This window comes from Klebsiella sp. SWET4, from assembly GCF_024296565.1.
In the GTDB taxonomy this organism is placed as follows: Bacteria; Pseudomonadota; Gammaproteobacteria; order Enterobacterales; family Enterobacteriaceae; genus Klebsiella; species Klebsiella variicola.
In genome coordinates, this window is record NZ_JANCOB010000001.1 from 1 (window position 1) to 221,858 (window position 221,858).

At 54.5% G+C, this 221,858-nt stretch carries 244 protein-coding genes, 1 tRNA gene and 9 pseudogenes (1 of these 254 running past the window's edge); 141 read left to right on the forward strand and 113 right to left on the reverse strand.

Annotated elements, in window-relative coordinates; translation table 11 throughout:
• Positions 1 to 114: 114 nt before the first annotated feature.
• Positions 115 to 202 (reverse strand) — tRNA-Ser (locus NKJ21_RS00005).
• 268 nt (positions 203 to 470) lie between these two features.
• Between NKJ21_RS00005 and ghrA the strand changes: the two genes are divergently transcribed.
• The 6 genes from ghrA (at position 471) to NKJ21_RS00035 (ending at position 4,738) form a co-directional block, all read left to right on the forward strand.
• Positions 471 to 1,409: a glyoxylate/hydroxypyruvate reductase GhrA gene (gene ghrA, locus NKJ21_RS00010; RefSeq protein ID WP_008805955.1), complete on the forward strand. Its 939-nt coding sequence runs from the start codon at positions 471 to 473 to the stop codon at positions 1,407 to 1,409.
• A gap of 88 nt (positions 1,410 to 1,497) precedes the next feature.
• Positions 1,498 to 2,235: a phosphatase gene (locus NKJ21_RS00015; RefSeq protein ID WP_008805956.1), complete on the forward strand. Its 738-nt coding sequence runs from the start codon at positions 1,498 to 1,500 to the stop codon at positions 2,233 to 2,235.
• A 22-nt stretch (positions 2,236 to 2,257) separates the two neighbouring features.
• Complete coding sequence (locus tag NKJ21_RS00020) at positions 2,258 to 2,812, forward strand: molecular chaperone (protein WP_008805957.1); 555 nt, start codon at positions 2,258 to 2,260, stop codon at positions 2,810 to 2,812.
• 103 nt (positions 2,813 to 2,915) lie between these two features.
• The gene (locus tag NKJ21_RS00025; RefSeq protein WP_008805958.1) at positions 2,916 to 3,398 is read left to right on the forward strand and encodes a DUF1097 domain-containing protein; all 483 of its coding nucleotides are present in this window, start codon (positions 2,916 to 2,918) and stop codon (positions 3,396 to 3,398) included.
• 152 nt (positions 3,399 to 3,550) lie between these two features.
• A complete protein-coding gene (gene ymdB / locus NKJ21_RS00030) occupies positions 3,551 to 4,078 on the forward strand; it encodes an O-acetyl-ADP-ribose deacetylase (RefSeq protein ID WP_008805959.1) in 528 nt (175 codons plus the stop codon).
• A gap of 66 nt (positions 4,079 to 4,144) precedes the next feature.
• Positions 4,145 to 4,738: a TetR/AcrR family transcriptional regulator gene (locus NKJ21_RS00035; protein WP_008805960.1), complete on the forward strand. Its 594-nt coding sequence runs from the start codon at positions 4,145 to 4,147 to the stop codon at positions 4,736 to 4,738.
• Between the two features lie 34 nt (positions 4,739 to 4,772).
• Here NKJ21_RS00035 and mdoC read toward each other — a convergent pair whose 3' ends face one another.
• On the reverse strand, positions 4,773 to 5,933 hold the full coding sequence (gene mdoC, locus NKJ21_RS00040) for a glucans biosynthesis protein MdoC (protein WP_012968581.1): 1,161 nt from the start codon (positions 5,931 to 5,933) through the stop codon (positions 4,773 to 4,775).
• A gap of 251 nt (positions 5,934 to 6,184) precedes the next feature.
• Between mdoC and mdoG the strand changes: the two genes are divergently transcribed.
• The 3 genes from mdoG (at position 6,185) to NKJ21_RS00055 (ending at position 10,553) form a co-directional block, all read left to right on the forward strand.
• Positions 6,185 to 7,738, forward strand: a complete 1,554-nt coding sequence (gene mdoG / locus NKJ21_RS00045) for a glucans biosynthesis protein MdoG (protein WP_012968580.1) — start codon at positions 6,185 to 6,187, stop codon at positions 7,736 to 7,738.
• Positions 7,731 to 10,259 carry a glucans biosynthesis glucosyltransferase MdoH gene (mdoH, locus tag NKJ21_RS00050; RefSeq protein ID WP_008805963.1) on the forward strand — a complete coding sequence of 843 codons (2,529 nt, stop codon included), beginning with the start codon at positions 7,731 to 7,733 and terminating at the stop codon, positions 10,257 to 10,259. Before mdoG ends, mdoH begins: the two co-directional genes overlap by 8 nt.
• Before the next feature lie 66 nt (positions 10,260 to 10,325).
• Entirely contained in the window at positions 10,326 to 10,553 is a 228-nt protein-coding gene (locus NKJ21_RS00055) for a YceK/YidQ family lipoprotein (RefSeq protein ID WP_008805964.1), read from the forward strand.
• On the opposite strand, the gene NKJ21_RS00060 is transcribed toward NKJ21_RS00055, so the two are convergent.
• The 3 genes from NKJ21_RS00060 to NKJ21_RS00070 form a co-directional block, all read right to left on the reverse strand.
• On the reverse strand, positions 10,554 to 10,940 hold the full coding sequence (locus NKJ21_RS00060; protein ID WP_012542251.1) for a MysB family protein: 387 nt from the start codon (positions 10,938 to 10,940) through the stop codon (positions 10,554 to 10,556).
• Between the two features lie 91 nt (positions 10,941 to 11,031).
• Complete coding sequence (gene mdtG, locus NKJ21_RS00065; protein ID WP_008805966.1) at positions 11,032 to 12,270, reverse strand: multidrug efflux MFS transporter MdtG; 1,239 nt, start codon at positions 12,268 to 12,270, stop codon at positions 11,032 to 11,034.
• 170 nt (positions 12,271 to 12,440) lie between these two features.
• On the reverse strand, positions 12,441 to 13,361 hold the full coding sequence (locus NKJ21_RS00070; RefSeq protein WP_023297357.1) for a Kdo(2)-lipid IV(A) acyltransferase: 921 nt from the start codon (positions 13,359 to 13,361) through the stop codon (positions 12,441 to 12,443).
• Positions 13,362 to 13,566: 205 nt separating this feature from the next.
• Between NKJ21_RS00070 and NKJ21_RS00075 the strand changes: the two genes are divergently transcribed.
• Positions 13,567 to 14,631: a rhodanese-related sulfurtransferase gene (locus tag NKJ21_RS00075; RefSeq protein ID WP_008805967.1), complete on the forward strand. Its 1,065-nt coding sequence runs from the start codon at positions 13,567 to 13,569 to the stop codon at positions 14,629 to 14,631.
• Here the strand turns inward: NKJ21_RS00075 and NKJ21_RS00080 are convergent.
• From NKJ21_RS00080 to mdtH, 7 genes are all read right to left on the reverse strand, one after another.
• Entirely contained in the window at positions 14,617 to 14,730 is a 114-nt protein-coding gene (locus NKJ21_RS00080) for a YceO family protein (protein ID WP_072124897.1), read from the reverse strand. The genes NKJ21_RS00075 and NKJ21_RS00080 overlap by 15 nt on opposite strands.
• 71 nt (positions 14,731 to 14,801) lie before the next feature.
• A complete protein-coding gene (gene solA, locus NKJ21_RS00085; protein WP_008805968.1) occupies positions 14,802 to 15,920 on the reverse strand; it encodes an N-methyl-L-tryptophan oxidase in 1,119 nt (372 codons plus the stop codon).
• Positions 15,921 to 16,046: 126 nt separating this feature from the next.
• Positions 16,047 to 16,301, reverse strand: coding sequence for a biofilm formation regulator BssS (gene bssS / locus NKJ21_RS00090; protein ID WP_008805969.1), 255 nt, complete (start codon positions 16,299 to 16,301; stop codon positions 16,047 to 16,049).
• Between the two features lie 304 nt (positions 16,302 to 16,605).
• Positions 16,606 to 16,857: a DNA damage-inducible protein I gene (gene dinI, locus NKJ21_RS00095; RefSeq protein ID WP_002898994.1), complete on the reverse strand. Its 252-nt coding sequence runs from the start codon at positions 16,855 to 16,857 to the stop codon at positions 16,606 to 16,608.
• Between the two features lie 73 nt (positions 16,858 to 16,930).
• Complete coding sequence (gene pyrC, locus NKJ21_RS00100) at positions 16,931 to 17,977, reverse strand: dihydroorotase (RefSeq protein ID WP_117112843.1); 1,047 nt, start codon at positions 17,975 to 17,977, stop codon at positions 16,931 to 16,933.
• 125 nt (positions 17,978 to 18,102) lie between these two features.
• Positions 18,103 to 18,663 (reverse strand): lipoprotein, encoded by a 561-nt coding sequence (locus NKJ21_RS00105; RefSeq protein WP_012542249.1) that lies wholly within the window; start codon positions 18,661 to 18,663, stop codon positions 18,103 to 18,105.
• Between the two features lie 115 nt (positions 18,664 to 18,778).
• Positions 18,779 to 19,987 carry a multidrug efflux MFS transporter MdtH gene (mdtH, locus tag NKJ21_RS00110; RefSeq protein ID WP_012542248.1) on the reverse strand — a complete coding sequence of 403 codons (1,209 nt, stop codon included), beginning with the start codon at positions 19,985 to 19,987 and terminating at the stop codon, positions 18,779 to 18,781.
• Positions 19,988 to 20,215: 228 nt separating this feature from the next.
• Between mdtH and rimJ the strand changes: the two genes are divergently transcribed.
• The 4 genes from rimJ (at position 20,216) to murJ (ending at position 24,036) form a co-directional block, all read left to right on the forward strand.
• On the forward strand, positions 20,216 to 20,800 hold the full coding sequence (gene rimJ, locus NKJ21_RS00115) for a ribosomal protein S5-alanine N-acetyltransferase (protein WP_008805973.1): 585 nt from the start codon (positions 20,216 to 20,218) through the stop codon (positions 20,798 to 20,800).
• Between the two features lie 9 nt (positions 20,801 to 20,809).
• Complete coding sequence (locus tag NKJ21_RS00120) at positions 20,810 to 21,463, forward strand: YceH family protein (RefSeq protein WP_023297359.1); 654 nt, start codon at positions 20,810 to 20,812, stop codon at positions 21,461 to 21,463.
• A gap of 14 nt (positions 21,464 to 21,477) precedes the next feature.
• Entirely contained in the window at positions 21,478 to 22,389 is a 912-nt protein-coding gene (locus NKJ21_RS00125) for a Gfo/Idh/MocA family protein (RefSeq protein ID WP_155870612.1), read from the forward strand.
• 111 nt (positions 22,390 to 22,500) lie between these two features.
• A complete protein-coding gene (gene murJ / locus NKJ21_RS00130; protein WP_008805976.1) occupies positions 22,501 to 24,036 on the forward strand; it encodes a murein biosynthesis integral membrane protein MurJ in 1,536 nt (511 codons plus the stop codon).
• A 53-nt stretch (positions 24,037 to 24,089) separates the two neighbouring features.
• Here the strand turns inward: murJ and NKJ21_RS00135 are convergent, their stop codons facing one another.
• Positions 24,090 to 25,304 (reverse strand): MFS transporter, encoded by a 1,215-nt coding sequence (locus NKJ21_RS00135; protein ID WP_063266967.1) that lies wholly within the window; start codon positions 25,302 to 25,304, stop codon positions 24,090 to 24,092.
• A 16-nt stretch (positions 25,305 to 25,320) separates the two neighbouring features.
• Between NKJ21_RS00135 and NKJ21_RS00140 the strand changes: the two genes are divergently transcribed.
• On the forward strand, positions 25,321 to 26,349 hold the full coding sequence (locus tag NKJ21_RS00140; RefSeq protein WP_008805978.1) for a LysR family transcriptional regulator: 1,029 nt from the start codon (positions 25,321 to 25,323) through the stop codon (positions 26,347 to 26,349).
• Between the two features lie 38 nt (positions 26,350 to 26,387).
• Here NKJ21_RS00140 and rne read toward each other — a convergent pair whose 3' ends face one another.
• Entirely contained in the window at positions 26,388 to 29,627 is a 3,240-nt protein-coding gene (gene rne, locus NKJ21_RS00145) for a ribonuclease E (RefSeq protein WP_122533205.1), read from the reverse strand.
• Positions 29,628 to 30,326: 699 nt separating this feature from the next.
• Here rne and rluC point away from each other — a divergent pair.
• The gene (gene rluC / locus NKJ21_RS00150; RefSeq protein ID WP_012542245.1) at positions 30,327 to 31,280 is read left to right on the forward strand and encodes a 23S rRNA pseudouridine(955/2504/2580) synthase RluC; all 954 of its coding nucleotides are present in this window, start codon (positions 30,327 to 30,329) and stop codon (positions 31,278 to 31,280) included.
• A gap of 37 nt (positions 31,281 to 31,317) precedes the next feature.
• On the opposite strand, the gene NKJ21_RS00155 is transcribed toward rluC, so the two are convergent.
• The gene (locus tag NKJ21_RS00155; RefSeq protein ID WP_008805982.1) at positions 31,318 to 31,902 is read right to left on the reverse strand and encodes a nucleoside triphosphate pyrophosphatase; all 585 of its coding nucleotides are present in this window, start codon (positions 31,900 to 31,902) and stop codon (positions 31,318 to 31,320) included.
• A 141-nt stretch (positions 31,903 to 32,043) separates the two neighbouring features.
• Here NKJ21_RS00155 and yceD point away from each other — a divergent pair, with 141 nt between their 5' ends.
• From yceD to NKJ21_RS00265, 22 genes are all read left to right on the forward strand, one after another.
• Complete coding sequence (yceD, locus tag NKJ21_RS00160) at positions 32,044 to 32,565, forward strand: 23S rRNA accumulation protein YceD (RefSeq protein ID WP_008805983.1); 522 nt, start codon at positions 32,044 to 32,046, stop codon at positions 32,563 to 32,565.
• 16 nt (positions 32,566 to 32,581) lie between these two features.
• A complete protein-coding gene (gene rpmF / locus NKJ21_RS00165; RefSeq protein ID WP_000290724.1) occupies positions 32,582 to 32,755 on the forward strand; it encodes a 50S ribosomal protein L32 in 174 nt (57 codons plus the stop codon).
• A gap of 203 nt (positions 32,756 to 32,958) precedes the next feature.
• Complete coding sequence (gene plsX / locus NKJ21_RS00170) at positions 32,959 to 34,056, forward strand: phosphate acyltransferase PlsX (protein WP_012542244.1); 1,098 nt, start codon at positions 32,959 to 32,961, stop codon at positions 34,054 to 34,056.
• 54 nt (positions 34,057 to 34,110) lie between these two features.
• Complete coding sequence (locus tag NKJ21_RS00175; RefSeq protein WP_254732593.1) at positions 34,111 to 35,064, forward strand: beta-ketoacyl-ACP synthase III; 954 nt, start codon at positions 34,111 to 34,113, stop codon at positions 35,062 to 35,064.
• Between the two features lie 15 nt (positions 35,065 to 35,079).
• Complete coding sequence (gene fabD / locus NKJ21_RS00180) at positions 35,080 to 36,009, forward strand: ACP S-malonyltransferase (RefSeq protein ID WP_012542242.1); 930 nt, start codon at positions 35,080 to 35,082, stop codon at positions 36,007 to 36,009.
• 12 nt (positions 36,010 to 36,021) lie between these two features.
• The gene (gene fabG / locus NKJ21_RS00185; protein WP_002899294.1) at positions 36,022 to 36,756 is read left to right on the forward strand and encodes a 3-oxoacyl-ACP reductase FabG; all 735 of its coding nucleotides are present in this window, start codon (positions 36,022 to 36,024) and stop codon (positions 36,754 to 36,756) included.
• A 210-nt stretch (positions 36,757 to 36,966) separates the two neighbouring features.
• Complete coding sequence (gene acpP, locus NKJ21_RS00190) at positions 36,967 to 37,203, forward strand: acyl carrier protein (protein WP_000103754.1); 237 nt, start codon at positions 36,967 to 36,969, stop codon at positions 37,201 to 37,203.
• A gap of 89 nt (positions 37,204 to 37,292) precedes the next feature.
• A complete protein-coding gene (gene fabF / locus NKJ21_RS00195) occupies positions 37,293 to 38,534 on the forward strand; it encodes a beta-ketoacyl-ACP synthase II (RefSeq protein WP_022065359.1) in 1,242 nt (413 codons plus the stop codon).
• Positions 38,535 to 38,659: 125 nt separating this feature from the next.
• Entirely contained in the window at positions 38,660 to 39,469 is an 810-nt protein-coding gene (pabC, locus tag NKJ21_RS00200; protein WP_110216747.1) for an aminodeoxychorismate lyase, read from the forward strand.
• A 1-nt stretch (position 39,470) separates the two neighbouring features.
• The gene (yceG, locus tag NKJ21_RS00205) at positions 39,471 to 40,493 is read left to right on the forward strand and encodes a cell division protein YceG (RefSeq protein ID WP_008805989.1); all 1,023 of its coding nucleotides are present in this window, start codon (positions 39,471 to 39,473) and stop codon (positions 40,491 to 40,493) included.
• Entirely contained in the window at positions 40,483 to 41,124 is a 642-nt protein-coding gene (gene tmk, locus NKJ21_RS00210) for a dTMP kinase (protein WP_016160618.1), read from the forward strand. Before yceG ends, tmk begins: the two co-directional genes overlap by 11 nt.
• Positions 41,121 to 42,125 (forward strand): DNA polymerase III subunit delta', encoded by a 1,005-nt coding sequence (gene holB / locus NKJ21_RS00215; RefSeq protein WP_012968571.1) that lies wholly within the window; start codon positions 41,121 to 41,123, stop codon positions 42,123 to 42,125. The genes tmk and holB overlap by 4 nt, the downstream gene beginning before the upstream one ends.
• Before the next feature lie 10 nt (positions 42,126 to 42,135).
• Positions 42,136 to 42,930 (forward strand): metal-dependent hydrolase, encoded by a 795-nt coding sequence (locus NKJ21_RS00220; protein WP_008805992.1) that lies wholly within the window; start codon positions 42,136 to 42,138, stop codon positions 42,928 to 42,930.
• Positions 42,931 to 43,226: 296 nt separating this feature from the next.
• Positions 43,227 to 44,660, forward strand: a complete 1,434-nt coding sequence (gene ptsG, locus NKJ21_RS00225) for a PTS glucose transporter subunit IIBC (protein ID WP_008805993.1) — start codon at positions 43,227 to 43,229, stop codon at positions 44,658 to 44,660.
• Positions 44,661 to 44,921: 261 nt separating this feature from the next.
• Complete coding sequence (hinT, locus tag NKJ21_RS00230) at positions 44,922 to 45,278, forward strand: purine nucleoside phosphoramidase (RefSeq protein WP_254732595.1); 357 nt, start codon at positions 44,922 to 44,924, stop codon at positions 45,276 to 45,278.
• A gap of 4 nt (positions 45,279 to 45,282) precedes the next feature.
• Positions 45,283 to 45,657 (forward strand): YcfL family protein, encoded by a 375-nt coding sequence (locus NKJ21_RS00235; RefSeq protein WP_002900683.1) that lies wholly within the window; start codon positions 45,283 to 45,285, stop codon positions 45,655 to 45,657.
• Positions 45,658 to 45,678: 21 nt separating this feature from the next.
• Positions 45,679 to 46,317 carry a penicillin-binding protein activator LpoB gene (lpoB, locus tag NKJ21_RS00240; protein ID WP_162493324.1) on the forward strand — a complete coding sequence of 213 codons (639 nt, stop codon included), beginning with the start codon at positions 45,679 to 45,681 and terminating at the stop codon, positions 46,315 to 46,317.
• Positions 46,298 to 47,125: a thiamine kinase gene (gene thiK / locus NKJ21_RS00245; RefSeq protein WP_022065356.1), complete on the forward strand. Its 828-nt coding sequence runs from the start codon at positions 46,298 to 46,300 to the stop codon at positions 47,123 to 47,125. Before lpoB ends, thiK begins: the two co-directional genes overlap by 20 nt.
• A gap of 23 nt (positions 47,126 to 47,148) precedes the next feature.
• The gene (nagZ, locus tag NKJ21_RS00250; protein WP_162494430.1) at positions 47,149 to 48,159 is read left to right on the forward strand and encodes a beta-N-acetylhexosaminidase; all 1,011 of its coding nucleotides are present in this window, start codon (positions 47,149 to 47,151) and stop codon (positions 48,157 to 48,159) included.
• 35 nt (positions 48,160 to 48,194) lie between these two features.
• Positions 48,195 to 48,737: an alpha/beta hydrolase YcfP gene (ycfP, locus tag NKJ21_RS00255; protein ID WP_002900775.1), complete on the forward strand. Its 543-nt coding sequence runs from the start codon at positions 48,195 to 48,197 to the stop codon at positions 48,735 to 48,737.
• Between the two features lie 244 nt (positions 48,738 to 48,981).
• Positions 48,982 to 50,286, forward strand: coding sequence for an NAD(P)/FAD-dependent oxidoreductase (locus NKJ21_RS00260; RefSeq protein ID WP_008805997.1), 1,305 nt, complete (start codon positions 48,982 to 48,984; stop codon positions 50,284 to 50,286).
• A gap of 192 nt (positions 50,287 to 50,478) precedes the next feature.
• On the forward strand, positions 50,479 to 51,018 hold the full coding sequence (locus tag NKJ21_RS00265; RefSeq protein ID WP_008805999.1) for a glycine zipper 2TM domain-containing protein: 540 nt from the start codon (positions 50,479 to 50,481) through the stop codon (positions 51,016 to 51,018).
• Positions 51,019 to 51,075: 57 nt separating this feature from the next.
• On the opposite strand, the gene NKJ21_RS00270 is transcribed toward NKJ21_RS00265, so the two are convergent.
• On the reverse strand, positions 51,076 to 53,265 hold the full coding sequence (locus NKJ21_RS00270) for a TonB-dependent siderophore receptor (protein WP_022065355.1): 2,190 nt from the start codon (positions 53,263 to 53,265) through the stop codon (positions 51,076 to 51,078).
• A gap of 69 nt (positions 53,266 to 53,334) precedes the next feature.
• On the opposite strand from NKJ21_RS00270, the gene NKJ21_RS00275 reads away from it, so the two are divergent.
• Positions 53,335 to 53,457, forward strand: a complete 123-nt coding sequence (locus NKJ21_RS00275; RefSeq protein ID WP_012542233.1) for a hypothetical protein — start codon at positions 53,335 to 53,337, stop codon at positions 53,455 to 53,457.
• 52 nt (positions 53,458 to 53,509) lie between these two features.
• Here NKJ21_RS00275 and NKJ21_RS00280 read toward each other — a convergent pair whose 3' ends face one another.
• The gene (locus NKJ21_RS00280; RefSeq protein WP_008806001.1) at positions 53,510 to 54,145 is read right to left on the reverse strand and encodes a TetR/AcrR family transcriptional regulator; all 636 of its coding nucleotides are present in this window, start codon (positions 54,143 to 54,145) and stop codon (positions 53,510 to 53,512) included.
• Entirely contained in the window at positions 54,142 to 54,261 is a 120-nt protein-coding gene (locus NKJ21_RS00285) for a hypothetical protein (RefSeq protein WP_046622381.1), read from the reverse strand. The genes NKJ21_RS00280 and NKJ21_RS00285 overlap by 4 nt, the downstream gene beginning before the upstream one ends.
• A 133-nt stretch (positions 54,262 to 54,394) precedes the next feature.
• Here NKJ21_RS00285 and bhsA point away from each other — a divergent pair, with 133 nt between their 5' ends.
• On the forward strand, positions 54,395 to 54,652 hold the full coding sequence (gene bhsA / locus NKJ21_RS00290; RefSeq protein WP_012542232.1) for a multiple stress resistance protein BhsA: 258 nt from the start codon (positions 54,395 to 54,397) through the stop codon (positions 54,650 to 54,652).
• 128 nt (positions 54,653 to 54,780) lie between these two features.
• Here the strand turns inward: bhsA and NKJ21_RS00295 are convergent, their stop codons facing one another.
• Complete coding sequence (locus NKJ21_RS00295; protein WP_254732597.1) at positions 54,781 to 55,740, reverse strand: L,D-transpeptidase family protein; 960 nt, start codon at positions 55,738 to 55,740, stop codon at positions 54,781 to 54,783.
• 163 nt (positions 55,741 to 55,903) lie between these two features.
• Positions 55,904 to 59,350: a transcription-repair coupling factor gene (gene mfd, locus NKJ21_RS00300; protein WP_023339892.1), complete on the reverse strand. Its 3,447-nt coding sequence runs from the start codon at positions 59,348 to 59,350 to the stop codon at positions 55,904 to 55,906.
• Positions 59,351 to 59,389: 39 nt separating this feature from the next.
• On the opposite strand from mfd, the pseudogene NKJ21_RS00305 reads away from it, so the two are divergent.
• The 9 genes and pseudogenes from NKJ21_RS00305 to NKJ21_RS00345 form a co-directional block, all read left to right on the forward strand.
• Positions 59,390 to 59,512, forward strand: a pseudogene (locus tag NKJ21_RS00305) (hypothetical protein); the annotation flags it as partial.
• 142 nt (positions 59,513 to 59,654) lie between these two features.
• Positions 59,655 to 60,854 carry a lipoprotein-releasing ABC transporter permease subunit LolC gene (gene lolC / locus NKJ21_RS00310; protein WP_046622379.1) on the forward strand — a complete coding sequence of 400 codons (1,200 nt, stop codon included), beginning with the start codon at positions 59,655 to 59,657 and terminating at the stop codon, positions 60,852 to 60,854.
• Entirely contained in the window at positions 60,847 to 61,548 is a 702-nt protein-coding gene (gene lolD, locus NKJ21_RS00315; protein WP_254732599.1) for a lipoprotein-releasing ABC transporter ATP-binding protein LolD, read from the forward strand. Before lolC ends, lolD begins: the two co-directional genes overlap by 8 nt.
• Positions 61,548 to 62,792, forward strand: a complete 1,245-nt coding sequence (lolE, locus tag NKJ21_RS00320) for a lipoprotein-releasing ABC transporter permease subunit LolE (RefSeq protein ID WP_012542227.1) — start codon at positions 61,548 to 61,550, stop codon at positions 62,790 to 62,792. Before lolD ends, lolE begins: the two co-directional genes overlap by 1 nt.
• A 48-nt stretch (positions 62,793 to 62,840) precedes the next feature.
• Positions 62,841 to 63,752: an N-acetylglucosamine kinase gene (gene nagK, locus NKJ21_RS00325; RefSeq protein WP_008806006.1), complete on the forward strand. Its 912-nt coding sequence runs from the start codon at positions 62,841 to 62,843 to the stop codon at positions 63,750 to 63,752.
• A 14-nt stretch (positions 63,753 to 63,766) separates the two neighbouring features.
• A complete protein-coding gene (cobB, locus tag NKJ21_RS00330) occupies positions 63,767 to 64,597 on the forward strand; it encodes a Sir2 family NAD+-dependent deacetylase (RefSeq protein ID WP_114500342.1) in 831 nt (276 codons plus the stop codon).
• A gap of 90 nt (positions 64,598 to 64,687) precedes the next feature.
• On the forward strand, positions 64,688 to 65,032 hold the full coding sequence (locus tag NKJ21_RS00335) for a hypothetical protein (protein ID WP_064170205.1): 345 nt from the start codon (positions 64,688 to 64,690) through the stop codon (positions 65,030 to 65,032).
• 251 nt (positions 65,033 to 65,283) lie between these two features.
• Entirely contained in the window at positions 65,284 to 66,912 is a 1,629-nt protein-coding gene (locus NKJ21_RS00340) for a long-chain fatty acid--CoA ligase (protein WP_023322319.1), read from the forward strand.
• Positions 66,909 to 68,633, forward strand: a complete 1,725-nt coding sequence (locus NKJ21_RS00345; RefSeq protein WP_023339893.1) for an aldehyde dehydrogenase family protein — start codon at positions 66,909 to 66,911, stop codon at positions 68,631 to 68,633. Before NKJ21_RS00340 ends, NKJ21_RS00345 begins: the two co-directional genes overlap by 4 nt.
• Positions 68,634 to 68,678: 45 nt before the next feature.
• Here NKJ21_RS00345 and potD read toward each other — a convergent pair whose 3' ends face one another.
• From potD to potA, 4 genes are read right to left on the reverse strand one after another with little or no spacing between them, the layout of a single operon-like run.
• Positions 68,679 to 69,725 (reverse strand): spermidine/putrescine ABC transporter substrate-binding protein PotD, encoded by a 1,047-nt coding sequence (gene potD, locus NKJ21_RS00350; RefSeq protein ID WP_008806018.1) that lies wholly within the window; start codon positions 69,723 to 69,725, stop codon positions 68,679 to 68,681.
• On the reverse strand, positions 69,722 to 70,507 hold the full coding sequence (gene potC, locus NKJ21_RS00355) for a spermidine/putrescine ABC transporter permease PotC (protein WP_012968557.1): 786 nt from the start codon (positions 70,505 to 70,507) through the stop codon (positions 69,722 to 69,724). Before potC ends, potD begins: the two co-directional genes overlap by 4 nt.
• Positions 70,504 to 71,361, reverse strand: a complete 858-nt coding sequence (potB, locus tag NKJ21_RS00360; RefSeq protein WP_008806020.1) for a spermidine/putrescine ABC transporter permease PotB — start codon at positions 71,359 to 71,361, stop codon at positions 70,504 to 70,506. Before potB ends, potC begins: the two co-directional genes overlap by 4 nt.
• On the reverse strand, positions 71,345 to 72,481 hold the full coding sequence (gene potA, locus NKJ21_RS00365; RefSeq protein WP_012542217.1) for a spermidine/putrescine ABC transporter ATP-binding protein PotA: 1,137 nt from the start codon (positions 72,479 to 72,481) through the stop codon (positions 71,345 to 71,347). Before potA ends, potB begins: the two co-directional genes overlap by 17 nt.
• Positions 72,482 to 72,738: 257 nt before the next feature.
• On the opposite strand from potA, the gene pepT reads away from it, so the two are divergent.
• Positions 72,739 to 73,971, forward strand: a complete 1,233-nt coding sequence (gene pepT / locus NKJ21_RS00370) for a peptidase T (RefSeq protein WP_016160629.1) — start codon at positions 72,739 to 72,741, stop codon at positions 73,969 to 73,971.
• A 497-nt stretch (positions 73,972 to 74,468) separates the two neighbouring features.
• On the opposite strand, the gene NKJ21_RS00375 is transcribed toward pepT, so the two are convergent.
• From NKJ21_RS00375 to phoP, 3 genes are all read right to left on the reverse strand, one after another.
• Positions 74,469 to 75,590 carry a cupin domain-containing protein gene (locus NKJ21_RS00375; RefSeq protein WP_012542214.1) on the reverse strand — a complete coding sequence of 374 codons (1,122 nt, stop codon included), beginning with the start codon at positions 75,588 to 75,590 and terminating at the stop codon, positions 74,469 to 74,471.
• A gap of 85 nt (positions 75,591 to 75,675) precedes the next feature.
• A complete protein-coding gene (phoQ, locus tag NKJ21_RS00380) occupies positions 75,676 to 77,142 on the reverse strand; it encodes a two-component system sensor histidine kinase PhoQ (protein ID WP_008806025.1) in 1,467 nt (488 codons plus the stop codon).
• Positions 77,142 to 77,813: a two-component system response regulator PhoP gene (phoP, locus tag NKJ21_RS00385; RefSeq protein WP_004150807.1), complete on the reverse strand. Its 672-nt coding sequence runs from the start codon at positions 77,811 to 77,813 to the stop codon at positions 77,142 to 77,144. The genes phoQ and phoP overlap by 1 nt, the downstream gene beginning before the upstream one ends.
• A gap of 283 nt (positions 77,814 to 78,096) precedes the next feature.
• On the opposite strand from phoP, the gene NKJ21_RS00390 reads away from it, so the two are divergent.
• Together NKJ21_RS00390 and NKJ21_RS00395 are read left to right on the forward strand one after the other, a co-directional pair.
• Positions 78,097 to 78,903, forward strand: coding sequence for an AraC family transcriptional regulator (locus NKJ21_RS00390; protein WP_254732601.1), 807 nt, complete (start codon positions 78,097 to 78,099; stop codon positions 78,901 to 78,903).
• Positions 78,904 to 78,986: 83 nt separating this feature from the next.
• Positions 78,987 to 79,349: a cupin domain-containing protein gene (locus tag NKJ21_RS00395; RefSeq protein WP_022065901.1), complete on the forward strand. Its 363-nt coding sequence runs from the start codon at positions 78,987 to 78,989 to the stop codon at positions 79,347 to 79,349.
• A gap of 54 nt (positions 79,350 to 79,403) precedes the next feature.
• Here NKJ21_RS00395 and purB read toward each other — a convergent pair whose 3' ends face one another.
• The 5 genes from purB to rluE are packed head-to-tail and all read right to left on the reverse strand — an operon-like array spanning position 79,404 to position 83,762.
• Positions 79,404 to 80,774 carry an adenylosuccinate lyase gene (purB, locus tag NKJ21_RS00400; RefSeq protein ID WP_032732779.1) on the reverse strand — a complete coding sequence of 457 codons (1,371 nt, stop codon included), beginning with the start codon at positions 80,772 to 80,774 and terminating at the stop codon, positions 79,404 to 79,406.
• A gap of 3 nt (positions 80,775 to 80,777) precedes the next feature.
• Entirely contained in the window at positions 80,778 to 81,419 is a 642-nt protein-coding gene (gene hflD, locus NKJ21_RS00405) for a high frequency lysogenization protein HflD (protein WP_004140557.1), read from the reverse strand.
• Positions 81,420 to 81,473: 54 nt separating this feature from the next.
• Positions 81,474 to 82,580, reverse strand: a complete 1,107-nt coding sequence (mnmA, locus tag NKJ21_RS00410; RefSeq protein ID WP_012542211.1) for a tRNA 2-thiouridine(34) synthase MnmA — start codon at positions 82,578 to 82,580, stop codon at positions 81,474 to 81,476.
• A 56-nt stretch (positions 82,581 to 82,636) separates the two neighbouring features.
• Positions 82,637 to 83,095: an NUDIX hydrolase gene (locus tag NKJ21_RS00415; RefSeq protein ID WP_008806030.1), complete on the reverse strand. Its 459-nt coding sequence runs from the start codon at positions 83,093 to 83,095 to the stop codon at positions 82,637 to 82,639.
• 16 nt (positions 83,096 to 83,111) lie between these two features.
• Positions 83,112 to 83,762 carry a 23S rRNA pseudouridine(2457) synthase RluE gene (rluE, locus tag NKJ21_RS00420; RefSeq protein ID WP_023339894.1) on the reverse strand — a complete coding sequence of 217 codons (651 nt, stop codon included), beginning with the start codon at positions 83,760 to 83,762 and terminating at the stop codon, positions 83,112 to 83,114.
• Between the two features lie 240 nt (positions 83,763 to 84,002).
• Here rluE and icd point away from each other — a divergent pair, with 240 nt between their 5' ends.
• Positions 84,003 to 85,253 carry an NADP-dependent isocitrate dehydrogenase gene (gene icd, locus NKJ21_RS00425; RefSeq protein ID WP_008806032.1) on the forward strand — a complete coding sequence of 417 codons (1,251 nt, stop codon included), beginning with the start codon at positions 84,003 to 84,005 and terminating at the stop codon, positions 85,251 to 85,253.
• Positions 85,254 to 85,365: 112 nt separating this feature from the next.
• Here icd and NKJ21_RS00430 read toward each other — a convergent pair whose 3' ends face one another.
• The 14 genes from NKJ21_RS00430 to NKJ21_RS00490 all read right to left on the reverse strand — a co-directional run bounded on the left by NKJ21_RS00430 (position 85,366) and on the right by NKJ21_RS00490 (position 92,551).
• Positions 85,366 to 86,508, reverse strand: a complete 1,143-nt coding sequence (locus NKJ21_RS00430; protein ID WP_254732603.1) for a site-specific integrase — start codon at positions 86,506 to 86,508, stop codon at positions 85,366 to 85,368.
• Positions 86,498 to 86,734, reverse strand: a complete 237-nt coding sequence (locus tag NKJ21_RS00435) for an excisionase (protein WP_008806034.1) — start codon at positions 86,732 to 86,734, stop codon at positions 86,498 to 86,500. Before NKJ21_RS00435 ends, NKJ21_RS00430 begins: the two co-directional genes overlap by 11 nt.
• 300 nt (positions 86,735 to 87,034) lie before the next feature.
• Positions 87,035 to 87,253: a hypothetical protein gene (locus NKJ21_RS00440; protein ID WP_080901924.1), complete on the reverse strand. Its 219-nt coding sequence runs from the start codon at positions 87,251 to 87,253 to the stop codon at positions 87,035 to 87,037.
• On the reverse strand, positions 87,246 to 87,890 hold the full coding sequence (locus tag NKJ21_RS00445) for a hypothetical protein (protein ID WP_130975073.1): 645 nt from the start codon (positions 87,888 to 87,890) through the stop codon (positions 87,246 to 87,248). Before NKJ21_RS00445 ends, NKJ21_RS00440 begins: the two co-directional genes overlap by 8 nt.
• Positions 87,887 to 88,225, reverse strand: a complete 339-nt coding sequence (locus NKJ21_RS00450) for a hypothetical protein (RefSeq protein WP_232555231.1) — start codon at positions 88,223 to 88,225, stop codon at positions 87,887 to 87,889. Before NKJ21_RS00450 ends, NKJ21_RS00445 begins: the two co-directional genes overlap by 4 nt.
• Positions 88,225 to 88,866: a hypothetical protein gene (locus tag NKJ21_RS00455; protein ID WP_254732605.1), complete on the reverse strand. Its 642-nt coding sequence runs from the start codon at positions 88,864 to 88,866 to the stop codon at positions 88,225 to 88,227. The genes NKJ21_RS00450 and NKJ21_RS00455 overlap by 1 nt, the downstream gene beginning before the upstream one ends.
• The gene (locus NKJ21_RS00460; RefSeq protein ID WP_136087717.1) at positions 88,859 to 89,065 is read right to left on the reverse strand and encodes a hypothetical protein; all 207 of its coding nucleotides are present in this window, start codon (positions 89,063 to 89,065) and stop codon (positions 88,859 to 88,861) included. Before NKJ21_RS00460 ends, NKJ21_RS00455 begins: the two co-directional genes overlap by 8 nt.
• Positions 89,062 to 89,526, reverse strand: coding sequence for a hypothetical protein (locus NKJ21_RS00465; protein ID WP_254732607.1), 465 nt, complete (start codon positions 89,524 to 89,526; stop codon positions 89,062 to 89,064). Before NKJ21_RS00465 ends, NKJ21_RS00460 begins: the two co-directional genes overlap by 4 nt.
• Positions 89,523 to 89,657, reverse strand: coding sequence for a hypothetical protein (locus tag NKJ21_RS27660; RefSeq protein WP_023322331.1), 135 nt, complete (start codon positions 89,655 to 89,657; stop codon positions 89,523 to 89,525). The genes NKJ21_RS00465 and NKJ21_RS27660 overlap by 4 nt, the downstream gene beginning before the upstream one ends.
• Positions 89,654 to 90,439 carry a hypothetical protein gene (locus NKJ21_RS00470; RefSeq protein WP_254732609.1) on the reverse strand — a complete coding sequence of 262 codons (786 nt, stop codon included), beginning with the start codon at positions 90,437 to 90,439 and terminating at the stop codon, positions 89,654 to 89,656. Before NKJ21_RS00470 ends, NKJ21_RS27660 begins: the two co-directional genes overlap by 4 nt.
• Positions 90,432 to 90,632 (reverse strand): hypothetical protein, encoded by a 201-nt coding sequence (locus NKJ21_RS00475; protein WP_032701051.1) that lies wholly within the window; start codon positions 90,630 to 90,632, stop codon positions 90,432 to 90,434. Before NKJ21_RS00475 ends, NKJ21_RS00470 begins: the two co-directional genes overlap by 8 nt.
• Positions 90,632 to 91,159 carry an HD family hydrolase gene (locus NKJ21_RS00480; protein WP_251907956.1) on the reverse strand — a complete coding sequence of 176 codons (528 nt, stop codon included), beginning with the start codon at positions 91,157 to 91,159 and terminating at the stop codon, positions 90,632 to 90,634. The genes NKJ21_RS00475 and NKJ21_RS00480 overlap by 1 nt, the downstream gene beginning before the upstream one ends.
• Positions 91,160 to 91,296: 137 nt before the next feature.
• Entirely contained in the window at positions 91,297 to 92,127 is an 831-nt protein-coding gene (locus NKJ21_RS00485; protein ID WP_023322335.1) for a YfdQ family protein, read from the reverse strand.
• A gap of 52 nt (positions 92,128 to 92,179) precedes the next feature.
• Positions 92,180 to 92,551 carry a hypothetical protein gene (locus NKJ21_RS00490; RefSeq protein ID WP_023322336.1) on the reverse strand — a complete coding sequence of 124 codons (372 nt, stop codon included), beginning with the start codon at positions 92,549 to 92,551 and terminating at the stop codon, positions 92,180 to 92,182.
• Between the two features lie 838 nt (positions 92,552 to 93,389).
• Here NKJ21_RS00490 and NKJ21_RS00495 point away from each other — a divergent pair.
• Entirely contained in the window at positions 93,390 to 93,905 is a 516-nt protein-coding gene (locus NKJ21_RS00495) for a hypothetical protein (protein WP_025714629.1), read from the forward strand.
• A 271-nt stretch (positions 93,906 to 94,176) separates the two neighbouring features.
• Here NKJ21_RS00495 and NKJ21_RS00500 read toward each other — a convergent pair whose 3' ends face one another.
• Positions 94,177 to 94,809: a LexA family transcriptional regulator gene (locus tag NKJ21_RS00500; RefSeq protein ID WP_025714630.1), complete on the reverse strand. Its 633-nt coding sequence runs from the start codon at positions 94,807 to 94,809 to the stop codon at positions 94,177 to 94,179.
• Positions 94,810 to 94,906: 97 nt separating this feature from the next.
• Here NKJ21_RS00500 and NKJ21_RS00505 point away from each other — a divergent pair, with 97 nt between their 5' ends.
• The 15 genes from NKJ21_RS00505 to NKJ21_RS00575 all read left to right on the forward strand — a co-directional run bounded on the left by NKJ21_RS00505 (position 94,907) and on the right by NKJ21_RS00575 (position 106,819).
• Positions 94,907 to 95,137, forward strand: coding sequence for a helix-turn-helix domain-containing protein (locus tag NKJ21_RS00505; protein WP_025714631.1), 231 nt, complete (start codon positions 94,907 to 94,909; stop codon positions 95,135 to 95,137).
• A gap of 55 nt (positions 95,138 to 95,192) precedes the next feature.
• The gene (locus NKJ21_RS00510) at positions 95,193 to 95,642 is read left to right on the forward strand and encodes a hypothetical protein (RefSeq protein WP_124036882.1); all 450 of its coding nucleotides are present in this window, start codon (positions 95,193 to 95,195) and stop codon (positions 95,640 to 95,642) included.
• Between the two features lie 276 nt (positions 95,643 to 95,918).
• Positions 95,919 to 96,467 carry a YmfL family putative regulatory protein gene (locus NKJ21_RS00515; protein ID WP_065903249.1) on the forward strand — a complete coding sequence of 183 codons (549 nt, stop codon included), beginning with the start codon at positions 95,919 to 95,921 and terminating at the stop codon, positions 96,465 to 96,467.
• A gap of 172 nt (positions 96,468 to 96,639) precedes the next feature.
• Entirely contained in the window at positions 96,640 to 96,819 is a 180-nt protein-coding gene (locus NKJ21_RS00520; RefSeq protein WP_023322342.1) for a DUF4222 domain-containing protein, read from the forward strand.
• Entirely contained in the window at positions 96,809 to 97,720 is a 912-nt protein-coding gene (locus NKJ21_RS00525; protein WP_065903246.1) for a conserved phage C-terminal domain-containing protein, read from the forward strand. Before NKJ21_RS00520 ends, NKJ21_RS00525 begins: the two co-directional genes overlap by 11 nt.
• Positions 97,717 to 98,175 (forward strand): PerC family transcriptional regulator, encoded by a 459-nt coding sequence (locus NKJ21_RS00530; protein ID WP_101981879.1) that lies wholly within the window; start codon positions 97,717 to 97,719, stop codon positions 98,173 to 98,175. Before NKJ21_RS00525 ends, NKJ21_RS00530 begins: the two co-directional genes overlap by 4 nt.
• Positions 98,163 to 99,545 (forward strand): phage N-6-adenine-methyltransferase, encoded by a 1,383-nt coding sequence (locus tag NKJ21_RS00535; RefSeq protein WP_254732611.1) that lies wholly within the window; start codon positions 98,163 to 98,165, stop codon positions 99,543 to 99,545. The genes NKJ21_RS00530 and NKJ21_RS00535 overlap by 13 nt, the downstream gene beginning before the upstream one ends.
• Entirely contained in the window at positions 99,538 to 101,520 is a 1,983-nt protein-coding gene (locus tag NKJ21_RS00540) for a DNA cytosine methyltransferase (RefSeq protein ID WP_254732613.1), read from the forward strand. Before NKJ21_RS00535 ends, NKJ21_RS00540 begins: the two co-directional genes overlap by 8 nt.
• Positions 101,517 to 101,993, forward strand: coding sequence for an SOS-response repressor and protease LexA (locus tag NKJ21_RS00545; RefSeq protein ID WP_065903240.1), 477 nt, complete (start codon positions 101,517 to 101,519; stop codon positions 101,991 to 101,993). The genes NKJ21_RS00540 and NKJ21_RS00545 overlap by 4 nt, the downstream gene beginning before the upstream one ends.
• Entirely contained in the window at positions 101,990 to 102,388 is a 399-nt protein-coding gene (locus tag NKJ21_RS00550; protein WP_065903237.1) for a RusA family crossover junction endodeoxyribonuclease, read from the forward strand. The genes NKJ21_RS00545 and NKJ21_RS00550 overlap by 4 nt, the downstream gene beginning before the upstream one ends.
• 89 nt (positions 102,389 to 102,477) lie before the next feature.
• Positions 102,478 to 103,299 (forward strand): KilA-N domain-containing protein, encoded by an 822-nt coding sequence (locus NKJ21_RS00555; protein ID WP_048323730.1) that lies wholly within the window; start codon positions 102,478 to 102,480, stop codon positions 103,297 to 103,299.
• A 9-nt stretch (positions 103,300 to 103,308) separates the two neighbouring features.
• Positions 103,309 to 104,367 carry a DUF968 domain-containing protein gene (locus NKJ21_RS00560; protein ID WP_227532832.1) on the forward strand — a complete coding sequence of 353 codons (1,059 nt, stop codon included), beginning with the start codon at positions 103,309 to 103,311 and terminating at the stop codon, positions 104,365 to 104,367.
• An 18-nt stretch (positions 104,368 to 104,385) separates the two neighbouring features.
• Positions 104,386 to 105,216 carry an antitermination protein gene (locus NKJ21_RS00565; RefSeq protein ID WP_060598778.1) on the forward strand — a complete coding sequence of 277 codons (831 nt, stop codon included), beginning with the start codon at positions 104,386 to 104,388 and terminating at the stop codon, positions 105,214 to 105,216.
• Between the two features lie 107 nt (positions 105,217 to 105,323).
• Positions 105,324 to 105,617, forward strand: a complete 294-nt coding sequence (locus tag NKJ21_RS00570; protein WP_225374879.1) for a hypothetical protein — start codon at positions 105,324 to 105,326, stop codon at positions 105,615 to 105,617.
• 149 nt (positions 105,618 to 105,766) lie between these two features.
• Positions 105,767 to 106,819, forward strand: a complete 1,053-nt coding sequence (locus NKJ21_RS00575) for a site-specific DNA-methyltransferase (protein ID WP_060598776.1) — start codon at positions 105,767 to 105,769, stop codon at positions 106,817 to 106,819.
• 44 nt (positions 106,820 to 106,863) lie between these two features.
• Here NKJ21_RS00575 and NKJ21_RS00580 read toward each other — a convergent pair whose 3' ends face one another.
• Positions 106,864 to 107,151 carry a hypothetical protein gene (locus tag NKJ21_RS00580; RefSeq protein WP_064279091.1) on the reverse strand — a complete coding sequence of 96 codons (288 nt, stop codon included), beginning with the start codon at positions 107,149 to 107,151 and terminating at the stop codon, positions 106,864 to 106,866.
• A gap of 257 nt (positions 107,152 to 107,408) precedes the next feature.
• Between NKJ21_RS00580 and NKJ21_RS00585 the strand changes: the two genes are divergently transcribed.
• From NKJ21_RS00585 to NKJ21_RS00640, 12 genes and pseudogenes are all read left to right on the forward strand, one after another.
• A complete protein-coding gene (locus tag NKJ21_RS00585) occupies positions 107,409 to 108,254 on the forward strand; it encodes a TAXI family TRAP transporter solute-binding subunit (protein ID WP_254732615.1) in 846 nt (281 codons plus the stop codon).
• A gap of 764 nt (positions 108,255 to 109,018) precedes the next feature.
• Positions 109,019 to 109,414 carry a phage holin family protein gene (locus tag NKJ21_RS00590; RefSeq protein WP_032421481.1) on the forward strand — a complete coding sequence of 132 codons (396 nt, stop codon included), beginning with the start codon at positions 109,019 to 109,021 and terminating at the stop codon, positions 109,412 to 109,414.
• Complete coding sequence (locus tag NKJ21_RS00595; RefSeq protein ID WP_008806056.1) at positions 109,401 to 109,682, forward strand: phage holin family protein; 282 nt, start codon at positions 109,401 to 109,403, stop codon at positions 109,680 to 109,682. The genes NKJ21_RS00590 and NKJ21_RS00595 overlap by 14 nt, the downstream gene beginning before the upstream one ends.
• Positions 109,682 to 110,152 (forward strand): glycoside hydrolase family protein, encoded by a 471-nt coding sequence (locus NKJ21_RS00600; protein ID WP_065903231.1) that lies wholly within the window; start codon positions 109,682 to 109,684, stop codon positions 110,150 to 110,152. The genes NKJ21_RS00595 and NKJ21_RS00600 overlap by 1 nt, the downstream gene beginning before the upstream one ends.
• A gap of 2 nt (positions 110,153 to 110,154) precedes the next feature.
• Positions 110,155 to 110,391, forward strand: a complete 237-nt coding sequence (locus tag NKJ21_RS00605) for a hypothetical protein (protein ID WP_065903229.1) — start codon at positions 110,155 to 110,157, stop codon at positions 110,389 to 110,391.
• A complete protein-coding gene (locus tag NKJ21_RS00610) occupies positions 110,388 to 110,666 on the forward strand; it encodes a hypothetical protein (RefSeq protein WP_065903227.1) in 279 nt (92 codons plus the stop codon). Before NKJ21_RS00605 ends, NKJ21_RS00610 begins: the two co-directional genes overlap by 4 nt.
• The gene (locus NKJ21_RS00615) at positions 110,611 to 110,811 is read left to right on the forward strand and encodes a hypothetical protein (protein WP_074439602.1); all 201 of its coding nucleotides are present in this window, start codon (positions 110,611 to 110,613) and stop codon (positions 110,809 to 110,811) included. Before NKJ21_RS00610 ends, NKJ21_RS00615 begins: the two co-directional genes overlap by 56 nt.
• Positions 110,812 to 110,958: 147 nt before the next feature.
• Entirely contained in the window at positions 110,959 to 111,744 is a 786-nt protein-coding gene (locus tag NKJ21_RS00620) for a DUF4393 domain-containing protein (RefSeq protein WP_065905106.1), read from the forward strand.
• A 188-nt stretch (positions 111,745 to 111,932) separates the two neighbouring features.
• Positions 111,933 to 112,274: an HNH endonuclease gene (locus NKJ21_RS00625; RefSeq protein ID WP_065905101.1), complete on the forward strand. Its 342-nt coding sequence runs from the start codon at positions 111,933 to 111,935 to the stop codon at positions 112,272 to 112,274.
• A gap of 183 nt (positions 112,275 to 112,457) precedes the next feature.
• A complete protein-coding gene (locus NKJ21_RS00630; protein WP_074387994.1) occupies positions 112,458 to 112,922 on the forward strand; it encodes a phage terminase small subunit P27 family in 465 nt (154 codons plus the stop codon).
• A pseudogene (locus tag NKJ21_RS00635) lies at positions 112,876 to 113,301 on the forward strand (terminase large subunit domain-containing protein); the annotation flags it as partial. The gene NKJ21_RS00630 and the pseudogene NKJ21_RS00635, both read left to right, overlap by 47 nt.
• An 80-nt stretch (positions 113,302 to 113,381) precedes the next feature.
• On the forward strand, positions 113,382 to 113,699 hold the full coding sequence (locus NKJ21_RS00640) for a hypothetical protein (RefSeq protein WP_254732617.1): 318 nt from the start codon (positions 113,382 to 113,384) through the stop codon (positions 113,697 to 113,699).
• Between the two features lie 85 nt (positions 113,700 to 113,784).
• Here NKJ21_RS00640 and NKJ21_RS00645 read toward each other — a convergent pair whose 3' ends face one another.
• Both NKJ21_RS00645 and NKJ21_RS00650 read right to left on the reverse strand, forming a co-directional pair.
• Positions 113,785 to 114,501, reverse strand: a complete 717-nt coding sequence (locus tag NKJ21_RS00645; protein WP_042346226.1) for a hypothetical protein — start codon at positions 114,499 to 114,501, stop codon at positions 113,785 to 113,787.
• A gap of 7 nt (positions 114,502 to 114,508) precedes the next feature.
• Complete coding sequence (locus tag NKJ21_RS00650; protein ID WP_254732619.1) at positions 114,509 to 116,668, reverse strand: hypothetical protein; 2,160 nt, start codon at positions 116,666 to 116,668, stop codon at positions 114,509 to 114,511.
• A 91-nt stretch (positions 116,669 to 116,759) separates the two neighbouring features.
• On the opposite strand from NKJ21_RS00650, the gene NKJ21_RS00655 reads away from it, so the two are divergent.
• From NKJ21_RS00655 to NKJ21_RS00690, 8 genes and pseudogenes are all read left to right on the forward strand, one after another.
• A complete protein-coding gene (locus tag NKJ21_RS00655; RefSeq protein ID WP_110212489.1) occupies positions 116,760 to 117,308 on the forward strand; it encodes a recombinase family protein in 549 nt (182 codons plus the stop codon).
• Between the two features lie 252 nt (positions 117,309 to 117,560).
• Positions 117,561 to 117,980, forward strand: coding sequence for a translesion error-prone DNA polymerase V autoproteolytic subunit (locus tag NKJ21_RS00660; RefSeq protein ID WP_002901812.1), 420 nt, complete (start codon positions 117,561 to 117,563; stop codon positions 117,978 to 117,980).
• 1 nt (position 117,981) lies between these two features.
• Positions 117,982 to 119,247, forward strand: a complete 1,266-nt coding sequence (locus NKJ21_RS00665; RefSeq protein ID WP_254732621.1) for a Y-family DNA polymerase — start codon at positions 117,982 to 117,984, stop codon at positions 119,245 to 119,247.
• A 278-nt stretch (positions 119,248 to 119,525) separates the two neighbouring features.
• The gene (locus NKJ21_RS00670) at positions 119,526 to 120,959 is read left to right on the forward strand and encodes a HEPN domain-containing protein (protein WP_171879838.1); all 1,434 of its coding nucleotides are present in this window, start codon (positions 119,526 to 119,528) and stop codon (positions 120,957 to 120,959) included.
• A 380-nt stretch (positions 120,960 to 121,339) separates the two neighbouring features.
• On the forward strand, positions 121,340 to 122,410 hold the full coding sequence (locus tag NKJ21_RS00675; protein WP_142712472.1) for a hypothetical protein: 1,071 nt from the start codon (positions 121,340 to 121,342) through the stop codon (positions 122,408 to 122,410).
• Between the two features lie 114 nt (positions 122,411 to 122,524).
• Positions 122,525 to 122,632: pseudogene (locus NKJ21_RS00680) on the forward strand (hypothetical protein); the annotation flags it as partial.
• Positions 122,633 to 123,119: 487 nt separating this feature from the next.
• A complete protein-coding gene (locus tag NKJ21_RS00685; RefSeq protein WP_254732623.1) occupies positions 123,120 to 123,917 on the forward strand; it encodes a hypothetical protein in 798 nt (265 codons plus the stop codon).
• On the forward strand, positions 123,917 to 124,285 hold the full coding sequence (locus NKJ21_RS00690; protein WP_064367499.1) for a hypothetical protein: 369 nt from the start codon (positions 123,917 to 123,919) through the stop codon (positions 124,283 to 124,285). The genes NKJ21_RS00685 and NKJ21_RS00690 overlap by 1 nt, the downstream gene beginning before the upstream one ends.
• 112 nt (positions 124,286 to 124,397) lie before the next feature.
• On the opposite strand, the pseudogene NKJ21_RS00695 reads toward NKJ21_RS00690, so the two are convergent.
• Positions 124,398 to 124,811 (reverse strand): annotated as a pseudogene (locus tag NKJ21_RS00695) (integrase core domain-containing protein); the annotation flags it as partial.
• A gap of 230 nt (positions 124,812 to 125,041) precedes the next feature.
• Between NKJ21_RS00695 and NKJ21_RS00700 the strand changes: the two are divergent.
• Positions 125,042 to 125,209, forward strand: a pseudogene (locus NKJ21_RS00700) (NADP-dependent isocitrate dehydrogenase); the annotation flags it as partial.
• Between the two features lie 117 nt (positions 125,210 to 125,326).
• Here NKJ21_RS00700 and NKJ21_RS00705 read toward each other — a convergent pair.
• The 7 genes from NKJ21_RS00705 to NKJ21_RS00730 all read right to left on the reverse strand — a co-directional run bounded on the left by NKJ21_RS00705 (position 125,327) and on the right by NKJ21_RS00730 (position 130,753).
• Positions 125,327 to 126,454: a site-specific integrase gene (locus tag NKJ21_RS00705; RefSeq protein ID WP_014228877.1), complete on the reverse strand. Its 1,128-nt coding sequence runs from the start codon at positions 126,452 to 126,454 to the stop codon at positions 125,327 to 125,329.
• Entirely contained in the window at positions 126,435 to 126,680 is a 246-nt protein-coding gene (locus tag NKJ21_RS00710; protein ID WP_012542206.1) for an excisionase, read from the reverse strand. The genes NKJ21_RS00705 and NKJ21_RS00710 overlap by 20 nt, the downstream gene beginning before the upstream one ends.
• A 52-nt stretch (positions 126,681 to 126,732) precedes the next feature.
• On the reverse strand, positions 126,733 to 128,871 hold the full coding sequence (locus NKJ21_RS00715; RefSeq protein WP_254732625.1) for an exonuclease: 2,139 nt from the start codon (positions 128,869 to 128,871) through the stop codon (positions 126,733 to 126,735).
• A 138-nt stretch (positions 128,872 to 129,009) separates the two neighbouring features.
• Positions 129,010 to 129,354 (reverse strand): Rrf2 family transcriptional regulator, encoded by a 345-nt coding sequence (locus tag NKJ21_RS00720; RefSeq protein WP_014228879.1) that lies wholly within the window; start codon positions 129,352 to 129,354, stop codon positions 129,010 to 129,012.
• A 42-nt stretch (positions 129,355 to 129,396) separates the two neighbouring features.
• A complete protein-coding gene (locus tag NKJ21_RS00725; protein WP_168239775.1) occupies positions 129,397 to 129,591 on the reverse strand; it encodes a DUF1482 family protein in 195 nt (64 codons plus the stop codon).
• Positions 129,592 to 130,011: 420 nt separating this feature from the next.
• A complete protein-coding gene (locus NKJ21_RS27665) occupies positions 130,012 to 130,134 on the reverse strand; it encodes a hypothetical protein (RefSeq protein ID WP_014228882.1) in 123 nt (40 codons plus the stop codon).
• Positions 130,135 to 130,408: 274 nt separating this feature from the next.
• Entirely contained in the window at positions 130,409 to 130,753 is a 345-nt protein-coding gene (locus NKJ21_RS00730) for a transcriptional regulator (protein ID WP_223168509.1), read from the reverse strand.
• A 180-nt stretch (positions 130,754 to 130,933) separates the two neighbouring features.
• On the opposite strand from NKJ21_RS00730, the gene NKJ21_RS00735 reads away from it, so the two are divergent.
• The 6 genes from NKJ21_RS00735 to NKJ21_RS00760 all read left to right on the forward strand — a co-directional run bounded on the left by NKJ21_RS00735 (position 130,934) and on the right by NKJ21_RS00760 (position 135,734).
• Entirely contained in the window at positions 130,934 to 131,155 is a 222-nt protein-coding gene (locus NKJ21_RS00735) for a YdaS family helix-turn-helix protein (protein ID WP_004147982.1), read from the forward strand.
• A 2-nt stretch (positions 131,156 to 131,157) separates the two neighbouring features.
• Complete coding sequence (locus NKJ21_RS00740; protein ID WP_017898969.1) at positions 131,158 to 131,712, forward strand: toxin YdaT family protein; 555 nt, start codon at positions 131,158 to 131,160, stop codon at positions 131,710 to 131,712.
• Between the two features lie 51 nt (positions 131,713 to 131,763).
• Positions 131,764 to 132,747 (forward strand): DnaT-like ssDNA-binding domain-containing protein, encoded by a 984-nt coding sequence (locus NKJ21_RS00745; RefSeq protein ID WP_254732627.1) that lies wholly within the window; start codon positions 131,764 to 131,766, stop codon positions 132,745 to 132,747.
• Positions 132,659 to 133,204 carry a replication protein P gene (locus NKJ21_RS00750; protein ID WP_254732629.1) on the forward strand — a complete coding sequence of 182 codons (546 nt, stop codon included), beginning with the start codon at positions 132,659 to 132,661 and terminating at the stop codon, positions 133,202 to 133,204. Before NKJ21_RS00745 ends, NKJ21_RS00750 begins: the two co-directional genes overlap by 89 nt.
• Before the next feature lie 13 nt (positions 133,205 to 133,217).
• The gene (locus NKJ21_RS00755) at positions 133,218 to 133,658 is read left to right on the forward strand and encodes a PerC family transcriptional regulator (RefSeq protein ID WP_032754004.1); all 441 of its coding nucleotides are present in this window, start codon (positions 133,218 to 133,220) and stop codon (positions 133,656 to 133,658) included.
• 312 nt (positions 133,659 to 133,970) lie between these two features.
• A complete protein-coding gene (locus tag NKJ21_RS00760) occupies positions 133,971 to 135,734 on the forward strand; it encodes an EAL domain-containing protein (RefSeq protein ID WP_254732631.1) in 1,764 nt (587 codons plus the stop codon).
• Positions 135,735 to 136,215: 481 nt separating this feature from the next.
• Here NKJ21_RS00760 and NKJ21_RS00765 read toward each other — a convergent pair whose 3' ends face one another.
• From NKJ21_RS00765 to NKJ21_RS00775, 3 genes are all read right to left on the reverse strand, one after another.
• Positions 136,216 to 136,443: a DUF1737 domain-containing protein gene (locus tag NKJ21_RS00765; RefSeq protein ID WP_074386302.1), complete on the reverse strand. Its 228-nt coding sequence runs from the start codon at positions 136,441 to 136,443 to the stop codon at positions 136,216 to 136,218.
• A 318-nt stretch (positions 136,444 to 136,761) separates the two neighbouring features.
• A complete protein-coding gene (locus tag NKJ21_RS00770) occupies positions 136,762 to 137,508 on the reverse strand; it encodes an SDR family NAD(P)-dependent oxidoreductase (protein WP_117068950.1) in 747 nt (248 codons plus the stop codon).
• Positions 137,509 to 137,578: 70 nt separating this feature from the next.
• A complete protein-coding gene (locus NKJ21_RS00775; RefSeq protein WP_021462588.1) occupies positions 137,579 to 138,268 on the reverse strand; it encodes a YafY family protein in 690 nt (229 codons plus the stop codon).
• A 438-nt stretch (positions 138,269 to 138,706) separates the two neighbouring features.
• Between NKJ21_RS00775 and NKJ21_RS00780 the strand changes: the two genes are divergently transcribed.
• From NKJ21_RS00780 to NKJ21_RS00795, 4 genes are all read left to right on the forward strand, one after another.
• Positions 138,707 to 138,940 carry a DinI family protein gene (locus tag NKJ21_RS00780; RefSeq protein WP_032754006.1) on the forward strand — a complete coding sequence of 78 codons (234 nt, stop codon included), beginning with the start codon at positions 138,707 to 138,709 and terminating at the stop codon, positions 138,938 to 138,940.
• 342 nt (positions 138,941 to 139,282) lie between these two features.
• Positions 139,283 to 139,675 (forward strand): LexA family transcriptional regulator, encoded by a 393-nt coding sequence (locus tag NKJ21_RS00785; RefSeq protein ID WP_021462592.1) that lies wholly within the window; start codon positions 139,283 to 139,285, stop codon positions 139,673 to 139,675.
• 199 nt (positions 139,676 to 139,874) lie between these two features.
• A complete protein-coding gene (locus NKJ21_RS00790; protein ID WP_254732633.1) occupies positions 139,875 to 140,906 on the forward strand; it encodes a DUF968 domain-containing protein in 1,032 nt (343 codons plus the stop codon).
• Positions 140,907 to 140,922: 16 nt separating this feature from the next.
• Positions 140,923 to 141,525, forward strand: coding sequence for a hypothetical protein (locus tag NKJ21_RS00795; protein ID WP_032414033.1), 603 nt, complete (start codon positions 140,923 to 140,925; stop codon positions 141,523 to 141,525).
• Positions 141,526 to 141,768: 243 nt separating this feature from the next.
• Here the strand turns inward: NKJ21_RS00795 and NKJ21_RS00800 are convergent, their stop codons facing one another.
• The 3 genes from NKJ21_RS00800 to NKJ21_RS00810 form a co-directional block, all read right to left on the reverse strand.
• The gene (locus NKJ21_RS00800; protein ID WP_004147997.1) at positions 141,769 to 141,972 is read right to left on the reverse strand and encodes a hypothetical protein; all 204 of its coding nucleotides are present in this window, start codon (positions 141,970 to 141,972) and stop codon (positions 141,769 to 141,771) included.
• 675 nt (positions 141,973 to 142,647) lie between these two features.
• A complete protein-coding gene (locus NKJ21_RS00805) occupies positions 142,648 to 142,860 on the reverse strand; it encodes a small membrane protein (RefSeq protein ID WP_254732635.1) in 213 nt (70 codons plus the stop codon).
• 554 nt (positions 142,861 to 143,414) lie between these two features.
• Positions 143,415 to 143,636 carry a YnfU family zinc-binding protein gene (locus NKJ21_RS00810; protein WP_305954963.1) on the reverse strand — a complete coding sequence of 74 codons (222 nt, stop codon included), beginning with the start codon at positions 143,634 to 143,636 and terminating at the stop codon, positions 143,415 to 143,417.
• Between the two features lie 140 nt (positions 143,637 to 143,776).
• Here NKJ21_RS00810 and NKJ21_RS00815 point away from each other — a divergent pair, with 140 nt between their 5' ends.
• The 4 genes from NKJ21_RS00815 to NKJ21_RS00830 all read left to right on the forward strand — a co-directional run bounded on the left by NKJ21_RS00815 (position 143,777) and on the right by NKJ21_RS00830 (position 146,212).
• On the forward strand, positions 143,777 to 143,992 hold the full coding sequence (locus tag NKJ21_RS00815) for a class II holin family protein (protein WP_016160648.1): 216 nt from the start codon (positions 143,777 to 143,779) through the stop codon (positions 143,990 to 143,992).
• Positions 143,992 to 144,489 carry a lysozyme gene (locus tag NKJ21_RS00820; RefSeq protein ID WP_023317653.1) on the forward strand — a complete coding sequence of 166 codons (498 nt, stop codon included), beginning with the start codon at positions 143,992 to 143,994 and terminating at the stop codon, positions 144,487 to 144,489. The genes NKJ21_RS00815 and NKJ21_RS00820 overlap by 1 nt, the downstream gene beginning before the upstream one ends.
• A complete protein-coding gene (locus tag NKJ21_RS00825; RefSeq protein ID WP_016160650.1) occupies positions 144,486 to 144,836 on the forward strand; it encodes a hypothetical protein in 351 nt (116 codons plus the stop codon). The genes NKJ21_RS00820 and NKJ21_RS00825 overlap by 4 nt, the downstream gene beginning before the upstream one ends.
• Before the next feature lie 938 nt (positions 144,837 to 145,774).
• A complete protein-coding gene (locus tag NKJ21_RS00830) occupies positions 145,775 to 146,212 on the forward strand; it encodes a hypothetical protein (RefSeq protein WP_065888617.1) in 438 nt (145 codons plus the stop codon).
• 38 nt (positions 146,213 to 146,250) lie between these two features.
• Here NKJ21_RS00830 and NKJ21_RS00835 read toward each other — a convergent pair whose 3' ends face one another.
• Positions 146,251 to 146,475 (reverse strand): hypothetical protein, encoded by a 225-nt coding sequence (locus NKJ21_RS00835; protein WP_032749552.1) that lies wholly within the window; start codon positions 146,473 to 146,475, stop codon positions 146,251 to 146,253.
• Between the two features lie 178 nt (positions 146,476 to 146,653).
• Between NKJ21_RS00835 and NKJ21_RS00840 the strand changes: the two genes are divergently transcribed.
• The 8 genes and pseudogenes from NKJ21_RS00840 to NKJ21_RS00875 all read left to right on the forward strand — a co-directional run bounded on the left by NKJ21_RS00840 (position 146,654) and on the right by NKJ21_RS00875 (position 151,943).
• On the forward strand, positions 146,654 to 146,818 hold the full coding sequence (locus NKJ21_RS00840; protein WP_162838183.1) for a hypothetical protein: 165 nt from the start codon (positions 146,654 to 146,656) through the stop codon (positions 146,816 to 146,818).
• A complete protein-coding gene (locus NKJ21_RS00845; RefSeq protein WP_254732637.1) occupies positions 146,802 to 147,176 on the forward strand; it encodes an HNH endonuclease in 375 nt (124 codons plus the stop codon). The genes NKJ21_RS00840 and NKJ21_RS00845 overlap by 17 nt, the downstream gene beginning before the upstream one ends.
• Positions 147,145 to 147,405: pseudogene (locus NKJ21_RS00850) on the forward strand (tail fiber domain-containing protein); the annotation flags it as partial. The gene NKJ21_RS00845 and the pseudogene NKJ21_RS00850, both read left to right, overlap by 32 nt.
• A 422-nt stretch (positions 147,406 to 147,827) precedes the next feature.
• Entirely contained in the window at positions 147,828 to 148,886 is a 1,059-nt protein-coding gene (locus NKJ21_RS00855; protein WP_231537912.1) for a sensor domain-containing diguanylate cyclase, read from the forward strand.
• A 355-nt stretch (positions 148,887 to 149,241) separates the two neighbouring features.
• Positions 149,242 to 149,934, forward strand: a complete 693-nt coding sequence (locus tag NKJ21_RS00860) for an EAL domain-containing protein (RefSeq protein WP_023159863.1) — start codon at positions 149,242 to 149,244, stop codon at positions 149,932 to 149,934.
• A 634-nt stretch (positions 149,935 to 150,568) separates the two neighbouring features.
• Positions 150,569 to 150,736: pseudogene (locus tag NKJ21_RS00865) on the forward strand (isocitrate/isopropylmalate family dehydrogenase); the annotation flags it as partial.
• Positions 150,737 to 151,134: 398 nt separating this feature from the next.
• Entirely contained in the window at positions 151,135 to 151,473 is a 339-nt protein-coding gene (locus tag NKJ21_RS00870) for a hypothetical protein (RefSeq protein WP_254732639.1), read from the forward strand.
• Positions 151,470 to 151,943 carry a hypothetical protein gene (locus NKJ21_RS00875; protein WP_032730035.1) on the forward strand — a complete coding sequence of 158 codons (474 nt, stop codon included), beginning with the start codon at positions 151,470 to 151,472 and terminating at the stop codon, positions 151,941 to 151,943. The genes NKJ21_RS00870 and NKJ21_RS00875 overlap by 4 nt, the downstream gene beginning before the upstream one ends.
• Before the next feature lie 337 nt (positions 151,944 to 152,280).
• Here NKJ21_RS00875 and NKJ21_RS00880 read toward each other — a convergent pair whose 3' ends face one another.
• The 4 genes from NKJ21_RS00880 to NKJ21_RS00895 all read right to left on the reverse strand — a co-directional run bounded on the left by NKJ21_RS00880 (position 152,281) and on the right by NKJ21_RS00895 (position 154,310).
• A complete protein-coding gene (locus NKJ21_RS00880; protein ID WP_254732641.1) occupies positions 152,281 to 152,994 on the reverse strand; it encodes a helix-turn-helix transcriptional regulator in 714 nt (237 codons plus the stop codon).
• On the reverse strand, positions 152,991 to 153,383 hold the full coding sequence (locus NKJ21_RS00885) for an amino acid-binding protein (RefSeq protein WP_032732783.1): 393 nt from the start codon (positions 153,381 to 153,383) through the stop codon (positions 152,991 to 152,993). The genes NKJ21_RS00880 and NKJ21_RS00885 overlap by 4 nt, the downstream gene beginning before the upstream one ends.
• Positions 153,376 to 153,699, reverse strand: a complete 324-nt coding sequence (locus NKJ21_RS00890; RefSeq protein ID WP_012542151.1) for an antibiotic biosynthesis monooxygenase — start codon at positions 153,697 to 153,699, stop codon at positions 153,376 to 153,378. The genes NKJ21_RS00885 and NKJ21_RS00890 overlap by 8 nt, the downstream gene beginning before the upstream one ends.
• A 137-nt stretch (positions 153,700 to 153,836) precedes the next feature.
• Positions 153,837 to 154,310: an OsmC family protein gene (locus NKJ21_RS00895; protein ID WP_022066230.1), complete on the reverse strand. Its 474-nt coding sequence runs from the start codon at positions 154,308 to 154,310 to the stop codon at positions 153,837 to 153,839.
• Positions 154,311 to 154,632: 322 nt separating this feature from the next.
• Here NKJ21_RS00895 and NKJ21_RS00900 point away from each other — a divergent pair, with 322 nt between their 5' ends.
• Positions 154,633 to 155,178: a cysteine hydrolase family protein gene (locus tag NKJ21_RS00900; protein WP_094955168.1), complete on the forward strand. Its 546-nt coding sequence runs from the start codon at positions 154,633 to 154,635 to the stop codon at positions 155,176 to 155,178.
• 54 nt (positions 155,179 to 155,232) lie between these two features.
• On the opposite strand, the gene NKJ21_RS00905 is transcribed toward NKJ21_RS00900, so the two are convergent.
• Both NKJ21_RS00905 and NKJ21_RS00910 read right to left on the reverse strand, forming a co-directional pair.
• Positions 155,233 to 155,460, reverse strand: a complete 228-nt coding sequence (locus NKJ21_RS00905) for a DUF1272 domain-containing protein (protein WP_012542149.1) — start codon at positions 155,458 to 155,460, stop codon at positions 155,233 to 155,235.
• 107 nt (positions 155,461 to 155,567) lie between these two features.
• On the reverse strand, positions 155,568 to 156,761 hold the full coding sequence (locus NKJ21_RS00910) for a zinc-dependent alcohol dehydrogenase (RefSeq protein WP_008807708.1): 1,194 nt from the start codon (positions 156,759 to 156,761) through the stop codon (positions 155,568 to 155,570).
• A 611-nt stretch (positions 156,762 to 157,372) separates the two neighbouring features.
• Here NKJ21_RS00910 and NKJ21_RS00915 point away from each other — a divergent pair.
• From NKJ21_RS00915 to cydB, 6 genes are all read left to right on the forward strand, one after another.
• Positions 157,373 to 157,558: a general stress protein gene (locus NKJ21_RS00915; protein WP_004150795.1), complete on the forward strand. Its 186-nt coding sequence runs from the start codon at positions 157,373 to 157,375 to the stop codon at positions 157,556 to 157,558.
• Between the two features lie 89 nt (positions 157,559 to 157,647).
• A complete protein-coding gene (locus tag NKJ21_RS00920; RefSeq protein WP_008807707.1) occupies positions 157,648 to 158,142 on the forward strand; it encodes a ferritin-like domain-containing protein in 495 nt (164 codons plus the stop codon).
• 26 nt (positions 158,143 to 158,168) lie between these two features.
• Positions 158,169 to 158,675: a ferritin-like domain-containing protein gene (locus NKJ21_RS00925; RefSeq protein ID WP_254732643.1), complete on the forward strand. Its 507-nt coding sequence runs from the start codon at positions 158,169 to 158,171 to the stop codon at positions 158,673 to 158,675.
• A gap of 16 nt (positions 158,676 to 158,691) precedes the next feature.
• Entirely contained in the window at positions 158,692 to 159,579 is an 888-nt protein-coding gene (locus NKJ21_RS00930; protein WP_043875502.1) for a manganese catalase family protein, read from the forward strand.
• Between the two features lie 55 nt (positions 159,580 to 159,634).
• Positions 159,635 to 161,041: a cytochrome ubiquinol oxidase subunit I gene (locus tag NKJ21_RS00935; RefSeq protein WP_039103088.1), complete on the forward strand. Its 1,407-nt coding sequence runs from the start codon at positions 159,635 to 159,637 to the stop codon at positions 161,039 to 161,041.
• Positions 161,038 to 162,048, forward strand: coding sequence for a cytochrome d ubiquinol oxidase subunit II (cydB, locus tag NKJ21_RS00940; protein WP_012542144.1), 1,011 nt, complete (start codon positions 161,038 to 161,040; stop codon positions 162,046 to 162,048). The genes NKJ21_RS00935 and cydB overlap by 4 nt, the downstream gene beginning before the upstream one ends.
• Here the strand turns inward: cydB and NKJ21_RS00945 are convergent.
• The 3 genes from NKJ21_RS00945 to NKJ21_RS00955 are packed head-to-tail and all read right to left on the reverse strand — an operon-like array spanning position 162,042 to position 165,215.
• The gene (locus NKJ21_RS00945) at positions 162,042 to 162,962 is read right to left on the reverse strand and encodes an HlyD family secretion protein (RefSeq protein ID WP_254732645.1); all 921 of its coding nucleotides are present in this window, start codon (positions 162,960 to 162,962) and stop codon (positions 162,042 to 162,044) included. The two genes, cydB and NKJ21_RS00945, sit on opposite strands and share 7 nt — an antisense overlap.
• Entirely contained in the window at positions 162,959 to 163,171 is a 213-nt protein-coding gene (locus tag NKJ21_RS00950; RefSeq protein WP_023322380.1) for a DUF1656 domain-containing protein, read from the reverse strand. Before NKJ21_RS00950 ends, NKJ21_RS00945 begins: the two co-directional genes overlap by 4 nt.
• A complete protein-coding gene (locus NKJ21_RS00955) occupies positions 163,164 to 165,215 on the reverse strand; it encodes an FUSC family protein (protein WP_224229520.1) in 2,052 nt (683 codons plus the stop codon). The genes NKJ21_RS00950 and NKJ21_RS00955 overlap by 8 nt, the downstream gene beginning before the upstream one ends.
• 77 nt (positions 165,216 to 165,292) lie before the next feature.
• On the opposite strand from NKJ21_RS00955, the gene NKJ21_RS00960 reads away from it, so the two are divergent.
• Entirely contained in the window at positions 165,293 to 166,087 is a 795-nt protein-coding gene (locus tag NKJ21_RS00960; RefSeq protein ID WP_012542139.1) for a helix-turn-helix domain-containing protein, read from the forward strand.
• A gap of 58 nt (positions 166,088 to 166,145) precedes the next feature.
• Here NKJ21_RS00960 and NKJ21_RS00965 read toward each other — a convergent pair whose 3' ends face one another.
• Positions 166,146 to 166,343: a hypothetical protein gene (locus tag NKJ21_RS00965; RefSeq protein ID WP_004140506.1), complete on the reverse strand. Its 198-nt coding sequence runs from the start codon at positions 166,341 to 166,343 to the stop codon at positions 166,146 to 166,148.
• A 573-nt stretch (positions 166,344 to 166,916) separates the two neighbouring features.
• On the opposite strand from NKJ21_RS00965, the gene NKJ21_RS00970 reads away from it, so the two are divergent.
• The gene (locus NKJ21_RS00970; protein ID WP_008807698.1) at positions 166,917 to 167,549 is read left to right on the forward strand and encodes a helix-turn-helix domain-containing protein; all 633 of its coding nucleotides are present in this window, start codon (positions 166,917 to 166,919) and stop codon (positions 167,547 to 167,549) included.
• Here the strand turns inward: NKJ21_RS00970 and NKJ21_RS00975 are convergent.
• Positions 167,528 to 167,716, reverse strand: a complete 189-nt coding sequence (locus NKJ21_RS00975; RefSeq protein ID WP_032691162.1) for a hypothetical protein — start codon at positions 167,714 to 167,716, stop codon at positions 167,528 to 167,530. The genes NKJ21_RS00970 and NKJ21_RS00975 overlap by 22 nt on opposite strands.
• A 467-nt stretch (positions 167,717 to 168,183) precedes the next feature.
• On the opposite strand from NKJ21_RS00975, the gene NKJ21_RS00980 reads away from it, so the two are divergent.
• Complete coding sequence (locus tag NKJ21_RS00980; RefSeq protein ID WP_016160694.1) at positions 168,184 to 168,870, forward strand: EAL domain-containing protein; 687 nt, start codon at positions 168,184 to 168,186, stop codon at positions 168,868 to 168,870.
• A gap of 129 nt (positions 168,871 to 168,999) precedes the next feature.
• Positions 169,000 to 169,410: a Spy/CpxP family protein refolding chaperone gene (locus NKJ21_RS00985; RefSeq protein WP_012542134.1), complete on the forward strand. Its 411-nt coding sequence runs from the start codon at positions 169,000 to 169,002 to the stop codon at positions 169,408 to 169,410.
• A gap of 75 nt (positions 169,411 to 169,485) precedes the next feature.
• Here the strand turns inward: NKJ21_RS00985 and NKJ21_RS00990 are convergent, their stop codons facing one another.
• Positions 169,486 to 170,988, reverse strand: coding sequence for a UbiD family decarboxylase (locus NKJ21_RS00990; protein ID WP_012542133.1), 1,503 nt, complete (start codon positions 170,986 to 170,988; stop codon positions 169,486 to 169,488).
• 120 nt (positions 170,989 to 171,108) lie between these two features.
• On the opposite strand from NKJ21_RS00990, the gene NKJ21_RS00995 reads away from it, so the two are divergent.
• Positions 171,109 to 171,999, forward strand: coding sequence for a LysR substrate-binding domain-containing protein (locus NKJ21_RS00995; protein WP_012968530.1), 891 nt, complete (start codon positions 171,109 to 171,111; stop codon positions 171,997 to 171,999).
• A gap of 6 nt (positions 172,000 to 172,005) precedes the next feature.
• On the opposite strand, the gene NKJ21_RS01000 is transcribed toward NKJ21_RS00995, so the two are convergent.
• Together NKJ21_RS01000 and NKJ21_RS01005 are read right to left on the reverse strand one after the other, a co-directional pair.
• Positions 172,006 to 173,790, reverse strand: a complete 1,785-nt coding sequence (locus NKJ21_RS01000; protein ID WP_012542132.1) for a sensor domain-containing diguanylate cyclase — start codon at positions 173,788 to 173,790, stop codon at positions 172,006 to 172,008.
• A 73-nt stretch (positions 173,791 to 173,863) separates the two neighbouring features.
• Positions 173,864 to 175,072: an HD domain-containing phosphohydrolase gene (locus NKJ21_RS01005; protein ID WP_254732647.1), complete on the reverse strand. Its 1,209-nt coding sequence runs from the start codon at positions 175,070 to 175,072 to the stop codon at positions 173,864 to 173,866.
• 308 nt (positions 175,073 to 175,380) lie between these two features.
• Here NKJ21_RS01005 and fraE point away from each other — a divergent pair, with 308 nt between their 5' ends.
• From fraE to NKJ21_RS01025, 4 genes are all read left to right on the forward strand, one after another.
• The gene (gene fraE / locus NKJ21_RS01010) at positions 175,381 to 176,424 is read left to right on the forward strand and encodes a fructose-asparagine asparaginase (RefSeq protein WP_012542131.1); all 1,044 of its coding nucleotides are present in this window, start codon (positions 175,381 to 175,383) and stop codon (positions 176,422 to 176,424) included.
• A 657-nt stretch (positions 176,425 to 177,081) separates the two neighbouring features.
• Complete coding sequence (gene lpxP, locus NKJ21_RS01015) at positions 177,082 to 177,996, forward strand: kdo(2)-lipid IV(A) palmitoleoyltransferase (protein ID WP_008807690.1); 915 nt, start codon at positions 177,082 to 177,084, stop codon at positions 177,994 to 177,996.
• Positions 177,997 to 178,085: 89 nt separating this feature from the next.
• Positions 178,086 to 178,724 carry a leucine efflux protein LeuE gene (gene leuE, locus NKJ21_RS01020; protein ID WP_004203730.1) on the forward strand — a complete coding sequence of 213 codons (639 nt, stop codon included), beginning with the start codon at positions 178,086 to 178,088 and terminating at the stop codon, positions 178,722 to 178,724.
• 130 nt (positions 178,725 to 178,854) lie between these two features.
• Positions 178,855 to 179,118, forward strand: coding sequence for a DUF2534 family protein (locus tag NKJ21_RS01025; RefSeq protein ID WP_004203731.1), 264 nt, complete (start codon positions 178,855 to 178,857; stop codon positions 179,116 to 179,118).
• Between the two features lie 59 nt (positions 179,119 to 179,177).
• Here the strand turns inward: NKJ21_RS01025 and NKJ21_RS01030 are convergent, their stop codons facing one another.
• The 4 genes from NKJ21_RS01030 to NKJ21_RS01040 form a co-directional block, all read right to left on the reverse strand.
• Positions 179,178 to 179,303, reverse strand: coding sequence for a hypothetical protein (locus NKJ21_RS01030; RefSeq protein WP_012542130.1), 126 nt, complete (start codon positions 179,301 to 179,303; stop codon positions 179,178 to 179,180).
• 119 nt (positions 179,304 to 179,422) lie between these two features.
• Positions 179,423 to 179,497 carry a protein YoaJ gene (gene yoaJ, locus NKJ21_RS27800; RefSeq protein WP_004892898.1) on the reverse strand — a complete coding sequence of 25 codons (75 nt, stop codon included), beginning with the start codon at positions 179,495 to 179,497 and terminating at the stop codon, positions 179,423 to 179,425.
• A complete protein-coding gene (locus NKJ21_RS01035; RefSeq protein WP_004150782.1) occupies positions 179,497 to 179,598 on the reverse strand; it encodes a YoaK family small membrane protein in 102 nt (33 codons plus the stop codon). The genes yoaJ and NKJ21_RS01035 overlap by 1 nt, the downstream gene beginning before the upstream one ends.
• A 57-nt stretch (positions 179,599 to 179,655) precedes the next feature.
• The gene (locus NKJ21_RS01040; protein ID WP_023297404.1) at positions 179,656 to 180,669 is read right to left on the reverse strand and encodes a sensor domain-containing diguanylate cyclase; all 1,014 of its coding nucleotides are present in this window, start codon (positions 180,667 to 180,669) and stop codon (positions 179,656 to 179,658) included.
• Between the two features lie 301 nt (positions 180,670 to 180,970).
• Here NKJ21_RS01040 and NKJ21_RS01045 point away from each other — a divergent pair, with 301 nt between their 5' ends.
• Positions 180,971 to 181,210, forward strand: a complete 240-nt coding sequence (locus NKJ21_RS01045) for a DUF333 domain-containing protein (protein ID WP_008807687.1) — start codon at positions 180,971 to 180,973, stop codon at positions 181,208 to 181,210.
• Here NKJ21_RS01045 and NKJ21_RS01050 read toward each other — a convergent pair.
• Both NKJ21_RS01050 and NKJ21_RS01055 read right to left on the reverse strand, forming a co-directional pair.
• Positions 181,200 to 181,538, reverse strand: a complete 339-nt coding sequence (locus NKJ21_RS01050; protein ID WP_254732796.1) for a DUF488 domain-containing protein — start codon at positions 181,536 to 181,538, stop codon at positions 181,200 to 181,202. The genes NKJ21_RS01045 and NKJ21_RS01050 overlap by 11 nt on opposite strands.
• Positions 181,539 to 181,542: 4 nt before the next feature.
• Positions 181,543 to 182,052 (reverse strand): DUF523 domain-containing protein, encoded by a 510-nt coding sequence (locus NKJ21_RS01055; RefSeq protein ID WP_012968516.1) that lies wholly within the window; start codon positions 182,050 to 182,052, stop codon positions 181,543 to 181,545.
• 145 nt (positions 182,053 to 182,197) lie between these two features.
• Between NKJ21_RS01055 and NKJ21_RS01060 the strand changes: the two genes are divergently transcribed.
• Positions 182,198 to 182,890, forward strand: a complete 693-nt coding sequence (locus NKJ21_RS01060) for a CTP synthase (RefSeq protein ID WP_012968515.1) — start codon at positions 182,198 to 182,200, stop codon at positions 182,888 to 182,890.
• 31 nt (positions 182,891 to 182,921) lie between these two features.
• On the opposite strand, the gene NKJ21_RS01065 is transcribed toward NKJ21_RS01060, so the two are convergent.
• Entirely contained in the window at positions 182,922 to 184,097 is a 1,176-nt protein-coding gene (locus NKJ21_RS01065) for a CynX/NimT family MFS transporter (RefSeq protein ID WP_162822774.1), read from the reverse strand.
• 106 nt (positions 184,098 to 184,203) lie between these two features.
• Here NKJ21_RS01065 and NKJ21_RS01070 point away from each other — a divergent pair, with 106 nt between their 5' ends.
• On the forward strand, positions 184,204 to 184,998 hold the full coding sequence (locus tag NKJ21_RS01070; RefSeq protein WP_008807682.1) for a helix-turn-helix domain-containing protein: 795 nt from the start codon (positions 184,204 to 184,206) through the stop codon (positions 184,996 to 184,998).
• Here NKJ21_RS01070 and NKJ21_RS01075 read toward each other — a convergent pair.
• From NKJ21_RS01075 to NKJ21_RS01085, 3 genes and pseudogenes are all read right to left on the reverse strand, one after another.
• Complete coding sequence (locus tag NKJ21_RS01075) at positions 184,982 to 185,428, reverse strand: DUF441 domain-containing protein (RefSeq protein ID WP_012968512.1); 447 nt, start codon at positions 185,426 to 185,428, stop codon at positions 184,982 to 184,984. The genes NKJ21_RS01070 and NKJ21_RS01075 overlap by 17 nt on opposite strands.
• A 117-nt stretch (positions 185,429 to 185,545) precedes the next feature.
• Positions 185,546 to 186,046: a YbaK/prolyl-tRNA synthetase associated domain-containing protein gene (locus NKJ21_RS01080; protein ID WP_008807680.1), complete on the reverse strand. Its 501-nt coding sequence runs from the start codon at positions 186,044 to 186,046 to the stop codon at positions 185,546 to 185,548.
• 95 nt (positions 186,047 to 186,141) lie between these two features.
• Positions 186,142 to 186,301: pseudogene (locus NKJ21_RS01085) on the reverse strand (hypothetical protein).
• On the opposite strand from NKJ21_RS01085, the gene NKJ21_RS01090 reads away from it, so the two are divergent.
• Positions 186,296 to 187,432, forward strand: a complete 1,137-nt coding sequence (locus NKJ21_RS01090) for a glycosyltransferase family 9 protein (protein WP_174140611.1) — start codon at positions 186,296 to 186,298, stop codon at positions 187,430 to 187,432. The pseudogene NKJ21_RS01085 and the gene NKJ21_RS01090 sit on opposite strands and share 6 nt — an antisense overlap.
• A gap of 171 nt (positions 187,433 to 187,603) precedes the next feature.
• Here NKJ21_RS01090 and NKJ21_RS01095 read toward each other — a convergent pair whose 3' ends face one another.
• From NKJ21_RS01095 to umuD, 3 genes are all read right to left on the reverse strand, one after another.
• Positions 187,604 to 187,846, reverse strand: a complete 243-nt coding sequence (locus NKJ21_RS01095) for a DinI family protein (protein ID WP_004203750.1) — start codon at positions 187,844 to 187,846, stop codon at positions 187,604 to 187,606.
• 262 nt (positions 187,847 to 188,108) lie between these two features.
• Positions 188,109 to 189,371: a translesion error-prone DNA polymerase V subunit UmuC gene (gene umuC / locus NKJ21_RS01100; protein WP_008807677.1), complete on the reverse strand. Its 1,263-nt coding sequence runs from the start codon at positions 189,369 to 189,371 to the stop codon at positions 188,109 to 188,111.
• Between the two features lie 2 nt (positions 189,372 to 189,373).
• On the reverse strand, positions 189,374 to 189,793 hold the full coding sequence (gene umuD, locus NKJ21_RS01105) for a translesion error-prone DNA polymerase V autoproteolytic subunit (RefSeq protein WP_254732649.1): 420 nt from the start codon (positions 189,791 to 189,793) through the stop codon (positions 189,374 to 189,376).
• Positions 189,794 to 190,286: 493 nt separating this feature from the next.
• Between umuD and NKJ21_RS01110 the strand changes: the two genes are divergently transcribed.
• Positions 190,287 to 191,063, forward strand: a complete 777-nt coding sequence (locus NKJ21_RS01110; RefSeq protein WP_016160704.1) for a BPL-N domain-containing protein — start codon at positions 190,287 to 190,289, stop codon at positions 191,061 to 191,063.
• Between the two features lie 26 nt (positions 191,064 to 191,089).
• Here the strand turns inward: NKJ21_RS01110 and NKJ21_RS01115 are convergent, their stop codons facing one another.
• Positions 191,090 to 191,677, reverse strand: a complete 588-nt coding sequence (locus NKJ21_RS01115) for a TetR/AcrR family transcriptional regulator (RefSeq protein WP_016160705.1) — start codon at positions 191,675 to 191,677, stop codon at positions 191,090 to 191,092.
• 386 nt (positions 191,678 to 192,063) lie between these two features.
• Complete coding sequence (locus tag NKJ21_RS01120) at positions 192,064 to 193,272, reverse strand: pyridoxal phosphate-dependent aminotransferase (protein ID WP_043875491.1); 1,209 nt, start codon at positions 193,270 to 193,272, stop codon at positions 192,064 to 192,066.
• Positions 193,273 to 193,340: 68 nt separating this feature from the next.
• Between NKJ21_RS01120 and NKJ21_RS27730 the strand changes: the two genes are divergently transcribed.
• The gene (locus NKJ21_RS27730; protein WP_049010402.1) at positions 193,341 to 194,438 is read left to right on the forward strand and encodes a hypothetical protein; all 1,098 of its coding nucleotides are present in this window, start codon (positions 193,341 to 193,343) and stop codon (positions 194,436 to 194,438) included.
• Here NKJ21_RS27730 and NKJ21_RS01130 read toward each other — a convergent pair.
• Genes NKJ21_RS01130 through NKJ21_RS01160 form a run of 7 tightly spaced genes read right to left on the reverse strand, consistent with a single transcriptional unit; the run spans position 194,422 to position 201,100 of the window.
• A complete protein-coding gene (locus NKJ21_RS01130; RefSeq protein ID WP_023297410.1) occupies positions 194,422 to 195,345 on the reverse strand; it encodes a dihydrodipicolinate synthase family protein in 924 nt (307 codons plus the stop codon). The genes NKJ21_RS27730 and NKJ21_RS01130 overlap by 17 nt on opposite strands.
• 10 nt (positions 195,346 to 195,355) lie before the next feature.
• On the reverse strand, positions 195,356 to 196,525 hold the full coding sequence (locus NKJ21_RS01135; protein ID WP_016160709.1) for a Xaa-Pro peptidase family protein: 1,170 nt from the start codon (positions 196,523 to 196,525) through the stop codon (positions 195,356 to 195,358).
• A complete protein-coding gene (locus NKJ21_RS01140) occupies positions 196,512 to 197,612 on the reverse strand; it encodes a mandelate racemase/muconate lactonizing enzyme family protein (protein ID WP_254732651.1) in 1,101 nt (366 codons plus the stop codon). The genes NKJ21_RS01135 and NKJ21_RS01140 overlap by 14 nt, the downstream gene beginning before the upstream one ends.
• Positions 197,609 to 198,784, reverse strand: a complete 1,176-nt coding sequence (locus tag NKJ21_RS01145; RefSeq protein WP_049154942.1) for a M20 family metallopeptidase — start codon at positions 198,782 to 198,784, stop codon at positions 197,609 to 197,611. Before NKJ21_RS01145 ends, NKJ21_RS01140 begins: the two co-directional genes overlap by 4 nt.
• Positions 198,785 to 198,797: 13 nt before the next feature.
• Positions 198,798 to 199,538, reverse strand: a complete 741-nt coding sequence (locus tag NKJ21_RS01150) for an amino acid ABC transporter ATP-binding protein (RefSeq protein WP_012968502.1) — start codon at positions 199,536 to 199,538, stop codon at positions 198,798 to 198,800.
• Positions 199,535 to 200,260: an amino acid ABC transporter permease gene (locus NKJ21_RS01155; protein ID WP_023322396.1), complete on the reverse strand. Its 726-nt coding sequence runs from the start codon at positions 200,258 to 200,260 to the stop codon at positions 199,535 to 199,537. Before NKJ21_RS01155 ends, NKJ21_RS01150 begins: the two co-directional genes overlap by 4 nt.
• A gap of 27 nt (positions 200,261 to 200,287) precedes the next feature.
• Positions 200,288 to 201,100: an ABC transporter substrate-binding protein gene (locus NKJ21_RS01160; RefSeq protein WP_016160714.1), complete on the reverse strand. Its 813-nt coding sequence runs from the start codon at positions 201,098 to 201,100 to the stop codon at positions 200,288 to 200,290.
• Positions 201,101 to 201,291: 191 nt separating this feature from the next.
• Here NKJ21_RS01160 and NKJ21_RS01165 point away from each other — a divergent pair, with 191 nt between their 5' ends.
• The gene (locus NKJ21_RS01165) at positions 201,292 to 202,188 is read left to right on the forward strand and encodes a GntR family transcriptional regulator (RefSeq protein ID WP_012542124.1); all 897 of its coding nucleotides are present in this window, start codon (positions 201,292 to 201,294) and stop codon (positions 202,186 to 202,188) included.
• 51 nt (positions 202,189 to 202,239) lie between these two features.
• Positions 202,240 to 203,025, forward strand: coding sequence for an SDR family oxidoreductase (locus tag NKJ21_RS01170; protein ID WP_012542123.1), 786 nt, complete (start codon positions 202,240 to 202,242; stop codon positions 203,023 to 203,025).
• Positions 203,026 to 203,147: 122 nt separating this feature from the next.
• On the opposite strand, the gene NKJ21_RS01175 is transcribed toward NKJ21_RS01170, so the two are convergent.
• Positions 203,148 to 204,590 carry a DHA2 family efflux MFS transporter permease subunit gene (locus NKJ21_RS01175; RefSeq protein WP_023339967.1) on the reverse strand — a complete coding sequence of 481 codons (1,443 nt, stop codon included), beginning with the start codon at positions 204,588 to 204,590 and terminating at the stop codon, positions 203,148 to 203,150.
• A gap of 165 nt (positions 204,591 to 204,755) precedes the next feature.
• Between NKJ21_RS01175 and NKJ21_RS01180 the strand changes: the two genes are divergently transcribed.
• Positions 204,756 to 205,343: a TetR/AcrR family transcriptional regulator C-terminal domain-containing protein gene (locus NKJ21_RS01180; RefSeq protein ID WP_254732653.1), complete on the forward strand. Its 588-nt coding sequence runs from the start codon at positions 204,756 to 204,758 to the stop codon at positions 205,341 to 205,343.
• Between the two features lie 143 nt (positions 205,344 to 205,486).
• Here NKJ21_RS01180 and NKJ21_RS01185 read toward each other — a convergent pair whose 3' ends face one another.
• The 7 genes and pseudogenes from NKJ21_RS01185 to NKJ21_RS01215 form a co-directional block, all read right to left on the reverse strand.
• Positions 205,487 to 206,620: an NAD(P)/FAD-dependent oxidoreductase gene (locus NKJ21_RS01185; protein WP_204364569.1), complete on the reverse strand. Its 1,134-nt coding sequence runs from the start codon at positions 206,618 to 206,620 to the stop codon at positions 205,487 to 205,489.
• Between the two features lie 325 nt (positions 206,621 to 206,945).
• Positions 206,946 to 207,290: an SLOG family protein gene (locus NKJ21_RS01190; protein ID WP_008807658.1), complete on the reverse strand. Its 345-nt coding sequence runs from the start codon at positions 207,288 to 207,290 to the stop codon at positions 206,946 to 206,948.
• A gap of 65 nt (positions 207,291 to 207,355) precedes the next feature.
• Positions 207,356 to 209,008, reverse strand: a complete 1,653-nt coding sequence (locus tag NKJ21_RS01195) for a Na/Pi cotransporter family protein (protein ID WP_306471507.1) — start codon at positions 209,006 to 209,008, stop codon at positions 207,356 to 207,358.
• Between the two features lie 14 nt (positions 209,009 to 209,022).
• A complete protein-coding gene (locus NKJ21_RS01200) occupies positions 209,023 to 209,247 on the reverse strand; it encodes a hypothetical protein (RefSeq protein WP_012542117.1) in 225 nt (74 codons plus the stop codon).
• A 75-nt stretch (positions 209,248 to 209,322) separates the two neighbouring features.
• Positions 209,323 to 212,015: pseudogene (gene mgtA, locus NKJ21_RS01205) on the reverse strand (magnesium-translocating P-type ATPase).
• 315 nt (positions 212,016 to 212,330) lie between these two features.
• Positions 212,331 to 212,537: a hypothetical protein gene (locus NKJ21_RS01210; protein ID WP_254732657.1), complete on the reverse strand. Its 207-nt coding sequence runs from the start codon at positions 212,535 to 212,537 to the stop codon at positions 212,331 to 212,333.
• Positions 212,538 to 212,976: 439 nt separating this feature from the next.
• A complete protein-coding gene (locus tag NKJ21_RS01215) occupies positions 212,977 to 213,882 on the reverse strand; it encodes a LysR family transcriptional regulator (RefSeq protein ID WP_012542113.1) in 906 nt (301 codons plus the stop codon).
• 167 nt (positions 213,883 to 214,049) lie between these two features.
• On the opposite strand from NKJ21_RS01215, the gene NKJ21_RS01220 reads away from it, so the two are divergent.
• Positions 214,050 to 214,799, forward strand: coding sequence for an SDR family oxidoreductase (locus NKJ21_RS01220; protein WP_008807653.1), 750 nt, complete (start codon positions 214,050 to 214,052; stop codon positions 214,797 to 214,799).
• 90 nt (positions 214,800 to 214,889) lie between these two features.
• Here NKJ21_RS01220 and NKJ21_RS01225 read toward each other — a convergent pair whose 3' ends face one another.
• Entirely contained in the window at positions 214,890 to 215,483 is a 594-nt protein-coding gene (locus NKJ21_RS01225) for an ester cyclase (RefSeq protein ID WP_016160724.1), read from the reverse strand.
• A gap of 2 nt (positions 215,484 to 215,485) precedes the next feature.
• The gene (locus NKJ21_RS01230) at positions 215,486 to 216,595 is read right to left on the reverse strand and encodes an alkene reductase (protein WP_022065495.1); all 1,110 of its coding nucleotides are present in this window, start codon (positions 216,593 to 216,595) and stop codon (positions 215,486 to 215,488) included.
• 100 nt (positions 216,596 to 216,695) lie between these two features.
• On the opposite strand from NKJ21_RS01230, the gene NKJ21_RS01235 reads away from it, so the two are divergent.
• Entirely contained in the window at positions 216,696 to 217,631 is a 936-nt protein-coding gene (locus NKJ21_RS01235) for a LysR family transcriptional regulator (protein WP_012968488.1), read from the forward strand.
• Between the two features lie 13 nt (positions 217,632 to 217,644).
• On the opposite strand, the gene NKJ21_RS01240 is transcribed toward NKJ21_RS01235, so the two are convergent.
• Both NKJ21_RS01240 and NKJ21_RS01245 read right to left on the reverse strand, forming a co-directional pair.
• Positions 217,645 to 218,475, reverse strand: coding sequence for an oxidoreductase (locus NKJ21_RS01240; protein ID WP_012968487.1), 831 nt, complete (start codon positions 218,473 to 218,475; stop codon positions 217,645 to 217,647).
• Positions 218,476 to 218,577: 102 nt separating this feature from the next.
• Positions 218,578 to 219,585, reverse strand: a complete 1,008-nt coding sequence (locus tag NKJ21_RS01245) for an AraC family transcriptional regulator (protein WP_239270275.1) — start codon at positions 219,583 to 219,585, stop codon at positions 218,578 to 218,580.
• Between the two features lie 226 nt (positions 219,586 to 219,811).
• Here NKJ21_RS01245 and NKJ21_RS01250 point away from each other — a divergent pair, with 226 nt between their 5' ends.
• Both NKJ21_RS01250 and NKJ21_RS01255 read left to right on the forward strand, forming a co-directional pair.
• The gene (locus NKJ21_RS01250; protein ID WP_239270276.1) at positions 219,812 to 220,669 is read left to right on the forward strand and encodes a MurR/RpiR family transcriptional regulator; all 858 of its coding nucleotides are present in this window, start codon (positions 219,812 to 219,814) and stop codon (positions 220,667 to 220,669) included.
• 128 nt (positions 220,670 to 220,797) lie between these two features.
• Positions 220,798 to 221,858 carry the 5' portion of an aspartate aminotransferase family protein gene (locus NKJ21_RS01255; protein WP_016160729.1) on the forward strand. Its footprint extends 268 nt past the window's final position, so the window shows 1,061 of its 1,329 coding nt (coding positions 1-1,061); its start codon is at positions 220,798 to 220,800; the stop codon falls past the right edge of the window.

The following is a 221,858-nucleotide window of genomic DNA, read 5'->3' on the forward strand; positions in this document are numbered from 1 at the left end:
TCTGTCCAACTGGCGTTGCCAGTTGTCGAACCCCGGTCGGGGGTTCTCATCCCCCTGGTGAGTGCCACATGCGAAAAAAAAGCCCGTACTTGCGTACGAGCTCTTCTTAAAATATGGCGGTGAGGGGGGGATTCGAACCCCCGATACGTTGCCGTATACACACTTTCCAGGCGTGCTCCTTCAGCCACTCGGACACCTCACCATATTGTCTTTCCCGTTGTTGTCGGGAACGGGCGCTAATGTAGGGAAATACGTATCGCCCGTCAATCAACTTTTTGCAAAAAAAGCGCGTTTAGACAAACTTCGAGCAACTTGCTCCTTAAACGTGCGAAATCCGTTTTTTTTGTCGCCAGTGCCTTTTCCCTTTTCGCTCGGGGGAAATTTGTTATGCTGGCAAACCAATAGAAAACAATGAGTAAAATAAGACGCCAGCGTCAATCGGCCAAAGGCGTCTGCTATCAGGAGCCCCTATGGAGATTATTTTTTACCATCAGACCTTTGATACCCCATTCTGGATCCGTGAGCTGGAAAAACAGTTACCCGGGGCGCGGGTGCGCGAGTGGAAAGCGGGTGACAACCAGCCGGCGGACTATGCCCTGGTCTGGCATCCGCCGGTAGAGATGCTGCAGGGCCGGGCGCTGAAGGCCGTGTTTGCCCTCGGGGCGGGGGTAGATTCTATTCTCAGCAAGCTGCGTGACCATCCGGATATGCTGCCGCTGTCGATCCCGCTGTTTCGCCTCGAAGATACCGGTATGGGACGGCAGATGCAGGAGTATGCCGTGAGCCAGGTGCTGCACTGGTTCCGCCGCTTTGATGACTATCAGGCGCTGAAGCTGGCTTCCCGCTGGCAGCCGCTGCCCGAGTATCGCGCCGACGAATTCACTGTCGGGATTATGGGAGCCGGCGTGTTGGGGGCGAAGGTTGCGGAAAGTCTGCAACCCTGGGGGTTCCCGCTTCGCGTCTGGAGCCGTAGCCGCAAATCCTGGCCACAGGTACAGAGCTTCGCCGGTCAGGCCGAACTGGGCGAATTCCTGCAGGGCACTCGCGTGCTGATCAACCTGCTGCCGAATACCGCCGAAACCGCCGGTATTATTAACCAAACGCTGCTGGCGCAGTTGCCGGATGAGAGCTATGTCCTCAACCTTGCTCGCGGCGTGCATGTCGTTGAAGAGGATCTGCTGGCGGCGCTGAACAGCGGTAAGCTCAAAGGGGCGATGCTCGATGTCTTCAGTCGCGAACCTCTGCCGCAGGAGAGCCCGCTATGGGCACATCCGCGGGTGGCCATGACCCCCCATGTGGCGGCAGTGACCCGTCCAATGGAAGCTATCACCTACATTGCGGAGACCATTAGCCGGCTTGAGCGAGGGGAACCGGTAAGCGGTCAGGTTGACCGCCAGCGCGGTTATTAAGACGAGAGAACCCCGCCACGGCGGGGTTTTTGCTAATCAATAGCCCGGTTTCCTGCTATTCTTGCGGCAAACAGAAGAGGAGAATGTGATGTATCCCGTTGACCTGCACATGCATACCGTCGCCAGCACCCACGCCTACAGCACCCTGCACGATTATATTGCGGAAGCAAAGCGTAAAGGGATCAAACTCTTCGCCATCACCGACCATGGCCCGGATATGGCGGATGCCCCGCACTACTGGCACTTCGTTAATATGCGCATCTGGCCCCGTCTGGTAGACGGGGTGGGGATCCTGCGCGGTATTGAGTCGAATATTAAAAATATCGAAGGTGAGATCGACTGCTCCGGGCCGATGTTAACCTCGCTTGATCTGATCATTGCCGGATTCCATGAGCCGGTGTTCCCGCCGCAGGATCGAGACACCCATACGCAGGCGATGATTGCCGCGATGGCCAGCGGTAAGGTGCATATGATTAGCCATCCGGGTAATCCGAAATTCCCGGTGGATATCCCGGCTATTGCCGAAGCGGCGGCCCGCTATCAGGTGGCGCTGGAGATTAATAACTCCTCTTTTATTTCATCGCGCGTGGGCAGTGAAGATAACTGTCGAGCTATCGCTGCGGCGGTGCGTGATGCCGGGGGATGGGTGGCGCTGGGCTCGGACTCTCACACTGCCTTTACCCTCGGGGAATTTACCGAATGCCGCAAGATCCTTGATGCGGTCGATTTCCCGGAGGAGAGGATCCTCAACGTTTCTCCGCGTCGCCTGCTCAACTTCCTCGAGTCGCGGGGCATGCCGGCGATCCCGGAATTTGCTGACCTTTAATTTGTATAACTGGAATAACTGAATGAACGAGTTTTCAATCCTCTGCCGCGTGCTGGGTTCGCTGTATTACCGTCAACCGCAGGACCCGCTGCTGGTGCCGCTGTTTACCCTGATCCGTGAGGGCAAACTTGCTGCCAGCTGGCCGCTTGAGCAGGATGAACTGCTGGCGCGTCTGCAGAAAAGCTGTGAGATGCAGTCCCTGGCGACGGACTATAATGCGCTGTTCGTCGGTGAAGCCTGCAGCGTGCCGCCGTACCGTAGCGCGTGGGTGGAGGGTTCCTCGGAAGCAGAAGTACGGGCTTTTATGAGCGAACACGGTATCCCGACAGGGGAAGGTCCGGCGGATCATCTCGGATCGCTGCTGTTGGCCGCCTCCTGGCTGGAGGATCATGCTACAGAAGACCAGAGCGAGACGCTGGAGCTTCTGTTTGCTGACTATATCCTGCCATGGTGCGGGACGATGCTGGGCAAAGTCGAAGCCCATGCGCACACGCCATTCTGGCGCACCATGGCGCCATTGACCCGCGACGCCATCGCCGCGATGTGGGACGAGCTTCAGGAAGAAGATGAGCAATAATATGTGATGTTAATCACTATTTGAATGCAACTGAAATTAGGTTCATTCATATACTGTGTTTTAGATCTCATTATTCCGGCGCGTATCTGCTAGGATACGCGCCATGAACATACTCTTCGCAATCGCATTAACGACGGGCATTCTCTCCGGAATTTGGGGATGGGTGGCGGTCGCTCTCGGCCTGCTGAGCTGGGCCGGTTTCCTCGGCTGTACGGCCTATTTCGCCTGCCCGCAGGGCGGTCTGAAAGGTCTGGCCATCTCCTCGTGCACGGTAATGAGCGGCGTGGTCTGGGCATTAGTGATTATCCACGGTAGCGCACTGGCCCCGCAGCTGCAGATCCTCAGCTATATGATGACCGGTATCGTCGCCTTCCTGATGTGCATTCAGGCGCGACAGACATTGCTGTCGTTTGTACCGGGCACCTTTATCGGCGCCTGCGCGACTTTTGCGGCAGACGGCGACTGGCGCCTGGTGGTGCCCTCCCTGGCGTTGGGTCTGGTTTTTGGCTATGCCATGAAGAATAGTGGCCTGTGGCTGGCGGCCCGCGCGGGCAAACATAAATCGTTCGCTAATGACAACGCCTGACTGGCGAAACAGCAGACTCAACAGGACCCTTAGGGTCCTGTTTTTTTTAGCTTCCCGTCGCCAGGGCTGAGGGATAATCTTGCTCCCGGGGGCGGGAATGCCCTAGTATCGGCAGAAAGCCGTATCCACGCGCTATGCCGACAGGAGGAGAAATGGCTGTTCAACCTGAGGTAATTCTCGGCGATATTACGACGCTTGAAGTCGATGTGATTGTTAATGCGGCAAACCCCTCGCTGCTGGGCGGCGGCGGGGTAGATGGCGCGATCCACCGGGCGGCCGGCCCGGCGCTGCTGGCGGCTTGCAAACAGGTATTGCAGCAGCAGGGCGAATGTCCTCCCGGTCACGCGGTGATCACTATTGCGGGCGATCTTCCCGCCAGCGCGGTGATCCACACCGTGGGCCCGGTCTGGCACGGCGGCGACCGCATGGAAGCGCAAACCCTGGCGGATGCTTACAAAAACAGTCTGCAGCTGGCCGCGGCAAACAACTATCGCTCCATTGCGTTTCCGGCGATCAGCACCGGCGTGTATGGCTATCCAAAAGAGGAAGCGGCGGAGATCGCCGTGCGCACCGTCACCGCGTTTCTCACTCGCTATAACCCCCTTGAGCGCGTCCTGTTCGTCTGTTTTGATGAGGAAACGGCGGCTATCTATCGCCGCCTGCTGGCGTCATACCCCTGATCCAGCAGAATAGGCTATGATAACCGCCGGTATTGACGGGAAAGATGGATAGCAGGAGGGAGCAGGGTGTCAGAAGGAAAAGTACAGCAGAAGCAGCAGGCGCGCCGCGCAGAGATCGTTGCCGCTGCGCAAAGGTGTTTTGCTGAAAAGGGGCTGCATGGCGCTTCCGTTGCCGATATTGCCCGCGAGGCGGGCCTGAGCGTTGGTCAGCTGTATCGTATTTTTGCCAGCAAAGAGGCGATCATCGAAGCGATTGTCAGCGAAATCGTCCACGCCAGGGTCGGGGAGATGATCGATGAGAACCACAATCTGGCGCGCAAAGCGGCGGTGCTGGCCGGCAGGATCCCGACGTCGGCAGCCACCAAAAGCGACAATTATCTGCTGATGGAGATCAACGCCGAAGCCTCGCGTAACCCACGCTTGCGCGAGATCCTGGTGCAGGCCGATCGGCGTTTGAAAGAGGAAGGAGGGCGTCTGTCGCAGCGCTACCATCCCGGGCTCAGCGATGCGCGACGCAATGCCGCATCAGAGCTCATCGCCGTTCTGACCGAGGGGGCCGCCTATCGCTGTGAGCTCTGCGCCTCGACCCCGGTCGATAAGGCAGATTTAGAAGCTCTGTATAATATGATTTTCGACCGGCTTTTTGACGAGCAGGCGTAATGCGACACGCCTGGCGTGCCGCACCCGCGGCAAATTAGCTGGCCGAAGCCGGGGTTTTGGCCGGTTTGTTCATCGGTTTACCGGAGAACAGGAAACGCAGCAGCGGAATGCGCAGATGAATTTCATACAGGATCAGCGCGATACCCACCACAAAAACCAGCCCGACAATAAAGCCTAAGGTATTGGACTTGATGGCCGGGGTGATCCACGCCCCGTACAGTAGCGTCAGCGGGTGGTGCACCAGGTAAATAAACAGCGAGGCATTGACGAAATAGGTCACGCGCGCTGACTGGAAGTTCAGCAGTCGATGGCCGAGCGAAAAGACCACATTGACCATCCACAGCCCCAACACCATAGTAATCACCGATTCGGTTTCATACATCCAGCCGTCGCCGGACCCATACTGCTGATTCAGTCGATAGGCGATAAACCCGAGCAGCGCTGCGGCGCAGCACCACGGCGACGGAGTGGTGAACATGGTCTTTAAGCGTGGGTTAATAAAGGTCTGCGCGCCCAGCACAAAGAAGGGCAGATAGAACAGCGTCTGCATCACCACAAAGTTAAACAGACCATTGCTCAGCAGGGGCGGATAGAGCAGGAACAAGGACCGGCGGATCAGCGCATAAAAGACCCCCAGCGCGAGGAAAATCATCGTCAGCTGGCCCATGGTGACAGTGTCACTGAAGGCGAGGCCGTGGCCAGCCGGACGGCGCGTCAGCCATTTAAACAGCACCACCCCCAGCGAGGTCAGCACCACCAGAACCAGTAAAAACCACAGGTGGGAAATGAGCTCCCAGGCCAGGGTATTAAATTTGTCGTACATCGAAAGGGTATGCCAGTTTTCCGCCTTGCCGTTGACGTATTGCAGCATAATAAATTGCGGCAGCGTCAGCAGTGGGATGGCGGTCAGCATCGGAATACCGACCCGTTCAACGCGCACTTTCCACCATTTTTTCAGCGGGTAGCGCAGGAACAGCATGTAGGAGAAATAGCCGGAGATGACGAAAAAGACCTGCATGCGAAAGGCATGGATGAAGTCATTAAACAGCGTCAACCACCACGAGGGTTCGGCGCTGTTGACATGCCAGCTGTGGCTGGAATAAATCAGCGAAATGTGGAAAGGGATCCCCAGCAGCATCAACCAGGCGCGGATGCTGTCGAAGAAATATTCACGCTGTACCGGAGTATTATTCATACGATTCACGACAATCTCAGATAATTCGTCTTATCACTCAAGGTGATAACGCTTACATTATCAGCAACCCTACATGAACTCGGGGTATCTGTCTCCAGGATAAGCACTCAAAGTGCAAACGGGACAGCGAACTGTTTATTCCCTGTGCCGCCAGGCTGAACAAAGCAGGGATTATGTTGTCGGATTGCCTGAGTTTCCATTAAAATAGATCGGATCGATTTAAGCACACAAAGGGGGAAGTGCTTACTTATATGAAACATAAACCACAGATGATGAAAATGCGTTGGTTAAGCGCAGCCGTAATGTTGTCCCTGTGTACTTCATCTGCATGGGCGTTTAGCATTGATGACGTTGCAAAAGAGGCCAAAACGTTAGCCGGGAAAGGCTATGAAGCGCCGAAGAGTAACCTGCCCTCCGCTTTCCGCGACATGAAATACGCGGACTACCAGCAAATTCAGTTTAATCACGATAAAGCTTACTGGAATAACCAGAAAACCCCATTCAAGCTTGAATTTTACCATCAGGGGATGTACTTCGACACGCCGGTCACCATCAATGAAGTGACGGCGACCAGCGTGCGCAAAATTAAATATAGTCCGGACTATTTCAACTTTGGTAACGTCCAGCACGATAAAGACACGGTGAAAGACCTCGGTTTCGCCGGCTTCAAAGTACTGTATCCGATCAACAGCAAAGATAAGAACGATGAAATCGTCAGCATGCTCGGTGCCAGCTACTTCCGCGTGCTGGGTCAGGGTCAGGTTTACGGTCTGTCCGCGCGTGGCCTGGCTATCGATACCGCGCTGCCGTCCGGCGAAGAGTTCCCGCGTTTTCGTGAGTTCTGGATCGAACGTCCAAAAGCCACTGACAAGCGTCTGACTATCTATGCGCTGCTGGATTCCCCACGGGCAACCGGCGCCTATCGCTTTGTCATCATGCCGGGACGCGACACCGTCGTGGACGTCCAGTCCAAAGTTTACCTGCGTGACAAAGTCGGCAAACTGGGTGTGGCGCCGCTGACCAGCATGTTCCTGTTCGGTTCCAACCAGCCTTCTCCGACGCTCAACTATCGTCCGGCGCTGCACGACTCCAATGGTCTGTCTATCCTGGCCGGTAACGGCGAGTGGATCTGGCGTCCGCTGAACAATCCGAAACACCTGGCTGTCAGCAGCTATGCGATGGAAAACCCGCAAGGCTTCGGCCTGCTGCAGCGCGGCCGTCAGTTCTCGCGCTTCGAGGATCTCGACGATCGTTATGACCTGCGTCCAAGCGCCTGGATCACCCCGAAAGGGGACTGGGGCAAAGGGAAAATCGAGCTGGTTGAAATTCCGACCAACGATGAAACGAACGATAACATCGTGACTTACTGGACGCCGGATCAGCTGCCGGAGCCGGGCAAGGAGATGAATTTCAAATACACCATCACCTTCAGCCGCGATGAAGACAAGCTGCATGCGCCAGATAACGCTTACGTTATGCAGACCCGCCGCTCTACCGGCGATGTGAAGCAGTCGAACCTGATCCGCCAGCCGGACGGCACGGTTGCCTTCATTGTCGACTTCACCGGCGCCGATATGAAGAAACTGCCAGCGGATACCCCGGTCGCTGCTCAGGCGAGCACCGGCGATAACGCGGAAATCGTTGAAAATACCGTGCGTTACAATCCAGTGACCAAAGGCTGGCGGATGATCCTGCGTTTGAAGGTTAAAGATCCGAAGAAAACGACGGAAATGCGTGCCGCGCTGGTTAACGGTGATGACACGTTGAGCGAAACCTGGAGCTATCAGCTGCCTGCCAATGAATAAGATAACGAAGTACATTGACGCATTGCCGCTGTCGGACGCCGAAAAATCGGCGCTGCCGGACACCAGCCTGCAGGCCGTTCATCAGGCCCTGGATGACGAACATCAGACCTTCGCTCGCGAAGACGACTCTCCGCTGGGGTCGGTGAAGGCGCGTCTGGCGCACAGCTGGCCGGATTCGCTTTCTGGCGATCAACTGGTGAAGGATGACGAAGGTCGTACCCAGCTGCATGCTATGCCGAAAGCCAGGCGTTCCTCGATGATCCCGGACCCGTGGCGGACTAACCCGGTCGGCCGCTTCTGGGATCGTCTGCGCGGCCGCGATGTCACGCCGCGCTATCTCTCCCGCCTGACGCAAGAAGAGCGCGAGAGTGAGCAAAAATGGCGTACCGTCGGCACCATTCGTCGCTACATCCTGCTGCTGCTGACGCTGTCGCAGACCGTGGTGGCCACCTGGTATATGAAAACCATTCTGCCTTATCAGGGCTGGGCGCTGATCAACCCGGCCGACATGGTGGGGCAGAACCTGTGGATCTCGTTCATGCAGCTGCTGCCGTACGTGTTGCAGAGCGGCATTCTGATCCTCTTCGCGGTACTGTTCTGCTGGGTTTCCGCCGGCTTCTGGACCGCGTTAATGGGCTTTCTGCAGCTGTTGATCGGCCGCGACAAGTACAGTATTTCCGCCTCGACGGTTGGTGACGAACCGTTGAACCCGGCGCACCGTACGGCGCTTATTATGCCGATCTGTAACGAAGACGTTGACCGCGTTTTCGCCGGGCTGCGGGCGACCTGGGAGTCGGTGAAAGCGACCGGTAACGCCGCTCATTTCGATGTCTATATCCTCAGCGACAGCTATAACCCCGATATCTGTGTGGCTGAGCAAAAGGCGTGGATGGAGCTGATTGCCGAAGTGCAGGGCGAAGGGCAGATCTTCTACCGTCGCCGTCGTCGTCGCGTGAAGCGTAAGAGCGGCAACATCGATGATTTCTGCCGCCGCTGGGGCAGCCAGTATAGCTATATGGTGGTGCTGGACGCTGACTCGGTGATGACCGGCGAGTGTCTGAGCAGCCTGGTGCGCCTGATGGAAGCGAACCCGAACGCCGGGATCATCCAGTCATCCCCGCGCGCCTCGGGCATGGACACGCTGTATGCGCGTTGCCAGCAGTTTGCCACCCGGGTGTACGGTCCGCTGTTTACGGCCGGTCTGCACTTCTGGCAGCTGGGGGAGTCCCACTACTGGGGACACAACGCCATTATCCGCGTGAAGCCGTTCATTGAGCACTGCGCGCTGGCGCCGCTGCCGGGCGAGGGTAACTTTGCCGGGTCGATTCTGTCGCACGACTTCGTCGAAGCCGCGCTAATGCGCCGTGCCGGCTGGGGGGTGTGGATTGCCTACGATCTGCCGGGCTCCTATGAGGAGCTGCCGCCGAACCTGCTGGACGAGCTGAAACGCGACCGTCGCTGGTGTCAGGGCAACCTGATGAACTTCCGCCTGTTCCTCGTCAGAGGGATGCACCCGGTTCACCGGGCGGTGTTCCTCACCGGCGTGATGTCGTACCTGTCGGCGCCGCTGTGGTTTATGTTCCTTGCCCTGTCGACGGCGTTGCAGGTGGTGCATGCCCTGACCGAGCCGCAGTACTTCCTGCAGCCGCGTCAGCTGTTCCCGGTGTGGCCGCAGTGGCGTCCGGAGCTGGCCATCGCGCTGTTCGCTTCGACCATGGTGCTGCTGTTCCTGCCGAAGCTGCTGAGTATTATTCTGGTGTGGTGTAAAGGGCCGAAAGAGTATGGCGGATTTATCCGCGTCACGCTTTCTCTGCTGCTGGAGGTCCTGTTCTCGGTCCTGCTGGCGCCGGTTCGCATGCTGTTCCACACCGTCTTCGTGGTCAGCGCCTTCCTCGGCTGGGAAGTGGTGTGGAATTCGCCGCAGCGTGATGATGACTCCACGCCGTGGGGAGAAGCCTTTATGCGTCACGGCTCGCAGCTGCTGCTGGGGCTGGTATGGGCAGTCGGAATGGCATGGCTGGATCTGCGCTTCCTGTTCTGGCTGGCGCCGATCGTCGTCTCGCTGATCCTGTCGCCGTTCGTGTCGGCGATCTCCAGCCGGGCGACCGTGGGCCTGCGCACCAAGCGCTGGAAGCTGTTCCTGATCCCGGAAGAGTATTCGCCGCCGCAGGTGCTCAAGGATACCGACGCGTACCTGACGCTGAACCGTCAGCGTTCACTGGACGATGGCTTTATGCACGCGGTATTCAATCCGTCGTTTAACGCCCTCGCCACGGCGATGGCCACCGCGCGCCACCGTCATGGTCATATCCTTGAGATCGCTCGCGAGCGCCACGTTGAGCAGGCGCTGAACGAAACGCCGGATAAGCTGAACCGCGATCGTCGACTGGTGCTGTTGAGCGACCCGGTGACCATGTCGCGTCTGCACTATCGCGTCTGGGCCGCGCCGGAGAAATATTCATCGTGGGTCAACGCCTATCAGCAGTTAGCGCTTAACCCGCTGGCGCTGAAAACGAAATAAGCCGTACGTAAAGGAAAATACCGGCAGCGATGCCGGTATTTTTTTATCTGAAACACGAGGTTGTGAATGCGAATATTATCGATCATTGCCATGGCGCTGCTGCTGAGCGGCTGCGGCAGCATTATCAGCCGGACGGTGCCCGGGCAGGGGCATGGCAATCAATATTACCCGGGCGTGCAGTGGGACGTTCGCGACTCGGCATGGCGCTATCTCACCGTTCTGGACCTTCCGTTCTCGCTGGTGTTCGATACGCTGCTGCTGCCGCTGGATGCCAGCCACGGGCCCTATAACTGATTAGCGCTCGTCCCACTCGTCGGCCGCCGTCTGTCCCTCTTCGGTGTCCAGCGAGGGCTCGAGCTGGAATTCGCCTTCATCCCACTCATGGAGGGTATTTTCCTCCAGCCACTCCTGGCGCAGCTCTATCTCATCATAATCCCCGTCGAAAACGCTCTGCGCAGCTTCGCCGCTGAGCATCGGTAAACATTCGCCTTGTTCGTCTTCGTCAGCAAAAAATTCGGCCTGCCAGGCGATATCGCCATCCTGCAGCACATACTTTTGAATATTAAGCTGCTCAACGTTAGCGCTCTCTTCATCGCTGTCAGGATTATTGGCGAGAAATTCTTCGCGTGCTGCATCAATAGCTTCTTCGAGCGTGGCATAGAACATCGAATCCTTTGGCATAGCGAATCTCCTGAGAAGAATATGAATTGAACACGATTCAATCTATAGAAGGCGGTAGCCAAAGCGTCAAGGGGCTGGGCCCCTCTGGACATTAATTTACTGAATGGCGGTCAGGCTGCGAGGCTTCCGCGGCAGGTCGGCGCAGGCTGAGGGTAGAATAAATGGCGTTAAAGAGCACCACGCCCGCGGTGACCAGGAATACCGCGCGGAAACCGTAGTTGGCGGACACCGAGGCGCCTATCAGGGGGCCGGTGACGTTGCCAATATCGCGGAACGACTGGTTATAGCTAAAGATACGCCCGGAGATCTGGCTGGTGGAATTATACACCAGCAGGGTTTGCACCGCCGGCAGCAGTGCCCCGTCTGCCGCGCCGAGCAGGAAACGCAGGATACCCAGCTGCAGTGGGGTCTGAACGAACGACATCGGGATCAGCAATAGCACAGAGATAATTAGCGCGACGATGAGGATCTTTTCCGGCCCGATACGATCCCCGAGCCTGCCCAGCCGCGGGGCGCTCATCAGCGCGGCTATTCCCGGCACCGAGGCGATCATCCCGCTAATAAAGGCGATGTTACTGACGTTGCCCGCGAGATCGCGCACGTAAAGCGTCAGAATCGGCGCAATGGAGCCGGTGGCCACCTGGATGATCAGCGAGGTCACAAACAGGCTGAGCACCAGCTTGGGATTCTGTAGCGAGGAGAAAACCTCTCTGGCGCTGAGCATCTCTTTTTTGGCGATCGGCACAAAATTTTCACGGATTAAAAACAGGGTAAACAGGAAGCAGATAAACAGCACCGCCGCGGTCATAAAGAAGACGGTGCGCAGGCCCCAGTGGTCGGCCAGGAAGCCACCCGCCAGCGGGCCGAGCAGGGCGCCGCTCACCGCGCCGGTTGACAGCGTGCCCAGCGCCCAGCCGCTTTTGTGGCGCGGGATCTGGGTGGCAATCAGGGCGTTGGCGTTGGGAATAAAGCCGCCCAGCAGGCCGAGCAGTGCGCGTAGCAGCAGAAACTGCCAGATATTCTGTGCCATCCCCATCAGCATCATCACTACGGACATTCCGAGGGCGGAACGCAGCAGCATAATTTTTCGTCCTTTGCGGTCAGCAAGACCGCCCCAGAACGGTGAGGCAATGGCGGAGAAGAGGAAGGTGATACTAAAGACCAGCCCGGACCACATGTTCAGCGCGCTATGCCCGGTGACCCCGAGCTGTTCGACATAGAGTGGCAGAAAGGGCATAACCAGACTGAAGGCGGCGCCCGTTAAAAAGCAGCCGAGCCAGGTCACGGTCAGATTTTGTTTCCAGTTAATAGGGGTATCAGCAGAGGACATAGGGTTCCACTGGCCTGCGCGGCAGGTCAAATTAAGAGAAAATATGAGCCTGCTAATTATGCGCCTGGGAAATAAATGCCGCAATGGAGGAGAGCTTTTAAAGCTAAAGCAGAGCCTAAAGCATGAGCGAGAAGCGCATTCCCGGCCACATGCGCGGCCGGGAAAAGGGATCAGTAGCGGGAGGGCATGCCCTCGGGGCGGGTTTTGAAGCGGCGGTGGAGCCACATATATTGTTCCGGGGCCATCATGATGCACTGCTCAACAATCTTGTTCATCCAGGCGGCCGTGGTTTCCGCGTCGTCCAGCGGCGGGGAACACTCTGGCGGCAGGATAATCAGTTCATAACCTTTACCATCCGGTTTGCGACGCGGGACGAAGGGGACGATACAGGCTTTGGACATTTTCGCCAGCATCCAGGTGCCGGAGGTGGTCGCCGCCTGGTCGACAGCGAACAGTGGGACGAAGACGCTGGCGGTCGGACCGTAATCGTGATCCGGCGCATACCAGACCACTTCACCTTTTTTCAGCGCCCGGATCATCCCTTTCAGATCCTTACGGTCAATCATGTCCTTATTTGAGCGCAAGCGGCCCCATGTCTGCAGCCAGTCGATCACCGGGTTGTCGTTGGGACGGTAGACGCCAATCCCCGGCTCGTTCATGCCGAACATCCGCGCGCCCATCTCGAGAGTCAGGAAGTGAATACCGATCAGCAGAATGCCGCGCTGCTGCGCCTGCACATCGCGGATATGCTCAAAGCCGATGGTGTCGGTCCAGCGGGCGATACGACGAACCGGCCAGAACCAGGCCATCCCCGTCTCCATCAGTCCCATCCCCACCGATTCAAAGTTCATCACCACCATTCGGTGACGTTCCTGCTCGCTTTTGTCGGGGAAGCAGAGCTCAAGGTTGCGATAGGCGATCTTCGCCCGACGCTTCATAAAGCGCATGGCCAGCCGGCCGATGGCATTTCCCAGGCGGTAAATCAGCGGATAGGGCAGTTGGACAACCAGCCACAGCAGGCCAATACCCAGCCACAGCAGCCAATAGCGCGGATGCAACAGCGCCGGAGAAAATTTAGGCAAATGAGTCATTTCATACCCGTATCAGTGAGCAACGTCTTATATTATCGCATTTTTTTACCGGCCAGCCAAAGGCGGCGACAGTCAGCTCGTTTTGTTAAGCGGGGCGCGACCGGGTGAGAGAAATGTAGCGTAAAATGTAGGGATGTAAATTAATTAGCTTTGCTATATCATGCCCGCCGTTTATTTCCTCATTTCTATGTCGAGCAGGTACACCATGCCAGTGTTACACAACCGCATTTCAAATGAGACGTTAAAGGCGCAAATGCTGGCTGAGACCGAGCCGCGCACGACGATCTCATTCTATAAATATTTCACCATTGTCGACCCACAAGCCACTCGCGATGCGTTATGGGTTGCCTTAACCCAGCTGAAGGTCTTTGGCCGTATTTATCTGGCCCGGGAAGGGATCAACGCGCAAATCAGCGTGCCGGAAAGCAACGTTGAAGCCCTGCGTGAGTTTCTCTATGGCTTCGATCCGGCGCTGGCGGGGCTGCGTTTCAATATCGCCCTCGAGGACGATGGGAAATCTTTCTGGGTGCTGCGCCTGAAAGTGCGCGACCGTATTGTCGCCGATGGCATCGACGATCCCTCTTTCGATGCCTCCAATGTTGGGGATTATCTCAAGGCGGCGGACGTCAATGCCATGCTTGACGATCCGGATGCGGTATTTATCGATATGCGTAACCACTATGAATATGAGGTGGGTCATTTCGAAAACGCGCTGGAGATCCCGGCGGATACCTTCCGCGACCAGCTGCCGAAAGCCGTGGAAATGATGCAGGACCACAAAGACAAGAAAATTGTTATGTATTGCACCGGCGGTATTCGCTGTGAAAAAGCCAGCGCCTGGATGAAGCATAACGGTTTCAATAAGGTCTGGCATATCGAGGGCGGGATTATTGAGTACGCCCGCCGCGCACGTGAGCAGGGGCTGCCGGTCCGTTTTATTGGCAAAAACTTTGTCTTTGATGAGCGGATGGGCGAGCGTATCTCCGATGACGTCATCGCGCACTGTCATCAGTGTGGCGCGCCGTGCGATACCCATACCAATTGCCTGAATGATGGCTGTCATCTGCTGTTTATACAGTGCCCGAGCTGCGCTGAGAAGTTTGCCGGTTGCTGTAGCGAAGCGTGCATGGAAGAGCATAAGCTGCCGGAAGAGGAGCAGCGCAAACTGCGCGCCGGACGCGAAAACGGCAATAAAATCTTTAACAAATCGCGTGGCCGACTGAACACCAAACTCGGGATCCCCGAGCCGGAGTCGTCAGAAAAACCATAACCAGACGAGATCGATGAGCGCCAGCAGCAACCACAGCGCAAGGTAGATCATAAAGTGCTCGCGCACGTTGTTAACCAGCATATTAAACAGGCGACGCATAACCGTTCTCAATGACTAACGGCCTCGACACAGAGGCCGTTTTTTTCCGGCGGCAAGCGTGCCGCATTCCGTTATGAGCTAAAGCGCGCCAGCGAGAAAGGCGTCAGGTTAAAGGTCGACGTCTGTCCCTGGGCAAACTGACTGGCAATTTCTCCCAGCACCGGCGCAAACTTAAAGCCATGGCCGCTCAGACCGGTGATCAGCAGCGTGTCTGGTCTGCCAGGGAGCGTATCGATAATAAAATCTTCATCGACCGTGTTGTCATAGGTGCAGGAGGCGCCGTGCAGACAGCCGCCGATCCCGGGCAGGACGTTACGTAAAAACGGAAAGGATTCGGAACCATCGCTGGCGACAGCGCCAAACGCCGATCGCTCCTGCGGCGTGGAGACAGGCTGACCGCCGTTATGCTTGCCGATCTTCAGCTCGTTATCTTCCGCCGGGAAACCGTAGTATTGATCGCCGTTGGGTAGCTCGCCGGTGAATGCCGGGAAATGATTCTTGCTGCTGTAACGGCCATCGGCCTGGAACCAGGCAAAAACCTTACGTACCGGCTGGATGGGGAGGTCCGGAAGCAGGCGGGTGACCCAGGTACCGGCGCTAATCAGCAATTTCTTGCCGTGATATTCACCGTCAAGGGTATCAATGGTGACCCCGTCTGCATGGTGATGAATGGCTGAGACCGGGCAGTTGAATAGCTGCGCGCAGCCAGCTTCCCGTGCCAGACGTATCCAGGTCTCGACAGCCAGCTCACTGCGCAGTACGCCGGACGCCGGTTCGAAAATCGCCCGATAGTCGTCGGGAAGGCGTATCTCCGGCCAGCGCTGCATGACGGCCTGAGCATCTAACTCTTCAACCTCAAGATCGAACGCCCTGGCGCTGGCGGCGACGTTGGCCAGGAAAGGAGAGCTGGCGGGGCCGAGGTTAATGACGCCGGTGCGTTCAAAAACGGCTTCGCCGCTGATTTCAGCCAGTTCATCCCACAGCTGCTGGGCGCGCAGCACCAGCGGAACATACTTTTCACCTTCGCCATAAGCGTGACGGATAAGACGGCTACTGCCATGATGGCTGCCCTCCTGATGGGGAGGTTGGTGGGCATCGGTCATCAGAACATTGAGTCCGGCACGACGCGCATAATAGCCAGCGGCAGCGCCGACCGATCCGCTGCCGATAATGATAAGATCGTATTGCATGGTGAGTTCCGGGTAATTGCCTTATTAGCAGGGTAATTAACTCCCTGCGCTTATACAAGCCCGAAAATAATTCAGGCACCCGCAGGTGCCTGTTAAGACTATTGTTTAGTCATTCCCCGTATCGCGTTAATGTCGGCGGTACTCGTTTTCCTGGTATTCGCCAGATTCAATCTTCGCAATGCCTGCTTCCAGGATTGAAATAAATTGACGTGCGACGTCCGTCGTTAGCCATAGCGTCTGGCCAATTTCAGCATCATGACTGTTTTCTTGAGTGGGGTTCTGGTAGTGCAGGCGCAACATCAGCGCATCGTAGCTATCAACGGTGCTGATGTCCCATCCAACGAGGGGATGGGTCTGAATGACTTCATTATTTTTTTCCATCATAACCCCTTATTCATATGTTAAAAGACAACAATTCTCGAGGTTTAATGCATGTTTTTTGAAGCAAGTTAATTATATCAGGGATCAAGAATAAACTCGAGAAATTAAATGAAAGGCAGCATGATTTTCTTGTTTTCGCCGCTTTTTTACGCAAGATAAGCGCGGGAAATGGCCATTTTAGCCGATATTAAGCAGAATAATCAGGAATATTCTGAACAAGAGGCGGGGAGAAAAAAGCCGGGGCGACCCGGCAAAGAAAAGCACAATGAGGGAGCAAACCAGAGTAACTGGATCCCGCCATGCTTCAGGAGAGATCGTGGACAAACCAGTCGTCCGCGCTTTCCCAGGTTTCCTGCAGGATTTCGCTTATCCGGTCTTTGTCTTCTTTCAGGGCGCCGAACACCGAGAGCTGGTTGCCGGTGGCGTAGCGCACGCTCACCTGACTGTCGATGGCCGGGAATTGCTCGGCGATACGCCGGGAGAGTTCGTTATTCAGCGCTTCCAGCGCGCCGTTGGGTAAGGCGGTCGTTTTGGCGATAGACACTTCGATGCGCATAATTGCCCCCTGTGTTTGATACTGGTTATTTATACAGTATCTGATGGGCGTTGACAACAGGGGGCTAGGTTTTTTATCGCTTCATCGTCCAGCGAACGGTTTCACCCGCCAGGAACGGGACCAGGCTATCATTGGGCAGCGCAATGCTGTCAACGACCGTGGTCTCTTCACGCACCAGCTCAACATAGCTTTCATTGACCGGCAGACCGTAGAAGCGCGGGCCGTTCAGCGAGCAGAAGGCTTCAAAGTGCTGCAGAGCGTTCATTTCTTCAAACACGGTGGCGTAGCTGCCGAGGGCGGTCGGGGCGTTGAAGCAGCCGGCGCAGCCGCAGCTGGCTTCCTTACGATGGCGGGCGTGCGGCGCGGAGTCGGTGCCAAGGAAGGCGCGGCTAAAGCCGCTGGCGACCAGTTCGCGCAGCGCCTGCTGATGAATATTGCGTTTGAGTACCGGCAGGCAGTACAGGTGAGGACGAATACCGCCGACCAGCATATGGTTGCGGTTGAACATCAGGTGCTGCGGGGTAATAGTGGCCGCCAGCAGTTCATTGCCGTCACGCACATATTCGGCGGCATCTTTGGTAGTAATATGCTCAAAGACCACCTTTAGACCGGGCAGGCGCTGGCGCAGGGGCTCCATCACCGTGTCAATAAAGCGCGCTTCACGATCGAAAATATCAATCTCGGCGTGGGTGACTTCCCCATGTACCAGCAGCGGCATGCCCAGATTTTCCATCCGCTCCAGCACCGGCATAATGGCGTCGGTGCTGGTGACACCGTGGCTGGAGTTGGTCGTGGCGTTGGCCGGGTAGAGCTTGGCGGCGGTGAACACACCTTCGTTAAAGCCGCGCTCCAGCTCCGCCGGGTCGAGGGAATCTGTCAGATAGCAGGTCATCAACGGGGTAAAATCGTGCCCGGCCGGGACGGCGTCCATAATGCGCTGGCGATAGGCGATAGCCGCCGCGACGGTGGTGACAGGCGGCACCAGATTCGGCATCACGATCGCCCGGCCATAAAACTCACTGGTGTAAGGCACGACGGTTTTCAGCATATCGTCATCACGCAGATGGATATGCCAGTCGTCTGGGCGGCGGATTTTCAATACCTGGGGTTGTGCTGTCATGGAAGGCTCCGGCTAATAGGTTCAGTCATCAGGGCTGTTTTTTGCCGGGCACTAAGGATAAGCGTAAACGTTTTCCTTTGCACTCATTTCCGTAAAAAATTCAGGGCGCCGTAGCGCCCTGGAGATTAATTGGTAAAGGGGATGACAATTTCGCCCGGTTTCACCTCTATGCCCTTGGCATATTTCTTCGCCAGCGCTTCGCCGGTGCTGGCGTCTTCACGCAGGACATAGGCCGGTTGCTGGCTGAAGTAGCTGCGCAGCGACTGATTCAGATAGGGGAGCAGGGCCTGAATCACCGACTGCAGCTTCTCGGGCGCCACTTTGGCATCGACCACCTCCATTTCCTGCAGGAAGATAGCGCCTTTCTCTCTGTCAAAGGTTGGCAGCGCTTTGAGCTTCAGATCGATCGTCGCTTTCTGGGTGCCGAACAGGGAGTTCAGATCGACGTTGGCGACCCCGGTCAGCGTGACTTTGCCCGGCTCTTCACGGCCAATAGCGCTGGTCAGGTTCTGCAGCTCAATATGGGCATCGGCAACGCCTTTCAGACCGATATCTTTGGCGAAATGGTTACGCTTCTGCAGCGCCTGGTTTATCTCCTGCTCGCTTACCGTGTATTGGGTCAACTGGTTACAGCCGCTCAGCAGACCGCTGACAATCAGCGCCGCGGCGATCAATATTTTTTTCATGGGGTTCCTCAAGCTCGTACCATCATTCATCCTGACACAAAGCATCATGACCTGTCAGCATTCTTCATGCCAGCAGAATAGGCTGAAAGGCAGGAGAAACCGCGGACCTACGCGCTTAGGTGCGCGGCTCCAGCATACCGGAGGCGGAGCGTTTTGGACTGAATTGCCACCACAGGGCAAGGAAAGTGATAAACCCAATGGCGCCGAGCATCAGCCACGGCAGTTCGGGCTGGCCCACGGCTTTGCCGGCATCAAACAGCCAGCCGCCGCCCGCGTAACCCAGCGCGCCGCCGAAGGCGAGACCCAGGCGGCTGAACCCCATATAGCTGCCGCGCGCCCGGGCATCCGCCAGCGAGGCGCCCAGCGTCTCCCTGGCGGGTTCCGCGATGATCGAACCGATGTAAAACAGGCAGATCAGGGTAAATAACTGCTGCAAACTGCTGGTCATGCCAATCGGCAGCATCGCCAGCGTCATCACCAGCAGACCGGCCATCAGCCGGTGCTCAAGGCGGTAGCGTTTCTCGCTCCAGCGGGCAATGGGATAGAGCAGGGTCAGCGAAATGGTGGCTTCGATGGCGTACATCCACTTCACGGCGGCCGGCGAACCGGCAATGTCGTTCACCATGATCGGCAGCATCAGCATCACCTGCACCGCCAGCATGTAATAGCCTGTTAACGTCAGGACATAGGTGACGAAGCGCTTATCCCGCAGCACCCGTCCCAGCCCCTCGCGGACTGGCGTTTTCACCGTGGACAGTTTCCATGCTGGCAGATACCAGGCGTTAAACGCGGCGCAAGCGATAAACAGCGCGGCGCCGGCGCTGCACACCAGACGGAAGTCATACTGTAGCAGCCAACTGCCCAGCAGGGCGCCAATCACCGCGCCGGCGCTGTCCTGCATCATCAGGAGGGAGAAAAAGCGGCCGCGCTGATGCGGGCGCACCAGTTTGACCACCAGCGCGGCTCGTGGCGGATCGAACAACGTGCCGCCCAACCCGGACAAGATACAGGAGAGCCAGAGCACCCAGGGCTCATGGGCGACGGCCATCGCCGCGAAGCCGCCGGCGCGCATCAGCATGCCGGTGACAATCATGGGTTTCGCGCCGAAGCGGTCGGCAATGGCGCCGCCAAAAATGCCTAATCCCTGCTGCACCAGCTGGCGCAGGCCGAGCGCAATGCCGACCATCAGCGCTGCCCAACCCATCTGATCGACAAAGCGGATGGAAATCAGCGGAAAAACGACAAAAAAGCCCAGCACGACCAGCATGTTATCGACTAACAGGAAATATTTACCCAGGCTCCTTGCCTGCGAGACGCGGGACATTTCCCCTCCAGGGAAAAATAGAGATAAGCGAGGATATTCTGCGGGCAATCTGCTGCTTTTCCCAGCGCCCTTGCGACAATATTTTTTTATCAAAAAGCAAGTTCGATTGAGCCTATTCATCGAAAAGAGGAGATGGCGCAGAAAATGGTATGTTGCTGTTTTCACACTATCGTGCAGGACAGGTATAGTGATGAGAGCAAGATTGAAGTCAGGGGGACTGAAAAGGAAATGTTTGGCTATCGCAGTAACGTGCCGAAGGTGCGTTTGACGACGGACCGGCTGGTGGTGCGCCTGGTCCACGATCGTGACGCCTGGCGTCTGGCCGATTATTACGCCGAGAATAAAGTGTTCTTAAAACCCTGGGAGCCGGTACGTGACGACAGCCACTGCTATCCCTCCGGGTGGCAGGCGCGTCTGTCAATGATCGGCGAGTTTCATAAGCAGGGGTCTGCATTTTATTTCGCGCTGCTCGATGCGGAGGAAAAAGAGATCGTTGGCGTGGCGAATTTCTCCAACGTAGTTCGCGGATCATTCCATGCCTGTTATCTCGGCTACTCCATTGGCGAGAAGTGGCAAGGGCAGGGGCTGATGTTTGAAGCGTTGACCGCCGCGATTCGCTATATGCAGCGCACGCAGCATATCCATCGCATTATGGCCAACTATATGCCGCATAATCAGCGCAGCGGCGCGCTGCTGGCGCGGTTGGGGTTCGAAAAAGAGGGTTACGCCAAAGATTATCTGCTGATTGACGGGCAGTGGCGTGACCATGTACTGACGGCGCTAACGACGCCGGACTGGTCAGCAGGGCGCTAAGGAGAGAGGATGAAATATCAGTTAACCGCGCACGAAGCGCGCGTCATTGGCTGTCTGCTGGAAAAGCAGGTTACCACGCCCGAGCAGTACCCGCTGTCGGTGAACGCCGTGGTGACCGCCTGCAATCAGAAAACCAACCGCGAACCGGTGATGTCCCTGAGCGAAGGTGAGGTCCAGACGCTGCTGGATACCCTGGTGAAGCGCCACTATTTGCGCACGGTAAGCGGATTCGGCAATCGAGTGACCAAGTATGAGCAGCGCTTTTGCAACTCTGAATTTGGCGATCTGAAACTCAGCGCCGGCGAAGTAGCGGTGGTGACGACGCTACTGCTGCGCGGCGCCCAGACGCCGGGTGAACTCCGTAGCCGCGCACAGCGGATGCATGAGTTCAGCGATATGGCGGAAGTGGAAAGCGTGCTGGAAGGGTTAGCGACGCGCGAGGATGGTCCTTTTGTTGCCCGCCTGCCACGGGAACCGGGGAAACGGGAAAGCCGCTATATGCATCTGTTTTGCGATGACATGGACACGCTGATCACCACGGTGGAAGCACTCTCGCCGCTGGAAGACGATGACGATCTGCGTGCCCGGATTGAAGCACTGGAAGGCGAGGTGGCGGAATTGAAAGCGCGCCTTGACTCGCTGTTACACCATCTGGGGGACTAAACGTGGGGACAAGACTGCGTATTGGGGTGGTTGGCTTAGGGGGCATCGCGCAGAAAGCGTGGCTGCCGGTGTTAGGCGCTGCGGAAAGCTGGACGCTGCAGGCAGCCTGGTCGCCGGGAAAAGAGAAGGCGTTGCGCATCTGCGAAACCTGGCGGATCCCGTATGCTGATTCGCTGGATGCCCTGGCGGCGCAGTGCGATGCGGTCTTTGTCCATACGTCGACGGCTTCACATTATGAAGTCGTGAATCACTTGTTGAATGCCGGGGTTCATGTTTGTGTGGATAAACCGCTGGCGGACAAGCTGAGCGAGGCGGAAGCGCTGGTCGAGCTGGCTGCCCGGCGTCATCTGACGCTGATGGTCGGTTTCAATCGCCGCTTTGCGCCACTCTATCGTGAACTGAAGGGGCGGCTGGGCGAGGCGGCCTCGCTGCGGATGGATAAGCATCGTAGCGACAGCGTAGGCAACGATCTGCGCTTTACCCTTCTCGATGACTATCTGCACGTGGTGGATACTGCGTTGTGGCTGGCTGATGGTCAGGCGCGCCTGCGCGGCGGCACGTTGCAGATCACTCCTCAGGGTGAAATGCTCTATGCCGAACACCAGTTCAGTTCGCCCCGGCTGCAGGTTACCACCAGCATGCACCGCCGTGCCGGAAGCCAGCGTGAGTGGGTGCAGGCGGTCACCGATGGCGGGTTATATGCGGTGAGTGAGATGCGCGAATGGCAGGAGGAGTGTGGTCTTGGCGTGGTCCAGCGCCCGGTGGCGGGCTGGCAAACCACCCTCGAGCAGCGCGGTTTTGTCGGCTGCGCGCGACATTTCATCGAATGCGTGCAAAATCAGACGGTTCCGGAAACCGCTGGCGAACAGGCGCTGCTGGCTCAGCGGGTGGTTGACAAACTCTGGCGTGACGCCATCAGCGAATAATCCGTTGTAACAACTGACAGTAGTAATTCATATTGAACCCGGTAGACTATCGCCACTTTCCAGCGCCCGCATTTGCGGGCGTTTTACTCCAGGGTTTGGAATAACAGCGTAATGAATCTTTTAAAATCACTGGCGGCCGTCAGTTCGATGACCATGTTTTCGCGCGTGCTGGGCTTTGCCCGCGATGCGATTGTGGCGCGCATTTTTGGTGCCGGGATGGCGACCGATGCCTTTTTTGTCGCCTTCAAACTGCCTAATCTGCTGCGGCGTATTTTTGCCGAAGGCGCCTTCTCGCAGGCGTTTGTGCCGATCCTTGCCGAATATAAAAGCAAGCAGGGCGAAGATGCCACCCGGGTGTTTGTCTCGTATGTCTCCGGATTACTGACCCTGGCCCTGGCGATCGTCACCGTTATCGGGATGCTGGCGGCGCCGTGGGTGATCACCATCACCGCCCCCGGGTTTGCTGATACCGCCGATAAATTTGCGCTGACCACCCAATTGCTGCGCATTACCTTCCCCTATATTTTGCTGATCTCCCTGGCCTCGCTGGTGGGGGCGATCCTCAATACCTGGAACCGTTTCTCGGTGCCGGCCTTTGCCCCGACGTTCCTCAACGTCAGCATGATTGGCTTTGCGCTGTTTGCCGCGCCGTACTTCCATCCGCCGGTGCTGGCGCTGGCCTGGGCGGTGACGGTCGGCGGCGTGCTGCAGCTGGCCTACCAGTTGCCGCACCTGAAGAAGATTGGCATGCTGGTTCTGCCCAGAATTAATCTGAAAGATGCTGGCGCGATGCGGGTAGTGAAGCAGATGGGGCCGGCGATCCTTGGCGTGTCGGTAAGCCAGATCTCCCTCATCATCAATACCATCTTCGCCTCGTTTCTCGTGTCGGGATCGGTGTCATGGATGTACTATGCCGACCGTCTGATGGAGTTTCCGTCAGGTGTCCTGGGCGTGGCGCTTGGCACCATCCTGCTGCCGTCGTTGTCGAAAAGCTTCGCCAGTGGTAACCATGACGAGTATTGCCGCCTGATGGACTGGGGCCTGCGACTCTGCTTCCTGCTGGCGCTGCCGAGCGCGGTGGCGCTGGGGATCCTCGCTAAACCGCTGACCGTGGCCCTGTTCCAGTACGGTAAATTCAGCGCCTTTGACGCGGCGATGACCCAGCGCGCGCTGGTGGCCTATTCCGTGGGGCTGATGGGGCTTATCGTGGTGAAAGTGCTGGCGCCGGGCTTCTATTCCCGTCAGGACATCAAAACGCCGGTGAAGATTGCCATTGTCACCCTGATTATGACCCAGGTGATGAACCTGGCGTTTATCGGCCCGCTCAAGCACGCGGGCCTGTCACTGTCCATAGGGCTGGCGGCCTGCCTGAACGCCGCGCTGCTCTACTGGCAACTGCGTAAACAGAAAATTTTCACCCCACAGCCCGGCTGGCTGACTTTCCTGCTGCGTCTGGTCGCGGCGGTGGTGGTGATGGCCGCGGCGCTGCTGGGCGTCATGCATCTCATGCCGGAGTGGTCTCAGGGGACGATGCCGTTCCGCCTGATGCGCCTGCTGGTGGTGGTGGTCGCCGGAGTAGTGGCTTATTTCGCTACGCTGCTGGTGTTGGGCTTCCGCGTAAAAGAGTTTGCCCGTCGCACAGCGTAAGCCATTGCGACGGAAAGAGGAAACCCGCTTCGCTCAGGCGAAGCGGGTTTTTTTTATGATGTGCGGCGTTCGGCTGCGATGAGGCGCGCATTCTCCAGCAGGCGGATCGCCAGGGCAATTGCCCCGCTGACGACGGCGAGGGTGACCACTCCGTTCCAGCCGGCCAGCACGTACAGCTTGCTGCCCAGCACCGACCCCAGCGACATCCCGATAAAGACCACGGTGAACAGCAGAGCGTTCAGGCGGCCACGGGCCTGCGGCTCCAGGCTGTAAACCAGGTTCTGATGTGCCACCAGGCTTGACTGCAGGCCGAGATCGAAGCCAATAGCCGAGAGAGCAATCAGCGCCAGCTGGCCATGCAGAGGGAGCAGCGGCAGCATAAACATCAGGGCGAAGGAGAGGGTGACCAGCGCCGCGCCCATCTGAGTCACTTTACCGGCGCCAAACTTATCGGCCAGTCCGCCGGCCAGCGGTGCCGCCAGCGCCCCGGCGGCACCGGCGATACCAAAGCCACCCGCTACTGCGCTCCCCATGTGATAGTGTTCTGAGAGCATCACCGCCAGCGTCGACCAGAAAGCGCTAAAGGCGACAGAGAGCGCCCCTTGAGCCAGCGCAGCGCGGCGTAACGCCGGATAACGCAGCCACAGATGCGCCATTGAGGCCATCAGCTGCGGATAGCTCAGCGTCGAGTGAATGGCGAAGCGCGGCAGGACCCGCCACATCACCAGGCCAATCAGCGCCACGCTGACTGCAGCCGCCTGATACATCACCCGCCAGCCGAATACGGCGCCCACTACGCCGCTGACCGTCCTGGAAAGCAGGATCCCCAGCAGCAGTCCGGTCATCACCGTGCCCACCATTTTTCCCTGCTTGCCTGCCGGAGCGAGGATCGCCGCCGCCGGGACGATATCCTGCGCCATGGTGGCCGCCATACCGATCAGCAGACTGACCACCAGCAGTGAGGAGAGCTGGCCGGTAAGGCTGCACAGGAACAGCAGGATCGCCAGCATTGCGCTCTTCAGCAGGATCAGCCGGCGGCGATCGTGACGGTCGCCGAGCGGGAGCAGGAAGAGAATGCCGAGCGCGTAGCCAGCCTGCGTCAGGGTAGGAACCAGCCCCATCCCTTCTACCGACAGATGGAGGTTGGCGCCCATCAGCGGCAGTAGCGGCTGCGCATAATAGATAGAGGCGACGCTAAAGCCGGCGCCGAGCGCGAGAATGAAGATAATCCAGCCTGCGTCGCGGGTGGAAAGGGAAGTCGGTGTCATGATCGGTACCTCATAGATGCGATGGCGCTATTTTTCCCTGAATGCAGCTGGCGCGGTAGCCGGGCTGGTGGTAAAACGGTTATACGTAGCACGTATAGGCAAAAGAAAAATGAAAAGACAGGAGCGTATAGACCGCATTGAGCTGATGCGCACCTATATTCGTATTATAGAGGCCGGCTCACTCTCCGCCGCCGCGGGGCAGATGGATACCACCCAGGCAACCGTCAGCCGCCGCCTGCAGTCCCTGGAAGGACTGCTGGGGGTGAAGTTGATCCTGCGCACCACTCATGCGATGAAGCTCACTGACGATGGCGAACGCTGTTATCGCCATGCCCGTCAGGTCGTGGACGCCTGGCTGGCGCTGGAGGATGATCTGCGTATTGCTGACGATCAGCCCGTGGGGGTGCTGCGGGTACGGGCGCCCCATGCTTTTGGCCAGCAACAGCTGCTGGCGCCGCTGGTCGCATTTCTGCAGCGTCATCCGCAACTGTCGGTCGAGTGGATGCTGAATGATAATACCGTCGACTTTCTCAGCGATAATATTGACTGCGCCATCCGCGTGGGCGCGGAGGTGGATCCGGCCACGGTATCCGTGCTGCTGGCGGAAGTGCCGCGCTGCGTGGTGGCTTCCCCTGAACTCCTGGCGAAGTACCCGCCGTTAACCTCGCTGGAGGCGCTATCCGGCCTGCCGTGGATCGCCATTAATACCTTTTATCAGCATGAGGTACGGCTCCGGCATCTGGAAAGTGGGCAAATCGTCTCGACGGCCATCACCCCCTGCCTGAGCACTGACAGCCTGTACGTCGCGCGAAATACCGCGCTGGCGGGGCTGGGAGTGGCGATGGTGTCCAGCTGGACAGTCGTGGAGGATATTGCCGCCGGACGGCTGATTGAGCTGTTCCCGCAGTGGCGCCCCGCCTCGCTACCGGTTCATCTGGTTTATCCCTGGGCGCGCTATTATCCGACACGCCTGCGTAAGTTCCTTGACCTGATGCGGGAGATCATGCCGGATCTGGCCGGGATGCAGCGTCCGCAAAGCGCATAAAAAAACCGGCCAGAGGCCGGTTTTTTTATTAAGCACGCTTATTCGACGGGCTGTGGGCGGGTCGGTTCTGCGGTGGCTTTACGCGTCGCACTATGACCACCGGCGGCGCCTTTACCTTCAAAAGCGAACGGCGGGCGCACCCAGGTGCTGTGGCGCGGCGCTTCCGGGACATAGTCCGGAGCAGGCGCCCGGGTCATCGGCGCGGTAGCATGGCGATCGCCAGCCACAACCACGGGTTTGCTTACCGGCGTTTCAGCTTTGACCGGTTCGGCAGGGGCTGTTGGGGCGGCTTCGGTCACCGGTGCTTCCACCACGGTTTCCGTGGCCGGAACGATGGTTTCCACTGGCGCTTCAACGACAGGCGCCGTTTCCACCACTTCAGGTTCAACCGTGACCGGCTCGGCGTCGATCGTCACTGGCGCAATAGCCTGAGGCGCTTCGACAGCTGGCGCTTCGACCGGCGCTGGCTCGACAGCGGCTGGCTCGACAATTTCCGGAGTATCAACGATCACCGGCTCGGCGGCTACGACAGGTTCGACGACCACCGGCTCAGCGGTAACGGGCTCCATGGTCGCCGGCTCGACGGTAACTGGCGCGGCAGTGACGGTTTCAACCACGGCAACCGGTGTCGCAATAGCTTCGACGGCTTCAATGGCGCTGGTGTCCTGAACCGGAACCTCTTCCGGCTGCTGGTCCTGCGGACGAACGACCGGGTAGCGGATCCAGACTTTACCGGAAGCCATCTCCGGCGAGGCGCAGGCGACGGTCAGCGGCATCGGCGACTGGGTCGGATAGCGTTCGTCACGATAGCGACGACGGCGCTGACCGCTCACGCGCAGATGACGCGGGGAACGACGAGAGCGGCGCGGCATACCGTTCGCTTCACGGGATTCGCCGTTTTCATCGTGTTCCACTACGTTTTCCACTACCGCCGGCAGTTCGGCTTTCACCGGCTCGCTGCGCGGGGTGGCGACTTCAGCCACAACGGTCTCAGGCGCGATCTCGGCAGTCTGCTCGGCAACGGCTGACTCAATGCGTACTTTCTGGGAGAGCTGACGCGGTTTACGACGCGGCAGAGTCTGCACACGCTCTTCCTGCTCAGTCTCCTGTACTTCCGGCTCTTCACGCGTCTGCACCTTGGCTTCCTGCTGCGCCTGACGTTTATCGTCATTGCGGCGGCGGGAGCGTTCGCGGCGCGGCTGCTGCTCGTCGCGGGATTTGGCTTTGTCCGCGTCATCGCCGACGGTCTGGCGAGCGTCACGCGCTTCTACGTTTTGCGGCTGCTTTTCGCGACGATTGCGACGGTTTTCTTCACGCGATTCGCGCGGCTCACGACCCTCGGCATTGTCCGCACGGGTGTCGCGATTGTCACGGTTATCGCGGTTGTCACGATTGTCGCGGTTATCACGGCGATCGTTGCGGTCGTTGCGATCGCGGCGGTTGTTGCTCCGCGGTTTACGGCGCTCCTGCTGACGCTCCGGTTTTTCTTCCGCTTTCTTCTCGACCGGAACTTCAACCGGCTTGGCTTCTTCAGTGCCAGAGAAGATATTTTTCAGCGCGCTGAAGAAGCGTGAGAGTAGTCCCGGCTGGGCCGGCGCGGCGGCCGCGACCGGGGCAGCGGCGACCGCAGGGGCAGCCACAGGCTCTTCCAGCATCGGTGCCGGTGGGGCGTCAGGCATCACAAAGGCGGCCAGCGCAGGCTGCTCCGGACGTTTACGTTCTGCTGGCTCCTCGTCACCAGGCAGCGCCATCTCTTCTTCATGCAGCTTCGGCAGCAGATAGCTCAGCGTTGAGGTCTCTTCACCTTTGCGCACGCGCAGGACGGAGTAGTGCGGCGTCTGCATCTCGTCGTTTGGCACGATAATGACGCGGACATCGCCCTGACGGGATTCGATTGCGCTCACTGCGGCACGTTTTTCGTTCAGCAGATAAGAGGCGATCGGTACCGGAACGATGGCGTGGACTTCTTTGGTGTTCTCTTTCAGCGCCTCTTCTTCAATCAGACGCAGAATAGAGAGCGACAGCGATTCGTTATCACGCACGGTACCGGTGCCGGAGCAGCGCGGGCAGACGTGATGGCTGGATTCGCCCAGCGACGGGCTCAGGCGCTGGCGAGACATCTCCAGCAGGCCGAAGCGCGAAATATGACTAATCTGAATGCGCGCGCGGTCCTGACGAACGGCTTCACGCAGACGGTTTTCCACCGCACGCTGGTGGCGAACCGGGGTCATATCGATGAAGTCGATAACGATCAAGCCGCCGAGGTCGCGCAGACGCAGCTGGCGGGCAATCTCGTCAGCCGCTTCAAGGTTGGTATTGAAGGCTGTCTCTTCGATATCGCCGCCGCGGGTGGCGCGGGCGGAGTTGATATCGATCGCGGTCAGCGCTTCGGTGCTGTCGATAACGATAGACCCACCGGAAGGCAGGCGCACTTCACGCTGGAAGGCGGACTCAATTTGCGATTCAATCTGATAATGGCTGAACAGCGGGATTTCACCGGTGTACAGTTTGATTTTGCTGCTGAAATCCGGACGACCCAGTGCGGCGATATGCTGGCGCGCCAGCTCGAGCACTTTCGGGTTATCGATCAGGATTTCGCCGATGTCCTGGCGCAGATAATCGCGGAATGCGCGGACAATCACGTTGCTTTCCTGGTGGATCAGGAACGGCGCCGGACGGCTTTCCGCGGCTTTCTGAATCGCTTCCCAGTGCTTCAGGCGGAAGCTCAGGTCCCACTGCAGGGCTTCGGCAGATTTGCCGACGCCAGCGGTGCGAACGATAAGACCCATGCCGTCCGGAAGCTCCAGGCTCGCCAGCGCTTCTTTCAGTTCAGTGCGGTCGTCGCCCTCGATACGGCGGGAAATTCCCCCCGCGCGCGGGTTGTTCGGCATCAGGACCAGATAGCTGCCTGCCAGGCTGATAAAGGTGGTGAGCGCAGCGCCTTTGTTGCCGCGTTCTTCTTTATCAATCTGCACGATAACTTCCTGACCTTCACGCAGCACGTCTTTGATATTAGGACGACCGTGCGCATTGTAGTTAGCGGGGAAGTATTCGCGGGCGATTTCTTTGAGGGGGAGGAAACCATGACGCTCGGCGCCGTAATCGACAAACGCGGCTTCAAGGCTAGGTTCAATGCGGGTGATTTTGCCTTTGTAGATGTTCGCTTTTTTCTGTTCGTGCCCGGGGCTTTCGATATCCAGGTCGTACAGGCGCTGCCCATCAACAAGGGCGACGCGCAACTCTTCCTGCTGAGTTGCGTTGATTAACATTCTTTTCATCGTAACTTACTCATTATTCTTACATTGACGACTAAGCTGCGGGCAGAGTAATGCCTTTCCGGGGGAAAACCGATGGCCTCGTGTCTGGTTCACGTCGCCAACCTCACGGTTGTCGCGCGCTTAAGAGGCGCAGAGTGTCGGTCGCCTGTGTTTCAAACGGAAACACAGCGCAATTATTCAGGGGAACAGCCTGGGATGTATCACCAGAGAATATTCCATTTATACTCGTCGTCTTTCGCGTTGCAGGCATGGTGGCTTAACCTGCTCACCTCGATCAAAGGATCCAGATGAGCTCCCGGGAGTCCCGGAGTTGACGCCTTCCTGCGACTTGAAATCCATAGAGCCTGTACCGGTAAGGACTGCAACCCGCAGCCCGCTAACTGTCTGAAAGATCACAACGTCTTACGCCATTGCTGCGTGGGCGATCGGTCAGACAAAATTGGTCATTCCGCTAATGTCTTGTTCTAACAAGATGCAATACGGAAAACGGTCTCATTATTCCATTGCTAACCTTGTTATAGCAAGTTGACTTTCACCTTTTATCACCCGGTTACTCACAGTTTTATCACCTGCCCATACAGATTGTTCTAATAACAAACAAAATGGCGGTCAGGTAAACCGTGAAAACAGGATAATGATAAATATAAGCATATAAAAATGAGTGGCGCTAATGCGTCCGGCTATTTAGAATCGCGCACCATGAAAACTGAGACCCCAACCGTAAAAATGGTTGCCATTGCTGCTGATGAAGCGGGGCAACGTATCGACAACTTTTTGCGTACCCAATTGAAAGGTGTACCGAAGAGCATGATTTATCGCATCCTGCGTAAAGGCGAGGTGCGGGTAAACAAAAAGCGCGTGAAGCCGGAGTATAAGCTGGAAGCGGGTGATGAAGTCCGTATCCCGCCGGTGCGCGTGGCGGAGCGTGAAGAAGAGGCGGTATCGCCGCATCTGCAGAAAGTGGCCGCGCTCTCTGAGGTGATCCTCTATGAAGACGATCATATTCTGGTACTCAACAAACCTTCCGGTACTGCGGTACACGGCGGCAGCGGACTGAGCTTTGGCGTGATTGAAGGGCTGCGCGCCCTGCGCCCGGAGGCACGTTTCCTTGAGCTGGTGCATCGTCTCGACCGCGATACCTCCGGCGTGCTGCTGGTGGCGAAAAAGCGCTCGGCGCTGCGTTCGCTGCACGAGCAGCTGCGCGATAAAGGCATGCAGAAAGACTACCTGGCGCTGGTGCGCGGCCAGTGGCAGTCGCATACCAAAGTGGTCCAGGCCCCGCTGTTGAAGAATATTCTGCAGAGTGGGGAGCGTATCGTTCGCGTGAGTCAGGAAGGCAAGCCGTCGGAGACGCGCTTTAAAGTGGAAGAGCGTTACGAATTCGCCACGCTGGTGCGCTGCAGCCCGGTCACCGGCCGCACGCATCAGATCCGCGTTCATACCCAGTATGCCGGGCATCCTATCGCTTTTGACGATCGCTATGGCGACCGCGAGTTCGACAAGCAGCTGTCCGGTACCGGCTTAAACCGCCTGTTCCTGCACGCGGCGGCGCTGAAGTTTACCCACCCGGGGAGCGGGGAGGTGATGCGCGTTGAGGCGCCGCTGGATAACCAGCTGAAGCACTGTTTACAGGTGCTACGTAAGAGCAAATAAGCGCAACGGCGGAATCAGTTCCGCCGTTTTTTTTGCTTTAACCTAACAGCGGATTGTTATTCTCGCGGCGCAGCATCTGACAGAGCGCGATTAAGGGTAAACCGACCAGAGTGTTCGGGTCGCGGCCTTCCAGTCGTTCAAATAGCGTAATCCCTAACCCCTCGCTCTTGAAACTCCCGGCGCATTGCAGCGGGTTCTCTTTGCGGACGTAGCCTTCAATCTCTTTATCGCTGAGATGGCGAAAGTGAACGTCAAAGGGCTCGCATTCGGTTTGCAGATGGCCGGTGGCGGAGTTGTATAGCGCCAGACCGGTATAAAAGGTGACGATGGTCCCGCTGGCCTTTCGCAACTGCCGGCGGGCATTTTCTTCGGTGTGCGGTTTGCCGGTGATTTCACCGTCTAATACGCAAACCTGATCGGAGCCTATAATAAGGTGGTGCGGATAGCGGGAGGCCAGGCTTTGCGCTTTGGCTTGCGCCAGTCGGGCGACAAGCTGACGCGCGGATTCTTCCGGCAGCGGCGTTTCGTCAACGTCAGGCGCGGCACATTCAAACGGTAACCCCAGTTTTTCCAGCAGCATGCGCCGCCAGGGAGAGGTTGACGCGAGGATAAGTTCAGACATATTTTTTCATCCACATATAGCGCTTCGCAGAGCATCATCTTAAACTATGCGCCGCAATGTGTGCGAATAAATGGCAAAAGGCAACCTGAGGCTGCCTTTTTCTTTGACTCTATGACATTACAAAGTTAATATGCGCGCCCTATGCAAAAGGTAAAATTACCCCTGACTCTTGATCCGGTCCGCACGGCTCAAAAACGCCTTGATTACGAAGGCATCTATGCCCGCGATCAGGTTGAACGTGTAGCCGATTCTGTAGTCAGCGTGGACAGCGATGTGGAATGCAGCATGTCGTTCGCTATCGATAACCAGCGTCTCGCCGTCATCACTGGCGATGCAAAGGTGACGGTAACCCTCGAATGCCAGCGTTGCGGGAAACCGTTCCCTCATCACGTCCACACCACGTATTGTTTTAGCCCCGTCAGAAATGACGAACAGGCCGAAGCACTACCGGAAGCGTATGAGCCGATTGAGGTTAACGAATTCGGTGAAATCGACCTGCAGGCAATGGTCGAGGATGAAATTATCCTCTCCCTGCCCGTAGTTCCGGTGCATGATTCTGAACACTGTGAAGTGTCCGACGCGGACATGGTCTTTGGCGAACTGCCTGAAGAGGCACAAAAACCAAACCCATTTGCCGTATTAGCCAGCTTAAAGCGTAAGTAATTGAGGAGTAAGGTCCATGGCCGTACAACAGAATAAACCAACCCGTTCCAAACGTGGCATGCGTCGTTCCCATGACGCGCTGACCGCAGTCACCAGCCTGTCTGTAGACAAAACTTCTGGTGAGAAACACCTGCGTCACCACATCACTGCCGACGGTTTCTACCGCGGTCGCAAGGTTATCGCTAAGTAATCACGCGATACTCGCAGGATTTCCCGTTGCAGGCCATGGCGGGCGTGTGCGTCCCTGGACATTCGGTTAACCCGATCACCAGGGGCATCAATGCCCGAATTGTTGCGTCTGCAGCGTGAACATTCGCGAGTGCCAGCGTGATGAAGCTTAGTGAGGACTCCCCGGGCAACTGGGGAATCACCGAACCGGGCAGCGACGATACCTTGACACGTCTAACCCTGGCGTTAGATGTCATGGGGGGCGATTTTGGCCCATCCGTGACGGTGCCTGCAGCACTGCAGGCACTGAACTCTAATTCGCAACTCACACTTCTTTTAGTCGGCGACCCCGACGCCATCACGCCATTACTTGCCAAAGCTGACTTCGAACAACGTTCGCGTCTGCAGATTATTCCTGCGCAGTCAGTTATTGCCAGTGATGCGCGACCCGCACAGGCTATCCGCAGCAGTCGCGGAAGCTCAATGCGCGTGGCGCTGGAGCTTGTGAAAGAAGGGCGGGCGGAAGCCTGCGTCAGCGCCGGCAACACCGGCGCGCTGATGGGACTGGCGAAACTGTTGCTCAAACCGATCGAAGGTATTGAGCGGCCGGCGCTGGTGACGGTTCTGCCGCACCAGCAGAAGGGCAAAACCGTGGTGCTGGATCTCGGCGCCAACGTCGATTGCGACAGCACGATGCTGGTGCAGTTCGCCGTCATGGGCGCGGTGCTGGCGGAGGAAGTGGTTGGCATGACCAACCCGCGCGTCGCCTTGCTGAATATCGGCGAAGAAGAGATGAAAGGCCTCAGCAGCATTCGCGATGCTGCCGCAGTGCTGAAAACGCTGCCTTCCCTCAACTACATCGGCTATCTTGAAGCCAATGAACTGTTGACCGGAAAAACCGATGTGCTGGTTTGTGATGGATTCACGGGCAACGTCACATTAAAAACCATGGAAGGTGTTGTCAGAATGTTCCTTTCACTGCTGAAATCTCAGGGAGAGGGCAAAAAACGGTCGTGGTGGCTGCTGTTATTAAAACGTTGGTTACAAAAAAGCCTGGCGAGGCGATTCAGTCACCTCAACCCCGACCAGTATAATGGCGCCTGTCTGTTAGGATTGCGCGGTTCCGTGATCAAGAGTCATGGTGCTGCCAATCAACGCGCCTTTAGCGTCGCGATAGAGCAGGCAGTGCAGGCGGTGCAGCGGCAAATTCCTCAACGGATCGCCGCGCGCCTGGAATCTTTATACCCAGCTGGTTTCGCGCTGCCGGAAAGCGACAGTGACGTGAACTCCCGACAGCAAAGCGGGACGAATGGCCACGATTGACGCCGCGGCAGGTTGAAAGAGGCGGGTATATTACCCAAGAGTGACTGAGCGTACATGTATACGAAGATTATTGGTACCGGCAGCTATCTGCCCGAGCAAGTGCGTACAAACGCCGACCTGGAAAAAATGGTAGAGACCTCTGACGAGTGGATTGTCACCCGCACAGGTATCCGTGAGCGTCGTATTGCCGCAGCGCATGAAACAGTTGCTACGATGGGCTTTGAAGCCGCAAAGCAGGCGCTGGCGATGGCGGGCGTGTCCGCGGAGCAGATTGGTCTGATTATCGTTGCGACCACCTCCGGCACGCACGCGTTTCCGAGTTCGGCATGCCAGATCCAGTCTATGCTGGGCGTTAAGGGTTGCCCGGCGTTTGATGTCGCCGCCGCCTGCGCCGGTTTCACCTATGCGCTGAGCGTCGCCGATCAGTACGTGAAGAACGGCGCGGTGGATTATGCGCTGGTGATTGGCGCCGATGTGCTGGCGCGTACCTGCGATCCGGCGGATCGCGGCACGATTATTATTTTCGGCGACGGCGCGGGCGCGGTAGTGCTTGGCGCGTCTGAAGAGCCAGGCATTATCTCGACGCATCTGCATGCTGACGGCGGCTATGGCGAACTGCTGACCCTGCCGAACGCCGATCGCGTCGATCCGGAAAACCCGATCTATCTGACGATGGCCGGCAATGAAGTCTTCAAAGTGGCGGTCACCGAGCTGGCGCACATCGTTGATGAGACGCTGGCAGCGAATAATCTTGAACGTTCAGCGCTGGACTGGCTGGTGCCGCACCAGGCAAACCTGCGTATTATCAGCGCGACGGCGAAGAAACTGGGCATGTCGATGGATAACGTCGTTGTGACCCTCGACCGCCATGGCAACACCTCCGCGGCGTCAGTCCCTTGCGCGCTGGATGAAGCCGTTCGCGATGGCCGTATCCAACGCGGTCAGTTGATTCTGCTGGAAGCCTTTGGTGGCGGTTTCACCTGGGGTTCCGCGCTGGTTCGTTTTTAGTATAAGGATTTAAACATGACGCAATTTGCTTTTGTGTTCCCGGGACAAGGTTCCCAGGCCGTAGGCATGCTGGCCGATATGGCTGCCACCTGGCCGGTGATTGAAGAGACCTTCGGTGAAGCGTCCGCAGCGTTGGGTTACGATCTGTGGGCGCTGGCTCAACAGGGCCCGGCAGAAGAACTGAATAAAACCTGGCAGACTCAGCCGGCGCTGCTGACCGCCTCCGTGGCGCTATACCGCGTCTGGCAGCAGCAGGGCGGCAAAGCGCCGACCCTGCTGGCGGGCCACAGCCTCGGCGAATACTCCGCGCTGGTTTGCGCAGGGGTTATCGGTTTCGCTGATGCCGTTCGTCTGGTTGAACTGCGCGGGAAATTCATGCAGGAAGCCGTACCGGAAGGTACCGGCGCCATGTCCGCGATTATCGGCCTGGATGACGCTTCTATCGCCAAAGCCTGTGAAGAATCGGCCGAAGGGCAGGTTGTCTCTCCGGTGAACTACAATTCCCCGGGCCAGGTGGTTATCGCCGGGCATAAAGAGGCCGTTGAACGCGCTGGCGCCGCTTGTAAAGCCGCCGGCGCCAAACGCGCGCTGCCGCTGCCGGTGAGCGTGCCGTCCCACTGCGCGCTGATGAAGCCAGCTGCAGAAAAACTGGCGCTGGAGTTGCAGAAAATCACCTTCAACGCGCCGACGATTCCGGTAGTGAATAACGTCGACGTGAAATGCGAAACTACGCCGGACGCCATTCGCGACGCGCTGGTACGCCAGCTGTACAGCCCGGTCCAGTGGACCAAAACCGTTGAGTTTATGGCGGCGCAGGGCGTAACGCATCTGTATGAAGTTGGCCCGGGTAAAGTCCTCACCGGCCTGACCAAACGTATTGTTGACACCCTGACCGCTTCCGCGCTTAACGAGCCGGCGGCGATGTCTGCGGCGCTTGAGCAATAAAAGAGGAAAACCATGAGTTTTGAAGGAAAAATCGCGCTGGTTACCGGTGCAAGCCGCGGTATTGGCCGTGCAATCGCTGAAACGCTCGTCGCTCGTGGCGCGAAAGTTATCGGTACTGCGACCAGCGAAAGCGGCGCGCAGGCCATCAGCGACTATTTAGGCGCCAACGGTAAAGGTCTGATGTTGAATGTGACCGACCCGGCATCTATTGAATCTGTTCTGGAAAATGTGCGCGCAGAGTTTGGCGAAGTGGATATCCTGGTGAATAATGCCGGGATCACTCGCGACAATCTGTTGATGCGCATGAAAGATGACGAGTGGAACGATATTATCGAAACCAACCTGTCATCGGTTTTCCGTCTGTCAAAAGCGGTAATGCGCGCTATGATGAAAAAGCGTCATGGACGTATTATCACTATCGGTTCTGTGGTTGGTACCATGGGAAATGCGGGTCAGGCCAACTACGCTGCGGCGAAAGCGGGTCTGATCGGCTTCAGTAAATCACTGGCGCGTGAAGTTGCGTCCCGCGGTATTACTGTAAACGTTGTTGCTCCGGGCTTTATTGAAACGGACATGACGCGTGCGCTGACCGATGAGCAGCGTGCGGGTACGCTGGCGGCAGTTCCTGCGGGGCGCCTTGGCACCCCAAATGAAATCGCCAGCGCGGTTGCATTTTTAGCCTCTGACGAAGCAAGTTACATCACTGGTGAAACGCTGCACGTCAACGGCGGAATGTACATGGTCTGACCGAGATTTGTGCAAAACGTTCAGGAACCGCGCACTTCGCACGGTTCCCTGTGCGGTTTTGTGCGAAAAGATTTGCGTTCTTAGGGCAAACGGCCTCAAAATAGCGCAAAATCGTGGTAAGACCTGCCGGGATTTAGTTGCAAATTTTTCAACATTTTATACACTACGAAAACCATCGCGAAAGCGAGTTTTGATAGGAAATTTAAGAGTATGAGCACTATCGAAGAACGCGTTAAGAAAATTATCGGCGAGCAGCTGGGCGTTAAGCAGGAAGAAGTTACCAACAATGCTTCCTTCGTTGAAGACCTGGGCGCTGATTCTCTTGACACCGTTGAGCTGGTAATGGCTCTGGAAGAAGAGTTTGATACTGAGATTCCGGACGAAGAAGCTGAGAAAATCACCACCGTTCAGGCTGCCATTGATTACATCAACGGCCACCAGGCGTAAGTGAACATCTCCAGGCGGTCATTCGACCGCCTGAGTTTTATCTTTTTATTGTCCCACAAGAATCTATTTTCCCTCCCTGGAGGACAAACGTGTCTAAGCGTCGTGTAGTTGTGACCGGACTGGGCATGTTGTCTCCTGTCGGCAATACCGTAGAGTCTACCTGGAAAGCTCTCCTTGCCGGTCAGAGTGGCATCAGCCTGATCGACCATTTCGATACTAGCGCCTATGCAACGAAATTTGCTGGCTTAGTAAAGGATTTTAACTGTGATGACATTATCTCGCGCAAAGAACAGCGCAAGATGGATGCCTTCATTCAATATGGAATTGTCGCTGGCGTTCAGGCCATGCAGGATTCTGGCCTTGAAGTGACGGAAGAGAATGCAACCCGTATTGGCGCCGCTATCGGCTCCGGTATTGGCGGTCTCGGCTTGATCGAAGAAAACCACAGTTCGCTGGTTAACGGCGGACCGCGTAAGATCAGCCCATTCTTCGTTCCTTCCACAATTGTTAACATGGTGGCCGGGCATCTGACCATCATGTTTGGTCTGCGTGGGCCAAGTATCTCTATCGCGACCGCGTGTACTTCAGGCGTGCACAACATCGGCCAGGCCGCGCGCATCATCGCCTATGGCGATGCCGATGCGATGGTGGCAGGCGGTGCGGAAAAAGCCAGTACCCCGCTTGGCGTGGGCGGCTTCGGCGCGGCGCGTGCGCTCTCCACGCGCAATGACAACCCGCAGGCGGCAAGCCGTCCGTGGGATAAAGATCGCGACGGCTTCGTGCTGGGCGACGGCGCGGGTATGGTGGTGCTGGAAGAGTACGAGCATGCTAAAAAACGCGGTGCCAAAATCTACGCCGAGATCGTTGGCTTCGGCATGAGCAGCGATGCTTACCACATGACGTCACCGCCGGAAGATGGTGCGGGCGCCGCGCTGGCGATGGTGAATGCCATTCGCGATGCGGGCATCGAACCGGGCCAGATTGGCTACGTCAACGCCCACGGCACCTCGACGCCGGCTGGCGATAAAGCAGAAGCGCAGGCCGTTAAGTCAGTCTTCGGTGATGCGGCGAACCGCGTCATGGTGAGCTCCACCAAATCCATGACCGGGCACCTGCTGGGCGCGGCAGGGGCCGTAGAGTCGATCTACTCTATCCTGGCGCTGCGCGACCAGGCGGTTCCGCCGACGATCAACCTCGACAACCCGGATGAGGGCTGCGACCTCGATTTCGTGCCACACGAAGCGCGTCAGGTTTCCGGTATGGAGTACACCCTGTGCAACTCCTTCGGTTTTGGCGGCACTAACGGTTCGCTGATCTTCAAAAAAGTGTGACAGGGCTTGCCCCGGTACTGCTTTAACAAAAGGCCCGTTCGTCGGGCCTTTTTTATTCGGCTTTCTCCGCTTGTCCTCTGCTCCGTGTCCTGAGACACTCACCGACCAGTGAAAAGGAGTCCTTTATGTTCTTGATAAATGGCGTTGAACAGGACACGCTGGCGGCGAACGATCGCGCCGCCCAGTTTGGCGACGGCTGTTTTACCACCGCCCGCATCCAGCAGGGGCAGGTTGCGCTACTGGACGCCCATCTGCAGCGTTTGCAGACAACCTGTGAAAAATTACAAATACCATTTCACGACTGGCTGACGCTGAGCGAAGAGATGCAGCGTCTGGCGCGGCCGCACGCGCAGGGCGTGTTGAAGGTGAACCTCACCCGCGGCGTTGGGGGAAGGGGATACAGTACGGCGGGCTGCGTGTCGCCCACCCGCATTCTCAGTGTCTCTCCATTCCCGGCGCATTATGCGCGCTGGCGGGAGGAGGGCATTACCCTGACCCAGAGCCCGGTGCCCCTGGGGCGCAACCCGTGGCTTGCCGGACTGAAGCATCTTAATCGCCTTGAGCAGGTACTGATCCGCTCTCATCTTGAGCAGACGGACGCCGATGAGGCGCTGGTCCTTGACAGTGACGGGTGGCTTACGGAATGCTGTGCCGCGAATTTATTCTGGCGTCAGGGACGGGATGTATTTACTCCGCGGCTCGATTACGCCGGGGTCAACGGCATTATGCGGCAGCGCTGTATCGCACAGCTGGCACCATCGGCGTTTCGCGTTGTCGAAGTGACAGCGCGTCCTGAGGTATTGCGTGAAGCCGATGAAGTGCTGATCTGCAATGCGCTGATGCCGCTGGTGCCGGTTCGTCGCTGGGAGGAGACCGTCTGGTCCTCGCGCGAGCTTTACCATTTTTTAGCCCCTTTGTGTGAGCTGTCTGGTTAGTATGAAGAAAATGTTACGTTTTATTCTGCTGTTAGTGGTGGTGCTGGGCATCGCCGCGGCGGCAGGCATGTGGAAAGTACGCCAGCTGGCGGACAGCAAGCTGCTGATTAAAGAAGAGACCATCTTCACCCTGGAGCCCGGTACCGGCCGTCTGGCGCTGGGCCAGGATCTTTATCGCGAGAAGGTGATCAACCGCCCGCGCGTTTTCCAGTGGCTGCTGCGGGTGGAACCTGAGCTGTCTCACTTCAAAGCCGGGACCTATCGCTTCACGCCGCAGATGACGGTGCGCGAGATGCTGCAGCTGCTGGCCAGCGGTAAAGAGGCGCAGTTTCCGCTGCGCTTTGTCGAAGGTATGCGCGTTAGCGACTACCTGCGCCAGCTGCGCGATGCCCCGTACGTGAAGCACACTCTCGATGATGATAGCTATGCGACGGTGGCTAAGGCGTTAGGTCTTGAGCATGCCGATTGGGTGGAGGGCTGGTTCTGGCCGGATACCTGGATGTACACCGCCAATACCAGCGATATCGCCATCCTCAAGCGCGCGCATCAGAAAATGGTCGCCGAAGTGGCGAAGATCTGGGAAGGACGGATGGACAATCTGCCCTATGCCGATCAGAACCAGCTGTTGACCATGGCCTCGATTATTGAGAAAGAGACCGCGGTGGCGGAAGAGCGCGACCGCGTCGCGTCGGTATTTATCAATCGCCTGCGCATCGGTATGCGCTTACAGACCGATCCGACCGTGATCTACGGGATGGGCGAGGGGTATACTGGTAAGTTAACGCGTAAGGATCTCGAGACGCCGACCGCATACAACACTTATACCATCAGCGGCCTGCCACCTGGTCCTATCGCAGTGCCGGGCGAGGCGTCGCTGAAGGCGGCCGCCCATCCGGCGAAAACGTCATACCTCTATTTTGTCGCCGACGGGAAAGGGGGCCATACGTTTACCACAAACCTGGTCAGTCATAACCGTGCGGTGCAGGACTATCTGAAAGTACTTAAGGAAAAAAATGCGCAGTAACTATATCGTCATCGAGGGGCTGGAGGGCGCCGGGAAGACCACCGCACGTCAGCTGGTGGTGGAGACGCTGCAGTCGGCAGGTATTCACGATATGGTGTTTACCCGTGAGCCGGGGGGCACTGTCCTTGCCGAAAAACTGCGTAGCCTGGTGCTGGATATCCAGTCCACGGGTGATGAGGTCATTAATGATAAAGCGGAAGTGCTGATGTTTTACGCGGCACGCGTCCAGCTGGTGGAGACCGTGATTAAGCCCGCGCTGGCCCGCGGCCAGTGGGTGATCGGCGATCGTCACGATCTGTCGACTCAGGCTTATCAGGGCGGCGGCCGGGGAATCGACCGTACGATGCTGGCGATGCTGCGCGACGCGGTACTCGGCGATTTCCGCCCCAATCTGACGCTGTACCTCGACGTCACGCCGGAAGTGGGGCTGCAGCGCGCCCGGGCCCGCGGAGAGCTTGATCGCATTGAGCAGGAGTCCATGAACTTCTTCAATCGCACCCGCGCGCGCTACCTTGAGCTGGCCGCTGCAGACCCGTCGATCCGCACGGTTGACGCGACCCAGCCGCTCGACGCCGTCGCTCGCGACATTCGCGCCACGATCGCCCAGTGGATGGCGGAGCAACCGGCATGAAATGGTATCCGTGGCTGCGCCCGTCGTTCGAGCAACTGGTCGGAAGCTATCAGGCCGGACGAGGCCACCACGCCTTGCTGTTACAGTCTCTGAGCGGGATGGGCGGTGAGGCGTTGATTTACGCGCTGTGCCGCTTCCTGATGTGCCGCCAGCCCGAAGGACATAAAAGCTGCGGCCGCTGCCATAGTTGCCAGCTGATGCAGGCCGGCACACATCCCGATTACTATCCGCTGATCCCCGAAAAGGGCAAGAGTGCGCTGGGCATTGATGCGGTGCGCGATGTCAATGAAAAGCTCTATGAGCGCGCGCGCCTCGGTGGGGCGAAAGTGGTGTGGATTAGCGATGCCGCTTTGCTGACCGATGCCGCCGCCAACGCGTTGCTGAAAACGCTGGAGGAGCCGCCGGAGAATACCTGGTTCTTCCTCGCCTGCCAGGAGCCGGCGCGTCTGCTGACGACTCTGCGCAGCCGTTGTCGCCTGCACCACCTGGCGCCGCCGTCGGAGTCTTATGCCCTGGCCTGGCTGGAGCGAGAGGTGAACCTGCCGCAGGAGTCACTGTTGACCGCGTTGCGTCTGTGCGCCAGCGCGCCGGCCGCGGCGCTCGAACTATTACAGGAACCGCAGTGGACGGCGCGGCAGCAGCTGTGTCAGGCCCTGGCGGCCACTCTGGCGAGCGGTGACTGGCTGGCGTTGCTGCCGATACTCAATCATGAACAGGCGGCGGTTCGCCTGCACTGGCTGGCATCGCTGCTGGTCGATGCGCAAAAACGACAGCAGGGGATTGCCCTGGTGAGTAACCCGGACGTCTGGCCGCTGCTGGAGCAGCTGGCGCACAGCCTGCCCGCCGCCCGGCTGCAGGCGATCGCCCATGACGTCTGTACCTGCCGTGAGCAATTGCTGAACGTCGTCGGCGTCAACCGCGAACTGCTGCTCACCGAGCGCCTGCTGCGCTGGGAACATTACCTGCAACCCGGGACGGTTTTACCCGTATCCCACCTCTGAGTGAGACATTATGTTTTTAGTCGACTCCCACTGCCATCTTGATGGTCTGGATTATCAAACTCTGCACAAAAACGTCGACGACGTGCTGGCAAAAGCGGCCGCGCGCGATGTGAAATTCTGCCTGGCGGTCGCCACGACCTTGCCCGGCTACCGCAGTATGCGTGAGCTGGTGGGGACGCGTGACAACGTCGTCTTCTCCTGCGGCGTGCATCCGTTAAACCAGGACGAAGCCTACGAGGTGGAGACCCTGCGCACGCTGGCGGCGGAAGAGGGCGTTGTGGCGATGGGGGAGACCGGTCTGGATTATTTTTATACCCCGGAAACCAAAGCCCAGCAGCAAACCTCGTTTCGCGACCACATACGCATTGGCCGCGAGCTGAATAAGCCGGTGATCGTCCACACCCGCGACGCGCGCGCCGATACCCTGGCCATTTTACGCGAAGAAAAGGTGACGGATTGCGGTGGCGTACTACACTGTTTCACTGAGGACAGGGAGACAGCGGGTAAATTGCTCGACATGGGGTTCTATATCTCGTTTTCCGGTATCGTCACTTTTCGTAACGCCGAGCAGCTGCGCGATGCGGCCCGCTATGTTCCGCTGGATCGCCTGCTGGTGGAGACCGATTCGCCGTACCTGGCGCCAGTCCCCCATCGCGGCAAAGAGAACCAGCCGGCGCTGGTCCGTGACGTTGCGGAATACATGGCGGTACTGAAAGGCGTGTCGCTGGAGCAACTGGCCCAGCAGACCACCGATAATTTTGCCACTCTGTTCCATATTGACCCCGCCCGCTTACAACCTGCTTGATCTGCTTATTATTTTAAGGCTCGTAATTAATAACCAAAGCGAGTAAAGTTCACCGCCACAAAAGTGGCGGTGAAGGTTTTTTGGCAACATCTGGATACAACTTATGTAAGCTGATGTAAATTTTTACCGTAAGGCTGATTGAAACGTGATAGCCGTCAAACAATCATCCCGTTAATTATTTTACTCTGTGTAATAAATAAAGGGCGCTTAGATGTCCTGTCCACGGCACGGTTCTCCCCCCGGGCCAATGCGTGAAAACGTAAAAAAGTACCAAATACTCAGGAGCACTCTCAATTATGTTTAAGAATGCATTTGCTAACCTGCAGAAGGTCGGTAAATCGCTGATGCTGCCGGTATCCGTACTGCCTATCGCAGGTATCCTGCTGGGCGTCGGTTCCGCAAACTTCAGCTGGCTGCCAGCCGTGGTCTCCCACGTTATGGCAGAAGCAGGCGGTTCAGTTTTCGCCAACATGCCGCTGATCTTCGCTATCGGTGTGGCCCTCGGCTTCACCAATAACGACGGTGTATCCGCACTGGCTGCAGTCGTGGCTTACGGCATCATGGTGAAAACCATGGCGGTGGTTGCGCCGCTGGTGCTGCATTTACCTGCTGAAGAGATTGCGGCAAAACACCTGGCTGATACCGGCGTGCTTGGCGGTATTATCTCCGGTGCTATCGCCGCGTACATGTTCAACCGCTTCTATCGTATCAAGCTGCCAGAATACCTGGGCTTCTTTGCGGGCAAGCGCTTTGTACCGATTATCTCTGGTCTGGCCGCTATCTTCACCGGCGTGATCCTCTCCTTCATTTGGCCGCCGATCGGTTCCGCGATCCAGACCTTCTCCCAGTGGGCTGCTTATCAGAACCCGGTGGTAGCGTTTGGTATCTACGGTTTCATCGAGCGTTGCCTGGTGCCGTTTGGTCTGCACCACATCTGGAACGTTCCTTTCCAGATGCAGATCGGCGAATACACCAACGCGGCTGGTCAGGTGTTCCACGGCGATATCCCGCGCTACATGGCAGGCGACCCGACCGCGGGCAAACTGTCTGGCGGCTTCCTGTTCAAAATGTACGGTCTGCCGGCAGCGGCAATCGCGATTTGGCACTCTGCTAAACCGGAAAACCGCGCCAAAGTGGGCGGTATCATGATCTCCGCCGCGCTGACCTCGTTCCTGACCGGTATCACCGAGCCGATCGAGTTCTCCTTCATGTTCGTGGCGCCGATCCTGTACGTTATCCATGCCATTCTGGCGGGTCTGGCGTTCCCGATCTGTATCCTGCTGGGTATGCGTGACGGTACCTCGTTCTCTCACGGCCTGATCGACTTTATCGTCCTGTCCGGTAACAGCAGCAAGCTGTGGCTGTTCCCGATTGTCGGTATCTGCTATGCGATCGTGTACTACGTCATTTTCCGCGTGCTGATTAAAGCCCTGGATCTGAAAACACCGGGTCGTGAAGATACCACCGAAGAGAGCAAAGCTGGCGCAACCAGCGAGATGGCTCCGGCTCTGATCGCCGCTTTCGGCGGTAAAGAGAACATCACCAACCTCGACGCATGTATTACTCGTCTGCGTGTTAGCGTGGCGGATGTAGCGAAAGTTGACCAGGCTGGCCTGAAAAAACTGGGCGCCGCTGGCGTGGTAGTGGCAGGTTCTGGCGTACAGGCCATCTTCGGTACCAAGTCCGATAACCTGAAAACTGAAATGGATGAGTACATCCGTAACAGTTAAGACGTAGTATCGGGGAGACTAAGGCAGCCTATTGGCTGCCTTTTTTACGTTACGAGGTGAGGTTTTCTGAGGCGATAACCCTGAAGAGTATCCGGCAAATGCTTAATCCCTCAGCAGCTAAGTCTATAGTTGAATAAGAAAAACTGCTTTCAGGTTGAAAGAGAGGGAGGATGTCGCTCATACTCTTATCTGAACCTGTGCGTCCGCGTTTATCTGCAGAAGCAGGCCAGCGTATGGGATAAAACTAATAAGGAATCAGTCATGGCAGAAGAAACGATTTTCAGCAAAATCATTCGCCGGGAGATCCCGTCGGATATTGTCTATCAGGATGAGCTTGTGACCGCTTTTCGCGACATCTCCCCGCAGACACCCACCCACATTCTGATTGTCCCGAATGTTCTGATTCCTACCGTGAATGACGTCACCACCGAACATGAGCTGGCGCTGGGCCGGATGATGACCGTCGCGGCGAAGATCGCCCGCGATGAAGGTCTTGCCGACGATGGCTACCGTTTGATCGTTAATTGCAACCGCCACGGCGGCCAGGAAGTTTACCATATCCACATGCATCTGCTGGGCGGTCGTCCGCTGGGCCCGATGCTGGCGCATAAAGGCTAACGCCATGCTCAGGACCCTTTTGGGCGCTTGCCTGGCGGCGGGACTGCTGGCCGGGTGTAGTTCACATCCGGAGATCCCGGTTTCTGACCAGCAGGCGCTGGTGATGGAGTCGAGCGTGCTGGCGGCCGGGATCAGCGCCAGCGAGCCTGCCGTGGTGGCGACGGAGATTCAGGCTACCGCCTCCTCAACGCTGTATAACGAGCGCCAGCAGCCGGTCACCGTGCACTATCGTTTTTTCTGGTATGACGCCCGAGGGCTGGAGATGCATCCGCTGGACGCGCCGCGCACCATCGTGGTTCCGGCACGCTCTTCGGTGACATTGTATGGTAGCGCCAATATCCTGGGGGCGCATAAGGCCCGCCTTTATCTTTATCTGTAAGGGGTAATTATAATGATGAAAATGTGTCGCTATGCGTTAATCACAGCACTGGCGATATTCCTCGCAGGCTGTGCGGGGTTACGTGAGCAGCCTGCGCCGGTCGAAGAGGCCAAACCGCAGCCGCAGCAGCCTGCGCAGCCGCAGCCCACGGTGCCGACGGTACCGGCGGTTCCTGCCGTACCGTCGCAGCCGGGGCCCATTGAGCATCAGGATCAGCAGTCTGGTCAGCCGGCGCCGCGCGTGCGTCATTATGACTGGAACGGCGCGGTCCAGCCGCTGGTGGGGCAGATGCTGCAGGCCAGCGGCGTCAATGCGGGCAGTATTCTGCTGGTTGACAGCGTGAACAACCGCACCAATGGTACGCTGAATGCGGGAGAAGCCACTACCGCGCTGCGTAATGCACTGGCCGGCAACGGCAAGTTTACGCTGGTCTCGGCGCAGCAGCTGGGGGTCGCCAAACAGCAGCTGGGCCTGTCGCCGCAGGACAGCCTCGGCAGCCGCAGTAAAGCCATGGGGATCGCCCGCAACGTGGGCGCGCAGTATGTGCTTTACTCCAATGCCACCGGCAACGTCAACGCGCCTGAACTGAAGATGCAGTTGATGCTGGTGCAAACCGGCGAGATTATCTGGTCAGGTAAAGGTGCTGTTCAGCAACAATAAGCTGACGCGCGATGAGCTCTTGTCGCGCTTCTTCCCCCGCTATCATCCTGTCGCCTCGCTGAGCCAGAATGGCCTCAGCGGCGGCAGTGTGATTATCAGCGACGGCGACCAGCGGCACGTGCTACGTCAGCCGCACGACCCATCAGCCGCTTCCTGTTATTTCCGCCGTCAGTATCGCGCGCTCCGCCAACTGCCTGCCAGGCTGGCGCCAGCCCCGCTGTTTTACTCACCCTGCTGGATGGTGGTGGAATATTGCGCAGGGGAGGTGAAAAGCGAGTTACCGGCCTGCCCTATGCTGTCAGACTTATTGTATGACGTGCATCAGCAACCGCGATTCGGCTGGCGTGTTACCCTCGCACCGCTGCTGGCCCAGTACTGGCAGACGTGCGATCCGGCACGGCGCACGCCGCGCTGGCTGCGCTGGCATCAGCGGCTGCGCCGCCGGGGCGAGCCCCGTCCTCTGCGGCTGGCGCCGCTGCATATGGACGTCCATGCCGGCAATATTATCCACAGCGAGTCCGGCCTGAGGCTGATCGACTGGGAATATGCCGGCGATGGCGATATCGCGCTGGAGCTGGCCGCGGTGTGGATTTCCCCTCACCAGCGCCGCCAGCTGGTGGCGGCGTATGCCCGGCGGGCGGCCATCGACGCGCAGCAGCTTTGGCGGCAGGTTGTACTTTGGCGCCCGTGGGTATTGCTGCTGATGGCGGGATGGTATGAAATGCGCTGGCAGCAGAGCGGCGATCGGCAATTTATCACGCTGGCAGATGAAATATGGTGTCAGTTAGACAACGAACGTAAAGGATAAGAGAGGTCAGTGTGGGCCCAGTCATGTTGGATGTCGAAGGGTATGAACTGGATGCGGAAGAGCGAGAGATTCTGGCGCATCCGCTGGTGGGAGGGTTGATCCTCTTTACCCGTAATTATCACGATCCGGCGCAGCTGCGGGAGCTGGTGCGCCAGATCCGCGATGCCTCCCGGAACCATCTGGTGGTGGCGGTCGATCAGGAAGGGGGACGCGTTCAGCGTTTCCGCGAAGGCTTTACCCGTTTACCGGCGGCCCAGTCTTTCGCCGCGCTGCTGGGGATGGAAGAGGGGGGTAAACTGGCCGCCGAGGCCGGCTGGCTGATGGCCAGCGAAATGATCGCCATGGACATCGATATTAGCTTTGCGCCGGTGCTGGACGTCGGCCACATCAGCGCCGCGATCGGCGAACGTTCTTATCATGAAGATCCGCAGAAAGCGCTGACGATGGCGCGTCACTTTATTGACGGGATGCACGCCGCGGGTATGAAAACCACCGGTAAACACTTCCCGGGGCACGGGGCGGTGACTGCCGATTCGCACAAAGAGACCCCGTTCGATCCGCGGCCGGCATCGGTGATTCGCGACCACGATATGGCGGTATTCAAAAGCCTCATCGCCGAACAGCGTCTGGATGCCATCATGCCCGCGCATGTGATTTACCCGGAGCTCGACCCGCGTCCGGCCAGCGGCTCAGCGTACTGGTTAAAAACGGTGCTGCGCGGCGAGCTGGGCTTCGACGGGGTGATTTTCTCCGACGATCTGTCGATGGAAGGGGCGGCGATCATGGGCAGCTATGCCGAACGCGGTCAGGCGTCGCTTGACGCCGGTTGCGATATGATACTGGTCTGCAATAATCGTAAAGGCGCGGTCAGTGTGCTGGATAACCTGTCGCCGATCAAAGCAGAGCGTGTTACGAAATTGTATCATAAAGGTTCCTTTTCCCGTCAGGAGTTAAGGGATTCAGCCCGTTGGAAAACGGTGAGTGCCCAGCTGGAGCAGCTTCATGCGCGCTGGCAAGAGGCGAAGTCCGCGTAACGCTCTGCGGGGCGTTGTTGTCTGGTGAGGATGCGATGATTATCTATTTACACGGTTTTGACTCGAACAGCCCCGGTAACCATGAGAAGGTGATGCAGCTGCAGTTTATCGACCCGGACGTGCGGTTGATTAGCTACAGCACGCGCCACCCCAAGCACGACATGCAGCATCTGCTGAAAGAGGTCGATAAAATGCTGCAGCTTACCGCCGATGACCGGCCGCTGATCTGCGGCGTCGGCCTAGGCGGCTACTGGGCGGAGCGGATTGGTTTTCTGTGCGATATCCGCCAGGCGGTGTTCAATCCAAACCTGTTTCCGCATGAAAACATGGAAGGCAAAATCGACCGCCCGGAAGAGTATGCTGACATCGCCACCAAGTGTGTGACCAACTTCCGTGAGAAGAATCGCGATCGCTGTCTGGTGGTGCTCTCCCGGCAGGACGAAGCGCTGGACAGCCAGCGTTCCGCCGATCTCCTGCACCACTATTATGAAATTATCTGGGATGAAGAGCAGACCCATAAATTTAAAAACATCTCGCCGCACCTGCAGCGGCTGAAAGCGTTTAAAACCCTCGGTTAAGCCTTTTCCCCTGTCGCCAAACCCGCGCCGTGTTCACCGCGCGGGTTTTTTTATGCCTACACTTATTGGTTTCGCTGAAAAAATACGCGACAAAACTTGATGCATATCAATTTTGGTATGACCAATGCACCGTTCATGGTATTCTCGACGGTGCTGAATGGTTTCATTGACGTAACTTGTTGTTAAATAAAGGCTATTATCATAACTTTTATTTAACAATTGGTTAATAATTTTAGGGGTACACATGACTACGCCATTGAAAAAAATCGTAATTGTGGGTGGCGGCGCTGGCGGACTGGAACTGGCAACTCAGCTGGGGAAAAAGTTAGGGCGCCATAAAAAAGCGAAAATCACCCTGGTGGACCGTAACCACAGCCATCTGTGGAAGCCGCTGCTGCATGAAGTGGCGACCGGTTCTCTGGATGAAGGTGTCGATGCGCTGAGCTATCTGGCCCATGCCCGCAACCACGGTTTCCAGTTCCAGCTGGGCTCGGTGGTGGATATCAACCGCGAAGGGAAGACCATCACCCTCGGCGAGCTGCGTAATGAAAAAGGCGAGCTGCTGGTGGCTGAGCGTAAACTGCCGTACGACACGCTGGTGATGGCGTTGGGCAGTACCTCGAATGACTTCAACACCCCTGGCGTGAAAGAGAACTGCATTTTCCTCGACAACCCGCATCAGGCGCGTCGTTTCCATCAGGAAATGCTCAACCTGTTCCTCAAATACTCCGCCAACCTGGGTGCCAACGGTAAAGTGAACATCGCCATTGTCGGCGGCGGCGCCACCGGCGTGGAACTCTCCGCTGAACTGCATAATGCGGTGAAACAGCTGCACAGCTACGGCTACAAAGGGCTGACTAACGAAGCGCTGAACGTCACGCTGGTCGAGGCGGGCGAGCGTATTCTGCCCGCACTGCCGCCGCGCATTTCCGGGGCGGCGCATAATGAGCTGACCAAGCTGGGCGTACGGGTGCTGACGCAGACCATGGTCACCAGCGCGGATGCAGGCGGTCTGCACACCAAAGATGGCGAATATATTGAAGCGGATCTGATGGTCTGGGCGGCCGGGATCAAAGCGCCAGATTTCATGAAAGAGATCGGCGGCCTCGAAACCAACCGTATCAATCAGCTGGTGGTCGAGCCGACGCTGCAGACCACCCGCGATGCGGATATTTTCGCCATCGGCGACTGCGCCTCCTGTGCGCGTCCGGAAGGCGGCTTTGTCCCTCCGCGGGCCCAGGCGGCGCACCAGATGGCTACCTGCGCGCTGAACAACATCCTGGCGCAGATGAAAGGCAAACCGCTGAAGGCGTACACCTATAAAGACCATGGCTCGCTGGTGTCACTGTCCAATTACTCCACCGTCGGCAGCCTGATGGGTAACCTGATGCGCGGCTCGATGATGGTGGAAGGGCGTATTGCGCGCTTCGTGTACATCTCCCTGTACCGTATGCACCAGATCGCCCTGCACGGCTATTTCAAAACCGGCCTGATGATGCTGGTCGGGCGTATCAACCGCATCATTCGCCCGCGTCTTAAGCTGCACTAATACGCTGTCTTTACCCGGAGCCGCCCTGACGGCGCTCCGGGCTCTTCTGCTGAAACCGCGGCGATCCCGCTCGGAATCCTCTGAATCCCCTTGATTTGCTGCAAATTCTCGCACTTTTCATCCGCTATCTGATTTGCGCCCTCCCGGCTCCGGTTGCAAAATTGTATCAACAGCAACAAAGGAGGATCTCCCGTGAATAAATCTATGTTGGCGGGTATAGGGATAGGCGTGGCTGCCGCGCTGGGCGTTGCAGCTGTCGCTGGTCTCAACGTGTTAGATCGCGGCCCGCAGTATGCGCAAGTGGTCTCCAGTACACCGATTAAAGAAACCGTGAAAACGCCGCGTCAGGAATGCCGCAATGTCACGGTGACCCATCGTCGTCCGGTCCAGGATGAAAACCGTATCGCCGGTTCGGTACTCGGCGCGGTGGCCGGTGGGGTGATTGGCCACCAGTTTGGCGGCGGTCGCGGACGTAGTGTAGCGACGGTGGTGGGTGCGCTGGGCGGCGGCTATGCCGGCAACCAGCTGCAGGGGGCGATGCAGGACAACGATACCTACACTACCACCCAGCAGCGTTGTAAAACGGTATATGACAAATCCGATAAAATGCTGGGCTACGATGTGACCTATAAAATAGGCGATCAGCAGGGGAAAATCCGTATGGATCACAATCCTGGCAGCCAGATCCCGCTGGACAACAACGGCCAGCTGGTCCTGAACAACAAAATCTAAAAACAGATTTATGTAGTGATTAGCCCCTCAATCGCTCAGGCTGAGGGGCTTTTTTTATCAGAAGGTTAACGCGTAATTCAGACCGAAGGTACGGCCACGGCCTTTGTATTCGTACAGCGATGAACTGCCGTAGGTCGGGCTGTAGAGCAGCGGCGCCCGCTGGCCCCAGATGGTGACATAGTCTTCGTTAAGCAGGTTTTCGATACTGAAGGTCAGTTTCCCCACCGGCAGCGCGTAACTGCCAATAAAATCAACGGTGTTATAGCCTTCCAGCTTGTTACCGGCGGCGTCGCTGAGGTCAAACACCTGCTGGCTCTGCACGCGCAGGCTCCACGGATCCGGCGCCCAACCCACCCAGGCGGTGGCTTTGGACGGTGAGGCGAGGGTGACATCCCATTTTTGCCAGCGGCCGTCGGTCTGCACCTGTGATTTCAGCACGTTGAAGTTACCGCCGACGCTCCAGTCGCTGTCCGGAATAAAGTAATCGACCGCTCCCTCAACGCCGTAAATACGCCGTTTGTCGGACTGCACGTCGATGGTCATGTCGGTGCGGTTGACGACGATGGTCTTATCCGAAGTCGAGTAATATGCCGCCAGCTGGGTGCGCAGGTTATCGCCGGTGTAGCGCCAGCCCAGCTCATACGAGTTAACTTTGATCCCCTGCAGCGGCGAGTCATCGACGTTGACGCTGGAGATCAGCGGCAGATGGCCATTGACCGCCGCGCCGTATTTACCGATGCCGTAGTATTTACCGGGGTCCGGCAGCTCGACGCCCTGCGAGAAGTTAAACCAGGTCTGCTGACGCTCGGTCAGATGCGCCACGATCCCGGCGTTAAACAGGAAGTTATCGTAATCGGTTTTGCCGCCTTTGATGGCGTCGGCGGAGCGCGCTTTGCCGTTGGCGATATCCTGTTGCTGGGCGTAGCCGACAAAGTCGTCAACCCGGTTTTCTGTCCACTGGTAGCGTACCCCGCCGCTGACGGTAAAGATCTCGTTCAGATCGTAGCTGGACTGCAGGAACGGCGCGACGTTGGAGATGCTGTATCCCGGATAGCGGCCGGTGGTGTAGATCGATTCGTTATGCAGCCCGCCGGACGCCAGCGATTGCTGCAGATCGAAGAACATCTGGTTGGCATTGAAGGTCTCATGATCGGCGTCGAGACCCCAGGTAAGATCCCATCCCGCCAGCGGCTGGCTGTTGAGGGTCAGCTTTGCGCCATACTGATCGGTATCCTGCTGCGACGAGGAGAAGCTACTGACCTGGCCTTTCGTAAGCGTCGGGAACGGATAGAAGGTGAGGGACTCATCGCGATAGTACACCTGGCTCACCAGATTCTGGCCGAAGAAGTCAGCATCGGAGTACTGGAGGCTGATCAGGTGGCGCTCAGTGCCGGGGATACGGTCGGAATTGAGCCCGTCGGTGGTGTACGCTTTGCCGCCGCTGGTGACCGCGGACATGTTCTTCCCGAGCCACAGGCCGTAGTCATCATCGCCCTGGCTTTTATAATACTGGGTGACAAGCTGCAGCTGGCGATTGTCATCGATCTCAATCGTCCCCGTCCCCATCACGTCGAGGCGGTCAGAGTGCTGGAGCCCCGTTTGGGTGTTATCGAGGATCAGCGCATCGTTATTGCCATCGTACCAGCCGCCGAAACGCTGATAGGCTACCGATAAGCGCCCGGATGCATGGTCTGTCCCGCCGCTGACGGCCGCCGCGATGCGCTCATCGTGATCGTTACTGTTCGCAAACCCGCTCTTGCTGCCCACCTCGAGATCGACCTGGCGATCCTGCTGCCCTTTCTTGGTGACGATGTTGATAAGCCCGCCGGTACTGCCTCCGCCGTACAGCGAGGTCGCCCCGGAGATCACTTCGATATGTTCGATGTTAAAGGGGTCGATGGCGTCGAGCTGGCGACTGTCGGTGCGTGAGGAATTGAGCCGGACGCCGTCGATCAGCACGACGATGGCGCGCCCGCGCATGTTCATCCCGTAATTGGTGCGCCCCTGGCTGCTGACATCGATGCCCGGGATCAGCTGCGCCAGCACGTCTTTGAACTCTTTCCCGCCCTGGACCTGCTGCTCAATCTCCTGGCCCTCAATGACCCAGGTGGTTTGGGCCATTTCGGCCACGGTGCGATGGGTGCGGTTTGCACTAACGATGATGCTGTCTTCATCAGACTGAGCCGCCAGCGCAGGCAGCGAGCTGACCAGCAGCAGGGGGTGGAGCACCCAGAGGCGCTTTTTCATATCCATTCCTTTTATGAGCAAGTTGCTTTGTCGTTGTTATAGGCCGACGCCGGGTCGGCATTAGTTACAATGCGAAACATCTGGAAAAACTCAAAAAAGGATTTTGCACATAATGAATATCGCAATCAATATCATTTGCGTTTATCTTGCACGAGAAAAGGTAATAAAAATCAATCTATTTTGTGGGGATAAAGCCAACAGGAGAGTGGATCCGGCGGCAGAATACCGCCGGAGGCAGGGCACATCAGGACTCGAGGATCTGCGGCCAGAGACGGAGAGTGGTGTCGGTGATTTGCATCAGCTTGTCGAAATCCGCGCCTTCCCGCGCGCTAATCGACATCCCCTGCAGGACACAGTTGAGAAACTGCGCCAGCGGCGCGACGTCGCGGCCCGCGGGGAGTTCGCCCTGCGCTTGCCGCTGCTGCAGAAACTGAGTGAGCGCCTGCTCCTGCATCGCATGGCGGGATTTGATGGTATTGGCGATATCCGTCGAGGAGGCGGCCAGCGCGGCGGAGGTATTGATAATAAAGCAGCCGGCCGGCGTCTCTTTGCTGGTAAAGCAGGTGGCGACCGCCGTGAAGTAGTCGCGCAACGCCTGATCGACGGATTTCCCTTCGGCCAACAGCACGGCTTCGTGCTTCGCGGCAAAGCGCGAAATGTAACGATCCAACACTGCGCGGAACAGGCCTTCTTTATTCACAAATTCCGCATACAGGGTGGGGGCTTTTGCTCCTGTCGCCTCGACCAGATCGGCGAGCGAGGTCGCCTCATAGCCGTGCTGCCAGAAGAGTGTCATGGCTTTGTCCAGCGCCGCATCCCTGTCGAACACCTTCGGTCGGCCACGGCTTTTTTTGGCGCAACTTTGAACGTCAGTTGTCATGGTGCCGTTGTACCTATGTTGGTTTGGTGAAAAGCCATTATAAAAATAAACGATCGCCGGGGCCAGCGCTGTTGGTTTAAAAATAAATAAATCATATGCGTATGAAATTTAAGCATTTTATAAATAGTTAAACGATCGTTATAAAAATGCGTTGACGTGTGATGTAGATCACATTACTATTTACCTATCGATCGTTAAGTTAATACTTACGACCCTACTAAAAAATTCATCTGCACAGGTATAATAATCATGAAAACCGTTAATACTCTGGCTATTGCCGCCGTTCTTAGCTCACTCTCTTTCGCCAGCTTTGCCGCTGTTGAGGTGCAGTCCACCCCAGCGGGTCAGCATAAAGTAGGCACCATCTCTGCTTCTGCCGGGACTAACCTGGGCTCGCTGGAAGATCAGCTGGCGCAGAAAGCGGATGAGATGGGCGCCACCTCATTCCGTATTACTTCGGTAACCGGTCCGAATACCCTTCACGGCACCGCTGTTATCTACAAGTAAGCCCGATGCGTCGTTGCCCGGCCCCCTTCACCGGACAGCGATGAGTAAGACCCTGTTGTACCCCTGTTTGACCCTTGCCAACAAAAAACCCGCCATCAGGCGGGTTTTTTGTTTTGTGCAGCGTAAGACTACAACGACTGCGGTCCAGGGGCAGCATGACGCGTGACGTCAATGGGCATGCCCGAGCGGTAATTCATCGCGCGCTCCATCACCGTCCCGTCGGTTTGCGGCGCCTGTTTGAACTCCGTCATGCTCGCGTTAAGCGTAATGGGCAAGGTCTGCGGGTCGTCATCGATATGCTCAGACAGCGGCTGATGGACTTCAACCAGACGGCGGCCATCCGGCTCTACCGATACCTTGATCGGCGTGTTAATGATATTCACCTTAGTGCCTGGCGAAATGGCGTTGTACAGCGCCTTGATATCGTTGTCGCGCAGACGAATACAGCCGGAGCTGACGCGCATGCCGATGCCGAAATCGGCATTGGTGCCGTGCAGGAGATAGACTCCGCCATAGGCGGCAAGGCGGATGGCGTGATGGCCCATCGGGTTGTCAGGACCGGCTGGCACCACCGCCGGCAGCTCAATCCCCATTGCCTTGTAGCGGGCGCGAATGTTAGCGGTGGGCGTCCAGGTCGGATTGGCCCGCTTGTCAGACACGGTCGTGACCATCGTCGGCGTGATGGTGGTTCCGCCCAGCTGGCCGATGCCGATCGGGTAGACGGTCACTTCATTCTTACCCGGCGGGTAATAGTAGAGGCGCAGTTCGGCAAGGTTAATCACCAGCCCTTCGCGCGGCGCATCGGGCAGCAGCGTCTGCAGGGGGATGGTCAGCACGCTGCCGGCGCGGGGAACATAGGGGTCAACCCCGGGATTGGCCTGCAGCAGGGCCAGAAAGCCGACATTGTACTTTTTGGCAATCGCCTCCAGCGAACCGCCGTTATCCTGCACCACGTGGAACGTATTCTGACCTACCAGCCGGCTGCCCGGCGGGGGAAGGGGCCAGGTGTTGGCGCGCGCGGGCAGAGCCAGCGCGGCGACCAGCGCGACCAGCGCCAGCCAGAGCGTAACGGGGAAACGGTTTCTCATTACCATAACTCCAAAATATATAAGTGGTTATTTTTATATGAAAAGCAGATGAGATTATGGCGTGAGTCTGTGTGGGGAAATCCAGGCGGATTGCAAAATGTTTGTAAAGATTGCCAGGTATGTAAGAAGGGAGATACGGCCAGGGGGCCGTATCTCCTGCCAGTCAGGCGACGGCGTTCTCTTCCAACTGACGCATAAACTGGCGAACCCAGTCCATCCGCGTTTTACGCTCTTCCAGATCCTGCATGAATTTCAGGCGCGTCGGCCCGTCCAGCCGGAAGTGCTGGGGCTGCTTCTGCAGCAGGCCGATCAACCACACCGGATTGACGTTGTTTTTCTCGTTAAATTCAATCACGCCGCCTTTTTCGTTGCTTTCCAGTTTGCGGATCCCCAGTTTCTGCGCCTGCTGACGCAGACGGGCAATATCCAGCAGGTTGCGGGCGGCATCGGGCAGGCGGCCAAAACGATCGATCAGCTCGACTTTGATCTCCTCCAGATCGAGTTCGTTTTTGGCGCTGGCAATGCGCTTATAGAATGACAGTCGCGTATTGACGTCAGGGATGAAATCGTCAGGCAGCAGGGAAGGCATGCGCAGTTCGACCTCCGTCTGCTGGCTGGTGAGATCTTCCAGCGAGGGTTCGCGTCCGGCTTTCAGCGCATCGACTGCGTTCTCCAGCAGCTCCATATACAGAGAGAAACCGATGGTTTCCATCTGACCGCTCTGATCTTCGCCGAGCAGTTCCCCGGCCCCGCGAATCTCCAGATCGTGGGTCGCCAGCGCAAAGCCGGCGCCGAGATCTTCCAGCGACGCAATGGCTTCAAGGCGCTTTTGCGCATCGGTGGTCATCGCTTTCGGATGCGGCGTCAGCAGCCAGGCATAGGCCTGATGATGCGAACGGCCAACGCGGCCGCGCAGCTGGTGCAGCTGGGCGAGGCCAAAATGGTCGGCGCGTTCGATGATGATGGTGTTGGCGGTGGGAATGTCGATCCCGGTTTCGATGATGGTGGTGCACACCAGCACATTGAAGCGCTGGTGATGGAAGTCATTCATCACCCGCTCCAGTTCGCGCTCCCGCATCTGGCCGTGGCCGATGGCTATCCGCGCCTCCGGCACCAGCTCCGCCAGCTTGTCGGCGGCTTTCTGGATGTTTTCGACGTCATTAAATAGATAGTAGACCTGGCCTCCGCGCAGCGTTTCGCGCAGGATCGCCTCGCGCACCACCAGGGCGTCGTATTCGCGAACGAAGGTCTTCACCGCCAGACGGCGCGCCGGCGGCGTGGCGATGATCGACAGGTCCCGCATCCCGCTCATCGCCATGTTCAGCGTCCGCGGGATCGGCGTGGCGGTGAGGGTCAGGATATCGACATCGGCGCGCATTGCTTTGATGCGTTCTTTGTGACGAACGCCAAAGCGGTGCTCTTCGTCGACGATCAGCAGCCCCAGATCGCGCAGCTTCACCTCGCTCTGCAACAGCTTATGGGTGCCGATTAAGATATCGATTTTGCCTTCCGCGGCCTGCTCGAGGATCTGCGCCTGCTCTTTAGCGCTGCGGAAGCGGGAGAGCATTTCGATGCGTACCGGCCAGTTGGCGAAACGATCGCGGAAGTTGTCATAGTGTTGCTGAGCCAGCAGGGTGGTCGGCACCAGCACCGCCACCTGCTTGTGGTTCTCCACGGCGAGGAAGGCGGCGCGCATAGCCACTTCGGTCTTACCGAAGCCCACATCGCCGCACACCAGGCGGTCCATGGCCAGCGGCTGGCACATATCGCTGAGGACGGCGTTAATCGCCTGCGCCTGATCCGGCGTGGTTTCAAACGGGAAGCCGTCGCAGAACAGCTGATACTGTTCGCGGTCGTGTTTAAAGGCAAAGCCCGCCTTCGCCGCGCGCTGGGCGTAGATATCCAGCAGCTCTGCCGCCACGTCGCGTACTTTCTCAGCCGCTTTTTGTCGCGCCCGGGTCCAGGCATCGCCGCCCAGCTTGTGCAGGGGCGCGTTCTCTTCCGCCCCGCCGGCGTAACGGCTGATAAGATGCAGGGAGGATACCGGAACGTATAGCCTGGCATCGTTGGCGTAAGTCAGCATCAGGTATTCGCCGGTGATGCCGCCGGCTTCCAGGGTGGTCATTCCCGCATAGCGGCCCACGCCGTGCTCCAGATGGACAACCGGCTGGCCGATATGCAGTTCGGCAAGGTTGCGAATGAGGATGTCAGGGTTGATTGTGCGACGTGAATCCTGCCGGCGGCGCGCCACGCGCTCGCCGAGCAGGTCGCTTTCGCAAATCAGCGCCAGGCCGCGCTGACTGTCAATAAACCCGTGTTCGGCGGCGCCAATCATCAGATAGCGGCCATTGCCGGTGGCTTCTTCCAGACGCAGCACGTGTTTTGGCGCAATTTTAATCCGCGCCAGCATTTCGCTCAGCGCTTCACGGCGACCCTCGCTTTCCACGGAGAAGATCACCGGGCCGGTAAAGGACTCGAGGAAGCGGCGCAGATTATCCAGCGGCGCTTTGTTTTGCGCCTGCACCGCGAGATCAGGCAGCGTCTGGTAGCCCAGATTGGTATTCGCCGCTTTGTCCGCCAGGCGCTCGGTTTTCAGCTGTACGCGCGGCCATTTTTTCAGTTCGCCGAACAGCTCATCGCTGCGCAGCCACAGCAGTTCCGGCGGCAGGAGCGGGCGCATCGGATCGACGCCGCGGTTTTCGAAGCGGGCGCGGGCTTCATTCTGGAAACGTTCCGCGCTGGCCTCGAGATCGCCGGTGTTGACGATCAGGGTGCTGGCCGGGAAATAGCTAAATAACGGCGGCAGCGGCTCGCTGAAGAACAGCGGCTGCCAGTATTCGATACCGGCAGGCAGTGTCCCTTTACTGACCTGCTGATAGATATGCTCGGCATCGCGCTTCACCTCAAAACGGTCGCGCCACTGACTGCGGAACAGCTCGATGGCGGTCTGGTCGGTGGGAAACTCGTGCGCCGGCAGCAGGTTAATGGCCGCCACTTCCTCCAGCGTGCGCTGGCTGTCGACGTCGAACAGACGCAGGCTGTCGATTTCATCGTCAAAGAAATCGAGGCGGTAGGGCTGGTCGCTGCCCATCGGGAACAGGTCGAGCAGCGCGCCGCGGGTGGCATATTCGCCGTGCTCCATCACCTGATCGACATGGCGATAGCCGGCGCCCTCCAGCTGATCGCGCAGCGCATCGCGCGACAGGCGCTGGCCCTTTTTCATCACCAGCGCGTGCCCGTGAAGGAAGCTGTGCGGGCAAACGCGCTGCATCAGGGTGCTGACCGGGACGATCAGTACGCCGCGCTGCATGGTGGGTAACTGGTAAAGGGTGGCTAGGCGGGAGGAGATGATATCCTGGTGCGGCGAGAAGCTGTCGTAGGGGAGCGTTTCCCAGTCAGCCAGCCCCATCACCATGCTGTCGGTGAACTGCCTGATCTCGTCGTTCAGACGCAGCGCGTTTTGCATGTCAGGTGCCACCAGCACCACCGGGCCTTTGTGGCGTTCGGCCATCTCTGCCACCAGGGTAGCGCAGGCCGCGCCGGTCAACTCGCCAAGCTGGCGCAGATCACCAGCTTTGGCCGGCAATGAGTATCGATATTGTTCAGGCATAGACGGTTTCATGGTCTCTTGGGGATTCGCTCTGCCGATATGGAGGGCAACTCGCTGATATTCAATAGTGAGATTATCCGCGATTGGTCTGGATTCGCCAACCCGAATTGCCATCAGGTGTTGGTTCAACAAACATCCGGGTTGCGGATAAGCGTAAAGATATATCAGCAAGGTCTTATCTATCCGATTGTATTTGCTTGGTTTTTAGGATTATTGCTAATAAAGTCGTCAGGTATCAGTCATTTACGCTGCTCGTATTCGCTTATATACTCGGGCATCGGCTATCAGCAACCAGATGGATGACATGTACCAACCTGCCGCACTCTTTATCGGCCTGCGCTATATGCGCGGGCGCGCAGCCGACCGCTTCGGTCGATTCGTCTCCTGGCTCTCAACCATCGGCATTACGCTTGGCGTAATGGCGCTGGTGACGGTCCTGTCGGTGATGAACGGCTTTGAACGCGAGCTGCAAAACAATATCCTGGGGCTGATGCCGCAGGCCATTCTTAGCGCCAAACAGGGTTCGGTGAATCCACAGCAACTGCCGGAGCGCGAGGCGAAACTCCAGGGGGTGACCCGCGTGGCGCCGATCACCACCGGTGACGTCGTCCTGCAGAGCGCGCGCAGCGTGGCGGTCGGGGTTATGCTGGGCATTGATCCGGCGCAGAACGATCCCCTGACTCCGTACCTGGTGAACGTCAAACAGAGCGATCTGCAGGCGGGCAAATATAACGTTATTCTCGGCGAACAGCTGGCGGGCCAACTGGGGGTTAATCGTGGCGATCAAATTCGTGTGATGGTTCCTTCCGCCAGTCAGTTTACGCCAATGGGCCGCGTGCCGAGCCAGCGTCTGTTCACGGTTATCGGCACCTTCGCCGCCAACAGCGAAGTCGATGGTTATCAGATGCTGACCAACATCGACGACGCCTCTCGTTTAATGCGTTATCCGCTGGGGAATATCACCGGCTGGCGCCTGTGGCTGGATAAACCGCTGCAAGTGGATACCCTGAGTCAGCAGACGCTGCCGCCGGGTACCCAGTGGCAGGACTGGCGCGAGCGCAAGGGCGAACTGTTCCAGGCGGTGCGCATGGAGAAAAACATGATGGGCCTGCTGCTGAGCCTGATCGTCGCCGTCGCGGCCTTCAACATTATTACCTCGCTGGGGATGATGGTGATGGAGAAGCAGGGCGAAGTGGCTATCCTGCAAACTCAAGGGCTGACGCCGCGGCAGATCATGGCCGTCTTTATGGTGCAGGGCGCCAGCGCCGGGATCGTCGGCGCGCTGTTGGGAGCCGTGCTTGGCGCGCTGCTCGCCAGCCAGTTGAATAATTTAATGCCAGTCATCGGCGCCTTCCTTGACGGCGCGGCGCTGCCGGTGGCGATTGAGCCGCTGCAGGTTATTGTTATCGCCCTGGTGGCGATGGTGCTGGCCTTGTTGTCTACGTTGTACCCTTCCTGGCGCGCTGCCGCCACCCAACCCGCTGAGGCTTTACGTTATGAATAAGATCCTGCTGCAATGCGACAACCTGTGCAAACGCTATCAGGAAGGCAATGTGCAAACCGATGTCCTGCACAATGTCAGCTTCAGCATTGGTGAAGGCGAGATGATGGCCATTGTCGGCACCTCCGGCTCTGGCAAAAGTACGCTGCTGCATCTGCTCGGCGGCCTGGATACGCCCACCTCTGGCGACGTGATTTTCTCCGGCCAGCCGATGAGTAAACTCTCCACCGCCGCGCGCGCCGACCTGCGTAACCGCGAGCTGGGCTTTATCTATCAGTTCCACCATTTGCTGCCGGACTTTAGCGCGCTGGAAAACGTGGCGATGCCGCTGCTGATTGGCAAAAAGAAGCCAGCGGATATTGAACGCCAGGCGAAAGTGATGCTGCAGGCAGTCGGGCTTGAACACCGCAGCCATCACCGTCCGTCGGAGCTCTCCGGCGGTGAACGCCAGCGGGTGGCGATTGCCCGCGCGCTGGTGAATAAACCGCGGCTGGTGCTGGCGGATGAACCGACCGGTAACCTTGATGCTCGCAACGCCGACAGCATCTTCCAGCTGCTGGGCGAACTGAACGTCGCGCAGCGCACCGCGTTTCTGGTGGTGACCCACGACCTGCAGCTGGCGAAACGCATGAGCCGCCAGCTGGAGATGCGTGATGGCCGTCTGACCGCCGACCTGACCCTGATGGGGGCCGAGTAATGGCGTCTCCGTTATCGTTACTGATTGCATTACGTTTCAGCCGCGGACGGCGGCGCGGCGGCATGGTGTCGCTGATCTCGGTGATCTCCACCATCGGCATTGCGCTGGGGGTGGCGGTGCTGATCGTCGGCCTCAGCGCGATGAACGGTTTTGAACGCGAGCTGAACAACCGCGTGCTGGCGGTGGTGCCGCACGGCGAAATCGAACCCGTGAACCAGCCGTGGAATAACTGGCAGGAGGCGCTGGCGAAGGTGCAGAAGGTGAAGGGGATTGTCGCGGCAGCGCCCTATATTAACTTCACCGGCCTGGTGGAGAGCGGCAGCAATATGCGCGCCATCCAGGTGAAAGGGGTCGACCCGCAGCAGGAAACCCGGCTCAGCGCGCTGCCCACCTTTGTGCAGAATAACGCGTGGGCCGGATTCAAGGCCGGCGAACAGCAGGTGATTCTGGGGAAAGGGGTCGCCGATGCGCTGCACGTGAAGCAGGGGGACTGGGTGTCGATCATGATCCCTAACGCCGACGCCGACCATCAACTGCTGCAGCCAAAACGCGTCAGGCTGCATGTGACCGGAATTTTACAGCTGAGCGGCCAGCTCGATCATAGTTTTGCCATGATCCCGATGCAGGATGCGCAGCAGTACCTGGAGATGGGCAGCAGCGTGACCGGCATCGCCATCAAGGTCACCGACGTTTTCCACGCGAACAAGCTGGTGCGCGACGCCGGCGAGGTGACCAACAGCTACGTCTACATCAAGAGCTGGATCGGCACCTATGGCTATATGTATCGCGATATCCAGATGATCCGCGCCATTATGTACCTGGCGATGGTGCTGGTGATCGGCGTGGCCTGCTTTAACATCGTCTCGACGCTGGTGATGGCGGTCAAAGACAAAAGCGGCGATATTGCGGTGCTGCGCACGCTTGGCGCAAAAGACGGCTTAATTCGCGCGATTTTCGTGTGGTATGGTTTATTAGCCGGATCGGTAGGCAGCCTGTTCGGGGTAGTGATCGGCGTGATCTGCGCGTTGAACCTGACGTCAATCATCAACGGTATCGAATACCTGATTGGGCATAAATTCCTCTCCGGCGACATCTATTTTATTGACTTCCTGCCGTCAGAACTGCACTGGCTGGACGTCTTTTATGTGCTGGTGACAGCACTGTTGCTGAGTTTGCTGGCCAGCTGGTATCCCGCCCGCCGCGCCAGCCGCATCGACCCGGCGAGGGTGCTGAGTGGCCAGTAATTTATCGTCATCGTCGGCTTTGCTGACGACACAAGAGGAATTGCTGAAATGTATTATGGATTTGACATTGGCGGCAGCAAGATAGCGCTGGGCGTATTTAATCAGGAGCGGCGACTGCAGTGGGAAAAACGCGTCGCCACGCCGAAAAGCAGTTATGAGGATTTTCTCCAGGCGGTGGAGGCGCTGGTCCGCGAGGCCGATGAGCGCTTCGACCAGCAGGGGTCGGTCGGGATCGGTATTCCGGGGATGCCGGAAACGGCAGACGGCACGCTGTATGCCGCTAACGTGCCAGCCGCCAGCGGCCGGCCGCTGCGCACCGACCTCAGCGCGCGGCTGGGGCGCGATGTGCGCCTCGATAATGACGCCAACTGTTTCGCGCTGTCTGAAGCGTGGGACGATGAGTTTACGCAATACCCGCTGGTGATGGGGCTGATCCTCGGCACCGGCGTGGGCGGCGGCCTGGTGTTGAACGGTAAATCGATTACCGGACATAGCTATATCACCGGCGAGTTCGGCCATATTCGCCTGCCGGTGGATGCCCTGGAGGTGGTCGGGCGCGATTTTCCGCTGCTGCGCTGCGGCTGCGGCCAGCTGGGCTGCATTGAAAATTATCTCTCCGGCCGTGGTTTCGCCTGGCTGTACGAACATTTTTACCAGCAACCGCTCTCCTCGCCGGAGATAGTGGCGCAGTGGCAGCAGCACGATCCGCGCGCCCAGGCGCACGTTGAGCGCTATCTCGATCTGCTGGCGGTGTGTCTGGGGAATATACTGACCATTGTCGACCCGGATTTACTGGTGCTCGGCGGTGGATTATCTAACTTTACGGCCATTAGCGAAGGGCTGGCGCAACGATTGCCGCGCCATCTTCTGCCGGTCGCCAGGGTTCCGCGCATTGAGCGCGCACGCCACGGCGATGCCGGGGGAATGCGCGGTGCGGCCTTCCTTCACCTGACCCATTAATCACAGAGGTAGCTATGCAGTCGCGCCGTTTACATCGATTGAGCCGTTTTCGTCGCAATAAACGTCGGTTGCGTGACCGTCTGCGTCAGCGGATTTTCTTTAGGGAGGACAGGATGAAACCTGAAGCGATGGCAAAACCGAGAGTGGTGGTGTTAACCGGCGCGGGCATCTCGGCAGAGTCGGGGATTAAAACCTTCCGCGCGGCGGATGGCCTGTGGGAAGAGCATCGGGTGGAAGATGTGGCGACGCCGGAAGGCTTCGCCCGCGATCCGGCGCTGGTGCAGGCGTTCTACAACGCCCGTCGTCGCCAGCTGCAGAGCCCGGAGATCGCGCCGAACGCGGCGCATCTGGCGCTGGCGCGTCTGGAAGATCTACTGGGCGACCATTTCCTGCTGGTCACCCAGAATATTGATAATCTGCACGAGCGCGCCGGCAACCGCCGGGTGATCCATATGCACGGCGAGCTGCTAAAGGTGCGCTGTTCGTGGAGCGGCCAGGTGCTGGAGTGGACCGTCGACGTCACCGCCGAGGACAAATGCCACTGCTGTCAGTTCCCGGCGGCGCTGCGTCCGCACGTGGTCTGGTTTGGCGAAATGCCGCTGGGGATGGATGAGATCTACAGCGCGCTGGCCGACGCGGATATTTTTATCGCCATCGGTACCTCCGGCCATGTCTATCCGGCGGCTGGCTTTGTGCACGAGGCGCGGCTGCACGGCGCCCATACCGTTGAACTGAACCTGGAACCCAGCCAGGTGGGCAGCGAGTTTGCCGAGAAGCACTACGGGCTGGCAAGCGAAGTGGTGCCTGCCTTTATCGATAAGCTGCTGCAGGAAAACCCGCTATAAACTGAAGCCGCCTGCCGGTAGCCAGGGCCCTGGCCACTGCTTCCGGCAGCGCTGCTGACAAGGATGAAACGTCATGACAGGAGTCAGACCATGCATAATCCGCTGGTTATCGAAGCGATCATGTTGATCGCGGCCATTATCGTTGGCGTCTGGAGCCAGCGCGCTTTACCGCTACACGCCGATAGCCGGCCGATCCTCTTCCTGCTGTGTCTGTTCGTCGGCACTGGCAGCGCATTGTCCCTGCTGCTGGATGGCTTAGCCCTGCTGTTCACCGGTCAGGTCGCGACGGGCGGTGTGCGAATATACGGCCCGTTGCTGCTGCTGGTAGTGCTGTGGAAACCTCTCAACGGGATCTCCGGCATCATTGAAGATTTTGTGCAGCGGCGAGCCGAAAAAGGGAAGGGCAAAGGCCAGCGCGACGGTGGACGACGCTGATCGTTTTCCGCTGCGCCACACACGCTATCGCCCGGCCCGCTGCCGGGCGATAGCCGCCCTGAGCAATGACCTGCCTGTTATGATTTCGTCTTTTTCCTCCTGAATCATTTCTTACTCTATTTTGTGCGTGACCGCTGATTTCTGTACGTTTTTTTGTGCAGACCGGCAAATGTAGACCAGATTCAATAGGCGCCCGCACGATCGCGCCGCGCCCCTGTTCCCTGCCGGAAGTCTGTAAAGGAGACCCCGTAATGCCGTCACCGATGATTTATCAGGATCTCACCACTGCCGCGCTGCTCGGCCATGCGGCGCAATATCACAGCGAGACCGAGATTGTCTCGGTGAGTACTGGCGGTGAGCAGGAGCGCAGCAGTTGGGGGGAGGTGGCCAGCCGCGCTCAGCGGCTGGCGTCGGCGCTGGCGTCGCTGGGGCTGCCGCCAGGCGCCCGCTGCGCTACCCTGGCATGGAACAATCGCCGCCACCTGGAGATCTATTTTGCCGTCGCCTCCGGCGGCTGGGTGACACACACTGTCAACCCGCGGCTGTCGGTTGACCATCTGCGGTATATCCTCAACGACGCTGCCGACGAAGTGCTGTTTTTTGACCAGACCTTTCTGCCACTGGTGGCGCAGCTGCTGCCGCAGCTGCCGACGGTGAAACACATCGTGCTGATGGAACCCCGCAGCGAAGCGGCGCTCAGCCAACTGCCCTCATTGCTGTTTTTTGACGATCTGTTGCAGCAGGGGACAGTAGACTATCGCTGGCCGCAGCTCAATGAACTGACCCCAGCTTCGCTCTGCTACACCTCGGGAACTACCGGCCGGCCGAAAGGGGTGTTGAATACCCATCGTTCGCTGGTCCTGCACGCCCTGAGCGGCAACCAGCCGGACGCCGCCGGCATATCGGCGAAGGACAGCCTGTTGCCGGTGGTGCCGATGTTCCATGTCAACGCGTGGGGGACGCCGTTTATCGCCGCCATGGTCGGCGCGCGGCTGGTGCTGCCGGGGCCGCACCTCGATGGCGACAGCCTGCTGCAGCTGCTGGCCGCCGAGAAGGTAACGGTGGGGTTTGGCGTGCCGGTGATCTGGGCCGGCTTGCTGGCGGCGATGCGCCGGACAGAGGTCCGGCTGCCTGAATTTAAACGTGCACTGGTTGGCGGCTCCGCGCTGCCGCCGTCGATGGCCGAGGCCTTTCAGCGTGATTACGGCATTGAACTGACCCACGCCTGGGGAATGACCGAAACATCGCCTATCGGCACCATCAACACGCCGTTGAGCAAACATGACGCGCTCCCGGCACAGGAGCAGCAAAAGCAGCGCGCCGGTCAGGGGCGGCCCATATTCGGCATCGAACTGCAGGTAGTGGACGTGGATGGCGAACCGTTGCCCCGGGATGGTCAAAGTCAGGGGTATCTGCAGGTCAGAGGGCACTGGGTGGTGGAGCAGTACTATGGTCAGGACGCGAGCGCCCTGACCGCGGGAGGCTGGTTTGATACCGGCGATATCGGTACGCTCGACGCCAATGGTTATCTGGTGATCTGCGATCGGGCAAAGGATATTATCAAGTCCGGTGGCGAGTGGATCTCCACCGTTGAGCTGGAGAATATCGCCATCGCGCATCCGGCGGTGCGCAGCGCGGCGGCCATCGCCGCCCGTCATCCGCGCTGGGACGAGCGGCCGGTGCTGCTGTGCGTTCGCGCGGAAGGGGGCGAAGTGGAAGAGACCGATCTGCTGACCTGGTTTGAGACGCGGGTGCCAAAGTGGCAGATCCCGGACCGGGTGATATTTGTCGACGCGCTACCGGTCAGCGCCACGGGTAAGGTGCTCAAAAATCAACTGCGCCAGGCCTACGGAGAGATTTTAATGAGTGAGGGAAAATGAGCCATGCGCGACCCGGTCTGACGACCTGCTCTCAGTATGATGCTGCCCTGTACGCCTTGTCGGCGGCGCGCCAGCGTTGGGCGGAAACCTCGGTGAACCGTCGTCTGGCGCTGCTGCGCCAGATCAAGGATGCCCTGGCTGGTATTGCCCCGGCGTGGGTGGCCGCCGCGGCGGCGGCCAAAGGGCTGCGGGCGGGCGATCCGCTGGCGGGGGAGGAGTGGCTGGCGGGCCCCTGCGCGCTAATGGTCGGCTGCAACGGGCTCATCGCCACCCTGGAGCAGCTGGAAGAGAAGACCTTTCTGCGGCGGATCCCGCTGCGGACGCTGGCGGACGGCCGCCTGGCGCTGCGGGTGGTGCCCGGCACGCTCTGGGATCGACTGTTGCTGTCTGGGGTTCGCGCTGAGATATGGATGCAGCCAGGCGTCACCCGGGCCCATCTTGACCGCTATGCGGCGCGGGCATACGACATCCCGCCGGCCGCGCGGCAGGGCAAGCTGGCGCTGGTGCTTGGCGCCGGCAATGTGGCCTCGATTGCGCCACTGGATGTGCTACACAAGCTGTTTATTGAAAATCAGGTCTGCCTGCTGAAGCTCAACCCGGTGAATGATTATCTGCACGATCTGCTGGCCCAGGCCCTGGCACCGCTGATTGCCATGGATGCGCTCCGCATCGTCACCGGCGACGCCCAGGCGGGAGCATGGCTGACCAGCCATCCCGCTGTCGATGAGATCCATATCACCGGCTCTCGCGAGACCCATGACGTCATCGTCTGGGGCGACGGTGAAGCGGCTCGCCAGCGTCGGGCCTCCGGGACGCCGCTGAACCCGCGTCGGGTGACTTCGGAGCTGGGCGGCGTCAGCCCTACCATTATCGTACCCGGGCCGTGGAGCGAGGCGGATATTGCGTTTCAGGCGCAGCAGCTGGCGACGCAGAAGATGAACAACGGCGGGTTTAACTGCGTGGCCAGCCAGGTGCTGATTCTGCAGCAGGGCTGGGAGCCAGCGACGGGCTTGCTGAATCAGCTGTACCGACTGATCGCCGCGAATACCCGCCCGGACTACTACCCCGGCGCTGAAAAACGGCTGACCGACTTTCGCCTGCGCGCCCGCCAGCCGCTGGAGATAGCGCGCGGCGACGCGCTGCCGTTGATTGTGGCGAACACCGACGATGACCCGGCGCTCTGTCAGCAGGAGGTCTTTGGCCCGGGGCTGTCGGTCACTCGTCTTGAGGCCGACAGTGCGGAAAGTTTTCTGCGCCAGGCGATCGGCTATGCGAATCAGCGGCTGCAGGGCACGCTGGGAGCCAATATTGTGATCCATCCGCGCACCCGCAAAGCGATTGGACGTAAGCGTTTTAACGCGTTAATCGCTGAGCTGCGCTACGGCACGGTGGCGATCAACTGCTGGAGCGGGGTGGCCTTCCTGTTGGCCCCTTGCCCGTGGGGCGCGTTTCCCGGCCACACGCTCGACGATATTCAGAGCGGGCGGGGCAAGGTGCATAACAGCTTTATGCTGGAGAAAACCGAGCGCACGGTGATTGAGGCGCCGTTTCGGCCGTTTCCGCGCAGTCTGTGGCATGGCGAACTGACGCTGATGCCCCTGCCGCCCTGGTTTATTACCCACCGGGGGCAGGAAGCGGTGGCGCAGAAGCTGGTGGATTTTTATCATCGGCCGCGCTGGCGCAAGCTGCCGGCGATCCTCTGGCGCGCGCTGAGGGGCTAAGGTGAGAGCAAAAAAAAGGCGGAACCGCGGTTCCGCCCTGCGGGATTAGCGGCCCGCTTTCAGCTTCTGGTAATACTCTTCATAAATGGCGCTGGCGCTGCCGACGTCATTCTGCCATTCGCCTTTCTCAATGGTCGCAGCGTCCGGATAGAGCGATTTATCGTTGGCCACTGCCGGGCTGAGCATTTTGCGCGCCGCCAGGTTTGGCGTGGGGTAGCCGATGGTTTCCGCGACCTGTTTGGCGACATCCGGGCGCAGCAGGAAGTTAATCAGCTTCAGCGCGCCGTCGACGTTTTTGGCATTCGCCGGGATCGACAGGCTGTCCATCCAGAAGATGCCGCCTTCTTTCGGCCAGATCACCTCCAGCGGGGTACCGGCCTGGCGTGCGACGTAAGCCGAGCCGTTCCATACCATCCCGAGGTTCACTTCGCCTTCCATATACGGGTTCGCCGGGTTATCGGAGTTAAACGCCGCGACGTTAGGCATTAACTTTTTCAGCTCGTTATAGGCGGCTTCAATCTCTTTCGGGTCGGTGGTGTTGCCGGAATAGCCCAGCTTACGCAGCGCCATCTGGAACACTTCGCGCGCGTCGTCGGTCAGCAGCAGGCTGCTTTTGTATTCCGGCTTCCACAGGTCGGCCCAGCTGGTGATGGTTTTCGGATCAATCGCATCGCTGTTGACGCCGATAGCCGTCGCCCCCCAGATATAGGGAATGGAGTAGTCGTTATTCGGATCGAACGGTTTGTTCAGCATCTGCGGATCGAGGTTGCTGAAGTTAGTCAGCTTACTCTTATCGATCTTCTGCAGCATCCCTTCTTTACGCATCTTGTCGACGAAGTAGGTCGACGGGACGACCAGGTCGTACGCGCCGTCTTTATAGGTCTTGAGCTTGGCATACATGGTTTCGTTCGACTCGTAGGTCGAATAGATGACCTTGATGCCGGTCTCTTTGGTGAACTGCTCCAGCAGGCCCGGCGGTACGTATTCGGTCCAGTTATAAAAATAGAGCGTTTTGCTATCGTCCGCGTGCGCGGCGCTCATGCCGATTGCCAGAGCGCCGGCTGCGAGCAGGTGGCGTGACCATTTTTTCATTTTAACGTCCCCTGAGTTTTATCACGTGCAATTAACTGACTGGCGATGACCATCACCAGCGACAGAACCAACAGAATCGTGGCCAGGGCGTTCACCTCAGGCGAAACGCCAACCTTGACCATCGAATAGATCTTCAGCGGCAGAATTTCATATCCCGGACCGGTCACGAACGAAGAGACCACCACGTCATCCATCGACAACGTGAAGCTCAGCAGCCATCCGGCGGCGACCGCCGGCAGGGCCAGCGGCAGGATGATTTTGCGCAGGATGGTCATCTCGCTGGCGCCCAGATCTTTCGCCGCCTCCAGCATCCGCACATCAAAGCCCTTCAGCCGGGAGAACACGGTGACCACCACAAACGGCAGGCAGAAGGTGATATGCGAAAACAGCAGCGACCAGAAACCAAGCTGAATACCGATCAGCATAAACAGCACCAGCAGAGAGATGGCCATCACAATATCTGGCGACATCATCACCACAAACAGCATGCCGCTGACAAACGGTTTGCCGCGAAAGCGGTAACGGTACAGCGCCACGGCGGTCAGCGAGCCGATAAGGGTGGCGAAGGTTGCCGACAGCACCGCCATGGTCAGGGAATGCTGGGCGGCCTGCAGCAGGCTATCGTTGTTCATCAGCAGGCTATACCAGTCGGTGGTGAACCCCTGCCAGTTGATACCAAAGCGCGACCGGTTAAACGAGTTAACGATCAGAATAATAATAGGGATGTAGAGATACGCGTAGATGGCGGTCATAAAGCCGCCGCGCAGCAGTCGACCGATCATTCCAGCTCCACCTTTTTATTCAGCAGGCGCGCCGCGCGCCAGTAAATCAACAGCATCAGGCCCATCACCAGGGTTAAGGTAATGCTGGTTGCCGCGCCGAACGGCCAGTCGCGAATATTCAGGAACTGACTCTTGATCACGTTGCCGATCAGCAGGTTCTTGGCGCCGCCCATCAGGTCGGAAACGTAGAACAGCCCCATCGCCGGCAACATCACCAGCAGACAGCCGGCGATGATCCCCGGCATGGTCAGCGGGATGATAATGCGGATAAAGGTCTGCAGCTTGCTGGCACCGAGATCTTTCGCCGCTTCCAGCAGCGGGCGATCCAGTTTCTCAATGCTGGAGTAGAGCGGCATCACCATAAACGGCAGCAGGATATACACCAGGCCGATAATCACCGCCGAGGGGGTGAACATAATGCGTATCGGCGTGTCGATCACCCCTAACCACAGCAGGAACTCGTTCAGATAGCCTTTGGTACTGAGGAAAATCTTCAGCCCGTAAATACGGATCAACGAGTTGGTCCAGAAGGGGACGATCAGCAGAAACAGCAGCAGGGGGCGCACCTTCTGCGGCAGCCGGGCGAGGAACCACGCAAACGGGTAGCCCAGCGCCAGGCAGGCGAGGGTCGCCAGCAGCGCCATGTTCAGTGAATGCAGCAGCACGTCGTAGTAGAGCGGATCCAGCAGCCGCGAGTAGTTGTCCAGCGTGAAGACCAGCTTGACGAAGTTGGCGTCGTCGCGGGTCAGAAAGCTGGTGGCGATGATCATCAGGTTGGGCAGGAAGACAAACAGCACCAGCCAACCGACGATGGTGGCGATCACCACATTCTGGAATTTACTGGAGTTCTTCATCGGCCAGCACCACCTCCCAGCTCTCCACCCAATTGATAGACATTTTCTGGTCAAGAGAGTGGTCGAAATCCGGGTCGTCTTCGTTAAAGAACTCGCTGACCATCACCATTTTGCCGTTTTCCAGCTCGACCACCGACTCAAGGGTCATCCCCTTATAGTTACGCTCTCGCACATAGCCGATCAGGCCGTCGGCGTCGCTGTTGTGGTGGATCTCATCGACGCGCAGATCTTCCGGGCGCAGCAGGACGTGCAGACGCTGGCCGGCCTCCACGGCAAAATTGACGGTGATGTTGCACTCCCGTCCTTCGACGTTGGCACGCACGCGCTGCTCGTCGAGGCGCTCGATCACGGTGGCGTCGAAGATATTGATCTCGCCGATAAAGCTGGCGACGAACAGGTTTTTCGGCTCTTCGTAGATCTCTCGCGGGGTGCCGTCCTGTTCGATTTTGCCATCGCGCATGACCACGATGCGATCGGACATGGTCAGGGCCTCTTCCTGATCGTGGGTCACGAAGACGAAGGTGATCCCGAGCTTACGCTGCAGCGCTTTCAGTTCGTTCTGCATCTGCTTGCGCAACTTGTAATCCAGCGCCGAAAGGGATTCATCGAGCAGCAGCAGGCGCGGTTTGTTAACCACCGCGCGGGCGATGGCCACGCGCTGCTGCTGGCCGCCGGAGAGCTGGTGCGGTTTGCGCTGGGCAAAGTCTTCCAGCTGTACCATCTTTAAGGCATCCAGAACCCGCGGGGTGATTTCCGCCGCCGGGGTTTTCTGCATCCGCAGGCCAAAGGCGACGTTCTCGAATACCGTCATATGCGGAAACAGGGCGTAGCTTTGAAAGACGGTATTGACGTGGCGGTTTTCCGCCGGGACATGGGTGATATCGTGATCTTCGAGATGGATCCGTCCGCTGTCGACGTTTTCCAGGCCGGCGATAAGGCGCAGAACGGTGGTTTTACCGCAGCCAGAGGGGCCAAGCAGGGTGAGAAACTCACCATTGTTGATGGTCAGGTTAAGGTTATCGATGACCGTTTTACCATCAAAGCTCTTGCGAATTCCCGCCAGTTGCACCAGCGGCGAACGCGAACGCGGTTGTATATTCAATTTTTGACTCTGTCCCATGTAGACGCAACGGAAACTTCCGACCGCTGCGGGGTTTGTGATTAACCACCTTTGGGGTTGCACGTTTTTAATAAGGGCCAGCATTCTACGGCAAACGAGGGTAATCGCCAATCCTTGATACGCCTGCATAGTCTACCTTTACACCATAACGTCGGTTCCGTTATTAAATTTCGCTTTACGGGCTAAGAATGACCTGACGCAATATTTGTCTTTTCTGGCTTATGAATAATGTTGTCACAAAAGAAGAGGGTGGCTACATGGATAAATTGCTTGAGCGTTTTTTGCAGTACGTTTCTTTGGACACGCAGTCGAAGCCTGGCGTTCGTCAGGTCCCCAGCACGGAAGGGCAGTGGAAGCTGTTACGCCTGTTGCAGGCGCAGCTGGAAGAAATGGGACTGATCAAGGTAACGCTGAGTGAAAAAGGGACGGTAATGGGAACCCTGCCCGCCAACGTGGAGGGCGATATCCCGGCCATCGGCTTTATCTCTCACGTCGATACTTCCCCGGATTTCAGCGGTAAAAACGTTAATCCGCAGATTGTCGAAAACTATCGCGGCGGCGATATCGCGCTAGGCATCGGCGATGAGGTGCTCTCCCCGGTGATGTTCCCGGTTCTGCATCAGCTTTTGGGGCAGACGCTGATCACCACCGACGGGAAAACGCTGCTGGGGGCGGACGACAAGGCCGGCATCGCCGAGATCATGACCGCGCTGGCGACCCTGCAGGCGAAAAACATCCCTCATGGCGATATCCGCGTGGCCTTCACCCCCGATGAAGAGGTCGGAAAAGGGGCGAAGCATTTCGATGTCGAGGCCTTTGATGCCCGCTGGGCCTATACCGTCGACGGCGGTGGCGTGGGGGAACTGGAGTTTGAAAACTTCAACGCCGCCTCGGTGACCATTAAGATTGTCGGCAATAACGTGCATCCCGGCACCGCAAAAGGGGTGATGGTCAACGCGCTGTCGCTGGCTGCGCGCATTCATGCCGAAGTGCCAGCCGACGAGGCGCCGGAGACCACCGAAGGTTATGAAGGCTTTTATCACCTCACCAGCATCAAAGGCAGCGTGGATCGGGCCGAGATGCACTACATCATCCGCGATTTTGACCGCAAGCACTTTGAGGCGCGTAAACGCAAGATGATGGAGATCGCCAAAAAGGTCGGCAAGGGGCTGCACCCGGACTGCTATATCGAGCTGGTGATTGAGGACAGTTATTACAACATGCATGAGCAGGTTATCGCCCATCCGCACGTGGTCGATATTGCCCGCCAGGCGATGGTGGACTGCGATATTGAACCGCAGATGAAGCCGATCCGCGGCGGCACCGACGGCGCGCAGCTCTCGTTTATGGGACTGCCGTGCCCGAACCTGTTTACCGGCGGCTACAACTATCACGGCAAACATGAGTTTGTCACCCTGGAAGGGATGGAGAAGGCGGTGCAGGTGATCGTGCGTATCGCCGAGCTGACGGCAACACGAAAAGGGAAATAGCCTTCGCAACCAGGCTTGTCGCACAAGATGCCGGATGGCGGCTAACGCCTTATCCGGCCTACGACTCGTGCGATCTGATGCTAATTTACCCACTTGCGCGACTGAAACTGCCGGTGTTGGCGGCCTCAAAATCGCTGAGACGTTCCCGGAAGGCAGGGGCAGCCCGCATGGATGCGGGCTGAGGGCCGTGTTTTGCACGGACGCTGCCTCGGCCCGACCCGAAGCCTGCAGGGATAAGTCGAAGGCACCACGAAGTGGCGATTTTGCTGGCCGGAGCCCGGGGGTACAGGGGGCGGCGGCGACTGGCCGCCCCCTGTGCGCTCCCTACTTCATGAGTAACATAACGCAGAATACATATTGGGAGCGCAATCTGCTCGGAAATAACACAGAACAAACGTTTTTCCCGGGTCGAAACCGTTGCAAACCGATACAGGAGCTACGGAAATCGTGCTGTTTGTAGGCCCGGCAAGCGCAGCGCCGCCGGGCAGGATGATGGCTCAGTCGCCAAAGAACCAGTAGCCGCTGTTGACCAGCGCTGCCAGCATGGCGAGGAATGACGGATCTTCCAGCGCATCGCCAAAATGGTCGGCGCGCAGCGTCAGATGGGTGGCTAAGGCGTCCAGCGCCGGGCGGTGCGGGGAGTTGATCTTCTCGCCATTGACGAACACCTCGCCGTCAATGCGCAGCACCCGCAGGCCGCCCAGGCGTTCCAGCGTGTCGCCCTGCTGCAGAGCATCGTAAATTTCATCTGGCTGATACGGCGGCTCCGGCGGCGCGACGTCGAGCTCATGACGCGACTGGGTGATAAACTCGCCAAACCACTGTTTAAAGTGCTCTGGTTGATTAATCAGCCCCAGCATCATCTCGCGCAGGCGGTCGAGTTCGACGGGTAAAATATCCGCCGGATGGTCGCGGGACGGCACGTCCGGATCGGCGTAGCGCTGGCTGCCCAGTTCGCGCTGGAGAACGTAGTCGGCAAAGCCGCTGAACAGCTCGCGGGCATTCGGCGCGCGATAGCCGACCGAATAGTTGAGCGAATTTTCCAGCGAGTACCCCTCATGCGGGAATCCTGGTGGAATATAGAGAATATCCCCCGGCTCCATCTCTTCATCGATGATCGCCTCGAAGGGGTCAACCTGCAGCAGGTCCGGATGCGGGCAGTGCTGTTTCATCGGCACCTTTTCCCCGACGCGCCAGCGCCGACGGCCGGTGCCCTGAATGATAAACACATCATACTGATCCAGATGCGGACCGACGCCGCCCCCGGGTACCGAGAAGGAGATCATCAGATCGTCGATACGCCAGTCCGGCAGAGCGCGGAACGGATGCATCAGCGCCGCTGAGGGCTCATGCCAGTGGTTAACCGCCTGCACCAGCAGGGACCAGTTGTTTTCACTCAGGTGATCGTAGCTTTCGAAGGGACCGTGACTGACCTGCCATTTTCCATCCTGATGGCTGACAAGGCGGCTATCGACCTCGCTCTCCATGGCCAGTCCAGCCAGTTCGTCCGGGCTTAGGGGGTCGATAAAATTGGCGAAGCCGCGCTTCAGTACCACCGGCCGTTTTTGCCAGTAGCGTTCGATAAAGTCGGGCCAGTTAAGCGTTAATTGATAATCCATATTGATATTCCACTGCAGGTGTCTGACAGGGATTATAACGGATGCGGCGCCCCGGCGATGCAGGCGCCGTTAAAAAACTCAATGATTAACCCTGTTTATCTTCCATCAGCTGGCGGCCAAACACCACCTCCATGCAGGCGCCGCCGAGCAGGCTTTCGCTGGCGATAATCTCCCCGTCATATTGCTCGACGATTTCGCGGGCGACGGAGAGCCCCACACCCTGGCCGGGGCGCAGCGTATCTGCCCGCTGGCCGCGGTCGAAGACGGCGCGGCGCTGGCTCTGCGGGATCCCCGGGCCATCGTCTTCCACCAGAATATGCAGATGGCTGTCGGTGGTCTGGCGCACGGAAACTTCCACAAACTCCAGACAGTACTTACAGGCGTTATCGAGAACGTTACCCATCACTTCCATAAAATCATTCTGCTCGCCGACAAAAGTGATCTCCGGCGAGATGTCGAGCGAGATATTGACCCCTTTGCGCTGATAGACCTTGTTGAGAGCGGAGGTCAGGCTATCAAGCAGCGGGGCGATCGGATGCAGCTCCCGGCTCAACAGGGTGCCGCCGCTGCGCATGCTGGCGCGATGCAGATAGTAACCAATCTGCTGCGAGATGCGGCTTATCTGCTCCAGCATCACCGGCTCCGCCTCGTCGACGCTGATCTTCTCGCCGCGCAGCGAGCGCAGGGTGCTCTGCATCACCGCCAGCGGCGTTTTCAGGCTGTGGGTGAGATCGGTGAGGGTGGTGCGGTATTTGTCATAGCGTTCACGCTCGCTGCGAACCAGCCGGTTAAGGTTGCTGACCAGCCGGGTCAGCTCGCGGGTGGTGTTGGGATTGAGCTTTTCGCGGTGGTGCTCCTCCAGCTCACGTACCTCTTTCGCCAGCGACTCGATAGGCCGCAGGCTCCACCATGCGGCGACCCACAGCAGGGGGATCACCAGCAGCAGGTTGGCGGCCAGCACGTAGATAAACCAGCTCCACACCATATAGCTGCGCTTGAGCTCCACCGGAATGGTATCTACCACCACAATGCTGAGCTGGGGCATTTTGCTGGTGGCCGGATAGAGGTTGATCGCCACCGAGTGGGTCATCTCCGAATCGTCGCCCTGCTCGCGGATGGCGTCCAGCTGTTCCTGAATCTCGTGGTTGTTGCGCAGCAGCATGCTGCTGCTGTCGACATCGGCTTCGATCTCATGGAAACCATTGCGCTTCAGCCATTCCGGTTGAATGCGTTTCGCCAGCCAGGGGACATCGCGCTGCGCCCACAGCAGTTTACCCCTCTCATCGTAGATAAGGGTCACCGTCGGGCTTTCCATATTCAGGTTTTCCGGGATATCGACGTCAATAGCGCCGTTCTCCCATTTCGCCAGCATATAAAAGAGATTGCTCTCGCCGCGCAGCAGGCGGAAGGTGGTTTTATCGAAGCTGACACTGTAGCCCACCAGCGCCACCATGCCATAGGCCAGGGAGAGCACCAGTACGACCCCGGCGGTCGCAAGCAGGAAGCGAACCCGTAATGACAGGGGGAAGATATGCCGCAACAGTCCCTTCATCAGCGCAGTTCGAACAGATAGCCCTGGCCGCGCACCGTGGTGATGACGTCCTGCGGGTATTCAGCCTGAATTTTCTTGCGCAGCCGGCCCATCAGTACGTCAATGGTATGGCTTTCGCGCAGTTCGGCATCCGGGTAAAGCTGGAGCATCAGGGAATCTTTGCTGACCACTTTGCCGCGGTTACGGATCAAGGTTTCCATTATGGTGTATTCAAAGGCGGTCAGCTTGATCGGCTGGTCATTCACCGACAGCTCGCGCCGGGAGAGGTCGACCTGGAACGGCGGCAGGGAGATCACCTGCGAGGCCAGGCCGCTGTTGCGGCGCAGCAGCGCCTGCATGCGGGCGGCAACCTCTTCAATATGGAAAGGCTTGGTGACGTAATCATCCGCCCCGGCGCTCAGCACTTCCACTTTATCCTGCCACCCTTCGCGGGCGGTCAGCACCAGCACCGGCAGCGACACATCGTGGCTGCGCCAGCGGCGGATCAGCGATAGTCCGTCTTCATCCGGCAGGCCGAGGTCGACGATGGCGATATCCGGGAGATGTTCGCCCAGATAGTAGTCCGCTTCCCTGGCATCTTCCGCCGCATCGACCTGATGGCCCAGCTCCTGCAGCTGAACTTTGAGGTGGTGACGCAGCAGGGCGTTATCCTCAACCACGAGTACGCGCATGACTGTTCTCCCTTCCTGTGTTGATAGTAATCTGACGCTCATTATATACGCAAAATATAAACAGCTGTTAAATAAAGCTTTTTATACCAACGGCGCATAACACCGCCAGGCAGGCCAGCCTTCGGCGATGCCCTTTGCGCATAGTGCATGGAACTCCTTCATTCTATGCGTAATTTCAGCAAACGCCCAGCGGCAGAGCGCGGGCAGTGCGCGGGTTGGTGATGTTAATTTTTTGTGTAATAGTGCTGGGATCACCTCTCAATGACGCCGCAGGTTATCCATTATGTCTCAGCAGAAAAGTGCGGACTGGGTCAGGCTGGCGCAGTCGCCCAGTCAGACGGAACGCATCGAAGCCTTCTTCGGCGGCCACGGCTACGAGCCGCACCGGCATGATACCTATGCTATCGGCCAGACGATCGCCGGCGTGCAGAGCTTTCACTATCGCGGCGGACTCCAGCACAGCCTGCCCGGCGGGACGATGGTGCTTCACCCGGACGAAATACACGACGGCGAGGCGGGCACCGAGGCGGGGTTTCACTACCGCATGGTCTATATCGAACCGGCGCTGATCCAGAAGATACTCGGCGGCAGGCAATTGCCGTTTATCCCCGGCGGCCTGTCGGCGGATCCGCGCCTGCGTTGCGCCGCGCAGCCGTTGTTAAAAGCGGTCACGGACACCTTCGAGCCGCTGGAGGAAGAGGATGCTCTGTACGACCTGGCGCAGACCCTGGCTGTGGTCGGCGGGCAGCGTTCCCGCCGCCAGGCATTTGACTATCAGGCGGCGGAGAGGGCCCGGGAGTATATCCATGCCTGTTTTATGCAGGATATGACCCTCGACACCTTATCGCAGGTCAGCGGCCGGGACCGCTGGAGCCTGAGCCGGGATTTCAGAACGCTGTACGGCACCAGCCCGTGGCGTTACGTCATGATGCGCCGGCTTGATTTTTGCCGCCAGCGGATGCGCGCCGGGGAGCGTCTGGTGGATATTGCCGCCGACGCGGGGTTTGCCGATCAGAGCCACATGACGCGCCAGTTTATCAGCCGCTTTGGTCTCTCTCCGGGCCGCTGGCTGCGGGCGATCCGCGGCTAGCGCGGTTCAGGTTGCACAATCGTTCAAGCGTGACCGCGGCGAGGCGAACTATGCTGACTGCCTTTATCACAAGGAGACAGCCCATGTATCAACTCGTTAATCTTGCTCAGAAATTTTCCCTGTTCAGCGAACAATGGCAGCCCAAAGTGGTGGCTGAGATGAACGACTATCAGTTCAAGATCGTGCGCATCGCCGGCGATTTTATCTGGCACAGCCACCCGGAAACCGATGAGACATTGATGGTGGTGGAGGGGGTATTACGCGTGGACTTCCGCGACGGACATGTGCTGGTGAAGGCCGGGGAGATGATCGTCGTGCCGTGCGGGGTGGAACATAAGACTTCGGCGGAGACGGAAGCGAAGCTCATGCTGATTGAGCCGCGCGGCGTACTGAATACCGGCCATGAGGGCGGCGAGCGGACGGCGGTGAACGACGTCTGGATCTGATGGCTTTCCGGCGACACAACGCCCCTCTTTCCGGCGGAAAGAGGGGCAGGGCGATTACTTCAGTTCGTCAACCATGGTGGTTGCGCGACCAATATAGTTGGCCGGGGTCATCGCTTTGAGGCGCACTTTTTCGTCTTCCGGCAGGGCGAGGCTGTCAATAAACTGCTTCATCCCTTCCGCGTCAACGCGTTTGCCGCGGGTCAGCTCTTTCAGCTTCTCGTACGGTTTTTCGATACCGTAACGGCGCATCACGGTCTGGATCGGCTCAGCCAGTACTTCCCAGTTGTGATCCAGTTCGTCCAGCAGGCGATCCTGGTTCAGCTCCAGCTTGCTGATCCCTTTGAGGGTGGACTGATAGGCGATCAGCGCATAGCCGATTCCCACGCCGAGGTTACGCAGGACGGTGGAGTCGGTCAGGTCGCGCTGCCAGCGGGAAACCGGCAGTTTGCTGGCCAGGTGCTGCATGACCGCATTGGCCAGGCCGAGGTTGCCTTCGGAGTTTTCGAAGTCAATCGGGTTCACCTTGTGCGGCATGGTGGAGGAGCCGATTTCCCCGGCGATGGTCTTCTGTTTGAAGTGGTTGAGCGCGATGTAGCCCCACACATCGCGATCGAAATCGATCAGAATGGTGTTGAAGCGCGCGATGCAGTCAAACAGCTCAGCGATGTAGTCATGCGGCTCGATCTGGGTGGTGTACGGGTTCCACTGAATGCCCAGAGAGGTGACGAACTCTTCGCTGAACTGATGCCAGTCGACTTCCGGGTAGGCCGCGATGTGGGCGTTGTAGTTACCCACCGCGCCGTTGATTTTACCGAGGATTTCCACCTGGTTCAGCTGACGGTACTGGCGCTCCATACGGTAGGCGACGTTCGCCATCTCTTTACCCATGGTGGACGGCGTTGCCGGCTGACCGTGGGTACGGGAGAGCAGCGGCACATCGCGGTACTGGGTTGCCAGATCTTTTACCGCGTCAATCAGCTTGCGCCAGTAAGGCAGAACCACTTCGTCGCGGGCGGTTTTCAGCATCAGCGCGTGGGAGAGGTTATTGATGTCTTCAGACGTACAGGCGAAGTGAATAAACTCTGATACCGCGTGCAGCTCGGCGACGTCAGCGACTTTCTCTTTCAGAAAATACTCTACCGCTTTCACGTCGTGGTTAGTGGTGCGCTCGATGTTTTTGATGCGCTCCGCGTCTTCGACGCTGAAATCGGCGACGATTTTGTCAAGGAAACCGTTTGCGTCGGCAGCAAAAGCAGGAACTTCCTTGATCGCTGCGTGGGCGGCCAGTTTTTGCAGCCAACGTACTTCCACCTGAACGCGGAATTTCAGCAAACCGAATTCGCTGAAGATACCGCGCAGCGCGCTGACTTTATCGCCGTAGCGGCCGTCTACAGGGGAAACGGCGGTCAGTGAGGATAATTCCATAGATCACAACTCCGGGGTTAAATGAGCAAGAATTTGCTTTGCCTGGTTAACCAGACGATTACGGGAAAACATAAGCTGCAGACGTCCGCCGCCCACCTGATGCCAGAGCACCGCGGCGCGAATACCCGCCAGCAGCGCTGAGCGAACTTTCGCCTGCACCTGCGGGCTTTGCAGCACGGCCGGCGAGCCGGTCACCTGAATACGCGGCCCCAGCGGGCTTATCACGTCAACATAGATGCCTGCCATGGCGCTGAGCAGCGTTTCGGACTGCAGGTCAAAGTGTTCCAGTTGACGGTGCAGGCCGGCGATGCGGTTGCCGAGCGTGTCCATCGCCCCTTTACTGGCGGCGAGCTTGCGCTCCAGCACCATCAGGCTCAGGGTATAGCGCGTCAGTTCAGCATTGAGGCCCTGACGGCTGCTGGTATTGAGCACCCCGAGCAGCGTTTCAAGGCCGAGGCGAAGATTGGCTTCACTGCCACCGAACACCGCCAGCGTCGACTCGGGATCGAGGTCGATGATGCTGTTCAGCGACACATGCAGGGCATCGCTGTCGCAATGTCCCTGATGCGCCAGTTGCTGAACCAGTCGTGCCGCCTGGCAAACGCCAGCCAGCGCCAGCGTGATGTCATAGTAATTCTTCGCCACACATACTCCTTGTCAGCCGTCGGGGCGGTTCGTCCCGACGGAAATAACGCGCGTTCAGGACTGCAGAGGCAGTCGTTGTTCAATAATTCCGCCGCCGAGGCACACTTCACCCAGATAGAACACTGCGGACTGGCCCGGGGTGACCGCCGCGACCGGCTCATCAAAGCGAACTTCGATACGGTCTTCATCCAGCGCGGTGACGGTGCAGGGGATATCGGTCTGGCGATAGCGGGTTTTCACCGTACAGCGCAGGGTGCCCTGCAGCGGTTCACGGTCAACCCAGTGCAGCTGTTGGGCAATCAGGCCGACGGACATCAGGCGCGGGTGGTCATGGCCCTGGGCGACGATAAGAATATTATTCTCAACGTCTTTATCGACCACGTACCACGGATCTTCGCTACCCTCTTTGGTGCCGCCGATGCCCAGCCCTTTACGCTGGCCCAGCGTATGGTACATCAGCCCCTGATGGGTACCGATCTCCTCGCCGTCGACGGTGAGAATTTTGCCCGGCTGCGCCGGCAGATAGCGGCCAAGGAAATCGCGGAATTTACGTTCGCCGATAAAGCAGATGCCGGTGGAATCTTTTTTCTTCGCGGTGATCAGATCCAGCTCTTCGGCGATCTTACGCACCTGCGGTTTTTCCAGCTCACCCACCGGGAACAAGCTCTGGGCAATCTGCTCGTGGCTAAGGGTATAGAGGAAGTAGCTCTGATCTTTGTTACCGTCGAGGCCGCGCAGCAGCTGGCTTTTGCCGTCGACATCGGCGCGGCGCACATAGTGCCCGGTGGCGATGTAGTCGGCGCCGAGGTCTTCGGCGGCAAACTCGAGGAAGGCTTTAAACTTGATCTCTTTATTGCACAGAATATCCGGGTTCGGCGTGCGGCCGGCTTTGTACTCTTCCAGGAAGAGCTCAAAGACGTTATCCCAATATTCGGCGGCAAAGTTAACGGTGTGCAGTTCAATGCCCAGCTTATCGCAGACCGCTTGCGCATCGGCAAGATCGGCGGCGGCGGTGCAGTATTCCTCGCCGTCGTCTTCCTCCCAGTTCTTCATGAACAGGCCTTCCACCTTATACCCTTGCTGCAGCAACAGGTACGCGGAGACCGAGGAGTCGACGCCGCCGGACATGCCGACGATCACTTTTTTCTGGCTTTCTGACATGGAAATACTCGCTACATTGAACTTCGAGGCGGCGTATTCTAGCACGCGCTCACCGTTCATTCACCCCCTGTGAACGGCCAGTTAAATGCGCCAATCAGCGACAGCGGCTGGCGCGGGTCCTGCAGGTAGCAGCGAATGCTTTCGGCAACCAGCGGTGAGCGCAGGTTCGGTGCGTTAAGAATTTCCTCAGCACTGAGCCACAGGCAGCGATCGATATCGCTGTCATGCGGTTCGGTGGCGCACAGATCGCTAAGTTCGATGGCGAACAGGAAGCGCAGAAACGGCGTGTTATCGGGAGCGACCCACTGGTGCATGCGGATGAAGTGCTGCGGCGTGGCGCGAATGCCGGTCTCTTCCCACAGTTCGCGTTCGGCGGCCTGCAGCAGCGTCTCATTGGCCTCCAGGTGGCCCGCCGGCTGGTTCCACAGCGCTTTGCCGTTAATGGTCTCTTCGACGATGAGGAATTTATCCTCGGCGTGAACCACGCAGGCAACGGTGACATGAGGTTTAAACATCGCTTTTCCTTTTTAGTTATTCGGCTTTACGCCATTCGCCGTTGGCCAGCCCGTCAAGCGTATAGCCGCCCATGGCGTAGCGGATCAGACGCAGGGTGGGGAAGCCGACGTGGGCGGTCATCCGGCGCACCTGGCGGTTACGTCCCTCGTAAAGGGTGATTTTCAGCCAGCGGGTGGGGATCGATTTGCGCTCGCGAATAGGCGGGTTGCGCGGCCACAGCCACGCGGGCTCCTCCACCACTTCCACGCCTGCAGGCAGGGTGGGGCCATCGTTGAGCGTGACGCCGTCGCGTAGCGCGGCCAGCGCCTCGGCGGTGGGTTCGCCTTCCACCTGGACGTAGTAAATCTTGCCGGTGCGTTTACCCGGCTGGGTTAGCTTCGCCTGCAGCGCGCCATCGTTGGTCAGCACCAGCAGCCCTTCGCTGTCGCGGTCAAGACGACCGGCGGCGTAGACGCCCGCCACGGGGATAAAATCTTTCAGCGTGCTGCGCCCGGCTTCGTCGGTAAATTGCGGCAACACATCATAGGGTTTATTGAACAAGATCACAGTTTTTGGCTGGCGTTCTTTACGTTGTCTGGTGACTTGTTGTGTGCTGAATCGCTCAACGCGATGTTTTCTAAATGAAGTTTTCTGCATGGTATTTTCAGGCTCTATCAATTGCCGCATTATAGCCTAATTACGAATGCCTTTCATGGACGCAAACATTCAGGTAGTATTGACATGCTCATTACAAATTATTAACAAAAAATTGCTCAAACCGATTCGCACTACAGGCAGGAAGGCGACACGGACGCGATAGCTCCGCTTAGCGGGAAAACCCGGTACGCTGGAGCTGGCCGACTCAGCCAACACCAGGCTCGCGTGAAGAGGGAAGAGCAGAACCAGAAGCGCTCGAAGGAGAGGTTAATGGAAAGCAAAGTAGTAGTTCCGGCGGAAGGTCAAAAAATCACCCTGCAAAACGGCAAACTGAACGTCCCTCACAATCCGATTATCCCGTTCATTGAAGGCGACGGTATCGGCGTTGACGTTACCCCAGCGATGCTGAAAGTGGTTGATGCCGCCGTTGAGAAAGCCTATAAGGGCGAGCGTAAAATTTCCTGGATGGAAGTTTACACCGGTGAAAAATCGACCCAAGTCTATGGCCAGGATGTCTGGCTGCCAGCTGAAACCCTCGATCTGATTCGTGACTACCGCGTTGCTATCAAAGGTCCTCTGACCACCCCAGTCGGCGGCGGCATCCGTTCTCTGAACGTGGCGCTGCGCCAGGAGCTGGACCTCTACGTCTGCCTGCGTCCGGTACGTTACTACCAGGGCACCCCGAGCCCGGTTAAGCACCCTGAACTGACCGATATGGTTATCTTCCGTGAAAACTCAGAAGATATCTATGCCGGTATCGAGTGGAAAGCCGACTCTGCTGAAGCAGACAAAGTCATCAAATTCCTGCGCGATGAGATGGGCGTGAAGAAAATTCGCTTCCCGGAACATTGCGGTATCGGCATCAAGCCGTGCTCTGAAGAAGGCACCAAACGCCTGGTTCGCGCCGCGATTGAATACGCGATCACCAACGATCGTGATTCCCTCACCCTGGTGCACAAAGGCAACATCATGAAGTTCACCGAAGGCGCGTTCAAAGACTGGGGCTACCAGCTGGCTCGCGAAGAGTTCGGCGGCGAGCTGATCGACGGCGGCCCGTGGGTGAAAATCAAGAACCCGAACACCGGTAAAGAGATCGTGGTGAAAGACGTGATCGCCGATGCGTTCCTGCAGCAGATCCTGCTGCGTCCGGCGGAATACGACGTTATCGCCTGTATGAACCTGAACGGCGACTACATCTCTGACGCGCTGGCGGCACAGGTTGGTGGTATCGGTATCGCCCCGGGCGCCAACATCGGTGACGAGTGCGCGCTGTTCGAAGCGACTCACGGTACTGCGCCGAAGTATGCTGGCCAGGACAAAGTGAACCCGGGCTCCATCATCCTGTCCGCAGAAATGATGCTGCGCCACATGCAGTGGTTCGAAGCCGCAGACCTGATCGTCAAAGGCATGGAAGGCGCTATCGCCGCCAAGACCGTGACCTATGACTTCGAACGTCTGATGGAAGGCGCTAAACTGCTGAAATGTAGCGAGTTTGGCGACGCGATTATCGCGAACATGTAATCCCGTTGGTGGATTAAGTAAAAGCGGGAGCCGATGGGCTCCCGTTTTTTTTGGAGAGTGCGGAGGCTTCCCCAAAACTTCCCCAAAATTCCTCCCCAAAACTGATTGAAGATCATACTGCTTTTTTACCAACAACGATCCACTCTTTACCGCGATCATCATTGTATCTGTCAGTCATTTTCATTGTTTTGTGGCCCAATAGTTTCTGGGTGTCTATCCCTTGCTCACGATACAAGCGCTCGGAAAGAGATCTCTGTTCATGGAAAGTCGGTGCTGTTCCCTCTTCCCAGGTGAGACCGCTTTTATCCCGTGCTTTCTTGAACGTTGAAGTAAGTGTTTTGGCTGACACTTGGTCACCACGACTAGCCTGTGAGGTGCTATGGCGAAAATGAACAAGGTATTTACTCACCACAGCATCTCTACATTTTGAAATAACATCACTCAGAGTAATATTTAACGCTTCATTTCTGAGAGAAAGGGGAATGGCTAAACGAGTTCCTGTTTTCTCCTGCTCAATATGCAGCATATCATCCCATACATCCGAAAACTTCATATTGCAAATATCTCCAAGGCGTTGCCCTGTTACAATGGCAAGCAACATTCCACATTGCAAATAAGGTTGTTGTTGTTCGGCAGATGTATAAATAGCCTCCCATTCCTCCAGAGATAGCCTTTGTCTGCTTATCTTATTTCGTGGCTGTTTCGTTGCTTGGGCAGGGTTGTATCCTGGTGGAACGTGACCAGCATGTTGAGCCTCTTTAAAAACATCTATTAGTACCATGCGTACAACTTGAGCCATCCTGTTATGACCCTCTGCCTTAACAGCATCTGTTATTTCGGAAATATCAAGTGCTGTTATATCCTTAAGATATTGCATACCACAATGTTCACGAAAAAGACGGATTGGTTTAGCTTTCTGTCGAAAAGAGTTTGGGCGCAGTTCGCTGTGTTTCAATCTTTCCTCCTGCACCAATTCATATTTGTCGAGCCATGAAGAAACTGTAATATCCGTGCGGTTTCCTTTCATGCGTGCCAGACGCTCATTAATACCAAGGATCTGCCTGGTGCGCTGCTCTGCAATAATCGTATTTGCTTCACTTGCCACCTGCTTTGCTTCAGCTTCGTCCGTGCCTAGGCTATGAAAACGACCAGAGATAGGGTGTTTGTATTGCCAGTAAACCTTTCCGGTACGTTTATCAAGTTTGCAATATAGGTTTGGAATAGTGATTTTATGGGTACGCGGTCTAGCTGCCATCGCTAATTATCCGTCTCAGTTTTGGGTTAACATGTATTGGAAGTTGAGGTTCAGCAACTACACCTATAAAACGAGCTTCTTTGTCAACCATCCAGCGCCGTCCTACTCTCATCGGTGGTGGCGCTATCATCTGACCTTTAGCGTATTTTTTTAATACTCGCTCGCTAGGGGCTTCACTGCCGAATTCATCTTTCGCCCATTCGAGTAAAGAGACCATACGTGACATTTCTTCTCCATATACCGGCTGCACCCGGTTATCGAACGTTATAAGCACATGACGAGCAACCACCACGGATCCCGTCATTACATCTTCTGCATAGCTGGTGGTCTCGATCATCCTTATCTGTTTCGTAAATCTTCAGTTTGGCAATCACCGTTTTAGATACTGGTAGAATCTGTTTGCGAAGGTTTGCAACTTCATCGGCTAATTCCATAAGACGGCAATGAAGGTCCTTTGCTTCATCCTTATACCAGGCTAAATCATCCCGCATACGCCTCCATCGCCGGCGCTTTAATTTACTTGGCATCAGTCATCATCCTCATCCTCGTCGTCATCGCAGGAAGCGAGCAGTGGATTCATTCGCAACCCTACCTGGCTGGCGTACCCGCGGCGACCGAGGTTGTGCAGCACGCTGTAGATTTCGAACATTTCGGTTCGCTCATCACCAATATCAAACTCACAGGCCAGCGTGTGGCATTCAGTGGCGAGCGCTGATATCTTCTCAAGCAGTTCGACCTTATTCACCTTTCACCTCCCTTGGTGTAGCTGTGAAATGCTCAACGCCTTTAGCCCAAATAGCTTTGATAGTCGTCCAGGTGACAGGTACTGTTATTTCAATTCTCCCGCTACCGTCACATGTTTCACATTCATCATCACCAAAGCATTCCGGGCAGTTTACAAACCTGGTTTCTGAAAACTCACCGGATAGCGCCTCCTTAGCGCCGTTCTCAGCAGTTAATCTCAAAGGCACCATCACGTAACCATCCAGCACTACCGGTGCTGGCTGCTCCATTCCCACCAAAACAGCTTCAACTCTGTCAAATACCGCCTGCATGTCAGAGACATTAGTCATGCCGGTTGGTGTGAAGATGTGGCGCATGGTGGCATCACCGATGTTGTATTTTTCCGGCACTGGCTGCGCATGGCGATAGAGCAGAATAATTCGGCGCTCGTCTGCATGCGGTGTAACAGGTTTAACAGTAAACAGGTATCCGCAACCACTACGCTCAACGTCCCGTAACTCTTCTTCATCAGTCCACGCCAGCGGCTCGCTGTCCATTACGGCCAGCGCCATACGAGCCAATACCTTGCTTTCGCCATGCTTCAGGAATCCATCTTCAGCGATTTCCTGCAGGCGCTCTCTGGTTAATTTGCTGGTCATTGGTTGGCTCCTTCTGGCTTGATTCCGCCGTCACAATGCGGGCATGGGCCAGCTTGCTGACCGTTTTTGATCGTCCTGCCATACGAGCAACGGTAACACCTTAAATTTTTAGCCTTTTCCGTCGCTCGGATAATGTCCCTGCCGAATCCCATAGAAATTCGCTCAAGATAGCCGCGCTTTATCAGGCTTTCAGCCATGGTGCCGACTCTAACTGGAAGGAGAGAGTCGCCATCCCATAAAGCCGTTTTACGTAATGGGCTAATTTCGATTTCCCAGCCGTGGACAATTGCTGGCTTTAAAAACTCGCGTTCGCGTTTGTTTAGTGGTTTGCCCATCACTCAGCCTCCACCTTGATGCCAGCGGAGGCAGCTGTACGCGCATAAACGATCACGCCATCCTCGGGGCGCTTGCGTGGCAAAAAGATGCCGGGGCGCGGCCACAACGCAATAAAGCGAGATTCACTGTTTTCAAGACGGTGAAATGCCTTCTCGCTCATCACACCTACCGGGCGAAGATGCTCCTGTTCGCGCTCCAGCTCTGCTATGCGCTTCTTAGTTTCCAGCAAATCCGAAAGACCCTGTTTAGTGGTGAACATGAGTTGGATGGCCAGCGCTTTCCAGGTGACAGGCTGAAGCTGCCCACAACCATTTGGGCATGGCTCCGGTTCGATTTCGACAGTTGTAATTGTGTCTGCTGTAACGCTGATGATGTTTTTCGTCTGAACGAACGAGCACTCAGTGCAGCGCAATATGCCGGGAGCGGTACCAGAAGACTCCGTCTCGGCGATGCGCTTCTCTGCCGCATCCAAGTCTTCCCCTAATTTCTGCGCCATCTGAAACCAGTTAGCGCGCTGCTCTTCCTTAAGCTCCAGCGCCTCTACCAGCAATAACGCGAGTTTTCGCAGATGGTCTTTACTGCCGTTTGCCGGATTTGAAAGCTCAGCACGCAGCTGCGCCAGTTCGGTGATATCAGTCATCTGAGTTATCCTCGCAGCAGTAGTGAGCGCCGTCCGGGTCAGTGCTTTTGAAACCGCAGATATCACACTCAATTTCGTAACGGGCTTCATCGCAGTCATCGCAGTCATGGCTTTCTGGCTCGTCGGCCTTGTAATAACCGCCGCAAAAGGCGCAGCGGACTTCTGCAACATCGTCATAGTTCGCAGTCCCGGTAATCATTTGTCGGCCCCCTCGAGCATCTGGTGGCGAATGTAGGCCGCATAGCTTTCGGCTCGTTCTGCGGTGAGGTTGTAGCTGCATTTCATGTTTACAGAGCAGCCATCCTTATTGGCAAAACCGCGGTAAGTTGACGCCATTTCCTCCACCCCATCAGCCTTAATCCCGGCATAGATGCGATCGGTGGCTGGGACCGGGTTTTCAGCATTAACATCGCGGGAAACGTACATGTTGATTTCTGAAACATAATCCAGCGGCACACCCGCGAACATGGTTCCTTCGCCTTCAGAGAAGTATTCAACGTGGTTGTCGCTTATGTCGGTCAACAAGCGAATCATCGACATGTTCTCCGCAGCCAGCTGCACATATGCTTTAGCCAGCTTCAGGAACTTCTGCTCTCTGATCGACAGCTCGCCTGCCGACTCCAGGGAAGCGATGAGCTCGTTTACTGTTTCGATGTTCATGCTGTCACCCATTCAATAACCATGCAGATCCCCCAGGTCACGACGAAAACAGCGACCCAACCGGCAATTTCGATCACAGCTGCGAACCAGAGCAGGGCGCGCCGGCTGTAATTTTCAGGTTCAAAGTTCATTGCGCCTCCCCAAGCACCCAGCGCAGAGCCTCGGCATATTCGCCGCTGGCATCTTCGAGGGCTTTTGCAATTTCCTTGCGCGATTTGATACGCGGCTTTGCTTCACCGAGTATCTGACGTTGCCGACGGGCTTTTTCGTGGCCTTTGGTACCAGCGGTCGCCAGCTCGATTTCTGCCACTTTTGTCCGCTGTTCTTCAGGTGGGAGCGCACCAAGCTGACGCGCCTCGGTAACGGTGACAGTTCCGGACTCCACTGCATCCCGAACAGCCTGGGTGGCATCCAGCAATGACAGCGTTGCGCGTACGGTCTGGACACTCACGCCAAACATCAGCGCTAAATCGTCCTCGTCGTGGCCGCGCTCCAGCGCATCAGCCATTTTCTTTGCTCGGCCCAGCGGTGTATCTGCCTGGCGGATTTCGTTAGCACTTACCATCGCCTGCGCCATGCGAATGGCGGAGCCACGTTTAGCGACTGCCGGAACCAGTAACGGTTCTTTGCCTTCTTTCGTCAGACGCTTGTTAGCTTCCAGTGTATGGCGCACACGCTGGCGGCCATCAACCACACAAGACAGCCCTGTCTCCGGGTCTTTCCAGACGATAATCGGCTCAAGAACGCCCTGGTCCATGATGTTCAGCACCATTGCCTCGCTGATAGGCAGGTGGATGCGCTCATCGTAAAGCGGGTGCGTTTTGTCGATAACCAGGTGCAGTTTTTCAGGTTCAAACGCTAAAACGTTCGTTTTGCCGCTGGCGCCGTATACGACCTTTGAGTCTTTAGCCATGGTTATTAACCCCATTCAGGCCTGCCAACACTGCAGCCTGTGCTGTGTTTTGGTCCATTGCTTCGGTAAGGGCGATGAACGTTACATCCAGCCGTGAAGCGATATTGCGCATTAACTCTGCTTTTTCCGGTGGTAGATCGGGTGCCGCAGCGTAAGCTGCAGCGACCAGTTCTTTAACTTTCATATGTGCCATTAGCGCCGCTCCATCAGCTGGTGGAAGCGGTTCATGAACATCCCGTAGGCCTGGCCTGGGCGAACCGGATTAATAACGAATTGATCCGTCGGAATAATGCCTTCGAGCATGGGCCAGACAGTGCCGTCGTCGATCTCAAAATCACGACGTTCGCTGGCCAACATCACCAGGTCGGCATATTTAACGGTCGGTTGCTGCTCAGCCGGCAGGCCGAATTTCTGACGTATTGCAGAATCAACCCGAATCTCCATTGCGCAATAGTCAGGTAAGAGGTGCTTAAGCGGAGCCGGAATATCCTGCAGGTAAGCCTCGGCAGCATCGTGGAGAAGTGCCTCAAGTGCGAACTCCTGCGGTACGAGCAGGCTGGATAAAACGCTGTGCTGTCCAACGCTGTAGAACTCTGGCAGGTGGCCGGCAAATCGGCAGATATGCGAGAGGGCGGTGGCAATATCCTCGATCTCGATCGCGTCTTGCTGGATATCGAGATAATTAAAATGTTTGCCTGAAAGGGTTTGAATAAAGCTCATTATTTTTTCTCCATACGTTACGCCTGCACAGCGCTGTTATTTGGGTGTAGAAATCCCTCGCCAGAAGGCGATAAATAAAATGATTACGCTTCAATAAATCCCCGCAGCAGCGGAGATTTAAGGCTGAGCAATCAGGCTTAGGCTTTGAAAGTACCGATGAAGGCCTCGACCGGCTTACCGTCGAACTTACCGATCAACAGGTCGCGGAACTCATTGGCGATCGCTTCTTCCTTGGCTTCCAACTGGACGATACGCAGGACGAATACCGGATCATTACTTTTCAGCAGGCTGTTGCGCAGGCTGAATGCACGTTCTCCGAGTCCTTCATACGGCACACATTTGAACTCGAACGCCACCGGCATCACGTCTTTACTGCTGGCTTCGATACTCTGCATCAGCGACTTTTTGCCACTGAAATCACCATCTTCATGATCGGAGGCATTAGTTTGCTGGATGGTGACGCGGCGAACTGCCTGCGCGGCCTGGGCGATTTTCATCGTGTTACCGTCGGCATCGAATGCAATCAGGTAATCACTCCAGTCTTCCAGCCATTCGGCGATTTGCTTCTGATTAAGGTGATCCCCGTTGATCGACAGCAGCGCGCGGAATGGGGCTGTTTTCTTCAGCTTGATCGAGGCGACGTTATCAGCGTGCCCGGGATTATCCAGCGTACCGATGTTGAAGATAGAACGCGCCAGCATGTTATCGGCATCAATAAAGCAACGGGCTTTTTCGTCTTCTTTGGCGTAGCCTGAGGAATAACGCACAAAGTCGTCGATGCTTGTGGTTTCCATCGCACCACGGAAACGAAAGCGCTCCGAGGAGAAGCGTTCGAGGCTTTCGATACCCGTGCCAGCTGGGAGAACAGCTGTTGGGCATGCCAGTCGTTGGATATCTTCCATGTAGTAACCGGAAAGCACCAGGTCCTGAACTTGCTTAATTGCGCTGCCATCTAATTGTTGAGACATAAAATTTCCTTAAAGAAAAATGAAGTTAAACTAAAAACGCATCAGTCACGGCCTATGGCGCCGTCCGTAGCTTTGCATCCGGCTCCCCGCCCAGAGTAAACAGGTTGCCCTGGTCTTCCTGCAGGATGGTCAGCTTGCCGCCGCGGTTCACGAACATCGGCGTTTCTGTCGTGTCTTCTTCGGAAACTTTCCCGCGAGGGGTGGGGGTGATGTACTGCAGCTTGTGTTTGATCATGACTCGCTTTTCTTCGATCGAATTGCCCATGCGATCGATGTCGAAAGTCAGTACTACTTTGCCTTTGCTGCCATTGTTCAAAACGCCCAGTGCGGCGGTATTGAGCGCCCCGGCGATCTTGTTGATGAACACGCCAGCATCCAGTTCGCCCAGGAAATCTGAAACATTGGTCATGCGATCATTGCTCATAGCACTACCTCTTTGTTAGGGCGGCTGCCACCGCCTACGGTTTCTCCATACACAACACAGAAGAGCATCTGCGGTTGACGGCCGCCCGGGTGGATTGGGTTATGAGCCCGTCGCCCGGTGATGCTCTTGTGTCTTGTGTAAAAAGGGCGGTACCAGAAACAAAGGGAAACTGGCACCGCCAAAACTTCATACAGCTTTCGTTACAGGTACTACGGGTTACCACGCTGGCTACGTGATGGAGTTGTGACACCAGGTCGCTAGTCTGCTTACTTCCCGCCGCTCTGTTTTGGTATTGGCAACCAGATGCTGGTGCTCAGTCGATTTCCGGGTCTTTGCGTCGACCGGCGCTGCAGTACGCTTGTACACGTCACAACGGAGAGAGCATTGGGTTCCGATTCTTCTACGAGCAGCGCTGACTTACTCGCTTCTTCGTCGGGACGATAACTGTCAGCTTTCGGAGTTACCGCCAATGCTCTCACCTGTTGTGTCCCGGACTCTTCCCGGGCGTCACACCTTTTCGCCGCGCTGGTGGGGCGCACGTCGTGCCTGAAACACTTAGCTTGCACATTCTTCCGGAATTCCTGAGAGCGCATGGATAAAGGTAACTCTCTGGCGGCTAGCGCTGCATGTGCCATACAGCGGTTGCGAATATTGCCGTTCACAACTGGAAGCGCACTCCTTCAGTAACAAACCAGTCCCCACGACCGATGGAAGATGGAATGCGCTTTCATGTTGCGTGCCTGCTTTTACCCACATCAGGCGAGGTGGATCCTGGTTATTCCACAACAACAAGGATTCGGGTAATCTGGATGACTCTGGTCTAATTGGTTGAAATAAAGTGGAACTACTTTCTTTAAGGAATATGCTTTTATCTTTGGCATTGATACTTCCGATGGCGTCAAACGCTTCTGATGCTTCAGACCAACCAAGCAGCAGTCTAAGTGATGGCGTTGAAACCTTTTCAATTGCCTGCTTTGGTATGCCTCAACAGACAACTATCGATATGGATGCATGCTTAGGGGCTCAATTGACTCAGGTTGAATGGGTTAAGGACAAGTACCTGGTAACAGCCCAAAATCGTTTAAAACAAGACAATAAAGATGACCCTCAGCATCTACAGGAACTGACCACTGCTTTTGAGGCTGAAAATAAAGCATGGACTGATTTAATCGAGAGAGCTTCGGCGTCAGTGAAAGTTGATTATGCCGGCGGCACGATCGTTGGTTCGGAAGTTACAACACGCAAAATTGGTCTGTATGAATTACAAGTGCATGATATCTGGGAGCACTGGTTGCGATTTGAGGATTCAACACCTCCACTGTTACCAGAACCCAAGTTTAAATCTGACCAATAGTCATCCAGATTGTTAAAGAGCTAAGCGTCCTACGGGGCGCTTTTTTCATATCTGCGAATCATCCCGGTCTTCGTATGCCCCGGTCGGCTACTTCGTGGGCGTCCTGCCTGTTCGCTGTCGATGGATTAATAATACAGATAAAACTGTTAATTCGTCAACAGTCAAAACTGTGTTTAGTGGTGGTGTTTACTATAAAAACTGTAATTTATTGTTTTTTATGAAACTAAAGACGTAAAAAAACCGGCGCTGGCCGGTTCATGTGAGGAAGGATTTACCTTTTTCGCCTGTAAATTCTATGTTCGACCATTACGCCGATAATTTTCAACGGGCGTTCAGAGCTATTAATGGTGGGGTAGTCGTCATTGAGGGGGACCAGTTCATATTGCTGGCGGCCTGAAATATCAGTAAATGTAGGACGGTATTTTTTAAAAGTAGCTTCATTATCACCATTTTTAGCAACAACAAACTCGCCCGGAACTGGCTCTAACTCTGGATCAACAATGATAATATCGCCTTCTTTAAAGTCAGGCTCCATTGAATCACCTTCTATCCTTAGTGCAAAAGTAAACTCAGAAATATCAATGTCTGTCATGATGTATTCGAAGCTACCATCAAATGCATCAATAGGGTTTTTTTCTGCTAATGCCCCAGCTTGGACGTAACTGATCAAAGGCACTTTCCTTGAATTCACATCGGCAAGAGCCATGAAAGGCCCACCGTTCATCAACCATGTTGGGTCACACTTAAGTGCTTTGCTTATTCCTACAATGTTGCGAGGCTTTTTAGTTTTACCATCCTCAATGCTGGCCCATGATTGTTGCCTTATTCCTGCCTTTTCAGCTGCTTGCTCTTGAGTAAGACCAAGTTCGATTCTTTTTTGCTTTACGCGTTCTGCAAGGCTCATAGCTCCTCCATTCCCATGGCCTCATGGTCACAGTTTAAACTGTGATTGACAAACAGTAGTATCTGTTCAAAAATACAGATAAAACTGTGGAGGTGTTATGGAATCAATTTCTCAAAGATTAAAGAATAAACGTGAAGAGATGAATCTCTCACAGGCGCAATTGGCTGAATTGGTCGGAATGACCCAGCAGTCATTACAAGCGATCGAGGCGGGTTTTACAAAGAGGCCCCGTTACATCATCGAATTGTCTTCAGCCCTGCATTGCGATCCTCATTGGTTGCTCTATGGCGAGGGTGCTAATCAGAACGATAGCGCTTCAGGGGTGTAACAGAAACCACAGAGATAAGGGGTAAGCCGTGGGTGTCAAGTCAGCGCAGGAAACGATGAAGAAGCAACCTTACATCAGTGCAGGTGATTTATCTCCAGAGGAGTTAAGACTCTGGCTGAACCGTGTTGCAGATTCAGCCGGTGTAAAAACCGATGGCATGTTTGAGATCGTAAGCAGTCTGCGCCTGCTGGCGGATGAACTGAAAAAGCCGCTGGAAACCATCCAGGTAAAGATTACTTACCTTTCAAGCCCGGAAATAATTCGTTCGGAAGATCATTCCAACTCAACTCAGGAAGACCTTCGCCTACTTCGTGAGATTCAGCAATCAGTTCACGATTTCCGTCAATCCATTGATTCATTGACTCTTCAGATTTCAGAAACCCGTCGCTGGCCGCTACCTGTTGACTGGCTAAACACGGACCCAGGAGTTTCAGAGCAAGAGAAGCGGGAATATTTTCAAGGGATAAAAACACAACCCCAGAGTGGGCATGAAGCAAATGAATGATCGCTTCCCGGCTGTTCAGGTTGAGTTCTGGATTTTCAATTTTGTACTGGCGGGTGACCGCATAAAGTCTGGTGAGTTGAATCGAACGGGCGGCAATCAGGTTCTGTAGCCAATACCCGACTTCCTCCCGATAGGTATTCGCATAACTCGCCATGAGGGAATTTTTAATTGAAACGTACGCAGATTGCAAAGTCATGTTGAACCTCCTTCGGTTCTTAGTCGTGGAAAACCAAGAATATCCGAAGGAAGGTTCGGCACCAACAGAGGTATTGAACAATGAATGAACCTGAATGGAAAGTGGATAAGCAGCCGGCATGGCTGGTGGCCTCTATAAAAAAAACGATCACTGATTTGGACGGTGGTTACGTGGAAGCAGCGGAGTGGCTGGGCGTTACTGAAAATGCATTGTTTAACCGTTTACGCGCCGATGGTGATCAGATTTTTCCTCTCGGCTGGGCAATGGTTCTGCAGCGTGCTGGTGGATCAAACCACATTGCCAATGCGATAGCACGCCATTCGAACGGGGTATTCGTGCCACTGGCCGATATCGAGGAAGTTGACAATGCCGATATTAACCAGCGCTTGATGGAGTCGATCGAGTGGATAGGAAAACACTCGCAGTATCTACGCAAAGCCACTGCTGACGGTGTTATTGACCAGACCGAACGTGAGCAGATCGAGGAGAACAGTTACCAGGTCATGGCGAAATGGCAGGAGCATTTAACGTTACTTTTCCGTGTCTTTTGTCAGCCAGAAAAGAGTGACGCCCGCGAGTGTGCAGCTCCGGGCGTCGTGGCAGATAAATCAACGTGTATGGAGAAATAATCCGCATGAGCAATTTAATCGTAAATCTCAGGTTACCGCAACTACGTATGCGTCCGGTGACGGGTGCTGCGCTATTTCGGTATGAACGCATGGTATGCGGTAAATGGGTTTCATGTAACCACAGCCGGGCAACGGCGATTGTGGGGGTCTTTAACCGGAGGGTAAAAGCGTTATGCGCGAAGTTAACCGAAAGTTCAGAGACCACTATGGCAAGCCCGTCAGAGTCATACGGTGGGAACGTGAGACGAATCGTGTCATTTACCTCAGGGAAGGCTATCCGCACGAGTGTTTTAGCCCACTCGATCAGTTTCAACGAAAATTCAGGGAAGTAGAGGGTAGCCATGAGCAGTAAATTACACGGTCTGGTATGGGAAGCCTGTGCTTTCAAAGGCCTGATCATATCTGAAATAGCGGTCATGGCCCGCCTGGCTGACTTCAGTAACGATGAAGGAATATCGTGGCCTGCGGTGACAACTATTCAGCGACAGATCGGGGCAAAGAGCGAGAACACTGTTCGAAGCGCCATTAAAAAACTTCAGGCGAAAGGGTGGCTGAAGAAGCAGGAGCGTCGCGTAGGCGGCAAGAATAATTCGAACGTCTACAAACTCAACGTCGATATGCTGGAACGTGCAGCAGCTGAAGCAAAACTCTTCTACGCAACCCCACGTGAACAATCAAAATTTGATGCCTCAGAAATTGAGGGTTCAAAATTTGAGGGGTCAAATTCTGACGCCTCAAATAATGGGTCTGCATCCCTTCAAATATTGCGGGGGGATCCCTCAATGGTTGAAGGCGATCCGTCATTAGATCCGTCATTAGATCCGTCATCTAAAAAACCTTTTTGTCGGGCTCCTGCGGAACCCGACGATAAGCCGGATCCTGAAGTGGTGATCACTGACCATGCGATCGAAGTTCTGACGCATCTGAATCAGGTCAGTGGCTCCCGGTTTCAGAAGTCAAAAACTTCCCTCGAAAACATTCGGGCACGTCTACGTGAGGGGCATACGGTTCCAGATCTGAAACTCGTTATCGACGTTAAGCATGAGCACTGGCATGGCAACGACGAGCAATACCAGTACATGCGCCCCGAGACGCTTTTTGGTCCTAAAAAATTCGAAGGCTATCTGCAGAGCGCTATCCGCTGGGATGCCAAAGGGCGACCACCACGGGAATGCTGGGACAGAAGTAAGCCGCGGGATATCAACCAAATTGGTGCAGTGCAAACGACCATACCGAAGGGGTTTCGTGGATGAACATTACTCAAATGGCCTTTGAATTCATTGCTAAAAACCCAGATCAGAAAATGCGCGATATCATTGCCGCCTTTCCTGACTGCAAACCTGTTTCTGTGAAAAGTGCCGTATATCGCCTGTACACAGAAGGGCGCCTGGAGACCAAAGCAATCTCATGCGGTTTTATTTATCGAGTCATCAATGATGCATCCTGCTGCGATGACCTACAGGACGACTTTAAGTCCAGAGGCAACCTGGAACAGGAAAAAGCCGCTAAAAAACTCGAAGAGCGCAGCCTGTATCGCCGGGCCGCTACTGTATGGCACCAGCTCAGTACCTCAAGCTGCAGCCAGAAAACTCTTGAGTATTACATTCGTCAGAAAAATGCCTGCCTCCGGAAAGCACGCATGGGGAAATCACACACTGAGTGTCTGTTAGCCGGGAATTACTGCGGAGGTGATCTGTGCATCGACTGAACACGACCAGCGAAGGGGAAATGCTGGTGGATGAGGCCGAACTCCCTATCACCAGAAGCCAATACTGTGATGCTCTGGATGCATTACGTGCTGCACCAGCCCACTATCTCAAGGAGGTGGGCGACCAGTGGAGAACGCCCGATCTGTTGTTCTGGGGGGTTAACGCTATGTATGGCCCGCTGGTGCTTGACCTCTTTGCAGATGAAAGCAACGCAAAATGCCCTGCGTGGTACTCAGTAGAAGATAATGCCCTGACGCAGGACTGGGCGGCGCGACTGATAGAACTCGGCGGCGCGGCATTTGGAAATCCGCCGTATAGCCGTTCTCAGTATCACGAAAAGCAGGCGATCACAGGCATGACCCACATCATTAGTTATGCATACGCTCAGCGTGAAAAGGGTGGTCGTTATGTCTTTCTGGTGAAGTCAGCGACGAGTGAGACGTGGTGGCCAGAAGATGCGGATCATGTATGTTTTATCCGCGGTCGCATCGGTTTCGATCTGCCTACCTGGTTTAAGCCGGCGGACGATAAGCAGAAGCCGACCAGCGCCTTCTTTGCCGGGGCGATTGTTGTATTCGATAAGTCATGGCGAGGTGAGCGCTTTAGCTATATCGATCGTGTGGCTCTTGAAGCGAAGGGGCGCGCGAGTATGGCCCTTGCCCAGTACGCCGTGGGTAAACAGGCAACAGCTCCAGTAATGGATCAGCCTCAGACAGAGCAAGCTGAAACTGAAATCCCGCTTCTTCAGGACGAAATCCTCGCAAAAAGCGGCATACGATCCTGGGCCTGCGTGGTTGCGGCTTTTGGAGATAAAGCCGAGTACACCTTTGCCGAGTCGAAGTTTGGTCATACCTGGGCGGCTGATTCAGTGGATAAACCGGAGTTTACGCCGGTTAACTCAGAAACGATCGCCACAGCTCAATCCCTGATCATCAAACAAACTGCGAAACAAGCGCTGGTGGGCTGGCTAAACGGTATTGATCTCGGATCCACAACTGCACGTGAAGAAACCATAGAACGCATGAACTCGGTGTATGCAGAGTTTGTCGACACATGCTCTGTAACTGAGTTCATCGATATTGTCAGCAGTCTGGATAAAGCGAGCTGGTTCAACAGCAGACTGATCCGCACTCATGTTCGGGAAGCTCTCTCAGTTGCTAAACAGGCCTTACCCGAAAGCCGGATATGGCCACTGGAAGTAGGCCTGGTGTTTGAGCGAGTCGAAGGCGTGCACCATCTTAACGAGTCTCAGCAAAACAAACTGAAAGCACACATCAATCAGCTGTGGCTTGAGCGTACGCCCAGTAGCGAAATCATAACTATTGCCAGCGGGCTGGTCAGCAGCATGCAGGGGGTTTGCCATGCGTGAAATTATCGTAGATAACTTTGCCGGAGGCGGCGGCGCTTCTACCGGGATTGAGATGGCTATTGGGCGTAGTGTCGATATTGCCATTAACCATGACGAAAACGCTGTCGCCATGCACCGTACCAATCATCCGGATACCTTGCACTACTGCGAAAGCGTGTTCGATGTTTCTCCTGTCGCAGCAACCAGCGGCAAACCTGTTGGCCTGACCTGGTTCTCCCCAGACTGTCGCCACTTTTCCAAAGCGAAAGGTGCTAAACCAGTTGAAAAAGCGATTCGTGGGCTTGCGTGGATCGTTCTTCGCTGGGCGCTGGATGTTGGTCCGCGGGTAATGATGCTGGAGAACGTCGAAGAGTTTAAAACGTGGGGTCCACTACTGGCGGCGGAAATGCGTCCGGATCCGGACCGCGTTGGTGAAACGTTCGAGGCGTTCGTAGGCATGCTGACATCCGGAGTTCCTGCAGATCACCCTGCGTTGCTGGAATGCTGCGAATTTTTGGAGTTATCGCCGGATAGCGAACAGGCGATGCGTTTGATTACCGGGCTGGGCTATGACGTCGATTATCGCGAATTGCGCGCCTGCGACTATGGCGCACCGACCATCCGTAAGCGGTTCTTTATGGTGATGCGCCGGGACGGGCAACCAATAGTCTGGCCGGAAGCAACCCACGGGGATCCGAAATCACCGGCAGTGCTGACCGGCAAATTGGCTCCATGGCGGACAGCTGCAGAATGCATTGACTGGTCTATCCCCGCGCCGAGCATCTTCGATCGCAAAAAGTCTCTGGCAGAGAATACGCTCAAACGTATTGCCCGCGGCATTCAGCGCTTTGTTATCGAAAGCGCTTCGCCGTTCATCGTGAAGTGCAATCACACAACGACACGCGGGAAATATGACTGTTTCCGGGGGCAGGCACTTGACGATCCGCTGCAGACGATTACGAAAACCCACGGCTACGCAATCGCGGTACCTCATCTTACAAAATTCCGCACCGGCGCCACCGGGCAGCCAGTTACCGATCCTGTACCGACAGTGACCGCCAGCACGTCCAGTCGCCCGGGCGGGAATGGTCATGCGCTGGGGATTGTTGAGGCGGGCCTTGTCCCGTTCCTCGCTGGCAACGGTGGCAGCGAATACCAGGCTAAACCGCGCCCGCTTGATAAACCTGCTCACACCATCCTGAAAGAGTCACGAGCCTGCGTCGTCGCTCCGGTTATCGCCCGGCAATTCGGTGCCAGCGTCGGCCACCGCGCAGACGAGCCAAGCGCAACCATCACAGCGGGCGGCGGTGGTAAATCGCAACTGGTAATGCCGACGTTAATTCAGATGGGCTATGGCGAACGACCAGGGCAGGAGCCGCGCGTATTGCAGCTGGAAAAGCCACTGGGGACAGTAACCGCTGGTGGTAACAAATTTGCCGTGACCAGCGCATTTCTGGCGAAGCACTACGGCGGCAACTATACGGGGCCGGGCGTGGGGCTGGATGAGCCTGCGCATTCAGTAACGACTGTCGATCACCACGCCTTAGTCGCTTCTCATCTGGTTAAACTGCGCGGAACTTGCCGTGACGGCCAGTCTACTGACGAGCCGATGCCGACTATCACTGCCGGCGGCCGGCACGTAGGGGTGGTTAAAACGACTCTGGCGATCGAGGACTATGACGAAGAGCGTGCACAACAGGTGCTGGCGTTCCTGCAGCAATACTGCGGGGAGGATAGCACCGGGCTGGTGGATATCGGCGGAGTGACTTACCGCATCGTTGATATCGGGATGCGAATGCTGCAACCGCATGAGCTTTACCGGGCGCAGGGCTTTCCGGAGTGGTACATCATCGATCGGGATTACCGCGGGGTAAAGTATGCGAAGGATAAGCAGGTTGCACGCTGCGGCAATGCCGTTCCGCCCCCGTTCGCTGAGGCGCTGGTTAGGGCCAATCTGCCGGAAATGTGTGTTAACAAACAGGAGCGAGCCGCGTGACGAAATTAACTCTCAGGCAGCAGGAGGTTCTGAACCTCCTGATCGACTACCAGCGTAAGCATGGTTTCCCGCCTACTACATACGAACTGACCGGCATGCTGGGGTGCCGGTCCCCCAATGCGGCGGCAACCCACCTGAAGGCACTGGAGAGAAAAGGGGCCATCGCAATCACCCGCGGGGTATCCCGCGGTATCAGCATCACTCCTTCGTTTTCCCGAAAGGAGCTGGTCGTTAACCTCAACAGCATCGTGAAAGTGAAACTTAATGAAGTTTCCCTCAATCATTTGGAAAAACAACACGAAGAGAACCGTATACGTTATCCGGGGATGTTCGGAGAGTTTGTACCGTTGGCGACAGACGAAAATGGCTACTCGTCAATTACCCTATGGCGCCTTATGTCTGACCTGGGACAGCTTTGCTATTGCGGAGGGGAGGTTCCCTTTGAGCTCAAGTTGATTTTGGAGGATGAATGAAATTTATTCTTCCTTTCCCGCCCAGCGTGAACTCCTACTGGCGGTCCCCAAATAAGGGGACTGCAAAAGGGAAATTGCTGGTCAGCGAAGCTGGCCGCAAATTCAAACATGCTGTAAGAGCAGCGATTATCGAACAGCTGAAAGCAGTCCCAAAACCCTCCGCTTCGCCAGCGGAGGTAGTCATTGTCCTGTATCCGCCTGATTTCCGCCGCCGCGATCTGGACAACTACAATAAGGCGCTTTTCGACGCACTTACATACGCCGGTATCTGGGAGGATGACAGCCAGGTTAAGAGAATGACGATCGAGTGGGGTGAGAATGCAAAGGGAGGGAGAGTTGAGGTCACCATAACGGCATTCAATAAAGTGCTGGATGTTTGTTCAGTGGTAGGTTGAAGACTATGCAATCAGGCATTAATCTCAAGGTGTGTAAACGAACCGGGCGTGCAGGCCCGATCGTCACGTTAAAGTGTATGGAGATAAGTATGGCTAACCACGTTATGGGCTATGGTGCGCCCAAAAACCACTCTCATTTGGCGATTGAAGGTATTTTCGTTCGCCGGGATGCGGCAGGTCGATTTTGTTTAAATGACTTTCAGCGCGCAGCTGGTGGAGAAGAACGTCATAATCCTAACCGCTGGCTTCGGTCCGAGATGGCAGCTCAGTTGATTGCTGAGCTAACGCCAGATATGGCGTTTGCTCCTGTCGATGTTGTGAGAGGAGGGATCAACCCTGGGACATACGCCTGCAAGGAATTGGTGTATGCCTATGCTATGTGGATTAGCGCCGCCTTCAATCTGAAAGTCATCAGAACGTTTGATGCGGTGCAAAATACTATGACAACGCTGACCTCCGATCGTATTCAGGCTGGTGTCATTTTGCTGGAGTCAGCATCCCGAACATTAAACCTCTCCAATTCTTCCAAACTTGGTGCTTACCAGAAATTGCAACAGGCGGCCGGGCTTCCAGATTTAATGCCTGCTTATGCGATTGATGCTCCAGCCGGCGCCATGGATGGATCCAGTCGGCCCACACTCTCGCTTAGTGCTCTGCTTAAAACCCATGGGATACGGCTAACTGCAAACCAGGCATATCACTTAATGGCTCGTGCCGGGATCGTGGATCAGAAGGAACGGCAAAGCCGGAGCGGATTAAACGGAGTAAAAAAATTCTGGTCTGTAACAGCCAAAGGCTGCCTTTACGGGAAAAATATCACCAGCCCTGCGAATCCCCGGGAGACTCAGCCACATTTTTTTGAATCAAAATTTCCCGAGCTTCTGAGACTGCTCGGCATTGTCACGCAGTAGGGGATGATCTTGCGCGGATTACTAACACCAGAGATTGTGCCCCGCCTCGGCGTAGTACTCTTTAAACCGGGAAAGGAGCTGATGAGCCTTTTTGCTCAGGGGCGCGTTCTAATAACTCCACAGCCCGAGTACATGGCCGGTTTTCCTACGGGGAAAGTGCCAGACGCTCGCCAGCCGTTATCCGTAGATCGCAGCCTTGTTCCTTTCTTTACCGATCCACGTGTCATCACAGCTGCGGGAGGTATTGAGGGGCTGGAGCGATGGCTTAGCCTGGCTGTCAGACAATGCCAGAATCATGATGAGGGATATCACCACATCGAAACAGTCATCTTAAGGCAAGATCCAGGCTCCGTTTTATTATGCTGGCATTGCGACAATAAGCTTCGAGATGAGCCGGATCCGGCGATCAAGGAAATAGCAAGCCGTAATGTTATCGACTGGGTCATCGATATGGTCCTGCTTTCGCTTGGATGCACCCGGGAAAGGACATTATCCCTTGCAGAGTTGTGCTGGTGGGCTGTTCAGTCTGGGATTTCTGATGTGATAACGGAGGCTATGGCTGAAAAGGCCTTGCGGATAGCTCCAGAGCCGCACCGTTCGGTATACAGGGACAGCGACATCATCCCGGCAATACCCGCGGGCGACATACTTAAAAGACGTCTGGATAAGAGGGAAAGCCATGCCATAACAGGGGATCTGGAGACGGGTGATCAGGATGCTGGGAGACCTATTCTCCGGTTGGGCGTGGATCCGGACTGCCCTGAAGCATTTATGTTGCGACCGAAGCGCCGGCGCTGGACTTGCCCTCAATACACCAAGTGGGTAAAAACACAGGAATGTGCCTGCTGTAGGCAACCAGCTGACGATCCACACCATATAATAGGGCATGGTATGGGAGGAACAGCAACCAAAGCCCATGACCTGTTCGTGATACCGCTGTGCAGAGCGCATCACGATGAACTACATGCCAACCTCATCGCATTTGAAGAGAAGTATGGTTCGCAGCTGGAGCTGCTAATCCGTTTTCTTGATCGTGCGCTTGGCATTGGCGTCATTTTTAAAGAATAAGTGTATGGAGTGCTGAGCATGAATATCGAATCAATTCCAAAATTCTTTGCCCCGAAAGGAATGCATATTTCAGATAGCGGGAGAGCAACTGCCAGCGAACAACTCACCGTAACTGACGTTATGGCTGCGCTGGGGATGACGCAGGCCGAAGCGGGGATCGGATTATCCATGTTCCTGGGTAAGGCTGGCATCAGCGAGAATGACCGCATGGCCTCAATTCACTGGTTGGCCGAATATGCAAAGAAGAATGCTCCCCGCTCAGTCAGGAAAGCCGCCGGCAAGAAATTTCCTCTTTGCATGCTGATCATCGCCAGGTTCGCATATCACGACTACGCCTCATCAGCTGCGGATACTACGGACTGTACGAAATGCGCAGGTAAGGGGTTCGTGAAGAAAGTTAAAATGGTCGAGAAAAGCCACTACACAATGAGATTACCGCAATGGGCAAAAGACCTCAGGCAGTCACCTTCGGATTTTGAGGTTAAGCGGCAGGTGCAGGATGTCGATCACGTGCTTTGTGTGAAATGCCATGGCACCGGGAAAATCAGTAAGCGCTGCCAGTGTAGCGGGACGGGGAAGACACTTGACCGCAAAGAATCCGAACTTCAGGGAGTGCCTGTCTACAAGACATGTAAGCGTTGTGAAGGCCGCGGGTTTAGCAGGCCAAAATCCTCCAACGCATACCGCGGCATCCTTTCAGAGTTACCTGGCTTGCCGGAGCGTACCTGGCGTTATAGCTGGAAACCTTTCTATGAAAGCCTGGTGACCAAATGTTTTGTGGAGGAGAGTTTTACTGATGCTCAACTCCGGCGAGTTACAAAAACGACTGATTTGATAAATTTCGCATGAAATAGCGACACGATGCTTGCAAAGTTGCCGTTTTTGTGTAAATTTAATCTTAACGATGGGCATTGTATGTTCAACGTTATCAAACCCGCCTCCGAGCGGGTTTTTTTATGGCTGCGAATCACATTTCTCGCAGTGGCGGTAATTTGTCGCTTGCTGAATTATTCGACCAGAGTTATCTGTGTGTCACGCCAAATGAAAGGGTAAAAGACATGCTAAATCAGCAAGATATGACAGAAACAGCCAAAGCGGTTTTGAACGCCTTAAGCGACAAGCCTGCAACGGCTGGAGAGATTGCACAGAATACGCACCTGACGCGCGAACGTTGCCAGTTAATACTGACGCAGCTTGTGATGGCGGGGCTATCTGATTACCAGTTTGGGTGTTACAAGCGCCTCCAGTAATGGAGGTTTCCTGCTGTGAAAATGGGCGGCTGGTGGGTGTTGTAGCACCCGGCCAGCCATTCGCTCATGTAGAAGGTCACAAGCGAACCATGGCCCACTGCTTTAGCGCAAAAGCATAGTGAGCCTACCAGAGTTACGCTTACTGATCTATGAAAAACACTGTAAAAATATCCAGTATTGAGTTGGTGAATGCTGACTGCCTGCAATATCTTCCATCGCTACCTGATAACTCTATCGACCTAATCGTTACGGACCCACCTTACTTTAAGGTAAAGCCGAACGGCTGGGATAATCAGTGGAAAGGGGACGAGGATTATTTACGTTGGCTGGATAGATGTTTGTCCGAGTTCTGGCGGGTATTAAAACCCTCCGGCAGTATGTACCTGTTCTGCGGGCACCGTTTAGCATCCGATATTGAAATACTGGTTAGAGAGCGTTTTAACCTGCTCAACCATATCATCTGGGCTAAGCCATCAGGGCGATGGAACGGCTGCAATAAGGAGAGCCTACGCGCTTATTTCCCGGCCACTGAGCGTATCATTTTTGCCGACCATTACCAGGGGCCATACAGGCCGAAAGACGATGGATATGCCGCAAAGTGTAATGAGTTAAAACAGCATGTCATGGCGCCTCTGATTTCTTACTTCCGGGATGCCAGGGAATCTCTCGGCGTGACGTCAATGCAGATTGCAGAAGCCACAGGTAAGAAGAATATGGTTTCCCACTGGTTTGGTCTGAGTCAGTGGCAACTGCCAAACGAAGCTGATTATCTGAAGCTGCAGGCGCTGTTCCAGAAAATTGCTATGGAAAAATACTCCCGCAGCGAACTGGGCAAGCCTCACCACCAGCTCGTGGCGACATGGCAATCACTTAACCGGAAGTACTCTGAACTTCAGCAGGAGTATTACCGGCTACGGCGACCATTTAGCGTATCGGTCACGGTGCCATATACCGACGTCTGGACGCATAAGCCAGTTCAGTTCTACCCAGGAAAGCACCCATGCGAAAAACCTGCCGATATGCTCCAGCAGATCATTACTGCAAGCAGTCGGCCAGGGGAGGTCGTAGCTGATTTCTTTGCTGGTTCTGGCTCAACGCTTAAGCAGGCCGCTATTCTCGGTCGGAAAGGCATCGGTGTTGAGCTAGAGAGGGAGAGATTTGAACAAACTGTTTTGGAAATGAATAAATTAATTAACAGTTAGTTTAATAGTCATTAAGGACCAGAATTTACTGGTCCTTAATGATTTTAAATTTTAACTGAATCTACGTAAAGCTCACCATACATTCGGGTGGAAATGAACTTTGTATTAAATTTAGTTTGTACTTTTAGTTGCATGTCTCTGAATGAACCATCATCAGAGGTGATGAAAACATAGACCCTTACATGTTGATTGAAGTAAGGACCATAATCTTCGCCTGATCCATCTGATATTTTTATTAAACTATTAGATAAGTGATTATATGAAAATAAATCATTAAAATCCTTATCAGCTTGATCATTAACCCGGAAAACAAAACTGCGTAGATTACTCATTTTAATTCCTTGTGTGTGTAAATTGCAAATATACATCTACATCAGCTCATAAGCTTTGTTAACAACTATTTTTAGTTACTACTAATTGTGGTAGTAATTAATATAATTATTATGCGTGGAGTGATTTTTATAGAAGCACCTGTGCCGGTGCATATTATCCTCAGAGCCTTAACAGGGGTGAGCCACAGAATGGTCGCGTGACTACTCTGAGGGCGATTACCTCTGGGCACTGGCTCACCCCTGTAAAGGAAAGTCACATGAAAAAAATCATCATGGCCGTCATTGCGGCCGTTTCGCTGTGCCTGAGTAACGCCGCTTCGGCTTCTGAAGTCGTCATCACCACGGGTCAACAGGGTTTGACCTACAACGCGGTGTACGGCGTGAACCTCGCCAGCGCAATGAGTGAGTACGGCTACAGTTCGACGGTGATCCCCAGCAAAGGCTCGTTGGACAATCTCGACAAAGTGGCCAGCGGTATCGCGCAGATCGGTTTCACCCAGGCTGATGCATTTCAGTTCTGGCGCAGTCGGCACAGCAACGAAGCGCAGAAGGTGGACATCATCGGCGAACTGGCTGATGAATGCGTTTTTGTCGCGGTGAAGAAGGGCGGCAAGATCAGCGACGAAGGGGATTTAAAGGCGGGTGTGAAAATCGCAGTCGGTGAGCCAACCAGCGGATCGTATGCATCCTGGCAATATCTGCAGGGACTGGAAAAGGATTATGCCAAAGTCGAGACCTACGCCAAAGGCGGTGTGCGCTCGCAGGCGAAAGTCACCACTGGCGAGTATGACGCCTTCCTTTGGGTCTCCGCGCCGGACAGGTCGAATAAATTTCTGGAGGCGGTTAACCAGGAAGGCAGCGGCCTGACGATGATCGATATGAACGGCTGGCATGTTGACGACAAGCTGCCGAACGGGAAACCCGTGTACGAGCTGAAAAAAGCGGTGACTGAGTCAGGCTGGCTGAGCGATTCGAAGGTCAAAGTTCCCTGCACTAAAACGCTGGTGGTCGCCAATACCGATGCGGGTGATGAGGTGCTGGAAACAGCCTCGACCGTCCTTCTGAAAAACCTGAGCCGGGTGCTCGGCACCAACGGTAAATAACCATGCTGCGCAGGCTGTGTTTCTGGGTGTTGTTCACTATCGCGTTACTTGTTGCCTGGCGACTGGCGGGGCTGCTGCTAGATCTGGTGCTATTAGTCGTCATTGTTGTGGCGCTGATACTCAGATGAGATTCGTAGGGTGCGCGGTAGATCCCTCAACCCAATGACTGTTTGTTCTAGGGCTGTTTTGGCTCTCATATTCCACTCGAAAGGTTTTGCTGCATACCCTATAATCCGCCTCAGTAATCGTAGGGGAACGCAATGAAAAGCATTCGACTGTTTATAGGTGTTGTGATTATAGGTGCTCTGTCGGGGTGCGCAGCAGTCCAGTATAATGATGGTGAAAAGGTCAGTATTCAGTCCGATGCTTGGTACGGACTGGATAGTTTGCATAACACAGCTGTTAAGGCGTGCCAGCAATATGGCAAATCGAAAGCAGTTTATCTCCATAGCGCTAATATGAACCCGAACTTACCGAAAGGTAGTGGGGTGCAAAATACTATCTGGAAATGTGAGCCATAAGCATGTCTAATTTTAATATCGCATCTAAATCGAAAGATGAGCAAGACAAGGTTAACGTCGACCTATATCGAGATGGCAAAGCATAACACCAAAAAAAGGTAGTAGACCAGCCCTGCTTATTGGTTTTTCAAATCCCAATGTTCCGTCGCTGAATATTTCTAAATCAATTCAGGGCTTGCCATCGTGCAGGCTTTTTTTATTCCCCTCGCTTATGAGAGGACTCACAGCAATAGAGGGGGCTAAATGTCCGATCCTTTAACTGGTACCGGCCTGATTTTTGGCGGCGGTTTAATTGGTTCCGTCGTATATGGCGTTATCACCCATACCGATTTTGGTGTGGTATTTGGTGCTTTTGGCGGCGCGGTTTTTTATGTGGCAACGACCGCAAACCTGACACGTGGAAGGCAAATAGCTTACTTCATGACGTCGTTTATTGTCGGTGTTCTGGCTGCAGGATTATTAGGCTCAAAATTTACTACCTGGACAGGCTATACAGATCGTCCGCTTGATGCGCTCGGTGCGGTGGTGGCATCTGCTGTCACCATTAAGGTCCTGACTTTCATTAACAGCCAGGACTTGAGCAGCCTGTTCGGATTACTTTCCCGATTAAGGGGAGGAGGTTCGAGTGGTAATAAATGACCCGGCAGCGCTGGTCAATGCGGTGATATGTGCCGTTATTGTCTGCGCTTTGATGTTTTATCAACGTCGCGGTGCCAGGCATCGCCCTGGTATCTCCATTCTTGCTTACTTGCTGGTATTAATTTACGCGAGCATTCCTTTCCAATTTATCTTCGGTCTTTACGTACAGTCCCACTGGCTGGTGGTAATGGCAAACGTAATGATATGCGCCGCCGTGCTGTGGGCTCGGGGTAACGTGGCGCGTCTGGTCGATACACTGAGGCACTAATGCAGGAAATTAATAAGCAACGAAGGGTATTTTTGGACATGCTCGCTTGGTCGGAAGGTACAGATAAGCCTGGTCAACCCACTAAAAACAAAGGGTACGACGTCATCGTCGGTGGCTCACTCTTTACCGATTACAGCGATCATCCTCGCAAGTTGGTGATCCTGCCTAAGTTGGGTATCAAATCAACCGCAGCCGGGCGCTACCAGCTCCTGTCGAAGTGGTGGGATGCTTATCGCAAGCAGCTTGGGCTGAAAGACTTCTCGCCGGCGTCGCAGGACCAGGTTGCCCTGCAGCAGATTAAAGAACGTGGCGCTTTGCCGCTCATTGATAACGGTAATATCCGGCAGGCGATCGACCGCTGCAGCAACATCTGGGCCTCATTACCAGGCGCCGGCTATGGTCAGTTTGAGCATAAGGCCGACAACCTCATCGCAAAATTTAAAGCCGCTGGCGGTTTTGTTAAGGAGTAAAGATGAAGCTTATCGAAAACTGGCAATCAGCCTGGAAGATGTGGTCTGTTCGCATTCTGGCTGCTCTTGCCATCGTCGCAACGTCGTGGGTCGCGGTACCGGATAACGTGAAAGCATTAATCCCGGATCAGTATCTGGGTTACGTCGTTGGTTTTGTCTCTGTCTGCGCTGCGATTGCTCGCATCATTAAGCAATTTAGTCTGGACGACAGCAGCACCGATACAGGTCATAAGCCATGACTACGATGGAAATCATTGTAGGGGCAATTGCTACGGTGCTGGCCCTGATATTCGGCGCATTTCATCTCGGTAAAAGCCAGGGGAAAAGTGTAGGCGATGCTGGTGCCGAGCAGCAGCGCACCGAAGAAAACGCCGCCGCTACCGTCGCCACGGCAGAACGTAAGGTGGAAGTCACGAAAGAGGCCAGCGATGTACAGCAGACTGTTAGCCATATGCCTGATGACGACGTTGATCGGGAGCTGCGCGAAAAGTTTACCCGCCCCGGTAGTCGTTGATACGGCCTGCAGCTGGGTGAGGATCATCTACCTGACTGACCACGATATCGACGTGCTGGATAAGCAGACCAAGCGCGACATTCTGGCGCACAACAAATCAGTGCAGGCTAACTGCCCGCAACCAACCGAAAAGGATACGAAATGAGCGAAGCTAAACCGTAGGACGGCGGCACTGTAAAGAGCTATTGCACTTTAATCCTCGGAGATACTGAGTAGAATGAATTCTCGCTAGCGGTGAGTTACTCATGTATTCTCATTAAATAATATACAATGCCTTGGTTAAGGAGTAAGCATGGATAAGGAAACTATGGACATTATACAGTCTGTACCCAAAGAGGTATGGCTCCAGCTGTATAATGATACGACTCACCCAATGCTAAGGCAGTTTGGAAGGCTAGGTGAGGATTTAGCAAAAACTCTACGCCTTATAACTTTACCGATTCAATGTACGGCCTATGTACAAGATAGAGTTGATCGTGGGTTTACAAAAGCTTTAAGTGATATACCAGAAGAAAGACGAGTAATGCCACCAGAGGGAATGGCTTTGGATATAGCTGAAAAATTGAAATATCATTCAAGCGAAACCATATTAGGAAAGCTATATATTGATTTGCTCTCGGCATCAATGGATAAGGATCGTAGCCAGTTGGCCCATCCGGCATTTCTACCGATCATTGGACAATTATCATCTGATGAAGCATTTTTCCTTCATCGATTATCTGAGTCTAATCCTTCTTCATTCATACGCCCCAAAAATGGTTGGGAAATTCTCACTGAAGAAAAGAGAAACAAACAGTTTGGCAACGCCTCGTTTCCTATTGATGGTCAGGAAGTGAAATTCTCAGATATGTTGATAAATCCTGAGGAGTTCTTTTATCCAGAGAACTTTTATATTTATATAGACCACCTTAATAAACTGGGGCTCTTAGAATATGCAAATGATGATATTAATAAACACTCTAATAAATGGCGCGAGCTGCGTGCTGGTGAGCTTGATTTCTTTTTTATAAGACTTAGCAAGTTTGGACACCTTTTTTACTCATGCTGTACAAATGGTCTTAGCCAAGCTAAATTTTAGCATAATGTTTATTAAAAAGAAGTCCCCTGGGAGTGACTTCTTTTTAATTTTAACCATGTAGAAAATTCTTATTAAAACCCGCTGGATGAGTTCAGGCAATGGTTCCTTTCGATCATGATGCAAGTTCAGTAAAGATTTGCAGCAGGTATCATTGAGTGTTTGCGATAGTATTACAGGACCGATATAGCATGAACAAAGAGCCCCGCATCTACGGCAGTAAGTGGGACCGAGAGCGTCTTATCTTCCTACGTGCGCACCCCTTGTGCGTCATGTGCCAGGAGCAAGGCAGGGTGACAGCGGCAACGGTGGTAGACCACATCATCCCGCACAAACTGAAAGAGGCTCTGCGCTCTGGTGACAGCCAGGCAATCGCGAAGGCGAAAAAGCTTTTCTGGAGCCGGAAGAACTGGCAAGGGCTGTGTAAGCAGCACCACGACTCAACGAAGCAGCGAATGGAGAAGCGCGGTACCCTGATTGGCTGCGATGAAAACGGGATGCCACTGGACCCGGCTTCTCATTGGTTTAAGTGATAACCATTATCAATATACCTCAAAAGTGATTGTCATTTGAAATCATTAGCATTCAAATGATGTCGATTCTCATCTGAGGGGGGAGGGGCGGGTCAAAAGTTCAGAACCTCGAACCCAAATGACCGCCGCCAGTCCTTTTTGTGCACAACCGCGAAATGAAAAGTTTTTTTCCGGGAGGTTCCGATGGCAGGACGACGCCCGAAACCGACCCACCTCAAAGTGGTTACCGGCAACCCGGGCAAACGAAAACTCAACGATAAAGAACCCACGCCAGCTAAAGAAATTCCAGGCCCCCCAGCTCATCTTACCGACTGGGGTAAGGTGGCATGGGGTCGGCTGACTGTGCTTCTCGATGGTATGGGTGTTCTCACCGTTGCAGATACTTTGGCTCTTGAAAGGCTTTGCGATATTTATGCCGATATCCTGCAACTGCGCGACACCATCGCTGTAGAGGGCAGAACTTATACCGTCCAGACCGAGGGTGGTTTTCTGATAAAGGCCAACCCGGCAGTTTCAATGCTGGCTGATGCTGACCGTCGTTTTAAAAGTTACCTGGTTGAATTCGGTCTGACACCAGCGGCAAGGACGAAGGTGAAATTGAATGGCGAAACCCCCGAAGAAGACACGCTCGACAAGTTCTTCGGTTGATCCGGCAACGCAGTATGCAAAGGATGTAACCTCTGGAAAAGAACTGGCCGGTCCTGACATTCGAAATGCCTGCCAGAGACACCTCAGGGATCTTGAATCTTGCCATGCACGAGGGCTCCATTGGGATGTTGAGGCAGCACAGCGCTCCATTGATTATTTTGCGAAAGTCCTCAAGCTTAACGGGGGCGATTTTGAAGGTGCGCCTTTTGTTCTGCTTCCATGGCAGTGTTTCATCGTCGGTTCGATTTTTGGCTGGAAAAATGCCAGAGGTTTTCGCCGGTTCCGAATGGTTTACGTGGAATCAGGAAAAGGATCTGGCAAATCCCCCCTTTCTGCCGGGATAGGTCTTTACTGTCTTACTGCAGATATGCGAATGCGCTTTTATCAGTTGTGCCGACGACCGATGCAACCGGACAACCGACTAAAATAGAGCTGGCCGTACGTGGTAAAAATTACGTAGTGACCAGCAATCTGCTCCCCCTGTTTGATGGAGGACGGCATCAGTTCGCCGTTGAATGCGAGTTCAGCGCGGATGGCACACAGCATACTGTTCGCGCCTATATCGATAAGGTGGTGGTGTTTACCTCAACATCTGCGCTGGCGGCGACACCGCCCGGAGAGCCCACGACGCGACGGGTTGGAACGAGCAATCCGTTTCCGTTGTCCTGGACAGGTATGCTGTATCGCGCACGGGTTGATGATGTCGGTACATCCGGCCTGACGGCCACCGATATACTGACTGCCGATTACAACCTGTGCGCCTCCCGATTCAGTTAATTACGGCGGGCTGTTCAATTTCCCCGGTATTCACCGGGGATCATCGCCCTGGCTGGCCTTCATGGTTCTCTTCGAGAGTCCAGATTTACGCTATAGATAAAATCCCTTCATAGCTCTGAGTAACGAGGTCTACCATATCCATTTTTTCGGCCTGAGAGAGTATTCCGCCCGCCCACACCCCTGTCATTGCAATATCCACAGCGCCTAAAAAATCTGACGTGATATAGGAGTAGCCAGCATAAATCGACTTATTTGGAACAGGGATTGCGCGGGCGGTAACAGCGACCTGTTCAGTCGATAACAGCTCACTGTTCGTCATTTTATGAAGCTGAACCATAGAGTTATTCACATCGAGGAAAACCAGATGGAATTTACTGGTGTCCAGTGGAGTCGCGAGGGTGGCGGTTGCTGTCCCGCTTGACCGCCCCACAATCCCCCTGATTTGAGGAATCGCCGGTTCAAAAACAAACGTATCCCCCTGCGGTTGTACAGCAGAGCCGAGATAGTTACCCATGCCCAGCGCTCTGGTAGTGCTTTTAGGCCGGAGTAACACCATCATGGTTTTAACCGGGTTATCCGTGACTTTCAGATCATACCCCCCCGCACCCACACCACCCGTAAACCAGTACGTGTTGATGACAGGTGCCCCCACTATGGTTGGCTCTTCCCCAAAAATAGCCCCAAAGTTCTGGCTGCCAAATGTGGCAATGCTCGCGATAGACGGCTGCGGATAACTCGATCCGATAATGCAGTCATCATCCCAGACAGCATCAACATTAATAGATAATCCCTGATTAGACATAATTACCTCACAACGTGATTTCAAACATGACGCAATAGTTATCCATACGGATAACCTCGCTATTAAGGGTAAAACTGATAATGTCGCCCTGGCTGTCACGCAGACAACCGCGCGGCCCGGTCAGGCGGCCCGGTGACTGGCCGGTGGTACCGCCGTGAAAGGCATACTGAAGAATGGCCCCGGCAGGGATATCCGCTGCCGTTGAGACAGTCACCGCGTCATAACGGATATTGAGGCTGGTCAGCGGGATAATCGCACGTGTGTCAGGGTGCAGCAGCCGGAAACCATAATTACCCGGATCAGAAACAATGCTGGTATCAAAGCTCAGCCGACCCACCGGATTCAGCCACACCGTAGCGGCGCGGCCCTGGCGTTGATGACTAACCGGCATCAGAGGTTTTGCCGCTTTGCCGTCAATCAGCGCCCGCTTTTCCATCACTGAAATATACAGCCCCTGAATATAGGAGCTGCGGGCGGTGAGATGCGCGCCATCCGTGTAGTCGTGAATGTACATAGGGTTAGTGAGGTACACATTTTCGCGTGTTTGCGCCAGCTCCAGCAGCGCCATCGGAATGGTGGGATAGGCTGTGTTCGGCGTCCGGTTTATCCAGCTGCTGAACTGATAAACAAAAATCGGCACATGGACTTCTTCGCCGCACACAGCCGAGGCGTGGGCATCGATCCGCTGTTGCATAGTGTCGAAAATAGCCTGATAGTCTGCTTTGGTGGTGCCTTTCGTCTGATCTGCTTCCCCCTGCATCCAGTACATCGCCACAGGCCGGTAGGTTTTCCCGAGCTCCTGAGCGCGGGCGTAACCATAACTGATATCATCGAAAACTCGCTGCATGTACTTTCCGGGATACGCCGCCAGCACATCAATGGGCTGCCCACCCTCAGCGGGAACGGAACCCAGAATAATGAGATCGTCCGGGTTAAAACCGAAATTCTCCGCCATCATTAGCTCGTACCAGCCACGAATACTGGCCCCCATCGGGGTTTCCCATGCCTGGCCGTTATCGGTGTTTTTATACGTCTCGACGTAGGGGACCAACTGAGCATGGTTTTCTGCCGAAGTGCCGGAGCCATCCTGCGCCCGTACCCCACCGATAAAACGCAATGCGGTATACAGCGCAGCGATCGTAATCAGCGCCTGAGTATTTACGCCCGCAGCGAGCGATTGTCCGTAACCGATTTTATGGGCAATATCCGGCAGGCGTGAGTAAATGGACTGATTGAAATAGCGCAGGAATTCCGGGGAAATAATCGCTTTAACTTCCAGAGTTTCGGCTTTCAGCGATTTTACCTCTCCATGATTCGCTTCAATTTTCCCCGCAGCAAATGCCCCGTTTTTTTTGATACCCACAGCCGGACGATTTAACGTATCACGCCACGCCATAACGAAATCGCGGAATGTCGCAGTAGAAATGCTGGCGTTGGCTGGTAACCCTAAGATACTGGCAATCGTAAGATTGTTGATCTCAGCCTTCCCTGATTTCAGTACCCCTTTTTTATTAATGGCAAAACAAAGCCGTTTAAGTGTGTCATAAACTGAAACAGCGTTACCGTCAGCCACTACAGATAAAGCGGAATTCCCGATATTCAGACGTGACGACGAGATGATCGACGAAATAAATTCATCCGCTGAGAGCTTTTTTAATTCTGCTTTATTCGCCTTAATCCACCCGGCAAGCAACCGGCCCGCCTCATCCAGTCCTACCGAATAATTTTTCCGTTCATCCATAAAGGCAAGAGACATACCTGCTGGCGCATTCTGGCTGAACGTTGCTCTGATCAATTCAGTCATGATATTGACCAGCTCCTGAGATGGCATTTTCCGCCCGGTAGGTTGCAGCGTCCCGCCGTTATTCATGTACTCATCAGCCAGCGCCCAGATGTCCTGGCTGCGAACATAGGTCGTGGAGCCAACGGGGATATTCGCGATATCTGCCTGCGCTGCCGCCTCATTCATATACTGCTTGCTGAGTGGGATCAGGTTCTGCCTGACCTCATCATTTTTCGCCATCATCTGGCGCCAGGTATCAAGCGGTTCACCGCCGCGATCGTTAATCGTTCCGGCCGGACCGTTCACCAGTTCGTCAGCGCGCTTGACGTTATCCAGGAATATTTCAGGCGTCGTCGTTCCCAAAGGCGGGTTAAGTTCGGCCATGTTTTTTGCTCCAAAAAGAGGCTTCGCCCAAACGAGGGTTTGAGCGAAAGCGAGGAGCTTTTTACAATCAGCTATTTCAATGGGTTACAACATGCTGATTGGCTATGCACGGGTCTCTACAGGGGATCAAAACCTCGATTTGCAGAAAACAGCACTGTTTCGCGCGGAATGTGAACAGATATTTGAAGACACCGCGAGCGGGAAAAATGCCAGACGGCCGGGATTGAGGCGCGCCTTACGCAGGCTTAAGCCCGGCGACGTGCTGGTGGTCTGGAAACTGGACCGGCTAGGGCGCAGCGTGCGCGACTTAATCACTCTGGTCTCGGAACTGCAGGCCCGCGGGGTGAATTTCCGCAGCCTGACCGACAGTATCGATACCAGTACGCCAGCAGGCCGCTTTTTCTTCCACGTCATGAGCGCCCTGGCGGAAATGGAGCGCGAGCTGATCGTCGAGCGTACCCGCGCCGGGTTAGCCGCAGCGAGGGAGCAGGGGAGAGTAGGCGGACGCCGGCGGGTAATGACCACTGAGGTTGTGGAGCGATGCCGCAGGATGTTGGGTACGGGTGCAACCCGGCAGCAGGTAGCCGATGTGATAGGGGTGGGAGTGAAGACGATTTATAAATATTTTCCAGCCGGTTAAGTTTGCTCACCTGCGAACCGTATGCAAGAGATCGCAGGTGAGCAATTTGCTATGAAGGCATTGCCATAGCTGAAAAATTTTAACCTCGCATTGTTCGCAAAACCATCAAACAGCTAAGGCCTGAAAATTACCTTACTCGTTACATCAATGTGTTACGCCAATGACATAAATTGATAGCCAGAACCTATATTGATCTGTCGCTCTGTTAAAACTACTGTATATAAAAACAGTATTAATCTGAGCGAGTCAATTATGCAGTTTTACACGCCCGTTGAGTTACGTGAGATCATGCTGATCCCGTTGTACAGTGACCTTGTGCAATGTGGTTTTCCAAGCCCTGCACAGGATTACGTTGAGCAACGTATCGATCTGAACGAGTTGCTCGTTAACCACCCCAGTGCGACGTATTTTGTCAAAGCCGCCGGCGACAGCATGAAGGATGCCGGCATAGGGGAAGGTGATCTTCTTGTTGTGGATAGCTCAAGGACAGCAGTTCATGGCGATATCGTTATCGCTGCAGTGGATGGGGAATTCACCGTTAAGAAGCTGCAGCTGCATCCGCGGGTTCAGCTTAACCCAATGAACCCTGCATATTCGCCGATAGTCGTCGGTAGCGAGGATACTCTCGATGTGTTCGGGGTGGTTACGTACATCATTAAATCGGCTGGCTGAAATGTTTGCACTTTGCGATGTGAACTCATTTTACGCATCGTGCGAGACCGTATTTCGTCCTGACCTGAAGGGGCGGCCGGTGGTCGTCCTGTCAAACAACGACGGCTGCGTGATCGCCCGTTCGCAAGAGGCTAAGCCCTTCGTCAAAATGGGTGAGCCTTATTTCAAGCAAAAGGACATGTTTCGCCGGCACGGTATTATCGCGTTTAGCAGCAACTATGAGCTTTATGCCGATATGTCCAACCGAGTGATGACAACGCTGGAGGAACTCTCTCCACGCTGTGAAATTTACAGTATTGATGAGGCATTTTGCGATCTTACTGGTGTGCGTAACTGTCGCGATCTTACCGATTTTGGCAGGGAAATTCGCGAGACGGTTCTGCGCAGGACGCACCTCACGGTCGGCGTCGGCATAGCCCAGACTAAAACCCTGGCAAAGCTGGCCAATCTCGCGGCGAAACAGTGGCAGCGGCAGACCGGAGGAGTGGTGGATCTGTCTAATCAGGAAAGACAGAGGAAGTTGATGGCTTTGCTTCCGGTGGATGAGGTCTGGGGAGTCGGGCGCCGCATCAGTAAAAAACTGGAGGCAATGGGCATTAAAACAGTGCTTCAACTGGCTGATACCGATATCCGTTTTATCCGGAAGCATTTTAATGTGGTTCTGGAGCGAACCGTGCGGGAGCTGCGTGGCGAACCATGCCTCGGGCTGGAGGAGTTCGCACCGGTAAAGCAGGAAATCGTTTGCAGCCGTTCGTTCGGCGGTCGTATCACGGAATACCATGAGATGAGGCAGGCAATATGCAGCTATGCGTCGCGCGCAGCGGAGAAACTCCGTGGCGAGCATCAGTATTGTCGGTTCATCTCAGCGTTCCTTAAAACCAGCCCCTTTGCGCTTAACGAGCTGTATTACGGGAACAGTGCATCAGTAAAGCTTCTTACACCGACCCATGATAGCCGGGACATCATCACCGCGGCGACAAAATGTCTCGATGCAATCTGGCGAGACGGGCATCGTTACCAGAAAGCAGGCGTGATGCTTGGGGATTTCTACAGCCAGGGCGTGGCCCAGCTCAACCTGTTTGATGACAACGCTCCCCGGAAGGGGAGTGAGAAACTGATGGAAGTTCTCGATCATCTCAACGCGAAAGACGGAAGGGGAACTCTGTATTTTGCAGGACAGGGGATCCAGACTGCCTGGCAGATGAAGCGAGAAATGCTTTCGCCTCGCTATACTACGAGGTTCTGTGACCTGCTCAAAGTCAGGTGAATCGGCCTTAACATTAAGAGGTGGTGTTGCCACTACAGTCCGCTTAAGTGAACTGCGGACATTGTAACAGCATGTTGTATGAATCAACGGAGTGCAGGTCAAAACTACTAATGTGACAAAGATTAGCGATGATCTGTTTGACAACTGAATAAAAAATCGTTAGTTGCTATTTTATATCAGTTGAATCAATGTGCTACAATCTTTATTTAATGGTGTTATTTCTCTGATTGCTGATTTTTTAGATATTTTAATTTTTATATTAACTGAGTAAACTAACTATGATTATGAATGAATCTGGTTTCTTTTGGTTGTCTAATCTTTCTGAGGGTGAACTTGCTGTTCCGGGGCAATTGACGATTGATGATAAAGGATTTATTGAACTTGAACTTCATCAAAGCTTTGCAGGCAGACTTGGAGCTGAAGCAATATTTGGTGCCGTTGGAATTGATAAGGGAATTTATATTTTAGGTATTTTGAAAAAATCAGGGAAATACATTATTTTAAAAAGCATCAGAACCAATGGGGCACAAGTTGGACATATTTCATATGAGAAATTCGTGGCTGAGATTTGCCTAATTTCTAATGAGGAAATAAAAACGGAGAAATTCAAGTCAATTAGAATACCTCTAAGCAACTTGAATGATTGGTCTCACCCAGGAACATTCGAATATTTAAATAACACAGAATTAACCTCAGCAATAAATATTAAATTGAATGAGGATAACTCCTGGCCCATGAATGGGGGGACTCTTAAACTTGTAAATCATCTAGAAGGGAAAATACCCAATCGTCAAACGGCTAAGCTCGACGTTAGCATTACATCATATTTTATCTATGAACTAAACCAAAGTACTGAAATTGATGACCTCTTAGATAAGTATCATGGACTCCAGGACTTATTAATGATTCTAATCAACGACCAAGCATCGGTTGGTTGGCCATTGTTATACTGGGGAGATAATGAAGTACTCCATACAGTAGAGTGTTATTTCAGAAGAGATCACCTAACGGAGAACGCATTTAAATGGATCGACGTAACAGTTCCGTTCCCTAGAATTAGGGACAAATTCGGATCAATGGTTACTACGTGGTATGAAAAAAGGAAAACTCTTGGTCCAGGCATAAATCTCTATTTGAGCATCCTTAGAAACAAAAGCACTTATGCAGAGAATGTTTTTGTCAACATGGTTTGGGGACTAGAGGCATTAGACAGAAGAAATGATTTAAATTCTAATGTAATGGTTAAGTCAAAACTTGAAGAGAAAATACAACGAATATCTGATGTAATTAAAGAAAACAAAATACTCACATCAGATGATCGTAGATGGCTAATGAATGCATTATCGAGAAATAATGAACGCTCACTTGCTGAAAGGCTTTATGACACGTTCCTTCATCTTAATCTAGATATTGAACCAACATTACTGAGAGCGTTTTGTGATTCCTGTGCACATCTCAGAAATGATTTATCACATCATGGAGGAGAAAGAACCCCTGGTGAATATGATAAGTTTATAGCGAAACTTATTCCGCATATGCGCGCACTTTCCACTTTATATTTACTTGTTATGCTGGATATACTTCAAATAGAAAATGAAGAGTTAAAGAAAATCCTTTATTACTACCCTGGATGTTATAAGCATAGAAATGCTTTAAGTTCTGTTGGTTTGATTCAGGGCATTTCCTCACGTCCGAAACTTGATATGCAGTAATATTGAAAGGGTGGCACCTCGCCACTCTTTCATGTCGAATCAATGACATCCGTTAAATCGCATCAGATATTCGTCAACTGTGGACGAGGTGCGATAACTCAGCAGGTCTCCTATATGGTATAGTTTTCGTATTAATTATAATTTATACAGCAAAGTGAGCTTGACGCAGAGTATAAATGGGGGAGAATAACAACGACCAGATCCATCGATTATCTGTCCGAACTATTGGAAATGCTCACCTGAGGTTAAATATTTATGCAAACGTTCGTTTTTAAATTATCGCTTAAATCGAACGTAATGCTAGCTTTGTGTATCTAAATGTAAGAGTTAGTTTTTTCTTGATTATTATTTAAAACTAATTAAGAGGGTAGGAAGTAAATATGGCTTTATCAAATGGTGGAATGAAATTTGAAACGACGATGCCTGACAAGTACCGATCTGCTCACAAACTTTGTTTTTTAATGCATGATATTATGCTACAGGCATTGAAATCTGGAGAATCTTCAGGGGTTTTTATGACATCTCTAAAAATCTCTAGTGAAGATGAGGAGTCACTTAAGTTAGCCAAAAATATTTTTGATTGGTTGGATGTAAAGGAACGCTCTAAAGATAAAATTAAAATAATTAGGGCGACAGTTCTTAAGGCCGTTTTGTCTGATGCACTACACTGTATATATGAAGCTCTAAAATGCTCAGAGAAAGGAAAATTAAACATTACTTACATGTTAATAAGAAAACCAATTCAAGAAACTCTATATTTGATTGAATCTCTGTTTATGGATGATGCTGAATTTTCGAAATCTTTATCAGAAAGTCCTTTAACTCTTCGTCCTAAGAATGCAGGGGGAATCGATAATCATATAGGTCGAGTTTCTAATGTGTTGAAATTATTAGGGGATGACCCTAGGTTTAATGCTGGATATATAGCAAGGCTGAGATATGACAAAAATTCTGAAGATAATTTTGATGGAATATGTAATCTCGCTATGCATCTTTTTACCGAGCACAAAGCTATCAGAACTGAAAAACTTAATGTAAATTTTATATTTTCAGATTGGAATGGTAAAATTTCACAGTGGTCATATTTATATAGCAGGCTACCATACATTCTTTATTATTTCTACACCATTGTCGAGAGCATCCTTTCAAAAATCGCTAAGACCCCTGATAGATATATTTTTGATATGCAAAGACGGATTATGTCTTCAGTATGTCTGTGGTGGGATGATGTAAGTGAAGATTATCAGAATGATGAGTTGTTGGAATTTTATGCTTTATCAAAAATATGGCTTGATCGTCATTGCATAGAAAATGGATTCAAAGAACCAAATAATAAAGATCTAATACGGATGGCGAATAATGGTGCGTTTCCTAATGAAAGTGAAGAGTCAGTGAAGCAAAGATACCATGACTTTACTTCTCTGCATGAGGAGACTCTCCCTAAAATTTAAAACAAACATTGGTAAATCAGTTGGTTAGATGAAGCGCTTTGATATTGGGGAAATGTCATTATTTAGATTTATTATTATATTTATCATTGGGATAAATAACAGTTAGTCATGTACGTGCTGCGCCATATGCAGTGGTTCGAAGGCGCAGACCTGATCATTAAAGTCACCGAAGGCGCCATCGCCGCTAATGTCGTTACCTATGGCTTGGAACATCTGATGTAAGGTGCTAAACTGTTGAGATATATCGAGTTTGTCGAGGCGAGTACCGCGGACATGTAATAACTCATGTTATTGTCCCCCTATTTCCTTTATGGAAGTTGGGGGGAATTCCGCACCGAAAAGTCTCTTCTGCAAAACCTTTATGCAAGGATGGTTAAAAAGCAACCAGCTCTTTTACCCGTACTTAGAGATTTGAAATTTCAGGGAAAATATAATTAGCACTTTTTGTGTAAGTAATGATGAAGGTGTTGATGTGGATAACTTTTAGTTATTAACAACATTGCTAACAATTTCAGGTGTGTGGACGCCAGGACCGTTAGCAACATGCTTTTTCAAAAAAAGTCAATAACTAATCGCTGAAAGGTCACATCCATGACAACATTTTTGCACTAGAAAACTGAACTTTACTCGCGTAGAATTTATAGGGCCGTAGTAATGTACGTAAAATGAATGATTCGGCGTATGATTTTTTTCTCATTTGGGTGACTACATGATCGCAGCGGTACCGAAATCTCTTGAGTTTGGAAACAAACTCGTTGATATCCTTTCCTCTAGGCAAACGCTGGGGGAGATGGAGCTACAGCGCTGGGTCCGTGACATTAAACAACTTAAAGATTATGCGAATGAATCCTATTTGTTAGCTATGGCCTATGCTGCTGGTGGCAAAAAGGAAAAGGCAATCCTATACTTTGATAGATCTTTGTCTAACGATGAAGACGGTGTAAGCGCAACTAATTACATCACTTTTATAGCGTCAGAAGGCAATGTTGAAGACTATCTTAAAGTATCGACTAAACTTGCCGAAATGTATGTATCCAGAGAATTATATGGCTATGCATACTACATGCATCTTCATTGTGGAAAGTTTAATGAAGCAATTGATTATGCAAAAAAATTCATCAAAGTTAGCCCGAATGGAGAGGATGAGTCTATGCAACAGCAAGTAGATTACCTCGAAAGAAGCCTCAAAGATTTTAAAGAGTTGGCAAGCATTTCTGATGCCAAATTTGAACTCATTGCTGGCTCTATGGCTAAAGTTATGCGCAAGCACAAAGCTACGTCAGCGCTTCATTTGTTTCATACTGTTCGTGAAGAATCAGTAAATGCATATGTAATTACGATTTCGGAAATTGATTTAGATGAAATCGGACAGATGAATTATGAATTGGCTTTTGAAATGGCTGAACACGATGAATTACTTGGTATGCATGTGAGTGCTTGGTTTGAAATGGAACTTGGCGCTGAAGCGGAAGAAGAGTCTGTGCTAAATTATATGGATAAAAAATAATGTCCGTTACTAGTCAAGATTTCATAAGTTTTGCTACCATGTGCATTCAGCGTAATGACGAAATTGGATACCGCAATGCTATTGGTAGAGCATATTATGGCGCTTATCACCATACTATTGCCAAATTAGTCAATGGTCCTAAGCAAAGCCATGCAGACCTTATTACATATTTACAAGGCGAAGCGTGGCAGGTGCCTTTAGAGGCGTTCGACAAGAAAAAAATGATCGCTCTCAGCCATGTTTTGTTTGCAATGAAGTCTCAAAGAACACTAAGTGACTATAAGTTAAATTTAAATATTGATAAAGCCAAAGCAGACTTGGCTATGACTAATGCAGCTAACGCATTAAAAATAGTAGACTCTTTATAGTCATATTCAATATGAAGGTGCCATCTAGGCGCTTTCTATTAAACGTATTAACTCAAACCTGATTTGACAGTTACCGGATATTTTTACAGCTATCTGTCAGATTACATCTGGCTTAAATTTTCTGAACCCAGATACGCTTCCCATCAAGTAACGTTTCCATTGGTGACCGGCCACAGCACATTTTCTTTGATGAGTTCGCTCATTATTATAGTGAGCCAGCCATTAATCAAGCTCCGATTGTAATGTATCGAGTTGGTCATACAGTTTTTTGCGGAACAGTACCAGATAAAATTCCTGTAATATCGTCCTGTGGAACCGCTCGCAGATGCCGTTTGTCTGTGGTGAAATCGCTTTCGTTTTCGTGTGGTCGATGTCATTTATCGCCAGATAAAGCTGGCAATCATGTTGTTCCATTTTACCGTAGTATTCTGTACCTCTGTCTGTATTCTCAGCCTTGGCAGACCCTGAGATGCATAAAACGGCAGAACACGATATTCAGTCAATCAGCTGAGGTAATTGGCGCTTTGGCGACCTAAAGCTTCCAGTAAGCCACTTTCTCTTCCAGCGTTTTCTGACATTTTGAAGTTCACAAGGTTGTAGCGTAACATCAATTAAGCTTTTCTAAAATTTATTCCCCAAAACGAAGAATTGCATTAGCTAAATCAATGGGTTGAAAAAAGTCCATCAGAGTAAATACTATCCTATAAATAACAATAATGAACTGTAAAAACATACGCTTATATGAACTTTGAGTAAATACTGCTGCGCCATATGCAGTGGTTCGAAGCCGCAGACCTGATCGTCAAAGGCATGGAAGGCGCTATCGCCGCCAAGACCGTGACCTATGACTTTGAACGTCTGATGGAAGGCGCTAAACTGCTGAAATGTTCAGAGTTTGGCGACGCGATTATCGCGAACATGTAATCTGGCCCCCAGATTATGTCAGAACGGGAACCTGGTGGTTCCCGTTTTTATTATTAGTTTTCGAACGGTTATCAAAATTTTATCAAAACAAGTTATCAAAACCCCTCCCGAAAAACCTCATAAGGCCACCGTTGTCCACCCCTTCCCACGATCATCATGGTACCTATCCGTTTGTTGTTGAGTTTTATGTCCAAGTAAATCTTTCGTGTTTATACCTTGGGCTTTATATAACCGCTCGGAAAGCGATCTTTGTTCATGGAAAGTTGCCGGTGTACCTTGTCCCCAGTCAATATCTGCACTGTCTCTTGCCTTGCTGAAATTCATGGTCAGTGTTCTGGGTTTCACCTGTGCTCCTCGCTCAGCCTGTGAGGTGGTTCTAAAGAAATGAACCAAATAAGGGCTTACTGCATAATCCCGGCAACGACTGATTACATCTCGGAGGCTCCAGTTGATTGCGTTGCAACGCAGAGCTAATGGTATAGCGATTTTGCTTCCGGTTTTCTCTTGCTCAACGTGTAGATGATCGTCCCAGATGTCCGAGAATTTCATACGGGATATATCACCTAGTCGCTGTCCTGTTACTATGGCTAAAAGCATGGCGTTCCCCATGTATTTGTGATTTTCATCGGCTATATCAAAAATCTTTTGCCATTCCTCAAGAGTGAGGCGCTGGCGAGTGATCTTTCTACGAGGTTGTTTAGTTGCTAGTGCAGGGTTATAACCAGGAGGTACTTCTCCCGCATGCTGAGCTTCTTTAAAAACATCTATTAGGACAGAGCGAATGACCTGAGCCATTCTGGGTTGTCCCTCCGCTAAATATTCATCAAGAATTTGCGCAACATCTCGAACATTGACAGCGGATATTAATTTCATTCCTACCCGTTCCTTAAGCAGAGATACTGGTTTTGCTTTTTGTTTGATAGTGTTTTCTTTAATATCTCCGGACTTCAATCTTTCCTGCTGAATCTTCCAGTAACGTTCAAGCCAGGTGTTAGTTGATATTGATTTTCCTGAGCTGGTGGAAATTCTGTCAGTGATTGCCATTATCTGGCGGGTTTGTTGTTCCGCCAGTCTTTTATTTGCTTCAATAGCTATTGCCGTGGCCTCTGCTTCGTCTGTTCCTAGACTATGAAACTTACCAGTTATCGGGTGCTTATAACGCCAGTATACTTTATTAACCTTTCTGCTGAAGAGCGGGTATAAATTTGGAATAGATATATTATTTTTACGTGGTCTGGCAGCCATCGTTCAAAATCCTCTGCAAAAGAACAGGGTCGCTTTTCTTTACTACAGGAGTGGTCAATGTACCGACCAACTCAGCATCCTCCCTGACGCGCCAGAATCGACCTTCTTTTTTGGCTGGGGGAGAAAACATATTCTGTTTAGCATAATTCCTGAGAGTGGAAACACTTGGAGGATTGCTTCTGTATTTCTCGTTTGCCCACTCTTCAAGGGTTAACATCTGGAGCATATGTTTTACCTCATCATGGCCCATTGCTGGGCCAGTATCTGAAAATACAAAATCAGTTTTGCATCAATTTTTGCAGCACCTGATTGCCGGCAATTATTCGCTGCCAGATCGCTGATACATAGCGGGCCTGATGAATAGCATCAGCGAGGGCATTGTGACGAGACCCTTCAAACGGGATCGTTGTTTTGGGGTCGAAGCTAATGGCTTGGCCGAGCTCTACTATTGTTCGTACGTCCCGATCGTTCCAGTATTCCCACGGATAATCTTCAGCAATGCAATCGTAAGAAGAACGCAGAATAGAGTTGTCGAATGACGCACCGTTACCCCATACCTGCGCCTTTTTGCTCCCACCAGCGACATTATCAGAAACAAATTCTCTGAACTGGAGTAATGCATCCTGCAACGGGATAGCATCATCATTTACGATCGCAGAGCGTGCTTCGGAGGACTGCTTAAGCCACCAGATAACAGTAGATGGATCGATTACGGCGCCCCAGTTCACGGAGGATTCAAGGCATACGACTTTATAGAAACTTTCTCCAATAGAGCCGGTTGCCGGGTCAAAAACAACCGCACCAATAGCGACGATAGGGGCGTTATGTTTTTTACCCATGGTTTCCAGATCAACCATAACGTGAACATAATCAATTGGCTGATCTTCCTCCTTATTATGATGACCGGATTCAATATCTACAGAATCCGTTTGATGAACAACTTCATCTGTTTTTTCTTTTTGGTTAACCTTGCCCGTAACGTCAACAAGACCTTCAATGGAAAATACTCCGTCCCCAATTTTTGAAACTTCAGGCTGCCTGGTCTTGGTAAGGTCTTCGGTTACCCACTTCGGATCCGTAGGGTCGCTAACCCCTTCAACATATTCGCCGCGCTCGGCGGCCAGAACCTGATTAGCGTCCGGACGTTGCTTTTGAGCCTCTTTTACCAGTTCGGCACCAACTGCTTTAATGTCGGAGGAGAGTGTTTCCAGTTTTGCGCTGCTATCCTCTCCGGCGATTACTTGGTTTGTTGCATCCAGAGTGACTGCAGCAGATGGAATATGTCCCGCCTTGGTAAGCGTCTCAGCGCTCGGGGTATCATGCTTATATTCAGTCAGATTCGCGTTGATGTAGCCACGCAACCGATCTGGAAAAGGAGTTATTCCACTGGATGCTTCCCTGATCAGTGCAAAAATCGCTGCACGGGAATAATCAAGGATGCCTGGTGTGCTCCGTAATGCTGCAGACCATTCTTTAAATGGACTTTCTTTCTTCTGTACTATTTCCTTCGCGCGGCGGTGGACTGATGCCGGAAAATTATAGATGTCAAAATCCATAGGCATCGTTGCAAGAGCGATCTCTATATCCAGAGTATCCAGCGAATGCTGATAATCCGGATTGCGGTCAGTTTTGTTACCGCCGCCAGCATTGGCGCCGGCATCGGTTTTGTTTATTGAGGTGATATAGTTTCCAGCAGCCCATTCCTTTGTAAGGATCCCGCGGTCAATGTGCGACGTTTCAAGCCACAATTTGGCGAACTGAATTTGCTTGCCGAGCTCATGGCGTTTCCCCACAGGAAATACGCTCTTAAATGCACTGGTAAATTTCCACAGGCCAGGCATATCATATTTTTTAAGCTCCGGAATATTTTCTGCCGTCAGCAGTAGATTCTGCACACCGTGATTATCCGTATCCATTTCCATCGCTGAAAGGCGGTTACGATGAGGAATGCTAATGTGATACACGTGACGCTCGTCGGCCATATACTGGGCAAGCAGCTGCGTGCGGAATGACATTTCCGCCAGGTTGAAGAGTGCTTCTTCATTGTTCGAATAGTCCTCTTCATCGCTATTTGCAGGAGAGATATCGTTTTCTGGTTTACTGGAGGGCTGTGGTTCAGCAGCCGCTGGCGCAACGATTTTTTGCCATGTCAGCCCGTCTTCACCACCAAGCTCGTAGCGATCGCACCAGGTGTCATCCAGTACACCTTCTTCCGGTAAGTCATCAACGATGAGCCAGTTGGTGCGGATCGGCAGCTGATGGCTGGCGCCGCGGCCAACGTTAATTTCAGCGTCTTCCAGGATGTCCAGGATTTTGCGCTCGGCGCGAGAATCGGATTTAGCAGAGAACCAGCAGAAGAGACTTTTCGCTTCGTTTGCTTTTGCCTTCGCTTTAATGAGATACGGGTAGTTGTTCATTGCGTTTGGGCTCCTTTGGATTGTAAGATACCCGGCAGCTGATGGCAGCCGCCCTGGTGGTCATTGGTCAAAACTCGATTCCGGAAAGCTTTGGTCGGCTGACCGGGTACTTAACCCGCCTTGCGCGGGTTTTGTGCTTTATGGGGCTGGCGAATCGCCCCGCAGCAGCTGTGATACGCGAACGTCGTCAAGCGCTCGCAGGATAGGCTCAAAAGTTTTATGGGCTGGCAGTTTAGATACCGCAGTGATCACTTCTGTAACGGTGATGTCATCGCCGCGGGGGCTATAACCACCACCTGGGCCACGCTGTGAAATTACCAGGTTACCCGCCCGCAGCTTTTTGAAGATCTGCTCAAGGTATGAAGTAGACAGCTTTGACTCTTTACTGATGGCCGTCAGTGAAACGGGCGAGCCGTCATAGAGCTTATTCAAAGTGGCGGCGGCCTGGACAGATGCCAGAACGCGTTTCATTCCAAATTCCATAATCACTTCTCCGGCCGTAACGGCCATTGGTCAAAACTCGATTCAAAAACTCACTACAGGCTGTTGGTCGTCAGCCATGTTTTGTGCATTTCGGTAGGGGAGGCACTGGCCCTGTACTTTTTGTTCATCGGCGTTGCTGTTGCAACTGGCCTCTGATGGATAAACACCGATCAGAACATCAGAGCATTCACCAGTGAGAGCACAAACGCTGATGACAAGGGCAAACAGGGTATTCATGCCTCAGCCTCAGGGTTTCCTTTCTGCGCCAGCAAGTAACACAGCTGGCGTAGTCTCACCTCGAACCAGTTCAGGCGGGTCGCCTGGTTCCCGGTAGGTACTCGGGCAAAATCCTTCATAGTTATCTCCAGTTAACTCAGTATTAGGATGTGGTTTTGCAATGCGGCGCCGGGTGCCTCCCGGTGACGGCAGCCAGTTAACAACTACCGCCGACAACTTTTTCCCCACAATGTGTGAATAACCGCCATGTTTACTTTTTTAACTGTGTCGCGTGCGCATAGCCGCATTCACCGCATTGCAAACCCTGATTTTTTATTTTCACTACTTCGACGCGCTTCGTCGGTGGTGTCGTGACGCTGATCTTCACGATTGAGCTTTTTCACCCTGCAATTCACCACCACGTAGCGCGCAGGATTTCCATTACATTTCAGAAGAGGCGCAGTCTGCCGGCTTACCTGAAAGCGCCGCGGTAAACTCGCTGAAACTCAGCGCCTCCTCACCTTCAGAGAGGCTTTCAAAATAGTCTTCATATGCTTTATCCATACTCATTTCCTTCCCTTAAGGCCGGGCAGCCGAACGTTGAACCTGCTGCGATTGATATTGCTGTCATCTCATCCGGTGTTTCGTATGCCGCCGGCAGCTACTTCGTGGGCTTCCTGCCTCGATGACGTCATAGGACGGAGATAGTATTATCGATATAAACTACAGCTGTCAATTAAAACTGATGATTTAAATTTCAGAATTGGATGTGAGGTGGGGAGCAGGCACAAAAAAACCGCCCGAAGGCGGCGCTTATGATGGGGCGGGTAAGGCTGTTCTAGTCTTTCTTTCGTTTCATTAAATATTCGTTCATGAAAGCATCGAGTTCTTCCAGCCTTAACTGCATTAACCCGACGAATCGTTCTTGCTCCACTTGAGGAAGCTGATCGTAAATTTCTATGAGCTTTTTGGTCTCCGGGGTAAGGACATAGATATCTTCCGATCTTGGCGGCTGCAGCGTCTCTTCGTCTTCATCTGTCATGAAAAACCAATACAAAGGTTTTCCTGTTATATCAGGAAGTTGCTCAAGCATTTCTTTCCTGGGAAGGATTCCAGCCTGACACCAGCCATTCACTGATTGGGATGTCGCACCGATCCTCCGCCCCAGTTCTGATTGAGACATTCCTATCTCATCTAAGACTCGTTGCAGTCGAACACCAAAGTTCATCTTCATCCACCCAAACAAACACATGAGAAAGATTATACAGATTTTTTCTTCAGGCCTTATATCGAATGATTTGACACTATCGAAATAAACTGATTAAACTGTAATTCAAATTTACAGTTCTTAGTGGAGCAGCGCATGAAGCCATCACTTCAAAAAAAATTACTTGCCGTGTGTAGCCAATCGGAAATCGGACGGCGGCTTAATCGGCGAGCACAAACAGTAAATGGTTGGTTCAAACATAAAGTTCCCGGCGAGTTGGTTCTGAAAGTCAGTAAGGCATTGGAGTGGAAAGTTACTCCGCATGAACTCAGACCAGATCTCTACCCAAACCCAACGGATGGATTACCGAAGGAGTAAGTATGCAAACCATCTCTTTTAAAAATCATAACCCGGTAATGGGCCTGCAACTGAACTCAGAAAATCAGTTTTCCGGTCTACGCCGGGCTCGGATGAAGAGTAGAGCAATTTTTGCTGCCGTTCAGGAATGGGAGTCGACTTTACCTGGACGTGCACAGGACCACATCGCGCAGCTGGTGGATGAGCAATGGAGAAAACAAAACGGTCGCGGAATAAACGTCAATAAACAGAATCTGTACCGCTACCTGAAAAACGAATCCGGATCAGAGAAGTACACCAGCTACGTCATGCAGCTTTCAGGAGCGATCGCTGATGCGATGCCTATTGAGATTGCGCGCAAACACGGATTGAAACGTGGATTGACTGAAAGCGAGCTGGTGGCTCAAGCAATCAAAGAGTGTAGCGAAGCGCACCAGGCAAAATTGCTTGGTGCTCCGTTGCAGAAGTTAGAGCGTGAAATTCGGGAGGCAGCAATTGCACTTTTTAACATGCTTCCTGCAGATGCGGCGGGACCACTTCTGGCGAGCATCAGCGCCGTAGCGCCGCAGTTTTTCTAATCGAGTTTTGACAATGACCACCAGCACCAGCTGGCTAATAAGAGGTTTCAGATGGCCCGCATCAGAACAGTTAAACCTGAATTCTGGACAGATGAGAAGGTGGTGGAATGTTCAATTCCAGCGCGTCTCCTGTTTATCGGGTTGTTCAACTTCGCCAACGACATGGGATGCCTTGAGCGTTCGCCAAAACGGTTGAAGATGCAAATCTTCCCTGCGGACACGCTCGATTGCGAACCACTAATACAGGAACTGATTACTCATGGATTACTCACTGAGTATTCAGTGAATGATGTCTGGTATTTGCAGATTAAAGGTTTCCTTAAGCATCAAAAAATAAACAGGCCTTCAGCTTCAAAAATACCTCTTCCGCCAGAACTCACTGAGGATAGGGCAGGAGAGGAAGAAAAGAGAGTGACTAATCAAGGAGGTCTCAATGAGGACTCAGTGAATCCTCAAGGAGGGCTCACTGACGGAAAAGGAAGGGAAGGGAAGGGAAAAGGATCAAACCCCACTCTCTATGCGCAGGAGAGAAATTTTCCCCAGCAACCTAAGTATCTGCCTGGAGTGGATATTCCGATCGGAAAATTCACCATGCACGACCTTTGGCTGCCGTCACAAGACTGGCCGCGACTGGCTGCTACCTGGGGTATAGCGCTTCCCGAACCGGCATACCTGCCGACAGAGTTGGCAGAGTTCACCGCGTACTGGAAATCCGAGGGGAAAGTGTTCACTCAGATTCAGTGGGAGCAGAAATTTGCCCGCAGCGTGATAAGTGCCAGAGCCAAATCTAAACCACAACCAGCAACCGGAGGTAAAGGCTATGCAGGAATTCAACCAGTTAACACCGCATCCCGGGCAGTTCAGGAAATTCAGGCAGCCAGAGAACGCTGGGAAAAGCAAAACGGACTTGCTGGCGGCGGATACGGCATGGCGGCTATGGACGGTCATGGGGGAAATATTTTCGAACCGGTGGACCCAGAAGAACGGGGCGGCGCCCTCGGATATGTGGATTGCCCAGATTGGATCGATGAGTGAAGCCCAGATTACCCTGGTCTGCAGTCAGTGCATGGAGCGCTGCGCCGCGGGCAGCACATGGCCGCCGGATCTTGCTGAGTTCGTTGCGCTGGTGTCTTCCAGCGGTGCTAACCCGTTCAATCTGACATCTGAAGCTGTAATGGCGGAATACAAGCGCTGGAGGAATGAGTCTTACCGATACTCGGGCAGCGACAAATACCCATGGAAACAGGATGTTCTGTATCACATTTGCATTGAGATGCGCAGAACCGGAGTTGAGAGGAACCTGACTGAGGGGGAGCTGAAAAAACTGGCAGAAAACTTACTCACGAAATGGAGCAAACACCTGGATAACGGGTTTTCGATTCCCCCGATTCGTCGGCAGTTGGCAGCACCGAGGCATGCAGCAGGACCGACACCAGCGCAGATTCTGATGGAAGAGTACAAACGCCGCAAGGCTGCAGGTTTAACCGAGTAAACGAGTTTTGACCATGACCAAACAATCAAAAGCCAAAGTAACCAAAGCACAGATGGTGCTTGCCATCGTTAGCCGGACGCCAGAATGCGTCCTGCAGGATGTCTGCGATGCGCTCGACTTGCAAGCCAGTACAGCAGGTAACTTGCTGCGGCAACTCCATGCCGCGGGAAAACTCCATCGTACCCATAACGGTTGCCAGTATGTCTACCGGGTTGTTGCAGGCGTTGAGGTTCCCGATGTTGCCCTGCCGCAGACTGCAACACCATTATCTGAAGAGGATGTGAAAAAAGTCCAAAACGCACTGTCCCTGGCGAAGACGCTGGAAGACAAAAAGCTGTGGCGCCGGGCTGCGACTGTTTACACATCGATGCTTGGGATGACTACAACAGCAAACGAACTCTGGTTGCTTGCCAAAATGCGTAACCGCTGCCTGCGCAATGCGGCGAGGTGCTGATTATGCCTAAAATGGAATCAACAGCTGCTGGTACGGGATGTCAAAGCTAAGTTTAAATATTTCGGGATGAGGTAAAGCTGAGATGTCCGCTGAGTGCCAGGAGCGGACATTACTGACACAAACACAACCAGCAAATGGATTACCGGGCAGCCGGGGGCGACATTTCCGGGAGACAATCAACTGGAAACATTTTAATGTGACAGTTTATGCAGGTCACAGCGTATATATTACCATATGCCATTGGAAGAATGATGCATGCTACCTTTGAGTGTGGAATAACCAGAAGCCTATTGCGCCGGAGGATGTCTTGCCATGTTGACCGAACTCAGCAGAGATGAAAGTAAAAGACTTGCGGCAATCGACTTGTTGAAAAATCCTGACAAGGGCCGGGATGATGCGTTAAAAAAATATACTCATCTAATATGCCAATTGCTGAACATGCCGATGGGCTTTGTTTCTGTTCTCGATGAAGAAAAGCAATACATCAAATCAGCCCAAAATGTTGCCGTCACGGAAATCAGCCTGAGCGAGGCATTTTGCGTACAGACCCAGGAACAGAGTAAGACATTCATTTGTCATGACACTCATCTGCACCCTACCTTTCGTGACTATCACGCGGTGAAAGAGGCTCCATTCATTCGCTTTTATGCAGGCTGCCCACTTAAAACCCAGGATGGAGTATCCATAGGTACCTTGTGTATCCTCGATACTCAGCCCAGGGAACTTTCAGACGAGCAGCTCGATCTTTTTGAAAAGATTGCAGAACTTATATCGGATTTTCTGGCCTCGTGGCACTCCGTCGGCTACCTCGATATAGTCACGCTATTACCAAACCGGCAGCGACTGCTGAAGGATATAGAGGTTTCAACTGAAGGCGCATTCAGGCTCGTCATTATTGATTGTATTGATATGCCATTAGCCTACGAAATGGCTCGATCACTCGGTATGACTGCCGTAGAAAATCTACTTCGTAATATGGTCGCAGAGCTGCAGGTACGCCTGCCTTTAGAAGGGCCGCTCTACGCCGTGGCAGTTGGACGATTTGCCTTTTTTACCCATAAGGAAAAAACTCGGACATTAGAAGATATCTCTCAAAGCCTTCAGGGGATCCAGGCCAGGCTTACCCCTGAAGTTCCCCTTGATCTGGATATTCACATGGGTGACTCCGGGCTTTGCGATAAATCTCTGACATCGAATGAAATACTGCGCCGTGCAGTCAGCGCATTGCATGAAGGGATAAGTCAGGGGCGCCGGTTTACAGTTTATGATGACGCACTGGATAGCCGTAAGAAGACTGATTTCAGCCTTCTTACTGAAGTTAGACAAGCGCTACAAGAAAACCAGGGCTTATATCTGGTTTATCAGCCGAAAATCTCACTGGTGACAGGGCGTGTGACGGGAGCCGAAGCTTTGCTTAGATGGCAACATCCTAAAAACGGCGAAGTGTTGCCGGGTGTGTTTATTCCTCTGGTCGAAAAGACCAGCCTGATGCGTGAACTCACAGCATGGGTTATCGATCACACTATTGTGCAACTGAGTGCCTGGCAAAGCCGTGGACTTTCTTTACCTGTGTCGATTAATCTGGCTGCCAGTGATTTTTCAAGACCAGATTTCTGCGATGAGCTGGAACAGAAAATGCTGGACGCGCGTCTGGATCCCGCCCTGCTGGGGGGGGAGTGTCTGGAAACCGAGAAGATGCTGGAAAGTCCCGCTGCACTTATCGGCCTGGACATGCTCAAACAACGCGGATTTAAAATATCTCTGGATGATTTTGGTTCCGGATACAGCAACATTAATTACCTGCGACAAATCCCGATGGACATCATCAAGCTTGACCGCTCTATTGTGAGTAAGGTTGCTGACGACAATGCCAGCCGCATCATTGTTCGCAACGTTATCACACTCCTCAAGCAGCTCGACTATATCGTTCTGGCCGAAGGAGTCGAGGATGCCAGGACCGTTGATATTTTAAGAAGGCTGGGCTGCGATGAAGTTCAGGGCTATTTTTTTGCCAAACCGATGACCCCTGATGCTTTTGAAACCTGGTATCACGGCAGAGACGAAGCCTTAAAGTGAACGAGTATTAAGTAAAAACGTATGCTCGCCTGCCCGAAATATATAAACGGAAGGGAGCTGGTCACCCTGACCTGCTCTTCATTGATTATCAGCGGCCGATTTTAGTTCTGCATCCTGGTAATCATTACAAACTCTCACTTACGCTTCTCGCTCTAAGCGGTCTTAGAGACTGTCATGGGCATATTACCAGGCGTAGAAACCCTGCGAAGGTAGGGTTATCCCGCCTTTGCTGTTGAGAAAGGTAGTTTAATTTGCACCCGACATCACTCTCATTGATTAAAGCACGGGGTGGAGATTACTGCGGTCCACAGTTCTGACAAACAGTGAAAGAGAAGGCCTGCGTAAAGAAAAAAGGTGTCGCGATGCGTGATGCAATTACCTTATGACAGACCTTGCGGTGATTTACAGCACCGGGCAGATTCCGGACGCTGCGAGCCCACTCATTCCTACGAAGCCTGATTCTGCTGTACCCCACTCATTCCTACGAAGCCTGATTCTGCTGTACCTCAGGCCATATGATAGCCTGCGCAACAATCAAATCCTGCCCATTAAACGTCGCGGCGGGGGAGCCATACAGTTGATAACCAAGCGCCAGTGCTTCTGAAATCCGATGACAAAATTTAGCGTCATCCTTACCTGTCAGGAGACGATAACGAGGAAGACCATCCGGAGGTTCACGGCCCTTATTTTTTATTTCTGGATTGCTCATGGTAGTGCTCCTCTTCAATTTTAGCCTTTTTGGCTCTCGTTATTCTTATCTTCACAAAACCATAAAAAATCATAATGATCAATCTGGACCATGCGTCCAGGGGAGTACTCCCCTGGACGTCCCATGAGTGCCAGAAGAGGACGTTGTTAATGGCATGATGTATGAACAAATGGAGTGCCGATCATCAATCCCAATATTAACCCATACTTGAAATATTTTCATCACAGGCCTGATAATGGAAGCGTTAACTATACACCCCAGCTAGCCTACGACTTTGGCGAGGCAATTCTTAAAGTTTAAAAGGGCTTTAGGGAAATTTTACTCAGCTAAATAACCGCCATCGATTGGATAAACTCCTCCGGTACAGAATGCTGAATTATCTGACAGTAAAAACAGTATGAAGTCTGCTACTTCTTGCATTTTTGCCATCCTTTTCATAGGGTGGCTATTTGCGAAACTACGTACGATATTTTCTGGGAACTCACTCATTCGTGGGGTTTGGACATAGCCCGGAGCTACTGCATTGATTCGAATGCCTTCACATGCAAACTCTAGCGCTGCGGTTTGGGTTAAACCGATTATGCCATGTTTAGCCACGGTGTAAGGTGCTAACCCAGGAATGCCAACCAGTCCATTTACTGCAGATAAATTAACTATAGAGCCACCAGATTTCATCATCTGAGGTATTTCATATTTTAGGCAGTAAAAAACACCGCTCAATGAAGTTGCAATAACCTTATCCCAGTTTTCAATTGTCTGCTCAGTTATATTTATACCATGTTCACCTGTTAAGCCTGCATTATTTACTGCATAATCAAGTCTGCCGAAATTTTTGATAACATCATCTATCATTTGCCGTACTTGTTCAGGCTGTGACACATCACATCCGATCCCCACGGCTTGTTGTCCCTGTGAAGATAATTGTTTCGCTTTTTGTTTAGCCTGTTCTGACGAACGGGATACAATAACGACCTTAGATCCATGCTTATGTAATTGGTCTGCGACTGCCTCACCTATACCTGTAGTGCTTCCTGTTATGACAGCAACTTTATTCTTGAAATTCATAACCCCCCCTATGAAGTAGAATTGAGTCTTTCAGCTGGGTTAGTATACAAATTAACTGTGACAGTTTTTGTCAGTACTCTTTCTCCTCGCAGATCCCTTCTTTAAGCCTCCATTTTTTCAATAAAACTTCTCTGCTTTCACTATATGTAGAATCCAGTTGCACAATATCTTGAATTCTGTCCGTTCTAAAATGACGAAAATCATTTCTCATTTCACACCATGCAACCAAAAGCCAGCATGACTCCATGTATACCAATCCGATTGGCCATATGATTCGAGAAGAGTAACAATCCTTCTTATCACAATACTTTAGTTTTATTCTCATGCGCTTTTTAATAGCATTGCGAACACCTTCAAAATATATCACATTGTTTTCTGAAGGACCGATCAGATAGGATTGACTCTCAATAAGGTTTTTTAATTCATCAGGAATGACGGCGTGTATTTTGGCAAGTGCACTCTTTGCGGTAATTTTGAAATCACGGTCAGTATTATGAGATACCCAATTTAACCCAAGTGTAATGGCATTGATTTCTTCATGAGAAAGGTTTAAGGGCGGCAAATGAAAGTCAGACTTAACGATGTAACCAATTCCAGCACCACCTTCAATGCTTACTCCTTGATACTGCAGCGTTTTTATATCTCTGTAAAGGGATCGCACACTTATTCCCAGTCTTTCTGAGAGGGTGGATGCAGTGATCGGATATCTTTGTGCCCTTAATATCTGTAGTAGTTCGAGAAGTCTTTCTGTTCTAGTCATGTTGATAAATCCATCTTGATCTTGTGACGATTTCTTAAATCATCCATTAGATAAGCATCTTAGTACAGAGCGAGTGTACCGGACTAAGTTGAACAGCTACCGATGATTACTACAGCGCTATGTTCGTAATGCATACATAAGCGGTGATCATGAGTGTAAAGGTCCGCAGTTCGCTCGAAGCAGACCTTCATCCCATTCAGATTGTCCGCTCTGTGCCAAGAGCGGAATCTGGGACGCCAGAGGTAGCAACGTTTCTTATCAAAGGTGTTGATCACCACAAAAATGACGGTATCCCTGTGATAGCGGATTTCGTCCTTTGTGGAGAAAAGATCAATCTAAACATGAGCATGGGTTAGCGAAAAGTGGCATTAAACGCTTGAACATTTCACCTAACAAGTATACTGTTTATTTATACAGTACTTGCGTGAGGAGCTAGTTATGAAAGTGGAAATCACAATTGATCGCCAAAAAATATTGCCGGATGGCGCTGTGCCTGCTCTGGAGAAGGAGCTACTGCGGCGATTGGATCAAAACTTTAATAACTGCAGTCTTGTGATTCGTCGGGCCAGCTCTGATGGGTTAACCGTGCTTCGTGGAATGGACGGAGTTAAAAAACGTGTAGAGGAAATCCTGCAGGACACCTGGGGAAGCGCTGATGACTGGTTCTGTTAAGTTGAGGTCCAGTAGCTTGCCTGGTTTATTTTGAGGATTTTGCTGTGAGTAAAAAACAAGAAATGCCGAACACCGGCTATGCAATTATCAGATGCGACGATGGGGTGATCGTTGCTCGTCTGACATCCTTTCCTGTGTGTGAGCGCGCTTTGATGTACCGGCGCGGCGACACTGTTTCGTTTATGCCTCTGCAGCCGGATGAGATCGTGGGGACTCTCTCTCTTTTTTCACAGATGATTGAAAAGGCTAGGTCTGGAGTTGGTTACCAGGTTCCCCCGGGTTCTGTTACACTCCCGTCATAGGCCTGAACAACCTATACCTGCTGCGTCACGGAGAGAAACCATGACGCAAACCCCCGAAGTATCAAAATCCCATCAGACTGGTGCTCCTTCATCGAGCGCCGGTTTGATTTCGTCTTCAAAACTAACTTTTCGACAGCAGGAAGTTTTTGACCTGCTGGTGGCCTACATCAATCAGCATGGCTACCCACCTACGCTATCTGAACTGGCCGATATGCTCGGCGTTAGCTCGTCTAATGCTGTCCTGTTGCATCTGCGTGCGTTAGAGAGAAAAAATTTTATAAAACTCTCTCGCCGTGTCTCCAGAGGAATTTCCATCGTCGGGCGAAAGGAGCCGGTGTTCGCCGTGCAGCTGCTGCAGGAAATTATCGCTGAAGAACCCGGTGCGCGTGAAAGAGCGATTGAGTTTTTGCGACTGTTCGGTGATCAGCCATGAAGAAAAGTTGGTTTTTACACGAGCAACTTTCAGAGGCTGAGGCTACAGAGCTGGTGGAGCGATACCGTAAAAATAACTGTGTGGTTGAGAAGAGCTTATCCAGAGACTTTGCATCGTGGGAGATCCGCGTGCTGTTGCCGGAATCGAAGAAGCCGCCACGGATTGACAGGACCTACATACAGAAGATGTGGAGGGACTGATGCGAGCTTTGCTTAACGTGGATATTGCACGCCATCTTGGAATTGTGCTGCTTAAGCCAGGTAGTGAATTAATGCCGTTATTCGGTGCCGGCCGAGTTCTTGTTGAAATACCGCCGGCAAGCATGAAAAAGATACCCAGTGGACGTCTTCCTGATGCCCAGCAGCCGTTGCGGGATGATATGGGGATCAGACCTTTTTTCATGAAGAAGGCAGTTATCACTGCAGCAGGTGGGGTTAGTGCCCTCGAGTCATGGTTGCGTAGGCAGGTTAAAAACTGTCAGTGGACACATTCCGATTACCATCACCATGAGCTTGTCCCATTTCGCCATTCGACGGGTGTAATAATCGCATGCTGGCACTGTGATAATGAGCTGAAAAACCAAACAGAACAAATCCTCGATCAACTGGCAGGTGTTAATAACGCTGACTGGATAATCGACACTGTCCGCATCGCGCTTGGGCTGGACGCTCAGCGATCACTGTCACTGGCGGAGCTATGCTGGTGGGCGGTAGGCGCCGGGATTGGCGATGAAATTACAGAAGAAATGGCGCGCCGATCCCTGCGTATTAAAGACGATGGGATTAAATCGGTTTACAGGGAGAGTGAGATTGTTCCGTCGGTACCGGCCACCAGCATTCTTTCTCCCCGTCTCGAAAAAGCAATCAGGCCAACGGCAAAAACAACGCCGGGCAAACCTCTGGTTCCTGTGAACGTCGATCCTGTTGCACCGGCGACACTATTCGCGAGACCTAAGCGGAGCCGATGGTTATCAGCTGACTTTATCTCATGGGTTAAAAAACAGCCGTGTATGTGCTGTGGGCAGCCTGCAGATGATGCACATCATCTTATTGGCTGGGGGCAGGGCGGCGTAGGCACCAAGGCCCACGATATTTTTACGATCCCATTATGCCGCAAGCACCACCGCGCTTTGCACCATGACCCTGCCGCTTTTGAGCGTGAATACGGCACCCAGCCGGTATTAATTATTAAATTGCTGGACCGGGCATACGCGCTCGGCGTTCTGGCGTAGTAAGGAGAGGAACCGAATGACACCACGTCAACGCCGTCTACACCGTGCAGGATTAGAAACTGTGGCCGCCGCCCCGCGCAAAAGCTGGCTGGGCCGATTCACTCCCCTTAATGGCATTCAGTCCGCTTGGATAAAATCGCTGCTTACTGTATGGGGAGAAGGTATGAGAGGAGGTGCGGCCCCGCGCAAACCATCAGGACATTCATGCTGGCGAGGTATGAAGGGTGATCACTGGTCAGATAGAGCATTAGAGCGCTTTACGGCAGCAATCGAGCAGGCAAGGAGTGAAGGCTATCGCGGGCGGCAGGCACTAAGCAGGGCGCATGCCATTTTGTGGCCAAAACCTCCAACTGTCGCCATTGACGCTGCGATCACTGAGGATGATGTTGAATTTGTTGAACGATGTGTACTGGCGATATTTGAAACGGGTGATCCTGTTTATCTCGTTGGCGTTAACTATTACACCACCCGCAAAAAAATCTCAGACATAACACGGGAAATACAGCTGGTGGCTCCATGGTTAACAGACAGTGAGGCCCGGAAAAGAGTGCGCTGGTGCCTTGAAATATTCAGAGCAAAAGCTTTCCTTTCTGTTCATAAGGCGATTCATGCGGATTAGCAAAAAGTGCTATGTTGCCTTTTTGGTATTGAAAATGGGCCAGAAAGTTAGATAATTCCTTCATGCTTGGCAGAGCTGCGCCACTCGGCAGCGACAAAAAGCGACAATCTGAATATAACGAAAACCCCGCCCGTGCGGGGTTTTTGCTTTCCGGCGATACGACAGGGGTATTCGCGAGATGCGCTGCATCAATACCCCTGTCATATCGTCGTATTGCATACGCAATCTCACATGCTTCAGCATTCACTGAGGATTTTTAGTGATTTTTTTGAAGATCTCTAGGGCTTCGGTTGTTAACTGATCATGTTCGCTAAAGTAACTGTCACATGCTGCCTGCTTTTGAGCAGGGGATAGATTAGGGTTGCTTGTTAATTCAGCAGTTTTAGCTGCTATTTCTGCCAAACGTTCAAAAATCTCTGAAATTCTTTGGTTATCAGTAGATAGCATTTTACTTACCTCGTATTTACCTGATATCAGTGAGTGCTACATTGAGTCAGGGCTTCGCAATAGCTTTAAGTATTAGAATGCATACAATTTAAGTGGGCGTTGTTGGCTTATATTATGGCAGAGGCGCTGGCGGTATGGTCAGATATTGACACTTTGAATGTTTGCATCATAAATTATCGAGGTGGTGAATCCCCCTATGCGGAGGGGCGACCAGTCAGTTACAGAAACCTGTAAATGCAGCGCGGGCCATGCCGACTGGGGCATGCTCACCGGGAGGCACCCGGCACCACACTAATGCCTTAACATAGTGACTGTAATGACAAAAGCCTTGCTCTTTTTGTCTGTCAGGCTATGGTTAACGAACGTAACGGTAAAAAAAGAAGGCTTTCCTGGTAAATCGGTAGCTCGGACTATTAGGTGCACCTTCCTTTCGTTACAGCCTTGGTTGCCAACTTTCTTCCCGCTTCTCTAAGCGGGTTTTTTTTGTTCCTAATCTAGCCTAAGCACTACTTGGGCTTTTCACATCAGTAATCAGGTCATGGTAATTGGATTACAGCGTGCTGTACTTCACGTTTAATCTCATACGCGCAAGATTCGCACCAGACTGCGGTTTTAGCTCAACAGCTTGAGCGCTTTAACGGTAAATTGAACATCACAAGCGAGAGCACTTATAGATTAAGGCAGTTCTTTGTTCCCAAAGGTGGTAGCAAAAAAACAGGGGGAATGTTTACGTATCACTACCCCTGCTTCTTGAAAAGTGGATAACCGTTTATATCTTTTTTTGAAAGTTTTTTTATATCCGCGTCTTTCTTTGATGTAAGACATCAGTGAACCCACTGCAACTAAAAGAAGAACAACAGCTAACGCTAGCATCATTATGGTTGTCATGTGAGCTTATCCTCTGAAAGACTATGGATATTGTGGTTCGCGTGAGGCGTAGTGTGCGAGTTAAGTGAGAAAATTCCTAACAGTATTTTTTTCTTAATTTGATAACAGATATGAAAATTTATTGTTGTTTTTGTAATGATTAAATATGCAGTGATTAATTATTGCCCGCTAGGTTATACAGTTTCCGAAAGATGTATTTTACTGGTTACATTGAATTGACCAGGCGCATATCGTGTAGCTAATGTGGGTGTGTGGTGAATCCCCCTGTGCGGTGGGGCGACCAGTCAATTTTTTCTTTGAGCACACACGCGGGTCTGTTGACTGGGGCAGACTTACCGGGAGGCACCCGGCACCACACATACTGCATAACCCCCTAAAGGCCTTCCATTGCGGCAGGCCTTTTATCTTGCCGATGCCAGAACGTTAATTTTCTGCCAGTAAGCCGAGACCCGTCTAACAGGTATTCATCGGCCGCATTGCCTAATGGGCTTACTTCTCTAATCTATACGAGCGCAGCAGTGGATGCATTACCAGAGATTATGATGATGTAAAGCCTAAGCGGTGGGAAGTTTGTCTTGAGTGAAAATCTTACTACAGTGAGGGCACATCAGCGCAGAGCCTTTCTGGACTCGGGTGTAACTATGTTCTGATTGGTTGGTGCAGCTAGGGCAGGTACATTTGATGAGGTAGTTGCGATTGTTTTTTGAGTTTTTGCGTTGTTGCATATGATATTTCCTAATGAATGGTCCGCAACAATACACTATCCCCGGGCACATAGCTCGCGTTGAATTATCTAGCCACCTATTCAGGGTGGTTTTTTCATTTTCAGGTACCTGGAATCATCATTGATAAGATTTCCTCCTGCCGGTCCTGAACCTTATCAAACACAAGCACCCCGTTAACCCGGAGGTGGAGTATGTATCGAATGGACAAGCTAACAACAGGTATTGCCTACGGAACGTCCGCAGGTAACGCGGGGTTCTGGATGTTGCAATTGCTCGACAAAGTATCCCCATCCCAGTGGGCCGCTATTGGTGTTCTGGGAAGTCTGGTATTTGGCTTGCTGACATACCTGACGAATCTGTACTTCAAAATTAAAGAAGACCGGCGAAAAGCTGCTCGAGGTGAATAATGTCTCCGACACTACGTAAAACTGTTCTTGCGGCGGTGGGCGGCGGGGCCCTGGCGATTGCCTCTGCACTCATCACTGGCCCGATGGGTAATGATGGGCTTGAGGGAGTGCGATACTCCCCTTATCAGGATGTGGTAGGTGTCTGGACGGTTTGCTACGGCCACGCAGGTAAAGACATCATGCTCGGCAAAACCTATACCGAGGCAGAGTGTCGGGCGCTACTAAATAAAGACCTGAATACCGTCGCCTGGCAGATCAACCCTTACATCAAAAAACCGATCCCAGAAACAATGCGTGGGGCTCTGTACTCATTCGCCTATAACGTCGGAGCCGGGAACTTCCAGACCTCTACTCTGCTTCGCAAAATCAACCAGGGTGACCAGAAAGGTGCGTGTGATCAGCTGCGCCGCTGGACCTATGCCAAAGGTAAGCAGTGGAAAGGACTTATTACCCGGAGGGAAATTGAGCGTGAAGTGTGTTTATGGGAGCAAAGATGAGTCGCTTAACCGCCGTTATCATCGCAATAGCAATCCTGCTAATGTCCTGTGCCATTTCATGGCGTATGGGATGGAGTTCCCACGCTGATCACATCAATGCTCAGGCTGCGAAGAAGAGAGAGAAGGCCGAGAATGCCATTAAGCCTGTAGAGGAAAAGGCCGCGACTGCTAACGAAGCGGGTAAGGTCATCTACAAAACAATAACCCGCGACGTGGTGAAATATGTTCAGTCTCCGAATCGTACTGTGTGTAGGTTTGATGATGCTGCTGTGCAGTTGCGTCAGCGCGCCATCGATGCTGCCAACTCCATCCCCGGATTTGATGAGTCCGCCGTGCAAAGCAAGTGACGCAGGGAATGACAGCGATGAAGATTTACAGTCTGATGTAGAAACCGCTCAATGCCTGCGCCAGCTCCGTTTGGATAAGTATCGCTGGCAGGCGTACTATCGGGCGGTGAGTAAGTAACAGGCATAGCACATGAAATAAGTGGCCTTAAGTGAACAAAAAATCTGAAAACAAGACATTCAAGCTTTCAGCATCGAAATGTTTGTATCTAATTCAGGGGATGTCATGCACTATAGGATCTCAAACCACTCTTAACTAAGTAGCCACTCATGACAGTAAACTTACTACCACAACTACCATGCGGTTATCGTTACGGCATTGAGCGCTCGATCCGGCCCCAGACTGGTGCGGAATTTTTTCCGCCACAAGGGTGTGTTATCAAATCTGTTAACTTTGGGGATGGTGTGGTTATTTGTGTGCCCATCCAATGGTACATTAAACAATTAGATTTATGGGTCACTGTCTAAGGAACCATCGAATAATATGTTAGTTACTGGTGACTAACGGATCATTGCGCTAAAAAAATAAGCACAGACGTCTGTTGTTCTGGTTAATGTTCTTGAGAATCGCGAATTACTAGTCTAATAAGCTATTCATCCATTTAAATGATATCGATGGCTGAAATGAAGCTATCCTCACGTTACCACTGCCAGCCAACACCGAAACGGCAGAGGTCATTTAGCAAGCAGAAAATCTCTCCCGGGTGGCTCCTGAGAGATTTTAGGTTTCTAACTGTTACTAACCAAAGGTCGCATACCTATGCGGCCTTTTTTTAGTCGGTTTAATGGTTTGAGGACATCCTGGACGAAAATATTTGATAAAACCAATCAGGGGAAACAGGAATGCCCTGTGAGCGGATTTACGAATCGGTGCGAAAGTCTATCCCCTCTAAGGGATAAAAAAACGATATCCCTTTTAAGAGATAATGAGGAGAAGCAACTTGAAAACGTTGAAAGTCACTATTACAAACCTTCAACAGATTAATGATGGCATTGTCTGTGGGGTCAAAGTCAGATTTAAAGTCATTCAGTCTGGTTGCGTGCTGGTCGAGAAGGTTATATCAGGCAAGGCTACCGCTCCGTTTACCTTATCTTATGATGTCAATGCGAATGATGAATCTCTGGTGGTGGAACATGATCGCCCAGACCTGCAGGAGCTTGTAGTCTCAGCGGCAATTTCCTCTGCAGAGTGTTATAAACCGGATAATACCCTGACCTCTGTCAGTGCTTGGAGCATTCAAACGCAGGGTAAGATATACGCTTCAGGTATGCAGCCAAACATTGATGAGGTATTCAAACGGTTAGATGCTGCTGAGGCACTACTACACTTTATGGACTGTAAGATTGCGGAACTACAATTAAGATATCGAAATAAATAATAGATCGGCAGACAGCCTGTAACCGTCTGCCATAGCTATTAAGGTCGGTTATGGATATGTTGGATTTGCTTTAGCATCTCCAAGTTTTTCTGGTTGTATTCATCATCAATCTGCGAAAGTTGATGTATTACGACACCCTTCATATCCTGATCAAGGCAAACAAACATAGTTGCCAGAAGACCTTTGAGAGCTCTTATTTCTTTTGCTGCAGACTCCAGAGTTGAGCAATCCACCTCGATGTTATATTTAATTTCTTCTTCCATTTTAAAGTTCCTTAAGCAGAGCTAATCAGCCATTCCTCTGCAAGTACAATATTTAACTGTGTCTCACCACAGATAGGCTGAGCCGCAACCTTACACTCTGAGCTTTCACAGTAACACCCTGATATTTAACCAGTAGCCTCGCATCTGCGGGGCTTTTTTATTCGCAAAAGGTAACGCGATGAAGAACTTAAAAATTGCATACGTAGACGAGAAGCTGGTGGCGATTGAGTGTGACGGATTGTCATGCTCATCGCTGCCCGTTTCAGAGTTTCCCATCGACAGTGCCGCTTTAACTCTTCTCCCTCAACTCATGCTCGAGGATGTTTATGCCGCCACGAGCTAAACGACCTTGCCGGCACAGAGGATGCACGGCTGTGACCAATGATGTCGGAGGATACTGTGAGATGCATAGGCAGCAACACGCTGGTGATGGCTGGCGTAACTATCAGCCCGGAAAAACTCGGCAGGAACGTGGTTATGGTCGACCGTGGGAAATTAAACGGGCCCGTATCATGAAGAGGGATAAATACCTTTGTCAGAACTGCAGGCGAGACGGTATTGCCACGAAAGCCTCAAGTGTCGACCACATCATTCCTAAAGCTCATGGCGGTACCGATGATGACTTTAATCTGGAGTCATTGTGCTGGACCTGCCACAGCAAGAAAACAGCAACAGAGAGAAGGGGCCTCCAGGCGCATTAACTCGCTGGGAGTATGCGAGTTCAATATGAAAGGCGAAACGCGCCGGAGGCGTGGCTTTATCGCCCAGCAGGCTGAAAAAGTTGACGACTTGTATACCTTCCCCGGCATCGAGCAGGAGATCGATGGTGAAAAATTCAGGGTGATGAATGTGGATTACACGGCAATCATTGCCGATTTGGTGACCGTGGTACAGGATTTGATTAGGCGAGTTGACGCACTAGAAAGTTGAGGAACATAAAAAATCCCCCGGAGGCACTTGCCGGGGGCAACTGAAACGACATTAATTGCTGTGTACATCACAGAACAATTTGCAGTAAACGATAAGTAAGTTCAAGTAAAGTTTTACTGGTCAGATGTTGTGTTATTTTTTAATAGCCTACCAAAATTAATAATGCAGTAGCTCTAAACTCCACTGGAAATTCATTTTTAAGAATATAACCCTAAAGTATTACTAAGTATCAGATATAAATCGTGTGGATGGATTCAAAGAAATGGATACCAAATGTTATTATTGATACGTTTATCATTAATTGAAGTGCAATCTTGTAATTTTCACATCCGTGTTATAACTTTGTAATGCAGGGCGGTTTTATCTTGTTATTTAGTGGGTTAAAGTGATGGCGGCTCTTAGTGATTTATAATAGGCTTTCTATGTTAACAAATTTCCCCGATGAAAAATACATATCTGATAGAAATTCATCGTTCATTAAGCGAGTATATTTTTTACGTCAGATTGGTGTCGTTCTTTGCTTTCTTCCTATATATTCAGTCCTCCAGGAACAGTCACATCAAAAAATAACAACAGCCTTGTTAATTCTGAATGCACTCATCTGGCCATCGGTTGCTTATCTTGCAAGCATGATGTCGAAGGATATGCTGAGTACTGAAAAGAAGAATATGATACTTGATTCATTCTGGGCTGGAATCTGGATAGCCGTAATGCAAGTTAGTCCAATTCCATCATTATTCATAATCTCAGTTCAAATAGCTGATCGCTATGCTGCTGGTGGATGGAAAATTTTAAAACCAGCATTAATGTGGATGATGATTAGTTTCCTGACAGTTTGGTTAGTAAATGATTTCAGATATACGATAGAATTCAGTACCCGAACGGTATTGCTTTCTTTACCCTTGGCGACCTGTTATCCCATAGTACTGAGTATTGTTTCAAGGCACTTATCTATAAAGTTGAGGAAAAGAAGGGAGTTACTGGAAAAACAGGCTCTGATGGATCCTGGCTTAGATCTACCAAATCGCCGTTTTTTTGAGCAAAAAATGGAAAGTGCTTTTCGTGCAACGCGTAAAAAGAGAATTCATTCTTATCTTATGCTCATTGATGTTGATAATTTTAAAAAAATTAATGATACCTATGGCCATGAAGTAGGTGATGCGGTGTTATCTCGTATATCAACAATATTACGAGAGTGTGCTGGCGAGAAGGACGTACCAGCAAGATTTGGTGGCGATGAGTTGGCTATTATTGTTAATAATAGTAATAGCAAGCTTGTTATAGCTATGGTTCATATAATTCAGAATAAAATTAAAGATCTTTCATTACCTTCTCACAACGATATTTACTGTACTGTCAGTATCGGTATTTCTTGTGCAGAAAATAAAGAATCAATCATCGAGTGGATCAAAGAGGCTGATGAAATGCTATATGAAGTTAAACGTAACGGGAAGAATGGATATTGCATGCCGAATAATTGAAGATGAAATGATTTCTTTTCTCATGATTTTATACATATAAATTTTTAAGATGGTTTATTATCGGCATTGCCAATACGGATAAATTTCCTCGGAACCACAGACCCCTCTCAACTAACGTTTGATACATGCCACTAATGTATTGTCATTCCATAACAATATGATTTTATTCAAATTTATATTGAAATCATGTTTCTTTTATTTCCCTTTTAAGTCATTTGATTTGAATAATCGATCGATTTAAGAAATGTGATAGGTTTCGTCTATTGTTCGATCGTTATCGATCATTTTAAACTATTTTCCTTTGATTTCTAAATATGACACGATTAGGATTATTCCTAGTTCCGGTGTTTTTTTAATGATAAAGAACAATATGGAAATAGATTCCTGTAGATTTGTTTTAGAACCATCTTTTAAAAAAGATGGTTCTATTCATTCTTGGGAAATTCTCACGAAAAATGTTAAAAAAAAGGACTGCAATGATTACCTTGCTAATGAAAGTGGTTTTTGTTTCACTTCATTAAGCGATAAAGAAAAAATCGATGTTTTTAAGAAACAGATATTGACAATTGAAAAGCTTGATGCATCAGAATTGAAGTTCAAGCCAGTTTCGTTGAATGTTGACAGTCTTATTAGCGATTGTATTTTGAACGATAAATATATTGGTGATTACTTAAAAAACCAAAAAAACATTGCTTTTGAGATTAACGAGCATTTTCATGAATTCAATACTAAATGCTGTATGGTTGACTTAAAGTGTCTTTCAAAATTGTGTCCAGTATGGCTGGATGATTTTGGGAGTGGCTTAACAAGCTTAACAGTTATAGATATGTTTAATTTTGAATGTATAAAAATTGATAAAGATTACTTCTGGGGAATACAGAGTGAGAGCGAATTCTTTAAAATAATAAATAAAATAAAATCATACTGCAATTTCGTGATTGTTGAGGGAGTTGAGACAATAGAACAAAAAAATAAAGTACATTCTGTTGTTGATTGCGCTTGCCAGGGAAGGTTGTGGATGAGTGATTACTATTATGTTGAGATTTAAAATAAATGACAACAAAAGATGATAAATGTCCATTTTGTGGTGCAATTTTAATTAATGAGGACCACTGCCACAGTTGCCATGCATTTAAGATTAAAGGTTATGTATCAAGAGATGCACGCAAGACAATTAATTTGATATCTATCTGCACATCTTTACTGGTAGCGCTCTTTGGGATCTTGGTTGTGTTTCTGGTGTCTTTCGGCATCGGGACATATATTGCTATCATAGGGTTTTCTCTTATTTTATATTTTATTATGAAAAGGATTCTGCATATAAAAGAAGAAAAAAAAGGGAAGATAGTTTGGAAAAGAGCAATCATTACTTGGTAGGTAGTAATTAAATAATATAATGGCGCTGCTGGTTCTAATGCAAGCCTCGGACTCCGAGGCTTTTTTATTTTCTTTTCAAATCATGAGTTATAAAACCGGAAATATTTAACCCGACTCACAGGGAGTGAGTATTATTGGCTAATAATTCACTATCCAGATGAGCAGAAAGACTCAAAGCCGGTTATCAAAACTGAAAATATACTAATGAATTTCAATAGGTTAGGGCTTAGACTAAAAACATTAACCACTTATCAAAAATGCCTATTTTTCTTTTTAAATCAATAAGTAATGATGTTATTAGTTAACTACTGCTGCGCCACATGCAGTGGTTCGAAGCCGCAGACCTGATCGTCAAAGGCATGGAAGGCGCTATCGCCGCCAAGACCGTGACCTATGACTTCGAACGTCTGATGGAAGGCGCTAAGCTGCTGAAATGTTCAGAGTTTGGCGACGCTATCATCGCGAACATGTAATCCCGTTGGTGGATTAAGTAAAAGCGGGAGTCGATGGGCTCCCGTTTTTTTTGATTTTCAGTCAATGATTCCCCCAGGTGCTCATCGGATCGTGTAGTGACAGATATCCTGCTGCACGACATCAACCAGTTCAATGCTGCCTTTCTAACTTAAGTATTTGCCATGACCGGGTTATGAACTCAGAAAGATATCAGGTTAGGAAATATCTTGGCAGTTTGCCATTGCCAGAAGTGTATATATAGAATCTCTTTTTCTTTAAAAAAACATTCATAGCGAAAAAGAATGCGTTGCATTGGTGAAATTCCCTAAAAATCTTGTTCTTCTAATTTTCTTCAATACAATGAAGAAGTCTTACTTTATCTATACAGACTCTAATTCATACATTAAGGAGAGATACTATGGCAGTCCAAACTTATAAGGAATTAGCAGAAATATATGCTGCTCGCATATCTAAATGCAAAGATGGAGATATGCGAGTGATAGAATTGAATAAAATCTGGATGGAAATTCAGACTTTAACAGTAGGTGGAAACCCTCTTACTGAGCATCAACGGGTTCGTATGCTCGAAGAGCTAAAAAAGTCCCTGACGGACCTGGGGTATGACGATGATGTTATCGCCCTTGAACACTACAGTGGTAGGGAGGATTATGAGGCGTTAGCTAAATCAGGCTCATCCATTAGCAATGATGAAATACTAGCAATGATGAGAATGGTAGCAAAAGGACCGAAACCATGAATCAAGAACAATTAAATATTGTAACGCTTACGCTTTCATGTATAGCTTTGGTGGCTTCTATCTATTCAGCACTTCAATATCGCAATGCAAACGTTATTTCCAAAAGAGCGCTGAAGTTACAGGAAGCTGCTCTCGAAAGTCAGATTACAAATAGTATTGCTACTGCAACAGTACAGCTGCGCGAGGCATTGATGAAATACGCAGAAGCTGATAGCTCTGCTGTCAACTATCCAATCATCAGCAAAAATTATAATTCAGCACAAGAAACTTGGCTCAATGCATATGATCAAGCCTGTATGAGTTATCGTGAAGGAAAACTAAACAAGGAAACGTTTAAGAAAACTTATCACGTTCCAATCAGAGAGTTGTACGAAGATAAGGAGTTGCAGTTTTTCTTCAGTCCTGCTGACACATCTAAATATCAGTCAATTATATCGGTTTACCGGGAATGGGAAACCTATCATCGCTGACAGTTTCGACAAGAGTCGGGATTTGGCAAGTTATTGTTTTTAGATTGAAATATAAAAAATTAATCTTACTGAACAGGTTTAACTTATTGATTTTAAATTTATTATAGAAGAGGTAGTGAAACATATTATTTGTTTCTGGTTAGGAATGAGCACAGATTAGCTTATCCTCACATGGCGCCCTTAATCCCCCGTCACACGTTCCCCGACATAGAGGTGCGGAATTTATGCGGACATGCAAACAGATGCACCAAAGTTAGAGGGTGAGTTCGGGGAGAAAATGCAGGTTAAAACCGCGCCGAACGTTAAGGCGCCAAATGGGTGACTGAAAAGCAATACGCTATCCGCTCACTTTCAGATTAAACAGCCGGGACAACGCCGCTCTGCCGCTATCCGTCACTTGCACTTCCCGATATCCCGGCGTGCGGGTTATCCATCCTTTCTGCTCAAACAGTGCCATCAGCGACGAACCGGCGTCACCGCCCAGATGAAAACGTCTTTCACTCCAGTCAAGACAGGGACAGCAAGGCTTACGTCGCGGGCGGGTGTTCAGTACTGTGCCAAGGCGTTCAAGCTGGGCTTTACCGGCTGATGTCAGGGCCAGGCCATCGGCCGCCAGCCATTTTTCCCGCAGCATAAACTCATAAATGTTCACCGCCAGCTCGCCCGCCAAATGGTCGTAGCAGGTGCGTGCGTAACGAAGATTAACCGGCGTGCTGGGGAGAAGCGTCTTATGCGCCTGCATAGAGACGCCCATCAGGTTTTCCAGCAGCGCGGCGATATGCGCGCCCGCCAGGCGGTAATAGCGGTGACGCCCCTGCGCGAGACAGACCACCAGCCCGTTGCTGAGCAGTCGGGCAAGATGCCCGCTGGTGGTGGAGGCAGACACCTCGGCAACCGTACTGAGTTCGGTTGCCGTCCATGCGCGCCCATCCATTAGCGCGCACAGAATACTGACCCTTGACGGGTCAGAGAGGGCGGAGGCCACCATCGCCATAGCGGTTTCCAGCGCCTCCTCTGGCTCACTGTCTTGCTGCGTTTTCAGGAGATTCATTCAGAAAGTATGGCCCATTTTTTGGTCACTTCCGCAGCCCGGGTGTCATCATCGGTAATGAGAATGAGCCGGTTACGGTGGTCGCTGTACTGTACCAGAATATTAATGCCATTGCGGGCCAGGGTGTCTGCGATGTCGCCCAGTTCCCCTGGTCGTTCCTGAGGTAACTTTCTGATCAGAGGACGGCATACACTGCTGACGGCAAAGCCGGCCTCGGTCAGTACCCTGCGGGCTTTCTCACCGTCTTCCACCAGAAAATGCGCATGTCCGGCCTCAGGCGTGGTGAATACGCCGCCGCCTTCGAGCCCCACGCCGTTGTTACCCAGCGCCATACCCATTGCGCCAAGCGAGCCCGGCGTGTTGCTGAGAATCACGTGGATGTCATACATCTGGCTGCGCTCCCCGATCCGATGCGTAATCCCGGAACACGCGGGCAACGCGTATTCTGTAGTATGAAAAAATCGATGCTTTACCTTCGCGCTGGGCAGCCAGATGCCGCTCATTTTGCTGCCAGTTGGCCACCGATGCTTCATCTTCCCACCAGGATAGCGAGAGGATTTTGCCGGGCGTACTCAGGCTCTGAAAGCGCTCAATGGCAATAAACCCCGGCGTGTCTGAAAGCAAAGGCGTCAGCCCGGCCGCAAGCTGTAAATATCTTTCCTGTGCTTCTGGTAAGGCGTCGGCCTCAAAAAGTACTGCAATCATCAGTCTGCTCCGTGGTGAATGTCCCTGCAGTCTACTGACGGCCCGAGCAGAATGCTTCGGTCTGCAGCGAAGTATGGCTGAGGGGGGATACCCTCAGCCGCCGTCCCTGTGCACCGAATTACCGTCCCAGAAACGCGTTACTCTGCGTTAAAAATAATAAATTCAGGCTGGTAACTGACCGGGAAATTGACCGAACGGGCGATAAAACAGACGTGATGGATCTGCTGATGAATGGCCGTGGCGGCGTCGAGATCGGTACCTGATAGTACGGTGATTTTCGGCCTGAGGGTGGCAGAAATAAAGCGACCCGCGCCCCCTTTTAATACTTCACCCATTGCCACCGGTGAGTCCTGATATTCCATGACCGTAATCCCGGCATCGGAGGCCAGATGTAAGTACCACAGCATGTGACAGGCTGAGAGAGAAGAGAGCAGGAGATCTTCCGGGTTCATTTTGCCGGGATCGCCGCCAAGTAATGGATCATTTGAACAATGAATGGGTTCTTTTCCCTTTACCGCGATATCCCAGGTCCGGGCATAAGCCTTGTAACCCGAAGTACCCGTGCCCTGATTGCCGGTCCATGTGATATGGCTGGTATAAGCATGTTGCATAGATTTGCCTTTTCTCTGTGGAGGGGGGGATTTATGTGCTGGCGGCTGCGTTGATCGCGCATAAATTGCCATCCGTATCTGCTCAATGCTATAAGAAAAGAGCCGTTTTAATCGTGCTTATCTTTTATCGGTAAGGAATCAGTGAAGGTCAGATAATGATTACGTCAGTGCAGCCAACCACCACCGTCACCACCACCACGACCGTAACCTGCGGTGGTGTGGGCGTATCTGTGACCGGCTCCTGACAAACAGATCCTCACTCCCCGCTAATGTCGACGGGGAGAGACCTCTCCGTTCGTGACACACTGAATGGAGACCCATCATGATTTCATCTGAGCATGCCCTTTTAATTATCGATATGCAGCAGGGGCTTTTCCATGGCCCGGTTTCTCCGTATCAGGCCGATGCGCTTCTGGCGAACGTTTGCCTGCTGATTGAAAAAGCGAGACAGGCTGAGGTGCCCGTCTTCTTTGCCCGCCATACCGGGCCGGACGATTCTCCGTTCTCAGCACAAAGTCCATTAACCCAACTGCTGCCTGAGATGGGTGTTAACGGCGAGCGGGATATCGTCTTTATTAAAAAGTACCCCTCCTGTTTCCAGCACACTGACCTTGCGCATCGGCTCGCCCAGGCCGGCGTAAAACAGCTGGTTATTGCCGGGATGAAAACCGAATTCTGCGTGGACACGACCTGCCGTGCGGCATCGGCGCTGGGATGGCGGACGGTGCTGATCTCGGATGCGCACTCAACCATGGATAACGAACGGTTGTCAGCGCCTGACATTATCGGCCATCACAATATCACGCTTGCCGGGCCATTTGTGACGCTATCGACCGCCGCAGAGTGGCACTTTTCTGCAGAGAAATAAGGATGAAGAAAGGGAGCTCGATGGCTCCCGTTTGCCACGCCAGTTCATCCGGTTTTACTGTGCATGGCGGCGCAGGGTGGAGGCGGGGTGCCGCCGCAGCGCCTCTTCGGGACGCACAGGGCGCCGCACCAGTTCGCCGCCACAGTTTGGGCAACGACCGTGCAGCCGCGCCGTCATGCAGTCCCGGCAAAAAGTACACTCGAACGAGCAGATAAACGCCTCGGGTGAGTCTGGCGGCAGATCTTTATCACAGCATTCGCAATTCGGGCGTAACTCGAGCATTAACTTCTCCTGTGGTTAACGGCTGTATCAGCGACGGCGGGTCAACGCATGCTGTTTTTATATCACGGCCCGGACTGGCTGCCGAGAAGGGCGGATTAACTTCCGCCTCAAAGCGTTGCCTTCCCGGGCTGCATCCCCGGCACAAGGATGACTTTGCGGCATGCCTCTTCGCGTTTCTCAAAGATCTGATAGCCGCGCGCGGCCTCCTCCAGCGGCATATGGTGAGTGACGATCTCCTCCGGGGTGAGCAGCCCTTGCTCAATTAGCGCCAGCAGGTCCGGCAGCCAGGCATGGACGTGGGTTTGCCCCATCCTGAAGGTCAGCCCCTTATCAAAGGCATCACCAAACATAAACCCATGAATGAAACCGGCGTAAACCCCGGGCACGCTGACGATACCGCCGCGGCGCACGGCGGCGATGCACTGGCGCAGGGCTTTTCCGCTGCTGCCCTCGATTTTCAGATTGCTGAGGACGGTTTCCGTGAGGCTGCCTTTCGCCTCGAAGCCCACGGCGTCAATCACCGCGTCGACGCCGCGATGTCCCGGCGTGTTATCGATAATCCACTGCGCCGGGTCGTCATGGGTGTCGAAGTTTATCGGGATCGCGCCATAGCGTTGCTGCGCGAAATCGAGTCGGTAATCGTTATGATCGATGATAAATATCTGCTCTGCGCCATTGAGCCTGGCGCAGGAGGCGCACAGCAGCCCTACCGGGCCGGCGCCAAAAATAGCCACGCTGCTGCCGGGTTTGACCTCGGCGTTTTTTACTGCCTGCCAGGCGGTGGGCAGAATATCTGACAGAAACAGCACCTTTTCATCGGGTAAGGTGTCAGGCACTTTAAATGGACCGGTATTGGCTTTGGGGACCCGTACATATTCTGCCTGGCCGCCCGGGATGCCGCCGTACAAATCGCTATAGCCAAACAGGGCCGCCGGTGGCGAAATGCCTTTTCGGTTGAGTGTCGCCCCCTGGCCGCTATTGGTGCTTTCGCAGGCGGCATACTGCTGCAGGCGACAAAAGAAGCAGTCTCCGCAGGCGATCACAAACGGGATAACCACCCGGTCGCCTTTGCGGACCGCGGTGACCTCGGAACCCGCTTCCACCACTTCCCCCATAAATTCATGGCCGAAAATATCGCCGTGATGCGTGCCGGGGATCTTTCCGCGGTAAAGATGGAGATCGGAACCGCAAATCGCCGTCGCGGTGACGCGCAGTATAATATCGTCCGGCGCTTCAAGGGCCGGGTCGGGCATGGTGTCGACGCTGACATGATGGGGACCATGATAAGTGAGTGCTTTCATTGCATATTCTCCTGGAGAGAACGGCTGACCGCATCAGGTGCAAAGGCATATTGACCTGACGCGATGGCCACCGATAAACCACCGTAAAAATAAAGCGTAGAGTACAAGTAATGGAACTGCGTGATATTTCAGTTGTTGGGTGTGTTTTACGTTTCGCTTATTTTACGTTTGGTTTGTTGGGTTATTTGCATATTCGGATGAAGAAGGCTAGCCTTAATCAGGCATGATATTCGCTCCATTTTTTTTATTTGATAGCCGCTCCCCCAGCGGCTTTTTTTATTGGTTATCTTTAGAAAAGTTCTGAATTTCATGCCGACGAAGCCTCGCCGCGCCGCTTCGTTATATACCTCAACAGGAGTACTCCGATTGTATCGATAAAACGAGGGCTGCAGGTATTATTTCCCCGCACACAGTAAGTTAGCGGTGATGTGCCGTCTGGTTATTTTTAATGTGTGTTGTAGAATTATTCCGAATTACTGCTGAAAGACGTCGGGAAAACGGAATAATAATTTGACTAACCAGCATTACCCGCTAGAGTTAAATATCGAACGACGAGTGATACGGAATATTTTCGTATCGTACTGACATAACCGATATACATGAGGTGAAATATGGCAGAGCATCGTGGTGGTTCCGGTAATTTTGCTGAAGACCGTGAAAAAGCTTCTGAAGCAGGTCGTAAAGGTGGTCAGCACAGCGGCGGGAACTTTAAAAATGATCCGCAGCGTGCGTCCGAAGCGGGTAAAAAAGGCGGACAAAACAGCCACGGCGGTGGCCGCAAGTCCGATAATTCCTGATTATCCTTTTCCTTGCACCCTGAAGTGAAAGTATCTCCTGCGAGTCTGTATAGACTCGCAGTTATTTTCTGACTCCAGAAGGTATTTCTATGAATATGAAAAGCATTGAAGATGTATTTATTCACCTGCTCTCAGATACCTACAGCGCAGAGAAACAATTAACCCGCGGGCTGGCTAAACTGGCCAGAGCGGCGTCCAGTGAAAAACTCAGCGCGGCGTTCAATGCTCATCTCGAAGAAACCCAGGGCCAGATTGAACGTATTGACCAGATTATTGAGCAGGAATCCGGCCTGAAAATCAAACGCATGAAATGCGTGGCCATGGAAGGATTAATCGAAGAGGCCAATGAAGTCGTTGAGAGCACGGAAAAAAATGAGGTACGAGATGCTGCGCTAATTGCCGCTGCGCAAAAGGTCGAGCATTACGAAATTGCCAGTTACGGCACCCTGGTCACCCTGGCAGAACAGCTGGGCTATAAAAAAGCGGTCAAATTGCTGGCCGAAACGCTGGAAGAAGAAAAGCAAACCGACGTTAAATTAACCGATTTGGCGGTAGGTAACATTAATAAAAAAGCGGAAAAATAAACGCTCCCTGACACGAGGAAATGACCATGAATCACGTTGAACATTATCATGACTGGCTACGCGATGCGCATGCCATGGAAAAGCAGGCAGAATCCATGCTGGAATCGATGGCTGGCCGTATCGATAATTATCCGGATCTCCGTGCCAGAATTGAACAGCATATTAATGAGACCAAACGGCAAATTACCGTGCTGGAAGAGCTCCTCGACCGCAACGACATTTCGCGCTCGGTGATTAAAGATTCGATGAGTAAAATGGCGGCTCTCGGCCAGTCCATCGGCGGAATGTTTCCTTCCGATGAAATCGTCAAAGGCTCGATCAGCGGGTACGTCTTCGAGCAATTTGAGATCGCCTGCTACACCTCTCTGCTGGCGGCGGCTGAAAAAGCGGGCGACACCGCCTCCATCCCGGCTATTGAGGCTATCCTGGCGGAAGAGCGGGAAATGGCCGACTGGCTGATCAAACATATTCCTCAGACCACGGAGCAGTTTCTCCTGCGTTCAGATGCTGACGGCGTAGAAGCGAAAAAATAACCCAGGAGGCAGGCCTATGTTTCGTCATGTGAAACAACTGCAGTATACCGTGCGCGTTGCTGAACCCAATCCGGGGCTCGCGAATTTACTGCTCGAACAGTTTGGCGGCCCTCAGGGCGAGCTGGCCGCCGCGTGTCGTTATTTCACCCAGGGATTAAGCGATGACGATCCCGGCCGCAAAGACATGCTAATGGATATCGCGACAGAGGAGCTGAGCCATCTGGAGATCATTGGCACCCTGGTCGGCATGCTGAATAAAGGCGCCAAAGGAGCTCTGGCGGAGGGCACCGAGAGCGAGGCGGAACTTTATCGTTCACTCACCGCCAACGGCAATGACAGCCACATTACCTCGCTGCTGTACGGCGGCGGTCCCCCGCTGACCAACTCGGCGGGCGTGCCGTGGACGGCGGCCTACATTGATACTATCGGCGAACCCACCGCCGACCTGCGGTCGAATGTCGCGGCGGAGGCGAGGGCGAAGATCGTCTATGAACGCCTGATTAACGTGACCGACGATCCCGGCGTGAAAGACGCGCTGGCGTTCCTGATGACCCGCGAAGCGGCGCATCAGCTCTCTTTTGAGAAGGCGCTGCAGTCGATTCGCAACAACTATCCTCCGGGCAAACTGCCGCCCATTAGCGAGTACGCTAACACCTACTACAATATGTCTGAAGGTGGAGAAGTACGCGGCAGCTGGAACAGTGACAAACACTTCGATTATGTCAAGGATCCGCAGCCGGCCGTGGATGGCGGAGATGGCGGCGCTACTGTCGGCCTGACGCCAGAGCAGGAAGCGCTGTGCAAAGCGATGCTGAAGCGAACGCAGTCTGACCCGCAGGGCGATCCTTTGACCGGCGCCGAACTCGGCGCCGGTAAGCAAAACACTTCCTCATCGGCTAAGTGATGTTCGCATGAGCCCCGGCTGCGGCCGGGGCGATTCACAATGATGGGTGTGGAATATGTTTGAATTCGACGCGTTTCATCTGGCCCGATTGCAATTCGCCTTTACCGTTTCCTTCCATATCCTCTTTCCGGCCATCACCATCGGCCTTGCCAGCTACCTTGTGGTGCTTGAGGGGATGTGGCTGCGAACCCGGGATAACGTCTGGCGCTCACTCTACAATTTCTGGCTGAAAATTTTCGCCGTCAATTTTGGGATGGGCGTGGTCTCCGGATTAGTGATGTCCTATCAGTTCGGCACCAACTGGAGCGGATTTTCCCAGTTTGCTGGCAGCATAACCGGCCCGCTGCTGCTGTACGAAGTGCTGACCGCCTTTTTCCTCGAAGCGGGATTCCTCGGGGTGATGCTATTTGGCTGGAATAAAGTGCCGCCGGCGCTGCATTTTTTTACTACCTGCATGGTGGCGCTTGGCACCCTGGTCTCCACTTTCTGGATCCTCGCCTCCAACAGCTGGATGCAGACGCCGCAGGGTTTTACCATCGAAAATGGTCATCTCATTCCGCAGGACTGGCTGGCGATTATCTTTAACCCCTCGTTCCCGTATCGTTTGTTTCATATGGCGATAGCCGCGTTTCTCAGCAGCGCCATGTTCGTCGGGGCCTCTGCCGCGTGGCATCTTCTGCGCGGCAACGACTCGCCGGCCATCCGCAAAATGCTGTCGATGGCGATGTGGATGGCGCTGCTGGTAGCGCCAATCCAGGCGGTGGTGGGGGATATGCATGGTCTTAACACCCTTGAGCATCAGCCAGCGAAGATCGCCGCCATCGAGGGGCACTGGGAAAACCGACCCGGCGAGGCCACGCCGCTGCTGCTGTTTGGCCTGCCGGATATGGAACAGGAGCGCACCCGCTATGGCCTCGAGATCCCCGCTCTCGGCAGCCTGATCCTCACCCACAGTCTGCATAAGCAGGTGCCGGCGCTGAAAGACTTCCCGAAAGAGGACCGACCCTATTCGCCCGCCGTTTTCTGGTCGTTTCGCATCATGGTTGGGATGGGCGTGTTGATGATCGCCTTAGGGATCTGCAGCGCCTGGCTGCGCTATCGGCGGCGACTGTATCACTCGCGTCCCTTTCAGTGGTTTGCGCTCTGCATGGGGCCTGCCGGCCTTATTGCCCTGGTTGCCGGGTGGGTGACCACCGAGATGGGTCGCCAGCCGTGGGTGATCTACGGCTTGCTGCGCACCCGGGATGCGGTGTCGTTGCACAGCACGCTGCAGATGGCCATCAGCCTGCTGGTGTTTATCGTGGTCTACTGCGCGGTATTTGGCGTGGGGTATTACTACATTTTCCGGCTGATTAAAAAAGGGCCGCAACCGGTGTCGGAGCTGACCTCGCAAACCGCCGGCACCCCGGCGCGTCCGCTCTCGGCGGCAGAGCCGGTGCGTGATGAGGAGAACGCATCATGAGCATCGATATCTCGGTGATTTGGTTTGTCATCATCGTCTTCGCCACGCTGATGTATATCGTGATGGATGGTTTCGATTTAGGTATTGGGATGCTGTTCAGCGTGGTGCATGATGGCGAAGAGCGCGATGTGATGGTCAACAGCGTGGCGCCCGTCTGGGATGGAAATGAAACCTGGCTGGTACTCGGCGGGGCTGGGCTGTTCGGCGCCTTTCCGCTGGCCTATGCGGTGATCACCGATGCGCTGGTCATCCCGCTTACGGCGATGCTCATCGGCCTGATTTTTCGCGGCGTGGCGTTTGAGTTTCGTTTTAAAGCGGTTCCCTCGCATCGTACCTTCTGGGACTATGCCTTCGCCGGCGGCTCGCTGCTGGCGACCTTTAGCCAGGGGATTGTCGTCGGCGCGTTTATCAACGGCTTTGCGGTGGCTGACCGCCGCTTCGCCGGTTCGACGCTGGACTGGCTTACCCCCTTTAACCTGTTCTGCGGTCTGGGGCTGGTGGTGGCCTATCTGCTGCTCGGCACCACGTGGCTGATCATGAAAAGCGAAGGCGCGCTGCAGCAGCGGATGCGCGAGCTGACCCGCAAGGTGCTGCTGGCGCTGATGGTGGTGATCGCGGTGGTCAGCGTCTGGACGCCGTTGGGCTGGCGCTATGTGGCGGAGCGCTGGTTTACGCTGCCCAATTTCTTCTGGTTCGTGCCGGTACCGATCCTGGTGTTGGCGCTGAGCCTGTGGATCTGGCGCCTGAGCGCGCGCCCCGCCAGCCACGCCCGCCCATTTATCCTGACGCTGGGCCTGATTTTCCTCGGCTTCAGCGGGTTGGGGATCAGCGTCTGGCCGAACATTATCCCACCGAATATCTCCCTGTGGGATGCCGCCGCGCCGCCCTCCAGCCAGGTATTTATGCTGCCGGGGGCGCTGCTCATTATCCCGGTGATCCTGATGTATACCGCCTGGAGCTATTACGTCTTTCGCGGCAAAGTCTCCGGCAGTGAGGGCTATCACTGAGCCTGATTCGCGCCGGCAGGTGAGGATTTGCCGGCGCGTCGCGCCAACCGCGCGGGAATGACCGAGACAGTCGCGGACAAGCCGGCGACCCGTTCCACCCCCTCGGGCAGGGTATCGATATGGATGCGCACTGGTACACGCTGCGCCAGCCGCACCCAGCTGAAGGTCGGCTCGACCTCCGGCAGGCCCAGGGCGCCGGTCTCATCATTGGTATCGCCGATCCCGTGTCCGATACTCTCGACATGGCCGGTAATGACCGGATCATACCCCATCAGCGTGATATGTGCGGTATCGCCAACGTGGATGTGGCGCAGACGGGTCTCTTCAAAATACCCTACCACCCAGAAACGCTGGCCATCGATAATGGCCACTTTCGTCACCCCGGCGGTGGCATAGTCGCCCGGGCGTAGCCGCAGATGGGTGACGTACCCGGCCACCGGCGTCCGCACGGTGGCATGCGCTAAATTCAGTTGCGCCAGCGCCAGTGCCGCCAGCGCGCCCTGGTGGTTAGCGGCCGCGACGCTGGCCGCACTATTGGTCTGTTTCAGATCTTCGCTGGAGATGACGCCCTGGATCTGCGCCCGTCGTCTGGCGGCATCCTGGCGCATCGCCATCTCCTGGCGTCGGGCTTCCACCTCCGCCTGGGCGCTACTGACCGCCAGCTTCAGCCAGCGCGGATCGATGGAATAGAGCACATCTCCCCGATTGACCCACTGGTTGTCTTTCACCGCCACGCTGGCCACCGGCCCCGAGACATCGGGAGCGATCTGCACCACGTCGGCCCGCATCCGACCATCGCGGGTCCAGGGCGTTTGCGCCTCCTGTTTCCAGAGAATGAAAGCCAGTAGCGCGGCGGCGGCAACGGCGCCTAAGGTCAGGGCGTAGCGGCCCAGAAGAGTGAGATAGACTGTCATACGGCAAACCCCAGCATGTTAACTTCCTGCATAAGCAGAAAAAAGAGTGCGATATAGAGGGAAAGCCCCCACAGCGGGCGGCAGGGCAAGCGGCCCAGGCCCCGGACGGAGAAAATAAGCGGTTGCAGCAGCAGCGTCGCGAGCAGGGCGACAAGGCCGACAACCAGCAGGCCGGGGAAAAATACCCCGCCCATCGCGAGATCACGCATGGTTTTGGCTCTCCTCAGGCCGATGTAAGGCGCAATACAGGGAAATGAGCGCTTCCGCGCGCTCATGTGAGGCGGCATCAGCCGGTAAACCGTGGGCCAACAGCGCGTCAACAGGCTGCGCGAGGGCCTCTATGTCCGGCTCCTGTTTAAGGGCGTCAAGCAGCGTCTGCACAGCGGTAGCCGCTTCTCGATCCATCGGCTGATAGCTACGGCGCAGGTGGATCACCGCCAGGCCGGTACGAATATCGTGCAGCATCTTGTCCAGTAGCTGACCTGCGGCAGGCCCGCTCTGCGGTAGCCGCGGCAGCAGTAAAGCGGTCCGGTCGATCATCAGATTGGTCCAGCGGTGGGCATTCTGCGCCAGTCGGCCCCGCGCGGCGCGGCGGATATCGCGACGGCACAGCGTCAGCAGACGATGGACAGCGGCATCGGCCTGCACGGTTTGCAGCAGGCGCATACCAAACGCGGCATAGCCGATGGCGACAAACAGCGCGATAGACGTATTCATCGCCGTCGCGAAATCCCCCTGATAACTGGGGCCCAGTTCGCACAATATCGGCAGCGTCAGGGTGATGCCCATCGCCATAAAGGTGGTCGGCGGCCGCGCCTGCAGCGAACCGGCCAGCAGATAGACCGGGGCGAGCATCGCCGCCAGCAGGACAAATTCGCTCACCTGCGGCAGCAGGGCGAAGCTATACAGCAGGCTGAACAGCACGCCCCACACGCAGCCGATCAGGTATTTCACCAGCTGCGCCGCCGGCGCATCGAAGCTGGCGAACAGGCTACAGCAGACGCCGAGGATCGAGACCGCAGTGCCGCCATCGGGCCAGGCGGAGCCTATCCAGATCAGGCAGCCGCTGAGGATGATGACGAAGGCGCCGAAGGCGGTCCGCAGAGCGCTAAGCGGATCGCGATGGAAAACATAGCCCTTTACCGCGCGGGCGTCAGGTGGCAGGGTTGGCGATCGGCGGTGATAAATCGCCTTCGCCAGCCGTTCGCTCTGCTGCAGGAGACGGATGGCTTCCGCCAGGTGGCGCACCAGGCTAACGCGCAGCGCCTCGTTCAGCGTCTGCGCAGGGGCGCACCGGTTGATGAGCTGCTCGCAGCGGGAGAGTAGCCCGTCGGCGGAGAACGCCGTTCTGTGGGCTTCCGGACCTCTCAGCCAGACCTCTGCCTCCGTTAGCAGCGTCTGCAGGTCGTCAGGTGGCTGCCCGCACCTCTGTAAACGGTCATACAATTCGCCATTAACAATCAACAGTCGCGCCAGCCGGTCGTGGATCGCTTTTCTGGCCTGGCGGTGGGGAACCGAGAGACCGTCATCCCAGGGAAGATGGTGGTTGATGCCCTGCAGAAACTGCAGGCTCAGCGCCAGCCGCAGGGTTTCCGCCGCCACCGGCTTACCGGCCAGCGTATCGGCGATCCGCTGCCGGGCGGTTGCCAGCGTCTGTGCCAGCGTGCTGTTAAACCGCCCGGCGATGCGCACCGGCAGCACGAAGCGGTGAATCAATCCGGCGCACAAGATACCGATGGCGATCTCTTCCACCCGAATGACCGCGAGGTCAAAGATGGTCCCGGGCACGGAGACGGCGGGGAAACCAATCAGGCTCGCGGTGTAGCCCGCCAGCAAAAAAGCGTATCCGCGCGGCGTGCGTTCAAGCAGCGACAGACACAGGCAACCCGCGATCCACAGGCCCAGCATGGCGCTACACAGGATCGGCTGGTTAACGAAGGTGGGCACGATGAAGACGGTGGCCGCCGCGCCGACGAGGGTCCCGACCAGGCGATAGACGCTGCGGCTTAGCGATGCGCCCACCGAGGTCTGCGACACGATATAGACAGTGATGATGGCCCACGAAGGCCTTTGCAGACCGATGGATAGCGCAAGATAGTACGCCAGCATCGCCGCGGCGAAACTCTTTGCGGAAAAGAGTATTGCCTGGGCATCACTGCGCAGGACGGCTGAAGTCGATTGCGGCATGAAAGGGCGCGCGACGGCGCCTGCGGCACGCAGCCAGGAGGACTGGCGAAAGCGGTTAATGTTCATGCTGCGGATTATGGCTGGCTTGCGCTTGCGGCGAAATACTCTATTCTGTCAAAAAATACCTGAATCTGGCCAATCGCATGCCATCACCTTTTGCCAATACGCTGTACGATCCGGACGCCGCGTCCTGCCCGGCCGTCGCCTGTCATCTTGATTTTGTCGAGTATGAAGCGGAAGTGCCGGTGCATACCCATCGCAAAGGGCAGTTGATTATTGTGCTGTATGGTGCAGTGAGTTGTCGGGCGGAAAATAACCTGTGGATTGTGCCGCCTCGCTGCGCGGTATGGATCCCGGGCGGTATTCCGCACAGTGTGTCCGCCACCTGGAACGCGCGCCTCAATTATCTGTTTATTGAACCCGGCGCTGCCGCGCTGCCTGGCAGCTGCTGCACCCTGGCGCTCTCTCCCCTGATCCACGAGCTGGTGGAGCGACTCACTCGTGAGGGGGCGGATTATGTGGCGGATAGCCATGCCGGGAGACTCACCCGAGTGACCCTTGACGAACTGGCGACCATGCCGGCGCAGCGCCTGAATCTGCCCGTCTCAGCACATCCCAAAATTCGGGCGATGGCCGACCGGCTGGTCAGCCATCCTGACGATCGCAGCACCCTGTCGGTGTGGGCGAAGCGTCTGGCGCTGAGTGAGCGCTCGCTGGCCCGGGTGATGCTGCGGGAGACCGGCCTGACCTTCGGGCGCTGGCGCCAGCAGCTGCATTTGATTATTGCCCTGCAGGAGCTGGCCAGCGGCGTTTCGGTACAAAACGTGGCGGCTAAGCTGGGGTATGAATCGGTAAATGCCTTTATTACCATGTTCAAAAAAACGATGGGGACGACACCGGCGCACTATTTTGCCGAGCGTCAGACCGCGGCTCGTTAAGAAAACCTTGTCGGGCCGCGACGGCTGGCGTGGCACCCAACAAGGCGGCAGGGGGCGCTTACGCTTTCGGCGGCTTGATCTTAATAATAAATCGTTCGTTAACCCGGGTGATCCTCGCGCCAATGTCGCCAAACTCGGTGGCGATTTTAAAAAAATCGTCCGCGGCGACATCAAAATCGAGTTCAATTTTCGGGTGCTGTCCTGTCGCCAGTAATTCATAGAAATGGTCAAGGCTGCGGGCTTTTTCGCTGGGCATCTTATTTCTCCATGGTAAACCAATCAGCAGGGCGTTTATTGTTTAAAGCGTTTTTCCGGATTATTCAGCAGGATGACAGTGGCGCCTGATATAAGATGATGCAATGTCATTAAGGATACGGTGGGGCGATATTATTCCATGTTGTTAAACCTGTGGCCGCGCGTTTCCCCAGGATGCCATGAGGCGCGGGACAACCCTGCGGCGCGGGTTGATGATAGACATTTTATGATGACAAATTGATGACAGTAAAATGAACGTACAATAGCGCCGGGCTTTCTTTTGACTAAATAAATTTATTCGGTGGCTGTTAAGGCAGAACTTAACTACTTTATGGTGAGGGGCGTCATTCGGCGATGGCTAACAGTGAGGGAGCAACGATGCAATTACTTGATTTATTCGCAGGTTTATTGTGGTTAAGCAGCGTTATTTTCCTGCTGTATCTCCTTGATGTGGTCATCACCCGTTATCTGTATCGTAAATAACCGGGAAGGGGATGCGCGAGGACGCTCGGCATAGGGTACTGCGCCAGAGGATGTTATTATGACGCCGGACTGATTCAGAAAGGAATGCGCGGTGGCCGGGAGAATTGATTACGATATTGAAAAATACCAGTTTACCGAAGCCGGTGAGTCGCCACGGCTCAGAGCGCAGTGGCGTGAGGTCTATCTGGAGTGTCGTCAGCAGCAGGCCGGGGCTGAGGAGCGTCTGCGCATTGCGCTATTGAATGTCGACTATGTCACCAGCTTCGAATTGCCTTTTCGCCTGCTGCTGGTGCGCGCGCCGCAGCTGATCGCCGACGTGCGCGATCAGCTGCAGCTCAATCGTAAAGCCGCCGTTTTCAACGGCAAACGTTACGGTTGTGTCTACAGTCTGAAGCAGGATTTACAGCCGATTCCGGAGTCCTTCCATTACCACCTGTCAAACCGTATCCGTCGCGTCGATCCGCAGGGACCGACGGCAGCCCCGTACCAGCAGATTGCCCGCGAGATAAAGCCGGCCCGGGAGCGGCTTCGCCATGCGTTACTTGCCGGCTTGCCGGTTACCGCGCTTGATGCGCTGTTCTGGTTCGGCAGTCAGCGGGTGGCGGCGGACATTGCGCAATTGCGCCGGTCCGGCATGGGAATTGTCACGGAAGAGGTGGAAGCCAGCGATAATCTGTTCAACACCACCCGGCGAGTACCGGTTTATCGTCTGACCAGTAAATGATGCGGCGAGCCTTCGCCCAGTCGTTGCTTCGGCAGGCAGCTCACCATTGCCCCGTCAAACCAAACGCACTGCATGCTGCCGGTGTGCCGCGGCGCAGGGCCCAGCCATGCGCTGGCGATGAGCATGAATAGCATCAGCCCCAGCGGAATCACGTTTATTTTTTTCACTGCCTGTCATCCACTTCACTCTTCTTCGCTGCAGGATAGCGGGAAAGTATGACGTTTTGTCGACTGAGTCACACTTTTTTGTTGAGGACTCATGGCATGCCAGGCGAAGCGGCGCCTCAGGACGCAGCGTTATTCATATTCGGCATAATGATATGACTAAAACTGGCGGCTTGTATTTTTCATTTTTATTACCCCTCTCTTTTTTTACCTGGCAGCACAAAGCTTGAGACGACCGGGCTTTACGCAGAATACTCTGGTAACTGGCTGGTTTGAAACAATATTTTAATTGACTTTTCAGAGGGAGTTACAGCAGTGGCTAATTTATATTAATTCAATTTACCGATCAATAAATTATATCTTGATAGCTTTTAACTATCGAATGATTATTATCGATCACTTTAAACTATTTTTGTTGGCGGAAAATATATGACATGCTTTAACCCTTTCTTATTTTTGGTATTTTTTAAATGGTTGAAGAAAACGTGAAAAATACCTCTTATCGCTTCGTTCTGGAGCCCGCTATTAGCGATGACGGCAGCTACCACTCGTGGGAGTTGCTTACTAAAGATATTATAGCACCCGCACAAAATACCACCTCTGCGTCGACGTTTTCTTTCTCCACGCTTACCGAACGCGATAAGCTTGCTCTATTTATTCGGCAAATCGAGTTACTTTCTGTATTTGATTTCGCCCGGGTCGATAATAAACCGATATCGCTGAATATTGATGATTTATTAAGCCACTTTATTCTGACGGATCGCTATCTCTGTGATTTCCTGCGCTCCTGTAAACACATTGCTCTGGAAATAAATGAGAACTTTCACGAGTTTATCGCCGGACGTGAGCTGACGGCGCTGAGCACGCTGGCGGCGCTTTGCCCGGTCTGGCTGGATGATTTTGGCCGCGGACGGACGTCCTTCCCGCTGCTGGAGCGCTTCCGCTTCGATTGCGTCAAAGTGGATAAAGATTACTTCTGGGATAAAGAAAACGACCCCGCTTTTCCCGGGCTGTTGCAATCTATTCATACCCTGACCAGCCATGTGATCGTTGAGGGGATTGAAACCGAAAAGCAAAAACAGTTAATCAGCGCCGCCGGGGATATCATTGGACAGGGCCGTTACTGGAAGGATGAATATATCTTTCTGTGCTGCTGACCCGGGATCTGATTTCTGTTTCTTACCACCCTTTTTTTATCCAGTTTTAAATTAACCCTTTGTTACAGATAGTCTTTATTAGCACAGTGATAATCGCCTCTCATTTTCTTTTTTGAAGGATCATTCACTGTGAATACTCGCTTGCGTAACACCCTGCTCGCCATTGCGTTGACTACCTGCTTTACGGCAGCCAGCCAGGCGTCGACCTCCGCCGATATACCGTCTGTCTCGCAGGATCCGGTCGTCCAGCACCTGAAGCTGAGTGAAGAGCAGGTCGCCAAAATCCAGGCGCTGCGTCAGGGATTCGAAAACAATGTAAGCCAGATTAAAATCAGCGGCTATCAGGATGGTGCCCTGGCAGACGTTATCCACTCCGGGAAATGGGATGACGCTAAGGTCAAACAGCAGCTGGCCGCCTTTGGCCAACTGGACCAGCAGGTGCGGTATTATCGTGTGAAATACTACTTCGACGTGAGCCAGGTGTTGACCCCCGAGCAGCGTGAGCAGGTGAAAAAAGACCTCTCCGCCGCGATCAACTAACCCTGCGTCAGCCACCCGCTGCAGGTGATGCTGGCCCGGAAGATGCCGCCGTGCTCCGGCGGCTACCACCTGATTTTACTGACCGTGGTTTTTTTCCAGCCGGGCAAAATACTCTGGCGCAAACGGACGCGGATCGACATCGGCAAACGGTGCGCGCTCGAAGTGTGATTTCAGCGCCCACGGCACCGTGCAATCGAAGATTGTCTTGCAACTGATACCCTCTCCGCGGATCGACGGGCTGTATGCCGGGGTCTGGGAAGGATCCAGCTGGTGACCACGGATGCCGGGGATTGTCGTGATGCTGACATCCCCCTGCATACGGGTGGTCATCGCCCACAGGATATCGTCGCTGTCAAAGATATCCACATCTTCATCGACCAGAATGATATTTTTCAGCTCGGAATAGGTCGCCAGCGCCAGCAACGCGGCCTGCCCCTGACGCCCTTCGTCGGCGGGCTGGCGTTTTTTCACCTGCAGGATCCCGAGGAATTTACCGCCGCCCGCGGTGTGGGCGTAGACATTTTGTAAAAAGCCCGGGATAGCAGCCTCGACAGCATTCCAGATACTGGCTTCCGTTGGCAGCCCGGCGAGGGTGGTATGCTCTTCGCCCGGCCCTACCAGCGTCTGCAGAATCGCATTGTTTCGCATGGTCACCGCTTTGACTTTAATGACCGGCAGCGACGGATTGGCGCCGCCGCAGTAACCAGGAAATTCCGGCATCGCATGGCCGCTGTTGGTGTGCTGATCTTCTCTGACGCGTACCCCCGGCAGCAGTTCCCCTTCGATAACGATCTCGGCGCGAGCGATGGCTTTCTCCGGGACGCTGACGCCCTGTACCAGCTCTACCGGACGCTGACGCAGCGCACCGGCGACGCCCAGTTCGTTATAGCCAAACGGTGTGGTTGGCGCTTCAAAGCAGGCGCCGATATAGATAGCCGGATCGAGTCCCATATTGATGGTTATCGGCAGCGGTTTGCCGGCGGCCTCGGCTTTCTGGCGAAACACTTCGATATGGCGGCCAGCGGCGAGAAACATCGACAGCTCATCCCGGCCCTGGACGCACAAGCGGTGGATGGTGACGTCGGTGAGCGAGGCGTCGTCGGGATCGCTGGCCAGCGCCAGGCCCAGGCAGAAGAAGGGACCGGCGTCGATCGGGGTGTTGGTGGGCGCCGGGAGCAGGGTGCGCAAATCAAAATCCGGATCGTCGGCCAGAAAGACCTGTTCCTGACAGGGGGCGCTGCTGGCCGGAACGACCACCGGCGCGACCGGTTTTTTCACCGCTTTGCCTACCTCCAGCGCCAGCTGTGAGGCTTCGCAGCCCAGCAGCAGTGCGGCCCGCTGGCGGCTGGCGTGCATGCCCACCAGAATGCGCGAGTGCGGATAGCCCTTAATATTGTTAAACATCATCGCCGGGCCGATGCGCGTGGGGCGCTTCACGGTGCCGCCCGCGCCGATGTGGCGATAGACGCCGGCCAGCTCAGCGTTAGGGTCAACCGGATGATCGGTTTCGAGGTACTGATTGTCATGCTGTTGCAGCAGCGCGATGGCGTCGCGCAGATCCTGAATCGGTGCGGTCATGATGTTCTCCTTAGCGTGTCGATGCGCACAGTATGCTTCGCAGGCTAATGGTTATCAATTGCATCATTCATGCGTTATTGATAACATTTTTATTATCAATTTACTCCGCGGAGTTCGGCCATGTCTTTTCGAGCGTTACGCCATTTTGTGGTCGTTGCTGAAGAATTACATATGCATCGGGCGGCGGAGCGGTTACATATCGCCCAGCCCGCCCTCAGCCAGCAGATTAAACAACTCGAGCAGCGCCTGGGCGTGGTGCTCTTCTCCCGCGCTAACCGGCGCCTGACCCTCACCGCCGCGGGCGAGGCCTTCTTGCAGAAGACGCGGCTGGCGCTGGAGATGGCCGATCAGGCGGTCCTGGACGCCCAGCGCACCGCGCGAGGCGAGCAGGGGCGATTGCATCTGGGCTATGTCTCCAGTGCGATGTATGACAGCAAACTGCCGGGGCTCCTGCGCGAGTTGCGCGCTGACTGGCCGGGGATTGAGCTGTCGCTGGTGCAGGGGGATGTGCAAATGCTCTACGAAGCGCTGCTGGATCTGCGTCTGGATATCGCCATCATCCGCGCGCCGCTGGCGTCACCGCCGGACGCGCTGGTGGTCAGGCCATTTGTGCGGGAAAAACTTTGCCTGGCGCTTTATCAACAGCATCCGCTGGCAGGCGTGGGGGCGCTCAATCTGGCCTCATTGCGCACTGACAACTGGATCTCGCTTGACGATCCGCAGGGCACCGGACTGGAGCAGGTATTTATTGACGCCTGTCGCGTCGCGGGTTTTACGCCGCAGGTGGTGCAGCGAATTAACGATGTCACCTCGATGATTAGCCTGGTCTCCGCCGGGGTAGGGGTGGCGCTGGTGCCGGTCTCGGCGCGGGCCTTACGCCTTGATAACGTGGTGTATATCGATCTTCAGGATCGGCTGGCGGAGAGTGAGCTGAGCATGGTTTACCACCGCCATTTCCGTTCGGCGGTGGTGCGGAAAGTTATCTCGCTGCTTAATGCCGCTGAGCAATAATCCCGCTTAGCGGGTCTTCAGGCGGCCAAAGCTGACAATCCTTGAACGGCCCAGCTCTTTCGCCCGGTACAGCGCGGCGTCCGCTGCGCGCAGCAGGCTGTCGCTTTGGGTGTGCTGCGGGTAGCTGGCGATGCCAATCGACACATCCACCTGGCCTATCTCCGTCAGGCCATCGCGCAGCGTCATATTGTGCACCTGGGTGTAGATCTCGCTGGCGCACTGGTGCGCCCCGGCTTCGTCAATGCCGGGGAGCAGCACTAAAAACTCCTCGCCGCCGTAGCGGAAAGCCATGCCGATATCGCGCACCGCGCGCTGCACAATGGTCGCGACGCTCTTAATCACCAGATCCCCGGCTTCATGGCCGTAGCGGTCATTGATGGCTTTGAAGTGATCGATGTCGATCATCAGGCAGCTCAGCGGGGTGTGGGTATGGACCGCCAGCGCCATCTGCGAGTGCAGCGCTTCATCAAGATGATGGCGGTTACGCAGGCCGGTCAGCGAATCGAACAACGCTTTTTCCAGCAGGGCGCTGCGTAAACGCTGATTGGCGAGCGCCAGCCCCAGCGCTTCGGCCATCAGCTCCAGGTAAGCCCGGGAAGGGGCGTCACTGGCGGTGACGTTCTGAAAGCTCAGCAGACCGATCGCTTCGCCCTGGGCGATGAGCGGTACGCAGAGCGACTGGCCGGCGTGCGCCTCCGGCAGATGATAGCAGGTGATATCGGGCTCACCCTGCACCGGCGGATGGCTGAGTCCCCGCCGTATCGCCCAGCAGTCGTCGGGAGCAAAGGACGTCGTCTCCCCGGCGGGCGACAGCCACTGCGCCACGCAGCGCATCTGCCATGGATCGGTATCCAGAATATACAGTTTACCGGGGATCGTCGGGGCGATGTTCGGCGCGAACAGCTCCGCCACCTTAATCACATCCTCTATGGTTTCACAGCCCTGCAGACGCTGGGTCATACGCGCCAGCAGTTCACGGATCGCCCAGTCGGCGTCGCGCTGCTGCTCCAGCTGCTGGCGGGCCAGGCCGTTCTCGCGAAAAATGCGGATCGCCTGGGCCATATCGCCAATCTCATCCACCTGGGTGAAGTGCGGCGTCTCCACCGCATAGTCCTGGGAGGCGAGACGCTGCACCACGTCGCTCAGACGGACCACCGGGTACAGCACCCGGCGTTTGAGAATGAAGCCGAGGACAAACAAAAACATCAGGGCGGTCAGGCCGACCATGATTTCCGACAGCGTACGCCAGATCCGCGAGCGCTCGGTGGCCTGGTCGATAGCGATGGCGGCGCGATGCTCAAGCATCTGACGGAAGCGATCGATCTGCGTCTGCATGCGCTCCAGTTCGGTCTCATACGCTTTGCCGTACAGCACCGCGATGGCCGCTGGCGCATCGCCGCGGGCGACATGCGTCAGGGCCGCCTGCTGTTCATCCTGAAGCTCATCGGCGATCCGCAGACCATCCTGGAGTAGCGCCAGCTCCTCGCGGCTGGCGCCGTTATCTTTCAGTCCGGCCAGCCGCTGCTCAATGCTTTTGTCGGTCTGCTGCAGTTGCTGATACTGCGTAAGCGTCTCCGGCGAAGGCTTAACCACGTACAGCCGGGCGAGGTCAGACAGCGCCCAGGCGTCGTTTTCCACCTCGTCGGAGAGGGTATCAAAGACCTGGCGCTGTTGTACCGCCTGGCGTTCGACGCGGTCGGCGCTGGAGGCCATAAGCATGGCGCTGCCGGATGCCAGCGTCAGGCCGACGGTGATCCCGTAAGCCCAGTTGGTGATGGTGGCGATTCTCACCCTGTATTTCCTTGCATGCAGATGAAGCTGTTTTAATTATAGAACTCGCCCCCCGCCATGACGGCGGCCTGCCTCAGGGGCGGTGCTTGCTGCGGGGGTGTTCGAGGGTCTGAAGAATGATGGCGTGCAGCGTTTCCGCATGGTGGCGCAAAACGAGAAAGACATCGCTATCCAGAGCGCCATTTATAACATCCGCTTCCATAATCTGTAAGGCCTCTTGCCAGGCCATTCCTTTACGATAAGGGCGATCTTCGGTCAGCGCGGTGAAAATATCGGCGATAGAGATAATACGGTCGGCGAGGGTCAGATGATCTTTTTCGAGATGCAGAGGGTAGCCGCTGCCGTCCAGTTTTTCATGGTGATTCGACGCCCAGTTAATGATGTCGCCGAGCTCGCTGTAGTCGCTGAGGATCTCGCCCGTCATATAGCTGTGCTCGCGCACCTGGCCCAGTTCGTCATCATCCAGTTCGCCCTCTTTTTCGAGGATGGAAAGCGGGATAGAGATCTTGCCGATATCGTGCAGATAGCCGGCAATCTGAATTTGCTGGCAGATGGGCTCCGGTAGTTGAATCCAGCGGGCAAGCTGGCGGGCGATTTCCCCCACCATGATGCTATGGGTGGCGGTAAAGCTGCTGTAGGTGTCGACAATTTTGGCAATCAGCAGGCAGATATCTTTCAGACCATGAATATCCAGATACAGCGTGTTGATGGGACCAATAATTTCCAGCAGCCGTTGAATATGGCCGGGATGAAGGTGCTGCCAGAAGTTCGCATTTTCAGCGACCTCGCACAGCATATCGCACAGCGGCGGATCGATCTCCCGGTGCAGGGAGACGAACTGTTCCACCACCGCCCGTGTGGGCCAGCCGGCCACGTGACTCCCGGCAGGCAGCAGCCGTTCAAAGGCATCGGCGAAATAGACAATATGCTGTTCGCGGCTACCCCGGTGGTCCGGGCTAAAATGGTGATCGCGAATGAAGGGGACAATGGGCAGAAAGGTCACTAACCCTTCCAGCATCGCCGCCCCCTGGCGCTGATGCGGATCGTGGATGTTATCGATGGCATCCAGCGAATGAATGGTGCGTTTATCTCCCAGCACGCCGATATCGTGCAGCAGCGCGGCGCAAAAAATGGTCTGCTGCCGCTCGGCAGGCAGCCCCAGCCTTTGCGCCAGCGTCAGGGCGATTAAGGCCGTTCGTTGCATATGCCGGTGCAGTTCAGGGTTAATGATCTGAATGACTCTGGTCGTCAGCATTAGCGCTGATTTCAGGGCAATACGCATTTCTGTTCTCCGTACGCGTTACCTGGCGGGCAAAAATGACCTCGCGGGTGACGGAAGTGTCGATAATCTGATCGCAATGCGTGTTGTGTAGTTGGCTGCTGAACAGGTTAATACCCAGAATGTATCAGGTTCATAGCGCTGCCCGATTCAGAGCCTGCCGTGCACCAGATTTGGGCGATGTTGATGCGAGAACCTTATTATTGTCTGATAGTTAACCATTTCCCCCCCAAAAAATAAATAAATTCTGGCAAGCCCTTTGCATTAAGCAAGCGTTAGTTTGATTAATGTCTATGAAGGGAGTGACCTGTATGAATTTTAGAGCATTACTTACCATTGCGTTACTGACGATGAGCAGTCTGGCATTTAGCGAGACGCGTCTACCGCATATTGTCATTTTAGCCACCGGCGGGACAATTGCCGGTTCGGCGGCCAGCAATACCCAGACAACGGGTTATAAAGCCGGGGCGATTGGCGTGCAGACGCTGATTAACGCCGTGCCGGAAATGAGTAAAATCGCTCATGTCGAGGGCGAGCAGGTGGCGAATATCGGCAGTGAGAATATGACCAGCGACATTATCCTGGAACTCTCGAAGCGGGTGAATGCGTTATTGGCCCGGGATGATGTCGATGGCGTGGTGATCACCCACGGCACGGACACCCTCGATGAAACCCCTTATTTCCTCAATCTGACGGTCAAAAGCAACAAGCCGGTGGTCTTTACCGCGGCGATGCGTCCGGCGACGGCGATCAGCGCCGACGGGCCGATGAACCTGCTGGAAGCGGTCACAGTCGCCGCCGATCCTGATGCCCGGGGTCGCGGGGTGATGGTGGTGCTGAACGACCGCATCGGCGCGGCGCGCTTCGTCACCAAAACCAATGCCACTTCGCTGGATACCTTCCGGGCGCCGGAGGAGGGCTACCTTGGCGTCGTGGTGGGCGGAAAACCCCAGTTCGAGACGCGCGTGGATAAAATTCACACCCTGCGCTCGGTGTTCGATGTCCGCCAGCTGAAGACCCTGCCGAAGGTGGTGATCATTTATGGTTATCAGGACGACCCGGAGTATATGTACGACGCGGCGATCGCCCATCATGCCGACGGTATTATCTACGCCGGAACCGGGGCGGGGTCGGTGTCGGTACGTAGCGCTGCGGGCATCAAAAAAGCGCAGCAGGCGGGCATCGTGGTGGTTCGCGCCTCCCGTACCGGCAGCGGCGTCGTGCCGCCGGATGACAGCCAGCCTGGGCTGGTGTCCGACTCCCTCAACCCAGCGAAAGCGCGTATTCTGTTGATGACTGCGCTGACGCAAACGAAAGATCCACAGCTGATCCAGCAATATTTCCACACCTACTGATCCTCTGCGGCCAGGGCGTCGCTCACGCCTTCGCTGCGGTTTGCCCCACAGTGACCCGATGTCGGGTCACTGTCCGCGCTAAACGCCGCGCTTTATGCGTATAAGGCGTAAAGAAATATTTTTTTTACGGCGGGTGTGGGCGGTATTAAAGTGCAAACAACTGGCAAGACGCTTATTTTTAAAGCATCTTTAAATAAGTCTATTCTTAATTATTCCCTTAAGGCGATTTTAATATTCCTTATGCCGACGGATAAAAAATGTTTCACTCTGAAGCGGGAGTGCTTTAATTCTTTCGCGGTACAGACGACGATCTTGTGGACGCGGGCAGGCTGCGGGCCACGTGGCTGAGCGGGCTCAGTCCCCGGCAGACAAGGCGTTCTCGCGGCGGGTTTCGGTTATGCCTGTTAGTAACGCTGATGATTAGCGTGAAAATGATATGCACGATGAATATATTAAGAAGAGGATAAGATTTAAGTTTACATTTGGTAACATTTGTGCCGCAATTATGTTTTTTTGTCAGCAAGTTGTTTTTTACTTGCCGGAGGGAATTTCAGCGGATTAGTATTGTCGAACTTGCTGTACGTACCGCCTAATGATGATAAATGGATTCTGTTTTCCTTAAGCGTTACCACATAATTAATGTTTACAGGAAAAATCATGGCCTGCGTATTTAATAAACAACTTTTACACCCGCGCAACTGGCTGACCTGGTTTGGGCTCGGCATCCTCTGGTTAATCGTGCAACTGCCTTATCCGCTGCTGCATTTTATTGGCACCAGCGCGGGTCGCCTCTCCCGACGCTTTCTCAAACGCCGCGAACATATCGCCCGGCGCAATATTGAGCTCTGCTTCCCGGACATGTCGCCGGCGGCGCGCGAGACCCTGATCGATCAAAACTTTATGTCGCTGGGAATGGGGCTTATCGAAACCGGCATGGCCTGGTTCTGGAGCGACGAGCGGGTCAAAAAATGGTTTGATGTCGAAGGATTTGCCAACCTTAATCATGCGCTTAGCGGCGGCAAAGGGGTGATGGTGGTCGGTGTGCACTTTATGTCGCTGGAGCTGGGCGGGCGCGCGATGGGGTTGTGCCGTCCAATGATGGCCACTTATCGTCCGCACAACAGCCCGCTGATGGAGTGGGTGCAAACCCGTGGTCGCCTGCGTTCGAACAAAGCGATGATCGATCGCAACAACCTGACCGGTCTGGTGCATGCCTTAAAATCAGGTGAAGCGGTGTGGTTTGCTCCCGACCAGGATTACGGTCCTAAGGGCAGCGTGTTTGCGCCGTTTTTCTCCGTCCCACAGGCGGCGACCACCAACGGCACCTATGTTCTGTCTCGTTTATCGGGTGCGAAAATGCTGAGTATCAGTATGGTGCGCAAGCTGGATCGCCAGGGCTACAGCCTGCATATTAGCGAAGTAATGAATGATTATCCGGGTGAAGATAAGCAGATCGCTGCCGGCTATATCAACAAGGTGATCGAGCGCGAGATTTTGCGTGCCCCCGAGCAGTATCTGTGGGTGCACCGTCGTTTTAAAACCCGCCCGCTGGGTGAACCTTCCGTCTATTAACCTTCCCGCACAGGCTGCGCTTTCAAAATCCCGACAGTTGGGGTAACGTGAGCCGGATCATGTTTTAGTCGTGCGCGAAGGAGTGCAGAGTGTTCGCTGAGTTTGGTGTTCTGAATTATTTGACCTACCTGGTCGGGGCGGTGTTTATCATCCTCGTTCCTGGCCCTAATACGTTTTTTGTGCTGAAGACGGGCATTGCCCACGGCGTGAAGAAAGGCTATCTGGCAGCGGCGGGCGTCTTTATTGGCGACGCGGTGCTGATGTTTCTGGCCTTTGCCGGCGTGGCGACGCTGATTAAGACCACGCCGGTGCTGTTTAACGTCGTCCGCTACCTCGGGGCGATCTACCTGCTGTGGCTGGGGGGTAAAATGCTCTACGCGGTGCTGACCCAGCGCGATGGCCAGGCCGACGCCAGCGCGGAGCCGGCGAGCGCGATCCTCAAGCGCTCTCTGACCCTGAGTCTGACCAATCCGAAAGCGATTCTGTTCTATGTGTCGTTTTTCGTGCAGTTTATCGATGTCAACGCCAAAGCGCCCGGCGTGGCGTTCTTTATTCTGGCGCTGACCCTCGAGGTGATTAGCTTCTGCTATATGAGCTTTTTGATCCTCTCCGGCTCGTTTGTCACCCGCTACGTTAAAACCCGCAAGAAGCTGGCCAAACTTGGCAACAGCCTGATTGGTCTGGTTTTCGTTGGGTTCGCCGCGCGCCTGGCTACCCTGCAGTCCTGATCCCCTCGGGCCGGTTACCCGCTGACCGGCCCGCCGTCTCTTATTCTGCCCTGTAACAAAAACCCTTCATTTTTTATTGCATTGGTGTTACATATACAGCCGTTTATCGCTCAGCAAAAAGGAAGCCCCGATGATTCTGCAAAAACTCCTCAGCAATAAAAACTGCAAAAAATACTGTCTGTCGCTCGCGGCGGTGTTTGCTATCGCGCTGGCGGTGGTGGGGCGGGCGACCTTCGGGGGCGTGGTGAGCGAGTACAATATGCCGTACTCAGAGTGGACGACGTCCATGTTCTTCCTGCAGGGGGCGATGGTGACGGTTTACAGCATTGTCTTTACCGCGCTCTTCGCTATCCCCCTCGGCTTTATTTTCCTCGGCGACGAGCGCCAGGATTAAGCGTCAACGGGCGAACCATGGTTCGCCCTGTCTTATCGGCCCATCAACAGCCTGAAGGATTAATCATCGTCATGATAGTGATGATGGTGGTGATGGCGATGGGCGTGGTACCCATCGTCAATAATGCATCCCGATAACAGCGTGCACAGCGCAATAATCAACGGTAACACGATCGGTTTTTTCATCCCTTACTTCTCCCGCTATTCTGCTTTCCCCGGGGCAGAGAATGCCGCGGTGGATAACGTGAGTGTAAAGGGTTAACTTGTTGATGGGATAGGATAACTCCGCAATATCGCCGCCGCGATCACCACCAGCCGAACTGGCTGCCGGCCACCGCCACGATGGCGACAACCAGCATAATAATGGTGCTTTTTTTCATTATGCCCCACCCGGCGCCGCATAGCCGCCGACAAAAAACCAACCGAGAAAGACGACGGCGATGATAAAGATCGCCACCGGGAAAAGAATACCCAATTTCATGATAGTGTCCCTGTACCCACGAATGATGCCCTGCATGATACTGGATATCGCGGTACTTTAGTCAATATGAATGAAATTCTCCTGACGGCGGGACTTCTTATCCTGGTACATCGCCTCATCGGCGGCGCGTAAGGCCGCTTCAACATCGATACTCTGCGGATCGCAGATGATCACCCCGAAGCTGGCGCCCTCATAGTCGATACGCTGTTCGCCGAGGAAGTAGACGCCGCACAGGGCCTGGCGCAGGGTCGTGACATACGCCTGCTGCGCGGCAGGTTGCTGGGCACTACCGACGATCAAAAACTCATCGCCGCCAAGGCGGCCAACGATATCCTCACGGCGCGCGACGGCGGTGAGTCGTTCGCCGACCTGTACCAGAAAGCTGTCGCCGCACGGATGACCGAACCGATCGTTAATGGCTTTGAAACCGTCGAGATCGATAAAAATCAGCGAGACCTGCTGCTGCTGGGCGCGGGCGGAGGCAAAGCGTAGCGCCAGCTGCTTAAACAGCGCACGGCGATTAGGAAGCTGGGTGAGCTCATCGGTCGACGAGTGCAGCTCCAGCGCGACGTTAGCCGCCTGCAGCTGTTGCACCAGGGTGTCTTTTTCCACGTAGTGGGAAATGAGCTTCGCGAACAGGCCCATCACCTGTTCACCTTCGAGATTATAAGGTTGCTTCTGTCGGCTGGTGGCGCAGAGGGTACCGAACAGAGAGCCGTCGGCCAGGCGGACGGGAATGCTTAAAAAGGTGGCGATCCCCAGCTCCTGGGCGGCGATGCAGGAGTGCCAGCGATGGGCCACGTCGTTGCTAAACGTGCACTGATCCTCAAGGGCGCGTTTGCACAGGGATTCATCCCAGGGGACGGAAAAACCTTCCGGGATCTGCATTTCGCTGCTGTTATGGGCGAACATTACCTGCTGCCGCTGGGCGTTGATATCGATGCGGGTAAGATAGGTGGACTCCATTCGGGTCACCGCCTCAAGCATCTCCAGCAGCTGGCGCACCAGGGTTTCCAGGGACTGTTCCGCAGCGAGGGTTTGCGACACCCGGGCAAGAATAAAATCTGACATGAATAATACAGCTCCAGCACGCCAAACGTCACCCCAGCATAATGGGCTGCAAACGGACATCAGCGTCGAATAAACAGTGATATTTTTAAATTTATCACATCTGTTTGGGGAATACTTGTCCACGCGGCAGGAAAAAAAGCCCCGTCGGGGGCGACGGGGAAAAACTCATTGATTATGGAATGATCTGTTCTCTGGTCAGTTCGAGAACAGGGGCTACTCTACGGGGGAAAAGTGCAGGCAAGATGGAGAAAACGTGGAGATTCAGGCTAAAATCCCCGGGCATTCAGGAAAGGGAGGAACGATGAAAAAGTTACTGGCTATTCTGCCACTGGTATTAGCCGGCTGTGCCCAGCCGCAGTCCACCGCGCCGACGAAAACCATCGGCATGGCCAATCCCGCGTCGGTGTACTGTCAGCAATCCGGCGGTACCCGGGTGCCGGTGCAAACGCCGCAGGGCGTTAGCACCCAGTGCAAACTACCCAGCGGCGAAACCCTCGACGAGTGGGCGCTGTGGCGCCGGGATCATCCGGCTAAATCGTAACCGGCAGGGCCGCCAGCCAGGCGGCCAGCACCCGGGCATGATTCTGCTCGGTGTTCTTCGCAGCGTACAGCAGCGTCAACGGCTGGCGCTGCGCCAGCGCCGCCAGCCGCAGGCCCGTTTCACGATGGGCGTCGAGCTCCTGGCGATAGCGCTGGCTGAAGTGGGCGAAATCGATCGCTTCGCCGTGAAAGGCTTTTCGCAGCTCCGTGGAAGGTGTTAACGCCTTACACCATTCATCACAGGCCAGCGCCTCTTTTTTAATCCCCCGCGGCCAGAGACGGTCGACCAGCACCCGGTAGCCGTCGCTGCTTTCCTGCGGGTCATACACCCGTTTACATTGAATCATCATCCTGCTCCCTCTGTGCCATCCAGGCGAGCAACTGCGGGATTTGCCCGTCGGAAAATACCGTGATGCCGTGAGCGCGCAGCAGATCGGCCGCGACCCCGGCGCCCGCTTTGCGTCGTCCGCGAAAGGAGCCGTCATAGACAAACTGGCTGCCGCAGGTAGGGCTGCCATCGGTGAGTAACGCTGCCTGACAGCCCGCTTCCCGGGCGGCGCTGAGCGCCAGCCAGGCGGCCAGCTGGTAATGTCCCGTGACGTCGCGGCCGTCGCTTTCCACGATCCGCGCCCGCCCGGCAAGGACATCTCCGCCTGCGCCGCCGACGATCTCCGCCGGCAGACGGGGCGTGGACAGACCGGCCGCCAGCTCCGGGCAGTGGATCACCAGCCGCCCCGTCTGCTGCCAGCGGGACAGCGTCGCCGCCAGCTGTGCCTTCTCGCTACCGTTATACCGCACCTGGAATCCCATCAGGCAGGCGCTGACCAAAAGCTTACTTTTCATCCTTTCTCCCTTTCACGCTTGCTCCAGTATATCTTACCCGCCGGCGGGGGCGGTGGGGCGAAAATAAGGATTGTGTTCCACTGGAGGGATCGCTATCCTGACGTGCCTTGTGCTGCTCGTCTCGTCCAGACATAAGGAACCTGCTATGAAAACCCCTTTACGCCTCGCCCTCGTCGGCGATTATCACCCCGATATTGTTGCCCATCAGGCCATTCCCCTGGCGATAGACGATGCTGCCGCCGTGCTGGAGCAGCCGGTGAAATATGACTGGCTCGCCACCCCGTCGATCGTCTCCGGCGAGGCGCTGGCCGAGTACGATGCCGTCTGGGTCGTTCCCGGTAGCCCGTATCGTCATCCGCAGGGGGCCTTTACTGCGATCCGCTATGCCCGCGAAAACGGCATCCCTTTCCTCGGCACCTGCGGCGGCTTTCAGCACGCGGTGATTGAATACGCCCGTAACGTGCTCGGCTGGCAGGATGCCGGTCATGCGGAAACTGACAGCGAAGGGCGGATGGTGATCGCTCCCCTTAGCTGTTCGCTGGTGGAGACCTCCGCCGTCGTCGAGCTGCGGGCGAATACGCTGATTGCCCGCGCCTATGGCCGGGAGAGCATTGAAGAGGGCTACCACTGCCGGTACGGGGTGGACAGCGCGTTTGCCGGAGAGCTGGAACAGGGCGATCTGCGCGTCACCGGCTGGGATGAAGAGGGTGAGATCCGCGCCGTCGAGCTGGTGACGCACCCGTTTTTTGTCGCCACGTTGTTCCAGCATGAACGCCACGCGCTGGATGGGCGTCCCTCGCCGCTGGTCCAGGCGCTGATTCGCGCCGCGGCACAATAAACCCACCGGCAGCGGGCGCTGCCGGTCATCTTCAGGAATGGATTTCCCGGTCACGTCCGGCGAGGGCGCCGCAGACCGCCATCACCAGCGAAATCAGCGCCACCGCCAGCAGCGGAATATGCCAGTCGCCATTAGCATCGTGGATCTTACCCATCAGCGGCGGCCCGCAGGCGGCCAGCAGATAGCCGACGCTCTGCGCCATCCCTGACAGCGCAGCGGCCTGGTGCGCCGAGCTGGCGCGCAGGCCGATAAACGTCAGGCCGAGGATCATGGTAGCTCCGGAGCCAAAGCCGAACAGCAGCGTCCAGCCGATCGCCAGCCCTGGCAGCAGCCACAGCCCGGCGGCGCTGATGGCGCACATCAGGGCGACCAGCACCGCGATCCCACGCTGGTCGCGCAGCCGATGCAGGATCAACGGTATCGCCAGACCGGGCGCGGCGGTCGCCAGCTGCAGCAGGCCATGCAGCGAGCCGGCCTGCGCTTCGCTATAGCCCATACTCTGTAGAATCGACGGCAGCCAGCCGATAATCACGTAATAGACCAGCGAGTTGATGCCGAGGAACAGCGTCACCTGCCAGGCCAGCGCCGACCGCCAGATCCCCCGATTATGCATGGCGCCTGAGCCGGTCAATGGCGCCTCCGCCCGGCGCCGGGACTGTGGCAGCCAGCTGAGGATCGCCAGCAGCGGGAAGACCATCAGCAGCAACAGCGCGCCGCGCCAGCCGAATCCGGCCATTGCCACGGGAACCACCAGCGCCGAGCCGAGCGCCGCCGCGCCGCCCATCGTCAGGGAATAGGCGCCGGTCATCCGCGCGACATGCTGCGAGAAATCGCGTTTAATCAGTCCGGGCAGCAGCACGTTACCCAGCGCAATACCGCAGCCGATCACCGCCGTGCCGATAAACAGCAGCGCAGCGGAGGGCAGGGAGCGCAGGGCAATGCCGGCGCAGATCAGCAGCATCGCCAGCAGCAGGCTGCGTTCCATGCCGAACCGGCGGGCAACCCCTGCCGCCAGCGGCGAGACAAGGCCAAAGGCCAGCAGCGGCAGGGTGGTGAGCAGCCCGGTCTGCGCGGTGGTCAGGCCATAGTCGCTACGAATCGCGTCCAGCAGCGGCGCCGCGCCGGTAAAGACCACGCGCAGGGTGGTGGCGATGAGCAAGATACCGGCAATCAGCAGCGCGGGGCGGCGGCCGGTAGAGGAGATCATAGAAGACATATCATTTTCAAGGTAACTAACGAGGGGGTTACGATAGCGACTTTGTCCTCTGTTTAAATCAAGCTAAAATGACAGATTATCGCTAATATCGGACAACATGATGATCGGACTGGGTCTGGATGGTTATGAACCGGACAGTGGCCACGAATCGGCCATTGCCTTTCGTATTCAGGTGGTGGAGGCGGAGCAGTATATTCCGGCGCATTCTCACCGTAAGGGGCAGCTGATCCTCGCCCTGCACGGCGCCTTGACCTGCGAGGTAGAGAACGCGATGTGGATGGTGCCGCCGCAGTATGCGGTGTGGGTCCCGGGACAGCTTTCCCACAGTAACCGCGCCACCCCCGGCGCCCAGGTGTGTTTCCTGTTCATCGAACCGGGCGCCGCGCCGATGCCGGACCGCTGCTGTACGTTAAAGATTTCTCCGCTGGTGCGGGAGCTGATCCTCACCCTGGCGGAACGCGGCGGGGAGTTGCTGGCCGCCCCTGCCACGGCCCGGCTGGTGCAGGTTCTGTTTGATGAGCTGCCCCGGCAGCCGCAGGAGCACCTGCAGCTGCCGGTATCAAACCACCCGAAAATTCGTCAGATGGTGACGATGATGGCCGAGGATCCGGCGCGCTGGCAGACCCTGAGCCAGTGGGCGGCGGTGTTTGCGATGAGCGAGCGCAATCTGGCCCGCCTGGTAGTGCGCGAAACGGGGCTGAGCTTTCGCCGCTGGCGCCATCAGCTGCAGCTGATCCTCGCGCTACAGCTGCTGATCCGCGGGCAGACGGTGCAGCAAACGGCTCAGGCGCTGGGCTACGATTCCACCACCGCCTTCATCACCATGTTTAAAAAAGGGCTCGGACAGACGCCGGGCCGCTATCACGGCAGCCTGGCTACGACTTCCCAATAAACAATGAGATGATCCCGGCGGCAATCAGCGGTCCGACCGGGACGCCGCGAAACAGGGCGACGCCGAGTACCGTGCCGACCAGCAGCCCGGCCACCAGATGCGGCTGGGAGCCCATCAGGGAGACACCGCGCCCGCCGAGCCACGAAACAAACACCCCGACCGCAATCGCCAGCAGTGATTTCCAGTTCATAAAGGAGTGGATCAGCGTCGAGGGCGGCAGCGTACCGCTGGCGATAGGCGCCATCACGCCGATGGTTAAAATAATGATCCCGACAGTCAGCCCCTGTTTCTCAATCCAGGGAAAGAAGGTATTTAGCGGTGTAACGCGCACGATAATCAGCACGAGGATGGAGATCGCTACGGTGGTGTTATGGCTGATAAAGCCGAGCGCCGCCAGACCCAGCAGGATCAACAGGGTGGTATCAAACATGTACAGAGGTCCTTGCCAAAAAAAGAAAGCCAAAAAATATCCCGCTTACTCTACGCATCGTGGCGTGAATAAACAGGATTTTCACGCCATGCGGCGAAAATCAGGGCGGATGCCCGGTTAGCTAAGGCGGCGAAAGGTCGCGATCTCCGGTCGGGCGATATGTAAATAATCCTCGGTATCGAGAATGATCGACCGGTCCAGGCGTCCGGCGTTAAAGGCGATTTGTGGAAAGCGCTCAAACAGCAGCGGGTCGGCCACCAGCCGCAGCGCCGGATGGAAGCTGAAGGGGGGAATGGCGCCGAACACGCAGGCGGTGAGGGCATCCACTTCCGCCGGACTGGCCAGCGAGGCTTTGCTGCCGCCGATATGCCGGGCCAGGCTGGCGAGATCGGCCTGCTGATCGGCGGCGAGGATCGCCAGCACATGCTGGTTGACGCCGTTTCCTTTTACTTTACAGACTAGCGCTTTTGCGCCCTGGCCAAGCGCGGTGCCGCGGATCGCCGAGACGGCTTCGCACTGGCCGACCGCGTCATGCGCCATCACCCGGTAGCGCGCCTGGTGTTCGTCGAGCAGCGCGCACAGGCGCTGGTGGATATTACCTTCTACTGCTTCAAGCATAGCGTCCTCCTGACATCATCAAGCCGCCAGCTTAGCGCTGTTGCGTCAGCCTGCCAACGGTGGGCCGGGAAATTCACCATTCGCTCATTATTGCTTCACAGTGCTGTGGTGCAATCTCGCAGGCGCAGCAGATGAGTTTTGTAAATAAAAAAAAGAATGATTTTCATTTTCAATCGAACTTTTTTTATTTCGCTCAGTCTCTATCGGACGACACAGAATATTAATAATTGCCGTAATGAGGTTAGGATGATGCACGATGCAACCATGCAGGGTTCCCCACGCAAGAAGTTTAATAAAATAAGGGAGCTCAACAGACGGCGGAATTACTTTACTAAGAAAGTACGTAATGCCCTGCGGGTGGGAGTGGCGAAAGCGCTCTGGGACCGCCGACGCCGTCAGCCGGTGGATTTATCGTCCGCGAAAACTGTCTTACTCATGCGTAATGAGGGGGCGGTCGGCGATGTGGTGGTGGATTCCGCGCTGGTAAAATGCCTGCATCAGTCAGGTTATATCGTTGATTTTCTACTGACGACCTCTAACAGCCAGGTGATGCGCTATAACCCGCGGATCCGCCATATTTATGAAGCTGAGCCGGTCAATTCCGCTGACTTTTTGCGTAAATTTAACCATAACGTTCCCCGCGACGTCATTAATGAACTGGCTAATAATAAGTACGATATTATTATTGACCCTTCGCTGTTCGATATTCCCGTGCATCGCCTGCGGCTTTTTCGACAAATAAAAGCCAAATCAGTACTCGGGTTTAATAAATGGCCATCGATTAAACATTACTCTCACTCTTTTGATTTTGACTGCCAGCGCTGGCACGTAACGAAGACGTTCGCGTTGATCGCCGACTATCTCCAACTGGACACCCGCGCTCTGGACACTTACGACCTGGCGGTGCCCGGGCCGATTATGCAGGAGGTGGCGCAGTATCTGGCGTCGCTGAGCGGAAAAGCGGTAGTGATTAATATTTTTGCCGGCCATGCCGACCGGAGTCTCTCCCAGACGCAGCTGGCCGAACTGCTCGACAAGCTGCGAACTCGCCATCCGGGGCTGGCGGTTATTCTGCTCGATCACCGGCGTGAGATCCGCATCCCGCTGCCGCCGGAGGTGGTGATTAATCCGTTTAACACGCTGCACCATGCGATGGCGCTGATTGCCCAGGCGGAGCTGATTATCTCCCCGGACACCTCGGTGGTGCATATGGCGGCGGCGTGGAACAAACCGCTGATCGCGGTCTATAAGGACGTTCTGCTCAATAACCGGCTGTGGGCCCCGGGCTATGACAATGCCAGGCAGATCATTGTTAAATGCGGGAAGGTCCATCAGCATCGCGAGCTGGTGGATAGAATTATAGCGGCGCTACCGGAGACGCTGTGAGGGCGATGAGGGGAGGCTGGTAGGGCTCACCTGCTGGCCGTATGCAAGAGCCAGCAGGTGAGCGAAGGTTGCATTGCCAGTCTGCAACCGCCGCTATTGTACTGGTGCCCGCTGCTCTGACACATCCGGGAAAGCTCTTAAAGAGATGGCCGCCGCCAACGACGGGCGGCATCACTCTTCAGTGAGCCACATATCCGCTTCTTCAAACATCTCCTGCACCGTACGGCTGATCAGCTCTTTTTCATGCTTGCTGGCGTCGGTGTTGATCGCCGGCAGCGTCATCATCGGCTTCACCCGCACTTCCGCTTCCGGGAAAATGCGCTGCATGCGTTTGGTCAGTTCGTTAAGAATGGTCTCTCTGGCACCCGGCAGCCCGGCAAAATTGCGCTTGTCATAAATCAGTTCCACAAACATCTTCTGTCCTCTGTATGCTGATCGCGGGCGATAGTTTTACTGTATTAATGTACAGTGTCAAGCGAATGCCGCGGTGCTGCTCATCCGCAACCTCGTGCGGGAGAGGGCTGCGCGCAAAAGCAGCACCTCGTCCGCTGGCGGTCAGGCAGGCCTCACTGACGAGCGGAGGGGATTTCCGCGCTGCAAAGGCGTTATCGCTGATTGCGTAGGCCTGGTAAACGCAGTGACCTTCACCCGAAGCGATGTCATTAACTGCGTACATTCATTTCGCGACGGGCAGGTCTGAATATCGGGTGGTGTAAGCCGGGGAAAGCATTTCACGCTTCATCGCCCAGGATTTTTCGATCCCCTGACCGGCAAACCAGACCTTTCCTTTCCCGGATTGATTTAATTGGTCGATAACGTCCATTAACGCAGCACTATTTTTGCGCGGAGCGTTATCGTCAAATAAGTTTAGCTGCGCTATGCCATTACTGAAGAAATCAGCAAGCATAACACCGGCTTTCATATATCGATAACCATCAATCCAAATTCTCTGCAGGCAGTTTGTGGCACAATTTATAATGTCACGGGTATCATTAGACGGCGTTAATAGCTTCATTGACGCTTGGTTGCCATAATATGTTTCATTAACGGCGTGCGGACTCGTCCGGACAAATACGCTAACGAAGCGGCAAAATTGATGCTCACTGCGTAATTTTTCTGCTGCTCGCTCAGCATAGGCGCAAATGGCTTGATGCATATCTGAATACTGCGTTACCCGGTTGCCAAAAGAGCGACTACAAATAATCTGTTGTTTTGTTGGGGAAAATTCTTGTAGCTCAAAACATGGCTCACCACGCAGTTCGCGAACGGTCCTTTCCAGCACCACATTGAAGTGCTTTTTTATGACCCATAATGAGCTTTCAGCCAGATCCAGAGCGGTATTAATACCCATTAAATTAAGTTTTTTACTCATTTTTCGCCCAACGCCCCAGACCTCTTCAACAGGGACAAGGGCGAGTAGCCTGCGTTGGCGCACAATATTGGATAAGTCGACAACGCCGCCCGTGCCGCGCCATGTCTTGGCGGCATGGTTAGCGAGTTTGGCTAATGTCTTGGTTTGCGCAATACCTACGCCCACCGTTAAGCCAGTATTTTTCAATACGTGAGTTCTTATTTCATGGCCGAAGGTGGATAAGGGGACGCAATTCATTACTCCGGATAAATTAATAAAGGCTTCATCGATGGAATAGATTTCTATTGACGGAGACATTGCCGTGAGCGTTTGCATAACACGGTCACTGAGGTCGGCATAAAGCGCATAGTTAGAACTGAAAAAATGAACACTGGAATAATAAGGGTTATTTTTTATTTTAAAGAAAGGTTCGCCATTTTTTATACCGAGGGATTTCGCTTCGGCAGAGCGAGAAATAATGCAACCATCGTTATTGGACACGACCACAATAGGCTTCCCCTTTAAATCAGGGCGAAAAACCGTTTCACAAGAAGTATAGAAGTTATTGACATCGACGAGGGCAAACATAATTATTTATGCGCTTTATTGCTAAAAATGACCACGCCAAATATTTCTAATTCTTCGGCATTATGAAACGAAATGGAAGCGTAATCGCGATTGTGCGGCACTAGCTGTAAAAAAGGATGAGTGCGAAGTTCTTTCACGGTGAATTCACCTGCGATAGCCGCAATGACGATATCACCATGTACGGCAGACAGTGAGCGGTCAACCACTAAAAGGTCTCCATCACTGATGCCGGCATCACGCATAGACTCTCCGCTGACTTTGATGAAGTAGGTAGCACTCGGATGTTTTATCAATAATTTATTGAGATCCAGCCTGTCCTCAACATAATCCTGAGCGGGGCTGGGAAATCCGCAGGGCACCCTCTCGGAGAAGAGGGGGAGCATGAGTGGGGGCGAAATCTCAGTTGGCCGAGTAAACTGCATGGTATCGATCCTCGAATACTGTTTTTATATACAGTATTATTGAATGTGCTGATGGATCAAGGCGCACGTGACGTTGTTTTTATAACTGCATGAATATAATGATGATTTATGTAAAACATGCCATGTGGTGTTGTTGCTGAACTGCCATCGCTGTGTAGCGCGACCAGTACGCCAATGTTGACGTTTGCCCGGTAAGACGACCGCTGTATTACATGGAGCATGATCGACTCTTTTTTCACCCTCTCTTCAGTATTTAATATTATTGAGAAAGCGAAGGGTATGAGGATGTTTCATTGGAGGATGTTTATAAAATATTGTCACCTTTATCTTTCAGTGTGGAAAGACATTATTTATTTTAACTTAAATGGCTTGACAAATTTGATGGCAAGGATAGATTTGAGCAACTGCTCTAATTTATTGTCATCATCTGCGGGATCCGAAAGTGATACGCTGTGATTAACCATGACACTACATAACCAGGGGATCTACTGACATGAAAATTTTTTTCCAGGGCACCAGACTTAAAAAAGCAAAAATACTAACGGTTGCCTTTTCTTTCGCCTTTTTCACCGCATCGGTGCAGGCAAAGTCCTCGCAATCAGAGAGTTATAATGTCGCCGTTTATCGCGGGGAGGCCGGGTGCCCGGGTTGTTCTGAAATGGTGGTAAAATCGCTGATCGCGACAGGTCTGCCTCTGCACATTTCTTATGTGGGCGAAAAAGAAAAGCTGAAATTAAATGCGCAAACACTGAAAAAATTCGATCTCTATATTCAACCTGGCGGCGGTCAGGATATACCCGGCTCTTATCAAGCCCTGGGTGATGAAGGGGCAGAGGCTATCCGCAATTTTGTGAAAAGTGGCAAATCCTTTCTTGGTCTTTGTATGGGAGCCTATCTTGCCGACAAAGACTGGATAGGGCTTATTGATGCGCCTTTAGAATCAGAGGTGGGGAGACCCGGTTCGCAGGCCGTTGATGAAGGCGATTATACCCTGCAACTGACATGGAATAATAAACAAGAGCCTTTTTACTACCAGGATGGGCCTTATCTCAACAGTAGTATCTCAAGTACTGGATTCCAGCCGATCGCTTACTACAAGAATGGAGATATCGCCATTGGTAAGTACCGGTATGGTAAGGGAAACATCATCCTGTCAGGTCCACATCCTGAAGCCGATGAGACCTGGATAGACAGCGCTGCGCCAGGGAATACGACGGCAGAAAGTAAAATGCAGCGTATTTTAAGTTATCTCAATATAAAAAAGGGTTAACTGATACGCTACCTTGCTTCACCCACTCAGAAATCTTTTTTAAGTATTTTAAAGGCAAGCTCAGATATTTCATTAAGAAAAATGCTGCGTCTGTCTTCTGAATAATCGAGGATCAGCAAGCTGGAATACCCATCAATTAATGTGTTTATTTGTCTGGCTGAGGTAGCGGCGTTTTCCGCAAGGAACTCGCCTTCCTGCATCCCTACGCTAATGATGCCTTCAAGAATAGTGATCCATTGCAGGGAGTAATCGTGCACTAATTTAGCATAATCCGCATCGCGTGCTGCCATTGGCCATAGTTCAAGGTAGAGCAGCCAGTGTGCCGAAGGTGCATCGGGTAACAGCGTTCTGATATAGAGGTTTACTCTTTCACTAGCGCTCATTTTTTCTGACGCGTTTAAAAACGCATGACATTCTTGTATGTCATTTTCAAACATATACTGAATAGTGGATTTCTTGAGCGTTTCCCAGTCTCGATAATAGTGATAGATATGACTTCTGGAAATATTCATTTTCTGCGTCAAATCACGGGTTGAGACATTGCTAAACCCTTTTTCTCTGAACAGTTGTAGCGCAGCTATTTTTATCAACTCAGAAAAATTGGCCGTTTTCAATATTTCAACCTTAATCACTATCCATTAAAGCGCGAACTATATCATAATTTCTGAAACCTTGCACGTGTTCAACATTCGGGGATAGCTGTTAGCATTGTGTTTTTTATAGCATTAACAAAATAACGAAAATCTATTTTGTGGGTCTGGTATAAATTCAGCTGCAGGGAGGTTGCTTTATTATTAGCTATGCGCAGGATGCTATTCCTGCCGCGTGCGGTGGTGGCCGCAACGGTGGAGTGGAAAACCGGGAAAGAGAACGTCGCTATTACCCGGTGAGCTATCATGATGACAACGTGCTTATCGGCAAGGTAGGCGATAAGCACGGCATTTTTCAGACCGAGCGTGGTTTGCCGCCGCGTGGGTAGCCGCTGCGCCACCACACGCTTTTAACGCAATTGCGCGCAGGCGCCCGCTATCCGCTGGCAGGCTTGGGTTAGCAGGCCATCTTCTATCGCATACGCAATACGCAAATACCCCGGCATTCCAAACGCGGAGCCGTGTAAAACGGCCACCTGGGTTTGTTCTAATAGCCAGTTCGCCAGCGCGCTGTCGTTGCGAAGGATTTCGCCGCCAGGGGTCATCCGGCCCATGAGCGCCTGGCAGTTAGCAAACACATAGAATGCCCCCTGGGGAGCGGTGGCGCTCAGGCCATCGGTGGCGGCAATCATTCCCAGCACCTGCTGGCGGCGTTTATCTAACACGTTGAGCCAGCCGTCGAAGAAATTGGCTGAGTGGTTAAGCGCTGCGACCGCCGCAGCCTGCGAAATACTGCTGGGGTTGGAGGTGCTTTGTGATTGCAGGATCTGCATGGCGGCAATCAGCCATTGCGGCCCTCCCGCATAGCCCAGACGCCAGCCGGTCATGGCGTGGCTTTTGGACACACCGTTTACCGTCAGGGTACGTGAAACCATCTGCGGGGCGGCCTGGGCAAAAGTGGTAAAAGGGGTATTGTCATAGCGCAGCGGCTCGTAAATATCGTCGGCCATCACCAGCACCTGTGGGTAATCCGCCAGCACCGCAGCCAGGGCACGCAGTTCCTGCTCGCTGTAAATCGCCCCCGTCGGGTTGCCCGGCGAGTTGAGGATCAGCCAGCGCGTTGATGGGGTGAGGGCGGCGGCCAGTTGTTCCGGCGTCAGCTTCCAGCCGTTTTGTTCATCACAGGGCACAATCACCGGTTCGCCATCGGCCAGAGAGACCATATCCGGATACGAGACCCAGTAGGGGGCGGGAATGATGACCTGCTGCCCGGCGTCGAGGGTGGCCAGAAAAGCATTGAAAATAAGCTGCTTGGCGCCACTGCCTGCGATGATCTCTTGCGGACGGTAATGCAACTGATTGTCGCGAGCGAACTTGGCGGCAATGGCCTCCTTTAACGCGGCGGTGCCGGAAACGGCGGTATACTTAGTCTGATGATGCACGATCGCTTCAATGCCCGCATAGCTGATATGGGCCGGGGTAGCAAAATCCAGTTCTCCTTCGCCCAGGTTGATAACCGGCTTGCCTGCGGCTTCCAGTGCCCGTACCTGGTCAGAAATGACCGCTGTCGGTGAAGGGCGTACAGATTGCATACGACGGGCGATTTGACTGTTATTCATAAATCCTCTTTTGTATCTAATGATTCAATTAATACAATTAGGTCCCCAACCTCAGCAGGAAACTCGCCGTGTCACCGATCTTTATTCTCGATAACACCTCTGCGCCCGCTCGCTACGGTATTACCGCCAGCCTGTGGGCTAATCGTCTTGGACTGCCTCTCTGGAGCCTTCGCCCCGACTTCGCCGGCGATGTTCCCGACAGCCATCAGCACGTCATTCGTGCCGGGTACTGCGTGACCAGCGGCCTCTGGCGCAGCGATACGCTGCATGAAGAGGTGCGCGATATCGCCAGCCTGCCTGAGTCAGATGCTGTCATTGTGCTGGCGTCCTCGCAGGCAGCGCTTATCGCCGACCTGCCGGGCCAACGGCTGTTCAGCGATGACCGCAACCAGCGCCTGACGCTCAGCGATGGGCAACATACGGTGCTAGACCTCACCGCCGATCGCTATGGTCGCTGGGATGCCGGGGAGCCATCCTCTGCCGGGACGTCCTTGCGCATCGCGCTGATTGGCCGTGAGTCAGACCACCGTCTGGTCTACCCCGCCACGCTTGGCTCACTGGGTGATGCCGCGGCGTCGCTGGGGCTGAAGCTGGAGGTCCATTTCTTCTCGCCGGTCAGTCTGTCCCCTGGGTTACACGACCTCCACGACGTCCAGGGCGTCGTGTTGCCAGGCGGTTCCTCGATGGCCGCCGTCAAGGGACAAATCCGCGTGGCGGAAGATACGCTTGCCCGCGGACAGCCCACGCTGGGGTTATGCCTGGGAATGCAGAGCATGATGACCGCAGTCGTGCGCCGACGTCCGGGTTGCGAATCAGCCATTCCCGCCGAAGTGGCTCCGGATGAGGCTCTGCACAGCTTTGTTCCCTTTGTCGATGGCCGTCATCGCTGCGGCGTATTCCCTTTTTCCTTCGGGTTGATCCCCGGTAATATCCGCGAAATGCACTACAACCATCGCTACTGCTTTAACACCGACTTATTACCGGCGCTGGATCGCAGCGGGGTCAGCGTCAGTGCGCAAACGGACGATATCGTGGAGGCCATCTCCCAGCCGGAACTGCCGTTCTGGCATGGTGTGCAGGGGCACCCGGAACTGATGTCCCGCCCGGATGCGCCCCATCCGCTGTTCGTCGCCTTTTTACGGGCGGCGCTTAACGCGCCAGCGTAACGCCGCTACGGCTGTCGCTGGCAAGCGCCGACATGACGTGAGTCAGCTCCGCCAGCGCCGCGTCGTCGATCGGTTTTAACGGTGCGCGTACGGTGCCGCCGTTAAAACCGCGCAGCGCCATCGCCGCTTTCACCAGCTGCGGCTGACCATGTTTGCGCGCCAGCGCGCGATACGCGTACCACAGCTGATGCAGATCGCGGGCCGTGGCAGCATCGCCCTGTTCCACGGCCCGGAAGGTATTGATAATCAGCTCCGGCAGCGCGCCGCTGTTGGTGGTGCTGATGCCGTCGAATCCGGCCATCATTGGTCCGAGGAAGGCCAGATCGGAAGCGCAAAACAGGCGCAGACGCCCACGCAGACGGTTGGCAATCTGGTCGATGGCGGTGGGGTTGAGATCGCCCTGTTTGATGCCGACCACGTTGGGGATCTCTGCCAGTTGTTCCAGCAGCGCCGGGGAGAGGGTGATGCCGATGCCCGGCGCGTTGTACACCAGGATGCCGGTTTTGGATAAGGGAGCCATCTCTTTGAAGTAGCTGACGATCTGTTGGTCAGTGATTTCGCTAACAAAGGGCGCGGTCACCATCGGCAGGCCGCCCAGCTCGCTTGCCAGCAGCGTCAGCTCGCGGGCATCGCGCGGGTCGGCGCTGGCGCTGCACAGCATGACCGCCACGCGGTCATCCACACAGGCCATGACTTGATGAAACAGCTCACGGCGTTCTTCGACGGTCATCACCGGGAATTCACCGTAGGTGCCGCCAATCAGCAGACCGTCATAACCCAGACCAATCACGCGTTCAATATTTTCACGTAACGCCGGAAAGTCGATCGCGCCGCTGGCGGTGAACGGGGTGACGGTGATGTTGAAAATACCGCGCAGGCGTTCACGGCATTCATTGATATCTTTCATTTTTCTTTCCTTACAGCAGTGTGAGAGGGCGAGCCAGGGAACCCAACTGACGATATCCGGTTTCGGTCACCACCACGGTTTCACTGACGCCGACGGTAAATTGACCGTAGATCCGCAGAGCCGGTGGAATGTGGAAGGTCATTCCTGGCTGCAGCTCAGTGGTGACGCCACGATACAGACTGAGAATGCCGCCTTCGCCCCAGTCCGGCGCAAAGGCGATACCGATGGAGTAACCGGTGCGTTTTTTGAAGTTTTCGGTGAACCCGGCGCGATCAATCACCTTCTGGCAGGCCAGGTGCGGCGCTTCGCAGGTGGCGCCTGGACGAATGGCATCAAGAGAGGCCTGCAGGGCTTCCTGACACACTTTTTCCATTTCGATGGCGATAGCGGGCGGCCGCCCCAGCCAGGCGGAGCGCATCATCGCGGCGTGGTAGCGGTCGTGAGCCGCTGACATTTCCAGAAATACCGGGTCGTTATCCTGCATCACCCGACGACGCCATGTGCCATGCGGCACGCCGCTGCGTGGGCCGGTCGAGACCAGCGGTTCCATGCCGACATACTCGGAACCGGCGGCAATGGCGGCCCCCATCATCGCCGAGACCAGCGCGTTTTCGTCTGCGCCGCTGCGAATCGCCGCCATGCCCGCGCGCATGCCCGCGTCCACATAGCGCGCTGCGATGGCGATTTTTTCCACCTCCGCCGCCGATTTCACGGCGCGCAGCGGCTCGATGACGCCCGCGGTATCGGCAATGGTGCCGAGCCTGGCCTGCAGGGCTTCATACACGGCAACCGGCAGGAACCAACCGCGTTTGTCCAGCCCAATCCGTTTGTGGAGCCAGCCGCGCTGTTGCAGCATGCCCACCAGGAAATCCACCGGGTTATCGCCATCCTGGTAGATGGCGGCGTCAGAAATAAAGGTGTTGGCGATAAAGTTAAAGTATTCGAGCTGGCGAATCACAAACACCGGATCCCCTTCTACCGGCAGCAACAGCGCCTGGAAGGTGTAATAGCCCGGTGTTTGCTGACCGGTGAGCCAGAAAATGTTTTCCGGGCCGGTAACGATCATGACGTCCACGCCCGCGCGGCTTAAGCGTTCGCGGGTGCGTCGAATGCGTTGCGCATATTCATCAGCGCTAAAGGCGGACTCACTGCCCTGAATCACATTGTTAACATCTTGCATGAGTAAACTCCTGGAGTAAGTGGGCCTGCGCGGCATTAAACTGCACGCCCAGACCGGGTGAGTCATTGACGGTGACCAGGCCATTGCGGTATTCCAGCCCGCTGACGGGATCATCCGTTAAGCCATCGGCGCCATACAGCTCGGCAAATGCCGGTTGCACGACACGACACAGCTGGAGCGCGGCGGCGGTGGCAGCATGGCCTTCATTCATCTGGCCAATCATGAATGGCACGTCGGCGAGTCGCAGCCGGTTGGCGGCGGTCAGCGTCGGCGCAAGGCCACCCAGTTTCACCAGTTTGAGATGCCCCCACAGCGCACCTTTGGCGGCGATCAGCCGGGTGATGGCGGCATCACTGTTGAGGCTTTCGTCGAGCATGATCGGGATGCCGTAGGCGTACAGCTCCGCAAGCTGGCTGTCGTTTGCCGGGCTTAACGGCTGTTCGATGTAGCTGAGCTTCAGCTCGCGCAGAGACGGGAATGCCGCGTGAGCCTGCGCCAGAGACCACTGGCCGTTCACGTCAATCGCCAGCGAAATCTGCTGGCCGAACCGCTGGCGCAGCCGTTGCAGACGGGCCAGGTCGGTAGCGAAATCCGCCACGCCTGTGCGCAACTTCAGCTGGGTGAAACCGCGAACGACATAGCGTTGCGCCTGCTCCAGCATCTGTCTCTCGCTGCCCCAGAACAGGGTCTGGTTGGTGTGCCACGCAGGCAGGCCATCCCGCGCCCCCAGCCAGGCGGCAACGCTTACCCCTTGCTGACGCGCCAGCAGGTCGTGCAAGGCCATATCCAGCACCATGCGCGATGGCGGCAGGAGCGTGCAGTCTTCGTCATCTAGCGCGGCGAGTCGCGCGGCGGGCGCCTGGCGCCAGTCCCAGCGGCGAAGTATCTGAAGCAGGTTGTTCAGCACCTGCTCTTCGCGGTAGCCATGCAGGTAGCGAATGTTGAGCCGCACTTCGCCAATCCCGGTCACCCCCTGGTCTTCCAGACGCAGCCAGAGCGTGTCGAGCGCCGTCACCGGACCAGAGGCAGCGGTATGCAGCGTCACATCGGCGTAATGCAGATCTCCCCGAAAGAGCTGCGCTTTCATAAACCGGGCTCCGGCGGCAGCATGGCGAGCGCAATATCGAGATAGAGGTAGGCCGCTGCGATAAATTCATCGACAGGGACAAATTCATCGGGTTTGTGAGCCACGGCCAGCGAACCGGGGCCAATCACGACGCCTTTTGCGCCCAGCGAACGGAAATGCACCAGGTCACATCCCCCCTGAAAACCAAACGGGCCGGGTTCGCTCTGCCCATGACGGCGACAGGCAGCAAGGCTTTGCTCGACAATGGCTTCGCGGCTGTCGGTTTGCGTCGCGCCGCCGGTAGTGGGCTGCCAGGCGATAATTTCGGCTTCCACACCTGCATGTGCGTATGCGTGGTCGAGCAGTTGCTGCAGTTCGGCTTTGACGACCTCTTCGTCTTCGCCCGGAACCATGCGACGGTCAAGCAGCAGCTCACAGCTGTCTGGCACCACGTTGTCCGCATGGCCGCCGTGGATGCGGGTTACCGTCAGGCTGGCGTTGCCGACCAGATCGTGGCAGCGGCAACGCACCTGCTGGTGGTGGGCTTCTTCAATCAACCCTAACAGGCGCGCTGACTGGTAAATCGCGTTAACCCCCAGCTCCGGCGTACCGGAATGCGCGGTGACGCCTTTAACCCGCACGCGAGGACGTAAGCTGCCTTTGTGGGCGGAGAAGGTGGCATTCGAGGTCGGCTCGCCAATCACCGCGAAATCAATCGCCGGTGGATTATCGCGGACGTAGAATTTCGCCCCTTCGCTGGCGACCTCTTCATCGGCGGTGAACACCCCCATCAATGTGCCGGACCACTGCTGACGGTTGGCAGCCAGCAGACGCAGGGCTTCAACCATCGCCACCAGCGGGCCTTTGGCATCGCAGGCGCCGCGTCCATACAGGCGTCCGTCACGCTCGGTGAGCGTGAAGGGATCGCTGGCCCAGCCGCTGCCCGCCGGAACGGTGTCAAGGTGGGTGTTAAAGGCGAAACACGGCCCCGGTCCATTGTTCAGGATGGCGATAACGTTGGTCCGCCCCGGTGCGTATTCGCTAAAGGAGAGATCGAACCCGGCGGTCAGCAGCCAGCCTTCCAGACATTCGGCGGCTTCGCGCTCATGGCCCGGTGGATTCTCCGTGTTGATGGCAACCAGCGTCGCTAAGTCCTTTTTCATACGAGCGCTGTCAACCTGATAACTGGACATAGGAACTCCGTGATTAATGTAATATTTGCGTCAGGAAGCGCTGCGCGCGGTCGCTGACATGGCCGGCGAAGAAATCGCTGGTGTTGGCGCGATCGATAATTTCGCCGTCTTCCATAAACAGAATCTTGTTAGCGGCCCGACGGGCGAAGCCCATTTCGTGAGTCACCACCATGCTGGTCATGCCTTCTGCGCTAAGCTCCGCCATGACTTCCAGCACTTCACGGATCATCTCCGGGTCGAGGGCGGAAGTGGGTTCGTCGTAGAGCATCAGCTCGGGCTTCATCGCCAGCGCCCGGGCAATCGCCACGCGCTGCTGCTGTCCGCCGGAGAGCTCGTCCGGAAAATGGTCTGCACGTTCGTTGATGCGCACTTTTGCCAGCAGGTTGTCCGCCAGTTTGCGGGCATCAATACGGTTCATTCCCAACACCGTCATCGGGGCCAGCATGATGTTTTCCGCTGCGGTCAGGTGCGAGAACAGCTCGTAGTTCTGGAACACCATGCCAATGCGCTGACGCAGTTTGTGCGCCGGCACATCGCCCCGGCTGATGTGCTGGCTGGCGAAGAACACATCGCCGCTGTCGGCGGGCGAGAGCATGTTGACGCAGCGTAGCAGGGTGGATTTTCCCGAGCCGGACGGGCCAATCAGCACCACGGTTTCTCCGCGTTGCACGGTCAGAGAGCAGTTTTTGAGTACGGTCTGGCGACCAAAAGTCTTATCAATGCCGATCATCTCCAGCAGCGGTTTCTCACTCATGGTTCCTCCCGGACGGTTTTCGGTAATTTAAACAGGCGAGTCAGCCGCTTCTGGCTTTTGCTGCGGCGCTGCCTGGGATCCAGCACGCCTTCCAGCCACGACTGGAAGATCATGAACAGGCTGGTGAGCAGCAGGTAATAGATGCCCGCAGCGCAAAGCGCTTCGAAGTAACGGAAGCTGGCGCTGGCGGCCTGGTTAGCGACCAGCAGCAGTTCCTGAACGGCGATAACCGAGACCAGCGCGCTCGATTTCAGCATGCTGATCATCTGGTTACCCATCGGCGGCAGAACGATGCGTGCGGCCTGAGGCAGAACGATTTTTCGCATGATCTGGCCGTGAGTCATCCCCAGCGCCATGCCGGCGGTGCGCTGGCCGCTTTTCACCGCCTGCAGGCCAGAGCGCAGAATTTCCGCCATGTAGGCGCCTTCATTGAGCGAAAGGGCCAGCACTGCACAGGTAAACGCGGAGAAGCGTAAGCCGAAGCCTGGCAGCACGTTGTAGACAAAGATTATCTGGAACAGCACCGGCGTCCCGCGAAACAGCCACAGGTAGAAAAAGGCCAGCCCTTTCCCGGCGCGAAACGGCGCTTCCTGCAACAGCGCCAACACCAGGCCCAGCACCACGCCACACAACAGTGAGCAGAGGGTAATCAGTAGCGTCATCCACGCACCCCGAATAAATTCGGGGGAGAGGAAGTACTGCCACATTAAATCGATCGACATAGCGTTCTCCGGTTAATGGCAAACGGGTTAGAAAAGGGCAACGGAGTCTGGGAAGTTCCACTTCTTAATCAGTTGCGTGTAGGTGCCATTTTTGACGAGGCTCTGCAGACCTTGCTCCAGCAGGGCCTGGGTTGCGGTATCGCCTTTACGCACGGCAAAGGCGATGTGAGTATTCGCTTCGAACTCGGCGCCAACCGCTTCGAACATGCCGGCTTTTTCGGTAAACAGGGCGACGGTGCCCGGCGTGGAGAGGAACTCGGCATCGGCACGTCCCTGGGCGACGGCCACGGCGGAATCGGTGGCGGCGGGGAACGTCATGACGTTGATGGCCGGTTTTTTGGCCTCCACGCAGCGCTGATTGTCTGCCCGCGCCTGGCTCTCTTCGATCCCGCCGAGCGTCACGGCGATGTTTTTGCCGCAGAGGCTCAGGTCACGTCCGGTGATGTTGGCCGGGTTACCTTTGCGGACCACCACGCGGCTGCCGATTTTCAGATAGGGTACGAAGTCAACCTGCTCGGCACGGGTCGGATTGACGTACATGGCGGAGTTGATGATATCCAGACGTTTACCCTGCAGCGCCGGAATAAGCCCTTTGAATTCCATCGGCATTGGCGCCGGCGTCAGTTGGATCTCTTTGCTTAGCGCGTTGATCAGGTCGATATCGAAGCCGGTAAGCTTGCCTGCTTTCACGTATTCAAAAGGCATGAACGTCGCTGCCGTTCCATAGGTCAGTTGACCCTTGGCGATGGTTTCCACCGCCGCATGGCTGACCAGCGGCAGGGCGGTCAGCGCGAACATCAAAGTACGCACGCGGCGAAACAGAAAAGAATTGCTGGACATAGTCGTCTCCTGGCTAAGGTTTAAATTGAATTTAGTGAGTCAATAAATACAATTATGCGTGTGAAAAAACGTCTCATTCTGGTGCGTGTTGCACGTTAACCGTGCACTCCTTGCTTTACTTTGCTGCGTTTTGTTGGTCGTGATATTGTATATATCGACCACAACAATGCATTTCAGGGAATCGTGAATTCATGCAGCCTGACTCCACTGCGAGCAGTCGCCGGATAGCCCGGCAAATACTCGACCTGATATCTGAAGCAAGATTCGATCCAGGTCATCATTTACGTGAGCAACATCTTGCCGATGCGTTGGGTGTTTCGCGTACGCCGGTACGTGCCGGGCTCAAGGAACTGACCCGCATGGGGGCGGTTGAAGCGCGGCCAAACCAGGGTTTTTTCCTGCTTAAACGCAGTAATGAGCTGGATCAGCTGGAGATTGAGCAGTCCAAGAGCAATGACCAGAAGTTGTACGAGCAACTGGTCCATGACCGCATTGCAGGTATCCTGCCGGAATCCTTTACCCAGACCGAAATCAGCCAGCGCTATGATGTTGATCGCGGCGTGCTGACCCGTACGCTGGTGAAGCTATCGGAGGATGGCCTGATTGCCCGCAATGCAGGGCATGGCTGGCGCTTTCTGCAAACCCTGAACTCCGATATCGCTCTGCGCAATAGCTACGGTTTTCGCCTGATGATTGAACCGATGGCGTTGCTGACGCCCAACCTGCATGTTGACCGGCAGATGCTTAAACGTCTGCGCGCCCGGCATCTGAGACTCATCACCCACCCGGACATTACGCAGGTCCCGGCCAAAGAGATTTTCGAAACCGATGCGGCGTTTCATGAGTTGCTGGCAGAGGCCAGCGGCAACCTGTTTGTATTACAGGCTATTCAGCAGCAAAACCGGCTGCGCCGCCTGCTGGAATTTGGTAGCTATCACAATAAGCGTCGCGTAAAAGAGTGGTGCGAAGAGCACGTTGCCATCATTGATGCCCTGCGAGAGAACAAACAGGAACAGGCGGCAGAGTTGATGAGAAAACACCTGCAATACGCGTTTGACCAGGTCAATGTAAAAAGCCCCCGCGTATAACTGGCATCACTATTGCACATAATGATCCTGAAAATACAATCAGGAGCATTTATGAATTTGCAGATACAACAGCGTGTGGCACTGGTTTGCGGTGCGGGAAGTGGCCTTGGACAGGCTATCGCCTGCTCGCTGGCGCAGGAAGGCGTGAAGGTCGCCGTGACAGGCCGCAACAGAGAGAAGCTGGCGCAAACGGTGGAACGCATCACTCAGCTGGGCGGTACCGCCCGCGCCTGGCCGCTGGATTTTGCCGTCCCGGAACAGTTTGATACGGTCATCGCCGATATCCGCGAGCACTGGGGCGACATCGATATTCTGGTCAATAATTCCGGTGGCCCACCGCCCACGCTGGCACAGGGGACGGACGGCGCCGTCTGGCAACAGCAATTTTCAGTGATGGTCGCCTCGTTAATCCAGCTCACCGATAAACTACTGCCCGCCATGCGCAGCCGTGGCTGGGGACGCATTATTACCTCCACCTCGTCCGGTGTGATTGCCCCGATTCCGGGTCTCGCCCTGTCGAATGCGCTGCGCATGAGCTTACTCGGCTGGTCGAAAACCCTTGCCGCTGAAGTGGCGGCCGACGGCGTCACGGTGAATGTGATGGTGCCTGGGCGCATTGCTACCGACCGGGTGGGTCAGCTGGATGCTATCAAGGCGAAACGGGAACATTCCACTGCGGAAGCGGTCGCGGAGAAGAGTCGTCTGAGCATTCCGGCGGGACGTTATGGCCACCCCCATGAGTACGGCGCTACCGCTGCCTTTTTGGCAAGCCAGCCTGCCAGCTACATTACCGGGGCGGTGATCCGGGTCGATGGCGGATTGATTGGTTCGGTTTAGTGGGGAGTCGCGTGCAATGCCAGTCGCTGGTGTCGTTGACTGGCATTCACGCCTCTCTCGCGCTCATTCAGAATGAGGTGTTAACTATTGCGTACCGGGTGCGGGACAGGACGCCAGACCGGTTATCTTGTTTCTTCCCGCGTTGATGATCCCTGATGGTTCACCATGAAAAGTGCTGAAAGGGTGAGCAGTATGGCGCCGCTGATCAGTATCCACCCGGCGTGCTGAAAGGCGGCTAAGCTACCCTGCGTATGCGCCAGTCTGACGTAGCACGCCGTCACCAGGGCCGCGCCAGCCATCGCGCCAACACGCTGCAGGATGTTGAGAATCGGTGCTGCATCAGAAACATGACGGGTACCCGCCATCGCCAGGCCTGCCGCCATCGCCGGCACTGTCGCAAGGGCTAAACCGAACCCTCTGATAGCGAGTGCGCTACCGACCAGGAGGTAGCTACTGCCTCCATCAATCATGGCCAGCGGCCATGTCGCTAACACCGAGATCAAGCCGCCAACGATCAGCACCACGCGAGGACCCAGCCGGTCTGAGAAATAACCGGCGACCGGGAATCCTGTGGCAGAACCGATTAACTGCGGGGTAAGGAGCAAACCCACATCAGCCAGTGCTTCATGGCAAACGTCGCGGAAATACAACGGGAGCAGGAACTGTCCACCAAAATTCACCGCACCTCCGATAGCCATCAGCAACGCCGATAATGTGAAGCCACGATGTTTGAAAAGGCTGAGATGAAGTAAAGGCGAGTCAATGCGAAAAGAGCGAAAGATAAACAAGCCGATAAACAGTGCGCCCACGCTGAGTAAGATAATGTTCCCGCTATTTTCACCACTATTCAGGCTGACGCCTTTAATACCCTCCATGAGCAGGGGAAGGCTACAAAGAATCAGTATTAACCCCATCCAGTCCAGGGAGAGCGGCTTATCATTTTTTATTGTCGGGCGAGGGAGTAATTTCCATCCCGCAAGCCAGGCACAGAGAGATAAGGGGACATTAATAAAAAACAAGACTCGCCATCCGCAGACCTGAAGCAGCACGGCCCCCAGAGACGTTCCCAGTAAGGGCGCAATGACGATAGCCACGCCTATCGTACCAATGATCCGCCCGAGGCGCTCACGACCGACCACCAGACCCAGGATCGTCTGCCCGGCCGGCACGAGTAACCCGCCTGCCAGACCTTGCATTATTCTGGCGGTGAGCAGCACCTCGATATTCGGGGATAACGCGCAAACTGCCGAGAAAACACCAAATAAAATAAGTGCATAGAGCCAAAGTTGGGTGGCGCCAAACCGTTTTACCGCCCATGCGCTAACCGGAACGCCTGCGGCCAGCGCCATGAGGTACGCGGTGGCTATCCACTGGATGGAGGCGTCCGTCACCCCAAGGCCGTTTGCCATGGTCGGAAGCGCAGCACTGAGCATGGTGGATGAGAGCATGGTAGCGAATGCACCAAGGGTGATGATGGCGGCTTGCATCCACAAAACCGGCGGGATGGCATTGATGGGGCCAGCATGGTTTGTTTTCTTTACCTGCGTATCTCGATTGATATTCATGGGATGACCTTTAGGTGCGATGCGTTAAAAATCTATCATTGATCAATTTTTCTATCAATGATAGATTTATTTTCATCAATGGCGCCGGTAGGCTCCTGGTCAGGAGAAGATCTCTTTTCATCTACCACGGGCTCGGTTGGATGCATTAACAACAGGATGAACACCATGGCTAAAATTCAGCGGGATCAGGTCATTAATGCTGCATTAGCACTCTTAGATGAAGTCGGGCTGGAAGCGATAACGACGCGAAAGCTGGCGCAAAAGCTGGGGGTAGAATCCGCAACGCTGTACTGGCATTTCAGGAACAAGGCCAGCTTACTGGAAGAGATGGCCGCAACTGTTTTGGCCAGGCACCATTCGCTTCCGCTGGCTGAAGACACGGCCGAGTGGGCAGACTGGCTGGCAAATAACGCGCGCAGTTTCCGCCGCGCGCTTCTCGCTCATCGGGATGGCGCACTGCTCCATGCGGGGACAACACCGGCGCGGGTAGGAGGGGAAACGTTCTACCCAAAGGTGGCTTACCTTATGCGGGCCGGCTTTTCTGAGGCTGAAGCCGCAATGATATTACTCACTATTAGCGAATATACCCTGGGATGCGTATTGGAGGAGCAGTCTCGTACAGACAGACATGATGATGAAAGATTGTCTACACCCTCAACAGAAATCAGTCGTATCGATGGGCTTACCCACCAACATCCGGATACGTGTTTTGAGTTCGGTCTGTCTTTGATCATGAAGGGGTTATTAAAATAACTCGTTCCAGATTTCAGCTATTGCGACAGCGTTTTAATGATTTTATATCCGGATCGTTATTCTCCGGACATCCTGAACGGTGACCTCCCGATGGCGGGAGGGTGATTTGTTCATGGCGCAAGAATCACCGCAGCGTCGGGGGATCAGGATCCCGTTTTATATTGATTAAAAAAATGCAACAACGCGTCGGGTGTCTCGTCCCCAAAGAGAATGCCTGCCATTGCCTGCGCGTCGTTGGCCGCACTTTCGACGCGGATAAACATCTGTTCTTCATAAGCGGACAGCGCGGCTTCAGGATTATCTGCATTGGCCGCAATCGCGAGTCCCAGCTCAGCGCCATCCTCTAACGCGAGATTAGCGCCTTCGCCGAACGGCAGCATAAGATGCGCGGCGTCGCCCAACAGCGTTACGCCTGCTGTTCGCGGCCATCGAAGTCCGGGAGGTAAAAAGTGAATAGGGCGCAATACGGGCTCACCATCACCCTCCGTAATCAATGTTTGCAGTGGATGCGCCCAGCCATCGAATTCATCGACTATGCGTTGCACGTCAACCTGTGCATTAGCGGACGTCACGTCAGCGAACCAGGCCTGGGGTTGGCACAGAGCAATGTAAACGTGGATCACGCCGCCAGGCTCCCGGTGCGCCATGATACCCTTGCCTGGCGAGAGCGCAAAAAATGAGCCGCGGCCTACTGCTTGCGCGCAAGCCAGATGATCAGTATCAACGTGACTAAGCCAGCGCTCGACATACGAAAATCCCGCATAGGCAGGGACAGCATCGGTGACCAGAGCGCGGACACGCGACCAGGCACCATCTGCGCCCACCACCAGGGAGACCCTGGTGGTGGCGCCATCCGTAAAGTACAAACTATGCGTGCCGTCATCATGGGGGACGATATCTGCCACTTTACGGCCCCATTGCACGGTGTCCGCAGGAAGCGACTCCAGCAGCAGCGTGCGAAGCGCGCCGCGAGAGACTTCTGGTCGGCCGCCCAAACCATCATCGAACTGCTCGAACAATACGTTGCCCTCTTTATCGAGTACGCGCGTGGATTGACCACCAGGAAGAATAAGGGCCCGGAAGGCATCGTACAGGCCTGCCGCTATCAGCGCCCGCTGGCCATTATGATCGTGGATATCCAGCAAGCCACCTTGTGGGCGGGCCTCGGGAGAGGCTTCAGCTTCGTAGACCACAGAGGAAATGCCGTGAACATGTAAAACACGTGCGAGCATGAGGCCGCCGAGTCCTGCTCCGACGATGGCAATGGATGAGGTCATTTTTTCGCTCCAGGTAAGGTATGGCGGGTGTCGTTGTCCGGCTGTTCCTGGTTTCGATACCGCACGAATAAGGGGAGTGGACGTGAAATCTCATCCCGGGGACCAACGGAAGCCTGAGGGTATGCTGAGCGGTATTGCCCATAATGTTCCCGGACAATTGGGGGCCGGGCCCCCCGCCTGACTCTCCTCTCTGCGCTCAGCTTACACTTAGACGAGTAAGGTTCTCTATATTGACCATTGCTGGTTAATCGTCAAGGCCGTCATTCAATACCCCTTCAGCGGACGCCTGCCTGTGGCCATGGTCACCGAACTTCACCCACTCAGGTTAAACGACGTCGATGACGCGGATCCCTCTGTTTTTCGCCATCTTTATGCACTCCGCCGTATCTTCTCCGCCAGGAAAAGCCAGCAGTACGTCAGGGCGGCTATCTTCCAGCATAAACAAATTGCGCCTTGTCTCTGCATATTTTCCGTGCAGCGCCCAGTTTGCCGGGTAGCGGATCACGTGAACGTCGATCCCGCGCGCCCAGTTTTCTATCGCGCCGCCCAGCGCCTGGTGCCCTCCGTGAATCAAAACGTTAATCGTCTGTGTACGGGCATAGAGATCCAGCACATGGGTGATGGTATGGGTGTCGGCATAAAACCGACCCGAGCAGATTAACACTCGCATTTTTTGTACCTTAACGTTGCTTGCCTTGAAAAGGATCTCGTCCGCGCGCTGGCGGTTATTGTTTTTTAAACATCCGGCGGCGTTTCAATAAACCGCAGCGAGGTATCGCCCAGGCGGTCAATGACCGGGTAGGCGACGGCGGCGATATGGTGATGCACGCGGCGGTAGTCCCGCAGCACTCGCTGGAAGATGTCGCCGGATTCCGCCCAGGCATTCTTGTCCTCCCGTAGTTTTTTGAAGTGCTCGCGGCTGGCGGAGGCCTCCAACTGGCGGATGGTTTCTTTGCGCTGCACCAGCTGGTGGGCAGCAGACAAGTCTTCACGCAGGAATGCCGCTATTCCTAAGTTCAGGCTGGTGAGGAGCTCCGCATGTAGCAGGCGAATATGGTGTAATTCAAAGTCGTTAAAATGTTCTCCCCGGCGTGCGCGGCGCGTGGCCAGCTGGGTCAGATTGCTGGAGAGAATGTCGCCCGCGTGCTCAACATTGATGATGAACATCAGGATCTCCTGGGCACGATCGGCATCCGCATCATTCAGCCCGTCCTGACCAATGTCGGCGAGGTAGGCGCGAACCGCCGCGCTGAGCAGATCGACCGACTGCTCCAGCTGGCGGATGTCATCGGCAGCCTGTTTTTCCTGGGTCACAAACAGCACCAGCAGTCGGTCCAGCATGATGGTTAGCATGTCGGCGGCACGCAGCGATTCGCGAACCGAATTGGACAGGCCGATATAAGCCACTTCCAGACCCGCATCGTCGAGATACATCGGCATACCCGGGTCGCCTACGCGCTCTTCTTCCGGAAACAGTCGCTCCAGGAAGCGAGCCATTGGCACGTTCAGGCCGATAAATAGCAGCGCGAGCGCCACGCTAAAGGCGGTATGAAACCACACCACCAGCTGCGGCGTGTTCAGCCCGGATTTACGGGCGATCGCCATCAGCAACGGCAGAAGCAGTAACGCCAGCACGCAGCCGGACAGGCGGACCATCAGGTTGCCAACCGGAAGGCGGCGGGCCACCGCGGACCCGGCGTTTAACACCGGCGGTAACGCGCCGCCGATGTTGGCGCCAAGCACCAGCACCAGGGCCGTCGTCGGGGTCAGCGTGCCGGTACCGGCGAGGGAGGCGATCAGCAAAATCATCGCCACGCTGGAGTGGCACAGGAGCGTCAGGAGCGCCGCCACCAGCAGGGCAATGAAAATATCGCCCTGTAGCCCCTGCATCACGGCATGAAACACCGGCGTGACCTCAATGTCCTGCAGCGTGCCGCCCAGTAAATGCAGCGCCAGCAGCATCAGGCCGAGGCCAATCAGGGCGCAGCCCACGCTTTCAAAGCTGGAATGGTCGCGTAGCTTGAAAACCACAAACCCGGCCAGCAGAAGCAGCGGAATGGCGATTTCCATGTTAAAGCTCATCAGCTGGACCACCAGCGTGGAGCCGATGTTGGCGCCGAGCATCACCGCAAGCGCGGGGGCAAGGCTTAGCGTACCTGCGGCGGTAAATGACGTCGCCATCATACTGACCGCCGTGCTGCTTTGCAGAATGCCGGTAATGCCAATGCCGGAGAGCAGGGCGGTCCAGCGGTTAGTGAGGTGGCGTCCCATCCAGTTGCGCAGCGGCGTGCCGAAGCCGCGCTGCAGCGCCGTTGAAATCATATGGCTGCCCCAGAGCAGCAATGCGATGGCGCCAGCCAGGTGAATTAACAGAGTGGTTCCGGACATCATGAATTCCCCCTCTACAGGGCGGGTAGTGAAATAAAACGCAGTAACCTGATCGAAAAACGATGTATGGCGCTGGCGAGGTTCAGTAATGCTTTAGTGTGTTGATAGTTAATCTTCCCTCCGGCGTACCATGCCAGGGCACGGACGCGAAGGGTGCGGGTTATTTTCATTAAAAATAAGACAATCAACGCGATGGTCTTATTTTTAATCAGGAAAATGATGGAATGTCGCTTTTCCATAATACTTCCAGCCTGTGTGGCCTGCCTGAAAGGTGCCGCCGAAGCGGCACGTGAATCACCGTCTTTAACGCAGAATTAGTGCCACTGCCTGAAGCGACGGATGTAGAACGTTTTCATGCCCTGCGCCACGCAGCAGTAGGCGAGCAGGGTGCCGACCAGCCACGGGAAGTACTGCCACGGCAGCGCCTGCAGCCCAACCAACGGCCCGAGCGGAGAGAACGGCACGTAAATTCCAATAGCCATAATCAGACCGGTCATCATCAGTACCGGCCAGGCGGCGGTGCTCTGAATGAACGGAATTTTCTGGGTACGCAGCATGTGCACCACCAGCGTCTGCGACAGCAGGCCTTCAACGAACCAGCCGGACTGGAACAGGGTCTGCATGTGTTCGCTGTTAGCGCTGAACACAAACCACATCAGCGCAAAGGTCGTCATGTCAAAAATGGACGAGGTCGGGCCAATCCAGACCATAAAGCGGCCGATGTTTCTTGCATCCCACTTGCGCGGTTTGCTCAGGAACTCTTTGTCCGTTTTGTCCCACGGCAGCGCGAGCTGGGAGATGTCGTACATCAGGTTTTGCAGCAGCAACTGGATCGCGAGCATCGGCAGGAACGGAATGAACGCGCTGGCCACCAGTACCGAGAACACGTTGCCGAAGTTGGAGCTGGCGGTCATGTTCAGGTATTTCATAATGTTGCCAAAGGTCTCGCGGCCTTTGATAACGCCTTCTTCCAGCACCATCAGGCTCTTTTCCAGCAAGATGATGTCGGCCGATTCCTTGGCGATATCGGTGCCACTGTCGACCGAGATACCCACGTCGGCATCGCGCAGAGCAGGGGCATCGTTAATGCCGTCACCGAGAAAGCCCACCGTATGACCGTTGGCCTGCAGCGCCTTCAGCACGCGTGATTTCTGCAGCGGCGTTAGCTTGGCGAACACCGTGCGCTCTTCCACCAACTGCTGCAGGGCCGTGTCGCTCAACGCCTCAATCTGCGGGCCGAGTACCGGTTCGCCTGGCTCCAGTCCCACCTGGCGGCAAATCCGCGTAGTGACAATCGCGTTATCGCCGGTCAGCACTTTGACTGCGACGCCAATATCCATCAGGGCAGCAATCGCCGGACCCGCGCTCTCCTTAGGTGGATCGAGGAAGGTGAGGAAGCCGCGGATAATCAGATCGTGCTCATCAGCGGTGCTGTACAGTCTTTTTGCTTCGGCTTTCGGAATGTCGCGCGTAGCGACCACCAGAACGCGGAAGCCGTCTTTGTTGTAGTCGTTCGCCATCGCCAGCATGGCGTCACGGCGCTGATCGTCGAGGGGGATAACCTTGCCATTCTCTTCCATGTGGGTGGCGATGCTCAGCATCTCCTCCACGGCGCCTTTGCACACCAGCAGATGATTGCTCTGGCTGTCTTTCACCACAATCGACAGGCGACGGCGCACGAAGTCGAACGGCATCTCATCGACTTTGCTGTACCCCTGAGGTTGCACAAAGCCCGACTCATTTTCAGAGAAGTAAATGACCGCCTGATCCATCAAGTTTTTGATGCCGCTTTGATAGTGGCTGTTGAGCCAGGCCAGCGCCAGCACGGACTGATTTTTCTGACCGTGCGTGTCGACGTGGTGCTCAAGGATGATTTTATCCTGCGTCAGGGTGCCGGTTTTGTCGGTGCACAGCACGTCCATCGCGCCCAGGTTCTGAATCGCGTTAAGGCGCTTAACCACGACTTTACGCTTCGCCATGGCCACCGCGCCCTTGGCGAGGTTGGCGCTGACGATCATTGGCAGCATTTCTGGCGTCAGGCCTACGGCGACGGCCAGAGCAAACAGCAGGGCATCCCACCATTCGCCCTTCATCAGGCCGTTAATCAGGAACACCACCGGCACCATCACTAGCATAAAGCGGATCAACAGCCAGCTGACGCTGTTCACCCCGCGGTCAAACGCCGTTTGCGCCCGGGTGCCGACAATCGCTTTTGCCAGTGAGCCAAAGTAGGTCCTTGGCCCGGTCGCCACCACGACCGCCTGAGCGGTGCCGCTGACAACGTTGGTCCCCATGAAGCAGATGTTAGGCATATCCAACAGATTTTCGTTATCAACCGCCTTGTCGTGCGCGGATTTCTGCGCCACGTCGCCGAGGGTGTCGTACTTCTCAATCGGCAGCGCTTCGCCGGTCAGGACAGCCTGACTGATAAACAGGTCGCGTGATTCGATCAAACGGACGTCCGCCGGGATCATGTCGCCTGCATAGAGCTGCACGATATCGCCCACCACCAGCTCGCGCATCGGGATTTCACGTGGCGTTCCTTTTTGCCCGGCTGTTCGCGACGAACGACCGTCGCGGTGGTGCGTACCATCGCTTTCAGCGCTTCGGCCGATTTGGCCGAGCGGTGTTCCTGCCAGAAGCGCACCAGTCCGCTGAGGGCAACCATGGTGCCGATGATTATCACCGTCGTCAGGTCGCCGTCTTCGCCATGGCTGGTGGGCAGCCAGTAGTCGGTGAAGAAGCTGATCCCGGCGAGAATGGCGAGCACATAAATAAACGGGTTGTTAAACGCCATCAGCAGCTGGATCAGCGCGTGCGGTGGCTTGTCATGAGTCACTTCGTTCAGGCCATCCCGCTCCAGCCGGGCATTTGCCTGGGCTTCCTGCAGCCCTTCCCGGGTAGTGTTGAGGTTAACCAGGGTTTCTGCGATACCGTTTTGGGCTTCCTGGGCGGCACGCATAGACAGCGTGCTTTTTTTATTTCGGTTCTTGATTTGTACAGTCATGGTGCTGCTCCTGTCGCCGGGCGGCAGCAGGCTTTTTACGGTAAGACCCGGATTAAGGGCGGCCGAAAATAGCCCGATGTCGCATCAGCGATCGGTTTTAATTAATTTCGCACAGGGCTTCCCGCTGTTTATTATTAAAAATAAACAGGCGTGAAGTTTATATTTTGTTTTATTTGGACGTGATTATTCCTGCCGATGTACAAGTATGAATACATCAGTGAATAAACAGGTACCAGCAGTGACTTAACTCAGCGTGACGCACGAAAACGGGCTGCGGCATAGCGCGCAGACACGGCCTACGGCGTAACGGCTGAATCAGGCGACGAAGGGGCGACTTTGTGGGTCTTCGCTATCAGAGAAGCGGCAACGACGCTCCAGCTGGCCGGTGACAGGACTGACGCGCCAGTTAGTAATGCGTTGATTCAAATCGCTGATTTTCGAAGAGAATATAGAGCTTTGCTGTTTTTTACGCGCAGACGACACCCGATCGCGGGGCGGCCGGACACGCAGCGTTGATGTCATGGTTTTGACACCAGGAAAAAGGGTAGATTTGAAGTTCATAACACACCTCGGGACCGTGAAAACTCTGGTCGAGGTGGGACAACACGAGAGCATCAGGCTCCGGCGAGACACACCAAAACGAAGAAGTGATCACAATCGATTTTATGTTTACTTGTCCGAATAACCGTTAAGGCCATATTCGGACCGCTACTAAATTCAGTATCCATTAGTCTCTTATGTCAGATTAGGAAAGGCCACAACTTAGGCCCATGAAATCTACCCATAGCCAATGTTATTGTCAACCCATTCATATCAATTTAAATCTTCGTTTATATTTTGTGTAGAAACATCAAATCGTAGATTTAATCATTGGTGTTTTTCGGACGGTCGTAAAAAGGAAAAATAGCGGTCAGTGCGTTCGATTGTGGACCACCCTCGGCGCTGCGTCAGATAACGCGCTTTATCCCTGCACCGCAGCCGGAAAAACCGCCGCCAGCCATTCAATAAAGACGCGGAGCCGGGGCGGCACGTGCCGGTGCCGGGCATAGACGACGTGAAAGGGATAGGGGGCCGGGCGCCAGGCGGCGAGGATCTCCACCAGCTTGCCACTTGCCAGCGCGGGTTTTAGCGAATAGGTAAAGGTTTGCACAATGCCTAAGCCCGCCTCGCCGGCGGCAATATGCGCGTTGCTCTCATTGATGCCGAGATGGGGCTCTGTCTTGAGCTCGGTACTGACGCCGTGACGCGTAAAGCGAAACGGAAACGCTCTGCCGCTGGCCGGCGACAGATAGCTGATGAGCTGGTGGCCATGATGGAGTTCATCCGGCGAGGCGGGCGTGCCGCAGCGTTGAAGATAGCCAGGGGTGGCGCAGGTGACCAGCGTCGCCTCGCCGATTTTACGGGCGATCAGCGTCGAGTCATCCATCGGCCCGCCGCGGATGGCGCAGTCAATATTGCCGCTGATGAGGTCCGCGGGTTTATCGGCCACCTGTAAATCGATACGGATATCCGGCCAGGCGGTCATAAAGTCCGCCAGCAGCGGGATCAGCACATCGCACGCGGTCGACCCACCGATGGCGATCCGTAGATGGCCCTTCGGCTTATTGTGGGCGGTATTGAAGGAGGCGTCGATCTCTTCCAGGTCTTCCAGCAGGCAGCGAGCTTTTTCATAGTACTCCCGTCCTTCCGGCGTCACGGTAATACGCCGTGTGGTGCGCTGCAGGAGAGAAACCCCCAGGTGCGCTTCCAGTTGCTTGATGGTTTTGCTGAGCGTGGCGTTGGGCATATCCAGCGAGTCCGCGGCGCGGGTAAAGCTGCCGGCTTCGACAACGCGGGTGAAGGCTTTGAGGGCTGAAAATCGGTCCATTATTCGCAGTATCCTGGTTAGCGGGCGTCCATTATCCACGGAGGGGAAAAGTGTTTTTCAGATTAGGCCATTTTTCCGCCTCTTTGAGGCGATTACAGTGCTTTCCATACCCGGCGGGGCGCTTTCGCGAGCCTGGCCTGTTTATACTCTAACCAAGGAAATGCACCATGAGCAAAAAACTTGCGGATAAAGTGGCGTTAGTGACCGGCGGCAGCACCGGGATTGGCCTGGCGTCGGCGAAAGCGCTGGCGGAGCAGGGCGCGAAGGTGTATATCACCGGCCGCCGACAGGAGGAGCTGGATGCGGCGGTAAGATTCATCGGGCCCGCCGCCCGCGGGATCCGCGCCGACGCCGCCGTGTTAAGCGACCTTGACGCGGTATTTGCGACCATTGCCGACGAGTCCGGCCGCCTGGATGTGCTGTTCGCCAATGCTGGAGGCGGGGATATGCTGCCACTCAGCGCCATCACCGAAGCGCACATCGAGCGGATTTTCGCCACCAACGTGCGCGGGGTGGTGTTCACCGTCCAGAAAGCGCTGCCGCTGCTCACCGACGGCGCCTCGGTGATTTTGACCGGCTCTACGGCGGCGGTCAAAGGGACGGCGAACTTCAGCATCTATAGCGCCAGTAAAGCGGCGGTACGCAGCCTGGCGCGTTCCTGGGCGCTGGAGGTGAACGATCGCGGGATCCGCATCAATGTCGTCAGCCCGGGGCCGGTGCGTACCCCGGGTCTGGGAGGACTGGTCGCGGAGGCGGACCGTCAGGGCTTGTTCGACGCCCTGGCCGCCAGCGTACCGCTCGGGCGGCTGGGCGAGCCGGAGGAGATTGGCAGGACGGTGGTATTTTTAGCGTCTGACGAGTCGAGCTTTATTAACGCCGCAGAGATCTATGTCGACGGCGGAATGGCGCAAATCTAAGCACAGTCTGTCGCCAGGCGAGCTGCCCCGGCGGATGCCGGGGCGGCTCGTGGTTATGGCGATCGCTTACTCACCGCTCGGGTGGGCAGCTTATTGCGCGCCCAGCTGTTTCATCAGCGTCAGGTTATCTTCAATATGCCAGTTGGCGGCAATTTTACCGCCGCTGATCTGATAGATATCGGTGGCGATAAAATCGATATTTTGTCCCTTACCCTTCCGGGTGCCGAAGGTCCCGGTAAAGTGGCCATGAAAATGTAAGTGTGAGACCACCCGGTCACCGGCCACAATCATTTGTTCGACATCACAACGTAAATCCGGCACCGCCTGACGAAACGCTCTGGAGGCGAGGATCGCGCCTTCCGGCCCTTGCCGACGCCCTTCCGGGGGCGTTTTATCGATAAAATTCCCCGCCAGCGCCGCCCGGGCCAGCGCTTCATCACCGGTATTCCAGAACGTGGCGTATTGCCTGGCGACATATTCATTGGCGACGCGTGTGGCAGGGGGAAGGCCGTTGTCAACGATGAGCTGGGCTGGCTTCAGCAAACCCTGCGGGGCTGAAAACGCGGAGCCGGATATCCCGGCAAGCAGCAGCGCTGTGGCGCAGCGCCGCAGCGTGATGCCGCGTCTGGCCTGCGTACAGACAACAGCGAAACTACGGCTGGCAGGTAACATTTTGCGGGTCATTTTCACTCTTTATGCTCCGTATAGAAGGGATAGTCGGTATAGCCCACCTCTGTCCCGCCAAACAGCGTGGCGGGATCGCTGACGGTCGCCAGCGGCCAGCGGTGCTGAAGCCGCTGCGGCAGGTCAGGATTAGCAATAAACGGCCGGCCGAAAGCCACCAGGTCGGCGAAACCGGCGGTGAGGATACGTTCCGCCTTTTGCTGATCGTAATTGCCGGCCACGATCAGGGTGCCGCTGAAGGTCGCGCGCAGCGTGTCACGAAAGTGCTGGGGAACGGCTGGCGCATCGTCCCAGTCCGCCTCCGCCAGGTGGATAAAGGCGATACCCTGCTGTTCGCACCAGGCCGCCAGGGCAAGGATGGCGTCGATCACCTGCGGGTCGTTCATCCCGCGCTGGGTAATGAAGGGGGAAAGGCGGATGCCCGTCCGCTCGCGGCCAATGACGTCGCCGATGGCGGTCAGCACCTCCTGGGCAAAACGGATCCGGTTGCTCAGGCTACCGCCGTACTCATCAGTACGCTGGTTGGCGGTACGCCGCAGGAACTGGTCGATCAGATAGCCATTGCCGCCGTGCACTTCCACACCGTCAAACCCCGCCGCTATCGCATTGCGCGCCGCCTGACGGTAATCGGCGACAATACGCTGAATATCCGATCGGGAGAGCGCCCGCGGCGGTGGGCAGTCCACCATCTGGCCCCGGCCTTGCTCATCCACCACCCAGACCTGGGCGTCCGGCGCCAGTGCCGACGGGGCCACGGGTTGCCCATCCGCATGAAAACGAGCGTGCGACATCCGCCCCACGTGCCAGAGCTGAGAAAAGATAACGCCGCCAGCCTGGTGAACGGCCCCGGTCGTCAGCTGCCAGCCGGCAATCTGCTCAGCGGAATGCAGGCCAGGCGTCCAGGAGTATCCCTGTCCCTCAGGAGAGATTTGCGTCGCCTCCGTGACGATCAATCCGGCGCTGGCGCGCTGGCGGTAATATTCCGCCATCAGCGCGGAGGGGATATTTCCGGGCTGCAGGGCGCGCGCCCGGGTCATGGGAGCCATGACGATGCGGTTTTTCAACGGCAGCGTGCCGATGCGGTAACGATCGAAAAGTGAGAGGCTGTTCATACGGGTGTCCCTTGCGAGTGGAATGAAAATCACTTTACAGTCGGGATCTGATTTTGATAATTAGGCTAAAATCAGATTCACTTTTCAGGAAATACGAAAAATGGGCAAGCTGGAAGATATGGCGCTGCTGGTGGCTGTCGCCGAGGCGGGGGGACTCTCCGCCGCCGGCAGACGGTTATCGCTCTCACCGGCCACCATGACGGCCCGCCTGAAGGCGATGGAGGAGCGCTACCAGACCCGCCTGTTCCATCGTTCCACGCGCGCGATCACCCTGACCAGGGCGGGGGAAGATTTTTATCATGCCGCGCGGCGCGTACTGGAGGAGGCCCGTCACGCCGAATCGTTGCTGACGCAAAAGGAAGGGGTGCTGAGCGGCAATATTCGTCTTTCCGCCCCCTCCGACTTTGGCCGACAGTATCTTAGCCCGGCCATCGTCGACTTTTCCCGCCGTCACCCGGAGGTCACGTTTTCCGTGTTCTTAGGTGAGCGCGTGGAGGATCTGGTCGCCAACCGGCTGGATATGAGCATTCGCGTCGGTAACCTGCCAGACAGTAGTTTGGCGATCCGCCATATCCGCCCCAACCACCGGGTGCTGGTGGCTTCGGAGGCTTATCTTGCCACTCACGGAACGCCTGCCGCCCTCGACGAGTTGCACCATCACCGCTGTCTGGCGCTGGAGCGGCACGGTGTGGTGATGAATGAATGGCGCTTCGAGGAGGCGGGAAAGGAGCGCGTGGTGCGGGTGACGCCGGCGATGGTCTGCGACGATGGGGCACTGCTGCGGCAGTGGGCGCTCAGCGGGGCGGGGATCGCCGGTAAATCATGGTGGGATGTGAAGAGGGATGTCGAGGAGGGACGGCTTCAGGTGCTATTTGCCGAGCGCTTCACCGGATTCAGCCCCTTAGACCGCAAGGAGGTTGGGCTGCAGTTCGTCTTTCCCCAGCGAAAGCTGCAGCCGCCACAGGTGTCGGCGTTTATGGCGTTTTTTATCGACTGGCTGGGAGAGTCATCCCCCTCCAGCGCGAGGCGAAGGTGAGCAGAACATGACCTCAGCGCATCTGGCTGAGGATAATACGATCGAAAAGACGGTCGCCCAGCCAGACACGCATCCGGATAAGCAGTTTGGCATACTTACCGACGGCATAACGGGGGCGTGGATTTGAGGCCTTCACCGCGACCAGGACCACCTCGGCGATCGTCTGCGGGTCGCTGCCGGTGCCATGGCCGTACGTTTTTTGGATCGACAGGGCGACCCCTTTTACCAACTGACCATACGGTCCTGTGGCCGAACGTTTGACAATACTTTCACTGGCCGCATCGCCGAAGCCGGTTTCAATCACTCCAGGTTCGATGATAACCACCTTGATGCCGAAGTCGGCAACTTCCAGCCGCAGGCAGTCTGACCACCCCTCAAGTGCATGTTTGGTGGCGTGGTACCATGCGCCGAGGACGCTATACATTTTCCCGCCCATGGAAGAGATATTGACAATGTATCCGCGACGGCGGGCGCGCATCGCGGGAAGCAGTAGTTGCGTGAGATGCGCCGCGCCGAAGAGATTGACCTCAAACTGGTAGCGAGCCTCATCGATGCCGATCTCTTCGACCGGGCCATACAGGCCAAAACCGGCATTATTGACCAGTACATCGACCCCTCCGGTCTGAGACAGAATGGTGTTCACGACCGCCAGCCGATCGTCCTGTCGTGAGAGATCCATCTGCAGGCATTGGGCCCCTAGCGAAGCCAGATCGTCCATTTTCCCGAGCTGCCGGGCAGCAACGTAAACCTGGTAACCCTCCTGGATAAGACGACGGGCAATGGCTTTCCCCATCCCTGACGATGCGCCGGTGACCAGCGCGGTTTTCTTTTCCTGAATAAACATAAGCACCTCGGCAAGTAGACTGCGCTGAGTGTGCCTGCTGTCAGGCGCGGTGTCGCTGGCACGGTACGCCACAATACTGGCAAAGCGCGCCATGACGCGCGCTTAGTTGAGGCGCATCATGTCTCTGAGGGTTTCTGGCGTCTGGCCGGTCCACGCCATAAAAGCCCGATAGAAGGAATTCGGATCTTCAAAACCGAGCAGAAAGGCGATCTCATAACCGGAAAGCGTGGTATTGAGAAGATAGTGGCGAGCCAGCGCTTCGCGACAAGCGTGAACAAGGGCGCGATAATTCTCTCCCTCCTGCTCCAGCCTGCGCTGCAGGGTGCGTTTGCTCATTCCCAGACGTTGCGCCGTATTGTCGATAGAGGCGTCGTTGCCCGGCAGAAGCTCCAGCAGGACTGCATGAACACGTTCAGCCGTTGAGGCCTGATCGCTAAGCTGGCTGAGACGACGCTGCAGCTCCGGCTCAAAGACCTGCCACATACCCTCGTTCACCGTCAAAAAGGGCCGCAGGGCATCAGCGGCGGCAACGCTGATGGTCGCCCGCTTTCCACGCTGTATGGTCGTGCCGAAGAAGGCTGAAAAGTGGTGGGTCTGCTGGCGGGTGAGGGGCTTTGAGAGCGTTACTTTCACGGCCTGAACCGGTTCGCGGGTGGCCAGTCGGTTCAGACGAAGTAAAAATGCCAGCTCTGCCACTTCCAGAGAGGCAGGGATTTCTGTTGCTCCCAGCCAGCGCGGAGACACTGTCAGCGTGCCGTTCTGCACGACCGTCGTCTCCAGCACCATGGGGGCAATAAGCAGTTTATACTTGGCCAGCCGCTGGACCGCCTGCATCATGTGGGTACTACACAAGGCGGCGAACAGCGGGGGATCAAACACTTCCGCAGAGACCCTTTCTACAAAGGGCAAAGGAAAGGCCTGATCGTCGCTTTCTTTTTCCAGCACGCGCCAGAAACGCAGATACTCATCGGTAGTCAGACCGCGATTGATGTCTGAAAAGGTGTCGTCCGGCAAACCGGCCTGGCGGAGGAGATGTTCAGGCTCCATCCCTGCGTCTTTGAGCAGCGCTCGCCAACGGAGATTGAGAGAAAAAGTGCGGTTGCGTGCCATGGTGAAATTTCCAGCAGTGAACAGGGCTTTGATGTGCAACGCCCCCTGATAAGAGCATACCTTTTCCCACCCGCCAGTGACATTCCTCTTGCGCCATATTTGAAGTAAAGCACGCCAGCAATGAGAAGGGGGAACGGATGTGACCCGCGGGGTCGTTAGCCACCTATAGAGTCTTGATCTCAAATATGATTAGATAGCTTTCACTTAAAACCAGTAAGTAGCTGCCATGAATCTCAGGGAAAAAATCATTAATGAATTCGGCGGGTTGTCGCCCGAGCTGCAACGCGCCGCCGAGTTCTCACTGCAAAATGCCAGCCAACTGGTGGTGTTATCGATGCGTGCCTTCGCGGCGGAAGCCGGGGTAAAACCGGCGACGCTGCTGCGTCTGGCGCAGCGGCTGGGTTACCGCGGCTGGAGCGAGCTGAAAAGCGATTTCATTGACGACCTGGGGCTGCGCAATGATACGTACGTATCAAAAGCGGAAAAAATGATGGCCCGCGGCACGCAAACGCAGCTGTATAAAGAGGTTTTTCAGGCGCATCAGGCGAATCTGACCTTTACGCAAAACGAAAATGCGCAGGAGATGGAGCAGGCGGTGACCTTGCTCGATAGCGCGGAGAATGTCTATATCTGCGGATTCCGCGCCAGCTTTCCAATCGCGTGGTCGCTGTTTTATGTCTATCGACTGTTCAACCGGCAGGTATCGTTAATCGATGGCCTGGCCAGCAATATCGAAGTTTTCACCCGCGAACTGACCAACCGGGATTGCGTCTTACTCACCAGCTTTGCGCCCTATTCACGCGAATCACTGGATGTTTTACGGGCAGCCCGGCAGGTAGGGGCGAAGATCCTCGCCATTACCGACTCGCCGGTTTCCCCCTTAGCGCAGGCGGCAGACTGCACGCTGCTGTTTTCCATCGACAGTCCGTCATTTTTCCCTTCCGTGGTCTCCGGCATGGGGCTGGCGGAGTGTTTACTGGCGATGCTGGTGGTGCGCCACGGCCGGGAGGCGGTGAGTAAAATTGAAAGTGCCGAACGCTATCTTATCGATTCTGGCGTCTATGTGATCCCCGGTAAATCCTGATAAATGATTCAAATGTATCTGGTATAAGAATTATGGATGCATTTATATCTTTATTTCGTTGACGTGATCCAAATGGATCCTGCAAGATACGCTCAATTAATGTAGCGGATTCAGGAGCAGAACCCAGTATGAGTCATGTCATTCACCGCAGCCTGCGTAGCACGCCGATCGTGGCCTCACGTGCCCAGGGGGCCTATATCTTTGATGCCCAGGGAAAGCCGTATCTTGATGCCTGCGGCGGGGCGGCGGTTTCCTGCCTCGGACACGCACACCCTGATGTGCTGGCGGCGATGCACCGCCAGATCGATCAGCTGGCCTATGCGCATACCAGTTTTTTTACCAGTGATGTCGTGGAGCAGCTGGCCGAACATCTCACCCGCACGGCGCCCGGCGAGCTTAACTATGCCTACTTTGTCTCGGGCGGATCCGAGGCAATAGAGACGGCGCTGAAGATGGCGCGGCAGTACTTTGTGGAGATCGGCCAGCCATCGCGCACCCGATTTATCGCCCGTAAACAGAGCTATCACGGCAATACGCTGGGCGCGCTGGCGGTGGGCGGTAACGAATGGCGCCGTCGCCAGTTTGCCCCCTTATTAATGGATGTTATCCGCGTCTCAGCCTGCAATGAGTACCGCGATCGTCGGGCTGACGAGACCCAGCAACAGTATACCGAACGTCTGCTCAATGAGCTGGAGCAAGCCATTCTTGAGGCCGGCCCGGAAACGATTATCGGTTTCTGTGCGGAAACGGTGGTGGGGGCGACGACGGGGGCCACGCCGCCGACGCCGGGCTATCTGAAGGGGGTGCGCCGCCTGTGCGATAAATACGGCATCCTCTATATCGCCGATGAGGTGATGTGCGGTATGGGGCGTACCGGGACGCTGCACGCGTTTGAACAAGACGACGTGGTGCCTGATTTAGTAACCATCGCCAAGGGACTCGGCGGGGGTTATCAGCCGATTGGGGCGGTACTGGCGAGTGAGACCATTGTTTCCGCGCTGAAGGCGGGCAGCGGGTTGTTCCAGCATGGCCACACTTACATTTGTCATGCTACCGCCGCGTCGGCAGCGCTGGCGGTGCAGCAGGTGATTGCGCGCGATAATTTACTGGCTGCCGTCAAACAGCAGGGCGCCTATCTGCAACAGGCCCTGCGCGAGGTGTTGGGTGAGTTACCGCATGTCGGCGATAC

Coding starts and splice junctions, on each gene's coding strand:
- NKJ21_RS01230 (WP_022065495.1), bottom strand. CDS start 216,595: ATGAACAGCCTCTCACTTTTCGATCGTTACCGCATCGGCACGCTGCCG.
- NKJ21_RS00175 (WP_254732593.1), top strand. CDS start 34,111: ATGTATACGAAGATTATTGGTACCGGCAGCTATCTGCCCGAGCAAGTG.
- NKJ21_RS27665 (WP_014228882.1), bottom strand. CDS start 130,134: ATGGATAAAGCATATGAAGACTATTTTGAAAGCCTCTCTGAAGGTGAG.
- rimJ (WP_008805973.1), top strand. CDS start 20,216: ATGTTTGGCTATCGCAGTAACGTGCCGAAGGTGCGTTTGACGACGGAC.
- NKJ21_RS00710 (WP_012542206.1), bottom strand. CDS start 126,680: ATGCTCCAGATGTTAACCCTTGAAGAGTGGGCAAACGAGAAATACAGA.
- yceG (WP_008805989.1), top strand. CDS start 39,471: ATGAAGAAAATGTTACGTTTTATTCTGCTGTTAGTGGTGGTGCTGGGC.
- NKJ21_RS00715 (WP_254732625.1), bottom strand. CDS start 128,871: ATGAACAACTACCCGTATCTCATTAAAGCGAAGGCAAAAGCAAACGAA.
- mnmA (WP_012542211.1), bottom strand. CDS start 82,580: ATGTCAGAAAGCCAGAAAAAAGTGATCGTCGGCATGTCCGGCGGCGTC.
- NKJ21_RS00460 (WP_136087717.1), bottom strand. CDS start 89,065: ATGATTACCGGGACTGCGAACTATGACGATGTTGCAGAAGTCCGCTGC.
- NKJ21_RS00375 (WP_012542214.1), bottom strand. CDS start 75,590: ATGGATTATCAATTAACGCTTAACTGGCCCGACTTTATCGAACGCTAC.
- NKJ21_RS00080 (WP_072124897.1), bottom strand. CDS start 14,730: ATGCGTCGCCTGTTTAATATGCTGGTTAACAACGTGCGCGAGCACTTT.
- NKJ21_RS01075 (WP_012968512.1), bottom strand. CDS start 185,428: ATGTTTGATACCACCCTGTTGATCCTGCTGGGTCTGGCGGCGCTCGGC.
- bhsA (WP_012542232.1), top strand. CDS start 54,395: ATGAAAACCGTTAATACTCTGGCTATTGCCGCCGTTCTTAGCTCACTC.
- bssS (WP_008805969.1), bottom strand. CDS start 16,301: ATGGAAAAAAATAATGAAGTCATTCAGACCCATCCCCTCGTTGGATGG.
- ymdB (WP_008805959.1), top strand. CDS start 3,551: ATGGCTGTTCAACCTGAGGTAATTCTCGGCGATATTACGACGCTTGAA.
- NKJ21_RS00235 (WP_002900683.1), top strand. CDS start 45,283: ATGCTCAGGACCCTTTTGGGCGCTTGCCTGGCGGCGGGACTGCTGGCC.
- NKJ21_RS00925 (WP_254732643.1), top strand. CDS start 158,169: ATGAATCACGTTGAACATTATCATGACTGGCTACGCGATGCGCATGCC.
- NKJ21_RS00935 (WP_039103088.1), top strand. CDS start 159,635: ATGTTTGAATTCGACGCGTTTCATCTGGCCCGATTGCAATTCGCCTTT.
- NKJ21_RS00755 (WP_032754004.1), top strand. CDS start 133,218: ATGACCAAACAATCAAAAGCCAAAGTAACCAAAGCACAGATGGTGCTT.
- NKJ21_RS00550 (WP_065903237.1), top strand. CDS start 101,990: ATGAAATTTATTCTTCCTTTCCCGCCCAGCGTGAACTCCTACTGGCGG.
- solA (WP_008805968.1), bottom strand. CDS start 15,920: ATGCAATACGATCTTATCATTATCGGCAGCGGATCGGTCGGCGCTGCC.
- NKJ21_RS00670 (WP_171879838.1), top strand. CDS start 119,526: ATGATTATGAATGAATCTGGTTTCTTTTGGTTGTCTAATCTTTCTGAG.
- lolD (WP_254732599.1), top strand. CDS start 60,847: ATGAATAAGATCCTGCTGCAATGCGACAACCTGTGCAAACGCTATCAG.
- NKJ21_RS00770 (WP_117068950.1), bottom strand. CDS start 137,508: ATGAATTTCAAGAATAAAGTTGCTGTCATAACAGGAAGCACTACAGGT.
- NKJ21_RS00795 (WP_032414033.1), top strand. CDS start 140,923: ATGACACCACGTCAACGCCGTCTACACCGTGCAGGATTAGAAACTGTG.
- NKJ21_RS00915 (WP_004150795.1), top strand. CDS start 157,373: ATGGCAGAGCATCGTGGTGGTTCCGGTAATTTTGCTGAAGACCGTGAA.
- pepT (WP_016160629.1), top strand. CDS start 72,739: ATGGATAAATTGCTTGAGCGTTTTTTGCAGTACGTTTCTTTGGACACG.
- potB (WP_008806020.1), bottom strand. CDS start 71,361: ATGAAGAACTCCAGTAAATTCCAGAATGTGGTGATCGCCACCATCGTC.
- NKJ21_RS00845 (WP_254732637.1), top strand. CDS start 146,802: ATGCCGCCACGAGCTAAACGACCTTGCCGGCACAGAGGATGCACGGCT.
- NKJ21_RS00625 (WP_065905101.1), top strand. CDS start 111,933: ATGAACAAAGAGCCCCGCATCTACGGCAGTAAGTGGGACCGAGAGCGT.
- NKJ21_RS00885 (WP_032732783.1), bottom strand. CDS start 153,383: ATGTATGACATCCACGTGATTCTCAGCAACACGCCGGGCTCGCTTGGC.
- NKJ21_RS00630 (WP_074387994.1), top strand. CDS start 112,458: ATGGCAGGACGACGCCCGAAACCGACCCACCTCAAAGTGGTTACCGGC.
- NKJ21_RS00890 (WP_012542151.1), bottom strand. CDS start 153,699: ATGATTGCAGTACTTTTTGAGGCCGACGCCTTACCAGAAGCACAGGAA.
- NKJ21_RS01250 (WP_239270276.1), top strand. CDS start 219,812: ATGAATCTCAGGGAAAAAATCATTAATGAATTCGGCGGGTTGTCGCCC.
- NKJ21_RS00020 (WP_008805957.1), top strand. CDS start 2,258: ATGAACGAGTTTTCAATCCTCTGCCGCGTGCTGGGTTCGCTGTATTAC.
- NKJ21_RS00730 (WP_223168509.1), bottom strand. CDS start 130,753: ATGTCTCAATCAGAACTGGGGCGGAGGATCGGTGCGACATCCCAATCA.
- NKJ21_RS01055 (WP_012968516.1), bottom strand. CDS start 182,052: ATGAAAAGTAAGCTTTTGGTCAGCGCCTGCCTGATGGGATTCCAGGTG.
- NKJ21_RS00295 (WP_254732597.1), bottom strand. CDS start 55,740: ATGAGAAACCGTTTCCCCGTTACGCTCTGGCTGGCGCTGGTCGCGCTG.
- NKJ21_RS00760 (WP_254732631.1), top strand. CDS start 133,971: ATGTTGACCGAACTCAGCAGAGATGAAAGTAAAAGACTTGCGGCAATC.
- NKJ21_RS01170 (WP_012542123.1), top strand. CDS start 202,240: ATGAATTTGCAGATACAACAGCGTGTGGCACTGGTTTGCGGTGCGGGA.
- NKJ21_RS01235 (WP_012968488.1), top strand. CDS start 216,696: ATGGGCAAGCTGGAAGATATGGCGCTGCTGGTGGCTGTCGCCGAGGCG.
- NKJ21_RS00620 (WP_065905106.1), top strand. CDS start 110,959: ATGGATAAGGAAACTATGGACATTATACAGTCTGTACCCAAAGAGGTA.
- ghrA (WP_008805955.1), top strand. CDS start 471: ATGGAGATTATTTTTTACCATCAGACCTTTGATACCCCATTCTGGATC.
- fraE (WP_012542131.1), top strand. CDS start 175,381: ATGAATTTTAGAGCATTACTTACCATTGCGTTACTGACGATGAGCAGT.
- NKJ21_RS00490 (WP_023322336.1), bottom strand. CDS start 92,551: ATGAGCAATGATCGCATGACCAATGTTTCAGATTTCCTGGGCGAACTG.
- NKJ21_RS00605 (WP_065903229.1), top strand. CDS start 110,155: ATGAAGCTTATCGAAAACTGGCAATCAGCCTGGAAGATGTGGTCTGTT.
- NKJ21_RS01070 (WP_008807682.1), top strand. CDS start 184,204: ATGATGATCGGACTGGGTCTGGATGGTTATGAACCGGACAGTGGCCAC.
- NKJ21_RS00590 (WP_032421481.1), top strand. CDS start 109,019: ATGTCCGATCCTTTAACTGGTACCGGCCTGATTTTTGGCGGCGGTTTA.
- NKJ21_RS00740 (WP_017898969.1), top strand. CDS start 131,158: ATGCAAACCATCTCTTTTAAAAATCATAACCCGGTAATGGGCCTGCAA.
- yceD (WP_008805983.1), top strand. CDS start 32,044: ATGCAAAAGGTAAAATTACCCCTGACTCTTGATCCGGTCCGCACGGCT.
- rpmF (WP_000290724.1), top strand. CDS start 32,582: ATGGCCGTACAACAGAATAAACCAACCCGTTCCAAACGTGGCATGCGT.
- NKJ21_RS00455 (WP_254732605.1), bottom strand. CDS start 88,866: ATGACTGATATCACCGAACTGGCGCAGCTGCGTGCTGAGCTTTCAAAT.
- NKJ21_RS00650 (WP_254732619.1), bottom strand. CDS start 116,668: ATGGCCGAACTTAACCCGCCTTTGGGAACGACGACGCCTGAAATATTC.
- NKJ21_RS00765 (WP_074386302.1), bottom strand. CDS start 136,443: ATGAGCAATCCAGAAATAAAAAATAAGGGCCGTGAACCTCCGGATGGT.
- ptsG (WP_008805993.1), top strand. CDS start 43,227: ATGTTTAAGAATGCATTTGCTAACCTGCAGAAGGTCGGTAAATCGCTG.
- rluE (WP_023339894.1), bottom strand. CDS start 83,762: ATGCGGCAATTGATAGAGCCTGAAAATACCATGCAGAAAACTTCATTT.
- cydB (WP_012542144.1), top strand. CDS start 161,038: ATGAGCATCGATATCTCGGTGATTTGGTTTGTCATCATCGTCTTCGCC.
- NKJ21_RS00775 (WP_021462588.1), bottom strand. CDS start 138,268: ATGACTAGAACAGAAAGACTTCTCGAACTACTACAGATATTAAGGGCA.
- NKJ21_RS01165 (WP_012542124.1), top strand. CDS start 201,292: ATGCAGCCTGACTCCACTGCGAGCAGTCGCCGGATAGCCCGGCAAATA.
- lpxP (WP_008807690.1), top strand. CDS start 177,082: ATGGCCTGCGTATTTAATAAACAACTTTTACACCCGCGCAACTGGCTG.
- NKJ21_RS00725 (WP_168239775.1), bottom strand. CDS start 129,591: ATGAATACCCTGTTTGCCCTTGTCATCAGCGTTTGTGCTCTCACTGGT.
- NKJ21_RS00965 (WP_004140506.1), bottom strand. CDS start 166,343: ATGCCCAGCGAAAAAGCCCGCAGCCTTGACCATTTCTATGAATTACTG.
- NKJ21_RS00880 (WP_254732641.1), bottom strand. CDS start 152,994: ATGAATCTCCTGAAAACGCAGCAAGACAGTGAGCCAGAGGAGGCGCTG.
- NKJ21_RS01035 (WP_004150782.1), bottom strand. CDS start 179,598: ATGAAATTGGGTATTCTTTTCCCGGTGGCGATCTTTATCATCGCCGTC.
- NKJ21_RS00055 (WP_008805964.1), top strand. CDS start 10,326: ATGCGAATATTATCGATCATTGCCATGGCGCTGCTGCTGAGCGGCTGC.
- NKJ21_RS01160 (WP_016160714.1), bottom strand. CDS start 201,100: ATGTCCAGCAATTCTTTTCTGTTTCGCCGCGTGCGTACTTTGATGTTC.
- NKJ21_RS00270 (WP_022065355.1), bottom strand. CDS start 53,265: ATGAAAAAGCGCCTCTGGGTGCTCCACCCCCTGCTGCTGGTCAGCTCG.
- NKJ21_RS01040 (WP_023297404.1), bottom strand. CDS start 180,669: ATGTCAGATTTTATTCTTGCCCGGGTGTCGCAAACCCTCGCTGCGGAA.
- NKJ21_RS01135 (WP_016160709.1), bottom strand. CDS start 196,525: ATGCAAGATGTTAACAATGTGATTCAGGGCAGTGAGTCCGCCTTTAGC.
- NKJ21_RS00855 (WP_231537912.1), top strand. CDS start 147,828: ATGTTAACAAATTTCCCCGATGAAAAATACATATCTGATAGAAATTCA.
- potA (WP_012542217.1), bottom strand. CDS start 72,481: ATGGGACAGAGTCAAAAATTGAATATACAACCGCGTTCGCGTTCGCCG.
- NKJ21_RS00790 (WP_254732633.1), top strand. CDS start 139,875: ATGCGAGCTTTGCTTAACGTGGATATTGCACGCCATCTTGGAATTGTG.
- icd (WP_008806032.1), top strand. CDS start 84,003: ATGGAAAGCAAAGTAGTAGTTCCGGCGGAAGGTCAAAAAATCACCCTG.
- NKJ21_RS00960 (WP_012542139.1), top strand. CDS start 165,293: ATGCCATCACCTTTTGCCAATACGCTGTACGATCCGGACGCCGCGTCC.
- lolE (WP_012542227.1), top strand. CDS start 61,548: ATGGCGTCTCCGTTATCGTTACTGATTGCATTACGTTTCAGCCGCGGA.
- NKJ21_RS01245 (WP_239270275.1), bottom strand. CDS start 219,585: ATGGCACGCAACCGCACTTTTTCTCTCAATCTCCGTTGGCGAGCGCTG.
- NKJ21_RS00930 (WP_043875502.1), top strand. CDS start 158,692: ATGTTTCGTCATGTGAAACAACTGCAGTATACCGTGCGCGTTGCTGAA.
- murJ (WP_008805976.1), top strand. CDS start 22,501: ATGAATCTTTTAAAATCACTGGCGGCCGTCAGTTCGATGACCATGTTT.
- pabC (WP_110216747.1), top strand. CDS start 38,660: ATGTTCTTGATAAATGGCGTTGAACAGGACACGCTGGCGGCGAACGAT.
- NKJ21_RS00555 (WP_048323730.1), top strand. CDS start 102,478: ATGGCTAACCACGTTATGGGCTATGGTGCGCCCAAAAACCACTCTCAT.
- NKJ21_RS00480 (WP_251907956.1), bottom strand. CDS start 91,159: ATGAGCTTTATTCAAACCCTTTCAGGCAAACATTTTAATTATCTCGAT.
- nagZ (WP_162494430.1), top strand. CDS start 47,149: ATGTTGGATGTCGAAGGGTATGAACTGGATGCGGAAGAGCGAGAGATT.
- NKJ21_RS00220 (WP_008805992.1), top strand. CDS start 42,136: ATGTTTTTAGTCGACTCCCACTGCCATCTTGATGGTCTGGATTATCAA.
- NKJ21_RS01095 (WP_004203750.1), bottom strand. CDS start 187,846: ATGTTTGTGGAACTGATTTATGACAAGCGCAATTTTGCCGGGCTGCCG.
- NKJ21_RS00015 (WP_008805956.1), top strand. CDS start 1,498: ATGTATCCCGTTGACCTGCACATGCATACCGTCGCCAGCACCCACGCC.
- NKJ21_RS00875 (WP_032730035.1), top strand. CDS start 151,470: ATGAATCAAGAACAATTAAATATTGTAACGCTTACGCTTTCATGTATA.
- NKJ21_RS00840 (WP_162838183.1), top strand. CDS start 146,654: ATGAAGAACTTAAAAATTGCATACGTAGACGAGAAGCTGGTGGCGATT.
- NKJ21_RS01215 (WP_012542113.1), bottom strand. CDS start 213,882: ATGGACCGATTTTCAGCCCTCAAAGCCTTCACCCGCGTTGTCGAAGCC.
- NKJ21_RS00720 (WP_014228879.1), bottom strand. CDS start 129,354: ATGGAATTTGGAATGAAACGCGTTCTGGCATCTGTCCAGGCCGCCGCC.
- NKJ21_RS00600 (WP_065903231.1), top strand. CDS start 109,682: ATGCAGGAAATTAATAAGCAACGAAGGGTATTTTTGGACATGCTCGCT.
- mdtG (WP_008805966.1), bottom strand. CDS start 12,270: ATGTCCTCTGCTGATACCCCTATTAACTGGAAACAAAATCTGACCGTG.
- rluC (WP_012542245.1), top strand. CDS start 30,327: ATGAAAACTGAGACCCCAACCGTAAAAATGGTTGCCATTGCTGCTGAT.
- NKJ21_RS01225 (WP_016160724.1), bottom strand. CDS start 215,483: ATGACCCGCAAAATGTTACCTGCCAGCCGTAGTTTCGCTGTTGTCTGT.
- NKJ21_RS00820 (WP_023317653.1), top strand. CDS start 143,992: ATGTCTCCGACACTACGTAAAACTGTTCTTGCGGCGGTGGGCGGCGGG.
- NKJ21_RS00505 (WP_025714631.1), top strand. CDS start 94,907: ATGGAATCAATTTCTCAAAGATTAAAGAATAAACGTGAAGAGATGAAT.
- NKJ21_RS00800 (WP_004147997.1), bottom strand. CDS start 141,972: ATGCTATCTACTGATAACCAAAGAATTTCAGAGATTTTTGAACGTTTG.
- NKJ21_RS01045 (WP_008807687.1), top strand. CDS start 180,971: ATGAAAAAGTTACTGGCTATTCTGCCACTGGTATTAGCCGGCTGTGCC.
- NKJ21_RS00565 (WP_060598778.1), top strand. CDS start 104,386: ATGAATATCGAATCAATTCCAAAATTCTTTGCCCCGAAAGGAATGCAT.
- NKJ21_RS00950 (WP_023322380.1), bottom strand. CDS start 163,171: ATGCGTGATCTCGCGATGGGCGGGGTATTTTTCCCCGGCCTGCTGGTT.
- NKJ21_RS00120 (WP_023297359.1), top strand. CDS start 20,810: ATGAAATATCAGTTAACCGCGCACGAAGCGCGCGTCATTGGCTGTCTG.
- NKJ21_RS01220 (WP_008807653.1), top strand. CDS start 214,050: ATGAGCAAAAAACTTGCGGATAAAGTGGCGTTAGTGACCGGCGGCAGC.
- NKJ21_RS00895 (WP_022066230.1), bottom strand. CDS start 154,310: ATGCAACATGCTTATACCAGCCATATCACATGGACCGGCAATCAGGGC.
- NKJ21_RS00705 (WP_014228877.1), bottom strand. CDS start 126,454: ATGGCTGCCAGACCACGTAAAAATAATATATCTATTCCAAATTTATAC.
- cobB (WP_114500342.1), top strand. CDS start 63,767: ATGCAGTCGCGCCGTTTACATCGATTGAGCCGTTTTCGTCGCAATAAA.
- NKJ21_RS00470 (WP_254732609.1), bottom strand. CDS start 90,439: ATGGCTAAAGACTCAAAGGTCGTATACGGCGCCAGCGGCAAAACGAAC.
- purB (WP_032732779.1), bottom strand. CDS start 80,774: ATGGAATTATCCTCACTGACCGCCGTTTCCCCTGTAGACGGCCGCTAC.
- NKJ21_RS00500 (WP_025714630.1), bottom strand. CDS start 94,809: ATGAGCCTTGCAGAACGCGTAAAGCAAAAAAGAATCGAACTTGGTCTT.
- NKJ21_RS00900 (WP_094955168.1), top strand. CDS start 154,633: ATGATTTCATCTGAGCATGCCCTTTTAATTATCGATATGCAGCAGGGG.
- NKJ21_RS01185 (WP_204364569.1), bottom strand. CDS start 206,620: ATGACCTCATCCATTGCCATCGTCGGAGCAGGACTCGGCGGCCTCATG.
- mdtH (WP_012542248.1), bottom strand. CDS start 19,987: ATGTCCCGCGTCTCGCAGGCAAGGAGCCTGGGTAAATATTTCCTGTTA.
- NKJ21_RS01155 (WP_023322396.1), bottom strand. CDS start 200,260: ATGTCGATCGATTTAATGTGGCAGTACTTCCTCTCCCCCGAATTTATT.
- mdoG (WP_012968580.1), top strand. CDS start 6,185: ATGAAACATAAACCACAGATGATGAAAATGCGTTGGTTAAGCGCAGCC.
- NKJ21_RS00780 (WP_032754006.1), top strand. CDS start 138,707: ATGAAAGTGGAAATCACAATTGATCGCCAAAAAATATTGCCGGATGGC.
- NKJ21_RS01240 (WP_012968487.1), bottom strand. CDS start 218,475: ATGTTTATTCAGGAAAAGAAAACCGCGCTGGTCACCGGCGCATCGTCA.
- NKJ21_RS00945 (WP_254732645.1), bottom strand. CDS start 162,962: ATGACAGTCTATCTCACTCTTCTGGGCCGCTACGCCCTGACCTTAGGC.
- NKJ21_RS01130 (WP_023297410.1), bottom strand. CDS start 195,345: ATGAAAGATATCAATGAATGCCGTGAACGCCTGCGCGGTATTTTCAAC.
- NKJ21_RS00465 (WP_254732607.1), bottom strand. CDS start 89,526: ATGAACATCGAAACAGTAAACGAGCTCATCGCTTCCCTGGAGTCGGCA.
- rne (WP_122533205.1), bottom strand. CDS start 29,627: ATGAAAAGAATGTTAATCAACGCAACTCAGCAGGAAGAGTTGCGCGTC.
- NKJ21_RS27660 (WP_023322331.1), bottom strand. CDS start 89,657: ATGAACTTTGAACCTGAAAATTACAGCCGGCGCGCCCTGCTCTGGTTC.
- NKJ21_RS00995 (WP_012968530.1), top strand. CDS start 171,109: ATGTCTTTTCGAGCGTTACGCCATTTTGTGGTCGTTGCTGAAGAATTA.
- NKJ21_RS00575 (WP_060598776.1), top strand. CDS start 105,767: ATGAAAAACACTGTAAAAATATCCAGTATTGAGTTGGTGAATGCTGAC.
- NKJ21_RS00735 (WP_004147982.1), top strand. CDS start 130,934: ATGAAGCCATCACTTCAAAAAAAATTACTTGCCGTGTGTAGCCAATCG.
- phoQ (WP_008806025.1), bottom strand. CDS start 77,142: ATGAAGGGACTGTTGCGGCATATCTTCCCCCTGTCATTACGGGTTCGC.
- NKJ21_RS00815 (WP_016160648.1), top strand. CDS start 143,777: ATGTATCGAATGGACAAGCTAACAACAGGTATTGCCTACGGAACGTCC.
- NKJ21_RS00990 (WP_012542133.1), bottom strand. CDS start 170,988: ATGACCGCACCGATTCAGGATCTGCGCGACGCCATCGCGCTGCTGCAA.
- NKJ21_RS00905 (WP_012542149.1), bottom strand. CDS start 155,460: ATGCTCGAGTTACGCCCGAATTGCGAATGCTGTGATAAAGATCTGCCG.
- NKJ21_RS00415 (WP_008806030.1), bottom strand. CDS start 83,095: ATGTTTAAACCTCATGTCACCGTTGCCTGCGTGGTTCACGCCGAGGAT.
- NKJ21_RS00955 (WP_224229520.1), bottom strand. CDS start 165,215: ATGAACATTAACCGCTTTCGCCAGTCCTCCTGGCTGCGTGCCGCAGGC.
- NKJ21_RS01140 (WP_254732651.1), bottom strand. CDS start 197,612: ATGAAAGCGCAGCTCTTTCGGGGAGATCTGCATTACGCCGATGTGACG.
- NKJ21_RS00510 (WP_124036882.1), top strand. CDS start 95,193: ATGAAGAAGCAACCTTACATCAGTGCAGGTGATTTATCTCCAGAGGAG.
- NKJ21_RS00870 (WP_254732639.1), top strand. CDS start 151,135: ATGGCAGTCCAAACTTATAAGGAATTAGCAGAAATATATGCTGCTCGC.
- acpP (WP_000103754.1), top strand. CDS start 36,967: ATGAGCACTATCGAAGAACGCGTTAAGAAAATTATCGGCGAGCAGCTG.
- mdoC (WP_012968581.1), bottom strand. CDS start 5,933: ATGAATAATACTCCGGTACAGCGTGAATATTTCTTCGACAGCATCCGC.
- NKJ21_RS00785 (WP_021462592.1), top strand. CDS start 139,283: ATGACGCAAACCCCCGAAGTATCAAAATCCCATCAGACTGGTGCTCCT.
- NKJ21_RS01150 (WP_012968502.1), bottom strand. CDS start 199,538: ATGAGTGAGAAACCGCTGCTGGAGATGATCGGCATTGATAAGACTTTT.
- NKJ21_RS00475 (WP_032701051.1), bottom strand. CDS start 90,632: ATGGCACATATGAAAGTTAAAGAACTGGTCGCTGCAGCTTACGCTGCG.
- lpoB (WP_162493324.1), top strand. CDS start 45,679: ATGTGTCGCTATGCGTTAATCACAGCACTGGCGATATTCCTCGCAGGC.
- NKJ21_RS00660 (WP_002901812.1), top strand. CDS start 117,561: ATGCAGTTTTACACGCCCGTTGAGTTACGTGAGATCATGCTGATCCCG.
- NKJ21_RS01065 (WP_162822774.1), bottom strand. CDS start 184,097: ATGATCTCCTCTACCGGCCGCCGCCCCGCGCTGCTGATTGCCGGTATC.
- NKJ21_RS00980 (WP_016160694.1), top strand. CDS start 168,184: ATGGTTGAAGAAAACGTGAAAAATACCTCTTATCGCTTCGTTCTGGAG.
- potC (WP_012968557.1), bottom strand. CDS start 70,507: ATGATCGGTCGACTGCTGCGCGGCGGCTTTATGACCGCCATCTACGCG.
- mdoH (WP_008805963.1), top strand. CDS start 7,731: ATGAATAAGATAACGAAGTACATTGACGCATTGCCGCTGTCGGACGCC.
- NKJ21_RS00445 (WP_130975073.1), bottom strand. CDS start 87,890: ATGACCAGCAAATTAACCAGAGAGCGCCTGCAGGAAATCGCTGAAGAT.
- ycfP (WP_002900775.1), top strand. CDS start 48,195: ATGATTATCTATTTACACGGTTTTGACTCGAACAGCCCCGGTAACCAT.
- NKJ21_RS01145 (WP_049154942.1), bottom strand. CDS start 198,784: ATGTCCAGTTATCAGGTTGACAGCGCTCGTATGAAAAAGGACTTAGCG.
- NKJ21_RS01005 (WP_254732647.1), bottom strand. CDS start 175,072: ATGCGTATTGCCCTGAAATCAGCGCTAATGCTGACGACCAGAGTCATT.
- NKJ21_RS00155 (WP_008805982.1), bottom strand. CDS start 31,902: ATGTCTGAACTTATCCTCGCGTCAACCTCTCCCTGGCGGCGCATGCTG.
- NKJ21_RS00645 (WP_042346226.1), bottom strand. CDS start 114,501: ATGTCTAATCAGGGATTATCTATTAATGTTGATGCTGTCTGGGATGAT.
- NKJ21_RS00570 (WP_225374879.1), top strand. CDS start 105,324: ATGGCTGCGAATCACATTTCTCGCAGTGGCGGTAATTTGTCGCTTGCT.
- NKJ21_RS01090 (WP_174140611.1), top strand. CDS start 186,296: ATGCACGATGCAACCATGCAGGGTTCCCCACGCAAGAAGTTTAATAAA.
- NKJ21_RS00285 (WP_046622381.1), bottom strand. CDS start 54,261: ATGCTTAAATTTCATACGCATATGATTTATTTATTTTTAAACCAACAG.
- NKJ21_RS00920 (WP_008807707.1), top strand. CDS start 157,648: ATGAATATGAAAAGCATTGAAGATGTATTTATTCACCTGCTCTCAGAT.
- NKJ21_RS00530 (WP_101981879.1), top strand. CDS start 97,717: ATGAACATTACTCAAATGGCCTTTGAATTCATTGCTAAAAACCCAGAT.
- NKJ21_RS00810 (WP_305954963.1), bottom strand. CDS start 143,636: ATGTGCCCGGGGATAGTGTATTGTTGCGGACCATTCATTAGGAAATAT.
- NKJ21_RS01200 (WP_012542117.1), bottom strand. CDS start 209,247: ATGGAAAAGCGACATTCCATCATTTTCCTGATTAAAAATAAGACCATC.
- umuC (WP_008807677.1), bottom strand. CDS start 189,371: ATGTTTGCCCTCGTCGATGTCAATAACTTCTATACTTCTTGTGAAACG.
- fabD (WP_012542242.1), top strand. CDS start 35,080: ATGACGCAATTTGCTTTTGTGTTCCCGGGACAAGGTTCCCAGGCCGTA.
- lolC (WP_046622379.1), top strand. CDS start 59,655: ATGTACCAACCTGCCGCACTCTTTATCGGCCTGCGCTATATGCGCGGG.
- NKJ21_RS00025 (WP_008805958.1), top strand. CDS start 2,916: ATGAACATACTCTTCGCAATCGCATTAACGACGGGCATTCTCTCCGGA.
- fabG (WP_002899294.1), top strand. CDS start 36,022: ATGAGTTTTGAAGGAAAAATCGCGCTGGTTACCGGTGCAAGCCGCGGT.
- NKJ21_RS00585 (WP_254732615.1), top strand. CDS start 107,409: ATGAAAAAAATCATCATGGCCGTCATTGCGGCCGTTTCGCTGTGCCTG.
- NKJ21_RS00910 (WP_008807708.1), bottom strand. CDS start 156,761: ATGAAAGCACTCACTTATCATGGTCCCCATCATGTCAGCGTCGACACC.
- NKJ21_RS00745 (WP_254732627.1), top strand. CDS start 131,764: ATGGCCCGCATCAGAACAGTTAAACCTGAATTCTGGACAGATGAGAAG.
- NKJ21_RS00390 (WP_254732601.1), top strand. CDS start 78,097: ATGTCTCAGCAGAAAAGTGCGGACTGGGTCAGGCTGGCGCAGTCGCCC.
- NKJ21_RS00520 (WP_023322342.1), top strand. CDS start 96,640: ATGCGCGAAGTTAACCGAAAGTTCAGAGACCACTATGGCAAGCCCGTC.
- NKJ21_RS00450 (WP_232555231.1), bottom strand. CDS start 88,225: ATGGGCAAACCACTAAACAAACGCGAACGCGAGTTTTTAAAGCCAGCA.
- NKJ21_RS00435 (WP_008806034.1), bottom strand. CDS start 86,734: ATGTCACGTATGGTCTCTTTACTCGAATGGGCGAAAGATGAATTCGGC.
- NKJ21_RS00805 (WP_254732635.1), bottom strand. CDS start 142,860: ATGACAACCATAATGATGCTAGCGTTAGCTGTTGTTCTTCTTTTAGTT.
- NKJ21_RS01025 (WP_004203731.1), top strand. CDS start 178,855: ATGATTCTGCAAAAACTCCTCAGCAATAAAAACTGCAAAAAATACTGT.
- NKJ21_RS00335 (WP_064170205.1), top strand. CDS start 64,688: ATGCATAATCCGCTGGTTATCGAAGCGATCATGTTGATCGCGGCCATT.
- NKJ21_RS00665 (WP_254732621.1), top strand. CDS start 117,982: ATGTTTGCACTTTGCGATGTGAACTCATTTTACGCATCGTGCGAGACC.
- NKJ21_RS01080 (WP_008807680.1), bottom strand. CDS start 186,046: ATGCTTGAAGCAGTAGAAGGTAATATCCACCAGCGCCTGTGCGCGCTG.
- NKJ21_RS01180 (WP_254732653.1), top strand. CDS start 204,756: ATGGCTAAAATTCAGCGGGATCAGGTCATTAATGCTGCATTAGCACTC.
- NKJ21_RS00070 (WP_023297357.1), bottom strand. CDS start 13,361: ATGACTCATTTGCCTAAATTTTCTCCGGCGCTGTTGCATCCGCGCTAT.
- mfd (WP_023339892.1), bottom strand. CDS start 59,350: ATGCCTGAACAATATCGATACTCATTGCCGGCCAAAGCTGGTGATCTG.
- NKJ21_RS01175 (WP_023339967.1), bottom strand. CDS start 204,590: ATGAATATCAATCGAGATACGCAGGTAAAGAAAACAAACCATGCTGGC.
- NKJ21_RS01190 (WP_008807658.1), bottom strand. CDS start 207,290: ATGCGAGTGTTAATCTGCTCGGGTCGGTTTTATGCCGACACCCATACC.
- NKJ21_RS01110 (WP_016160704.1), top strand. CDS start 190,287: ATGAAAATTTTTTTCCAGGGCACCAGACTTAAAAAAGCAAAAATACTA.
- NKJ21_RS00540 (WP_254732613.1), top strand. CDS start 99,538: ATGCGTGAAATTATCGTAGATAACTTTGCCGGAGGCGGCGGCGCTTCT.
- NKJ21_RS00280 (WP_008806001.1), bottom strand. CDS start 54,145: ATGACAACTGACGTTCAAAGTTGCGCCAAAAAAAGCCGTGGCCGACCG.
- NKJ21_RS00615 (WP_074439602.1), top strand. CDS start 110,611: ATGACGACGTTGATCGGGAGCTGCGCGAAAAGTTTACCCGCCCCGGTA.
- NKJ21_RS00135 (WP_063266967.1), bottom strand. CDS start 25,304: ATGACACCGACTTCCCTTTCCACCCGCGACGCAGGCTGGATTATCTTC.
- NKJ21_RS00340 (WP_023322319.1), top strand. CDS start 65,284: ATGCCGTCACCGATGATTTATCAGGATCTCACCACTGCCGCGCTGCTC.
- NKJ21_RS00260 (WP_008805997.1), top strand. CDS start 48,982: ATGACTACGCCATTGAAAAAAATCGTAATTGTGGGTGGCGGCGCTGGC.
- dinI (WP_002898994.1), bottom strand. CDS start 16,857: ATGCGCATCGAAGTGTCTATCGCCAAAACGACCGCCTTACCCAACGGC.
- NKJ21_RS00690 (WP_064367499.1), top strand. CDS start 123,917: ATGTCCGTTACTAGTCAAGATTTCATAAGTTTTGCTACCATGTGCATT.
- nagK (WP_008806006.1), top strand. CDS start 62,841: ATGTATTATGGATTTGACATTGGCGGCAGCAAGATAGCGCTGGGCGTA.
- NKJ21_RS01060 (WP_012968515.1), top strand. CDS start 182,198: ATGAAAACCCCTTTACGCCTCGCCCTCGTCGGCGATTATCACCCCGAT.
- holB (WP_012968571.1), top strand. CDS start 41,121: ATGAAATGGTATCCGTGGCTGCGCCCGTCGTTCGAGCAACTGGTCGGA.
- tmk (WP_016160618.1), top strand. CDS start 40,483: ATGCGCAGTAACTATATCGTCATCGAGGGGCTGGAGGGCGCCGGGAAG.
- NKJ21_RS00105 (WP_012542249.1), bottom strand. CDS start 18,663: ATGAAAAAAATATTGATCGCCGCGGCGCTGATTGTCAGCGGTCTGCTG.
- NKJ21_RS00610 (WP_065903227.1), top strand. CDS start 110,388: ATGACTACGATGGAAATCATTGTAGGGGCAATTGCTACGGTGCTGGCC.
- hinT (WP_254732595.1), top strand. CDS start 44,922: ATGGCAGAAGAAACGATTTTCAGCAAAATCATTCGCCGGGAGATCCCG.
- NKJ21_RS00675 (WP_142712472.1), top strand. CDS start 121,340: ATGGCTTTATCAAATGGTGGAATGAAATTTGAAACGACGATGCCTGAC.
- potD (WP_008806018.1), bottom strand. CDS start 69,725: ATGAAAAAATGGTCACGCCACCTGCTCGCAGCCGGCGCTCTGGCAATC.
- NKJ21_RS01030 (WP_012542130.1), bottom strand. CDS start 179,303: ATGAAAAAACCGATCGTGTTACCGTTGATTATTGCGCTGTGCACGCTG.
- NKJ21_RS00525 (WP_065903246.1), top strand. CDS start 96,809: ATGAGCAGTAAATTACACGGTCTGGTATGGGAAGCCTGTGCTTTCAAA.
- NKJ21_RS00140 (WP_008805978.1), top strand. CDS start 25,321: ATGCGATGGCGCTATTTTTCCCTGAATGCAGCTGGCGCGGTAGCCGGG.
- NKJ21_RS00275 (WP_012542233.1), top strand. CDS start 53,335: ATGCGAAACATCTGGAAAAACTCAAAAAAGGATTTTGCACATAATGAA.
- NKJ21_RS01120 (WP_043875491.1), bottom strand. CDS start 193,272: ATGAATAACAGTCAAATCGCCCGTCGTATGCAATCTGTACGCCCTTCA.
- NKJ21_RS00825 (WP_016160650.1), top strand. CDS start 144,486: ATGAGTCGCTTAACCGCCGTTATCATCGCAATAGCAATCCTGCTAATG.
- NKJ21_RS00835 (WP_032749552.1), bottom strand. CDS start 146,475: ATGGAAGAAGAAATTAAATATAACATCGAGGTGGATTGCTCAACTCTG.
- pyrC (WP_117112843.1), bottom strand. CDS start 17,977: ATGACAGCACAACCCCAGGTATTGAAAATCCGCCGCCCAGACGACTGG.
- NKJ21_RS00750 (WP_254732629.1), top strand. CDS start 132,659: ATGGGGGAAATATTTTCGAACCGGTGGACCCAGAAGAACGGGGCGGCG.
- NKJ21_RS00060 (WP_012542251.1), bottom strand. CDS start 10,940: ATGCCAAAGGATTCGATGTTCTATGCCACGCTCGAAGAAGCTATTGAT.
- NKJ21_RS00430 (WP_254732603.1), bottom strand. CDS start 86,508: ATGGCAGCTAGACCGCGTACCCATAAAATCACTATTCCAAACCTATAT.
- NKJ21_RS00685 (WP_254732623.1), top strand. CDS start 123,120: ATGATCGCAGCGGTACCGAAATCTCTTGAGTTTGGAAACAAACTCGTT.
- NKJ21_RS00860 (WP_023159863.1), top strand. CDS start 149,242: ATGATAAAGAACAATATGGAAATAGATTCCTGTAGATTTGTTTTAGAA.
- phoP (WP_004150807.1), bottom strand. CDS start 77,813: ATGCGCGTACTCGTGGTTGAGGATAACGCCCTGCTGCGTCACCACCTC.
- NKJ21_RS00485 (WP_023322335.1), bottom strand. CDS start 92,127: ATGTCTCAACAATTAGATGGCAGCGCAATTAAGCAAGTTCAGGACCTG.
- NKJ21_RS00345 (WP_023339893.1), top strand. CDS start 66,909: ATGAGCCATGCGCGACCCGGTCTGACGACCTGCTCTCAGTATGATGCT.
- NKJ21_RS00655 (WP_110212489.1), top strand. CDS start 116,760: ATGCTGATTGGCTATGCACGGGTCTCTACAGGGGATCAAAACCTCGAT.
- NKJ21_RS01195 (WP_306471507.1), bottom strand. CDS start 209,008: ATGTCCGGAACCACTCTGTTAATTCACCTGGCTGGCGCCATCGCATTG.
- NKJ21_RS00075 (WP_008805967.1), top strand. CDS start 13,567: ATGCCAGTGTTACACAACCGCATTTCAAATGAGACGTTAAAGGCGCAA.
- NKJ21_RS01210 (WP_254732657.1), bottom strand. CDS start 212,537: ATGACATCAACGCTGCGTGTCCGGCCGCCCCGCGATCGGGTGTCGTCT.
- NKJ21_RS00580 (WP_064279091.1), bottom strand. CDS start 107,151: ATGAGTAATCTACGCAGTTTTGTTTTCCGGGTTAATGATCAAGCTGAT.
- NKJ21_RS00515 (WP_065903249.1), top strand. CDS start 95,919: ATGAATGAACCTGAATGGAAAGTGGATAAGCAGCCGGCATGGCTGGTG.
- NKJ21_RS00395 (WP_022065901.1), top strand. CDS start 78,987: ATGTATCAACTCGTTAATCTTGCTCAGAAATTTTCCCTGTTCAGCGAA.
- umuD (WP_254732649.1), bottom strand. CDS start 189,793: ATGCAGTTTACTCGGCCAACTGAGATTTCGCCCCCACTCATGCTCCCC.